The organism is Flavonifractor sp. An10, assembly GCF_002161215.1.
GTDB lineage: Bacteria > Bacillota > Clostridia > Oscillospirales > Oscillospiraceae > Flavonifractor > Flavonifractor avistercoris.
In genome coordinates, this window is record NZ_NFMB01000007.1 from 1 (window position 1) to 230,686 (window position 230,686).

Annotated in this window: 213 protein-coding genes, 1 tRNA gene, 1 other RNA gene, 5 pseudogenes and 1 riboswitch (1 of these 221 cut by a window edge); of the genes and pseudogenes, 134 read left to right on the plus strand and 86 right to left on the minus strand. The window is 60.4% G+C overall.

All coding sequences use genetic code 11. The features are described 5' to 3' along the window. The 30 genes from B5E42_RS18945 to B5E42_RS12930 form a co-directional block, all read left to right on the plus strand. Positions 1-357 (plus strand): hypothetical protein (locus B5E42_RS18945; RefSeq protein WP_204244413.1); only part of this gene is annotated, 357 nt, incomplete at its 5' end. A 78-nt stretch (positions 358-435) separates the two neighbouring features. Beyond that, positions 436-1,323 (plus strand): diadenylate cyclase CdaA, encoded by an 888-nt coding sequence (gene cdaA / locus B5E42_RS12800; protein WP_087240279.1) that lies wholly within the window; start codon positions 436-438, stop codon positions 1,321-1,323. Beyond that, positions 1,304-2,554: a CdaR family protein gene (locus tag B5E42_RS12805; protein WP_087240281.1), complete on the plus strand. Its 1,251-nt coding sequence runs from the start codon at positions 1,304-1,306 to the stop codon at positions 2,552-2,554. The genes cdaA and B5E42_RS12805 overlap by 20 nt, the downstream gene beginning before the upstream one ends. A gap of 18 nt (positions 2,555-2,572) precedes the next feature. Further along, positions 2,573-3,001, plus strand: coding sequence for a SoxR reducing system RseC family protein (locus B5E42_RS12810; RefSeq protein ID WP_087240283.1), 429 nt, complete (start codon positions 2,573-2,575; stop codon positions 2,999-3,001). Beyond that, positions 3,001-3,870 (plus strand): DUF5685 family protein, encoded by an 870-nt coding sequence (locus B5E42_RS12815; protein ID WP_087240285.1) that lies wholly within the window; start codon positions 3,001-3,003, stop codon positions 3,868-3,870. The genes B5E42_RS12810 and B5E42_RS12815 overlap by 1 nt, the downstream gene beginning before the upstream one ends. Next, positions 3,867-4,481: a DnaJ domain-containing protein gene (locus B5E42_RS12820; RefSeq protein WP_087240287.1), complete on the plus strand. Its 615-nt coding sequence runs from the start codon at positions 3,867-3,869 to the stop codon at positions 4,479-4,481. Before B5E42_RS12815 ends, B5E42_RS12820 begins: the two co-directional genes overlap by 4 nt. Positions 4,482-4,484: 3 nt before the next feature. Next, positions 4,485-5,021, plus strand: a complete 537-nt coding sequence (locus B5E42_RS12825) for a hypothetical protein (RefSeq protein ID WP_087240289.1) — start codon at positions 4,485-4,487, stop codon at positions 5,019-5,021. A gap of 53 nt (positions 5,022-5,074) precedes the next feature. Beyond that, on the plus strand, positions 5,075-5,953 hold the full coding sequence (locus B5E42_RS12830) for a YicC/YloC family endoribonuclease (RefSeq protein WP_087240292.1): 879 nt from the start codon (positions 5,075-5,077) through the stop codon (positions 5,951-5,953). A 12-nt stretch (positions 5,954-5,965) separates the two neighbouring features. Next, positions 5,966-6,238, plus strand: a complete 273-nt coding sequence (locus B5E42_RS12835; RefSeq protein ID WP_087240294.1) for a DUF370 domain-containing protein — start codon at positions 5,966-5,968, stop codon at positions 6,236-6,238. Continuing rightward, the gene (gene gmk / locus B5E42_RS12840) at positions 6,235-6,864 is read left to right on the plus strand and encodes a guanylate kinase (RefSeq protein WP_087240297.1); all 630 of its coding nucleotides are present in this window, start codon (positions 6,235-6,237) and stop codon (positions 6,862-6,864) included. Before B5E42_RS12835 ends, gmk begins: the two co-directional genes overlap by 4 nt. A 5-nt stretch (positions 6,865-6,869) precedes the next feature. Further along, positions 6,870-7,079: a DNA-directed RNA polymerase subunit omega gene (gene rpoZ, locus B5E42_RS12845; protein ID WP_087240299.1), complete on the plus strand. Its 210-nt coding sequence runs from the start codon at positions 6,870-6,872 to the stop codon at positions 7,077-7,079. A 73-nt stretch (positions 7,080-7,152) separates the two neighbouring features. Then, positions 7,153-9,630 (plus strand): primosomal protein N', encoded by a 2,478-nt coding sequence (gene priA, locus B5E42_RS12850; RefSeq protein ID WP_087240734.1) that lies wholly within the window; start codon positions 7,153-7,155, stop codon positions 9,628-9,630. Positions 9,631-9,642: 12 nt separating this feature from the next. Continuing rightward, a complete protein-coding gene (def, locus tag B5E42_RS12855; RefSeq protein WP_087240301.1) occupies positions 9,643-10,134 on the plus strand; it encodes a peptide deformylase in 492 nt (163 codons plus the stop codon). Then, entirely contained in the window at positions 10,131-11,051 is a 921-nt protein-coding gene (gene fmt, locus B5E42_RS12860; RefSeq protein WP_087240303.1) for a methionyl-tRNA formyltransferase, read from the plus strand. The genes def and fmt overlap by 4 nt, the downstream gene beginning before the upstream one ends. Beyond that, on the plus strand, positions 11,048-12,298 hold the full coding sequence (locus tag B5E42_RS12865; RefSeq protein WP_087240305.1) for a glycosyltransferase family 39 protein: 1,251 nt from the start codon (positions 11,048-11,050) through the stop codon (positions 12,296-12,298). Before fmt ends, B5E42_RS12865 begins: the two co-directional genes overlap by 4 nt. A 245-nt stretch (positions 12,299-12,543) precedes the next feature. Next, positions 12,544-13,242, plus strand: coding sequence for a zinc metallopeptidase (locus tag B5E42_RS12870; RefSeq protein WP_087240307.1), 699 nt, complete (start codon positions 12,544-12,546; stop codon positions 13,240-13,242). 1 nt (position 13,243) lies between these two features. After that, positions 13,244-14,569 carry a 16S rRNA (cytosine(967)-C(5))-methyltransferase RsmB gene (rsmB, locus tag B5E42_RS12875; RefSeq protein ID WP_087240310.1) on the plus strand — a complete coding sequence of 442 codons (1,326 nt, stop codon included), beginning with the start codon at positions 13,244-13,246 and terminating at the stop codon, positions 14,567-14,569. Then, positions 14,556-15,176 carry a hypothetical protein gene (locus tag B5E42_RS12880; RefSeq protein ID WP_087240312.1) on the plus strand — a complete coding sequence of 207 codons (621 nt, stop codon included), beginning with the start codon at positions 14,556-14,558 and terminating at the stop codon, positions 15,174-15,176. The genes rsmB and B5E42_RS12880 overlap by 14 nt, the downstream gene beginning before the upstream one ends. Further along, the gene (gene rlmN, locus B5E42_RS12885; RefSeq protein ID WP_087240314.1) at positions 15,173-16,198 is read left to right on the plus strand and encodes a 23S rRNA (adenine(2503)-C(2))-methyltransferase RlmN; all 1,026 of its coding nucleotides are present in this window, start codon (positions 15,173-15,175) and stop codon (positions 16,196-16,198) included. Before B5E42_RS12880 ends, rlmN begins: the two co-directional genes overlap by 4 nt. Positions 16,199-16,272: 74 nt before the next feature. After that, a complete protein-coding gene (locus B5E42_RS12890; RefSeq protein ID WP_087240315.1) occupies positions 16,273-17,007 on the plus strand; it encodes a Stp1/IreP family PP2C-type Ser/Thr phosphatase in 735 nt (244 codons plus the stop codon). A 14-nt stretch (positions 17,008-17,021) separates the two neighbouring features. Next, on the plus strand, positions 17,022-19,118 hold the full coding sequence (gene pknB, locus B5E42_RS12895; RefSeq protein ID WP_087240317.1) for a Stk1 family PASTA domain-containing Ser/Thr kinase: 2,097 nt from the start codon (positions 17,022-17,024) through the stop codon (positions 19,116-19,118). Positions 19,119-19,121: 3 nt separating this feature from the next. Then, on the plus strand, positions 19,122-20,015 hold the full coding sequence (rsgA, locus tag B5E42_RS12900; RefSeq protein ID WP_087240319.1) for a ribosome small subunit-dependent GTPase A: 894 nt from the start codon (positions 19,122-19,124) through the stop codon (positions 20,013-20,015). Next, entirely contained in the window at positions 19,988-20,635 is a 648-nt protein-coding gene (locus B5E42_RS12905) for a thiamine diphosphokinase (protein ID WP_087240321.1), read from the plus strand. The genes rsgA and B5E42_RS12905 overlap by 28 nt, the downstream gene beginning before the upstream one ends. A gap of 66 nt (positions 20,636-20,701) precedes the next feature. Next, entirely contained in the window at positions 20,702-20,872 is a 171-nt protein-coding gene (locus B5E42_RS19225) for a hypothetical protein (protein ID WP_162613985.1), read from the plus strand. Between the two features lie 164 nt (positions 20,873-21,036). Continuing rightward, positions 21,037-22,563 (plus strand): SPOCS domain-containing protein, encoded by a 1,527-nt coding sequence (locus tag B5E42_RS19695; RefSeq protein ID WP_087240323.1) that lies wholly within the window; start codon positions 21,037-21,039, stop codon positions 22,561-22,563. A gap of 103 nt (positions 22,564-22,666) precedes the next feature. Beyond that, a complete protein-coding gene (gene spoIVA, locus B5E42_RS12915; protein ID WP_242967137.1) occupies positions 22,667-24,046 on the plus strand; it encodes a stage IV sporulation protein A in 1,380 nt (459 codons plus the stop codon). A gap of 148 nt (positions 24,047-24,194) precedes the next feature. Continuing rightward, complete coding sequence (locus tag B5E42_RS12920) at positions 24,195-25,811, plus strand: hypothetical protein (RefSeq protein WP_087240325.1); 1,617 nt, start codon at positions 24,195-24,197, stop codon at positions 25,809-25,811. A 267-nt stretch (positions 25,812-26,078) separates the two neighbouring features. Continuing rightward, positions 26,079-26,249 (plus strand): hypothetical protein, encoded by a 171-nt coding sequence (locus B5E42_RS19230; RefSeq protein WP_162613986.1) that lies wholly within the window; start codon positions 26,079-26,081, stop codon positions 26,247-26,249. Positions 26,250-26,462: 213 nt separating this feature from the next. Then, a complete protein-coding gene (locus tag B5E42_RS12925; protein WP_087240327.1) occupies positions 26,463-27,719 on the plus strand; it encodes a RecQ family ATP-dependent DNA helicase in 1,257 nt (418 codons plus the stop codon). Beyond that, a complete protein-coding gene (locus tag B5E42_RS12930; RefSeq protein WP_087240329.1) occupies positions 27,709-28,785 on the plus strand; it encodes a hypothetical protein in 1,077 nt (358 codons plus the stop codon). The genes B5E42_RS12925 and B5E42_RS12930 overlap by 11 nt, the downstream gene beginning before the upstream one ends. Positions 28,786-29,076: 291 nt before the next feature. Here B5E42_RS12930 and B5E42_RS12935 read toward each other — a convergent pair whose 3' ends face one another. Further along, entirely contained in the window at positions 29,077-29,406 is a 330-nt protein-coding gene (locus B5E42_RS12935; protein ID WP_087240331.1) for a helix-turn-helix transcriptional regulator, read from the minus strand. A gap of 228 nt (positions 29,407-29,634) precedes the next feature. Here B5E42_RS12935 and B5E42_RS12940 point away from each other — a divergent pair, with 228 nt between their 5' ends. The 11 genes from B5E42_RS12940 to B5E42_RS12990 all read left to right on the plus strand — a co-directional run bounded on the left by B5E42_RS12940 (position 29,635) and on the right by B5E42_RS12990 (position 45,239). Beyond that, complete coding sequence (locus B5E42_RS12940; RefSeq protein ID WP_087240333.1) at positions 29,635-30,582, plus strand: WYL domain-containing protein; 948 nt, start codon at positions 29,635-29,637, stop codon at positions 30,580-30,582. A 17-nt stretch (positions 30,583-30,599) separates the two neighbouring features. Continuing rightward, positions 30,600-32,342, plus strand: a complete 1,743-nt coding sequence (locus tag B5E42_RS12945; RefSeq protein ID WP_087240335.1) for a dynamin family protein — start codon at positions 30,600-30,602, stop codon at positions 32,340-32,342. Then, on the plus strand, positions 32,326-33,828 hold the full coding sequence (locus tag B5E42_RS12950; protein ID WP_087240337.1) for a dynamin family protein: 1,503 nt from the start codon (positions 32,326-32,328) through the stop codon (positions 33,826-33,828). The genes B5E42_RS12945 and B5E42_RS12950 overlap by 17 nt, the downstream gene beginning before the upstream one ends. Beyond that, positions 33,825-34,778 carry a hypothetical protein gene (locus B5E42_RS12955; RefSeq protein WP_087240339.1) on the plus strand — a complete coding sequence of 318 codons (954 nt, stop codon included), beginning with the start codon at positions 33,825-33,827 and terminating at the stop codon, positions 34,776-34,778. The genes B5E42_RS12950 and B5E42_RS12955 overlap by 4 nt, the downstream gene beginning before the upstream one ends. Before the next feature lie 36 nt (positions 34,779-34,814). Next, a complete protein-coding gene (locus B5E42_RS12960; RefSeq protein WP_087240341.1) occupies positions 34,815-36,008 on the plus strand; it encodes a hypothetical protein in 1,194 nt (397 codons plus the stop codon). A 21-nt stretch (positions 36,009-36,029) separates the two neighbouring features. Then, the gene (locus B5E42_RS12965; RefSeq protein ID WP_087240343.1) at positions 36,030-37,259 is read left to right on the plus strand and encodes a hypothetical protein; all 1,230 of its coding nucleotides are present in this window, start codon (positions 36,030-36,032) and stop codon (positions 37,257-37,259) included. 147 nt (positions 37,260-37,406) lie between these two features. Continuing rightward, a complete protein-coding gene (locus tag B5E42_RS12970) occupies positions 37,407-39,488 on the plus strand; it encodes a dynamin family protein (protein WP_162613987.1) in 2,082 nt (693 codons plus the stop codon). After that, a complete protein-coding gene (locus B5E42_RS19700; protein ID WP_242967138.1) occupies positions 39,472-42,567 on the plus strand; it encodes an ATP-binding protein in 3,096 nt (1,031 codons plus the stop codon). The genes B5E42_RS12970 and B5E42_RS19700 overlap by 17 nt, the downstream gene beginning before the upstream one ends. After that, positions 42,567-43,145 carry an HNH endonuclease gene (locus tag B5E42_RS12980; RefSeq protein WP_087240348.1) on the plus strand — a complete coding sequence of 193 codons (579 nt, stop codon included), beginning with the start codon at positions 42,567-42,569 and terminating at the stop codon, positions 43,143-43,145. Before B5E42_RS19700 ends, B5E42_RS12980 begins: the two co-directional genes overlap by 1 nt. Then, the gene (locus B5E42_RS12985) at positions 43,145-43,501 is read left to right on the plus strand and encodes a hypothetical protein (protein ID WP_087240350.1); all 357 of its coding nucleotides are present in this window, start codon (positions 43,145-43,147) and stop codon (positions 43,499-43,501) included. The genes B5E42_RS12980 and B5E42_RS12985 overlap by 1 nt, the downstream gene beginning before the upstream one ends. Positions 43,502-44,048: 547 nt before the next feature. After that, complete coding sequence (locus B5E42_RS12990) at positions 44,049-45,239, plus strand: IS256 family transposase (RefSeq protein WP_087237682.1); 1,191 nt, start codon at positions 44,049-44,051, stop codon at positions 45,237-45,239. Between the two features lie 93 nt (positions 45,240-45,332). Here B5E42_RS12990 and B5E42_RS12995 read toward each other — a convergent pair whose 3' ends face one another. After that, positions 45,333-46,523 (minus strand): IS256 family transposase, encoded by a 1,191-nt coding sequence (locus B5E42_RS12995; RefSeq protein WP_087240352.1) that lies wholly within the window; start codon positions 46,521-46,523, stop codon positions 45,333-45,335. A gap of 285 nt (positions 46,524-46,808) precedes the next feature. Between B5E42_RS12995 and B5E42_RS13000 the strand changes: the two genes are divergently transcribed. The 7 genes from B5E42_RS13000 to B5E42_RS13030 all read left to right on the plus strand — a co-directional run bounded on the left by B5E42_RS13000 (position 46,809) and on the right by B5E42_RS13030 (position 54,546). Next, on the plus strand, positions 46,809-48,074 hold the full coding sequence (locus tag B5E42_RS13000; protein ID WP_087240354.1) for a hypothetical protein: 1,266 nt from the start codon (positions 46,809-46,811) through the stop codon (positions 48,072-48,074). A 126-nt stretch (positions 48,075-48,200) separates the two neighbouring features. Continuing rightward, positions 48,201-49,256 carry a MoxR family ATPase gene (locus B5E42_RS13005; protein WP_087240356.1) on the plus strand — a complete coding sequence of 352 codons (1,056 nt, stop codon included), beginning with the start codon at positions 48,201-48,203 and terminating at the stop codon, positions 49,254-49,256. Positions 49,257-49,259: 3 nt separating this feature from the next. Next, positions 49,260-51,014: a VWA-like domain-containing protein gene (locus tag B5E42_RS13010; RefSeq protein WP_087240358.1), complete on the plus strand. Its 1,755-nt coding sequence runs from the start codon at positions 49,260-49,262 to the stop codon at positions 51,012-51,014. Between the two features lie 329 nt (positions 51,015-51,343). Next, positions 51,344-51,973, plus strand: coding sequence for a cyclic nucleotide-binding domain-containing protein (locus tag B5E42_RS13015; protein ID WP_087240360.1), 630 nt, complete (start codon positions 51,344-51,346; stop codon positions 51,971-51,973). A 365-nt stretch (positions 51,974-52,338) separates the two neighbouring features. Next, positions 52,339-53,091, plus strand: a complete 753-nt coding sequence (locus B5E42_RS13020; RefSeq protein WP_087240362.1) for a tyrosine-type recombinase/integrase — start codon at positions 52,339-52,341, stop codon at positions 53,089-53,091. Positions 53,092-53,435: 344 nt separating this feature from the next. Further along, positions 53,436-54,299 (plus strand): site-specific integrase, encoded by an 864-nt coding sequence (locus B5E42_RS13025; protein WP_087240364.1) that lies wholly within the window; start codon positions 53,436-53,438, stop codon positions 54,297-54,299. After that, positions 54,289-54,546 (plus strand): hypothetical protein, encoded by a 258-nt coding sequence (locus tag B5E42_RS13030; RefSeq protein WP_087240366.1) that lies wholly within the window; start codon positions 54,289-54,291, stop codon positions 54,544-54,546. Before B5E42_RS13025 ends, B5E42_RS13030 begins: the two co-directional genes overlap by 11 nt. A gap of 164 nt (positions 54,547-54,710) precedes the next feature. Here B5E42_RS13030 and B5E42_RS19705 read toward each other — a convergent pair. Next, a pseudogene (locus B5E42_RS19705) lies at positions 54,711-55,004 on the minus strand (group II intron reverse transcriptase/maturase); the annotation flags it as partial. On the opposite strand from B5E42_RS19705, the gene B5E42_RS13040 reads away from it, so the two are divergent. The 25 genes and pseudogenes from B5E42_RS13040 (at position 55,004) to B5E42_RS13155 (ending at position 74,439) form a co-directional block, all read left to right on the plus strand. Further along, positions 55,004-55,273 carry a four helix bundle protein gene (locus B5E42_RS13040; RefSeq protein ID WP_141242539.1) on the plus strand — a complete coding sequence of 90 codons (270 nt, stop codon included), beginning with the start codon at positions 55,004-55,006 and terminating at the stop codon, positions 55,271-55,273. The pseudogene B5E42_RS19705 and the gene B5E42_RS13040 overlap by 1 nt on opposite strands. A gap of 19 nt (positions 55,274-55,292) precedes the next feature. Further along, positions 55,293-55,826 (plus strand): RNA-directed DNA polymerase, encoded by a 534-nt coding sequence (locus B5E42_RS13045; RefSeq protein WP_255397036.1) that lies wholly within the window; start codon positions 55,293-55,295, stop codon positions 55,824-55,826. A 35-nt stretch (positions 55,827-55,861) separates the two neighbouring features. Further along, positions 55,862-58,768 carry an S-layer homology domain-containing protein gene (locus tag B5E42_RS13050; protein WP_162613988.1) on the plus strand — a complete coding sequence of 969 codons (2,907 nt, stop codon included), beginning with the start codon at positions 55,862-55,864 and terminating at the stop codon, positions 58,766-58,768. A 454-nt stretch (positions 58,769-59,222) separates the two neighbouring features. Continuing rightward, a complete protein-coding gene (locus B5E42_RS13055; RefSeq protein WP_087240374.1) occupies positions 59,223-59,777 on the plus strand; it encodes an S-layer homology domain-containing protein in 555 nt (184 codons plus the stop codon). Between the two features lie 516 nt (positions 59,778-60,293). Beyond that, positions 60,294-60,641, plus strand: coding sequence for a DUF3846 domain-containing protein (locus tag B5E42_RS13060; protein WP_087240376.1), 348 nt, complete (start codon positions 60,294-60,296; stop codon positions 60,639-60,641). Next, positions 60,634-60,894 (plus strand): DUF6809 family protein, encoded by a 261-nt coding sequence (locus B5E42_RS13065; RefSeq protein WP_087240378.1) that lies wholly within the window; start codon positions 60,634-60,636, stop codon positions 60,892-60,894. The genes B5E42_RS13060 and B5E42_RS13065 overlap by 8 nt, the downstream gene beginning before the upstream one ends. Positions 60,895-60,955: 61 nt before the next feature. After that, the gene (locus B5E42_RS13070; protein WP_087240380.1) at positions 60,956-61,663 is read left to right on the plus strand and encodes a hypothetical protein; all 708 of its coding nucleotides are present in this window, start codon (positions 60,956-60,958) and stop codon (positions 61,661-61,663) included. A gap of 21 nt (positions 61,664-61,684) precedes the next feature. Further along, complete coding sequence (locus tag B5E42_RS19710; RefSeq protein ID WP_242967139.1) at positions 61,685-62,455, plus strand: hypothetical protein; 771 nt, start codon at positions 61,685-61,687, stop codon at positions 62,453-62,455. After that, on the plus strand, positions 62,455-63,159 hold the full coding sequence (locus B5E42_RS13080; RefSeq protein WP_087240382.1) for a hypothetical protein: 705 nt from the start codon (positions 62,455-62,457) through the stop codon (positions 63,157-63,159). Before B5E42_RS19710 ends, B5E42_RS13080 begins: the two co-directional genes overlap by 1 nt. A 227-nt stretch (positions 63,160-63,386) precedes the next feature. After that, positions 63,387-63,662, plus strand: a complete 276-nt coding sequence (locus tag B5E42_RS13085; protein ID WP_087240384.1) for a DUF6809 family protein — start codon at positions 63,387-63,389, stop codon at positions 63,660-63,662. Next, complete coding sequence (locus B5E42_RS13090) at positions 63,659-64,237, plus strand: recombinase family protein (protein WP_087240386.1); 579 nt, start codon at positions 63,659-63,661, stop codon at positions 64,235-64,237. Before B5E42_RS13085 ends, B5E42_RS13090 begins: the two co-directional genes overlap by 4 nt. A gap of 151 nt (positions 64,238-64,388) precedes the next feature. Further along, positions 64,389-65,231 carry a macro domain-containing protein gene (locus B5E42_RS13095; protein WP_204244414.1) on the plus strand — a complete coding sequence of 281 codons (843 nt, stop codon included), beginning with the start codon at positions 64,389-64,391 and terminating at the stop codon, positions 65,229-65,231. An 11-nt stretch (positions 65,232-65,242) separates the two neighbouring features. Next, complete coding sequence (locus B5E42_RS13100) at positions 65,243-66,280, plus strand: DarT ssDNA thymidine ADP-ribosyltransferase family protein (protein WP_162613989.1); 1,038 nt, start codon at positions 65,243-65,245, stop codon at positions 66,278-66,280. 331 nt (positions 66,281-66,611) lie between these two features. Beyond that, a complete protein-coding gene (locus tag B5E42_RS19885) occupies positions 66,612-66,746 on the plus strand; it encodes a hypothetical protein (protein WP_255397031.1) in 135 nt (44 codons plus the stop codon). Between the two features lie 260 nt (positions 66,747-67,006). Continuing rightward, complete coding sequence (locus B5E42_RS13105) at positions 67,007-67,297, plus strand: hypothetical protein (RefSeq protein ID WP_141242540.1); 291 nt, start codon at positions 67,007-67,009, stop codon at positions 67,295-67,297. Then, complete coding sequence (locus B5E42_RS13110) at positions 67,294-67,785, plus strand: DUF3990 domain-containing protein (protein ID WP_087240393.1); 492 nt, start codon at positions 67,294-67,296, stop codon at positions 67,783-67,785. Before B5E42_RS13105 ends, B5E42_RS13110 begins: the two co-directional genes overlap by 4 nt. After that, the gene (locus tag B5E42_RS13115) at positions 67,785-68,024 is read left to right on the plus strand and encodes a hypothetical protein (protein WP_087240396.1); all 240 of its coding nucleotides are present in this window, start codon (positions 67,785-67,787) and stop codon (positions 68,022-68,024) included. The genes B5E42_RS13110 and B5E42_RS13115 overlap by 1 nt, the downstream gene beginning before the upstream one ends. Before the next feature lie 2 nt (positions 68,025-68,026). Then, a complete protein-coding gene (locus B5E42_RS13120) occupies positions 68,027-68,239 on the plus strand; it encodes a DUF3791 domain-containing protein (protein ID WP_204244415.1) in 213 nt (70 codons plus the stop codon). Positions 68,240-68,569: 330 nt separating this feature from the next. Further along, positions 68,570-70,225: a recombinase family protein gene (locus tag B5E42_RS18950; protein WP_141242541.1), complete on the plus strand. Its 1,656-nt coding sequence runs from the start codon at positions 68,570-68,572 to the stop codon at positions 70,223-70,225. Further along, positions 70,213-70,497, plus strand: a pseudogene (locus B5E42_RS18955) (sporulation stage IV protein A); the annotation flags it as partial. The gene B5E42_RS18950 and the pseudogene B5E42_RS18955, both read left to right, overlap by 13 nt. Positions 70,498-70,642: 145 nt before the next feature. Beyond that, positions 70,643-71,146 carry a sigma-70 family RNA polymerase sigma factor gene (locus B5E42_RS13135; protein WP_242967140.1) on the plus strand — a complete coding sequence of 168 codons (504 nt, stop codon included), beginning with the start codon at positions 70,643-70,645 and terminating at the stop codon, positions 71,144-71,146. After that, a complete protein-coding gene (locus B5E42_RS13140; RefSeq protein ID WP_087240404.1) occupies positions 71,139-72,116 on the plus strand; it encodes a zf-HC2 domain-containing protein in 978 nt (325 codons plus the stop codon). Before B5E42_RS13135 ends, B5E42_RS13140 begins: the two co-directional genes overlap by 8 nt. A 71-nt stretch (positions 72,117-72,187) precedes the next feature. After that, positions 72,188-73,054, plus strand: coding sequence for a LysR family transcriptional regulator (locus B5E42_RS13145; RefSeq protein WP_087240407.1), 867 nt, complete (start codon positions 72,188-72,190; stop codon positions 73,052-73,054). A 204-nt stretch (positions 73,055-73,258) separates the two neighbouring features. Then, the gene (locus tag B5E42_RS13150) at positions 73,259-73,666 is read left to right on the plus strand and encodes a cupin domain-containing protein (protein ID WP_087240409.1); all 408 of its coding nucleotides are present in this window, start codon (positions 73,259-73,261) and stop codon (positions 73,664-73,666) included. A 14-nt stretch (positions 73,667-73,680) separates the two neighbouring features. After that, on the plus strand, positions 73,681-74,439 hold the full coding sequence (locus B5E42_RS13155; protein ID WP_087240411.1) for a carboxymuconolactone decarboxylase family protein: 759 nt from the start codon (positions 73,681-73,683) through the stop codon (positions 74,437-74,439). A 726-nt stretch (positions 74,440-75,165) separates the two neighbouring features. Here B5E42_RS13155 and B5E42_RS13160 read toward each other — a convergent pair. From B5E42_RS13160 to B5E42_RS13185, 6 genes are all read right to left on the minus strand, one after another. Further along, positions 75,166-75,375, minus strand: a complete 210-nt coding sequence (locus B5E42_RS13160; RefSeq protein ID WP_087240413.1) for a DUF3791 domain-containing protein — start codon at positions 75,373-75,375, stop codon at positions 75,166-75,168. Next, a complete protein-coding gene (locus tag B5E42_RS13165) occupies positions 75,372-75,842 on the minus strand; it encodes a DUF3990 domain-containing protein (protein ID WP_087240415.1) in 471 nt (156 codons plus the stop codon). Before B5E42_RS13165 ends, B5E42_RS13160 begins: the two co-directional genes overlap by 4 nt. Beyond that, a complete protein-coding gene (locus B5E42_RS13170) occupies positions 75,839-76,078 on the minus strand; it encodes a DUF3791 domain-containing protein (RefSeq protein WP_087240417.1) in 240 nt (79 codons plus the stop codon). The genes B5E42_RS13165 and B5E42_RS13170 overlap by 4 nt, the downstream gene beginning before the upstream one ends. A 216-nt stretch (positions 76,079-76,294) precedes the next feature. Continuing rightward, entirely contained in the window at positions 76,295-78,553 is a 2,259-nt protein-coding gene (locus B5E42_RS13175; protein WP_162613990.1) for a PHP domain-containing protein, read from the minus strand. After that, complete coding sequence (locus B5E42_RS13180) at positions 78,540-79,364, minus strand: helix-turn-helix transcriptional regulator (RefSeq protein ID WP_162613991.1); 825 nt, start codon at positions 79,362-79,364, stop codon at positions 78,540-78,542. The genes B5E42_RS13175 and B5E42_RS13180 overlap by 14 nt, the downstream gene beginning before the upstream one ends. Before the next feature lie 156 nt (positions 79,365-79,520). Continuing rightward, positions 79,521-80,450, minus strand: coding sequence for a hypothetical protein (locus B5E42_RS13185; RefSeq protein ID WP_087240423.1), 930 nt, complete (start codon positions 80,448-80,450; stop codon positions 79,521-79,523). Between the two features lie 444 nt (positions 80,451-80,894). Here B5E42_RS13185 and B5E42_RS13190 point away from each other — a divergent pair, with 444 nt between their 5' ends. Beyond that, positions 80,895-81,422 (plus strand): hypothetical protein, encoded by a 528-nt coding sequence (locus B5E42_RS13190; protein ID WP_087240425.1) that lies wholly within the window; start codon positions 80,895-80,897, stop codon positions 81,420-81,422. A gap of 273 nt (positions 81,423-81,695) precedes the next feature. Here B5E42_RS13190 and tnpA (B5E42_RS13195) read toward each other — a convergent pair whose 3' ends face one another. Further along, complete coding sequence (gene tnpA / locus B5E42_RS13195; RefSeq protein ID WP_087240427.1) at positions 81,696-82,172, minus strand: IS200/IS605 family transposase; 477 nt, start codon at positions 82,170-82,172, stop codon at positions 81,696-81,698. Between the two features lie 267 nt (positions 82,173-82,439). Here tnpA (B5E42_RS13195) and tnpA (B5E42_RS13200) point away from each other — a divergent pair, with 267 nt between their 5' ends. The 10 genes and pseudogenes from tnpA (B5E42_RS13200) to B5E42_RS13245 all read left to right on the plus strand — a co-directional run bounded on the left by tnpA (B5E42_RS13200) (position 82,440) and on the right by B5E42_RS13245 (position 90,628). Beyond that, positions 82,440-82,895, plus strand: coding sequence for an IS200/IS605 family transposase (gene tnpA, locus B5E42_RS13200; RefSeq protein ID WP_141242463.1), 456 nt, complete (start codon positions 82,440-82,442; stop codon positions 82,893-82,895). Positions 82,896-83,261: 366 nt separating this feature from the next. Beyond that, a pseudogene (locus B5E42_RS13205) lies at positions 83,262-83,456 on the plus strand (DUF6017 domain-containing protein); the annotation flags it as partial. Positions 83,457-83,526: 70 nt separating this feature from the next. After that, on the plus strand, positions 83,527-85,515 hold the full coding sequence (locus B5E42_RS13210; protein ID WP_087240428.1) for a ParB/RepB/Spo0J family partition protein: 1,989 nt from the start codon (positions 83,527-83,529) through the stop codon (positions 85,513-85,515). 327 nt (positions 85,516-85,842) lie between these two features. Further along, complete coding sequence (locus B5E42_RS13215) at positions 85,843-86,817, plus strand: ArdC-like ssDNA-binding domain-containing protein (RefSeq protein ID WP_087240430.1); 975 nt, start codon at positions 85,843-85,845, stop codon at positions 86,815-86,817. A gap of 91 nt (positions 86,818-86,908) precedes the next feature. After that, positions 86,909-87,898 carry a hypothetical protein gene (locus B5E42_RS13220; protein ID WP_087240433.1) on the plus strand — a complete coding sequence of 330 codons (990 nt, stop codon included), beginning with the start codon at positions 86,909-86,911 and terminating at the stop codon, positions 87,896-87,898. Between the two features lie 12 nt (positions 87,899-87,910). Continuing rightward, entirely contained in the window at positions 87,911-88,369 is a 459-nt protein-coding gene (locus B5E42_RS13225; protein ID WP_087240435.1) for a hypothetical protein, read from the plus strand. 11 nt (positions 88,370-88,380) lie between these two features. Continuing rightward, complete coding sequence (locus B5E42_RS13230) at positions 88,381-88,770, plus strand: LPD28 domain-containing protein (RefSeq protein WP_087240437.1); 390 nt, start codon at positions 88,381-88,383, stop codon at positions 88,768-88,770. 70 nt (positions 88,771-88,840) lie between these two features. Next, positions 88,841-89,434 carry a hypothetical protein gene (locus B5E42_RS19890; protein ID WP_087240439.1) on the plus strand — a complete coding sequence of 198 codons (594 nt, stop codon included), beginning with the start codon at positions 88,841-88,843 and terminating at the stop codon, positions 89,432-89,434. After that, on the plus strand, positions 89,320-89,754 hold the full coding sequence (locus B5E42_RS19895; protein WP_255397032.1) for a hypothetical protein: 435 nt from the start codon (positions 89,320-89,322) through the stop codon (positions 89,752-89,754). The genes B5E42_RS19890 and B5E42_RS19895 overlap by 115 nt, the downstream gene beginning before the upstream one ends. Before the next feature lie 10 nt (positions 89,755-89,764). Further along, on the plus strand, positions 89,765-90,628 hold the full coding sequence (locus B5E42_RS13245) for a hypothetical protein (protein WP_087240443.1): 864 nt from the start codon (positions 89,765-89,767) through the stop codon (positions 90,626-90,628). A gap of 253 nt (positions 90,629-90,881) precedes the next feature. Here B5E42_RS13245 and B5E42_RS13250 read toward each other — a convergent pair whose 3' ends face one another. Beyond that, on the minus strand, positions 90,882-91,568 hold the full coding sequence (locus B5E42_RS13250; protein WP_087240445.1) for a FadR/GntR family transcriptional regulator: 687 nt from the start codon (positions 91,566-91,568) through the stop codon (positions 90,882-90,884). A 306-nt stretch (positions 91,569-91,874) separates the two neighbouring features. On the opposite strand from B5E42_RS13250, the gene B5E42_RS13255 reads away from it, so the two are divergent. The 7 genes from B5E42_RS13255 to mgtE all read left to right on the plus strand — a co-directional run bounded on the left by B5E42_RS13255 (position 91,875) and on the right by mgtE (position 100,925). Then, entirely contained in the window at positions 91,875-93,419 is a 1,545-nt protein-coding gene (locus B5E42_RS13255; protein WP_087240447.1) for a lactate permease LctP family transporter, read from the plus strand. A gap of 27 nt (positions 93,420-93,446) precedes the next feature. Next, entirely contained in the window at positions 93,447-94,730 is a 1,284-nt protein-coding gene (gene larA, locus B5E42_RS13260; protein WP_087240449.1) for a nickel-dependent lactate racemase, read from the plus strand. A 49-nt stretch (positions 94,731-94,779) separates the two neighbouring features. Continuing rightward, positions 94,780-96,201, plus strand: a complete 1,422-nt coding sequence (locus B5E42_RS13265) for an FAD-binding oxidoreductase (RefSeq protein WP_087240451.1) — start codon at positions 94,780-94,782, stop codon at positions 96,199-96,201. A 35-nt stretch (positions 96,202-96,236) separates the two neighbouring features. Further along, on the plus strand, positions 96,237-97,376 hold the full coding sequence (locus tag B5E42_RS13270; protein WP_087240453.1) for an acyl-CoA dehydrogenase family protein: 1,140 nt from the start codon (positions 96,237-96,239) through the stop codon (positions 97,374-97,376). Between the two features lie 18 nt (positions 97,377-97,394). Continuing rightward, on the plus strand, positions 97,395-98,186 hold the full coding sequence (locus B5E42_RS13275; RefSeq protein WP_087240455.1) for an electron transfer flavoprotein subunit beta/FixA family protein: 792 nt from the start codon (positions 97,395-97,397) through the stop codon (positions 98,184-98,186). A gap of 13 nt (positions 98,187-98,199) precedes the next feature. Next, on the plus strand, positions 98,200-99,189 hold the full coding sequence (locus tag B5E42_RS13280; protein ID WP_087240457.1) for an electron transfer flavoprotein subunit alpha/FixB family protein: 990 nt from the start codon (positions 98,200-98,202) through the stop codon (positions 99,187-99,189). Between the two features lie 383 nt (positions 99,190-99,572). Continuing rightward, on the plus strand, positions 99,573-100,925 hold the full coding sequence (gene mgtE / locus B5E42_RS13285) for a magnesium transporter (RefSeq protein ID WP_087240459.1): 1,353 nt from the start codon (positions 99,573-99,575) through the stop codon (positions 100,923-100,925). Between the two features lie 41 nt (positions 100,926-100,966). On the opposite strand, the gene B5E42_RS13290 is transcribed toward mgtE, so the two are convergent. After that, complete coding sequence (locus B5E42_RS13290; RefSeq protein ID WP_087240461.1) at positions 100,967-103,603, minus strand: cation-translocating P-type ATPase; 2,637 nt, start codon at positions 103,601-103,603, stop codon at positions 100,967-100,969. 185 nt (positions 103,604-103,788) lie between these two features. Continuing rightward, on the minus strand, positions 103,789-105,027 hold the full coding sequence (locus B5E42_RS13295; RefSeq protein ID WP_087235867.1) for an IS110 family transposase: 1,239 nt from the start codon (positions 105,025-105,027) through the stop codon (positions 103,789-103,791). Between the two features lie 313 nt (positions 105,028-105,340). Between B5E42_RS13295 and B5E42_RS13300 the strand changes: the two genes are divergently transcribed. From B5E42_RS13300 to B5E42_RS13320, 5 genes are all read left to right on the plus strand, one after another. Further along, positions 105,341-107,026: a recombinase family protein gene (locus tag B5E42_RS13300; RefSeq protein WP_087240463.1), complete on the plus strand. Its 1,686-nt coding sequence runs from the start codon at positions 105,341-105,343 to the stop codon at positions 107,024-107,026. Positions 107,027-107,074: 48 nt separating this feature from the next. Continuing rightward, on the plus strand, positions 107,075-107,932 hold the full coding sequence (locus tag B5E42_RS13305; protein WP_087240465.1) for a restriction endonuclease: 858 nt from the start codon (positions 107,075-107,077) through the stop codon (positions 107,930-107,932). A 490-nt stretch (positions 107,933-108,422) separates the two neighbouring features. Next, the gene (locus tag B5E42_RS13310) at positions 108,423-109,649 is read left to right on the plus strand and encodes an AAA family ATPase (protein ID WP_087240467.1); all 1,227 of its coding nucleotides are present in this window, start codon (positions 108,423-108,425) and stop codon (positions 109,647-109,649) included. Positions 109,650-109,664: 15 nt separating this feature from the next. Then, complete coding sequence (locus B5E42_RS13315; RefSeq protein ID WP_087240469.1) at positions 109,665-110,318, plus strand: hypothetical protein; 654 nt, start codon at positions 109,665-109,667, stop codon at positions 110,316-110,318. 23 nt (positions 110,319-110,341) lie between these two features. Further along, entirely contained in the window at positions 110,342-113,638 is a 3,297-nt protein-coding gene (locus B5E42_RS13320) for a DEAD/DEAH box helicase family protein (protein ID WP_087240471.1), read from the plus strand. A gap of 335 nt (positions 113,639-113,973) precedes the next feature. Here B5E42_RS13320 and B5E42_RS13325 read toward each other — a convergent pair whose 3' ends face one another. After that, positions 113,974-115,164: an IS256 family transposase gene (locus B5E42_RS13325; RefSeq protein WP_087237682.1), complete on the minus strand. Its 1,191-nt coding sequence runs from the start codon at positions 115,162-115,164 to the stop codon at positions 113,974-113,976. A gap of 145 nt (positions 115,165-115,309) precedes the next feature. Between B5E42_RS13325 and tnpA (B5E42_RS13330) the strand changes: the two genes are divergently transcribed. Then, complete coding sequence (gene tnpA / locus B5E42_RS13330) at positions 115,310-115,765, plus strand: IS200/IS605 family transposase (protein ID WP_141242463.1); 456 nt, start codon at positions 115,310-115,312, stop codon at positions 115,763-115,765. A gap of 110 nt (positions 115,766-115,875) precedes the next feature. Here tnpA (B5E42_RS13330) and B5E42_RS13335 read toward each other — a convergent pair whose 3' ends face one another. After that, on the minus strand, positions 115,876-118,035 hold the full coding sequence (locus tag B5E42_RS13335) for a glycoside hydrolase family 65 protein (protein ID WP_087240473.1): 2,160 nt from the start codon (positions 118,033-118,035) through the stop codon (positions 115,876-115,878). Next, complete coding sequence (locus tag B5E42_RS13340; protein WP_087240475.1) at positions 118,025-119,824, minus strand: glycoside hydrolase family 125 protein; 1,800 nt, start codon at positions 119,822-119,824, stop codon at positions 118,025-118,027. The genes B5E42_RS13335 and B5E42_RS13340 overlap by 11 nt, the downstream gene beginning before the upstream one ends. A 185-nt stretch (positions 119,825-120,009) precedes the next feature. Here B5E42_RS13340 and B5E42_RS13345 point away from each other — a divergent pair, with 185 nt between their 5' ends. The 6 genes from B5E42_RS13345 (at position 120,010) to pgmB (ending at position 126,889) form a co-directional block, all read left to right on the plus strand. Next, the gene (locus B5E42_RS13345) at positions 120,010-121,053 is read left to right on the plus strand and encodes a LacI family DNA-binding transcriptional regulator (RefSeq protein ID WP_087240477.1); all 1,044 of its coding nucleotides are present in this window, start codon (positions 120,010-120,012) and stop codon (positions 121,051-121,053) included. A 66-nt stretch (positions 121,054-121,119) separates the two neighbouring features. Further along, on the plus strand, positions 121,120-122,418 hold the full coding sequence (locus B5E42_RS13350) for a sugar ABC transporter substrate-binding protein (RefSeq protein WP_087240479.1): 1,299 nt from the start codon (positions 121,120-121,122) through the stop codon (positions 122,416-122,418). Between the two features lie 64 nt (positions 122,419-122,482). Further along, positions 122,483-123,409: a sugar ABC transporter permease gene (locus B5E42_RS13355; protein WP_087240481.1), complete on the plus strand. Its 927-nt coding sequence runs from the start codon at positions 122,483-122,485 to the stop codon at positions 123,407-123,409. Beyond that, positions 123,399-124,226 (plus strand): carbohydrate ABC transporter permease, encoded by an 828-nt coding sequence (locus tag B5E42_RS13360; RefSeq protein WP_087240483.1) that lies wholly within the window; start codon positions 123,399-123,401, stop codon positions 124,224-124,226. Before B5E42_RS13355 ends, B5E42_RS13360 begins: the two co-directional genes overlap by 11 nt. Positions 124,227-124,230: 4 nt before the next feature. Continuing rightward, a complete protein-coding gene (locus B5E42_RS13365; protein WP_087240485.1) occupies positions 124,231-126,231 on the plus strand; it encodes a TIM-barrel domain-containing protein in 2,001 nt (666 codons plus the stop codon). A 1-nt stretch (position 126,232) separates the two neighbouring features. Next, a complete protein-coding gene (gene pgmB / locus B5E42_RS13370) occupies positions 126,233-126,889 on the plus strand; it encodes a beta-phosphoglucomutase (RefSeq protein WP_087240487.1) in 657 nt (218 codons plus the stop codon). Between the two features lie 397 nt (positions 126,890-127,286). Here the strand turns inward: pgmB and B5E42_RS13375 are convergent, their stop codons facing one another. Next, positions 127,287-128,363, minus strand: a complete 1,077-nt coding sequence (locus tag B5E42_RS13375) for a DUF6076 domain-containing protein (protein WP_087240489.1) — start codon at positions 128,361-128,363, stop codon at positions 127,287-127,289. A gap of 131 nt (positions 128,364-128,494) precedes the next feature. On the opposite strand from B5E42_RS13375, the gene B5E42_RS13380 reads away from it, so the two are divergent. From B5E42_RS13380 to mobP3, 4 genes are all read left to right on the plus strand, one after another. Further along, complete coding sequence (locus B5E42_RS13380; protein ID WP_087240491.1) at positions 128,495-128,704, plus strand: helix-turn-helix domain-containing protein; 210 nt, start codon at positions 128,495-128,497, stop codon at positions 128,702-128,704. Continuing rightward, positions 128,701-129,123 (plus strand): helix-turn-helix domain-containing protein, encoded by a 423-nt coding sequence (locus tag B5E42_RS13385; RefSeq protein ID WP_343214194.1) that lies wholly within the window; start codon positions 128,701-128,703, stop codon positions 129,121-129,123. Before B5E42_RS13380 ends, B5E42_RS13385 begins: the two co-directional genes overlap by 4 nt. Before the next feature lie 302 nt (positions 129,124-129,425). Beyond that, positions 129,426-129,845, plus strand: a complete 420-nt coding sequence (locus tag B5E42_RS13390) for a hypothetical protein (RefSeq protein WP_087240495.1) — start codon at positions 129,426-129,428, stop codon at positions 129,843-129,845. Beyond that, the gene (gene mobP3 / locus B5E42_RS13395; protein WP_087240497.1) at positions 129,833-131,782 is read left to right on the plus strand and encodes a MobP3 family relaxase; all 1,950 of its coding nucleotides are present in this window, start codon (positions 129,833-129,835) and stop codon (positions 131,780-131,782) included. Before B5E42_RS13390 ends, mobP3 begins: the two co-directional genes overlap by 13 nt. Positions 131,783-131,867: 85 nt before the next feature. Here the strand turns inward: mobP3 and B5E42_RS13400 are convergent, their stop codons facing one another. Continuing rightward, positions 131,868-133,220, minus strand: coding sequence for an NAD(P)H-dependent oxidoreductase (locus B5E42_RS13400; RefSeq protein ID WP_087240499.1), 1,353 nt, complete (start codon positions 133,218-133,220; stop codon positions 131,868-131,870). Positions 133,221-133,456: 236 nt separating this feature from the next. Here B5E42_RS13400 and B5E42_RS13405 point away from each other — a divergent pair, with 236 nt between their 5' ends. Together B5E42_RS13405 and B5E42_RS13410 are read left to right on the plus strand one after the other, a co-directional pair. Continuing rightward, a complete protein-coding gene (locus tag B5E42_RS13405; RefSeq protein WP_087240501.1) occupies positions 133,457-134,665 on the plus strand; it encodes a site-specific integrase in 1,209 nt (402 codons plus the stop codon). Continuing rightward, positions 134,623-136,197 (plus strand): site-specific integrase, encoded by a 1,575-nt coding sequence (locus tag B5E42_RS13410; RefSeq protein WP_087240503.1) that lies wholly within the window; start codon positions 134,623-134,625, stop codon positions 136,195-136,197. The genes B5E42_RS13405 and B5E42_RS13410 overlap by 43 nt, the downstream gene beginning before the upstream one ends. Before the next feature lie 44 nt (positions 136,198-136,241). Here B5E42_RS13410 and B5E42_RS13415 read toward each other — a convergent pair. Then, a tRNA-Pro gene (locus tag B5E42_RS13415) sits at positions 136,242-136,318 on the minus strand. A gap of 193 nt (positions 136,319-136,511) precedes the next feature. Here B5E42_RS13415 and B5E42_RS13420 point away from each other — a divergent pair. The 4 genes from B5E42_RS13420 to B5E42_RS13435 all read left to right on the plus strand — a co-directional run bounded on the left by B5E42_RS13420 (position 136,512) and on the right by B5E42_RS13435 (position 139,089). Beyond that, the gene (locus B5E42_RS13420) at positions 136,512-136,718 is read left to right on the plus strand and encodes a DUF1858 domain-containing protein (RefSeq protein ID WP_087240505.1); all 207 of its coding nucleotides are present in this window, start codon (positions 136,512-136,514) and stop codon (positions 136,716-136,718) included. Between the two features lie 78 nt (positions 136,719-136,796). Continuing rightward, a complete protein-coding gene (locus B5E42_RS13425) occupies positions 136,797-137,501 on the plus strand; it encodes a class I SAM-dependent methyltransferase (RefSeq protein ID WP_242967153.1) in 705 nt (234 codons plus the stop codon). Then, positions 137,489-138,286: a Nif3-like dinuclear metal center hexameric protein gene (locus tag B5E42_RS13430; protein WP_087240509.1), complete on the plus strand. Its 798-nt coding sequence runs from the start codon at positions 137,489-137,491 to the stop codon at positions 138,284-138,286. Before B5E42_RS13425 ends, B5E42_RS13430 begins: the two co-directional genes overlap by 13 nt. Positions 138,287-138,360: 74 nt before the next feature. After that, a complete protein-coding gene (locus tag B5E42_RS13435; protein ID WP_087240511.1) occupies positions 138,361-139,089 on the plus strand; it encodes a YebC/PmpR family DNA-binding transcriptional regulator in 729 nt (242 codons plus the stop codon). Between the two features lie 61 nt (positions 139,090-139,150). On the opposite strand, the gene B5E42_RS13440 is transcribed toward B5E42_RS13435, so the two are convergent. The 4 genes from B5E42_RS13440 to B5E42_RS13455 form a co-directional block, all read right to left on the minus strand. Beyond that, positions 139,151-139,579: a hypothetical protein gene (locus B5E42_RS13440; protein WP_087240513.1), complete on the minus strand. Its 429-nt coding sequence runs from the start codon at positions 139,577-139,579 to the stop codon at positions 139,151-139,153. 41 nt (positions 139,580-139,620) lie between these two features. Next, positions 139,621-139,989, minus strand: a complete 369-nt coding sequence (locus B5E42_RS13445) for a sporulation initiation factor Spo0A C-terminal domain-containing protein (protein WP_242967141.1) — start codon at positions 139,987-139,989, stop codon at positions 139,621-139,623. Further along, entirely contained in the window at positions 139,970-140,326 is a 357-nt protein-coding gene (locus B5E42_RS13450) for a helix-turn-helix transcriptional regulator (protein ID WP_162613992.1), read from the minus strand. The genes B5E42_RS13445 and B5E42_RS13450 overlap by 20 nt, the downstream gene beginning before the upstream one ends. Positions 140,327-140,659: 333 nt before the next feature. Then, entirely contained in the window at positions 140,660-141,280 is a 621-nt protein-coding gene (locus B5E42_RS13455; RefSeq protein WP_087240517.1) for a Crp/Fnr family transcriptional regulator, read from the minus strand. Between the two features lie 101 nt (positions 141,281-141,381). Between B5E42_RS13455 and leuC the strand changes: the two genes are divergently transcribed. From leuC to B5E42_RS13485, 6 genes are all read left to right on the plus strand, one after another. Next, the gene (gene leuC / locus B5E42_RS13460) at positions 141,382-142,641 is read left to right on the plus strand and encodes a 3-isopropylmalate dehydratase large subunit (protein ID WP_087240519.1); all 1,260 of its coding nucleotides are present in this window, start codon (positions 141,382-141,384) and stop codon (positions 142,639-142,641) included. A 63-nt stretch (positions 142,642-142,704) separates the two neighbouring features. Then, positions 142,705-143,190, plus strand: coding sequence for a 3-isopropylmalate dehydratase small subunit (locus B5E42_RS13465; RefSeq protein WP_087240521.1), 486 nt, complete (start codon positions 142,705-142,707; stop codon positions 143,188-143,190). Then, positions 143,187-144,263: a 3-isopropylmalate dehydrogenase gene (leuB, locus tag B5E42_RS13470; protein ID WP_087240523.1), complete on the plus strand. Its 1,077-nt coding sequence runs from the start codon at positions 143,187-143,189 to the stop codon at positions 144,261-144,263. The genes B5E42_RS13465 and leuB overlap by 4 nt, the downstream gene beginning before the upstream one ends. 289 nt (positions 144,264-144,552) lie before the next feature. Further along, positions 144,553-145,341, plus strand: a complete 789-nt coding sequence (locus B5E42_RS13475) for a type III pantothenate kinase (RefSeq protein ID WP_087240524.1) — start codon at positions 144,553-144,555, stop codon at positions 145,339-145,341. Positions 145,342-145,445: 104 nt separating this feature from the next. Next, positions 145,446-146,054, plus strand: coding sequence for an ECF transporter S component (locus B5E42_RS13480; RefSeq protein WP_087240526.1), 609 nt, complete (start codon positions 145,446-145,448; stop codon positions 146,052-146,054). Between the two features lie 165 nt (positions 146,055-146,219). Next, positions 146,220-147,410 carry a pyridoxal phosphate-dependent aminotransferase gene (locus tag B5E42_RS13485; protein ID WP_087240528.1) on the plus strand — a complete coding sequence of 397 codons (1,191 nt, stop codon included), beginning with the start codon at positions 146,220-146,222 and terminating at the stop codon, positions 147,408-147,410. Positions 147,411-147,477: 67 nt separating this feature from the next. On the opposite strand, the gene ribE is transcribed toward B5E42_RS13485, so the two are convergent. From ribE to ribD, 4 genes are read right to left on the minus strand one after another with little or no spacing between them, the layout of a single operon-like run. Beyond that, a complete protein-coding gene (ribE, locus tag B5E42_RS13490) occupies positions 147,478-147,942 on the minus strand; it encodes a 6,7-dimethyl-8-ribityllumazine synthase (protein WP_087240530.1) in 465 nt (154 codons plus the stop codon). A gap of 23 nt (positions 147,943-147,965) precedes the next feature. Further along, positions 147,966-149,165, minus strand: a complete 1,200-nt coding sequence (locus tag B5E42_RS13495; RefSeq protein WP_087240532.1) for a bifunctional 3,4-dihydroxy-2-butanone-4-phosphate synthase/GTP cyclohydrolase II — start codon at positions 149,163-149,165, stop codon at positions 147,966-147,968. Between the two features lie 14 nt (positions 149,166-149,179). Further along, entirely contained in the window at positions 149,180-149,830 is a 651-nt protein-coding gene (locus tag B5E42_RS13500) for a riboflavin synthase (protein WP_087240534.1), read from the minus strand. Then, entirely contained in the window at positions 149,811-150,986 is a 1,176-nt protein-coding gene (gene ribD / locus B5E42_RS13505; RefSeq protein WP_087240536.1) for a bifunctional diaminohydroxyphosphoribosylaminopyrimidine deaminase/5-amino-6-(5-phosphoribosylamino)uracil reductase RibD, read from the minus strand. The genes B5E42_RS13500 and ribD overlap by 20 nt, the downstream gene beginning before the upstream one ends. Positions 150,987-151,080: 94 nt before the next feature. Then, positions 151,081-151,195: riboswitch (FMN riboswitch) on the minus strand. A 254-nt stretch (positions 151,196-151,449) separates the two neighbouring features. Here ribD and purB point away from each other — a divergent pair. Both purB and B5E42_RS13515 read left to right on the plus strand, forming a co-directional pair. Further along, positions 151,450-152,889 (plus strand): adenylosuccinate lyase, encoded by a 1,440-nt coding sequence (gene purB, locus B5E42_RS13510; RefSeq protein ID WP_275536307.1) that lies wholly within the window; start codon positions 151,450-151,452, stop codon positions 152,887-152,889. Positions 152,890-152,917: 28 nt separating this feature from the next. Then, positions 152,918-153,901 carry an ATP-dependent 6-phosphofructokinase gene (locus B5E42_RS13515; protein WP_087240539.1) on the plus strand — a complete coding sequence of 328 codons (984 nt, stop codon included), beginning with the start codon at positions 152,918-152,920 and terminating at the stop codon, positions 153,899-153,901. A gap of 133 nt (positions 153,902-154,034) precedes the next feature. Here B5E42_RS13515 and B5E42_RS13520 read toward each other — a convergent pair whose 3' ends face one another. Continuing rightward, positions 154,035-155,273 carry a 6-phosphofructokinase gene (locus tag B5E42_RS13520; RefSeq protein WP_087240541.1) on the minus strand — a complete coding sequence of 413 codons (1,239 nt, stop codon included), beginning with the start codon at positions 155,271-155,273 and terminating at the stop codon, positions 154,035-154,037. Positions 155,274-155,409: 136 nt separating this feature from the next. Between B5E42_RS13520 and fba the strand changes: the two genes are divergently transcribed. The 3 genes from fba to B5E42_RS13535 all read left to right on the plus strand — a co-directional run bounded on the left by fba (position 155,410) and on the right by B5E42_RS13535 (position 158,394). After that, the gene (gene fba, locus B5E42_RS13525; RefSeq protein ID WP_087240543.1) at positions 155,410-156,375 is read left to right on the plus strand and encodes a class II fructose-1,6-bisphosphate aldolase; all 966 of its coding nucleotides are present in this window, start codon (positions 155,410-155,412) and stop codon (positions 156,373-156,375) included. A gap of 175 nt (positions 156,376-156,550) precedes the next feature. Further along, positions 156,551-156,997, plus strand: a complete 447-nt coding sequence (locus tag B5E42_RS13530) for a MarR family transcriptional regulator (protein ID WP_087240545.1) — start codon at positions 156,551-156,553, stop codon at positions 156,995-156,997. After that, positions 156,994-158,394, plus strand: a complete 1,401-nt coding sequence (locus B5E42_RS13535; RefSeq protein ID WP_242967143.1) for an MATE family efflux transporter — start codon at positions 156,994-156,996, stop codon at positions 158,392-158,394. The genes B5E42_RS13530 and B5E42_RS13535 overlap by 4 nt, the downstream gene beginning before the upstream one ends. A 52-nt stretch (positions 158,395-158,446) precedes the next feature. On the opposite strand, the gene iadA is transcribed toward B5E42_RS13535, so the two are convergent. The 18 genes and pseudogenes from iadA to B5E42_RS13625 form a co-directional block, all read right to left on the minus strand. Next, complete coding sequence (gene iadA, locus B5E42_RS13540; protein ID WP_087240547.1) at positions 158,447-159,580, minus strand: beta-aspartyl-peptidase; 1,134 nt, start codon at positions 159,578-159,580, stop codon at positions 158,447-158,449. A 27-nt stretch (positions 159,581-159,607) separates the two neighbouring features. After that, a complete protein-coding gene (locus tag B5E42_RS13545; RefSeq protein WP_087240549.1) occupies positions 159,608-161,050 on the minus strand; it encodes an efflux RND transporter periplasmic adaptor subunit in 1,443 nt (480 codons plus the stop codon). A 16-nt stretch (positions 161,051-161,066) separates the two neighbouring features. Then, a complete protein-coding gene (locus tag B5E42_RS13550) occupies positions 161,067-163,379 on the minus strand; it encodes an FtsX-like permease family protein (protein ID WP_087240551.1) in 2,313 nt (770 codons plus the stop codon). Between the two features lies 1 nt (position 163,380). Then, complete coding sequence (locus tag B5E42_RS13555; protein ID WP_087240553.1) at positions 163,381-164,082, minus strand: ABC transporter ATP-binding protein; 702 nt, start codon at positions 164,080-164,082, stop codon at positions 163,381-163,383. 284 nt (positions 164,083-164,366) lie between these two features. After that, positions 164,367-165,860: a recombinase family protein gene (locus B5E42_RS13560; protein ID WP_087240555.1), complete on the minus strand. Its 1,494-nt coding sequence runs from the start codon at positions 165,858-165,860 to the stop codon at positions 164,367-164,369. A gap of 58 nt (positions 165,861-165,918) precedes the next feature. Continuing rightward, positions 165,919-166,050, minus strand: a complete 132-nt coding sequence (locus B5E42_RS19900) for a hypothetical protein (RefSeq protein WP_255397033.1) — start codon at positions 166,048-166,050, stop codon at positions 165,919-165,921. 221 nt (positions 166,051-166,271) lie between these two features. Then, complete coding sequence (locus B5E42_RS13570; RefSeq protein WP_087240560.1) at positions 166,272-168,932, minus strand: ABC transporter permease; 2,661 nt, start codon at positions 168,930-168,932, stop codon at positions 166,272-166,274. Between the two features lie 5 nt (positions 168,933-168,937). Further along, entirely contained in the window at positions 168,938-169,609 is a 672-nt protein-coding gene (locus B5E42_RS13575) for an ABC transporter ATP-binding protein (RefSeq protein WP_087240562.1), read from the minus strand. 104 nt (positions 169,610-169,713) lie between these two features. Further along, a complete protein-coding gene (locus tag B5E42_RS13580; RefSeq protein WP_087240564.1) occupies positions 169,714-170,643 on the minus strand; it encodes a HAMP domain-containing sensor histidine kinase in 930 nt (309 codons plus the stop codon). Position 170,644: 1 nt separating this feature from the next. After that, positions 170,645-171,325, minus strand: coding sequence for a response regulator transcription factor (locus tag B5E42_RS13585; RefSeq protein ID WP_087240566.1), 681 nt, complete (start codon positions 171,323-171,325; stop codon positions 170,645-170,647). A 146-nt stretch (positions 171,326-171,471) separates the two neighbouring features. Further along, a pseudogene (locus B5E42_RS13590) lies at positions 171,472-171,864 on the minus strand (manganese catalase family protein); the annotation flags it as partial. 47 nt (positions 171,865-171,911) lie between these two features. Next, positions 171,912-172,349 carry a hypothetical protein gene (locus B5E42_RS13595; RefSeq protein WP_087240569.1) on the minus strand — a complete coding sequence of 146 codons (438 nt, stop codon included), beginning with the start codon at positions 172,347-172,349 and terminating at the stop codon, positions 171,912-171,914. A gap of 4 nt (positions 172,350-172,353) precedes the next feature. Beyond that, the gene (locus B5E42_RS13600) at positions 172,354-172,893 is read right to left on the minus strand and encodes an FMN-binding protein (RefSeq protein WP_087240571.1); all 540 of its coding nucleotides are present in this window, start codon (positions 172,891-172,893) and stop codon (positions 172,354-172,356) included. Continuing rightward, positions 172,890-173,864 carry an RnfABCDGE type electron transport complex subunit D gene (locus B5E42_RS13605; protein ID WP_087240573.1) on the minus strand — a complete coding sequence of 325 codons (975 nt, stop codon included), beginning with the start codon at positions 173,862-173,864 and terminating at the stop codon, positions 172,890-172,892. Before B5E42_RS13605 ends, B5E42_RS13600 begins: the two co-directional genes overlap by 4 nt. Beyond that, the gene (gene rsxC / locus B5E42_RS13610; protein ID WP_087240575.1) at positions 173,861-175,168 is read right to left on the minus strand and encodes an electron transport complex subunit RsxC; all 1,308 of its coding nucleotides are present in this window, start codon (positions 175,166-175,168) and stop codon (positions 173,861-173,863) included. The genes B5E42_RS13605 and rsxC overlap by 4 nt, the downstream gene beginning before the upstream one ends. 45 nt (positions 175,169-175,213) lie before the next feature. Continuing rightward, positions 175,214-176,248: an FAD:protein FMN transferase gene (locus B5E42_RS13615; protein ID WP_087240577.1), complete on the minus strand. Its 1,035-nt coding sequence runs from the start codon at positions 176,246-176,248 to the stop codon at positions 175,214-175,216. Positions 176,249-176,251: 3 nt separating this feature from the next. Beyond that, positions 176,252-177,337: a hypothetical protein gene (locus B5E42_RS13620; protein ID WP_242967144.1), complete on the minus strand. Its 1,086-nt coding sequence runs from the start codon at positions 177,335-177,337 to the stop codon at positions 176,252-176,254. Between the two features lie 442 nt (positions 177,338-177,779). Then, positions 177,780-181,418: an S-layer homology domain-containing protein gene (locus B5E42_RS13625; RefSeq protein ID WP_242967145.1), complete on the minus strand. Its 3,639-nt coding sequence runs from the start codon at positions 181,416-181,418 to the stop codon at positions 177,780-177,782. A gap of 393 nt (positions 181,419-181,811) precedes the next feature. Here B5E42_RS13625 and B5E42_RS13630 point away from each other — a divergent pair, with 393 nt between their 5' ends. Both B5E42_RS13630 and B5E42_RS19235 read left to right on the plus strand, forming a co-directional pair. Further along, on the plus strand, positions 181,812-182,024 hold the full coding sequence (locus B5E42_RS13630; protein ID WP_087240581.1) for a hypothetical protein: 213 nt from the start codon (positions 181,812-181,814) through the stop codon (positions 182,022-182,024). Next, a complete protein-coding gene (locus B5E42_RS19235) occupies positions 182,021-183,646 on the plus strand; it encodes a recombinase family protein (RefSeq protein ID WP_162613993.1) in 1,626 nt (541 codons plus the stop codon). Before B5E42_RS13630 ends, B5E42_RS19235 begins: the two co-directional genes overlap by 4 nt. Here the strand turns inward: B5E42_RS19235 and B5E42_RS13640 are convergent. Both B5E42_RS13640 and B5E42_RS13645 read right to left on the minus strand, forming a co-directional pair. Continuing rightward, positions 183,607-183,795, minus strand: a pseudogene (locus tag B5E42_RS13640) (manganese catalase family protein); the annotation flags it as partial. The gene B5E42_RS19235 and the pseudogene B5E42_RS13640 overlap by 40 nt on opposite strands. Beyond that, a complete protein-coding gene (locus tag B5E42_RS13645; protein WP_087240583.1) occupies positions 183,796-184,272 on the minus strand; it encodes a spore coat protein CotJB in 477 nt (158 codons plus the stop codon). 292 nt (positions 184,273-184,564) lie between these two features. Between B5E42_RS13645 and B5E42_RS13650 the strand changes: the two genes are divergently transcribed. The 3 genes from B5E42_RS13650 to B5E42_RS13660 all read left to right on the plus strand — a co-directional run bounded on the left by B5E42_RS13650 (position 184,565) and on the right by B5E42_RS13660 (position 187,951). Beyond that, positions 184,565-185,290 carry an N-acetylmuramoyl-L-alanine amidase gene (locus B5E42_RS13650; RefSeq protein ID WP_087240585.1) on the plus strand — a complete coding sequence of 242 codons (726 nt, stop codon included), beginning with the start codon at positions 184,565-184,567 and terminating at the stop codon, positions 185,288-185,290. A gap of 29 nt (positions 185,291-185,319) precedes the next feature. Continuing rightward, the gene (radA, locus tag B5E42_RS13655) at positions 185,320-186,690 is read left to right on the plus strand and encodes a DNA repair protein RadA (protein ID WP_087240587.1); all 1,371 of its coding nucleotides are present in this window, start codon (positions 185,320-185,322) and stop codon (positions 186,688-186,690) included. A 223-nt stretch (positions 186,691-186,913) separates the two neighbouring features. Then, positions 186,914-187,951, plus strand: a complete 1,038-nt coding sequence (locus B5E42_RS13660; protein ID WP_087240589.1) for a tyrosine recombinase XerC — start codon at positions 186,914-186,916, stop codon at positions 187,949-187,951. 14 nt (positions 187,952-187,965) lie between these two features. On the opposite strand, the gene B5E42_RS13665 is transcribed toward B5E42_RS13660, so the two are convergent. The 9 genes from B5E42_RS13665 to murD form a co-directional block, all read right to left on the minus strand. Further along, on the minus strand, positions 187,966-188,562 hold the full coding sequence (locus B5E42_RS13665; RefSeq protein ID WP_087240746.1) for an amidase domain-containing protein: 597 nt from the start codon (positions 188,560-188,562) through the stop codon (positions 187,966-187,968). A gap of 81 nt (positions 188,563-188,643) precedes the next feature. After that, entirely contained in the window at positions 188,644-190,626 is a 1,983-nt protein-coding gene (ligA, locus tag B5E42_RS13670) for an NAD-dependent DNA ligase LigA (RefSeq protein ID WP_087240591.1), read from the minus strand. Then, the gene (locus B5E42_RS13675) at positions 190,568-191,257 is read right to left on the minus strand and encodes a VanZ family protein (RefSeq protein ID WP_087240593.1); all 690 of its coding nucleotides are present in this window, start codon (positions 191,255-191,257) and stop codon (positions 190,568-190,570) included. The genes ligA and B5E42_RS13675 overlap by 59 nt, the downstream gene beginning before the upstream one ends. Positions 191,258-191,337: 80 nt before the next feature. Further along, positions 191,338-192,024, minus strand: a complete 687-nt coding sequence (yunB, locus tag B5E42_RS13680) for a sporulation protein YunB (protein WP_087240595.1) — start codon at positions 192,022-192,024, stop codon at positions 191,338-191,340. Between the two features lie 43 nt (positions 192,025-192,067). Next, on the minus strand, positions 192,068-193,318 hold the full coding sequence (locus B5E42_RS13685) for a methionine gamma-lyase family protein (RefSeq protein WP_087240597.1): 1,251 nt from the start codon (positions 193,316-193,318) through the stop codon (positions 192,068-192,070). Positions 193,319-193,354: 36 nt separating this feature from the next. After that, positions 193,355-194,350 (minus strand): M20/M25/M40 family metallo-hydrolase, encoded by a 996-nt coding sequence (locus B5E42_RS13690; RefSeq protein WP_087240599.1) that lies wholly within the window; start codon positions 194,348-194,350, stop codon positions 193,355-193,357. Positions 194,351-194,355: 5 nt separating this feature from the next. Continuing rightward, positions 194,356-195,381, minus strand: a complete 1,026-nt coding sequence (locus B5E42_RS13695) for a M42 family peptidase (protein ID WP_087240601.1) — start codon at positions 195,379-195,381, stop codon at positions 194,356-194,358. Next, the gene (locus B5E42_RS13700; RefSeq protein ID WP_087240748.1) at positions 195,378-196,391 is read right to left on the minus strand and encodes a M42 family peptidase; all 1,014 of its coding nucleotides are present in this window, start codon (positions 196,389-196,391) and stop codon (positions 195,378-195,380) included. Before B5E42_RS13700 ends, B5E42_RS13695 begins: the two co-directional genes overlap by 4 nt. Positions 196,392-196,456: 65 nt before the next feature. Then, entirely contained in the window at positions 196,457-197,845 is a 1,389-nt protein-coding gene (gene murD, locus B5E42_RS13705) for a UDP-N-acetylmuramoyl-L-alanine--D-glutamate ligase (RefSeq protein ID WP_162613994.1), read from the minus strand. A 141-nt stretch (positions 197,846-197,986) separates the two neighbouring features. On the opposite strand from murD, the gene rnpB reads away from it, so the two are divergent. The 5 genes from rnpB (at position 197,987) to B5E42_RS13730 (ending at position 203,519) form a co-directional block, all read left to right on the plus strand. After that, positions 197,987-198,453, plus strand: an RNA gene (rnpB, locus tag B5E42_RS13710) — RNase P RNA component class A. Between the two features lie 295 nt (positions 198,454-198,748). After that, the gene (locus tag B5E42_RS13715; protein WP_087240605.1) at positions 198,749-199,279 is read left to right on the plus strand and encodes a sigma-70 family RNA polymerase sigma factor; all 531 of its coding nucleotides are present in this window, start codon (positions 198,749-198,751) and stop codon (positions 199,277-199,279) included. Beyond that, positions 199,276-200,691, plus strand: a complete 1,416-nt coding sequence (locus B5E42_RS13720) for a DUF4179 domain-containing protein (RefSeq protein WP_087240607.1) — start codon at positions 199,276-199,278, stop codon at positions 200,689-200,691. Before B5E42_RS13715 ends, B5E42_RS13720 begins: the two co-directional genes overlap by 4 nt. Before the next feature lie 151 nt (positions 200,692-200,842). Continuing rightward, a complete protein-coding gene (locus B5E42_RS13725) occupies positions 200,843-201,541 on the plus strand; it encodes a response regulator transcription factor (protein ID WP_087240609.1) in 699 nt (232 codons plus the stop codon). After that, on the plus strand, positions 201,516-203,519 hold the full coding sequence (locus tag B5E42_RS13730) for a HAMP domain-containing sensor histidine kinase (protein ID WP_087240611.1): 2,004 nt from the start codon (positions 201,516-201,518) through the stop codon (positions 203,517-203,519). The genes B5E42_RS13725 and B5E42_RS13730 overlap by 26 nt, the downstream gene beginning before the upstream one ends. A 52-nt stretch (positions 203,520-203,571) precedes the next feature. On the opposite strand, the gene B5E42_RS13735 is transcribed toward B5E42_RS13730, so the two are convergent. The 29 genes from B5E42_RS13735 to B5E42_RS20055 form a co-directional block, all read right to left on the minus strand. Further along, on the minus strand, positions 203,572-204,336 hold the full coding sequence (locus tag B5E42_RS13735) for a 4Fe-4S binding protein (RefSeq protein WP_141242545.1): 765 nt from the start codon (positions 204,334-204,336) through the stop codon (positions 203,572-203,574). A gap of 106 nt (positions 204,337-204,442) precedes the next feature. Beyond that, positions 204,443-204,592, minus strand: a complete 150-nt coding sequence (locus B5E42_RS19360; RefSeq protein WP_204244416.1) for a hypothetical protein — start codon at positions 204,590-204,592, stop codon at positions 204,443-204,445. Between the two features lie 111 nt (positions 204,593-204,703). Continuing rightward, positions 204,704-206,581, minus strand: a complete 1,878-nt coding sequence (locus B5E42_RS13740) for an ABC transporter ATP-binding protein (RefSeq protein WP_087240615.1) — start codon at positions 206,579-206,581, stop codon at positions 204,704-204,706. After that, on the minus strand, positions 206,574-208,313 hold the full coding sequence (locus B5E42_RS13745) for an ABC transporter ATP-binding protein (RefSeq protein ID WP_087240617.1): 1,740 nt from the start codon (positions 208,311-208,313) through the stop codon (positions 206,574-206,576). Before B5E42_RS13745 ends, B5E42_RS13740 begins: the two co-directional genes overlap by 8 nt. Before the next feature lie 30 nt (positions 208,314-208,343). After that, a complete protein-coding gene (locus tag B5E42_RS13750) occupies positions 208,344-208,838 on the minus strand; it encodes a MarR family transcriptional regulator (protein ID WP_087240619.1) in 495 nt (164 codons plus the stop codon). Positions 208,839-208,958: 120 nt separating this feature from the next. After that, positions 208,959-210,077, minus strand: coding sequence for a hypothetical protein (locus B5E42_RS13755; RefSeq protein ID WP_087240621.1), 1,119 nt, complete (start codon positions 210,075-210,077; stop codon positions 208,959-208,961). Further along, complete coding sequence (locus B5E42_RS13760) at positions 210,074-210,706, minus strand: redox-sensing transcriptional repressor Rex (protein ID WP_087240623.1); 633 nt, start codon at positions 210,704-210,706, stop codon at positions 210,074-210,076. The genes B5E42_RS13755 and B5E42_RS13760 overlap by 4 nt, the downstream gene beginning before the upstream one ends. A gap of 81 nt (positions 210,707-210,787) precedes the next feature. Further along, on the minus strand, positions 210,788-211,555 hold the full coding sequence (locus tag B5E42_RS13765) for a fumarylacetoacetate hydrolase family protein (protein ID WP_087240625.1): 768 nt from the start codon (positions 211,553-211,555) through the stop codon (positions 210,788-210,790). After that, the gene (gene yihA, locus B5E42_RS13770) at positions 211,552-212,151 is read right to left on the minus strand and encodes a ribosome biogenesis GTP-binding protein YihA/YsxC (protein ID WP_087240627.1); all 600 of its coding nucleotides are present in this window, start codon (positions 212,149-212,151) and stop codon (positions 211,552-211,554) included. Before yihA ends, B5E42_RS13765 begins: the two co-directional genes overlap by 4 nt. 12 nt (positions 212,152-212,163) lie before the next feature. Next, entirely contained in the window at positions 212,164-214,569 is a 2,406-nt protein-coding gene (lon, locus tag B5E42_RS13775; protein ID WP_087240629.1) for an endopeptidase La, read from the minus strand. A gap of 71 nt (positions 214,570-214,640) precedes the next feature. Then, positions 214,641-215,957 (minus strand): ATP-dependent Clp protease ATP-binding subunit ClpX, encoded by a 1,317-nt coding sequence (clpX, locus tag B5E42_RS13780; RefSeq protein WP_087240631.1) that lies wholly within the window; start codon positions 215,955-215,957, stop codon positions 214,641-214,643. A gap of 70 nt (positions 215,958-216,027) precedes the next feature. Further along, positions 216,028-216,609: an ATP-dependent Clp endopeptidase proteolytic subunit ClpP gene (clpP, locus tag B5E42_RS13785; protein WP_087240633.1), complete on the minus strand. Its 582-nt coding sequence runs from the start codon at positions 216,607-216,609 to the stop codon at positions 216,028-216,030. A 95-nt stretch (positions 216,610-216,704) separates the two neighbouring features. Further along, complete coding sequence (gene tig, locus B5E42_RS13790; protein ID WP_087240635.1) at positions 216,705-218,129, minus strand: trigger factor; 1,425 nt, start codon at positions 218,127-218,129, stop codon at positions 216,705-216,707. A 116-nt stretch (positions 218,130-218,245) separates the two neighbouring features. Next, positions 218,246-218,926, minus strand: coding sequence for a metallophosphoesterase (locus tag B5E42_RS13795; RefSeq protein ID WP_087240637.1), 681 nt, complete (start codon positions 218,924-218,926; stop codon positions 218,246-218,248). Then, the gene (gene thrC, locus B5E42_RS13800) at positions 218,927-220,414 is read right to left on the minus strand and encodes a threonine synthase (protein WP_087240639.1); all 1,488 of its coding nucleotides are present in this window, start codon (positions 220,412-220,414) and stop codon (positions 218,927-218,929) included. Then, complete coding sequence (locus tag B5E42_RS13805; protein WP_242967146.1) at positions 220,402-221,376, minus strand: membrane dipeptidase; 975 nt, start codon at positions 221,374-221,376, stop codon at positions 220,402-220,404. Before B5E42_RS13805 ends, thrC begins: the two co-directional genes overlap by 13 nt. A 16-nt stretch (positions 221,377-221,392) precedes the next feature. Continuing rightward, a complete protein-coding gene (locus B5E42_RS13810) occupies positions 221,393-221,725 on the minus strand; it encodes a YraN family protein (RefSeq protein ID WP_242967147.1) in 333 nt (110 codons plus the stop codon). A gap of 36 nt (positions 221,726-221,761) precedes the next feature. Further along, the gene (locus B5E42_RS13815; RefSeq protein WP_087240643.1) at positions 221,762-222,364 is read right to left on the minus strand and encodes a ribonuclease HII; all 603 of its coding nucleotides are present in this window, start codon (positions 222,362-222,364) and stop codon (positions 221,762-221,764) included. Further along, positions 222,351-223,235: a ribosome biogenesis GTPase YlqF gene (ylqF, locus tag B5E42_RS13820; RefSeq protein ID WP_087240645.1), complete on the minus strand. Its 885-nt coding sequence runs from the start codon at positions 223,233-223,235 to the stop codon at positions 222,351-222,353. Before ylqF ends, B5E42_RS13815 begins: the two co-directional genes overlap by 14 nt. A 141-nt stretch (positions 223,236-223,376) precedes the next feature. Further along, a complete protein-coding gene (gene rplS, locus B5E42_RS13825) occupies positions 223,377-223,718 on the minus strand; it encodes a 50S ribosomal protein L19 (RefSeq protein ID WP_087240647.1) in 342 nt (113 codons plus the stop codon). 162 nt (positions 223,719-223,880) lie between these two features. Beyond that, positions 223,881-224,480, minus strand: a complete 600-nt coding sequence (locus tag B5E42_RS13830; RefSeq protein WP_087240649.1) for a site-2 protease family protein — start codon at positions 224,478-224,480, stop codon at positions 223,881-223,883. Continuing rightward, the gene (locus B5E42_RS13835) at positions 224,481-225,494 is read right to left on the minus strand and encodes a M23 family metallopeptidase (RefSeq protein WP_087240651.1); all 1,014 of its coding nucleotides are present in this window, start codon (positions 225,492-225,494) and stop codon (positions 224,481-224,483) included. 137 nt (positions 225,495-225,631) lie between these two features. Then, positions 225,632-225,913, minus strand: coding sequence for a zinc-ribbon domain containing protein (locus B5E42_RS13840; protein ID WP_087240653.1), 282 nt, complete (start codon positions 225,911-225,913; stop codon positions 225,632-225,634). 71 nt (positions 225,914-225,984) lie between these two features. Further along, positions 225,985-226,620: a sigma-70 family RNA polymerase sigma factor gene (locus tag B5E42_RS13845; RefSeq protein WP_087240655.1), complete on the minus strand. Its 636-nt coding sequence runs from the start codon at positions 226,618-226,620 to the stop codon at positions 225,985-225,987. 74 nt (positions 226,621-226,694) lie between these two features. Next, the gene (glmM, locus tag B5E42_RS13850; RefSeq protein WP_087240657.1) at positions 226,695-228,047 is read right to left on the minus strand and encodes a phosphoglucosamine mutase; all 1,353 of its coding nucleotides are present in this window, start codon (positions 228,045-228,047) and stop codon (positions 226,695-226,697) included. A 70-nt stretch (positions 228,048-228,117) separates the two neighbouring features. Next, positions 228,118-228,558: a YrvL family regulatory protein gene (locus B5E42_RS13855; protein ID WP_087240659.1), complete on the minus strand. Its 441-nt coding sequence runs from the start codon at positions 228,556-228,558 to the stop codon at positions 228,118-228,120. Positions 228,559-228,563: 5 nt separating this feature from the next. Further along, complete coding sequence (locus B5E42_RS13860) at positions 228,564-229,334, minus strand: AAA family ATPase (protein WP_087240661.1); 771 nt, start codon at positions 229,332-229,334, stop codon at positions 228,564-228,566. Next, complete coding sequence (gene ruvB, locus B5E42_RS13865) at positions 229,331-230,389, minus strand: Holliday junction branch migration DNA helicase RuvB (RefSeq protein WP_087240663.1); 1,059 nt, start codon at positions 230,387-230,389, stop codon at positions 229,331-229,333. The genes B5E42_RS13860 and ruvB overlap by 4 nt, the downstream gene beginning before the upstream one ends. After that, positions 230,386-230,686, minus strand: the end of a protein-coding gene (locus B5E42_RS20055) for a DUF6054 family protein (protein ID WP_343214196.1). The gene runs 329 nt beyond the window's last position; only the last 301 of its 630 coding nucleotides appear in the window; the start codon falls outside the window, past its right edge; its stop codon occupies positions 230,386-230,388. Before B5E42_RS20055 ends, ruvB begins: the two co-directional genes overlap by 4 nt.

Here is a 230,686-nt window from a genome sequence, read left to right on the forward strand (position 1 = left end):
GGCCGAGCTGGCAGAGTACAGAAAATAGCCGCCCAGTGCGGCTGTTCGGGCTTGCCGATAAACCCACCGGCCGAAGGGTTCGGAGGGAGGGATAGTGTGAAAGGGAACCGTCAGGGTTCCCTTTCGCGTTGGATCAAACAACTTTTTGAAACTTTTTTGAAGTTTCAAAAAGTTCATCAGCGTGTCGAAAAAGTCTTTTTCGACACGCTGAATAGCCGCCCGGTGTGGCTATTTTTTGTTGTTCAGAAGCACGACAGCGCGGAGGCGCGCCGTTTTCCGGTGCCCGCTCCGCCGCAGGTTTATTCACAGAAAATTGATTTCCCTTCTACTTGCCAACCGACTGGGAATACAGTATAATAAACTGGTTAAAAAATCTTTGAGTGGTCTGTGTTGGAACAATGACGCCGGCGGTGCCGGGAGCGGGAGACGGTGGACATGGAAGGCATTATCTATTTGCTCCAGCAGTTCTGGAGTATGGTAACCCCGTTTGGAATTTCCGACGTGATCGACATTGCGATCATGTCCTTCATCATCTACAAGTTCATCATGTTCATGCGCCGCACCAACTCCGGTGCGGTGGCAAAGGGGATCCTGCTCTTTTTGGCTGCCCTGCTGGTCTCCACCTATTTTCAGCTCAACACCATCAGTTATCTGCTGCTCCAGGTGGTGGACTGGGGCGTGATCGCCCTGGTGGTTCTGTTCCAGCCGGAAATCCGCCGTTTTCTGGAGAAAATGGGCCGAACCACGCTGGGAAACGTATTCAACAACCAGGAGGAGCGCAACGAGCTGGACAGCGCCATCACCCAGACGGTGGAGGCCTATACCTCCCTGTCCAAGAGCAAGACCGGCGCGCTGATGGTCTTTGAGCGCAAAAACATGCTGGACGACGCCATCAAGACGGGCACCGCCCTGGACTGCACGGTGAACGCCGAGCTGCTGAAAAATATCTTCTGGAACAAGGCTCCCCTCCACGACGGCGCGGTGATCGTCCGCGGCGGGCGGATCGTGGGCGCGGGTTGCATGCTCCCCATGTCGGGCAATGTGAACCTGTCCCGGGAGCTGGGCATGCGCCACCGCGCGGGCATCGGCGCCAGCGAGCAGACCGACGCGGTGGTGGCCATCGTCTCGGAGGAGACCGGCTCCATCTCCGTGGCGGTGGGCGGCATGCTCAAGCGCCACCTGGCGCCGGAGACGCTGGAGCGGCTGCTGCGCAATGAGTTGATGCCGGAGCCGGTGCAGGACGATTCGGCGGCCAAGTTCAAGCTGGGCAGCCTGCTCCGTTTTGTAAAGGGGGATAAGCAGGATGGGAAAGAAGATTCTTAACAGCAAATGGATTTATGTCATTCTCTCCGTCCTGCTGGCCTTTGTCCTGTGGCTCTATGTGGGCAGGGAGGCCAACCCGGAAGTGACCAACACTCTGAGCCATGTCCAGGTGGTGTACAGCGGCCTGGAGAGCCTGGAGGAGCGGGGGCTGATGATCTCCGAGGGGGCGGAGCAGACTGTGTCCCTGCGCATCCGGGCCACCCGGGACGTGTGGCGCCGTCTGAACCAGGGGGACACCACCGTCACCATTGACGTCTCCGGCATCGCTGAGCCGGGAGAGCAGAGCGTGTCCATCACCACCCGGAACATCAGCTTCCCCCGTTCCATCACGGTGCTGGATTCCATCGACGTGCAGTATACCAGCCCGGGAACCGTGGACTTTACCGTGTCCCGCTGGGCCTCCAAGGATGTGCCGGTACAGGGCGTGTTCAACGGCAGCGTGGCCGAGGGCTACCAGCGGGAGGAGTTCTCCTTTGCACCGGAGACGGTCACCGTCAGCGGCCAGGAGGAGCTGGTAAACCAGGTGGATCACGCCCTGGTGACGGTGTCCCAGGAGGAGATGAGCACCACCTATATGGAGAATTGCAGCTATACCCTGGTGGACGCCAACGGGGAGCCCGTTGCCGATGCCGAGCAGCTTGACAGCTCCCCCGAGACGGTGCTGGCCACCCTGCCCATTGTGCAGCTGAAGGAGGTACAGCTGACGGTGGACATCATCCCAGGCGGCGGAGCCACTGAGGACGATGTCACGGTGGAGATTGACCCGCTGACCATTACCGTCTCGGGTGAGGCGGCGGATCTGGCCGAGCTGGACAGCATCAGCCTGGGTGAGATCGACCTGTCCACGGTGTTCGGCACCCAGACCGAGAAGATGCCCATCAATCTGGACGCCTCCCTCACCAATGTCAGCGGCCCGGCGGAGGCCACCGTGACGGTGCGGGTGGAGGGCCTGTCCACCAAGACCCTGGAGGTGGACAACATCGAGATCATCAACAAGCCGGCGGGTTACGAGGCAGATCTGGTAACCCAGTCCTGCACCGTACTGGTTCGCGGCCCCCAGGAGGCCCTGGATGCCGTGACCGCCTCCCAGATCCGCATCGTGGCAGATTTGTCCGATCTGGATCCCTCCACCGGCACCCGGACGGTGCCCGTCCGGGTCTACCTGGACGGCAGCAGCGAGGTGGGGGTCGTGGGCACCTACAATGTTTCCATCTCCATTACCAGATCTTAGAGAAAAGGTGATCCTGACATGGTTCAAACCGCAAAAGTGACCCGCATTCTGCCCGGCGGGCGGGCAGAGGTATCTGTCAAGCGGCAGTCGGCCTGCGGCCACGACTGTTCCAAGTGCGGCGGCGGCTGCAGCGAGCTGATGGTGAGCTCCACGGTTTCCGTGGTCGCGGCCAACGGCATCGGCGCCCAGCCCGGCGATATGGTGACGGTGGAGTCCTCCACCAAGGGCGTGCTGGGGGCGGCAGTCATGGTGTATGTGGTGCCCTTCCTGCTGTTCTTCATTGGCTATTTCACGGCGGCGGCCCTGGGCCTGTCCGGCGGCGGCAGCGCCGGTGTGGGCGGCATAGGCTTTGCCCTGGGGCTGGTGCTGGCCGTGCTGTGGGATCGCCGTGTGCGGAAGCAGCAGTCCATCTCCTTCCGCATCACCGCCATCGCCGCCGGGGACTGATGTTCGGCTACGTGCGCCCCAACCGGGATGAATTGAAGGTGCGCCAGCTCCGGGACTACGAGGCCCTTTACTGCGGCCTGTGCAGCAGCTTGGGGAGGCGGCACGGATTTTTTGCCCGGTTCTTTCTCAACTACGACTTTACCTTTCTGGCCATGCTGCTGGACGGGGGGAGACCGGAGACGGAGCGGCGGCGCTGCCCGACCCGGCTGTGGTGCCGGAAAAAGACCTGTGCCATTGCCGGCGGCGTGGATGCGGCGGCGGACGCCGGGACGATTCTGAGCTATTGGAAGCTGCGGGACACCGTGGCCGACGGGACGTTCTGGGCACGCACCGCCGCCCGACTGCTGTCCGTCCTGCTCCGGCGGGGCTACCGCCGGGCCGCCGGCCACCGGCCGGAGTTCGACCGGACGGTACGGGACTGCCTGGAGGAGCTCCAGGCCCTGGAGCGGGAGAACTGTCCCTCCCTGGATCGGACGGCGGACACCTTCGCCCGGCTGCTGGCCGGGGCTGCCCCCGCCTCGGGGGATGCCGCCCGGGATCGGGCGCTGGGGCAGCTGCTCTACCACGTGGGCCGGTGGATTTACCTGGTGGACGCCTGGGACGATCTGGCGGATGACCGGCGCACCGGCTCCTATAACCCCATATCCGCCCGGTTCGGCGGGGAGACGGAGGCCAACCGGGACTATCTGCGCACCACCCTGCGCCACTCCCTGAACCTGGCCCGCTCCGCCGCCGCCCTGCTGGAGCTGGGCCACTGGCGGGAGACGGTGGAGAACATCCTCTTTCTGGGCCTGCCCATGGTGGAGGAGCTTGTGTTTACCGGCCGCTGGAAGGCCGTCAATCAACATAACAGGAGACAGAATCCATGACAGATCCGTATACCGTACTGGGGGTCAAGCCCGACGCCAGCGATGAGGAGGTCAAGCGGGCCTACCGGGAGCTGGCCCGGAAATACCATCCGGACAACTACCAGAACAATCCCCTGGCCGACCTGGCCGAGGAGAAGATGAAGGAGATCAACGAGGCCTACGACGCCATCACCAAGATGCGCAGCGGCGGCTCCTCCGGCGGCTACCAGAGTCAGGGGGCCTATCAGGGCTCCTACCAGGGGGGGTATCAGCGGCAGTACTCCAACGCCTCCTCCGGCAGCCTGTACAACCAGGTGCGCCAGGCCATCAACATGGGGGACATCAGTCGGGCGGAGGAGCTGCTCCGCTCCGCCCCGTCCCAGGATGCCGAGTGGCACTTCCTCACCGGCTCCATCGCCTACCGGAAGGGGTGGCTGGACGAGGCCACCCAGCATTTCCAGATGGCCTGCAACATGGATCCCTCCAACGGGGAATACCGGCAGGCCCTGATGATGATGCGCCAGGGGGGACAGGCCTACCGCCCGTACGGCTACGGCGGCGGGGTGGACACCTGCGACCTCTGCACCACCTGTCTGTGCCTCAACTGCCTGTGCGGCGGCTGCGGGAACTGAGCCATGGGGCGGGCGCGCTTCGGAAAGGGGGCGGGCCAGATCGCCCTGGTGGGCGTTCTGGCGGCGCTGTCCCTGATCGTTCTCTACCTGTCAGCCGTGTCTCCCGCGGCACAGCTGGGCATCGTGGCCATCGCGGGGGTGTTTCCCGCGGGGGCGGTGGTGTCCGCAGGGCTGGGGGCCGGCTTTTTCTGCTACGGCGCGGCGGGCCTGCTGGGCCTGCTGCTGGTGCCTGACAAGGCCAACGCCCTGCTCTACCTGCTCTTTTTCGGCCTGTGGCCCATGCTCAAGAGCCTGCTGGAACGGCTTCCCAGCCGTCCCGCGGAGTGGGCGGGCAAGCTGGCGGCGTTCAACGCCGTCCTGACCCTCTGCTGGTTCGGCCTGAAGGCGCTGTTTCTGCCCTTCCTGCCGTCGGCCCTGACGGCGGCCTGGATGGTGTATGCCGCCGGCAACGTCGCCTTTGTCATCTATGACATCGGGTTTTCCAAGCTGATTGCATTCTATGTGGCCAGGGTAGACAAGGTCTTGCGGAAGGCTTCCTAGTCTGGTATAATTTTTTAGATCACCAAATGATGAGAGAAACGGGGGGAACCCGCGTGGTAAAGAGCATGACGGGCTACGGCAGGGGAGAGGCCGTGGTGCACGGCCGCACCATTACCGTGGAGGTGCGCTCGGTCAACAACCGCTATCTGGACTGTACGGTGAAGCTGCCCCGCGTTTACGTATTCGCGGAGGACGCCGTCAAGGCCGGGGTGCAGAGCCATATTTCCCGGGGCAAGGTGGATGTGTTTGTCACCATCGGGCCGTCGGAAAAGGGGGATGTGGCCATCTCGGTCAACAAGCCGCTGGCCGACGGCTATTACGCCGCCCTGTGCCGGCTGCGGGACGACTACGGCTTGAAGGACGATATTTCGGTCTCCCTGCTCTCCCGGTTCCCCGACGTGTTCCTGGTGGAGAAGACCCAGGAGGATGTGGAGGCCATGGCCGCCGACATCTGCTCGGTGCTGGAGCTGGCACTGGCCGACTTCGACGCCATGCGCAGCCGGGAGGGGGAGAAGCTCTATCAGGATGTGCTGAACCGGGCGGACACCATTGAGGGCCTGACCGCCAGGGTGGAGGAGCGCTCCCCCGGCATCGTGGCCGACTACCGCGCCCGCCTGACGGCCAAGTTGAACGAGGTGCTCCAGAACACCCAGATCGACGAGAGCCGCATCCTCACCGAGGCGGCCATCTATGCCGACAAGGTGGCGGTGGACGAGGAGACCGTCCGCCTGCGCAGCCACCTGTCCCAGCTGCGCCATATGCTGGAGCAGGGAGGCGCCATCGGCCGCAAGCTGGACTTTCTGATCCAGGAGTTCAACCGGGAGGCCAATACCATCGGCTCCAAGTGCAGTGACATTGAGACCGCCGGCTATGTGGTGGACATCAAGGCCGAGATCGAGAAGATCCGGGAACAGATCCAGAACATTGAGTGAGGCGGTGAGAGAATGAAGCTCATCAATATCGGCTTCGGCAACATGATCTCCGCCGGCCGGCTCATCGCCATTGTCAGCCCGGAGTCGGCCCCCATCAAGCGGATGGTGCAGGAGGCCCGGGATCGGGGTGTGCTCATTGACGCCACCTACGGCCGCCGCACCCGCGCGGTGCTGATCATGGACTCCGACCACATTGTCCTCTCGGCCCTCCAGCCTGAGACGGTGGCCGGCCGCCTGGGCGGCCGGGATACGGAGCCCGCAGAGGAGGAGAAGGAGGAGCCATGAACTGGAAGAAGAAAGGAAAGGGACAGCTGATTGTCCTGTCCGGCCCGTCGGGCGTGGGAAAGAGCACGGTGATCTCCGAGCTTTTGGGTGCCCGGAAGGATATCTACTTCTCCGTCTCCTTTACCACCCGCCAGCCCAGGGTGGGGGAGGAGGACGGGATCAACTACAACTTTGTGACCCGGGAGCGGTTTGAGGAGATGATCGCCGGGGACGAGCTGTTAGAATACGCCGAATACGTCCATAATTACTACGGAACCTCCCTGCGTGTGATCCAGGAGAAGCTGGAGGCCGGCATCGACGTGCTGCTGGACATCGAGGTTCAGGGCGCCGCCAAGGTGCGGGCCAAATGCCCCGACGCGGTGTTTATCTTCATCGTGCCCCCCTCCTTTGAGGAGCTCTCCCGCCGCCTCCACCGCCGGGCCACCGATCAGGAGGAGGTCATCCAGGGCCGGCTCCAGAAGGCCCGGGAGGAGTGTAAGCAGATTCCCCACTACGACTACGTGGTGGTCAACGACAAGGTCTCAGAGGCCGCCTGGGAGATCATTTCCATCCTGACAGCGGAGAGCTGCCGAACCAAAAACCGCGTTCAGCTTCTGGACGCCATTTCATCCTTGGAAGGAGACTGATTGACATGATGCTGGAACCCCCCATGAAAAAACTGCTGGAACAGGTGCCCAGCCGCTATATGCTGGTGAACGTGGTGGCCCAGCGGGCCCGGCAGGTGGCCAGTGAGGCCGAGGACGCCGGAATCCCCCTGGACGACAAGCCGGTGACCATCGCCATCCGCGAGGTGGCCGACGGAAAGCTGGAACTGAACGACGAGGAGCGAGACGAGGCGTAAGCAGCCGATCTGAGGCAAGCGGCGGGTGATCTGATCCCGGCGCTTGCCTTTTCTGGAGAAAGGGGGCTTGTATATGGCGGGAAATACAGTGGCGAAAATCGCCCTCCAGGCCGCCACCTACGCCATCGACAAGCCCTATGACTACCAGGTGCCCACGGAGCTGCTGGATCAGCTGCGTCCCGGCATGCGGGTGATCGTCCCCTTCGGGGCGGGCAACCGGCGGACGGAGGGGATTGTCCTGGCCCTGGAGGGCGGACGGCCCGATGATCCCAGGCGCAAGGCCATTCTGACACTGCTGGACGAGGAGCCGGTGCTGGACGCGCCGGAGCTGCGCCTGGCCCTGTGGATGCGGGAGCGGTACTTCTGCACCGTGTACGACGCGGCCCGGGCCATGCTGCCGGCGGGCCTGTACTTCTCCCTCCAGGATCGGTGGCAGCTCGCCCCCGGCATGGACGAAGAGGCGGCCTATGAGGCGGCGGGTCGCTCGGAGCGGGCCCGCAGGGTGCTGGAGCTGATCTTTGCCTCCGGCGGCTGGGCCGACGTGGCCCAGCTCAAGGAGGCTTTCGGCACCAAGGATCCCAACCCCGCCCTCAAGCTGCTGCGGGACAAGGGGGTGCTCACCCTGGAGACCAGCGCCTCCCGGGGCGTGGGGGACAAGAAGGAGCTGGTGGCCGCCCTGGACATCCCGCCGGAGGAGGCCATGGCCCAGGTAACCCCCAAGCGCCGTTCCGCCCCCCTGCGGTATGCGGTGACGGAGCTGCTGTGCGCCCTGGGCAGCGCCTCCGCCAAGGAGCTGTGTTATTTCACCGGCGCGTCCAATTCCACCCTCCGCTCCCTGGCCAAGAGCGGCATCCTCCGGCTGGAGCAGCGGGAGGTCTACCGCCGGGTGGCCGTGGAGCCGGGGGAGCGGGCCGCGCCGCCGGTGCTCAACGCCGAGCAGCAGGCGGCTTTCGACGGTTTGGACGCCCTGGCCGTTGAGGGAAAGCCCGCCGCCGCCCTGCTCTACGGGGTGACGGGCAGCGGCAAGACCCAGGTCTATCTGCGGCTGATCTACGCCGCCCTGGGGCGGGGGCGCACCGCCATGGTGCTGGTGCCCGAGATCTCCCTCACCCCACAGCTGTTGCGCATCTTCGCCGCCCACTTCGGGGACGACATTGCGGTGCTCCACTCCTCCCTCCGGGCGGGGGAGCGGTACGACGAGTGGAAGCGCATCAAAAGCGGGAAGGCCCGGGTGGTGATCGGCACCCGTTCCGCCGTATTCGCCCCCCTGAAAAACCTGGGGCTGATCGTGCTGGACGAGGAGCAGGAGGCCACCTACAAGTCGGAGAACGTGCCCAAGTACCACGCCCGGGACGTGGCCAAGTACCGCTGCGCCCAGAGCGGCGCCCTGCTGGTGCTGGGCTCTGCCACCCCGTCGGTGGAGAGCATGTACCACGCCAGGCGGGGGGACTACCGCCTGTTCACCCTGTCTCACCGCTATAATCAGGGCGCCCTTCCCGAGGTGCGCATCGTGGACATGAAGGGGGAGCTGCGCGCCGGCAACGGCAGTTCCCTCAGCGCCCCCCTCCGGCAGGCCTTGTCGGAGGCCATGGCGGCGGGGGAGCAGAGCATTCTGCTCCTCAACCGGCGGGGGGCCAGCCGTATGGTCACCTGCGGCGAGTGCGGCGAGGTGCCCACCTGCCCCCGGTGCTCGGTGCACCTGACCTATCACTCGGCCAACGGCCGGCTCATGTGCCACTACTGCGGCCACTCGGAGCCGCTGCCACCTGCCTGCCCCTCCTGCGGGGGAGCGCTGAACTTTATCGGCGCGGGCACCCAGAAGGTGGAGGAGGAGCTGCGGAAGGCCTTCCCGGAGCAGGAGATCCTGCGGATGGACACCGACACCATCTCCGCCACCCAGAGCCACGAGAAGCTGCTGGCCCGCTTTGAGCGGGAGAGGATCCCCGTGCTCCTGGGAACCCAGATGGTGGCCAAGGGCCTGGATTTCCCCAACGTGACCCTGGTGGGAGCGGTGTCCGCCGACCAGTCCCTGTACGTGGACGACTACCGGGCGGGTGAGCGCACCTTCTCCCTGCTGACCCAGGTGGTGTGCCGGGCGGGCCGGGGGGCCAAGCCGGGGCGGGCCGTCATCCAGACCTTTACTCCGGACAACGACGTGATCCGCTGCGCCGCCCGGCAGGACTACGACGCCTTTTATGCGCAGGAGATCGCCCTGCGGGAGATGCGCCAGTGCCCGCCCTTCCGGGATCTCTTTGTGCTCACCGCCTCCGGCACCATGGAGAGCGCGGTGCTGCGGGCCTGCATGCGCCTGCGCCGCACCCTGGAGAGCTGGCTGGCCCAGCCCCCCCTGGCGGACATGGAGGTGCAGCTGCTGGGGCCCGCCCCGGCCAGCATTGCCAAGGTCAACGACCGCTACCGCTACCGGCTCACCCTGGCGGCGGAGAATACCAAAGCCCTGCGGGCGGTGGTGGCGTACCTGCTCCGCTGCGCGCAGACTGACAAGGAAAACAGGGGCGTGTCCGTCTCGGCGGATGTGAACCCGCTGGATTAAGGAGGAAACAACATGGCTCTCAGAACAATTTTGACCGACGGCGATCCCGCCCTCCACAAGGCCTGCCGTCCGGTGACCAACTTTGACCAGCGCCTCCACGATCTGCTGGACGATCTCAAGGAGACCCTGGCCAACGCCAACGGGGCCGGCCTGGCCGCCCCCCAGGTGGGGATCCTCCGCCGCGCTGTTGTGGTGGTGGACGCCGAGGACAATATGCTGGAGCTGGTCAATCCGGAGATCATCTCCCAGGAGGGGGAGCAGGAGGGCTTCGAGGGATGCCTCTCCGTGCCCGGCCGCTGGGGCGTGGTGAAGCGCCCCATGAAGGTGCGGGTTCGCGCCCAGGATCGGGACGGCAATTTCTTCGAGGCTGAGGGGGAGGAGATCGTGGCCCGCTGCTTCTGCCACGAGATCGAGCACCTGGACGGCCATCTGTTCACCGAGCACACAGACCGGCTCTACACCACCGAGGAGCTGGATCAGATGATGGAGGAGCAGGGAGAATGAGGATTCTGTTCATGGGTACCCCAGACTTCGCCGTCCCCTCCCTGGAGGCCCTGGTGGCCGCCGGCCACGACGTGTGCGGGGTGTTCACCCAGCCCGACAAGCCCAAGAACCGGGGGATGAAGCTGCTGCCCACGCCGGTGAAGGTGTGCGCCCAGGCCCACGGCATCCCGGTGTTCCAGCCCGTCAAGCTGCGGGACGGCACCGCCCTGGCCCAGATCCAGGAGCTTGCCCCCGAGCTGATCGTGGTGGCCGCCTACGGACGCATCCTGCCCGACGATATCCTGGCCGCCCCGCCCAGGGGGTGCATCAACGTCCACTCGTCTCTGCTGCCCAAGTACCGGGGGGCCGCCCCCATTAACTGGGCGGTGCTCAACGGGGACAGCGAGACCGGCGTTACCATCATGCACATGGCCCACGATCTGGATGCCGGCGACATCATCGACCAGGCCGCCACCCCCATCGATCCGGATGAGACGGTGGTGTCCCTTCACGACCGGCTGGCCCAGATGGGGGCGGAGCTGCTGGTAAAAGTGGTGGCAGACATCGCCGCCGGCACCGCCGCGCGCACCCCCCAGGAGCATGACAAGGCCACCCTGGCCCCCATGCTCAGCCGGGAGCTGTCCCCCATGGACTTCACCCGGCCCGCCCGGGAGCTCCACAACCAGGTGCGGGGGCTGATCCCCTGGCCTGCCGCCGTGACCGAGCTGGGGGGCAGCCGCTGTAAAGTATTTTCCACGTCCGTGCTGGACGCCCATACCGATGCCGCCCCCGGCGCCATTTTGGCGGCGGGGAAGGAGGGCATTCAGGTGGCCTGCGGCGGCGGCACGGTGCTGCGCATTGACGAGCTCCAGGCCGACGGCGGCAGGCGCATGAAGGCCGCCGACTACCTGCGGGGCCACCCCATCCCCGTGGGATGATCCGCCTGCTCTGGACGCTGGCCGTCTCCGGGGCTGTCATCGCCCTGGGGGTGGTGCTGGTGCTCCGGTGGCTGGGTGCCGCCGGAGTCCCGGTGCCTCTGAGAGGCCAGTCCCCGATATCGATCCGCTATGAGGCAGACAGGAAGGAGAGCGCGGCGGTGTTTGCCGCTGCCCTGCTGTTCCGGCTGGCGGTGTTTCTGGCAGCAGCCCTGCTGGCCTGCCTGGTGCTCTATCCGGGGACGGGAGCCCATTGGGCCCTGGACATCTGGAAAAAGTGGGACGCCTGGCACTACGTCAACCTGGCGGAGCTGGGCTACGCGGGCTATACGGAGAACGGGCAGCACCTGTTTCTGGTGTTCTTTCCGCTGTACCCGTGGCTGGTGCGGCTGGTTTCCGCGGTAACGGGCAATACTATTGCGGCGGGGCTGCTGGTGTCCTTCCTGTGCTATGCTTCCGGGTGCGTCTATCTGTACAGGCTGGCGGCCTGGGAGCTGGGGCGGGAGGCCGCCCGGCGTGCGGTGCTCTTTCTCTCCGTCTTTCCCTACGCCTTTTTCTTCGGCGGGGTGATGACCGAGGGATTGTTCCTGCTCACCACCGCCGCATCCCTGTGGCACATCCGCCGCCACCGCTGGTGGCGGGCGGGGCTGTGGGGCGCTCTGGCCGCCATGACCCGGATGCACGGTCTGCTGCTCATCGGCGCCGCCGGGGCGGAGCTGGTGGAGCACCTGGGGCGCTTCGACTGGAGGGCCATCCTCCGCCGCCTCCCGGCGGTGCTGCTGCCGGCGGCGGGCAGTCTGGTCTACCTGGGCCTCAACGCCGCCGTGACCGGCGACCCCTTCGCCTTCACGGTGATGCAGGAGCACTGGAGCCAGGGGTTCTGCTGGATCTCCGACACCCTGTGGTATGTGCTGGAAAATGCCCGATCCTATCCCACGGTATCCATCCGTTATGAGATCTGGATTCCCACGCTGGCCATGTTCCCCCTCTTTTTCGCCCTGCTCTGTTATGCCTGGAAGCGGTTCCGGAGCATGTACACCCTCTACGCCTTTGTCTATCTGGTGCTGAACTACTCCCTGTCCTGGCTGCTCAGCGCCGGGCGGTATCTGTCCTGCGCCCTGCCGTTCTTCCTGTTTGCCGCCGCGCTGACGGAGAAGCGGCCCTGGCTCACCGCCCTGCTGGCGGGGGGCATGGGGGCGGGATTCCTGATCAACCTGACGATCTACCTGACCGGCGGGCAGATCATGTAACCAGCGTGTCAAAAAAGTGGCTTTCGCCACTTTTTTGAGAAAGCTGCATGGCGGAAGGGGTTCGATTTCTTGCGAAAAAGTCACCCCTTCCGCCATGAGAAGTGTCATTTCCGAGGCACATGTCCCCGGAAATGACGGATTTTGATTTTATTCCGTCATCTGCGGATGACGGAACTCTGCGAGGCTTTCCCTGCGGGGGAGTTTTCTGACAATCTTGCATGTAACGCCCTTTCACGGAGGTTTCTATGCCCTTTTTCTACTACTACGACCCCTACTACTGGATGATCCTGGTGCCCGCCATGCTCATCGCCCTGCTGGCCCAGCTCAACGTGTCCTCCACCTTCAACCGCTATTCCCGGGTGGCCAGCTGCCGGGGCTTCACCGGCGCCCAGGCGGCGGAGGAGGTACTCCGGGCCCACGGCGTGTACAACGTGCGCATTGAGCGGGTGTCCGGCCGGCTCAGCGACCACTACGACCCCCGGAGCAACGTGATCCGCCTGTCCGACGCGGTGTACGGCTCCACCAGCATCGCCTCTTTGGGTGTGGCCGCCCACGAGGCGGGCCACGCCGTCCAGTACGCGGTGGGGTACGGCCCTATCAGACTGCGTACCGCCATCATCCCGGTGTGCAGCATCGGCTCCCAGCTGTCCATTGTGCTCATCATCCTGGGCCTGGTGCTCTATTTCCCGGCTCTGTTCGGCATCGGGGTGATCCTCTTTGCCCTGGCGGTGGTGGGACAGATCATCACCCTGCCGGTGGAGTTCAACGCCTCCCGCCGGGCCATCCAGAGCCTGTCGGGCACCGGCCTGCTGGACGACCAGGAGCTGCGGGGGGCCCGGAAGGTGCTCACTGCCGCGGCCCTGACCTATGTGGCCGCTCTGCTGGTGTCCCTGGCCCAGCTGCTGCGCTATCTGCTGGCCTTCGGCGGCCGGCGGAGGAACTGAAATGAGCACGGCTCGGAACGTGGCGCTGGACGCCCTGGTGGCCTGCGAAAGGCAGGGGGCCTGGTCGGACGGCTATCTGAAAAAGGCCATCAAGGCGGCGGAGCTGGACGGCCGGGACGCCGCCCTGGCTACCCGCCTGTGCTTCGGCGTGCTCCAGAACCGGATGCTGCTGGATTTTTACCTGTCCCAGCTGTGCACCACCCGGCTGGAGAAGCTGGAAGCGCCCATTCGCAACCTGCTGCGGCTGGGGGCCTATCAGATTTTATATCTGGATCGGGTGCCAGACCATGCCGCCGTCAGCGAGACGGTGTCCCTGGCCCGGAAGAAGGCCAAAAACCCCCGGGCCGCCGGGCTGGTCAACGGGGTGCTGCGCAGTCTGGTGCGTCAGAAGGATTCCCTGCCTGAGCCGCCGGATCCGGCCACCCGGTACAGCCACCCCCAGTGGCTGGCAGACGAGTTTGCTGGACGACTGGGCAGGGAGGAGGCGGAGGCCCTGCTGGAAGCCGACAACGGGGAGCCCCCCACCTGTGCCCAGGTGAACACGCTGAAAACCACGGCGGAGGCCCTGGCAGCCGCCCTCAAAAGCCAGGGGGTGGAGGTTCAGCCCCACCCCTGGCTGCCCGACTGTCTCCTGCTCCGCCACACGGGGAGCCTGGAGGGGCTGGAGGAATTCCAGCAGGGCCTCTTTTACATCCAGGACGCCGCCGCCAGGCTGGCGGTGACGGCGGCCGATCCCCGGCCGGGGATGCGGGTGCTGGACGCCTGCGCCGCCCCCGGCGGCAAGTCCTTCGCCGCCGCCATCGCCATGGGGGACAGGGGAGAGGTGGTCTCCTGCGACATCCATCCCCACAAGGAGAAGCTGATCCAGGCGGGCGCCGCCCGGCTGGGCCTGACCTGTATCCGGACGGAAGTGCTGGATGGCAAGAGCTGTAAAGAGGAATTCCTGGACAGCTTTGATCTGGTGGTCGCCGACGTGCCCTGCTCGGGGCTGGGCATCATCCGCAAGAAGCCGGACATCCGCTACAAGGATCCCAAGCCGCTGGAAAACCTGCCCCAGGTGCAGGCCGCCATTCTGGACAACGTGGCCCGCTATGTGCGCCCGGGAGGTGTGCTCCTCTACGCCACCTGTACCCTGCTGGAGCGGGAGAATGAGGGCGTGGTGAGGGGATTTTTGGACAGGTGTAAAGACTTTACACCGGAGAGGTTCCAGCTGCCCGGCGGATTTGAGGATGCTGAGACGGGCATGGTGACCTGCTGGCCTCACCGGCACGATACCGACGGCTTTTTCTTCGCCAAGCTCAGGAGGACTAAAGATGGAGACATATGAGGTGTATCCCCGTGCAGGGCTGGGGCCCTTCCGCCTGGGCATGACCCGGGAGGAGGCGGAGAAGCTCCGGGCCCGGCTGGGCCTGCCTGAGCCCCCTGACTCCTTCTACCTGGAGTATGAGGAAGGCCGCTTGTCCCGGATCGGGCTGAACGCGGCGGAGAATGTCCGAATTTTGTACCGCGGTCTGGATCTGATCCACACCCATGCGGAGGATGTGATTGCCGCCCTGTCGAAGGAGTCCGGCTTTGTGTGCGACTGTGCGGATCATGATCTGGCGGATACTTACGACTTTCCAGCGCTGGGACTGGAGCTGTGGCGGGAGGAGCCCTATCATCCCAAGCTGCTGGAGGAGCCCGGCTTTCAGCGTATGCTTGCCCGGGATCCCTTTACAGACTATCGGCTTGGCTGGTATTTTCTTCAGGTTTGGGTGCAGACGGATCAGTTCCGGGCTGATTTCCCCCTGAGGGAGTGCCCTGCCCCGGATTACGATTCCTGGTTTTTGCAGCAGGAGGAGCCAGAGCCCATTCCACCGGAGCGGCTGGCGGCAGTGGCAAAAAAGTACGGCCTGGAGCCGCCAGGCGTACACGGCAGAGGAGAGGAACCATGACCGACATCAAATCCATGAACCTGGCGGAGATGTCCGCCTACTTCAAGGAGCTGGGGGAGCCGGCCTTCCGGGCCAGGCAGGTGTTCCAGTGGCTCCACCGGGGCGTATCCTCCTTTGACGAGATGACCAACCTGTCCAAGGCCCTGCGGGAGAAGCTGGCCGCCGCCTGCGTGCTCTGCCCGCCCCGGGTGGAGCGCAGGCAGGTCTCCGCCCAGGACGGCACCATCAAGTATCTGTGGCGGCTGGGGGACGGAAACTGCATCGAGACGGTTTTGATGCGCTACCATCATGGGAATACTGTGTGCATCTCCTCCCAGGTGGGGTGCCGCATGGGCTGCGCCTTCTGCGCCTCCACCCTGGGGGGGAAGATCCGGGATCTCACCCCCGCCGAGATGGTGGATCAGGTGCTCTTTACCCAGCTGGACTCCGGCGTGCCGGTAAGCAACATCGTGCTCATGGGCATCGGCGAGCCGCTGGACAATTTCGACACCGTGCTCCGCTTTCTGGAGCTGGTGAACAGCCCGGAGGGACTGAACATCGGCATGCGGCATATCTCCCTGTCTACCTGCGGGCTCACTGAAAAAATTGACAAGCTGGCCGATTATCAGTTACAATTAACGTTGTCTGTGTCCCTGCACGCGCCGGACGACGAGACCCGGAGCCGGATCATGCCGGTGAACCGGGGCATCGGGGTGGAGCAGCTCTTTGCCGCCTGCCGCCGGTATTTTGAAAAGACCGGCCGGCGCATCTCCTATGAGTACGCCATGATCGACGGGGTCAACGACGCCGACTGGCAGGCGGATCTGCTGGCCCGGCACCTGAAGGGCACGCCGGGACACGTAAACCTGATCCCCCTGAACCATGTGGAGGAGAGCCCCCTGAAGCCCAGCCGCCGGGTGGCCGCCTTCCAGAAGCGCCTGGAGAGCCACGGCGTCACCGCCACGGTGCGCCGCAAGCTGGGGGGCGACATCGACGCCTCCTGCGGCCAGCTCCGGCGCAAGCAGATCCAGGGACAGCTATGACAAAAGACCGGCCCGTGCCTGGCCGCGCAGGGCATGAGCCGGGGGATACAAGTGCGGAAAAGAGGAAAACCAGTATGATACATGCATGGGGAATTACCGACAAAGGGGCGGTAAGAACGCAGAACCAGGATGGATACTACTTAGATGTTCCCTCGGAGCACCTGGCCGTCGGCGTGGTATGCGACGGCATGGGTGGCGCCAAGGCGGGCAATGTGGCCAGCCTGGTGGCGGTGGAGACCTTCGTGGACGCCCTCAAGGAGATGGGCAGCCAGGAGGAGTCACGGCCGGCCGCCGTCCTGGCCCAGGCCGCCGAGACAGCCAACTCCGCGGTGTTTCACCGGGCGGCCACCGACCCGGACTGCCGGGGCATGGGCACCACCATGGTGGCCGCCCTGGTGGTGGAGCGGATGGCCTACCTGCTCAACATCGGGGACAGCCGGGCCTACCATGTCAACGACCAGGGCATCGCCCGCCTGACCCGGGATCACTCGGTGGTGGAGGACATGGTGGCCCGGGGGGACATCACTCCGGAGGAGGCCCGCAACCACCCGCGGAAGAACCTGATCACCCGGGCCCTGGGCTCGGAGGAGCACATCCGGGCGGATCTCTATGAGAAGGAGCTTCAGCCGGGGGACTTCCTGCTGCTGTGCTCCGACGGACTGAGCAACATCGTGACGGATCAGGAGCTGCTCTACGAGGTGATCCACGGCGGGGAGCCGGCGGACTGCTGCCAGCGGCTGCTGAACATCACCATGTCCCGAGGGGCGCCGGACAACGTGACGGCGGTTCTCATCCAGATTGCAGAATAAGGGGGTAATGAACTATGGATCAGTACATAGGGAAATTACTCGACAACCGATATGAGATCCTGGAGCGCATCGGCATCGGCGGCATGGCCGTGGTGTACAAGGGCCGGGATCACCGGCTCAACCGGCTGGTGGCCATCAAGATCCTCAAGGAGGAGCTGGCCCAGGACGCCGAGTTCCGCCGCCGCTTCCACGACGAGTCCCAGGCCGTGGCCATGCTCTCCCACCCCAACATCATGGCGGTGTACGACGTGTCCCACTCGGCGGAGCTGGACTATATCGTCATGGAGCTGCTGGACGGCATCACCCTCAAGCAGTACATGCAGAAGAAGGGGGGCAAGCTGGCCTGGCGGGAGGCCCTCCACTTTATCACCCAGATCATGAAGGCCCTCTCCCACGCCCACAGCCGGGGCATCATCCACCGGGACATCAAGCCCCACAACATCATGGTGCTGCGGGACGGCAGCCTGAAGGTGGCCGACTTCGGCATCGCCCGGCTCACCTCCGCCGCCCAAGCCACCCTGACCCAGGAGGCCCTGGGCTCCGTCCACTATATCTCCCCTGAGCAGGCCCGGGGCAGCCACATCGACGCCCGCAGCGACATCTACTCCGCCGGCGTGGTGCTCTACGAGATGATCACCGGCCGCCTGCCCTACGAGGGGGACTCCCCGGTGGCGGTGGCCATCCAGCACATCAACTCCATCCCCCTCTCTCCCCGGGAGATCGACCCGGAGATCCCCGAGGCTCTGGAGGCCATCACTATGAAGGCCATGGCCTCCGACGTGAACCAGCGGTATATCTCCGCCGACGCCATGCTGGCGGATCTGGAGGAGTTCCGCAAAAACCCCAGCATCAACTTTGACTACACCCCGGCAGATCTGCTGATCTCCGAGGGGGATGAGCCCACCCAGATCCTGGGCGCCAACACCCCCCACACCGTCCGCACCCAGCCGGCTCACGGCGCCCGCTCCCCGGAGGACACCTATGTGTCTCCCGCCCCTCACCCCCGGAAGAGCCGCCCGGCCCGCGTGGAGGACGACTACGACGACTACCCGGAGCGGGGCGGCAGCCGCCTGCCCATCATCCTGGCCATCGTGGCGGTGGCGGTCTTTGTGGCGGGCATTGGCGTGTTCCTCTGGGTCAGCTTCTTCGGCGGCGCGGGGGAGACCCTGTACGCCGTGCCCAGCCTGCTGGGCAAGACTCTGGAGGAGGCCCGTGCGGACGCCAGCGTGGTTTCGGCCAATTTCCAAATCGTAGAGGGCGGTGAGACAGACAGTAACCGCCCGGTCGGACAGATTGTCTCCCAGGATCCGGTGGAAGGCCGCAACGCCGCCGCCGGCGCCACCATTACCGTGATTCTCAGCAACGGCAGCGGCTATACGGACGAGGAGGCCAGGCAGATGCCGGATCTGGTGGAGCAGGATGTCCGGCTGGCCGTCAGCAGCCTGGCGGCGCTGGGTTACTCCGAGGAGGCCGGCAACCTGGTGATTCAGAAGGAGTACTCTGAGGACATTGCAAAGGATCACGTGATCTCCACCGTCCCCACCAAGGATACGGATCTGACGGATGTGGCCCAGGTGACCCTGGTGGTCAGCGACGGGGAGGAGACCCTGCCCGTGACGGTGATCTCCTTCCTGGACATGACAGAGGAGGATGCCAGGAAAGCCGCAACGGATCTGGGCCTGGATCCGGTCTTTGAGGGCTCGGAGTACAGCAGTGAGTATGAAGAGGGCGATGTCTGCTGGCAGAGCATCGCCAACAACACGCAGGTGGCCGAGGGCACCACCATCCGCTTCCGGGTGAGCCTGGGCCCCGCCCCCGCCGCCACCCCCAGTCCCAGTGTGGAGCCCTCGCCTGAGGCGACCCCCGCCCCGACCCCCGACGACGGGGAGACGGAGCTCAAACCCTATACCATTAACGTCAACCTGCCCAGAGACGGCCGGGAGAGCGTCCAGGTGAGCGTGACCGTGGGGAACGGGCAGTATTCCTACAGCAACACCTATGACACCATCATGCAGTCCATCCCCATCACGGTCTACGGGAGCGGCACCCAGGAGATCCGGGTGTATTTCGACGGGGAGCTGGCCGAAACCACCACCTATGACTTTGGCTGAGATATGGAAGGCATCATTTTGAAGGCCCTCAGCGGCTTCTACTATGTGGACGGCGGAGACGGCGCACTGACGGCCTGCCGGGGCCGCGGCAAATTCCGCCATCAGAAGCTCACCCCACTGGTTGGTGATCGCGTACGGTTCACCTCCCTTGGGGAGGGGGCGGGGATTCTGGATGAGATCCTCCCCCGAAAGAACCAGTTCCAGCGCCCGGCAGTGGCAAACATCGACCAGCTGGTGGTGATCGCCTCCGGCGCGGTGCCGGTGACCGATCCGTTTCTCATCGACCGGGTGGTGTCCATCGCCGAGGGCCGGGACTGTGAGCCGGTGATCTGCATCAACAAGTGCGATCTGGACGCGGCGGAGGAGCTGTATCAGACCTACCGGAAGGCCGGCTTCCTCACCCTGCGGGTGAGCGCTGAAACCGGCGAGGGCATTCCGGAGCTGGCGGCGGCCATTGCCGGCAAGGTTTCTGCCTTTACGGGTAATTCCGGCGTTGGCAAGTCCAGCATCCTCAACGCCTTAGAGCCGGAGTTCCGCCTCCAGGTGGGGGAGGTCTCCGACAAGCTGGGGCGCGGGCGGCACACCACCCGCCATGTGGAGCTGTTCCGCCTCTCCTCCGGGGCCATTGTGGCGGACACCCCCGGCTTCTCCTCCTTTGACACCGAGGGGATGGAGCTGCGCCGGCCGGAGGAACTGCAGTACACCTTCCGGGAGTTCGCCCCCTATCTGGATCAGTGCCGGTTTACGGGGTGCGCCCATGTAAAGGAAAAAGGCTGTGCAGTCCTTGCGGCGGTGAAGGCGGGGGAGATCGCCCCCAGCCGCCACGCCAGCTATGTGCGGCTGTATGAACAGGCAAAGGAAGTGCCCGAATGGGAGCGGAAGGAAAAAGAGCAATAATTTTCGGCTCCATGTCCTGCGGGGACGGCGCCTTCCTGCGGCCCTATCTGGAGGCCGGGGAGTGGGTGGTCATCTGCGCCGACGGCGGCCTCCGCAGCGCCCGGGATGCCGGCCTGCGGCCCGACTACCAGATCGGCGACTGGGACTCCGGCGGCGCGCCGGAGCCGGGGGTGCCCTGCGTCACCCTGCCGGTGGAGAAGGACATGACCGACCTCCAGGCGGCGGCGGAGCAGGCCCTGGGCATGGGCTGCCGGGAGCTGCTTCTGTGCGGCTGCACCGGCGGGCGGCTGGATCACACCGCCTCCAATCTGGTGCTTCTGGAGTGGATCGCCGGCCGGGGCGGCCTGCCTGTGATGGTGGACGAGGACAATGAGGTGCGGTTTCTGGAGGGGCCGGTGGAGCTCCGGCTGGCCAACCGGCCGCCCTACCGTTATCTGTCCCTGATCCCCCTGGATCGCACCCTCACCGGCGTCACCCTCCGGGGGCTGAAATACCCCCTGACCGATGCGCGGCTCACCCGGGGAGACACCCTTTCGGTGAGCAATGAGCCCCAGGGATCGGAGATGACGGTCTCCCTTGCCTCCGGCCGTGCCCTGCTCATCCGCAGCCAGCGAAACTGAATCGGAACCCCCTGCCGCCTCCCGCGTATACTGGAACAGAACCAGTTGCGAAGGGAGGCGGCTTTTTTGACGCCACAGACCAAAAAGTGGTTGGGTACGGCGGCCCTCTGCGTGGGGGGCGCGGCCCTGCTGCTCCATCCGGCCATCCTGTTCTCCTTCGGCGCGGGGGCCTGGGCGGGCAGCCGGGGCAGGGACTGGCTCAGGACATTTCTGGCGGACAGGGAGGCTTGGCTATGAAGATCGTTGTGGTAAAATCCCCCAAGGCGCTGCGGGGACTCCTCAAGGCCATCTTCGGCATCAGGGGGTCGTAAACGGAGGACATAGCCCGGGACACGGGCGCATATAGTTCTGTAGCAGACTACATGAATCCGGGCTTTGGCCCCGACAAGGAGTGGAACGCTATGGAGCTGGAACTGGAACGGATCGGCTGGAACGGCTATGAGGCGGCGCTGGAGACCACCGTGTGCCAGGAGGAGACCCTGGAGAGCATCGTGCCTGACGCCTGCCCGGACGTCCTGCGCATCTGTGAGACCGAGGGGATCATCTGCCTGAGGGACAAGGTGGTGCAGGAGGGGCGGCTCACCCTCTCCGGCTCCGTCCGGGCGTCGCTGCTCTATCTCCCCGACGGCGGGGAGGGGCTGCGCCGGATGGAGGTGGAGCTGCCCTTCACCTGCCCGGTGGAGCACCCCGGCCTGACGCCGGAGTGGAAGGTGGTGGCCGTTCCCCGGATACAGGGGGCGGACGCCCGTCTGCTCAATCCCCGGAAGGTGCTGGTTCGGGTGAGCCTGGCCGTCTGGCTCCAGGCCTGCGCCCCGGTGGAGGAGGAGCTGTGCGGCGGCATCCAGGCCCCAGAGGAGGCAGGCATCCAGCAGCTGGTGGAGCCCTGGGAGGCCTGTTCCATTGTCTGCCTGGGGGAGAAGCCCTTCACCTTCTCCGACGAGATCGCCCTGTCCGGCAGCAAGCCGGAGGCGGAGGAGCTGCTGAAAAGCCGGGTCACCCTGCGGTGCAGCGAGTCCAAGGTGATCGGCAACAAGCTCATCTTCAAGGGGGAGAGCCAGCTCCAGTTCCTCTACCGCTCCACGGCGGGGGCGCTGTGCACGGCGGAGTACGAGCTGCCCTTCTCCCAGATCATGGAGGTCAGCGGGGCGGGGGAGGAGTCGGTCTGCCAGGTGCAGGTGGTGCTCACCGACCTGGACTGTACCCTGGATCAGGGGGACGGCCGCACCATCAGCGTGTCCATGGGCCTGCTGGCCCAGGCGGTGGTGCGGGACACCCGCACCCTGGAGCTGCTCACCGATGTGTACTCCACCGCCTATCCCCTCACCGCGGAGCGGAAGAGCTGCACCCTCCGCCGCCTGGCGGAGCACGGGGAGCGGGAGACGGCGGTGCGGGAGATCCTGGAGACCGGCCAACTGGCCCAGGAGGTGTCGGACGCCTATGTGACCCTGGGCGCCGTCACTCAGAGCCGGGAGGGCACCCGCCTGACTCTGGCCGCCGAGGCCTATGTGACGGTGCTCTACCGCACCGAGGACGGCGCCTGCTCCTCCGTCACCCGGCAGCTCCAGGCTGCCTGCCCCCTGGAGCTGCCCGAGGACGCATCCTGCACCTGTCTGTGCAGCTGCACCGCCCCGGTGTTCGCCACCCCCACGGCGGGGGGCATTGAGGTGCGCTTCTCCCTCAGCTTCTCCTACACGGCCCTGACCAGCCGCACGGCGGCGGCGGTGGCCGCCGTCCAGCTGGATGAAAGCGCCGCCGCAGATCACGCCGGTCAGCCCTCCATCGTCCTGCGTATGGTGGGGGCGGGGGAGCGGCTGTGGGACATTGCCAAGGCCTACGGCACCACATCCCGGGACATTATCCAGGCCAACGGCCTGGAGGAGGAGCTGGCCCCGGAGGGGCAGCTGCTGCTCATCCCCAGGAAACGCTGATCCGTGCCCCCGTCCGGCAGAGCCGGACGGGGGCATATTTGCCGGCTTATCCCCATAGGATGTAGGGAAACCACCGGCTCACGGGCCGAAGGAGGAATTGCAAGTGGAAGAACGCAAGATCTATGAGGATATAGCCCTGCGCACCGAGGGGGACATCTATATCGGCGTGGTCGGGCCGGTGCGGACTGGAAAATCCACCTTCATCAAGCGCTTCATGGAGACCCTGGTGATCCCCAACATCGAGAACGTGTACCGCCGGGAGCGGGCCCGGGATGAGCTGCCACAGAGCGGCTCCGGGCGCACCGTTATGACCGCCGAGCCCAAGTTCGTCCCCGAGGAGGCGGTGCAGATCACCATGGAGAACGGGGCGGCCTTCTCGGTGCGGCTCATCGACTGCGTGGGCTACATGGTGCCCGGCGCGGTGGGCACCCAGGAGGACGACAGCCCCCGCATGGTGACCACCCCCTGGTTTGACTACGAGATCCCCATGACCGAGGCCGCCGAGATCGGCACCCGCAAGGTGATCGCCGAGCACTCCACCATCGGCATCGTGGTCACCACCGACGGCTCCATCACCGACATCCCCCGGGAGGACTACCTGGAGGCGGAGGAGCGGGTGATCACCGAGCTCAAGGAACTGGGCAAGCCCTTCCTGGTGGTGCTCAACTCGGCCTACCCCAGCTCCGACCGGGCCCAGGCCATCCGGGCGGACATCGCCGGGCGGTATGACGTGACCTGTGTCTGTGCCGACTGCCTCCAGCTGGACGAGAACGCGGTGACCGATATCATCAAGGGGGTGCTCTACGAGTTCCCGGTGAAGGAGCTGGATCTGTTCCTCCCCCCCTGGGTGGACGCCCTGCCCTATGACCACCCCATCAAGAGTGGCCTGTATACCGCCATCCGGGAGGGGGCGGCGGGGATGCACCGCATCCGGGACGTGGAGCGGACGGTGGAGGCCATCGGGGCCTGCGACACGGTCAGCGGCGCCCGCATTACCTCCATCAGCCTGGGCACCGGCTTGGCCGCCGCCCAACTGGAACTGCCCCGCAGCCTGTTTTACGACACCCTCTCCGAGCAGTCCGGCTTTGCCATCCGAGACGACGGGGATCTGCTGGATCTGCTGTCCAGCCTGGCCCGGGTCAAGGCTGAGTACGACAAGGTAGCCGGCGCGCTAGAGGAGGTGAAGGCCACCGGCTACGGCATTGTGGTGCCCAGCACCGACGAGCTGGTGCTGGAGGAGCCGGAGATCGTCAAGCAGGGGGGGCGCTACGGTGTGCGCCTCAAGGCATCCGCCCCCTCCATTCATATTATGCGGTACAAACAGAAGCGTAAAAATCATAAGCCAACAGAGGCGGATGACATTCTGTGTCGAATGGTTTGTGGCACTGTAAAAGGTGGACCCGTTGCAGAAAACGACTGCAACGGGTCCATTTTTTCATATGATATTGTTTCTTTGATTCGGAAATACAAATGGAAATTTTGAACGGGAGCAGTTTTATACATAGGCTCGATTAAGATTGAAATATGTACTATTTTCAGATAAAATGACCTTGTATAGCTGTTCTTTCCAGGAGAACAGAGCAAGAACAGAAACATTATACAGTGTCAGAAAGCTAGCTGGAGGTGTGTTTATGGAAGAGGTTAAACGAGTAAAAATATATACTTGGAAATATGACGATGGTGCCCAAGGGTATGCAGTGAAGCAGCAGGATAAAGGCGGATGGTTGGAACAGAAGAGCCATGTGACGAAAAGGGAAGTTAGGGAATGCTATAAAAAATATGAAAAGCAATCAAATAATCAAGCTGTTAAAGTGAAAAGGATTGACCTTATGGCCGGGTTGCCCTGTGTCAAATATCGCTATGAAACGAAAGAGGAGGATAACAGGGAGAGGAATGGAATAGAGGCGATGCTCGCCCTACTGAACTCCTGTGGGCAAACTCCGGATGCCAAGCGGGAAATGCTGCGCTTAGTGGCATCCGTTTTGGCAGGATACTGCGCACGTGTATCTGCTGGAAGTTATATGCGGTTTTTATCTCAATTGCAACGGCGCGCTCCTATCATAACTGTGAAACAGGCACCCTTTGCAGGGGAGGTGTTGGAGTATGTCATTCGTTCTTTGGCATTGGATACTACTGAAACTCCGCTTTTGAGGAACCTTAGTAATGGGAAAACAATGGAGTGTGTATATGCTCCAATCCTTCCTCAAAAAGCCGCTGATGAGAAAATTACAGACAGGGCCTTTTTAAAACTCGGAGGCTGTAACAAACGAATGCTACCTCAATTCCGGGACACCACCCTGATGGTTTACAGCTGGTTTCTGCGAGGAAAAGATGGTAGACGCTTGCAGTTGATGAACCGTTGGGTAAGTATGGTGATCTATGGAGCATCCGACAAACAAGCGGTGGCCACACCAGTAGAGATAAATGGTAGGAACTTGGCGAAATCTGACTGCCGGTGGGATAAGGATGACATCCAGATCTCTGTGATACGCTATGCCCGCTATATATTGAAAAAGTCCAATCAGGAAGAGCGATGGAGAAAAATGCTTCAGTATGAGTTCTCCAGATATGATGCGATGATCGACTCCCATAATCAGAACAGCGACACGCCAATAAAGCCAGCGAAACGGTATCACATCTCCATGCAGTTACTGGCCCTTCACCTGTTCTTGAAATCTTGTGTGAGGGGACGGGATTTGGATCAGTCTGAGGCGAATGATTTAGAAAATGAGTGGTATTCTGTGCTGCTTCCAGGCTGTGAAGTAATCAGCACATCTGATTTTGCAGAACAGGAGGAGATAGAGGCCGAGAATAGAGTAAAAGAAAAATTTGAAAGTATTTTGTTCAAAATTTTGGAAAATGGATTCCCGGATAAGTTTTATATATACGAAGGGGAGCCAGAGACAGGCATGTGGGGCGATATTTGGCGGTATCCCAAGAAGGGTTCACTTCCGGGTATTTATTCTATCCGGTTTTCTACAAAACATTTTAAGACGCTTTTAGATGAATTTGGTGGAGCTAATGGTGGAACATGGCTATATCAAGAGGTGAAAAAGCTAGATTTAGACTATATAGGATATAGCGATAAGATGCGCGTCAATGCTACTGGCACTAATGCAGACGGAGTTTTCTTTCAGATCGATAAAATGACATTTTTACCTCAAGAGCTTCGCGCCAAATTAAATGATGCAGGGTGGCGTGCAGATAAAAATAAAGAAGATAAAAAGCATAGAAAGAAAAAGACCTAACATATCGGTCTGTTCTCTGTTCCAGCTGTTCCTTGTTCCGGCGCATATCAATAAACAGGGTAGTACCCCCGGCGGACTAATCACGTCCGCCGGGGATTTTTTATTTTTGATCTGGCAGCAAACGTCTCTATGACGTAGCCGTCAAATCCCCCGGTGGATAAAAGGCCGCCATCTCAGAGCGTAGGCAAACAGTACCCCACTAATATGGCGGAAATTATAATTTGATTTACAGCTCAACATCCGTAAAAGATGAAAGGAGCTGGCAAAATGTCTACACCGGAGTGCAGATTATCGCAGGATAGTCTAAAAGAAATTAAATTGAAGGTCAACCAGCGGCTTTTTGAAGCGGGGTTAATTTCCAGCGATGTATTCCGTCTGGCGCAGGAGAGGATTCTAGAAGAAAAGGAAAGGCAGAGACCGTGTGACATCACTGCCTGATTATTATTAAGTCCCACCTGAATTCCCTAAAAATTTCTATGACACCACGGAACCGTACCTATTACCTACTTCCCACAAGATACTGGCTTCAAACATCGCTCGAGTGAAATTTCCAAAATTGTCACCGGATCGCATTAAAAAATGATCCGCTGGAAACAGGTTTATAGGCTACTCATGTGAGCGAGCTAGAAAAACATTAAGGAGGCTACCAACATGAAGATCAAGTATGAGGTCCAAGACGCTATGGAATCCCTGGGGATCAGTGAGCTCCGCAAGCATCAGATTGACCCGATCAATCATATCCTATCCCGCGACGATGCCCTAGTGATTTCACCGACATCGTCTGGGAAATCGGCCATGTTCCAGATCCCGGCCATAGTAGAATGGAACAAGGAACAGAGGTGGGTACTGGTCGTTGAGCCCACGATCTCGCTCATGGAAGATCAGGTACGTGTGCTTCAGGAAAAAGGAATCCCCGCAGAGGCTCTATCCAGTCATACTAAGAATCAGAACGAGGCTATCCTTACAAAACTGGCCAATCACCAGATTGTGCTTCTCTACGCAACACCCGAGCGCCTTCAATCGCCTGTATTTCAACAGACGGTACACTATGACTGCCCTTGGCTGCTCGTTGTGGATGAGGCCCACTGTGTTTTGGACTGGGGGTATACTTTCCGCCGTAGCTATCTGATGATCAAGGCATTCATCAAAACTCTCAAACGGCGGCCTGTCATTGCCGCATTCACAGCCACAGCACCACCGGAGTACCGCAAGGATATCGCCGCATGCTTGGGAATGAAGAAGGCAAAAATCTTTTTCAACAGTCTGGCCCGAAAGAACATTATCCTGCTCCGGGAGAACTGCTCCAGCTTGTCCATCAAACAGCGCCTGGCCAGGGTCAACTACAATATCAAAAGGTACCGCAGGGATGGCCGGGTGGTAGTTTACTGCGCATCTCGCAAAAACGTGGATATGGTGGCGAACTACCTCTCCAAGAAGTTCCCGGGCGAGGTCGTTAAGTGTCACGCGTATATGGACTCAGATAAGCGGCAGAAACACGAATACCAGTTTATCAATGGCTCCAAACCCATCATGGTGGCCTCTACTGCCTTTGGAATGGGGATTGACGCCAGGGATATTCGATTGGTCATCCATTTCAATCTGCACCTCAATGTGATTGACTACTATCAACAAATCGGCCGAGCGGGACGAGATGGGGAAAAATCTCATGCAGTTCTGTTGTACCATACGGACGATATCACACTGGCCCACTTTATTCTGGATAAGGAACAGTTCTCGGAACACCTCAGAACACGGTTGGACAGCCGTCTGGAGGAGCTGGTGGCTATCGTGGAGAGTGATAAATGCATGCCGCGCCAGATCTTGCGTGCCCTTGGTGAGAGCGACACGCAGAACTGTGGCCGCTGTAGCAACTGCCAGAAGAATAGGAGGAGTAACCATGAGGATTGAAAAAGTCGAATTCGGTATCCACACGATAGAACTCTATGCAAAGGATCTGAAATACCAGGAAGTACAGAAGGTGATTGACCGCTTAACAGACAACGGAAGTATTCGGAAAATGCGGTCTGATCCATATAATATTGACCGGCATTTGACCAGTACTCTGCTGGTAGATGATGGAATTCGTCTCCGGATACATCAGTCTCATAACAAATCCAACGGCATTGCCCTTATCGTCAATCCAAGCACACTTCTGAGCAGAAAATATCAGCCGACAAAGCTATATCACCCGAAGAAGAAATCATGCGAAGAACTGCTGGAACGGGTCGGTGCAGCCCTGATAAAAATAGGGCTTGGCACATTTGACAGTGACGATGTGGTATTCATTGTCCCCCCAGACGAATTGAGCCTCAGCCAGATCGATCTGACCGTAAACCTGTGGTTCGATGAAGAGACAGATCTGGAGGAAATCATCCGGCTGTTCCGGAAGGGACGAGTTCCTAAAAACTTCAGCCGTCAGAACTGTCTGTCTGAAGAAGAACACCGGCACTACTTCGGCATGTCTAACCATACCGTTACATTCAAGTCCTATGACAAAATTTATGAACTGGAGAAGAACGGACGGTGCCCTAAAAAGCTAACTGGACATAAACTACTACGCCTGGAGGTCAGCTTAAAGCGGGAGGCATTTCTCAAGAAACTAGGAGTACAGCGTAAGGACTGTCTATACAAGATGTTAAAGGCAGGATTCCAGCTTGTGCAGGAGATCATTTCTCACTATTTGGAAAAGCTGTTCCCGTGTTCTGGAGTCCATGTGCGCTATAAAACTGCTAAAAAGAAAATCCTAAACTGTGTTGAAAAGCCTATTTTGCAAAAACAAATGCTGTTCCTGTTGAAAAAGACGAGTGACGGTGCCGGGATGGACACCGCCGCTCAAAAGCTGAAGGACTGTTATAAACATGTCAAAATAGAACAAGTGTTGGACGAGTTTGAACATCTGGGAATCAGCCCTATTACACTGACCAACAATAGCAGTGTCACACAACTGTCCTCTCTCAGAAATCTGCTGGAGTAACGATAGAGCGGGGGGTGTTCTCTCATGGAACACCCCCCGCTCTATCGTTAATAAAGCTATTTCAGACACTAGGTGTGTTAGATGCTCTAGCCCGCCGGGCTTCCAGTCAAGAAGGTTGGACGCGGATACGTATTCTGAAGGACACCTTAAGATTATTTAACCGAATGCTCTGCATTTGCAATCTTCCCCAAATCTACACAGGAACCCCCGCATGAAAGTGGTTTGATAACCGCCTGATACCTGAATTCCGTCTTGTGGACATCTGCTCGAATAGTTACCCACACTTATTCCTCATTCCTCTTGGAGAGCTCGCAGGGCCCCACATAGCATGGCATCAATTACCTTCATCTGGGACGGTGTTGCGGTTTGTTGTAGGGCAGCTAATTCCCTGCCAAGATCTAATCCGATGTCCGGAAGGGAGTCCATCAACAGATAGTCTGGGTGTACTTTCAGTTCTTGGCAAAGGCTGACAAAGACCGGAAGGCTGGGTATTTTAGTACCTCCTTCAATCTGCCGGAGGTAGGTCGCGTTGATATTGCAGAGCTCCGAGAGTTTCTCACTGGTCAAACCTCGATCCTTCCTGGCCTGCCGGAGCCAACTGCCAAATGCCTTCTTGTCCATGGATGTCCTCCGTTTTATAGGCTATAGGATGATTTTTGTTCTCTTATAGCCTACAATCCGGTGGACAACGAGGAAAGCATCTATTATAATACAGAATATAAGCTAATAGACTATAATTTGTCAAAATTTTTTGAGATTTTTAAGAGAATGACAGTTTCTGTCTACCCTGACTGCTACAATATTTTATAAAGAGATCATGATAGGCCTAAAAGAGGGAGCGAGATATGTATGAACCAAGGATCTGGCGGAAAATCCGCACGATTGCTCATGATCTATTCCAGGCTGGCCAAAGGGGAAACCCTAAAAAAATCTCAACTTGCCCAAGAATTCCATGTGACTGAACGAAGCGTTCAGCGTGATATAGAGAATTTGCGGTCATTTGTGGCAGAGCAAATGCTCATGCAAGATATCATTTATGATGGAGAGGCCAGGGGATACCGGCTGACCAACTCGGTGCCTCAAAATCTTACCAACAGTGAAATCCTGGCAGTCTGTAAAATCCTGTTGGAAAGTCGCTCTATGCGGCGTGACGAGATGATGCCAATTTTGGACAAGCTCGTTGCGTGCTGTGTGCCGGCCGAAAATCGGAAGGCAGTGGGATCTCTGGTAGCCAATGAACGGTTCCACTATGTGGAGCCGCATCATGGCCGGCCAATTCTTGACGGCTTATGGGAGATCGGTCAGGCGATCCAGCATCAAAATGTGATGAAGATCCAATATGAAAAGATGGGGAGCGCGGAAATAGTTGAGCGAACCATTGAGCCGGTAGGCCTGATGTTCTCCGAATATTATTTTTATCTGGTGGCCTTCATCCGGGACATTGACCGGGAGGCCGAGTTTGAGAACCCTGACGATCTGTTTCCAACCATCTATCGTATCGATAGAATTCGCTCCTTTGAAGTGCTGGAGGAACATTTTCGTGTTCCCTACAAAGACCGCTTTGAGGAGGGTGAGTTCCGAAAGCGGGTCCAGTTCATGTATGGAGGACGACTCCAACGTATCCGTTTTAAGTATACGGGCCCATCCATAGAGGCTGTGCTGGACCGGCTGCCCACTGCTCGGATTGTGGAGCAGAATGAGTCTGGCTGGACCATCCAAGCGGAAGTATTTGGTAAGGGAATTGATATGTGGTTGAGAAGTCAGGGGGACTATATAGAAAAGGTTGATTTTATCTAGGAAGGGATGGAATCTGCATGTATGAGTCAAAGCAGAACAAGACTAGTATTTTTTTAGGGCAAATTGCCGAATGGAATGAAAAATATAACAACTATCCAGAGGCGGAGAAAGCCTTGACACTGCAAAAGGAGACCGAAGTGTTCCGGATCCGCGTCCCGTTGATCGGGAAATTCAGTTCTGGGAAGAGCACACTTCTCAACACATTAATGGATATCGGGGATGTGCTGGAGACAGATATCGACCCGGAAACGGCCATTCCCACGGAGATCGGCTATTCGGAAGACGATCACGTCTACCTCTACAGCCTTGAGGACGACAGCTTGTACGAGATTTCGGCTGAGCAGTATCTGGACCGTCAGTATGATACGACCAAGCTCAAAAAGATCCGCCTGGCCGTGGATGCGGAATCGCTCCGGGATTTCCCGGATATTGACCTGGTGGACATGCCCGGCTTTGATTCCGGAGTTGCAGATCACAACCGGATTCTGGACAGTGATGCAGTGAAAGGGACGGCCTACCTCCTGATTTTTTCAAGTGAAGATCCAGTTGTGAAGGAGAACATGCTGACCATCCTGAAAGAGCTTCTGCTATGTGAGGCCCCTATCCGCTTTGCAGTCATCGTCACAAGGGCCGCGCGGATGACAGACGCCAAGCGGGAAGAAATCCGTCAGTACATTCACAAGACGCTGAGCCAGTACATCAACCCGGATTTCCCCATCTTCTTTACAGATAGTGAGCAGCCAGACAGCGTGCGGGATGTCTGTGACAAATTTTTGCGGGAGCTCCAGGAGGAGCGCACGGAACTGCTGGAGTGCTACTATCATGGCAAAGCAGCCGCTATGGCGGATGATCTTCGGCTCTACTTGAGGAAACTGCTGCGAGATCTGGAGCTGAGTACGTCTGAATTTGAGGGCCAGACCGAAACATTGGAGCGGGAATTGGAAAAGCTGAAAAAGGCCATACAGAAACAGCAGCTTGCCTTCCAGAATACGATTCCAAGCTGCCGGGATCAGATTCTGGCGGATGTGAGCAACACGCTCTATGGCCGAGAAAGTAGCTATGTCCAAACGATGATGAAGGGGCGCTCCCCTGAGGACGAGATCAATGCCGACATAAGAGAGGCAGTCATACGGGGAGTGAAAACCCATTTCGAGCCAGAAGTCCAACGTTATTTCGATCAGATCCAGGCAAGCATTCGCTCGGTGTCCGTGACACTGATGGGTGCGCAGAAGGTAAACCCCGTAGGCGCAGCAGCTGGGGTTGGGATTGGCGCCGGACTCACCGCCAGCGGTGTCGCCGCTCTGACTGGCGGAAGCAGCGCGGTGGCGGCCGTGTTAGGCTCTTCTGCCTTGGGGACAAGCCTCGCCGCCGGCGCATTGGGCAGCAGTGTTGTTGCCCTTTCCGTTCCGGTCATTGGGATCGCGCTGGGCGGACTCGCCGCGGTTCTGACGTTTTTGATGAGCAGTGCCCGCAAGAAAGAGAAGAGACAGGAGTGCGTGCAGAAACTGCGGGCGGAGGTTTTCACACACATCCTGAATGAGCTGGGCAGGAAGCTGACCGATGAGCTGAAGCGGGCCGCACAAGTTGCCAGCGAGGCCGCTGCTACAGAGGCCAATCAGAAGATGCTACAGCTGGAGAAGGGCCTAAAGGACGCCCATGACAAGCGGGATCAGAATGAGGCCCAGCTCAAAGCTGAGCGGGAGGTTGTAGAAAAAGACCTGGCCAACTGGGAGGAGATCTGTCATGAATATGGATGCTGAGCAGAAGATGTTGCTGGAGTACGCTATTCTGCGTGAGATGATTCAAGACAGCAAAACAGGCTTGAACAGGGTGGGGCTCGGCCCTCTGCAGAAGGAGATCAAGGCAGTCTGGGAGAAATTAAAGGACAATGCCCCGCCGGATTTTGGGAGCCTCTATGCGGAATTCCAGGCAGAGTATGAGAAACTCAAAGATTTTATCCTGTATGAGCCGTTGATTGGGAAAAATATTGTAGCCCTGGGCGGAGGTTTTTCCTGTGGGAAGTCCAGTTTCCTCAATGCTATGATGGCCCGGGCCAGCGGGAATGACTATCCAATCCTACCAGAGAACATTGACCCAACCACCTCGGTTCCGACCTATCTGGTTCACGGGGGGGATACGCCGCGGCTTCTTGGCATCAATATTTTTGATTGTCAGTTCGAGATGCCGGCGGCCGCAATCCGGCTGATCTCCCACGGGTTTGGAGTCACGGAAGAGGGCGGCGAGGGGGTGACGCTGGGACACATCGTGCGCAACTTGTTCCTTGCTATCGATGCCCAACCCTATGAGCACATTGCTTTTCTGGATACACCGGGCTACTCCGCCCCTAGTGAGAGCAACTACTCCGCCAAAACCGATGAGCAGATTGCCAGGCAGCAACTGAACACCGCCACTCAGATCCTCTGGTTTGTCCAGTGTGACGCGGGAACCATAACCGAACGGGATGTGGAGTTTCTGCAGACACTGCGTCAGGACATTCCAAAGCTGGTTATCCTCAGCAAAGTAGATAAAAAGCCTCGGGAGGAAGTGGAGACGATCCGCAGACAGATTGCAGATGTTCTCCGGTTCAAAAACATTTCCGTAGAGGGGATCCTGACGTTTTCCAACAGTGCACCAGACCGGTGCCAGATGGAGGAACTGGAGCAATGGCTGGACCAGATAAACCACCCCAACCAGGAAAACCAATTTGCCATCAATTTCAAAAAACTCTTCCTGAAAACTAGAGACTTTTACTGCACTCGGGAGGATGAGGAGCGGCGGCAGCTGGAAGTGTTGAACAGGGTCCTCACTTTGGAGCAGGACAGCAGCACATCGACGCTGCTTGAAGGGCTGATCCAGGAGATAAAAGAGGGAATCCGTGATATTCAGGAACGCAGAAACAGCCTGAAGTCCCTTCAGACCACGTTTTTCCGGGAGCTAAAGACAGTCGGCAGCCAGATTGGTCTGGATATGCCGGAACCATCCGAGATTGAGCTTCTGGGAGAAAGACGGCAGGACCTTCTGGCGGTGCTGGACCGTTGCCTTTCGCAGAAACATATCACACCCAATACACGACTGTGTGCCATCCTCGAAAACGAGCTCTCCGGCGCGGAGGTCGTCATCAACCAGGAGGCGGGTGGGCTGGCCTATCGGGAACGGCTCACAGAGCTTTTATCCGGACTGCTCACCCCGGCGGCTGGCAGGGTCCGGATCAATGACGTCGTGGAACGGGAGGGGACAAGCCTGTGAGTACAATACCTGAAATTCAAGGCGGACTGAGAAAAGCGACAGAGGAGCTGACAGCCCGGATCCTGGAGTTGACACGGGAATTATCCGAAATCCAGGTACAGCAGCAGGAGGCCGCTGGCGGCGCCCCGGATTTTGCCCGACTGTCCAGGGAGGGCGGGCGGCGGCCTATCCAGAATCACCCGATTGCCGTGCTGCGGCAGGCAGATCAGATAAGCTATCTGGCGGCTCTGTGTGCGCTGGCCCAAGCCGCTCCGGAGGCGTCTGAAGCATGGCTCCTGCTTCAGCGTGTCGCCAGCGGGCTCCATCTCCCCTCTCTGGAGCAGCCCCTGGCAGCGGCCCTGCGCATGGGGGAGGAGGAGATGGACGCGCTGGCGGCCATGCTGGCACGGGAGGGCCGCACCTCCGATTTCCTGCTGGACGCCATGCTAGTGCGGCTGTGCTGTGGGGAAACCTGCTCACGCACTGTAGCGCTGTTGGAAAAGTTAGTCCTTCTCATCAATCCCTCAGACCAGGAAGCCCGTTTTCTGGCCCGGCTGACGGCCATCCTGGCCCAGCAGGAGGGCGGCGGCCTATTGGAGCTCTGGAAGGAGCAGGGCCTGAAAACCTGTCCAGGCATATGTTACCTCCAGAAAACGTCCGGCGTTTTGTATACGGATAACCCCCAGGCGGCCCAGGCCCACGGCTTCCGCCGGGTCATCCTCCACGACTGCACACTGAAGCCGGATGAGAATGACGAATTAGTGCTGGATCAATGTATCCTTCTGGATTGTAAAATTGAGTGTGCAAGATATTGCAAAATCAGGTTCCTCTCATCCGCTCTGCAGGGCTGTGTGCTTGAATTTCAAAAACCGGCGGACAGCGTCTACAGTTACGGCCTGGACGACTTCTGCACATTTGAGGACACCCCCCGGAAGGGACTCAAATACAAGGAGATCAAGCGAAAGGGCTGACAGCCGGACAACAGAGCCGGTATAGGGAGGGATCAGATGAAAACGATCAGTGACGTACAGAAGGGGATGCGGGACGCGGCTGCCTGGCTGGAGGAGGCCTCCCGGGATTTATCAGACCTTCAGTTCAGCGAAAGTAAAAATGAGAGCGTGGACTTTCAGAGAATCCAGTCGCTTGGAAAGCGATATCCGATTCAAAATCACAGTTTAGGCAAGAAAAAATCTGCTGTATTTAAAAAGCAATACTTGACTTTATTGGCCGCTTTGTTACAGGTAGAACCAGCCTATACGAATGAGGGCTGGCTTTTTCTGCAACGGATTGCCGCTGGGGGAGGCGCAAATTTGGCGCTGTCCAGTCTACAAGTAGACGCCGCGATGCTAACATCGGAGCATTTGGATATCTTCACTGCCGCAGTCTCCCAGGCGGGTATGGGGGATGCCTTGCTACTGGACAGCCTGCTGCTCTGCTTGCTGGTCCAGGGTGGCAGGCCCACATGGACTTATATCAGCGGCTTGGCGGAGATGCTGGGCTGTACAGAAAACAGGCTGACTCTGCTGTCCGGCCTGGCGGTGGCGGCCGCAAAAAAGGATGCGGATAAGTTGCAGGTTGTATTAAAGAGCTGCAACGAAGTAGATCTTACACCGTTGCTTCCGCATCTTATTCCCATCCAGGGCTATCTCCTTTTCCGCCAAGATGATGATACTGTCTGTTTGCTTGGGGATGGGAATACGCCCATTCCCAAGCAAGTTTCTCGGAAGCTGAAAGGTATCAGTGTTCCAAATCTTATCATACGGGATGCTTGCTTCACGAAAAATCAGTTGGTGATCTCCGGCGAAAAATCGGGCCATTTGACGATGGAACGGTGTTCTGTTCAGAATATCCAGCTGCAGAAAGACCAATGTTTTCTATGTAGTGGGTTTTCTGAGGCTGACTTCACAGATTGCATTTTTCAAGAGCTCTCCGCTATCGATACGGCAATTGATTTTACAAATATTGGCCTGGCGACATTTCATAGGGTTCAGTTTAAGGATATTTCCGTAGCAGCACCCACGGCGTGGGCCCTGCGGGTCAACATAAGACGGCCACAGTTCAAATCTGTTACCATGGAAAAGATATGTAGTCCCCAATATTGGTACTACGGGGCAAATCCTGCCTCTGCAGAGAGCTGTAGCTATAAGAACTGTCGCGGAATGACTTCCTGCCTTCCTGAAAATTTTAAAAAGTCTAAGTAGCAGTTGAGAAAGGATACTCGTATGAGAACATTCAGCGAATTACAAGCAGATCTTTATGCTGCTACGGCTCAGTTAGACGAGGTTTCCCGCGGGCTCGCCGAACTCCAAAGCAGCGGCGGGAAGGGCGGCGGCCAGACGCTTTCCCGCATTGAGGCGCTAGGAAAGCGCTATCCCGTCCGCAACCACTGTATCAGTGAAAAGGATGGGACATTTCAGAGGCAGTATCTGACCCTGCTGGCGGCCTTGTTGCTGGTGGAGCCAGGCCGCACGGAGGAAGGGTGGCTACTTCTCCGGCGCATTGTCGCTGGGGGAGATGCGGACTGTCCGCTTTCGGAGCTGCAGGCCGACGCCGTCACACTGCCGCCTGAGCGGATGGGCGATTTTGTCGCCGCCGTCTGCCGGGAGGAGCTGGAGAGCCCGCTGCTGCTGGATTCTATGCTTCTCAGCCTGGCAGTCCAGGGCGGAAGACCCACATGGGAGTATATTGCCGGTCTGGCAGAGCTGATGAACTATCCGGAAGACCATTTGCAGGAGTTAGGAAAACTGGCTGCGTCTATTGTAGCAGGCCAAGATCTTTTAGCCTGTATAGACTGTGCGAAGCGTCTCGGATCGCAAAATGTGATACAACTACTCCCGCAAATCGTCCTGAGCAATACAAATTACCATTATTTATGTTTTTTCCCTCAATCGGATACATATTGGATTGAGGGGGACGGCACCAGCTTGTTCCCAGAAGAGACCTTTCAAAAAGTTCTGCAGTGCCCTGCTCCAAACATTATATTTCGGAACGTTCATTTTTCTGGTTACCCCATTCTATTTAACAAAAGGACGCGACAAAAGAAGCTGGTGCTGAAAAACTGCTATATTCATGATATCACCAATCGAGACAAGAATGACATCTTCTGTGTTGAAGGGATAGCCTTTGTGGAAGTCCAGATCGAGGGCTGCAAATTTGAAAACCTATCGGCACGGGATTACCCCATACGTTTTGGCAGCCCTGCGGTGAGCCTAGAGCGTCTGCTGATCAGGAATACCCGGATAAGCAACGTCGAAGGACTGTGCAGTAATGCCTATGCGATCTATGCACAGGCCGCTGAAGTACGCTTTGAGAATGTAAGTATGGAAGGGATCCGCAGCCCGCTGCACTGGTATTATTCGTCTTTTGACAACGGCCATGCCGCGGGAAACTGCACCTACAGCAGCTGTGTCGGGACTGTAATAGGTCTCCCGGACGGATTCCGAGAAATTTAACAGAGAAAGAGAGAAAGCAGCATGAACTGGTTTACAGCATCCCGCCAGCAGGAGGCGGAATTTGATGCGTATTCATCCGAGCTTGAGAGACTGCAAAACACTCTGGAGCCCCTGGCGCCCGCCGCAGACTTTCAGGAGATCACAAAGTTGGGCAAACGGTTCCAGAAGCAGACCGCGGATTTTTTCCAGGAAAACCGGAGGCTGAATATCGGGGTAGTGGGGCAGGTAAAGGCCGGCAAGTCATCCTTCCTCAACACCATGCTCTTCAACGGCCTTCCGATCCTCCCCAAGGCCTCCACCCCCAAGACCGCTGTCCTGACTAAAATTGAGTACGCCCCCGAAAACCAGCTGGAGGTCCACTACCTCTCCCGGCGTGCGTGGGAGGCTCTGGAGGACGATGCGGCCGAGGCCCGCGCCGCCGGGGAGACCACCTCCGCCAGGGAATTGGTGGAGATGGCCGAAGTGCGCAGCCTGAACCCCTCAGAGAAGCTGGACAAGGTTGAGACGATCCCCTGTAGCAGTGTGGAGGAATTGCAGGATGTGCTGAACGATTATGTAGGGGAGAATGGGCAGTACACCCCTCTGGTGGAATTTGTGACCCTTGGCGTAAACCAGGAGGAACTGCGGGAGCTCTCCATTGTGGATACCCCTGGCCTCAACGACCCGGTCACCTCCCGAACAGACCAGACCAAGCGGTTCCTGGAGATCTGCGATGTGGTATTCTTCCTCAGCCAGTCCAGCAGTTTCCTGGACAGCAGCGATTGGCTGCTCCTGTCCGAGCAGCTGCCCAATCAGGGCGTGAAGCGGCTGGTCCTGGTGGCTAGCAAGGCGGACAGCGCGGTGCTGGACCTCTTGCCCGCCCGGAAGCAGTCCAGCCAGACAGATCCTCTGGGCGGTTTCGGGGCCTTCGGAGGCGGCTTCCGGACGGTCCCTACCCGCTTGAGCCTGCGGGAAGCTCTGGAGCAGGCACGCACCAAGCTGGGCCAGCGGGCCCGGCGGGAGATCCAGAAGTTCGGTGAGCGGCCCGGCGGTAGGAACAGCACGGCATACCGTGTGCTCAGCGGCTGCCAGGCCCCGTACCTCGTCTCCGCCATGCTGGAGAATATGTGTAGCAAGCCGAGGGAGGAATACGATCCGGAGGAGGAGAACATCTATGAGCGGCTGGAGCCCCACTTTGAGGACGCGCACAGCGACATGGCGCGCATCGGGAACTTCGGCGCCGTCCGGGAGGTATTTGAGCGCGCCGTCCGAGAAAAAGACGAGATCCTGCGTCAGAAGGGGCAGGAGCTGATCCCCACGGCCAGGGCGTCGCAGCGGGCCTTGCTGGAACAGCTCAGGGGCAAGGCGGCCGCGCACAGGGACGCGCTGGCACACGGGGATCAGGACCTGCTGCAAAAGCGCCTGAACGCTGTCCAGCGGCAGAGCAGCGCCCTGCGCGGGGATGTGGCGGCTGTGTTCGGGGAGGCATCCTCTAGATTGGAGACGGAAAAAGCCAGGGTAATCTCCGAAATGCGGAAAGCTGGAGACAAGTATTGGCTGAAGGAGCGCTCCGGAGAGGAGATCCACCACGATGTCCGCATAACCTACCGGCATCATTTCCTCTTCTTCCGCTGGGGGCGGGAGGAGACTCCTTACCAGTACACCACGCATTACAAATACTTGGTGGCCGCCGACGTGAAAGAGGAGCTCCGCCACTACGCTAACGCCCTTTCCAGCTGGTCCGAGGAGGTGTTCCAGGGCGCGATCCATCTGCAGGATATCAAGGCCCGGCTTCTGAACGCCGTGGTGAAAAACCTGGACACCTCGGCGGACTCCTTTGACGCTGGACTCTGCAAGCAGGTAGCCGAGGCTGTGATCCAGACCTTCTCTTTCCCCGTGTTTTCGGTCTCCTTCCAGGACGAATTCCAGGAGATCTCCGGCCGCTTTCAGGGGGAAGTCACCGCCGCCACAGAAATGCAGGAGCTTAACAACATGTTCAACGATGCCCTGGCCAGCGTTCTCGACAAGTCGGTGAAAGCGCTGGACAGGGGGATCGAGCAGTTCCAGACATCGCTGAAGGATGCGGGGGACCACTTTTCCGAGCGAGTTCTCGCCCAGATTCAGGGGGAATATGAATCTCTGTTGCAGAAGCTTGAGGACAAGCAGCGGGAGCTGGAACACTGCCAGAACTATGTGGACTGTCTGGAAGACCTGTTAAAGCAGGAGGGGACGTATGGAGCAGCAAATTGAAAAACTGGAGAACATCCTGGACCAGGTCGGTGAGATGGTCGGCCGCGGCTATCTGGCCAGGCTGGAGCGGTGCGAGCCGCAGAAGGCCGGTTTTGCCGAGCTAAATCTGGATCTCAAGAGCTGTGGGCAGTTCTACCGCCTGGAGCGCCTGGTGCTGAACAAGCGGGAGATCTTTCTGGACAACCTGACAACCGTCCTCAACGTGGCGGTAGCGGTCAACGGGAGTGTAGTTACCCTGTTTCACAGCGACGGGCAGAGGAACGCCTTCTATATGGGGGTGATCTCCAAGCACTTCCGGAGCAATGGAGATAAGGCCCGGCGGGAGTCCATCTTTCAGGCGGTCATGGGGGCCGCCCGGGGTAACCTGCCCGGATCCAGGTTCCAGCAGGTGGAGTCGGAGACAATCTCCAGCCTCCTGGATCAGGTGGGAAATGGGGCGGTATGCGCGGTCAGCGGTATTCCGGATCTCAAGACAGATGCGGAGCACCGGGAATATCTGCAGGGGCTGGAGCGTTTGGGAGACGCCATGCGGGGCAGACAGTACGCGGTGCTCTTTATCGCCGATCCCATCGCACCGGAGGAGCTGTTCCAGGTGCGGCAGGGCTATGAGGAGTTGTTTACCCAGCTCTCCGCCTATGCCTCCCAGCAGGTGTCCATCAACCGGGCGGAGAATCTTTCCCGCAGTAATACCTATACGGAGAGCTTCAGTGAAAGCCTCTCTAAGAGCCTTTCCAAGAGCCAGAGTACCACAGAGAGCCGCTCCCGCACCACCGGTACCAATTCCGGCTATCATCTCGACCTGGGGCTCGGGGTTGGAATTCCCGGCGCGCCCGCCAGTATCCACGGCGGGGGCGGAATACAGAGAGGACGCCACGAGGATCATACGGCGGGAACATCTGAGAGCGCGGGGATCCAGACCGCCCTCGGTACCGTCACACAGAATGGGGCCAGTACGGGCAGGACGGACACTGTCGGCAGTAGCAGCGGCGTGGGGATCCAGTTCAATTGGGAAAACCGGGGTATCCGCGACTTGCTGGATCGGATTCAGGAGCACCTGAAGAGGCTGTCCCTCTGCGAGAGTGTGGGGGCTGTCCAGGCTGCCGCCTATGTGCTGGCCCCTGACCAGAATACCGCTATGACGGTGGCAGGAAACTATAGTGCTCTCCTCCGGGGCAACCGGGCCGGACTGGAAAATGCCTACCTCAATGTCTGGTCTCGAAAAGACTCCGTCCAGGATATCCTCAAATTCCTCTCCCACGGTATGCACCCCTGCTTCTATATGGGTGGGGAACAGGTGGGGGTGGAAAGGCTACTGGCCACGGCCACCACCCTACTCAGCAGTCGGGAAGCCGCCCAGCAGTTGCTGTTCCCCCAGGAGCCCCTGGACGGCATTCCGGTACTGACTATGGCCCCGTTTGGACGTAATCCCCCGGAGGCAGAGCAAAATGGGCTAAATCTGGGAGAATTGCTCTATCTTGGGCAATCCCAGAATAGGCAGGTTTCTTTGAATCCGGATTCCCTCACATCTCACGTATTTATCACCGGCTCTACAGGGGCTGGAAAGTCAAATGCAATCTATACACTGCTGGATCAGCTCTGTCTGCATGGTGAACGGGCAGACAAACCTACATTTCTTGTAGTTGAACCCGCCAAAGGGGAGTACAAGGAAGTCTTGGGAGGATATCCAGGTGTCCGTGTCTATGGGACGAACCCTCGCAAGGCGCCGTTGCTGCGTCTCAATCCCTTCTCCTTTCCCGAGGACACCCATGTGCTGGAACACATCGACCGCCTCATCGAGATCTTCAACGCCTGCTGGCCGATGTATGCCGCTATGCCTGCCGTCTTAAAAGCTGCCGTGGAGCACGCATACAAAGGTTGTGGCTGGAGCATGAGTTCCTCCCAGTGCGCTGGGATGCGCCGGTTCCCCACATTCCGGGATGTGATGTGCGCGCTGTCCGACGTGGTGGACAGCAAGGGTTTCTCTCAAGATACCCAAGGGGACTACAAAGGCGCGTTGCTGACCCGGTTGGAGTCACTGACCAACGGTATAAACGGGCAGGTTCTCTGTGCCTATGATGAACTCGAAGGCGAAGAGCTGTTCGACCAGAATGTCATTGTGGATCTGAGTCGGGTGGGCTCCTCCGAGACAAAAGCGTTGCTGATGGGGACACTGATCCTCAAGCTCCAGGAACACCGTATGGCCCAGCGTGCGACAGGTACAAACCGACCCAATAGCGGCCTGCTACACATCACGGTGCTAGAGGAGGCACACAGCCTCCTGCGCCGTACCTCCACAGAGCAGAGCCAGGAAGATTCCAATCTCCAGGGTAAATCCGTGGAGATGCTGACCAACGCCATCGCGGAGATGCGGACCTATGGGGAGGGCTTTATCATCGCGGACCAGTCCCCTGGGTTGCTGGACATGGCTGTGATCCGCAACACCAACACAAAACTCATTCTCCGCCTGCCAGATGAGGGGGATCGAATCCTGGTCGGCAAGGCGGCAGGGCTCAACGATGATCAGATTGTGGAGCTCTCCCGGCTGGATACCGGCGTAGCTGCCGTATATCAGAATCACTGGCTGGAGCCGGTGCTGTGCAAGGTTTCCCACTTCGATCGAGCAGAACATTTTTCCTATACACCCGCGCGGTTTACACCAGACCCCTTAACAGAAATGATCTGTCAGACGCTGCTTCAAGGGATATCTGACGGAACTGCATTGGAATGCGAAGGTGTTGACAGGATCCGGACTTGGATTGACCACCAACAGACAGGGAAAGGTGTCAAGAAATTGCTCTATCAGGCTTTGATTGAGCGGCAACAACTGTCTCAGAAGGAACGAGATTATGCGCTCTATTGCTTGGCCCACGGAAAACACTTGATAGAGGAAATTCGGCGGTTTGCTGTGTCGGCAGATGAATTCAGAACAATGGCAGACAGGCAAATCATGGAGTCTTTGATGGTGCCTGAAGTAGTGGCTCGGGAGATCCGTAGGGTAGTCTTATTCTATGCAGCGGATAATGTTCGGAATGATATTCAGCAGTTCCATGAACTCCAAGAATTGGGAGGTGTGCGATAATGCTCTTCAACCCTAAAGAGGGACGCTCGGACGTGGGGGAATTGAAAGCCGCAGAACTCCCGAAAAAGGACGTTGCCGAGCTCCCTGCTGATTCAGGGGAGATGGCAAATCTAGTGGAATTGCCGGATGATTCTGGAAGGGATGTAACTGTAAATGAACTCCCCGAAATTATCAAAGAATATATAGATGATATAAAAGCTAAGTCAGAATACCTTGAAACATTTGAAAATACCAATATTGATTCTTCTGATTTAAAAAAATTATCTCCAGAAGAAACTGCAGAAAGACGTGAGGAATTTGATGATTGCAAAGAGCAATTAAAAAGGGATTGGGAGAAATTGCACGGTCATCCGTGGCCTAAATATGAACAAGATGTCTATTCCTCTAACGGTAAGCTTATCCGAAAAGCTGGCTCAGATTATGATGCCCACCACATTCAGCCACTCGGGTTAGGCGGAAAAAATGAAGCCAGAAATATTACTCCGCTTCACGCAGGTGTACATTACGACAAACAAGGTGTTCATGCTCCGAATAGCCCATATAGTAAGATGGAAAAGATGCTAGGGGGTGCTGAGTGATGACTCGGAAAGAATTCTTACAGATTGTTGAAGAAAGTAAAATCGATGAGCCCATAGTTGCAAATATAGAAAACTTGTATGGGTATAGTCTGCCTCAAATAATCAAAGAGATGGTTTCATATTCGCAAGACAGCATCTTCTTTGATGACGGTTATCGAACCCTATCTTTGTCCGAAATTCTTGAGGCAGAAATAGATTTACATGTTGATTTCGTAAAATATGCTATGATTCCTGTCATTGATTGCGGAGATAACGATTTTGTTGTGTATCATTTTGAAGAGTGTCTATGGTCTAAATTCAATATTACAGATGGTAGTATCTTCAAACGACGCAAATCACTTTCTGAACTGCTCTGATGGTTTCAATGATGAAGAATATATCCGACTTGTTTAAAGAAGCGTAAGCGCGGAGCAGTAAGAGTTTTAATATTTTCACAATATAGAGGTACATGTTTTCGGGGCTGGGTGAGTGACTCTGCTCACACGCTAAGATATGGATTGTTATGACCATTCTTTGCCACTGCGCTTCAAGGCCCCAAAGAGAGATGAAATCCTCTTAACCTGCGCAACGTAACACAATATATTTTTTTAGAATAGTGATCTCTCAGCGTTGGATAGTGGAACTACCGCCTATCTGTTATCAGCGTGCGGCGTTGTGGCAGAAGTGCCTTGGCCTATTCTCTTTCAAAAGCGAAATAGCGTACAAAAACAGTCCAGAGTCTGGGCTTAGTTTTTGTACGCTTTTTGCTTTTATCTGGTTTCAACCTTTGCTGCCTCCATCCGGGATAGTGCACCATAACAGGGGTCAGGTAGAATAAATTTCGCAAAAATAAAAAGAGACATGGTTTGCAGATCTCTGGTAGAATGAAGTCGCGACACACCATTCGAAAGGAGACAGCAAACCATGTCCGAGAAAATTGTACAGCTAAACGAAGAAGTTATCAAGGGGCAGCTCAAGGAACTTGTACGCGGAAGTGTAGAGGAAACCCTCAACGAGCTGCTGGAGGCTGAGGCAGAGAAATTGACTCAAGCAGCCCGGTACGAGCGTAATGAGCAGCGCCAGGGCTACCGCAGCGGCCACTACAACCGCAACCTCACCACCACTTCCGGGGATGTCACCCTCAAGGTGCCTAAGCTGAAAGGGATCTCCTTTGAAACGGCTATCATTGAGCGGTATCGCCGCCGGGAAAGCAGCGTGGAAGAGGCTCTCATTGAGATGTACCTGGCCGGCGTATCCGTCCGGCGCGTGGAGGACATCACCGAGGCCCTCTGGGGCAGCAAGGTCTCACCCTCCACCATCAGTGAGCTGAACAAGAAAGCGTATGTCCACATTGAGGATTGGCGGAACCGCCCTCTGCAGGGCGGACGCTATCCGTATGTCTATGTGGATGGGATCTACCTGCGCCGTAACTGGGGTGGAGAGTTTGAAAATGTGGCTATTCTGGTGGCGATTGCGGTCAATGAGGACGGATATCGTGAGGTTCTTGGCGCTGCCGAGGGTATGAAGGAGGACAAAGCCAGCTGGGTCAGTTTCTTCCAGTGGCTGCATAGCCGTGGCCTGGATGGCGTGAAGCTCATTGTTGGCGACAAGTGCCTTGGCATGCTGGAAGCTGTGGGAGAAGTGTTTCCTGAGGCCAAATACCAGCGTTGTACCGTCCACTTTTACCGTAATGTGTTCTCGGTCACACCTCGCTCTAAGGTGAAGCTGGTAGCCAAAATGCTCAAGGCGATCCATGCTCAGGAGAGCAAGAAAGCTGCCCGGGAAAAGGCCAAGGCCGTGGTGGAGGAACTGCGCTCCATGAAACTGAAAGAGGCCGCCCAGAAGGTGGAGAATGGCATTGAGGAAACGCTGACCTATTGCGATTTTCCCAGTGAGCACTGGACCCGTATCCGTACCAATAATGTGATTGAGAGGCTGAACCGAGAGATCCGCCGCCGTACCCGTGTGGTTGGCAGCTTCCCGGACGGCAACTCAGCTCTAATGCTGGTTTGTGCCCGGCTGCGCCATGTAGCCGGTACTCAGTGGGGCAACAAGAAGTACATGAACATGAAGCACCTGGAGGCGACCTTGGAGGATGCCTCCATTGCTGGCTGACTTCATTTACGGCAGAGTCTGCTAACTAAAGTGCGAAAAATTCTTGACACGACCTTTTCGCAAAATGGTTTGCAGGGCCTGGCATGAGAGAAGTCAGCCAGCAATGGAGGCGTCCTCAAGGGCAGCCTCCAGGTGCTTCATGTTCATGTACTTCTTGTTGCCCCACTGGGTGCCGGCCACATGGCGCAGCCGGGCACAGACCAGCATGAGGGCGGAGTTGCCGTCCGGGAAACTGCCTACCACCCGAGTGCGGCGGCGGATCTCCCGGTTCAGCCGTTCAATGACGTTATTGGTACGGATGCGAGTCCAATGTTCACCGGGGAAATCGCAGTAAGTCAGCGTTTCCTCAATGCCATCCTCCACCTTCCTGGCCGCCTCTTTCAGCTTCATGGAGCGCAGTTGCTCCACCACGGCCTTGGCCTTTTCCCGGGCAGCTTTCTTGCTCTCCTGAGCATGGATCGCCTTGAGCATTTTGGCTACCAGCTTCACCTTAGAGCGAGGTGTGACCGAGAACACATTACGGTAAAAGTGGACGGTACAACGCTGGTATTTGGCCTCAGGAAACACTTCTCCCACAGCCTCCAGCATACCAAGGCATTTGTCGCCAACCACCAATTTAACCCCATCCAGGCCACGGCCACGCAGCCACTGAAAGAAGCTGACCCAGCTGGCCTTGTCCTCCTTCATGCCCTCGGCGGCCCCCAAAACCTCACGGTATCCGTCCTCATTCACCGCGATCGCCACCAAAATTGCTACATTTTCAAACTCTCCACCCCAGTTACGGCGCAGGTAGATCCCATCCACATAGACATACGGATAGCGTCCGCCCTGCAGAGGGCGGTTCCGCCAATCCTCAATGTGGACATACGCTTTCTTGTTCAGCTCACTGATGGTGGAGGGTGAGACCTTGCTGCCCCAGAGGGCCTCGGTGATGTCCTCCACGCGCCGGACGGATACACCTGCCAGGTACATCTCAATGAGGGCTTCTTCCACACTGCTCTCCCGACGGCGATACCGCTCAATGATAGCGGTCTCAAAGGAGATCCCCTTGAGCTTGGGCACCTTCAGGGTAACGTCCCCGGAAGTGGTGGTGAGGTTGCGGCTGTAGTGGCCGCTCCGGTAGCCCTGGCGCTGTTCGTTGCGCTCGTACCGGGCTGCCTGGGTCAGTTTCTCCGCCTCGGCCTCCAACAGTTCGTTGAGTGTTTCCTCTACACTGCCCCGAACCAGTTCTTTGATTTGCCCCTTGATTACTTCCTCGTTCAGCTGTACAATCTTTTCGGACATGGTTTGCTGTCTCCCTTCAGAATGGTGTGTCGCGACTTCATTCTACCAGAGGGCTCCAAACCATGTCTCTTTATTTTTGCGAAACTTATTCTACCTTACCCCATAACACCCGTTCTGCCAGAGAATAGCAGACTATGTCTCTTTTTATTTACTACAGGCTCTTAGCAAATATTTTGAAGGAATTTAGCAGGGGTGACAAATACTGTCCACCTGACTTGATATAATCAAAATATCAGATGGTAAGGAGGCCAAATGGAAATCAAACAGAATTCTTGGAGGTAAGATATGAGTAAAGAATTGCAATCATCGCTCCGCCTGGCAAATGGTGTAGTCCCCCACACTCTAGAAGACATCCGACAACACTTCGACCTGCCCCGGATTTTAGATGCATATAAAAGCGGCGAATTATTGCGGTGGTGTCAGGAGCGCTATTATGAAGATGAGGTCGAGGATTTAAAGATCCGCAAAACACTTCATTTTGAGTCCGATGAAGAGCTGGGAGAGTCTCTTCGCATTCTTTTCGGGGTGGAGGAGACTATACCTGACCCAACAGACAGCAAACACCTTCAGCAAATGCAGGAGAATCTTCGCGCCTATACCGATAACTCTGAGATTTTGAATCAGGCGGATCGGGTGGCCTTTGACCAGGAAGGGTTGGCCGTATTACTAAGCAAAGGCACCAATCCCATTTATCTATGCGGAAGCAAGTTTACTCTGCCGGCTTCTAAGCGTGGAAGGACATATATAGGGATCAATGAGCCAGAGGTAGAGCTATCTGGCGGTGACTGTTTCGATGATTCAGAGATTACCGTACAAAATGTAAAAACCAATTTAACCTCGGACAAAAGTATGCGGAGGCTCTTCCATAGCCGACTGGATAACTTGGGGGATTATCCCAGTCATCCACTGAAAGACTGGGGCAGTTTTATTGCTGATCGTGAGGACGACTCTCGCTCCGCCTATAGTGAATTCAGCCACTTCAAGAGCAAGATGGCCTGCCACCAAAAGGCGGAAAGCGTACTAAAAAGTGCGTATCATGATGCAGAACGAGCACTAAAGAAGCAGTTTGACAAAAACAGAGACGATGGTTATTGCGATAGGCTTCAGTACGACCTTACACGTGGACTCTCCCGGCTCACCAGACTGCTCCATTATTTCCGGACAGAAGAAACAGGAGAACTGATTGATGAGATCAACAACCTGTTGATTGCCTCACCTGTCATAACATACATGAGAGTATTCAACGATGAACTGGCCGGGCGCTGCAAAATGCCTGACTATACAGAATACCGATCTCAGATCATGTATGAGGAATATAACCCCTCACCGGCAGCGGCTGAGCCCGGGCTATTGAAAATACTGGCGGCTCCTTTTTGCCAGTATGGCTATGAACTCCCGCTTTGGGAGGTGAGGCGCGGTTACTATAAGGCACAGGAAAATTTTGAAGAATCCTTTTATCAAGAAGTCCGCACACAGATCCACCTGCAGATTATAGAGCCTGTCCAGTTAAAACTGAGCCAGGTAGAATCAAAACTTCAGCAGAATACCTGATACAGAGTTCCGGTTTCGTAAAGAAGTGACGTACATATTATATCTATGAAGCCCACCGGAGCAGAGTGCTCCGGTGGGCTATCTTTTTGTGTATCGGCGGCCAATCTGCCGGAAAGGAAGGGAACCGTGAACCTTACAACAACCGTCGACCAGAAGCAGCTTCTGGACATCCTGCTGAACGTAGGTTTGGTACGGCCAATATTCATCTGGGGAGCACCTGGAATCGGCAAAAGTGCCATCGTGGAGCAGTTTGCAGAACAGGTGGGCCTGTCCTGTGTGTCCCTGCTGGGCAGCCAGCTGGCCCCGGAGGACATCATCGGCGTGCCCCAAATCACAGACGGGCGGAGCGTGTTCTGCCCGCCCAGGATGATCGCCCGGGACGAGCCCTACTGCCTGTTTCTGGACGAGCTCAACGCCTGCTCTCAGGAGGTGCAGAAGGCCTTCTACTCTCTGATTCTGGAGCGCCGGGTGGGGGAGTACCATCTCCCCGAGGGCTCCATCGTGGTGGGAGCGGGCAACCGGGCCCAGGACAACGCCATTACCCGGCCCATGTCCTCCGCCCTGCTCAACCGTATGTTCCATGTGGAGCTGCGGGCAGACGCCCGGCTCTGGCTGGAATGGGCGGCCCAGAACGGCATCCACCCCTGGATCTACGCCTACATCTGCGCCCGGCCGGATCAGCTCTGGAGTCCGGCGCCCAAGACGGAGGAGCCCTTCTCCACGCCCCGGAGCTGGCACATGCTCAGCGACGCCATCTACAGCTATGGGGAGCAGCTCACAGACCGGGAGATGTCCATTCTGGCCAACGGCTGCCTGACGGCGGCCCATGCGGCCCAGTTCTGTGCCTATGTTCGTCAGGTGAGAGGCCAGTATTCGCTTCACAAAATCCTCAGCGGGGAGCAGAGATGGCCGGATAAGCCGGAGGAGCGGGATATCCTCTACTTCCTGGCCCAGAGCCTCCGGGCGCAGCTGCTGAAGGAACTGCCCCGCAACCGCGGGCAGCTGAGCGGGGAGGCCCGGCAGCTGGCGGCCCGGGCCAAGGAGCTGTTGCTGGAGCTATCCAACATCAGCCTGGAGATCGCTCAGATGACGGTGACGCCGGAGGGTGAGGACACCCTGCCCGCATGGTTCCTAGCGGAGGTGGTGCGGGAACTGCCTGTTTTGGCTAAAAGGCAGGGGTGAGCCATGGCCGGAAAACAAAATAAGAAGCAGCCGGAACGCCCGGCATACGAGGCCGCCTGGGAGAAGGTGCAGAGCGGGATGCTGAGAGATCTGGCCTGGAAGGTCTATCTGCGGCCTGGAAAGCCGGGCCAGATGGCGCGGGATGATTGGGCCTGTGTAACCAGCCAGGGGGAGCTTGTACTGAACCCTGCCCGCTCGGGCACTGTGGGAGAGTGGGAGTACGTACTCGCCCACTGCCTGCTCCACCTGGGAATGGATCACTTCCGGCAGGAGCAGATGGATGACCCCGCCTGGCCGGCGGCCTGTGATCTGCTTGTCACCGACTTCCTTCGGAGCAGCCACATCGGCACCCCGCCGCCGGAGTTCCAGCGGATGATGCCTTTTCCGGCCAAGGTCGAAGAACAGGCGTACAGCTATCTGAAAGAGAACCCGGAGTTGCTGGCAGATTGCAGGTTCAGCACCATGACCCGCGGCCGCCCGGACATGGTGTGGGCAGGGGAACCGCCCAGGATCTCCTTCCAGAAGCTACTTGCCCAGTCTCTCCAGAACGCCATCCAGGACGCTCTGAGAAGCTCCAGCCGGCTGGGAGAGGGGATGGGCCGTTGGAGGCCGGATTACCTTCAGGCCCGGGATTGGTTCCTGTCCAGCTATCCACTCCTGGGGGCGCTGGCGTCCTCTTTCACCATTGTGGATGATCGGGACACGGTACGTCGTATGGGGATCCCTGTGGCGGCGGTGAACTGCCAGCTCCGGGAGCTTTACATCAACCCGGACTGCCGCCTGTATCTGGAGGGGTGGAAATTCATCCTGGCCCACGAGTTCCTCCACGCCGCGCTCCGCCACGATGTGCGCCGCCAGGATCGTGGCCCCGTTCTGTGGAATGTGGCCTGCGACTTTGTGGTCAATGACTGGCTGCTGGAGATGAACGTGGGCGCCATGCCCGACTTCGCCCTTCACGATCCGGCCTTCCGGGGAATGTCGGTGGAGGGCGTCTACGATCAGGTCTGCCAGGATGTCCGCTTCTACACCGGGCGAGATCCCAAAGACCTGCTCTACGGGGACGAGGCGTGGTGGGACACCCTGGAGGGCGGCGAGGTGGACGAGTATTATCGTTCCGCCATCTACCAGGGGCTGGAGTACCACATCAGGCAGGGGCGCGGCTTCCTGCCCGCCGGTCTGGTGGAGGAGATCAGGGCCGTCAGCCGGCCGCCCATCCCCTGGGATGTGGAGTTGGCCAGGTGGTTCGATGAGCAGTTCGCGCCTATAGAGAAACACCGGAGCTATGCACGCTTTAGCCGGAGGCAGAGCGCCACCCCGGACATCCCCCGTCCGGCATGGCGGGGGGAGCCCGATGTGGAGCATCAGCGGATCTTCGGTGTGGTGCTGGATACATCCGGCTCCATGGACCGGCAGCTGCTGGCCGCCGCCCTGGGTTCCATCGCCAGCTACAGCCAGGCCAGGGATGTCCACCACGTGCGGGTGGTGTTCTGTGACGCCGCCCCGTATGACCAGGGGGTAATGCACCCGGAGGACATCGCCGGGGCGGTACAAGTGCGGGGCCGGGGCGGCACCAAGCTCCAGCCGGGCATCGACCTTCTGGAGCACGACCCCGCCTTTCCCAAGGACGCGCCCCTGCTGATCATCACGGACGGGGCCTGTGACCGGCTCCAGCTCCACGGACGGGAGCATGCCTATCTGATCCCCTGGGGTAGGCACCTGCCGTTCCCGCCCAGAGGGCCGGTATTCAAGCTGAGGTAGCCAAGTAGCTTTGTAAGACGAACAGGCAGGCGAAAACTTTCCGCCTGTCTGTTTGCCTGTTTTTGCTTGGTGTCCGGGCCCCGATGCTTTAAACTTTGTGTCCCTGGGCGCAGTTCTTTTTGCATCAAATGAAAAGCAAAGCCAGACCCTTGGATCCCTGAAGGGCTAAGAGCCATTGGGATTGACCGAAAGGCCAGGATATTCCGTCCAGAAAAGCATAACATTTTATTTATTATGTACCATTTAAGCGCAAGCTAATTAACCTATGTTAATGCTGCTGGGACGGCAGAATGTTAAAATATTGAAGCGGTGGCAAGGGGGCTGAGGCTGTGCACAAAGAGTTATTTCTGGGAAAATGGCTCAATTTGTCCGAGCAGTCAGTGGTGCTGGAACTTCTTAAAGAGGCACAGACAATACACGTGAAACGGAACAGTCTCCTGGTCGAAGCAGGAGAGATCCAGCAGCAGGTGCTGGTTCTGGTCAGAGGGGTGGCCAGGGGCTTTCTACTGGATGCAGACGGAAGGGATATTACAGACTGCTTTGTGTACCGGCAGGGTGAACTCCTCATGGGATGTAATGCCCTGGGGACGCCGTCGCTGATCAGCCTGGAGACAATGAGAGACTGCGAGCTTCTGTCCATTCCGTTGTCCAAGATTCTGCCGCTGATGGATGAGAACCCGACGCTGCTGAAGTGCTATATCCAGTTTCTGCTCAAGGGGTTGGAGCGGCACTGGGAAGGCAAGATGCTGATGTACCGCTGCTCCGCCATGGAGCGGTACCAGTGGTTCCTGAAGATGTACCCCGGCCTGATCGATTTGGTGCGCAACAAGCATGTGGCGTCGTTTCTGGGTATGACGCCGGGGTATCACACACTTAATAATAATTATAAACAACCCACGCTATCGAAATTGAAGGACATATCTTCAAAAATATTTTATCTACAAAGAGTCCAGCAGTAAATACTGCTGGACTGAGCGTGTCGAAAAAGCGGCAAAGCCGCTTTTTCGAGAAAGATCATATGGCGGAAGGGGTTCGTTTTCTTGCGAAAAAGTCATCCCTTCCGCCATGAGAAGTGTCATTTCCGAGGCGCATGTCCCCGGAAATGACGGATTTTGATTTGATTCCTGCGGCTGCGGCCGCAGGAACTCTGCGAGGCTTTTCCTCACGGAGGGTTTATCGACAGCCTGAGTCCAGCAGTAAATACTGCTGGACTCTTTGTTTATAGGCGGGATCCAATGAGGCACGTAGGTAGAGTTCTGCCGTTCCGCATAGGAGCCTCCTGTTCAGGTACAATATTTGTATCAATCAAACTGGAGGCATCAATATGGCAGAATATAGAATCACAGCAGAACAAATCACGGACTTTGCCAAGCACCTGCGCCAAGCCGAGCGCAGCTCCGGCACCATTGAGAACTACCTGCGCCATGTGCGCGCTTTTGCCGCGTGGCTGGGCGGCCTGAACCGTTTCCTTACCTTCGCGGGCTGGCAGGAGTGTCAGGTGAAAGCCCTGCGTCTTCAGCGGCAACTATTTCGGGATGACAACCGGGAGCTGACCCGTGCCGAGTATGACCGCCTGATCGCCGCCGCCCACGCCATGGGCCGGGAGCGGCTGGCCCTGCTGATGGAGACCATCTGCGCTACCGGCATCCGGGTAAGCGAGGTAAAGTATCTCACCGTGGAGGCCACAGAGCGCGGCAGGGCGGAAATCGCCCTGAAGGGCAAGATCCGCACCATCCTGATCCCTGGCAAGCTGCGGAGGAAACTGCTGAAATACGCCCGGAAAAATAAAACCGCCTCCGGCGAGATCTTTCTCACCAGAAACGGAAAAGGGATAAGCCGGAAACAAATCTGGGCGGAGATGAAAGCCATCTGTGAAAAGGCAGGGGTCGCGCCCTCCAAAGTGTTCCCCCACAACCTGCGCCACCTGTTCGCCCGGACGTTTTACAAGGTCTGCCGGGATGTGGCGAAACTGGCCGATGTGCTGGGCCACAGCAGCATCGAGACCACCCGGATCTATCTCATCTCCACCGGCGCGGAACACGCCAGCCTGCTGGAGCGGCTGGGGCTGATAGGATAGGACAAATTTCACATTTTGTCCATACACAGCTGAAAACCAAACCATTCAATACTTACTGACGGAAATATCTTAGCACGAAATCTGGTGAAACGCAAGCGGTTGACCGGAGTTGGGCATGACAAAACAGGCCAAGCAGATGAATTATTGTTTGGCCTGTGCTTTTCGCGCCCAAATGATCCGATCTGCAGGTACACCGGGCTGTCTTTCTTTCTCTGCCCGCCCTTTTCCAGCAGAGCTGTACGGGCAGTAAAGACAAAATGTGAAGTTTGTCCTGATCAGACTGCGCGGAGGGAGAAAAATGATAAAACTCGCCGCCGGCAGAACGAAAGAGGGAGGTGATCCACATGGGGCGAACGGCCGAAGAGGCACCTTCCCTCCATGGCCATGCCGAACCGGATAAACCGTCCCTCGCCTGGGAGCAGGCGGAGGCATATCTGGAGGCTCTGCGCGGTCGGGGCCGCACTCCGGAAACCATTAAAACATACCGGCGGAATCTGCTGATGCTTTTCAGGGCATTGCCGGAAGACGGGCGGCTCGACCATACGGCGCTGGCCCGCTGGCGGGATGCGATGCTGGAACAGGGATACACGCCCCGGACAATCAATGTGCGGCTTGCCGCGGCAAACGGCTTTTTAGGCTACCTCGGCCTGCGGGGGTACCAGCTCCCCGTGCAGCTAAAACCGGCGAAGGATGACATCCAGCCGGAGCTGACCCGCAATGAATATCTGCGCCTGCTCTCCGCGGCGAGGGCGCTGGGGAAAGAGCGAACCTACTTTATGGTGAAGACATTTGCCGTGCTGGGCCTGACGCTTCATGATCTGCCAAACCTTACGGTAAAGGCGGTTGAAGCTGGGACACTTATGGCAACCGCCAATCGTTCCCACCAGATCATCCGTATCCCGAACAGCCTGCAAGCGGAACTGCGGGACTACCTTCAGCGGGAGGGGATACAGAGCGGGTCGGTGTTCCGTACCCGGAACGGTAAGACCGTCAATCGAACGTCTGTGACCGGCTGTATCCAGCAGTTGGCCAGAGACGCACGGGTAGCGCCGGAGAAGTGCAACCCCCGCTGCCTGCGGAAGCTGTGCCAGTCCACGCGAGAGAGCGTTCAGCAGAATATTTCCCTGCTGGTGGAACAGGCGCTGGACCGGCTGCTGGAGCAGGAACAGATAACGGCTGGCTGGGAGGTGAGCGGCTATGACAAGTGACGCACTGACATTGCCCCTGCTGGAATTTTTACAGTATAAGGCCGGATGCACCTATCTGTCCGACCTGAAATCCATAAACGGTTGGCAGCGGGCGCGGCTGGCCCGCGTACTGGAGCAGATTCCGGCGGATGCGGCGGATCTCCGAACCTGGAACGACGCCCTAAACTATCTGGTACAGGCCCCGCCCGCAGCCATTGCGGAGGCCGCCAGGGAGCGGCTGATCGACGCTTTGAGAAAACCAAATTGAAAAAAGAGAGGAAAACAGGACTATCTGCAAAGTGCAGTTTTACGGGAAATTACTTCAGATCAAATTGAAACTCATCAAGTTCCTAGAAGATCTTGGCCTTCTTTAATGCAGATAAGATTAAGAGGTAAACAAATTTGACTCTGTATGAACGATGTAAAGAAAAAGTAGTGCAGCTTGCAGAAGTTGCTTGCCATACCATAATAGTTGCATATTCCTCTTAACTCCGCATTGTATACTGAAACGATTTCTAAGTCTGTGAGTCCAACCAGGTATTTCCGATGGACTGGAAACATGGAACCATCTTCTTTTTGTATCGCCACGCCTTTCGTGAAAACGAATTGGCGGATTTTATCGTTAAGTGGCACCAACAGTTCTACACCCCCATTGAGGGTACGCATTTTTACATGACCGGGGCCACCCCGCTTTATTTTTCCGCTTCTGCGCACACGCACATCATATGGCGGCTTATCAAAGCGAGTTAGCGGTTATCACAAAGGCAAAAGACCTCTGCTCCTATGTGATGACGGTAACGGATAAATCGCCAAAGCGTTTCCGATTTACCCTTGTTGCAAAGCTGCAAAACTACGCGCTGGACATCATCGAAAACCTGTACCGGGCAAACGAGGTGTTTGTCAAAGCGGGCGACAGGGAAAAAGCGCAGCAGCGCATAGACTTCCAGCACCAGGCCTTGACGGAGTTGAAACTATTGGGCTATCGACAGCTATAACGCCGACACGGGAAAGGGCCTGCCGATGGGAAATCAGTCAAGCCGATGGTTTGCCCTGTATTATCTCAACCAGATAGACCGTATCATCAAGGAAAAATACAAAATCAAATACTATACCCGCTATATGGACGACTTGATTTTGCTGCATGAGGACAAGGAACACTTGAAAGCCTGTCTTGCGGAAATCCGGGCGTTTGCGCAAGACAGGCTGAAACTGGAGTTTAACGAAAAGACGCAGATATTCCCTGTGTCCGAGGGGGTGGACTATCTCGGTTGGCGGTTTTATTTGACGGATACGGGCAAGGTGATCCGCCGATTGCGCACCAGCAACAAGCGGCGGTTTAAGCGGAGATTAAAAGCCTTTCAAGAGAAATACCGCAGCGGCGAAATGGATTACGACGCGATCAAGCGCAGCCTTGCCAGCTACAACGGGCATTTGAAGCATGGGCATACATGGAAATTGAAAACAAAGATATATGGCAGCTTCGTATTGACAAAAGCCCCGAAAGGGGAAGCAACGGCTATTCCGGGCGAAACGCCCGAGAACGCATAAATGATGTGAGGAAAAGGACAGGAGGAGGACACAATATGAAACCAAAGCGAATCATCAGTTTGCTACTTGCAATCTGCCTTGTTGCGGGGCTTATGCCTACCGTAGCTTTTGCGACAGGGAGCGACAAAGCAATCATGCTTGGCGCAAGCAACATCAGCGGCTATGACAGCACGAACAGCTATGACTATATCTATTTTGGAAACTGGAAGGCGCTGGACCAATATACCACTACCGGCCCTATCAAATGGCGGGTGTTGGCCGACCAGACCAACACCGGGGAAACCGGCCTTTTCCTGCTCTCCGACGGGCTGCTTGGAACAGGCGATAATGGCGGCGTGTATTTTCAGCAGACCTCTCATATTGATCGTAACAGCTATGAATTTCACAAAGGCAGCGAACCTTCCGATGGCGATCACACAAATTGCCAGATTGCGAACGCATGGCAGGGCAGCGACGCGCAGGTGTGGTGCAATACCTTTTACAACGGCAGCTTAACCATGCAGGAGCAGGGCGCGGTTTTGGCAACCACGAAAAGCGATGAAGCACTTGCCGCCTCTGAAAATATCCTAAACGGGGACAAGGTATTTTTCCTCTCGGAAGAGGAAGCGAAAAACAGCGCATACGGTTTTGCCGATGACGATGCGCGTATTGCCAATTATGGCAATAGCCCCAGTGTGTGGTGGCTCCGCACGCCTGACACGAAATATCCGTTAATGGCGGGCGCGGTCCAATACGATGGTAATGTGGACGACTACACCTTCTTCGTGAGCAATGCCTATCCTGCTCGTCCCGCTTTTAATTTAGATCTGAACTCTGTCCTCTTCACATCTGCCGCCGTAGGCGGCAAATCTTCCGCCGCTGCAAGCGGCGGTACTCAAAGCGGCGAAGCCGCCGACGCGATTTTTGCAATTAACGATACGGATACCAGCGAGTGGAAATTGACCCTTTTGGACGAAGCCCACAAAAACTTTGAGATTTCCAACGCGACGACGAACAGCAGCGGCGACACAATCGCTTTCTCCTACTCGGGCGCACAGACCGGGACGAATGAATATATTTCCGTTGTAATCAAGGATAGCGGCGCAATCACCCACTACGGGCGCATTTTGCAGTTAGACGGTACGACGAATGACGAAAGCGGAACGGCGAGACTTACGCTCCCTGCGGACGTATCGTTAGGCGAGAACACAAAGCTGTATGTATTCAACGAGCAGTACAACGGCGATAAAATGACCGACTACGCCAGCCAGCTTAAAGAAATCAGTCCCACCGTTGACACCACCGCCCCGAAGCTTTCCAATGGCTCGGCTACCCGCGACAGCGAAACCACCGCGACGGTGAAGTTTACCAGCAACGAAGCGGGCAGCTATTACTATGCAGTCGTGGAAAGCAACGAGGCCGCCCCGACCATCGACACCACCGGGACGGGAACTGCCTGCGATACAACCGAGCAGACCATATCTCTGAATAACCTTTCGAGGGCGGGCGCAAAGGATATTTACATTGTGGCAAAAGACGCGGTGGGGAATGTAAGCGATGTGCTGAAAATCAGCATACCCGCCTATATCGCACCCAGCTACGGCATTTCCGCGTCCCCGGCTGCGCTGAACTTTGGCAGTAAAACGGTAGACTATACGGAAGCCCCCGCCGCGCAGACGGTAACGCTCACAAATACGGGAAACCAAAATGTAACGGTTGATCTGCCCACCAGCACGAACTATACCGTCACAGCGGGAACAGGATTTACAAACGGCAAAGCTGCCCTTTCTTCCGGCGGCAAGGCGCAATTTACCGTCCAACCAAAAACCGGGCTTGGCGTGGGAGACTGTTCCGAAACGCTGACCATTTCCGGCAGCAACAGCACAAGCGCCAGCGTGAAACTCTCCTTTGAAGTGCTTGACACCTATACCCTTACCGTCAATCTGAACGGCGGCAGCGGCAGCACAACCGGCGGTGAATATCCCGCGGGCGAAGCTATCCATATTGACGCGGGCAGCCGCAGCAATTACCGCTTTAACGGCTGGACTTCCTCAAACGGCGGCACCTTTACCGACGCTTCCAGCGCAAGCACCACCTTTACCATGCCCGCAGCCGACACGACCATTACGGCAAATTGGGAATATAACGGCGGCGGTAATACAGGCGGCAGCACAACCGATTATTACCGTCTGACCTTTGATACAAACGGCGGCAGCGAGATTGCCTCTATTCTCCGCGCCGAATATACGACGGTTGACCTTTCGGATTACAAGCCGACCCGCGAGGGCTACGAGTTTACAGGCTGGTATGCCGACAAGGATTTGACAGACAAGATCACAAGCATACGCCTAACCCGCAACACGACGGTTTACGCCGGGTGGGAAGAAAAGAAAGAAAATCCGGGAACAGGTTTTGAAAACCCGTTTACCGACGTTTCGGAAAACGACTGGTTTTATGACGATGTTATGTTTGTGCTTGCAAACGATCTGATGGTGGGCACAAGCAGCACCACCTTTGACCCTTACGGTACGACCACCCGCGCTATGGTTGCTACAACGATATGGCGCATGGAGGGAGAGCCGAAGCCGGAGGGTGATAATCCCTTTACCGATGTAAAAAACGGCGAGTGGTACACCGACGCGATTGTATGGGCGAATGAAAACGGCATTGCCTTGGGCTACGGCAATAATCTGTTCGGCACAAACGACCCGGTAACAAGAGAACAGCTTGCAGCATTTTTCTACCGCTACGCAAAATACAAAGGCTATGATACAGCGGTAACAGGCAGCCTTGACCGTTTCACCGATAAGGGCGACATTTCCGCTTGGGCGAAAGACGCTGTTGCGTGGGCTGTCGGCTACGGGCTAATCGGTGGCAAGGACAACAACATGCTCGACCCGCAGGGCGAAGCTACCCGCGCCGAGTTTGCGGCTATGCTGCAACGTTTTTGTCAAAAAGGATAACCCAGTACCTTATCCCCACAAGCCATTCACTTGCGGGGCGCGGGCAAATAAGTCCCGCGCCCCGTTTTCTTTTTGTCTAACAGAGAAAGCCATATTTCACCCCGCGTCCTTTTGCCGCAGCGCGGCAACCTTTCGGACGAGTTGAAGTGAACGCGGAAAATTACCGCGTCCGCTGTTTTTTTCACGCCCATATTTGCGAGAAAGACGCGCAAACAGGATTGAACACCTGTTTGCGCGTCTTTTTCTGTCTTTCCGGCGGCAAGGGCTGCCGCTCGCCGCCCCAACCCCTGTTTGCAGAATACGCAGACAGGAGGTACGGCGCATGGAATACTAAATTATTTTTTTCGAGGTTTCTGCTCCCGCTTTTTCCTAAACGGGACATGCTCACCGTAGTAGTGGTGAAAGGGGAGGAAGATTATCACCCGCTTTCGCGGTTGCGAAAGGAGGTGAGAAGATGAAGCCTCAATCCCACGAAGAACATATCCGGCACACCTTTGACGCATTTTGCAAAAAGGTTTTGCGGAACGAAGCGCGGGACTATGAGAACGGCATCATGGACGGCACCAGCGGCACCACCTTCGCGCCCGGCATGCTGCTGAACCGGGCCATGGCCGCTCAGGTGTTGTACAACCTGGCCAACGGTGCGGTCACCACCTCGGCGGGCTTCCCCGATGTGGCAGCTTCCGCCTGGTACGCTGACGCCGTGAACTGGGCCGCGGCCCAGGGCTACGTTACCGGCTATGACAACGGCAGCTTCGGCCCCGAGGACAGCCTGACCCGGGAGCAGCTGGCGGTGATCCTGTACCGCTACGCCGGTTCCCCTGAGCCCACCGGCACCCTGGACGGCTTCGTGGACACCGCATCCGCGTCCGACTACGCGGTGGACGCCCTGCGCTGGGCGGTGGGCGAGGGCCTGCTGACCGGCAAGGACGGCGGCCGCCTGGATCCCGCCGGTACCGCCTCCCGTGCTGAACTGGCCCAGATCCTGGCCCGGTTCGCCCAGCGGTAACCCAGAAACGGCGCACCTTGCTGCTAAAACCCTGGGCATGTACATACGGCCGTCCCGTAAGATTGTAGGTGACAACGCACCAGGGATATCCACCATGTGCAGGGGGAGGCCGGTGAAAGGAGACTCCTGGATACTGGAAGGCCTGGCAGATACCTTTACCGGCCCAATCATTGAATCTCTTCTCTCTGATTCTGCTGCGGTGTGCCGTTGTAAAAGCCCGCGTTTCCCGCTATACTAATACTGAAAAATAAGGAAGGGGGCGCGGGCTTGGGAGACAGCCATTACGGATATTCCCGTCCTGAAGCAGTTTTGCCAGGAATATCTGGCGGAGAACACCCAGCCTGATCCTTGAATCAGAAGAGGCCGCAGATCCCCCGGAAGTTATTTGACAGACCGCCCTATGTATGACCTCTGCCAAATCCGTCCTCGGAGTAAAACCAGATATAAATTATATCTATGAAGCCCCCCGGAGTATTTTGCTCCGGGGGGCTATTTCTGTTTTGTGGAGGAATTTGTATGAGAATCTTGCTAGTAGAGCCAGGGAAGGCGCCACGGCCAACAGAGATTGGAGACGGCCTGGAGTCTATGCAGGTTGTGGTGGGTGGAAGCATCCAGGCGGTGTACCCATTTGAGGAGCCTGTGGCACTGGTCTGCAATGACGAGGGAAAACTGCTGGGCCTGCCCCTCAACCGGGTGCTGCGGCTGGACACCGGGGAGATCTACGATGTAATCGCCGGCACCTTCTTCCTATGCGCCGCCCCGCCGGACAGCGACCGCTTTGCCAGCCTGACGGAGGAACAGATCGCCCGCTATTCGGAACGGTTTCGGGCCATTGAGCTCTTTCCGGAGGTGCGCCATGGTTGAACGGCTGTTGGATGGGGAACGGCAGCTTGGCGGAGAAGCCTATCACAGCTCCATGGCCCAGATCCTGGAGGCAACCGATACACTGATCAACCGTCTGGATGATGTGGGCAGGCAATGGCTGGAGAAGCTGGGGGACGCCTACGGCCAGCGAGAACGGGTCGTGATGGAGGCAGCCTTCCGGGAGGGCTTCTGCCAGGCGACCCTGCTGGCGCTGGACGTGCTTGTTTATCAGGCCGGGCTGCCGGAGGAATAAAACACGAAACGACGGAGCCCCAGGGGGAACCCTGGGGCTTTTGTCATGTCTGGAGGTGTCCATGGACAAACGATTTGCCAAAGTACAAAGCCTGGTACGCGGCCTGGACAGCTGTGGTTCCTGGATCATATTCCCCCATGTGTTCCTGGACTACGACAAATGGCAGCGCCTGCCTTATACCTGGGAGGAGGGGGTGCCCACCAAGCTGGCCGCCGTATGCGAGGCGGAGAAGCTCCTGCGGCCCCTGTACCGGCAGGCGGAGCAGAAGTTCCAGCACTACACGGATCCCCGCTCGCCGGACAGCTTCCTGCTCCGCTTCCAGACCGCCCTGAACGGCCATCTGTCCGAGCTGCGGGAGGCCCTGGGCCGCTGCCGTACCCATGATACCGCCGCCCTGGTCAACCGCATCGGCATCCTGCTCACACCAGAGCAGGTGTTCCAGGACATGGAGCAAGTCCATGCGGAGCTCACCGCGGCCTATCCTCTGCCGGATATAGCCAGTTACTTCGGCCACATCGAGTATATCCGGTATGACCCCTCGGAGTGGGAGGAGGGGTTTCTGAAGTTGGTGTCCAAGGCGTTCATCCGCCACGGCTATAACCTTCTGCCCGCCATCAGCCAGATAGAGGAGGATGCGGGCAGCCAGCTGGCGGCCTTCCAGAAGGCCTTCGACACCCAGGCGGCCATCAGCATCAGCAAGCACATCACTGCCCCGGTACAGGCCAAGCTCCCCATCCTGCGGGAGCTGCTGGAGCGGGGCGCCGACTAACGATCAGGAAGGATGATTACCATGTCAGAACGTACCTTTGTCTGCGACATCTGCGGCCGCGAGCGGCCATGGGATGAGCACACCGAGTTTGACGGCCAGGATCTGTGTGCGGATTGTCTGGAGACCCATACCGTCCGCTGCCATGAGTGCAGGGAGCGCCTGTGGACAGACGAAAATGCCGGCAGCAGGGATACCCCTCTGTGCCAGGACTGCTATGATGACAACTACACGCACTGCTGCCGGTGCGGACACCTTTTGCGGGAAAACGAGGCCTATTATGAATCATCTGATGAGTACGATGAGCGCCCCTATTGTACCAATTGTTACTATGCCCTGGATAAAGACCAGAGCATCCATGACTATTACTACAAACCGGAGGCCGTCTTCCACGGGAAAGGCCCCCGGTTCTTCGGTGTGGAGCTGGAAATTGACGGTGCGGGTGAACGTGCGGCTAACGCCCTTGCGCTTCTGAACATCGCCAACCGGGACGGGGACTGCGCCTACATCAAGCACGACGGCTCCCTGAACGAGGGCCTGGAGATTGTCACCCACCCCATGAGTCTGGAGTACCACCGGAACAAGATGCCCTGGGCGGAGCTGTGCCGCAAGGCGGCCTCTCTGGGCTATCTCAGCCACCGGACCACCACCTGCGGTCTCCATGTCCATGTGAGCCGGAAGGCCTTCGGGTCTGCCGAACAGGAGCAGGACGCCGCCATTGCCCGGGTGCTCTACTTCTTTGAGAAGCACTGGGAGGAACTGCTGAAATTCAGCCGGAGGACGCCCACGTCGTGATGGGCCACAGCCGTATGACCACTCAGGGAAAGGCCAAATACAACCGAAATAACCACCCCTTTGCCGGGAACGTGCCCGGCACCCGGTTTGCGCTGGCCCATAACGGAGTTTTGTATAATGACCGCACCCTCCGGCGGGAAAAGAAACTGCCCAAAACCAACATCGAGACGGACAGCTACGTGGCCGTCCAGCTCATCGAACAGCAAGGAGCCCTCACACCGGCCAGCCTGAAAACCATGGCGGAGGCGGTGGAGGGCTCTTTTGTGTTCACGGTGCTGGACGAGGAGGACAGCTTCTGGTTTGTGAAGGGGGATAATCCCCTGTGTCTAGAGCAGTTCCCACGGCTGGGGCTTTATGTGTACGCCTCCACCAGGGAGATTCTGCACATGGCCCTGGAGAAGACCTGGCTGGGTCGTGAGAAGCCGGTTCAGATTTCTGTGGACGGCGGGGAGATCCTGAACATCACACCGGAAGGGACCAGACTGTCCGAGCACTTTGCTCAGGCGAGCGGCTTCGGGGGCTGGTATCTCAACCGCCGGGGCGGTCACCTGTGCACACCCTATGTCAGCCGGGCGGAGCGGCAGTATCTGCGGGAACTGAAGAACATCGCGGCCTGCCTGGGCTACTCCGGAGAGGAGATCGACGCCATGCTGGCTGAAGGCTGGAGCACGGATGAAATTGAGGAGGCCATCTATGGATACTGACCCATCCTAGAAACTGCCGGTGGGAATACCCCCTATGCTTGCCTGTCCGGAGCTGTTCCTTAACAGCGGTGACTACCTCATCTGTTTGCCGGATCAATAACCTTCGTTTTTGAAACAGGGACCGTGAGGGGCCAAAACCGCCATCTTCGGCCCCTGTTTTCGTTTCAAAACCCGTATCAAAATCTATGCCGTAATACCCATACCTTTTTGAAACTGGAGGAGTCATAATGAAATCAATACTGCAATGGCTGTTTGAAAGTGAGTTGTCTATCCCCGTGGAGCGCGAGGAGGCATATCAGTATGAAGAGGCAGGGGAGAAGGTGATCGACGCCAAGGAAGAGGTAAATGTCCGCATCCCGCAGGAGCTCCGGGAACGGTGGCAGACATTTTTGGACAAACAGGACAGCTACCACGAGTGGGAGCGGCGGATGGAGTTCGACCGGGGCTTCTACCTGGCCGTCCGCATCATCTTGGAACTCCTGCGGGGAGGGCTGAAGCTGTGAACCAGCAAAAGATCGGCTATGCCCGGGTGTCCACTACAGACCAGAACCTGGAGAGGCAGCTGGACATGCTCCGCCAGCAGGGGGCCGAGATCATCTTCCAGGAGAAATTGACCGGCACCAAGCGGGACAGGCCGGAGCTGAACAAACTGTTGGCCCACATCGCCCCGGGAGACGTGGTGATCGTGGAATCCCTGTCCCGGCTGGGCAGAAGCACTAAGGATCTGATTGAGCTGGTGGAGCTGATGCGGGAGAAGGAGGTGCAGCTGGTCAGCCTCAAGGAGCAGATCGACACCAGTACACCTACCGGCAAGCTGCTGTTCACGCTCATGTCCGCTCTGGCCCAGTTTGAGCGGGACGTGATCGCGGAGAGAACCAAGGAAGGGCTCAGAGCCGCCAGAGCCCGCGGCAGGAAGGGCGGACGGCGCAGGTGCGACCAGCACAAGCTCCAGCAGGCGTTGAAGCTCTACGAGGCCGGGAAGCACACCTTGGCGGAGATCGAAGAACTGACAGGCATCAAAAAGGCCACACTCTATCGAGCTTGTAAAAACATTGGTAAGCACGTCCTGTCCTCTTAGGGAAGGAAGCTTAATATCGGGGCACTGTTAATCCAGGGGTGCTGATGCAGAACATCTCGCCTTACTATATACAAATATAAAACTTGTTTTATATCCGCATGAAATGTGATATAATACAAACTGGAAGTTTGTTGTTATCTGAGGTGATAGTGTGATTACCTATCTGAAGGGCGATATTTTCAGCTCCCCAGCCCAAGTTCTGATCAACACGGTTAATACAGTGGGTGTGATGGGGAAAGGGGTTGCACTGGAATTTAAAGAGCGCTATCCGGAGATGTTTTCCGCATATGAGCGCGTATGCAAAGCCAAGCAGTTAGAAATCGGAAAGTTATTTCTCTGGAAAGGACCTGAGAAGTGGGTGCTCATGTTCCCCACAAAGGTTCATTGGCGCAACCCGTCAAAGATCGAATACATTGAGGCTGGGTTGCAAAAATTTTCGGCAACCTATGCGGATAAAGGAATTACATCGGCCGCATTTCCGCGGTTGGGTTGTGGAAACGGCGGTTTGGACTGGAAGCAGGTACAGCCCCTGATGGAGCAGTATCTGAAAAATCTGCCAATTCCCATCTACATCTACGTGGGGAGCTATCAGGATCAGATTCCGGAGCATATTGAACCAGAGCCAATGGAACGCTGGCTCCACACCCACCCGGAAAATATCGGGTTTGCAGTGCTGGAGGAGGATCTGAAGAGAAATTTCTCGCAGGAGGTAATACTTCCGCTCAAAAATGGAAAATATGGCCGTGCACAGTGGTCTGAGGACGGAATTATTTTGAAAAATGGCCAGGAAGTGACTCTGAGTGCAACAGAACTATGTGAATTCTGGGTCTATATCCGGGACAGCGGCGTGGTCAGCATGGACAGGCTCCCAAAGGAGTTCTCTCCACATGCGGAGCTTCTTCTGAAGGTATTGGAAAAGCTGGACTATCTGCAGCCCGTTTTAACCTCTCTGAACGGCGTGGATTTCAGCGACGGGTATCAGTATATTGAATGAGGTGAATCCCTGTGCCGACCTATTCGGAAATCATACGACAGCAGAGGAAGCGGCTTCCAAGGGAAATAAACTGGTGGCCCAGCTATTTATATCACTACACCGATGTCCACAATGCAGTTGGCATTCTTGAAAAAGAATGGCTTTATGACCGGAAGACGGCGGAAGCACAGCATCTTGCAAAGACAGATGCAGCGAGCCGCAATGTCTTGGAAGTAACCGGAGACGATATCAAGCACTGTGCCCGCCTATATATGCGTCCGCTGACCCCAACTCAGTATTACAGCGAGGGGTACAAGCCTGAGGCCGCGCGGCACAAGGACTATAAAGAGACGGACTGCCCGGTGGCAATCTTCTTTCTGTTCGACGCAGTCAGAACCCTGTCATATCCGGGTGTCTGCTTCTTGGAGAAGGGCGGGGCAGGCCGGCAGATTGAGCGCCGATGCTCCGGTGAAGAACAGTTTTCTGCACTGAATTTTGAGAAGATCTACCATCATGGACCAGTCTCTGATGACAGATCTATCCTTCGCTATCGCCGGACAGAGGTTCTGCGCGATGATGGGCTGCCCTTACCCGGACTGCTCCGGCGAATCGTCTGCCGCAGCGTCGCCGAAAAGGAGACCCTGTTCTCAATCCTCCAGGAACAGTGTCCGGCACGATATGAACAGTATAAGGATCTGATTACGGCGGCACCTGCCGAGTTGGGAACATACCTGTTCTTCAGGCACGGGATTTTTATCAGGAGTATAAAGCTCTATCCGGACTACATCCATATAGAGTTCAATGAGGCGAAGTTGCGCTTCGATCAAAACAAGGATCGAAAAGGAGCAGTGCCCGTCCAATTCACGGGTACTCTCTATTGGAAAGGCAACAATGGCAGCACCCTTGCCTGTGATACTTATAGCGGCTCTCTTGACTACAAGCGGCACACCGGGGCTAATATCAGTTACCGCAGACGCTTGAGCGACCATATCCAACTGGAGATCCGGTTGGATGGGCATCTCGTCTATCAAAACAGCTTCGATATCGGGAGCAGTGATATTCTGTTCTAGCGTTGTTACAGAGGGATTCCGGCGTATTTTGTCGGAATCCCTCTGTATTTCTTCACCTAATACGGCGGGGAACACATTGCCAAAAGGACATCCAGTAAATAAGCCTCTAGCGTGGAATCATCGCGCTAGAGGCTTATTTGGTTCACTTTGGCGAGTTTTGCGGGAGCGAAGAAATAGCCGCCTGCATTTCGCATGACCCTACAGAGAGTCTGGATCGGAAGCCAAATCTACTGGGAGTTGCAATATATCATCTTTTAGACTATTTTGCGCTGGAGCATAGACACATGAAAAGAATCAAGGAAGCATATAGTTGTCCCATGGAGGGGATGGGATGTTAGAACAAGCGAGAAGTGAGCTAATCCGAGAAATTATGCTGCAAATAAATAAAAATCTGTACATAAATGGGGAAATCAGTCGAGAACTACACGAACAGGCAAAAATAAAGATTGTAGAGAAAGAAGTGTAGCAGCAGAAGATATAGGGCGGGAGTTACTAACTCCGCAAAGATCTCGGAAGGGAATAAAACTGTATCGTATCTAAAATAGATAGTATCTGAAGAAGATTGGTACTTTCAAAGTGGAATAGCCCCTTGAAACGGTGCGGAACGCTCCGCACCGTTTTTATATACTAAAATAAGAAATGGCTCCCGCCGGAATACACAACATAACATTGATTTTTTGGTTTTGTTGTGTATAATAAAGATGGGTGATGAGGTTGAATTTGATTTTGAGCACCATCTTGCAGGAAAGAGAACGCATCGACCGTATGCTTGCAAAATACCGGGAGGAGTTGGAAACGCTCCCCAAAGGCACCATTTCTGAAAAAAAGGCCGGGCAGTCTACCTATTTTTATTTGAAATACCGTGAGGGAAAACGAGTAATTTCCAAGTACGTTCCGCAAAAAGATGTGGAGACGGTGCGGGAGCAAGTAGAAAAACGAAGGCATATCGAAACGATGATCCGGTCTTTGCAGGAGGAGCGTGCGATTGCCGAGAAAGCACTGGAGGGACAATTATGATTTTATATCATGGCAGCAATCTGGTTGTATCGGAACCCATGCTGATCCAGCAAAATCGATTTTTGGATTTTGGATTTGGTTTTTATACCACGACCAATAAGGCTCAGGCAATCAGCTTTGCCGACAAGGTGACTAAGCGCCGGAAAAACGGCGAAAGGGAAGTCAGCATTTATGAGATTGAGGAGAATATTGCTTTTTCAGAGTGCTCTGTCTTGCGCTTTGATGGGCCGGGAGAAGCATGGCTGGATTTTGTATCGGATAACCGATCCGGAAATTATGAGGGTGACGCCTATGATTTTATCTTTGGGCCAGTTGCCAATGATGATGTGTACCGCACATTTACCCTCTATTCCGCTGGCGTATTAACCAAGGAACAGACCTTGGAACAGCTCAAAATCAAGAAGCTATATAACCAGTTGGTGTTGACAACGGAAAAGGCGCTGTCCTATCTGCGGTTTGTCGGCACAGTGCCGAAGGAGGAATTTTGATGGCGGATAAAAAGTTTGAAGCGATTTTAACTTTATTGGTTCCCCAGATTGTTCAGCTGATTTGTGAGAACTACCCTATGGGTGAAGTGACTGCGTCCAAAGAATTTTATGAATCCAAGGTATATTCTTTGCTGGAGCAGGAGGACACCAAACTGTGGCATTTCAGCCCGCTTACCTTATTTAACATGTATGACGAAGAAAAAAAGACAGGAAACTTTGAGATACCGGAGGAGGTATGAATATGAGCAGACAGGGAGATTTCCTCATTTATTGTGTAGAAACTTATAAAAACGCCAAGCATTTGACAGGCAAGCAGGTGGCGGAACTCTTTACCAGTTACCGTGTATGGGACTATGTTTATTCCTGCTTTGAAGCCCTGCACACCACGGGAGCCAATTATATTGTGGAGGACATTGACCTATATATCGAGGCAAGGAAACCCGCTATGGCTTAAAGATCCTGCCTGAAGACGCCCATTTCCCATTTATATTTCAGAAAAAACGCAAAACATATGCTGCAAAGGCCGATTGGAGTAAGCAATCCAGTCGGCCTTTTTCATATCTAAAAAAGCACAGCATCTTTTACATAGCCAGCTACTTCCACATGGGGAAGCCAATCTCCGACGCTCTACAAGGGGGTGTATTTTTTATGTTTTTTACGATAGTCAACATAATTGGAAAACCAGTTGGTCTTTGTATAGCTTCTTCTAAGATTGAAAACACCTATTGACTACCGTATAAATTGACTTTATAATGGAACAAACAGAAGTTGAGGAGGACGTTCCTTGGACTTATATGATATTCGTACTGCGCTCAACTCAGGAAAGAGCATTTATGATCTTCCTCTGAGGGTGACCTACTATGCCCGTGTATCTACAGATAAGGACGAGCAGCTTCATTCTCTGGCGGCTCAGGTCCGCTATTATACGGAGTATATCCAGCGAAACCCTCAATGGATATTTGTGGAAGGATATGTTGATGAGGGTATTAGCGGCACAACAGTCGGAAAGCGGGAGAATTTTCTTCGGATGATACAAGATGCTGAGGCCGGCCATTTTGACTTCATTGTAACAAAGGAGATTTCACGTTTCTCCCGCAACACCCTGGACAGTATTAAATATACGCAAGATCTACTTCGCTATGGCGTGGGAGTCCTATTTGAATCAGATAACATCAATACCCTCATGCCTGATGCAGAACTTCGATTGACAATCATGTCCAGCATTGCACAGGATGAAGTGCGTAAAATCTCAGAGCGTGTAAAATTCGGCTTTAAGCGGGCCATTGAAAACGGCGTTGTGCTGGGGAACAATAAAATCTGGGGCTATGAAAAGAAAGACGGTCGCTTAGTCATCAATGAGGAAGAGGCCGAGGTTGTCCGCATCATTTTTAATCTCTATGCCAATGAGCGTTTAGGAATCCGCGGAGTTGCGCAGCATCTCTCCAGCATGGGATATAAAAACACCCGGGGCAACGATTTTTCGTTCAGCACAATTCGGGGAATCCTGTCAAACCCCAAATATAAAGGGTATTACTGCGGCAGAAAGAGCAGCAAGCTGGACTACCGCACAAAGGATATTAAAGTGTTTGATCCAGAGGACTGGGTCATGTACAAGGATGAGAGTGGGCAGATTGTTCCCGCCATTGTTTCAGAGGAGTTGTGGGACAAAGCAAATTTGATTTTGGAAAAGCGTTCTATTAAGCAGAGTGCAGAAGATAAGACGGGCTATCAAAGCCGTTATCCATATAGCGGGAAAATTATCTGTGGCGTTCACAAGTTGCCGTACTATCGCGCTCTCTATCGTTATAAAAGCGGGAACAAAGAGATATGGCAGTGTCAGGAGTACAGTCGAAAGGGAAGAGAGGGCTGTACAGCTCCTGTCCTTTATACTTCTGAGCTGGACACGATCATGCGCCAGGTGCTGGAAGAACTTTCGCTCAATAAGACGGAGATTATCCATGATTTAATTCGGATTTACACTTCTATTGGAAATGGCAGCAAAACCGAAGAGGACATTGCCAAGTGTAAGGTCAATATGGAAGGGTTTTTGAAAAGAAAGGACAAGCTCCTTGATCTGAACATTGCGGGACATATTTCCGATGAGGAGTTTACCCAGCGCAACAGCCACTTCAATGAAGAGCTCGACAGGTTGCGGATGCGGCTCAACGAACTTGAGCAGGAGCGATTAAAGAATCGAGAGATGCTTCAATCTATTGACATGCTGCGGCAGGCCATTACCAAGGAACTAAACTTTGCCGATGGTTTTTCCATCGGCGTGATTGATACTCTTTTGGACCACATCGAAGTACATCCCCAAGAAGAGGGTAAGAAAAACGAGATTCATATTTCCGTTTATCTAAAAGTGATTTCTGAGGAAGAGAAATTTACCATCCAACGTGGACGTGGAAGGACTTCTGTTTGTGCCAGACAATACACATGATCCGCGCAGACATCGAGACCGAGGTGTCTCCCATCGTTGGCAACGAGAAGCAGAGCGAGGAGATGGTCAACTTCCTGCTCCAGGAGTTTGAGGGGGACACCCAGGCCATCTGGCAGTCCAACATCTTCGGCAAGTCCTTCCACGAGCTGGTCAGCGAGGATCTCAACGGCAAGCTCAAGCGCATGCCGGAGGACGCCCGCTACAAGCTCCAGGAGACCCTCCAGCGCATCATCAACGAGGGCTCCGGCGGGCTGATCTGCATCATTCTGTGACAGAAAACAGCGCGCACCGCAGATTCCTGCGGTGCGCGCTGTTCTGTGCAGTTCGAAAAATTTCTGCTATACTGGTGAAAAAAGCTGTAACGAATGGGGCGCGGGGCGAACTAACTCCATGGAGAGGAAAGGGGGAGGACAGTCCGTGGCCTGGAACGGTGAGGACATCTACAGAAAGCACGCAGAGGGAGTCTACCGCTACCTGTTCTCCCTGTGCGGAGAGGCGGACACGGCGGAGGAGCTGACACAGGAGACCTTCTGCCAGGCCCTCAAGGGCCTGGGCACCTTCCGTGGGGACTGCACCCCCGGCTCCTGGCTGTGCGCCATTGCAAAGCGCCTGTGGTACAAGGAGCTGGAGCGCCGCCGGCGGACGGTGCCGCTGGAGGATGAGTCCCTCTCCCACCTGACCGCCCCCGACGACCCTGCGGCGGAGCTGGAACTGCGGGACGACCGGAACGCCCTCTACCGGGCCATGAGGGGCCTGTCTCCCGAAACCCGGGAGGTGCTCAGCCTGCGCCTGGCGGGGGAGTTCTCCTTCCGGGAGATCGGGGAGATTCTGGGCCGAACCGAGGTGTGGGCACGGGTGCGCTTTTACCGGGGCAAAGAGGAACTGATGCGGAAGCTGGGAGGCAAGGAAAGGCATGGCTGAAAAAAAAGAACTGGAGTGCTGCGTGGTGCGGGATCTGTTGCCCACCTATGTGGAGGGCCTGACGGAACCGGAGACTTCGCGGATGGTGGCAGAGCATCTGGCGGGCTGCCCGGCCTGCCGGGACGAGGAGGGGGCCATGCGCGCCCACGTCCCGGCGGAAACGGCGCCCAGGCGGGCGCTGGGCTTTCTGAGGCGGGTGAGGCGCACCCGGCTGCTTGCGGCCGCGCTGACCGCCGTCCTCACCCTGTGGTGCGTCGGTTGGCTGTACAACCAGGAGTTCCACTACCCCAACACGGAGGCCGGGCGGCTGTCCGCCGTGGAGGACTATGCCACCGCGCCGGAGGACTCCAACCTGCCCCACGGCATCCGGGCGGGGACACCCCTGCGGGTAGTGGCCTATGCGGAGCGGGGCGACCGCCTGTATGTGGCCTATGCCGCCGACAATGCCGACAACGTCCACGGAATCCTGGAGCTGATCCGGGGCTGGAACGGCCGCTATCAGATTCTCCGCAGCAGCGAGGCCCCATTCCCCTACACCGCCGGCGTGATGACGGCATCGGTGGGGACGGAGGAAGAGGGCAGGCTGTACGCCCTGGTGGGGGACGGCTGCCGGGAGATCTACGGCATCCGCGTGGCCTATGAGGTGGGCCTGGAGTACTCTGAGCGCCCCCGGATTTATGAAAAGACCTACGCGGTGACAGAACCTGATTTCTTCTGGCTGACAGAGCCGGATGTCCTGGGGGAGGAGCTGGGGCTCCCGGAGGAAGAGAACTGGTGGATTCAGTATGCAGAGGTGACGCTGCTGGATCAAAACGGCGCTGACGTGACGGAGCAGTACCGGGACGACACCGTCAAGGAGAACTGGCGCAGCGGAAAAAGCACGGCGGAGCGCTTCATGCTCTATGTGCTGATGGGGGGCGCGGCCCTCCTGGGCGGGGTGCTTGTCCGCTACTTCCTGCGCCGGGACTGATTCACCCGCCCGGTTTGCATTGCGCCGGGCCGCCTTCCGTGGTATGCTAAAGAAAGAAGGGGGAGGCGCAGATGGAACTTCGGGTATTAAAGTATTTTCTGGTGGTGGCCCGGGAGGAGAACATCACCAGGGCAGCCGCCCTGCTCCATGTGACCCAGCCCACCCTCTCCCGGCAGCTGATGCAGCTGGAGGAGGAACTGGGGGTGAAGCTGTTCCGCCGTGGCCGGTACCATATCACGCTCACAGACGACGGGGTTCTGCTGCGCCGGCGGGCCCAGGAGATTGTGGATCTGGCGGAGAAGACGGAGCGGGAGTTCCAGCGGCAGGAGGGGGAGCTCACCGGAGAGATCGCCGTGGGGGCGGGGGAGACCAACAGCATGACCGACCTGTCCCTCAAAATAGCCGCCTTCCGCCGGCTCCACCCCCTGGTGCGGTTCAGCATCTACAGCGCCACCGCCGACGACATTCAGGATCGCCTGGAGAAGGGCCTGCTGGATCTGGGCCTGCTGGCCGAGCCGGTGAACATCGGCCGGTATTCCTTCCTCCGGATGCCCGGCCGGGATCGCTGGGGGGTGTGGGTTCACCGGGATTCCCCGCTGGCCCGGCGGGAGGGCGTGACACCGGAGGAGCTGCTGGGCATCCCACTGCTGCTGGCGCGGCGGGAGGAGGTGCGCAAGGAGCTGGCCGGCTGGTTCGGGGACTCCTTTGACCGCCTGGAAATCGCCGGCACCTTCAATCTGATCCTCAATGCCGCCAACATGGTGCGCAACGGGGTGGGGGCCGCCCTCGGCTTTTACATCGGCAATCTGTCCGACGAGCTGCGCTTTGTGCCCCTCTCTCCGCCGCTGGAGACGGGCACCGTCTTGGTGTGGAAGAAGGATCAGGCCTTCTCACCGGCGGCCGCGGCCTTCCTTCAAGGACTCAGGCATGCGGAGTAGGCATTTTTCAGCATACAGCAAAAGTATTTTACATTGCTGTAAATTGCGCCTAAAATGTAGGTATCCCAGAGGGGTACCTGCATTTTCTTTTTGGCAGGAACGACAGCCTGACAGGCCGTGAGGCCCCGCCGTGTGAAGCGCGGCGATGATCCTCCCGGACTGAAAATGCGCCCGGATAGAGCCGAGCAGAAAGGATGAAGGAACATGAGTGAATTTCAGGAGATTTTTCCGAGAGGCGGCGAGAACACCGCTTTTGCCCGGTATTTTGTGGGCAGAAGCTATTTGAATATGCTCTCCACAGAGCAGGTGTCCATCGGCAACGTGACCTTCGAGCCGGGCTGCCGGAATAACTGGCACATCCACCGGGCGGCCCGGGGCGGCGGTCAGATTCTGCTGGTCACCGCCGGCCGCGGCTGGTATCAGGAGTGGGGCAAGCCCGCCCGGGCCCTCCAGGCCGGCGATGTGGTAAACATCCCCGCCAATGTGAAGCACTGGCACGGCGCGGCCAGGGACAGCTGGTTTGCCCATCTGGCCGTGGAGGTGCCCGGGGAAGAGACCGCTAACGAGTGGCTGGAGCCGGTGAGCGACGCCGATTACAGCCAGCTGGACTGAGGGAGGGACTTGCCATGGAGCGCAGAGAACGGACAGAGGAAAAGGTGCAGGAACTGTTTCACGCGCCTGCCGCCGGGGATGAGGGAACTGACCCGGAGTTCATGCAGATCCTGCAGAACTATATCTTCGGCGACGTGTGCTATACCGGAAGCCTGGACAACCGGATGCGGGAGCTGGTAACTATCACCGTGCTGGCCGCGGTTCAGGCACTGCCCCAGCTGAAAGCCCATCTGGGGGCCTGCCTGCATGTGGGCTGTACGCCGGTGGAGCTGCGGGAGGCGGTCTATCAGTGCGCCCCCTTCCTCGGCTTTCCCCGGACGCTGAACGCCATCGCTGTCCTGAACGAGGTGCTCACGGAACAGGGGATAACCCTTCCGCTGCCCAGGCAGGGGACGCTGACATCTGAGCAGGAACGGTATGAAAAGGGCTCTGCCCTCCAGCCGCCCGCCTGCGGGGATGCGCTCAGGGAGCGCTGTGCCCGGCTGCCCGGCGGGTTTGCCCAAGCGGTGCCCCGTTTTCTCACGGAACTGTCCGGGGACTTCGCCACCCGCTCCGGCCTGGACGGCAGAACCCGGGAACTGCTCACCGTCGTCCTCCTGGCCGCCCTGGGCGGGGCGGAGACGCAGCTGAAAGGCCATGTGCGCGGCGCCCTGGCGCTGGGCAGCACCCGGGAGGAGCTGGTGTGCGCGCTGGTTCACGCCAGCGCCTACATGGGTTCGCCCCGCCTGTTCAGCGCGCTGGACGCGGCCGGAGAACTGCTGGAGGAGCCGTAAATCAGCCAGAAAGTTTCCCGTGCCGGGGATTCCGGCCAGACGAAAGTACCGGATGCATCTCCCGGATCAATGACCACCTGTGGGAAGGGCGGTACTCGCCGGTGTGGCCGGACGGGGTGAAGCGGCCCCGCAATATTTATGCCCATGACCGGGAGCTTGGCGGAGCTGGTTGCCCAGGCCAAAGCGGAAATAGCCGCCGAAAAGGCCCGACGGGCAGGGGAGAGGCGTCCCGCATAAGAGCAAATAAAAGCCGCACTTCCGGACGAACGACGGAAGCGCGGCTTTTTCCTGTCTGTGGTGGGGCTGTGGTCAAAAGGGAAACGGCTGGAAAAGGGGAAATAAGGGAGCAATTTTTAGAGCAAAATTCCGAATAAAAGCAAAGAAAAATCCGTCAAAATCAAACGATTTTGACGGATTTTGGTCCGAGTGGCGGGATTTGAACCCACGGCCTCTTGGACCCGAACAGCGGGTTGAAGTTTTTTCTGGTTCTTTGTGACGGTTTATAGATGGTTCTGCTGTAAGATGGTTACTTTATAGAACTATTCAGAGGAGAGATTTCCGCGTGTTCCAGGTGTTTCTGTGGTAGCTATGTGGTCGGTTGCAGAAGTCTGCATCCGCAGGAAACTCAAAATCTGCGCCGCAAAACAATAGAAAAGGGAAGACCGCAAATGGCCGAAGAGGTGGAGATGTGGTTCTCCACCCCTTCTATGTGTCCTAAAGCGGCATTCAGCCGTTCTGATATTCCTCCATCAGTTCGTCAGCCAGATAGGCATCGCTCATACAGTGCATATCAGACACGCCTTCTCTGACCAGGCGGTAGACTTCTGAATGATAGAAGTAGTCCAGGGCGTTGTCCAGCGTAAGCCCGGCTTTTTGGGCAAAGGCCTCGATGACCCGGGCGTACTTTTTTTGGAGCAGAATCGGATTAGCGTTCATACCTGTTCACTCCCCTCAAACTGCAGCATAGCCAGAGCCGCCTCCGTGCGGAAGCAGAGTTGGAGGTTCGGCTTTTCATATCGCAGACGGCGGATGGCCTCGGCCTTGTCAATCAGCCCGTCAAAGTAGAGCTCTACCGTATTGAACACCCTATCATTGGCAACGCCGCCTGCTACGATATCGTAATCCGAGGTGTCATGCCCGCTCCTGCAGGTCAGGATAAAATCCAGCCATTCCTCAGAGTACGCATCAAATTTCAGTGTTTTCAGCATACTGCTGGCCGCTTCATCAAAGATATACCTGGAGATCACACCATCCTTGCCCCGCCGCTTGAATTTACCGCACCACTTCACCGCCTGCTCCTTGAGCGGTGTCGTATAAAATCCTCGACCAAAATCCACATTGGGCCTGGAGTGCCGGAGATCCGGCCTGGGGATCTCCAGAAACGAGCCATGATACAGGATCATACTGCCACACCCCGCTCCTTCATTACCTGCAAGATATCATCCACAATGTAGTCCTTGCTTTGGGTGTGGAGGATTTCATACTCCGGGACAATATAGCTATTCAAGATGTCACTTTTTCCCGTCAGGGCATCGTAGACCCTCTCGGCATCAACGCCCAAACGCTGAGCCACGTTTTCGATGCAGAATACGGCGAATTCCAATTCCTTGGATGTCCGGATTTTTTCATGAGATGCCATTTCTCTAATTCGTTCCCTCCATAAGCGTATACAGAGTGTTGGGTATGAGGACTATATCCGATACCTTTTCTTTAAGTCATTATAACAATATGACTTCATAAATACAAGCGTCTCAGGAAAATGCCGCTGAGCGTACAACCTCGTCCGAGATATTGAACATGGTTCTATTTGCGGGTAAAGCCGTAATGAAGGAAAGTCTTTGATCGGTAGGTTGAATTAAAGCTGAGAAAAATCATCCTCCGAGCAATTTGTGACAATCTGATCTTCCAACTGGGGGAAATGAAGAATATACCATACCAAGCGGACAAGCAAGGCGCAGTGGATGGTGCTATGGCTTTCGGGCCAGAGATAATTCGTAAGGCTGCACGCCTGAATAAACCACGGCTCAGCGCCGTAGGATTCTAGCAATGCGGTATCTGCGGGGGTAAAACCGTTGTGCTGGATATGCCCCCTGTATACCCGCTCCATCCAGTTTGCTGCATCTTCTGCGCCCATACCCAGGGCAACCAAATATCGGTACACATCCTCACGGCAGGTGATCATTTTCGCTGGATCCACACCTTGCTCCAGCAGGCTCCTTACATTTTCAGGCCGCAGCCAAAAGGAATGGCCGAAGCTATAGATTCTCGTCAGCGTATGCAGATCAGACAAGCCAAACCACGAAATAAGATCCTGATAAAGCTGTTGGTCGTCCACCCCTGCCAAGCAGCAGGCGGTCGATATAGCCAGCTCCTGAGGGTGCGGTGGTGTTCCTCCACGAATCACTTGTGTAAGTGCCTGATAAACCGCAGAGTCGCCCAGAGGAATTTGGCTGTAAGGAATACCGGTCTGCTCCTGATACTGCCTTAATACATCCAGCAGGGAACTCTCCAGATAGAATAGACTTGGGAACTGTCCCAGCCGCGAGCTTCCCAAAAGGCTTTCGGACGGTTGGCCAGGCTCGGGGGGAAGGAAGGGGAGACGTTTTTGGACAGCTTCGGGCAGGAGATACAGCTGGTGAGGTCCGCAGCGGGTCCTGGGGGAGAGATTCATCTGCAGCCTCGCGTAGAACTCTCTATCCCTCAGAAGCCCGCTTAACTCAGGTGTCTCCGGGTGCTTTGCGATGTATTCCTCTGTTACAGCTTGGAGCTGGGCTTTATCCGGGATGGCGGATCCCATACACCGGTGTTCCACCAGATTGGGATATCGCTCCGCAAGCTTGGAACGCAATTGGGGATAGATGTCCGAGTTGCTTCGCAGTTCCAACCGATAGACCATCTTTTTTTCGCTGAGAAAAGCTACCGGCTCTAGGTTGTATCCACCTCTTGCCCAAGGATTGCCGCATTGGGGGCAGTTTTTTTCGGAATCCGAGCTGCCCAGCTGCTCCCAATGTCCGCAAACAGGGCAATACCCATGGTAGGGGAGTGGATCCAGATCAGTTATGCCCAGGAGAAACAGAAGGTAAGAGGCGTTGTATACTCCAAGCAGGACAGTGAGTGCCCCATCCTGATGGAGGATGGATGTGGCATCCGCCAGGAGGAGAATCGTCTGTGCGGCATCAGTATCTCTGGCCCATTCCAACTCCTGTTCCACTCTACGTGAGACAACAGAGGGACACCCGTGCGGGAAGCGCTGGAGCAGAATCGCCTGAATCTTTTTTTCCAGCAGCTCCATTGCGGAACTCTGTGCCTGGCAGTCCGAGTCCCGGAGCTGCTCCCCCAGCGGCTGGATCGGCTGGATTTGGGCAAGAATCTGTTCCGGGCCTGTCCAAAGCGCGTGAGAGACCATTTGCTTCTCCTCGGGGAGCGCATACAATGCAGTGAAGTCCTGCTCAAACACTTCTGGCGCAAGGAGAGCGCCATCAGCGGGAGACTGTCTGCGCGCAGAGGCAATCGCACGGTACGCGTGCATGCCAGCGGCGCTGAGTTGTGGAGGTATGCGGGCTTGCTGCACGGCACAGATCGGAATGGAAAGCTGCCGGCCGAGATGGAGGAGTTCCACAAAGTCCTCGTAAGGCTCCGGGTACAGCTCCAGATAGTCGTATGAGGAGGCAAGTTCCATCAGATAGTCCCGACTCCTTCCATGCTGGACGGCACGGATGAGCTGTCCATCTTTGGCGCAGCTTCCCACCAACAGGTGGCTCCGGCATTCCTCCAGTTGGCCGCGCGTGATGCAGGGGCCAAAGGGGAAGCGGTTTTTCTCCTCCAAAACCTGGAGCTGGAACAGCTGCTCCAAGCCAGTCTGATCCTTTGCAAGAACCGTTATGGCATAGCGGTCATCCGAGTCGACACAGTCCAGTGTCAGACCATAGATTAGACGGAGATTACAGCGACGGGCTTCCGCCTCCGCCTCCGGGAAGGCGGCGGTAGACCCATAGTCTGTGAGCGCGATTGCGTCGTATCCGGCTTTCGCATAGACACGAATCAGGTCAAAAGGGGACAGGAAGGACAATTCCCGGGAGTAAATGGTATCCGTATGCAGTTCAATCCGTTTCATTGGGATATACTCCATTCATCAGTTGATTGAGGTGCCATTGAAGTTCTGCCCTGCTCCCTCCGTCAAACCGGAGCTGGCGATAGCAGTTGATAAGCTGTTCCAACCAGGCCTGCGTATCTGGCTGATCGGGCGCAAGCTGGAGTGCATTCTGGTTCCGAGCCATGGCCTGGCGGTTTTCCCGGGCCCAGTGGGCCCGAAACAGACGTAGCTGGCTCTGCTCATCTGGGGTAAATTCCGCCTGCCCGGCAGAGCCATTTAATGCGGCTTCCAGCAAGGAGAGCTGCTTGCGAAAGAAGTTGAGCAGCCGCAGAGAGACGTCCGGTTCGCTTTGGGCGGACAGGGCGAACAGCCGGGTGATGATGGCTAGGATTGAGATGCCGGCCTCCAGCGTGGGCAGCTGATCCGCCTGGTGACCGGGTGTCAGACGGAGCGATTCCTCCAGCTGCTCCATAAGCCTGTGTTTATGGTTCATCAGGGCAGTACCCTGCTCCTCCGGGCGGATTTTGCCGGGGCCTTCAAGATAGACCCGGCTTTCCGAAGTGGGGCAGAAGGAAAAAACCTGCCGGCCCTGAACAGTATGGCTGAACATAGGGCGGTCGCAGAAATCCTCCACCTGCTCCAGGCTGTATTCTGTCAACAGTTCCGGTTCAATGCCGAACAGTGCGGCCAGTTGCTCCTGGCGGGCCGGAGGGAGCGCTTTTGCGCCCGACTCCCAGGCTCCGAGCATCTGACGGGAAACGCCAATGGCTTTGGCCGCCATTGCTTGAGAGTAGTTGCATCGGCTGCGAATCAGATAGAGTGCAGTTTTCATTGTGGCTCCTCCTGTGGATGCGCGCTCATCCTGTCTACATGGTAGCGTTGGTTGACAGTAGCCGTCAAGACGCAACCAGATTCTTTGCATCAAAAAAATATATCACGCGAAAAAAGCCGGCCTGTGAATGGACACAGACCGGCCTCCTTATTCAGTCTACCCATCGAAATAAGGGTTTTGCTCCAGGAGTTCCTGAAGGTGCGCACCGAGGACAGTCTCCCCGCACGCTTCACATGTCTGGAGCAGTGTGTCCTGGGGATAGCCCACATAGGCGCTTTGAAAGAGCTGCCGAGCCAGATGGTCATCCTGCTTCAGCTGTTGCAGAAGGTAGGGCTGAACCCTTTGACTTTGGCAGAGATCATACAGATCGTTTCCCAGCAGCAGTTCAGCGGCCTCCGGCTCCTGTAAATGGCTCTCCGCAGTATCCAGCAGCAGTTTCATCATCTGGATGGCTGTTTCCGGTTCCCGCTCGCTGGTTTCCAGCAGAAGATCTGCGGTGTCTATCTGTAAAAGTTCCTCTGCCGTCCAATGACTGGCGGCTTCGGGGAAGGCGGCAATCAGCAGATCTCGGCAGATCCACTCATTTTCAGAGAAATCCCATCGGCGGATTGCATCCTCCAGGGCTGCGCGGTCTGGATGGAGGATCGGATAGATGCTCCAATGGGCGTTCAGAGCCTCTTGAAACGCGTCAAACAGATCGGAGTCGCCCTGGCCGGAGAAAAAGCTCTCCACTTGGCTCAGACCATCCACCGCTTGAAAAAGCCAGTTGGGCCAAGGCCTGTACGCCTCATATCGGGGTAAATTGGGCAGCAGCGTTTCCCAGAAAGAGCCAATACAAGCTTTGGTGAGCAGGAACTGCTCCTCAAAGGCAGGTTTTCCATTGCAGGCCGTGGCCCATACCTCGCCTGCTGTGCAAAAAGCATAACTCTGAAAAAAGGCCTGTAGAAGCTGCAGATTATCCTGCGTCCGATTGCCTGGCGGAAGCAATGCATGGGACATCCCGTAAATGGCCAGCCTGAATGCCAGAAGTTTCGCGTCTTCCTCGTTGCCGAAGTGTTCCTGGATGCCATTTAGGATGGAGAGCACACCTCGCTCCAGACCATCAAGCGACAAGTTGCTGACATTGTCCAGGCGAATTTTTGCCCGCTCTGACGGACTCAGAGAGGGGAGATTCCCGCAGTCCCCACACCAACCGCACTCCCAGCGATTTCCCAATACCTTGACAGGGCTGCCGCACCAAGGACACCGAATAACAGACACTTCTATCGCCCCCCTCTATACTTTAATTGTAGCGATTAAGCATCCACTTAGCAAGACAATTATGAGAAAATAACTTATATGTGTACATCTATTAGTGGATTGCTATCCTTCTTTATTGGACAGGAAGTTTTATATTTAGACAAACAAATGATTTAGAGCAAAAATTAATGCGTTCACGCAAATTTTTTCGCCTTTCAATCAAAAATATGATATACTAAATGAACACTTAATACCAGCCTATGCAGTCAGTTTGAGATGAGGTGCAGATCCTTGCTGACGATGGACGAGCTGGAACCCCGGCCGGAGCCGCCGGAGGAGCCGTCCTTGTTCAGCGGGAACTATGAGGAAAAGCTGAACGCTTGGAACTTCCGACGGCTGCTGGCCGGGCAGTACGATGTGGTGGTGACCAATCCGCCTTATATGGCGGTGAGCAATACCCACATCACAGACGAGATGTGGACCTCGGCGGCGCTGAAGATCGACCGGGGGATCGGCAAAGCGGCGGACACTGGAATGGGAGAAGCCACGAGGCAAGAAGCAGTTCCCAAGCGCGCCCCCTTCCAGCCTCATAAGGGAAAACGGCGCAAGCCAGGCACCGGATGTATCTCCCGGATCAATGACCACCTGTGGGAGGGGCGGTTCTCGCCGGTGTGGCCGGACGGGGTAAAGCGGCCCCGCAATATCTACGCTCATGACCGGGAGACCTGCGAGCAGCGGCTGGCGGAGCTGATTGCCCAGACCAAAGCGGAAATCGCCGCCGAAAAGGCCCGACGGGCAGGGGAGAGGCATCCCGCATGAGGGCAAATAAAAGCCGCACTTCCGGACAAGCATCGGAAGCGCGGTTTTTTCCTGTCTGTGGTGGGGCTGTGGTCAAAAGGGAAACGGCTGGAAAAGGGGAAATAAGGGAGCAATTTTCAGAGCAAAATTTCGAATAAAAGCAATCATAACCACCGGCCGTGCCGGTGGTTTGCACAAGCCCCCTTGGGGCATGTCCCGGGCAGAGCCTATAGGCTCGTCGAATCGTCTGCCAATCGCGCGGATTTCCCGGGCATGCCCCTGAAGGGGCTTATTTTATTTGCCTTCTTTTACCGGCTGACCCGTAAACGGGTCAATGTTTTCTTTGATACTCATTTGGTCATCCGTATAATCCTCTTGTAATTGATTCCTGATGTATTGTTCTATTGCACGCCGATTTCGTCCTACTGTACTCACATAATACCCCCTACACCAGAAATGTCGGTTTCCATATTTATATTTCATGTTCGCATACTTTTCATAGATCATCAGACTACTTTTCCCTTTTAAGTACCCCATAATCTGTGAAACACTGTACTTGGGTGGGATACTTACCAACATGTGAATATGATCTTTGCATGCCTCTGCCTCTATAATTTCTATCCCCTTGTACTCACACAATTTCCTCAACATTTGCCCTATATCCTGTTTGATTTTTCCATATATCACCTGCCTACGGTATTTCGGAGCAAATACGATATGATATTTGCATTCCCACTTCGTGTGTGCTAAACTCGATACATCAAGTTTCATCTGGACTTGATTCCTCCTTTGGTTCTTTCTGGCGGTTGGCAGACCTCCACTATTCTACCAAAGGAGGATCCTTTTTTTCGCATAGCTAAAGCTTTTTGGAACCACCGGCACTGCCGGTGGTTTTCTTGTATCCCAAAACCACTCGCTAGGCGAGTGGTACAAAAAAGCCTATGGCGATAAAGAAGATAGAAAAACTCCCTTTGCTATAATGAAAGTGCGGTCTGCCAACTGCACAAAGAATAGCAAAGGGAGGGCATTCAGATGGGACTGAATGACATCAATAGTTTATCTCATACGCGATGGAATTGCAAATATCATATTGTATTTGCGCCGAAGTACCGTAGGAAAGTATTTTACAAAGAAAAGAAAGCAGCAATAGGGAAGATACTGCGGCGGCTGTGCGAGTGGAAAGGGGTAAGAATCATAGAGGCGGAAGCGTGCCCCAACCATATTCACTTGTTTGTAGAGATACCGCCGAAAATCTCGGTGTCGCACTTTATGGGGTATCTGAAAGGGAAGAGCAGCACAATGCTGTATGAGCAATTCGGCGAGTTGAAATACAAGTATCGAAACCGGGAATTTTGGTGTAGAGGGTACTACGTGGATACGGTGGGGAAAAATGAGAGCCGAATTGCGGAGTATGTGAGGAACCAGCTAAAAGAGGACGAGATGGGAGAGCAACTGAGAATTCCATCTAGTGGCCCGTTTACGGGCGGCAAGTAGCAGTCCTCACGCAGCTGGCAGACCGTATTACGCGTTGCACGCGTCCGCGAGGAACAAAGGGCTATGCCCGCACAGTGACAACCACCAGCTTCGCTGGTGGATGTGTTCATTTTACAAGAAAAATCCGTCAAAATCAAACGATTTTGACGGATTTTGGTACGAATGGCGATACAGAACTTTTCAAAAGATCCCGTAATATCAACGGTTTCCGGGCTTGCCGGATAGCAAATAACTTGTATTAGACCCCCTTTTGGGCGGCTGTTTTTTAACAGCCGCCCTTTTTCTATCCCCAAAATCCAGTGTGTGTTTTAGGATGGGAAATGCCCTGTTTTTTTGCCTGTGGATGGCACAAACGCAACCGCCCAAATCCCTGCCGAGCAGGTGAAAGGCCGGTTCTTGTCTCTGGACTACGGCCATTTGGAGTATGTATTTGACTGCCTGCGGAGGAACACCACGCAAATCCGAAATATCCGCGCCTATCTGCTGACCGCCCTGTATAACGCTCCTGTCACCATGAGCCCCTACTACCAGGCGGCTGTCCAGCATGATTTTGGCCCATAACAGCGGTTGAAATGAGTCTCCATTTGAGACGCGTTTTTCGACAAAATATCTTGAACAGGAGGATTTTATCATGCCCGACAAGAAACAAAACCCGCTGATCGGCGCGTTCCGCGACGCCGCCCCCAGCCCCCCGCCAGATCCCCCCGCCGCCGGGGAGAAAAAAGGGGCCGAGCCGGTCCAAATCACGATGGACCTTAAATCGGCCGGGACCGCTCCCCAGGCCAAACCCCCGGAGCCGTCCAAGGTGGACGCGGCCCCCAAGCAGTCTCCTACTGTAAAGGATGCTCCCACAGCGGGTAAGCCCCTGGAACAGCCCAAGGCGGAGACCACCCCCAAGGCCCCCGACGCCGCCCTTCCGAAGGAGGCAAAGCCGGAAAAGGCCCCCGCTGGAGACGTGAAAGCCCCGGCTGACCCCAAGGCTCCCCCTGCCGATCCCTCGAAAGCGCCCCAGGGCGATAAAACTCCGGTCGGAGACACCAAGGCTGCGCCCGCGCCCAAAGCCTCTGATACCGTTCCCCCGAAAGATGGTAAATCGGCCGAAGTGCCTAAATCCGCCGATACCGCTGATCCAAAAAAGGTGCCAGCGGAGAAGGATGCCGACGCCTCTCCTAAAAAGGAGGATTCCAGCAAGGCCACAGACGGCAAGAAGGGCAAGGAGACGAAGGAGGCGGAGAATCCTACTGCCGAAAAATCGGATGATGTGGCAGGACAGTACCGTTTCATTCCCCTGTCTAAAATCCACGACCTGCCGGGGACGTATGTGAAGGACCAGCCCAAGGCGGATTACTCCGCCATGATCCAGAGCATCAAGTCGGAGGGCCTGAAGGAGCCGGTCATCCTCCGCCGGCGGGAGGACGGCGAGTATCAACTGGTAGACGGTTTTCACCGGATGCAGGCCATTAAGAAGGCCGGTATGCTGGAGGTCAGGGCAGATGTCTATGATATGTCGCTGAAGGAGGCGTCGGATTATCGCCGCGCCCGCCATTCGGATAAGCCCCTCCCCATTCCCGGCAAGTTGATCCCGCCCAACGCCCCCGCCAAGGATAAGGCCACCGCTCCGCCCGCCCAGGAGGCCCCCAAGGATAAGGCGGAAGAGGCGGAGATCCCGGAGGACTTCAAACTGCCCCTCACCCATGAAGGGCAGTCGGAGATCATCACCACGCTGAAAGTCTCTGAAATCCACCCCTTTGAGGGCCATCCGTTCAACGTGAAGGATGACAAAGACATGATGGACCTGGTGGACAGCATCAAAAAATTCGGCGTGTTGGAGCCTGTGGTCGTCATTCCCCGTCAGGCGGGCGGATATGAGATGGTCTCCGGCCACCGCCGCCGCAGGGCTTGCGAACTGGCCGGGATCGCCACCATGCCGGTCATTGTCCGGCAACTGGACCGGGACGAGGCCGTTATCTCCATGGTGGACGCCAACCTAAAACGGGAGAACATCAGCCCCATGGAGAAGGCCCGCGCCTACGCGATGAAACTGGAGGCCATGCGGCACAAGGCGGGCCGCCGTTCCAAGGAGGAAACTGCCGCGCTGGAGGCGTCGGGGAAAAAGCCCATGCGCGCCGATGAGGAGTTGGCCCAGCAGACCGGAGAGAGCCGGAGCAACATCCAAAAACTGGTGCGTTTGAACAACCTGACACCGGAGTTGCAGCAGATGGTGGAGGACAAAACTCTCCCGGTCCACACCGCCGCGGATCTGTCCTACCTAAAGAAGGAGGAGCAGGCGGCAGTGGCCGACGCCATCCAGAAGGAGGATAAGGTGCCCACCGGAGCCCAAGCGGTGGAGTTAAAAAAGGCCAGCCAGGAGGGTAAACTGACCAAGGAGAAGATCGAGCAGGCGGTGGCCCCCACCAAGCGGGAAGAGACCCCACCGCTGAAAATCACGCTGATGGAAGAGGACCTGCGGCCCTACTTCCCCGACAAGCGTACCACCATCTCTGATGTGAAACGGGGCGTTCTGGAGGCGCTGGACCTTCGGAAGAAGGCCCTGGAGCGCCAGAAGGCCAAAGCCCAGGCGGATAAGGACGGCAAGAAAAAGCCGGAACCATCGAGGTGATTTGCCATGGGGGAGAACAGATCGTGCATGGGCTACAGGGTCATCAAGAGCAGGCAGTTCAAGACAGTGGAAATCGTCCTGGCCTATAACCCCAACGCCGTGTAGCCCTATGTGACCTGGAAAGCATACGCCCATAGGCAATTCCAAGACTTTACGTTCGGCCACTACTTTTCCAAGCGTGAGGCTGCGGAAAAAGATTTTCAGCGGCGTGTGAAAGAAGTGCGGGAAACGGAACCGCCCATCCGCAGGCCGCGTAAGCATGAAGATCAGGAGAGATGAGCGCCCCAAAGGGCGCTTTTTTCATTCCCCAAGGAGGTGAACCGCGGCATGAATGGTCAATCGGAGGCGTCGGAGGCGCGGTTAAAGGCCCTGACGGACAAACTGGAAACTGGCGTCTCCCATATTTTTGAAAGCGATCAGTACACGGAATACCTCACCACTATGTCAAAATTCCACCATTACAGTTTCAGAAATATCCTGCTGATCTTCATGCAGCGGCCAGATGCCACCTGCGTGGCGGGCTACAATGACTGGAAAAACAAGTTTGGCCGCCACGTCAAGGCCCATGAGCACGGCATCCAGATTTTGGCCCCTTCCACTCACCGGAGATGGGTTCAGCAGGAGAAACGGGACCTGGAGACCAACCAGCCGGTGTATGGCGCGGACGGCCAGCCCATCATGGAGTGGGTCAAGACGGAGACGGTCACATACAGGATCGTGACCGTGTTTGATGTTTCCCAAACCGAGGGAAAAGAACTCCCCACGTTGGGCGTGATGGAACTGTCCGGCGATGTGGCGGAGTACGAACGCATTGTTTCGGCGCTGGTCGCCTTGTCCCCTCTGCCAGTGGTATTTGAGGCGTTTCCCGGCGCGGCGAAGGGGTATTGCAGTTATGTGGAACAGAGGATCGTGATTCAGCCCGGCATGAGCCAGGTACAGACCATCAAGACGCTGGTGCATGAGGTCGCCCACGCCAAATTACATTCCCCGCTGGATATACTGGAAGAAACCAGGCCGGACCGGAGCACCCGCGAGGTGGAGGCGGAGAGCGTGGCCTATGTGGTCTGCCAGCACTTCGGCATCGACACGGCAGACTACTCCTTCGCCTATGTTGCGGACTGGAGCCGGGGCAAAGATCTGGAGGTACTGAAGGCGTCCATCGGGCGCATCCATGCCCTTGCCGCCGAACTGATCGCCGGCATCGATGGGCCGGAAAAGGAACTTCAAAAGGCACCTTCCCACCGTCAGCGAAAGGCTGGCCGCACAGCCAGGCGCAGGCGGCAGGACGCCCCCGCCAGATAAGAGGTTCTCCGTTAATTCGTCTCGATTTGAGACGCGTTTCGACAATTTCCCGGCCAAACGTGAAAAAAATTTGAAAAAGGAGTGAGCAAGAATGGAGGCTAACAGCCGGATGAGAGAGATCACCGGCAACTTACGGCGCGATATGAAAGACCTTTTGGGTGAGAGCGCCCATATCGTGACCGGCTTTTTCAAGCGCGGCGTGTGTACGGTCCGGGCGGTGGCGGACAAATGGCGGACCTTCACCCAGGATATTTCCGCCGCCGTGGACGAACTAATGAAACCGCCGTTTTTAGAGGGCGGGCCGGACGCCCCTCTCTCCACCATGGAGGAAGGCGCGGAGCCCATCGTCACCGTAACAGGGATCATTGACAGGAATTTCCCCATTGGAAAGCAAATGCCCTTGTCCCTGGCGAATGTGTATGTGGCGGAGATGGACGCCGCCTACCGGGAGGAGGAATTGCCCGCCCAGCCAGTCAAGGTGCGGATCGACTATATCCGGGATGGCCGGACAGACTGCTACTGCCTCCCCCTCCACATCGGGGCGGGCGGCAGTCTGCTGGAACAGATGGAGCGGCATTTAGAGACCTACCGCGCCGACCCGAACCGTGTCTCGGCCCTGTTCCAGCAGGCCCCGGAGGCATACCGCCTCCAGTTGGAAGAGGAACTTACTCCCTTTGTCCGGGAGAGCATGGAGGATCTGTCCCAAGGCACCTTGCAATATTTCCAGCGTCACTGCGATATTTCCGAACTGGAACAGCAGTTGCAGGGGCAGGCCGCCGTCCTGCCGGAGAGCCAGCGGGCACCGTTTGAAGATAAGGCGGCAAAGACCGTTTTCAGCCTGCGCCGGGCGGCGAATGGGGCCGTTCCACAGGAAGAGCACACAGATCAGACGGAGCAGAGAGCGGCACACCCTGTCCCGGCCAGCCGGGAGGCAGTGCCGGGTGAGATGACGCAGCCCCCACAACAGGCAGAGGGAGGCGAGAGCCCCCAGCGGTCGGTGAAGGTCAAAATCCGCCGTCTGAAACAGAAGCAGGCCAGACGGCCGCAGCGCCCAAAGGTCCATCTTACCCCTGAGCGATGAAAGGCGGCGCCTATGAAACAACAGGAGTTATATCGCTACTACTCCACCCAGCGGCCCGTGGACCTTGGGACTTATCCCAAGGAGCCGGACAATCCTCTGGTGGGGTTTCTCAACTACGATGACCGGATCAGCGTGGAGCACGGCGCATATCGGGCCTGGGGGGAAGTGACCTATCGCGCCCCCCTTACCACAGACCAGTTGATCCAGTATGAATTGCAGCCATCACGGGACAACCCGGATGTGCGAGAGACCATGAAGGAGCAGGCCCAGGCGGTGGGACAGTGGGAGGAGCGAAACCACATCCCGTTTGACCGGCGGCTGACGCAGTGCATCGGGATCGGCGTCTATACCTGCAAGGTTCGCGTCACCCCGGCACAGTTGGCCGAACGGCATCGGATCGCCGTGGACCTTCCCCTTGTCCCCCGCTTTCGGCCCAAAATCAAAAAGCCTCAGCAAATCGAGGAAAGATAGGAGGATCGTTTATGGATTCTGTCAATGCGGGCACAGCCCGGTTTGAAGAAGTGGAGATTTTAGGCATCCCCGCTCTGTTCACCACACTGCGCGTAGACCGCGCCACTGTTCCCAAGGGGATGTACGCCTATGATATGCAGACGGACGCGGAGGACTGGAGCCAGCCCTGCCTGTTGGCACGGCGTGTCCTGGTGGAGCATTTCGGGACAGTGCTCACCGCCAGCCCCATCCACCTGCCGGAGAAGGGGTATCTGGACTTATCCCCCGGCAATTTTAAGGAGCAGGGCATCGGTCAACTGACGGTGGCGGAGTTTGAGGCAAAGCAATTATCCCCCGACTACCAGCTCTCCCGGCCCTGGAGCGCCGCCAAAAGACGGCACAGCCCGGTACTCAACCGATAGATTTGCCATGAAGAAGGCCGCAATACACCGGGACAGGGCAGCTCGGCCAGATTGGAGGTGAATCGAGGAAATGGCAAAGAAATCCTTTTATGAAGTCGGCAGTTATACGGGGGACCTGCAAGAGGGCACTGACTTCTTTGTCCGCCGGCAAATGCGATACTTAGGCGAAAATGCCAACTTCAAGCCCTTTCTGAATACCCCCATCAAGGAACTGGAACAGCAGTTGAAAGAGAGCAAGGCGGCGGAAAAGAAGATTTTTACGGAAGTGCAAGCAGCGGCCAAAGCCTGGGACGCACACGGGGCACAGACCCTTCTGCTGACCAAGGCTATTGAATACCTGAAAACCCCTGTGGTGGAGCACACCGGCAACGAGTGGAAACAGCGCAAAGATGGCTCCTGGGAGATCAGCAACCTGGTCTACAAAATGACTTTCAGCATCATCAAGTTTAGGGATGAGTGGAAGTTGTCCTGGGAACTGCAATACACCGCCCCCGGCCTCGCTCAGGTAAAATACCACTCCTACTATGACCGGGGCCCAAAAAGCGGATCGTGTATGAGGGTGCGAAAAAGTATAAGACCCTGGCAGGGGCACAGAAGTATATCCAGAGCAAATTTGACCAGTATGCGGAATATTTTGAGAGTATTTCTCCCCCGATTCCCATAGAGGCAAAGGCGTTGTTCTGCGTCAACGGCCAACTGTTGCAAGGCTACTCCGTCCTGCGCACTCCCCCGGCCAGGGAGGAAGTCACGGTCAGCGACCTTCTGGACTGTCTGGATGAGGCGGATATGGAGGTTTCGCCCCCACCGGAGCAGGCCGTACCCAGCGGAGGTGAGGTTCAGCCGGAGACGCCGGTACAAGCGCCGCCGGAACTGGCCGCAGGGCCTCCGCCATCGGAGCGAAAGCAGAAACCGCCGCCTGCCAAGCCCGCCCCTGCCGCCAAGAAGAAGGGGCCGTTGAAAAAACGGCCTGCACTGGTGCGATAGGAGGGCGGGTATGGCATACACGCATATCACCCCTGGCTGGGAGATCGAAATGTCCGCCCATTACTATTCGGATAAAAACGCGGACCGTGTCGCGGAACTGATCCAACTGCCGCGGGAGGAATTAGCTGCCATGGAGGAGGCCAGCGTGGCAAAGGAAAAAACCATTTTCTCCAAATGTTCTGAGATCGAGACCGAATGGAAGAAACAGGCGGCGGAGACGGCGGCGCTCCGTAAGGCAAGAGAGTATTTGCGGGCCCTGCCGGTGGAGCACACGTCCAACCAGTGGAAAGTCAATCAATTCGGCTGGCACGTATTGAGCAACATGGTGTATAAAATGTCGTATCGCGTGTCCGAGCATAAGAAGCCGGATGGAACTCTTATCAACTGCGCTTTATCCTGGGATATTCATTATAATACGCTCCAGCATCCTACTCCCGACTACACCGGCCCCGGCTGGAAGATCGCTGGGCAGAGCGACAAAGTGTTTGCCACTAAGGAGGAAATGGAGCGATACCTGCAAGGCCGGATCAAAGCCTACACCCACCTGTTCACGGAAATTTCCCCACCTATCCCACAGGATCAAAAGGGCCGGTTTTGCGTCAACGGTGTTTTGCTCCCAGGCTACACCGTGGAGGTCCCGGAGCGCACGCCCCAAGAGGTGGCGGATGACCTTCTCTCCCTTCTGGAGGACGGGGACCTGCCGGAGCAGTCGGAGGGCGACCCCCCTTCACCGCCGTCTGAAAAAGCGGGATCGCCTCTTGAAACGCAGGCTGCTGCCCCACATGAGCGCCGCAGCCCCAAAGAAGATCCAAAAACCGCACATAAAAAGAAACCGCAGCCCTTGAAAAAGCGCAGCACCGCCCCCACACGGTAGACAGCGGCGCAGTGCGCCGCTGTCCGCGCAAGCATAGCATTTTGGTGTCAAAATGCACTCACAGGGATGAAGCTATGACCCTTTACCAATTTTCGGTTGGACTCATCTGCGTAGAATTCTCCGCTAAACAAGCCCTGATCCTTTTGTACTTGCTGCCCTATGTTCTTTTACGCCCGTTTTCTCCGGGTTTCAGGCGCCTGCAACGTCTCCCTTGTCAAAAGGCACCTCAGGCGATGGTGTTTTTTTCTGCCGTTTATTCTTCCGCCGTCATGTTGCTGTTGACCACATTGAAATGGTGGTTCACCGCCAGCATCAGGTGGGTCTTGTCCCGGCGGCGCAGGGCGTCCACCATCTGCTCGTGGGCGTACTGGAGCTGATTGCCGGTGCGGGGATTCTGGAGGATCCGGCGGCGCATGTCGCTGATGAACCGGTCGATGGTGGAGGACAGGGCCCGGAGAATCTGAATGATGAGCTGATTGCCCGAAATGGCGGCAATCTCGTCGTGGAGCTGCTTGTCCAGCTGGGCCCCCATCTCCGGCGGGCAGGCGGTCATCTGCCGCACCAGGCTGTCCAGCCGGTCCACCTGGCTGTCGGTGATCCGGTCCACCGCCAGCAGCGCCGCCTGCAGCTCCAGCCCCGACCGCAGCTCGGCCAGCTGGTGGTAGTCGATCTGCTGGAGCAGAATGAGCATGTCAAAGGAATCCTGCAAATTGCGCTGGATGTTGCAGCTGATGAAATTGCCCGCCCCCTGGCTGCTCACCAGAAAGCCCATGTGCTCCAGCAGGCGGACGGCCTCCCGCACGGAATTGCGGCTGATGCCCAGCTGCTCGGCCAGCTCCCGCTCGGGGGGCAGGGACTGGCCCAGGGTGAGCTTGCCATCCCGGAGGGCGTCCTCCAAATAGGTCAGTACGTGCTCGTAGGATTTCTGCTGTTCCACCATATGCTCAGCCTCCCTTTCCAAACGATATCTGTGGACTTGTCAGATTGTAACCATTATACCACATCAGTCAACAAGTTGTAAAAGTAGTGCCAATTCGAAGAACTGGTAGGGCCAAAATTACACAAAAATGACACTAGGAAACTTGTGCACCCATACAAATTTAGCTTAAATGCCAATTAAAGCCGGATATTCCCTTGACATTTTGCCGTCATGCGCCTAATATTGCTTTTGAAAAAAGCAAACGGGTGCGTATAGATTTTCTTTTGGTTCTACCATAAGAATGACGGTGTAAGGGAGTGTCTGGCTGTGTTTGTGCGGTTTGTGCTTGCTCTGCTTCCCATCCTCTGGCTGGCTGTGGCCCTCAGCGTCTGGAAACGCCCCGCCTATCAGGTCTGCCCCCTGGCGCTGGCGCTTACCGTGCTGCTGGCCCTGTTCTACTGGAAGAGTCCGGGGACGGAGGTTTTGACCGGCGGCCTGGAGGGAGCCGTCATGGCCCTGTGGCCCATCTCGCTGGTGATCGTGGCGGCGGTGTTCACCTATAATCTGACGGTGCGCACCGGGGCCATGGAGCGCATCAAGGGGATGCTCACCGCGGTGACCCGGGACAAACGGGTGCTGGTGCTCCTGATCGCCTGGGGCTTTGGGGGCTTTATGGAGGGCATGGCGGGCTTCGGCACCGCGGTGGCCATTCCGGCAGGCATCCTGTGCGGCCTGGGCTTCGACCCCATCTTCTCCGCTCTGGTATGTCTGGTGGCCAACGCCACCCCCACCGCCTTCGGCTCCATCGGCATCCCCACCATCACCGCCGCCTCGGTGGCGGGACTGGAGGCCGGCCCCACCGCGGTGGTGGTGGTGCTCCAGCTGGCCCTGATGGTGGTGCTCACCCCCCTGCTGATGGTGATGATGACCGGCGGCGGGGTCCGGGCCCTGAAGAGGGTCTGGCCGGTGGCCCTGGGCTCCGGAGTGGCCTTCGTGATCCCCGAGTTTCTCACCGCCAAGTATGTGGGGGCGGAGCTGCCGGCGGTCACCGGCTCGGTAGTGTGCATGGTGGTAACCATCCTTCTCTCCAAGCTGCTCAAGGGGGAACCCCCCGCCCAATACGCCCTGCCCAGGACCCAGGAGCAGACCGGCCTCACCGTCAGGGACGGGGCGCTGGCCTGGTCCCCCTTCATCCTGATCTTCGTGCTGCTGCTGGCCACCTCCAGCCTGGTACCCCCCATCCATAACCTGCTGGCGGCCGTCAAAAGCGACGTGGTGATCTACTCCGGCCAGGGGGCCAGCCCCTATACCTTCTCCTGGGTCAATACCCCCGGCGTACTGATCTTTATCGCCGCCTTTGTGGGCGGCGCCCTGCAGAAGGCCAGCCTGAAGGTGATGGGCCAGGTGCTGTGGGCCACCCTGAAGCAGATGTCCAAGACCATCATCACCCTGGTGTCCATCCTGGCGGCGGCCAAGATCATGGGCTACTGCGGCATGACCAGTGACATCGCCGCCTTCCTGGTGGCGGTCACCGGGTCGGCCTACCCCATTGTGGCCCCCCTCATCGGCTCCATCGGCACCTTCGTCACCGGCAGCGCCACCTCCGCCTCGGTGCTATTCAGCGGCCTGCAGGCGGAGACCGCCTCCGCCCTGGGGATGGACGCCGTCTGGCTGGTGGCCGCCAACACCATCGGCGCCACGGCGGGCAAGATCATCTCCCCCCAGAGCATCTCCATCGCCACCGCCGCCACCGATACGGTGGGGCAGGAGAGTACCATCTTGCGGAAATCCATCGGATATTATATCCTGTTTGTAGTGGTGTTCGGTCTCATCGCGCTGCTGGCCCACCCGCTGGCGGCCCTGGTTCTGTGACCGGCGCACCGGAAGGAGGAACGGCATATGGCGCAACTCAAACTGCCCTTTGGCCGGGGGCACATCACGGCGGACATCCCCGACGGCCGCCTGGCCGGGGTGCTCCAGTCCAGGGCCCACAGCTATCAGGCCAAGGCGGACCAGCCGGAGCTGGTGCGTCAGGCCCTGGAAAACCCCATCGGCTCCCCCCGCCTGCGGGAGCTGGCGGCGGGCAAGAACAAAGTGGTCATCCTCAGCAGCGACCACACCCGCCCGGTACCCAGCAAGGTGATCCTGCCCCAGCTGGTGGAGGAACTCCGGGCGGGAAATCCCGACGCGGAGATCACCGTACTGGTGGCCACCGGCTTCCACCGGCCCACCACCGAGGCCGAGCTGCTGGACAAATACGGCGAGACGCTTTACCGCCACTCCGGGCTGCGCTTCGTCATCCATGAGAGCGGTAAAAAAGGGGACATGGTCCACCTGGGCACCCTGCCCTCCGGCGGGGAACTGCTTATCAACAAGCTGGCGGCGGAGGCCGACCTGCTGGTGGGAGAGGGCTTCATCGAGCCCCACTTCTTCGCCGGGTTCTCCGGCGGCCGCAAGAGCGTGCTGCCGGGGGTGTCCAGCCGGGAGACCGTGCTGGCCAACCACTGCTCCGCCTTTATTGACAGTCCCAATGCCCGCACCGGCATCCTGGACGGCAACCCCATTCACCGGGATATGCTGTATGCCGCCCAGCAGGCCAAGCTGGCTTTTATCTGCAACGTGGTCATCGACGCTGACAAGCGGGTGATCGCCGCCTTCGCCGGACACTTCGACCAGGCCCACCGGGCAGGGTGCGCCTTTGTAGACCAGCTCTCCGGCGTGGATGCGGTTCCCGCTCCCATCGTCATCACCACCAACGGGGGCTACCCCCTGGACCAGAACCTGTACCAGTCGGTGAAGGGCATGACGGCGGCGGAGGCCACCTGCGCCCCCGGCGGGGTGATCATCATGGTCTCCGCCTGCAGCGACGGCCACGGCGGCCAGTCCTTCTACGACACCTTCGCCCATGAGCCGGACAACCGGAAGATCATGGACCGGTTCCTGGCCACCCCCAGCGACCGCACCATCCCCGACCAGTGGGAGGCCCAGATCCTGTGCCGGGTGCTCCTGCAGCACCCCGTCATCCTGGTGACTCAGGCCCCCCGGGAGATGGTGGAGGCCATGCACCTCCACTGGGCGGCCGACCTGCCCGCCGCCATTGCCCTGGCCGACCGGCTGCTGGGTAAGGCAGACAGCCCCATCACCGTCATTCCCGACGGGGTTTCGGTCATCGTACGCAAGTAAAGGCAAATCCGATGTGATGTTATCAAATCAAATAAAGGGGAGCGTTTTTATGAGCCAGTACAACAAGGTCACCCCCGAGCTGATTGAGGCCCTGAAGGCCGCCGTGCCCGGCCGGATCAGCGTGAACGGGGACATCAACGAGGACTTTTCCCACGACGAAATGCCCATCTACGGCAAGGCCATGCCCGAGGTGGTGGCGGAGTGCCTGACCACCGAGGAGGTGGCCGCCGTCATGAAGCTGTGCAACGAGAACCGGGTGCCCGTCACCCCCCGGGGCGCCGGCACCGGCCTCACTGGCGGCGCGGTGGCCATCCACGGCGGCGTGGTTCTGTCCACCACCAAGATGAACAAGATCCTCTCCTACGACACCGAGAACATGGTGGTCCGGGTCCAGGCGGGCGTGCTGCTCAACGACCTGGCGGAGGACGCCGCCAAGCAGGGTTTCCTCTATCCCCCCGATCCCGGCGAGAAGTTCGCCACCCTGGGGGGCAACGTGGCCACCAACGCCGGCGGCATGCGGGCGGTGAAGTACGGCGCCACCCGGGACTATGTGCGGGCCATGACGGTGGTGCTGCCCACCGGCGAGATCGTCCATCTGGGGGCCAGCGTGTCCAAGACCAGCTCGGGCTACTCCCTGCTCAACCTGATGATCGGCTCCGAGGGCACCCTGGGCATCATCACCGAGCTCACTCTCAAGCTCATCCCCGCCCCCAAGGAGGTCATCAGCCTGGTGGTGCTCTACGAGAACCTGGAGGACTGCATCTCCACCGTGCCCAAGCTGATGATGGCCAACCTCCACCCCCAGGCCCTGGAGTTCATGGAGCGGGAGATCGTCCGCCTGTCCGAGAGCTACCTGGGCAAGAGCACCTTCCCTCAGACCTTTGAGGGCACCGACGTCAACGCCTACCTGCTGGTCACCTTTGACGGCGAGAACGAGGATCAGCTCACCGAAATTATCGAGCAGGCCTCCGAGGTGGTGCTGGAGGCGGGCGCCCTGGACGTGCTGGTGGCCGACACTCCCCAGCTGAAGAAGGACGCCTGGGCCGCCCGGTCCACCTTCCTGGAGGCCATTGAGGCCAACACCAAGCTGCTGGACGAGTGTGACGTGGTGGTGCCGGTGAACCAGATCGCCCACTATGTCACCTACATCAAGGAGATCTCCGAAGGCTACGACTTTGAGGTCAAGAGCTTCGGCCACGCCGGCGATGGCAACCTGCACATCTACACCTGCTCCAACGACATGGAGCTGGCCGCGTTTGAACAGCAGGTGGCCGACTTTATGGAGAAGGCCTACGCCAAGGCCACCGAGCTGGGCGGCCTGATCTCCGGCGAGCATGGCATCGGCCACGGCAAGCTGGACTACCTGGCTCAGATGGTGGGCCCGGTCAACATGCGTCTGATGCGCGGCATCAAGGAGGTCTTTGACCCCAATCTGGTGCTCAATCCCGGCAAGGTCTGCTACAAGCTGTAATAGAAAGACGACTTACATAGAAGGAGGAACCCGTTATGGCATATCTGATTTCGGAAGAGGCTCAGGAGCTGCTGGGCGCTGTCAAGGAGTTCTGTGAGAAGGAAGTCAAGGAGCAGTGCAAGGAGTACGACCGCTCCGGCGAGTGGCCCAAGGAGATTTACGACAAGGCCATCGAGATGCAGCTGCACATGCTGGAGGTGCCCGAGGAGTACGGCGGCATGGGCCTGAGCCGGGTGGACGTGGCCGCCCTGTTTGAGGAGATGGCCAAGGCCGACGCCGGCTTTGCCACCACCATCTCCGCCAGCGGCCTGGGCACCAAGCCGGTGCTGATCGCCGGCAGCGAGGAGCTGAAGAAGCGGGCCTGCCAGCTGATCGTGGACGGTGGCTTCGGCGCCTTCTGCCTCACCGAGCCGGGCGCCGGCTCCGACGCCAGCGCCGGCAAGACCACCGCCGTGAAGGACGGCGACAGCTACATCCTCAACGGCCGCAAGTGCTTCATCACCAACGGCGGCATCGCCTCCTTCTACTGCGTCACCGCCATGACCGACAAGTCCGCCGGCGTGAAGGGCATGTCTATGTTCTTTGTGGAGGCCGGCACCCCCGGCCTGTCCACCGGCCACGAGGAGGACAAAATGGGCATCCGCACCTCCAACACCTGCGACGTGGTGTTTGAGGACTGCCGCATCCCCGCCTCCAACCTGATCGGCGCGGAGGGCAAGGGCTTCTCCATCGCCATGAAGACCCTGGACCAGGCCCGGACCTGGATGGGCTGCGTGGCCACCGGCATCGCCCAGCGGGCCATGGAGGAGGCCATCGCCTACGGCAAGGAGCGCATCCAGTTCGGCAAGCCCGTGCTGAAGAACCAGGCCCTCCAGTTCAAGGTGGCCGACATGGCCATCAAGATCGAGACCGCCCGCCAGATGGTGGCCCACTCCCTGACCCTGATGGATCAGGGCCTGCCCTACTCCAAGGAGTCCGCCATCGCCAAGTGCTACGCCTCCGACATCGCCATGGAGGTGGCCTCCGAGGCCATCCAGATGTTCGGCGGCTACGGCTACAGCCGGGAGTACCCGGTGGAGAAGCTGCTGCGGGACGCCAAGATCTTCCAGATCTTTGAGGGCACCAACGAGGTGCAGCGCATCGTGGTGGCCAACAACACCATCGGCAAATTCTAAGGCGGGGAGCGTAACGACATGGAAATTCTGGTATGTCTCAAGCAGGTGCCCGACGACTCGGTGGAGCTCCACCTGAAGCCCGGCACCCAGGAGGTGAACCTGGAGGGGGTCACCCCCGTGGTCAACGCCTTTGACACCTACGCTCTGGAGATGGCCACCCGCCTGAAGGAGGCGGTGGGCGGCAGCATCACCGCCATCACCATCGGCCCCGAGGGGGCCAAGGACGCGGTCAAGACCTGCCTGGCGGTGGGGGCCAATCAGGGCTGCCTCATCACCGACCCCTCCTTCGAGGGGGCGGACACCCTGGGCAAGAGTAAGATCCTGGCCGCCGCCATCCGCAAGCTGGAGGCCGACGCCGGCAAGCCCTTCGACCTGATCTTCTGCGGCCGGGAGGCCACCGACAAGGCCTCCGGCCAGGTGGGCCCCCAGCTGGCCGAGGCCCTGGGCGTGGGGGTGGTCACCGACCTGGTGGACATCCAGCAGACCGACGCCGGCGTGCAGGCCAAGCAGGAGACCGAGGAGGGCTACCGCCTGGTGGACGCCCCCCTGCCCTGCGTGGTCACCGTAAACAAGCCCCCCTATGATCCCCGCTATCCCACCATCAAGAGCAAGCTGGCCGCCCGCAAGATGCCCATTCCCACCCTGGACGCCGCCGCGCTGGGCGGCGTGGCCCCCGGCGCCGCCGGCAGCCATGTGGTGAAGGTGTACGAGCCGGCCAAGCGGCAGGCGGGCGTGAAGCTCAAAGAGGAGACCTGCGAGGAGACCGTGGCCAAGGCCATCGCCATGATGGCGGACGCCAAGGTGCTGTAAAGGAGAGAGCGGTATGGATTGGGGAAATCGCAAGGATATTCTGGTCTTTCTGGAACAAAAGGACGGAAAGGCCCTGAACGGGGCGCTGGAGTGCCTCACCCCCGCCCGGGCTCTGGCCCAGCACACCGGCGGGCAGGTTCTGGCCGTGCTGATGGGCACGGACAACGCCGGGGCGGCGGAGAAGGTTGCCCCTCTGGCTGACGGCGTGCTGGCCGTCACCGGCGGGGACTATTCCGACGGGGCGGCGGACGCCTTCACCTGGGCGCTGGAGCAGCTGGCCGCCCAGTATGAGCCCGCGGCGGTGCTGGCGGGCAACACCCCCCTGGGCCGGGAGATGACCGCCCGGCTGTGCGCCCGGCTGGGGCTGGGCAGCGTCCAGGACGCCACCGCCCTGACCTGGGACGGGGACACCCCGGTGTGGACCGTGCCCCTGTACGGCGGCACCGTGCTCAACGACGTGGTGGTGGACACCCTGCCGGTGGTAGCCACCACCCGCTCCGGCGCCTTTGCCAAGCCGGAGGCCGGCCAGGCCGGCCCCGTTACCCCGGTGGAGCTCCAGGTGCCCGCCGACGCGGTGAAGGTCAAGGTGGCCCAGGCGGTGAAGGAGCTCTCCGAGGCGGTCAACCTGGAGGAGGCCAAGGTCATCGTCACCGGCGGCCGGGGCATGGGCTCCAAGGAGCAGTTTGCCCTGGTGGAGGAGCTGGCCGCCCTGCTGGGCGGCGTGGTGGGCGCCACCCGTCCCGCCATCGAGGACGGCTGGGTCTCCCGGGCCCATCAGGTGGGCCAGTCGGGCAAGATCGTGGCCCCCGCCCTGTACATCGCCTGCGGCGTGTCGGGCGCCACCCAGCACGTGTCCGGCATGAGCGGCTCGGGCTATGTGGTGGCCATCAACAAGGATGAGGACGCCCCCATCTTCGACGTGGCCGACGTGGGCATCGTGGGGGACGTGGCCAAGGTCCTCCCCCTGATGATCGAGGAGATCCGTCAGCGCAAGGCGGAGTAACCTTTCTAAAGGCAGATCCAGAAGGGTCTCGTCCCCTTGGGGGGGCGGGCCCTTCTGTTTTTTGGGGTTGCCTTTTGGGGGAAAGTGTGATATCCTCGAACGGCAGCCAAAGGCTAGCAAAATAATAGGAAAAAGGAGGAAAATCAGGTGGACCTATGCGGACGAAGTACCAACGCGGGCTGTGAGCTTCCCTCAGGGGACAGGGCTGGCGCCGCCTGGTTTTCCCTGTAAGCAGGGCAGGCCGGGCGGGGCCCGGCTGTCTGTTCCCAAATACGGAAGGTTCCGCCGCGGGGAGCGGCCGGGTATGAAACCCGGACGCTTTGCCGCGGCGCGCCTGTTTTGGTCACTTCCTCGCTGTATTTTAACGACAGGAGGAGAGACCCATGAAACAGAATCTGACCCTGGAGGCGCTGCGGCAGCTGCTGGAGCGCCGGGATATGTGCGCCCTGCGGGACGCACTGACCCAGACCCACCCCGCCGACCTGGCGGAGCTGCTGGATGAGCTGGACCGGCCGGAGATGCTGGCGGTCTTCCGGGCCCTGCCCAAGGAGCTGGCGGCGGAGGTGTTTTCCGACCTGCCGCCGGAGGACCAGCAGGCCCTGATCCAGGCGGCCACCGACCAGGAGCTGTCCGCCATTGTGGAGGAGCTGTGGGTGGACGACGCAGTGGACCTGCTGGAGGAGTTGCCCGCCGGCGTGGTGAAGCGGGTGCTCCAGGCCGCCCGGCCGGACACCCGGCAGCTCATCAACCAGTTCCTCCACTACCCGGAGAACTCGGTGGGCAGCATCATGACCGCCGAATTTACCGACCTGAAGCGGGACATGACGGTTGCCCAGGCCATCGCCCATATCCGCAGGACGGGGGCGGACTCGGAGAGCATCTATACCTGCTACGTCACCGACGCCGCCCGGCGTCTGGAGGGCGTGGTCACCATCCGGGAGCTGCTGCTGGCCGGGGACCAGGCCCTGGTGGCCGACCTGATGGAGCGGGACGTGATCATCGCCGGGACCGGCGAGGACCGGGAGGAGGCGGTGGCCCGGCTGATGAAGTACGATTTCCTCTCCCTGCCGGTGGTGGACAGGGAGGGCCGGCTGGTGGGCATCGTCACGGTGGACGACGGCATGGACGTGCTGGAGGAGGAGGCCACCGAGGACTTTGAGAAGATGGCGGCCATGGCCCCCTCGGAAAGGCCCTATCTGAAAACCGGTGTGTTCACCCTGGCCCGGCACCGCATTGTGTGGCTGCTGGTGCTGATGATCTCCGGCATGATCACCGGCGGCATCCTGGGCCGGTATGAGGCGGCCTTCTCCGCCATGCCCTTGCTGGTCACCTTCATTCCCATGCTCACCGACACCGGCGGCAACGCCGGCAGCCAGTCCAGCACTCTGGTGATCCGTGGCATGGCGGTGGGCGAGATCCGCCTGCGGGACTTTGCCAGGGTTTTTTGGAAGGAGCTGCGGGTGAGCATGCTGGTGGGGGCCGCCCTCAGCACGGTAAACTATGTCCGGCTCATCCTCACCTACCCGGGCCAGACCGCCACCGCCCTGACGGTGGCCGCCGCCCTGTTTGTCACGGTGCTGCTGGCCAAGACGGTGGGGGGCGTGCTCCCCATGGCGGCCAAGTTCTTCAAGGCCGACCCGGCCATTATGGCCGCCCCCCTCATCACCACCATTGTGGACGCCATCTCCCTGGTGGTCTACTTCAACATCGCCAGCGCTCTGCTACCCCTTGCATGAAAAAATCCCTGTCCGCATCGGCGGACAGGGATTTTTCAGTTTCAGTTCTCCTTGCCCCGGCGCACATCCCCGATCACCTTGATGATCTGGATGACCAGAGTGGGCAGGAAGGCCAGCAGAACGATCTCTCCCAGGTTGGCGACTCCGAAAGCGGGAGCCACCATAAACAGGCCCTTCAGGCCGGGGATAAAGAGCACCGCCAGCAGCAGCACCACGCCGGCAAAGAAGGCCATGACGGAGTACTTGTTGGTGGAGAACTTCAGGCGGAAGATGGACGCGTCGCCCCGGCAGTTGAAGCCGTGGAACAGACGGGCCAGGGTGAGGGTGGCGAAGGCCATGGTGGAGGCCAGGACGGCGTCGCCCCCCTGATAGCCCAGGTAGAAGGCAATCATGGTGACGATGGCGATGAGCAGGCCCTGGCCGCCGATGCGGGTCAGCAGGTCCCGGCTGAGGATGGGCTCCTTGGGGTCCCGGGGCTTCTGGTCCAGCAGGCCCCGGCGTGCAGGCTCCATGCCTATGGCGATGGCGGGCAGGGAGTCGGTGAGCAGGTTGATAAACAGCAGGTGGACCGGCTGGAAGGGCACCGGCAGGGCCAGCAGAGAGGCGTAGAGCACACAGAAGATGCCGGCGGTGTTGCCGCTGAGCAGGAACTGGATGGCGTTTTTGATGTTAGCGTACACACTGCGGCCGTTGACCACCGCCTTGACGATGGTGGCGAAGTTGTCGTCGGCCAGGATCATGGAGGCGGCGTCCTTGGATACCTCGGTGCCGGTGATGCCCATGGCCACGCCGATATCCGCCTTCTTCAGGGCGGGGGCGTCGTTGACGCCGTCGCCGGTCATGGACACGATGTTCCCCTTCCGCTGCCAGGCGTTGACGATGCGGATCTTGTGCTCGGGGGACACCCGGGCGTACACCGAGATCTTCTCCAGCCGTCCGTCCAGATCGGCGTCGGTCATCTGGTCCAGCTCCAGGCCGGACACCGCCTCGTCCCCGTCCCGGAAAATCCCCAGCTGGCGGGCGATGGCGGAGGCGGTCACCTTGTGGTCGCCGGTGATCATGATGGTGCGGATGCCGCCCCGCTTGGCGTCGGCCACCGCCTGCACCGCCTCGGGCCGGGGCGGGTCGATCATGGAGATAAGGCCGATGAAGGTAAACTCGTTTTCATCCTCCAGGGTCAGGGGCCGGACGGCCTCCAGCTCCCGGTAGGCGAAGGCCAGCACCCGCAGGCCCTCCATGGACAGCTCCATATTCACCCGGGCGATCTCCTCTTTCCGCTCCGGGGTCAGCTCCACCTTCCCCTCCCGGGTCAGCAGCCACTTGGACCGGTCCAGCAGCACGTCGATGGCCCCCTTGGTAAACAGGGTGGGGGTGCCGTCGATGTCGTGGAGGGTGCTCATCAGCTTGCGGTCGGAGTCAAAGGCCAGCTCTCCCAGCCGGGGATGCTGGGCCCGGTAGCTCTCCTCGTCCACCCCGAACTTCTCTCCCAGCATCACCAGGGCCACCTCGGTGGGGTCGCCGATGGAGGCGCCGGTCTCCTCATTGTTGGTGGCGTCGCTGGCCAGCAGGGCGGCCTTGAGCAGCAGCCGCTGCACGTCGTTGACCAGCTCCAGGTCGTCCCCCTCCAGCAGGGAGCCGTCGGCGTACACCTTCTGGGGGGTCATCTTGTTCTGGGTCAGAGTGCCCGTCTTGTCCGAGCAGATCACCGACACGCACCCCAGGCTCTCCACCGCCTCCAGGTCCTTCATGATGGCGTTCTGTTTGGCCATCTTCTGGGTGCCCATGGCCAGCACAATGGTGACGATGGAGCTGAGGGCCTCGGGGATGGCGGCCACCGCCAGGGCCACGGCGAACATGAGGGAGTCCAGCACTCCCATGCCGGTACGGAACACCGACAGGGCAAACACCACCGCGCAGATGGCCATGATCACGATGGCCAGCTTGGCGGAGAAGCTGTCCAGGGACTGCTGCAGGGGGGTCTTGCGCTGCTGGGTCTGGTTCATGAGGGCGGCAATCTTGCCCAGCTCGGTATTCATGTCGGTGGCGGTGACCAGCACGGTGGCCCGGCCGTAGGTCACCAGGGAGCCGGAAAACACCATGCTCTTCTGGTCGCCCAGGGCCACCTGGCCGCCGGTGATCACGTCGGCGGTCTTTTCCACACCCTCGCTCTCGTCGGTGAGGGAGGACTCATTGACCTTGAGGGAGAAGTTCTCCAGCACCCGGCCGTCGGCCACCACCATGTCCCCGGCCTCCAGCAGCACGATGTCGCCGGGCACCACGTCGGCGGAGGGGATCTCCACCCGCACGCCGCCCCGCAGCACCTTGGCGGTGGGGGAGGACATGGCTTTCAGGCTTTCCAGGGATTTTTCCGCCTTCAGGTACTGGACGGTGCCCAGAATGGCGTTGAGGATGAGTACGGCAAAAATGACGATGGTGCTCTCCACATTCTCCGACGCGGCGGAGATGAGGGCGGCCACAATGAGGATGACCACCAGCAGGTCCTTGAACTGCTCCAGGAAGATCTGGAGCACGCTCTTCTTCTTGCCCTCGGAGAGCTTGTTGGGGCCGTACTGCTCCAGCCGGCTCCGGGCCTGCTGGTCGGACAGTCCCTTCTGGTCGGCCTGCTGCGCCTCCAGCGCCTGGGATACGCTTTTGCTGTAGTATGGCTCGTTTGTCATAAGATCCCTTCCTTTTTTTATTGAAATATGAGATAATAATGGTGTAGATGGCACCTTGCTACGAAAATAAGTAGCGAGGGCGTGAACCTTGACAAACAGGCTTTCAACGCCTCATGAAAAACCATCGCAGCACAAAAAGCGGCAGGCCAAAACCTGTCGCCGGCCGAAGTATGGTACAGTGGGAATCAGCCTGGTGCCACCACAAAGTACCCCAGCTTTTGCAGTTCGTTCACCATACGGCTGGCCCGTTTGCGCTCACTTTGTTTTCTGCGGATCTCAAAACAGTCTTCGTTGTATGGAGAACCTGTCTTCAACATCGTGTAAATCAGCGCCAGCAGTTTGCGAGCCAAAGCAATCGTTGCACGTTTAGCGCCCTTCCGCTGTTTTATCCTCCAGTACCAACCGGAGAGGTACAAGCTTCGTTTTCCGGAGATGACCCATCCCACCTCACAGAGCATACTCTTCAGATACGGATTACCTTTGTTAATGTGAGCACTCTTGCGTTTTCCGGCACTCTCGTTGTTACCGGGACTCAAACCGGCCCAGGAGCATATATGCTGGGAATCCGGAAAGGCACTCATATCGGTACCAATCTCCGCGATAATGGCTGCTGCCGCAGTTACATCAATACCCGGTATGGAGCACAGGAGGCTCAATGCCTCTTCGTGCTTTATGATCTCTTTCGTAATAGCGTCCTCCACAGTATGCCGGTGCTGTTCAAGTGCTTCCAAGTGCCCAAATATCATGCGAAGAAAGCCGCGCTGGTGCTCCGAGAGCGAACCGTTCAAGGCAATCAGTATTTCGTCGATACGTTTCCGGGTCTGTGTTTTCAGACACCGATCCAGAGCTTCCCGCGAAATATTTCCGTATTCCATGAGATGACGGATGATGTTTCGCCCGGAAGCGCCAAATGCGTCCGACAGAAACGCTGTGAAGCGGAAACCGGAGCTTTGCAGAAATTTATCGATGCGATTCTTTTGGGCGGTAATGTCGCGAACGATGCTCTTACGATACCGGGTCAGATGCCGCAGTTCCCGGAAGGTCTTATCTGGGATAAAACTTCCCTTTAGTAATCCGGCACGGAGCAATGTGGCGATCCATTGCGCGTCCCGCATATCCGTTTTGCGCCCAGGCACATTCTTCATGTGGCGGGCATTCACGACCAGAATGCTGATCTGCCCATCAAAACATGGCTCCAGCATTTCGTAAATAGGCTGCCAGTAGATCCCGGTGCTCTCCATAGCGACATAGCGGCACTCTGCTTCCAACACCCAATCCCGCAGTTTCCGCATTTCCGGGATAAGTGTGCTGAAGGAGCGAATCTCGATTTCCGGATCGGTGCCCAGTTCACCTTTGGCAAGACAGGCAACAATAACGTCACGATGAATATCCAGTCCCATGGCGCAGGTCAATATGTCTTGCATCAAATCCCTCCCTGAATTATGCAGGCTGGGAATTGCCCGGGTGGGTATCCGAACTTTGCTACTCGTGCTCTTCACTTATGTGACGCAACATACTGCTGTTCTCTTGGGCAACTCGTCCACGTTGAACAAACGGGGTGAAAATCCACCAAGGTGCAACCGGACTACGCCTGCTGTATTCAGTTTAGCAAATCCTTCGGTTAACGCACAGACTATATTTTCATTCTCAGCTGTGATGGCATTTCATGAGGCGTTGAAAATGAGATAGAACTGGCCGCCATGAATACACCGCACAAAAGAAAGGCGAGGTATTTACATGGCGGAAACAATCGTTCAAGTAGTCAAAAAAATCGTAAAGCGCGTGGTCTGCCTGTACCGTGTCTCCACGGTAGGTCAGGTGGAGAAAGACGATATTCCCATGCAAAAGCAATTCTGTCGGGAGTTTTGCCAGCGGCAGGAGGGCTGGGAAATCGTCAGGGAGTTATCGGAAAAGGGTGTGTCGGGGTTCAAGGTCTCGGCCAAAAAGCGGGATAAGATACAGGAGATCCAGCGCATGGCCTTGGCGGGAGAGTTTGATATTCTGCTGGTGTTCATGTTTGACCGTCTGGGCCGCAAGGACGATGAGACGCCCTTTGTGGTGGAATGGTTCGTCAATCAGGGCATCGAGGTCTGGAGCGCGATGGAGGGCCAGCAGCGGTTTGATACCCATGTGGACAAACTGCTCAACTACATACGCTACTGGCAGGCATCGGGCGAGAGCATTAAAACCTCCGCCCGTGTCAAGACCCGGATCGGTCAGTTGACCGAACAGGGCTACTACACCGGCGGCATCGTCCCTTACGGCTATCGGCTGGTGAATAAGGGTCGCACCAACAAGCGTAACAAAGAGGTCCCCGATCTTGCCATTGACCCTAATGAGGCCGAGGTGGTGAAAGTGATTTTTCAGAAGTATGTCTGCGAGGGCTACGGGGGCCAGCGGATTTGCCGCTACCTGTCGGAACAGGGCTACCACAACCGCAAGGGCGGAAAAATCGCCACGACCAGTATCAACCGCATCCTCAAAAATCCGCTCTATATCGGTATCCTCTGCAACGGGGAGAGTAAATCGGAAGAAGTGCTGACCGAGTTGCAGATTATTGATGTAGAACTGTTTGAGAGGGCACAGACGATGCTCCAGGAGCGGGCAAAGCCACAGGAAAAGCGGGACGTCCCCCTTACCACAAGGGGGCAGTCCCTTTTGGTGAGAAACATCTTCTGCGGCCACTGTGGGCGGCGGTTGACTTTGACGACCTGCGGACAACGGTACAGGAAAAAGGACGGCACCGTAGTCACCAAGAGTTATGCGCGGTATCTGTGCAGTTACAACACCCAGCACCCCGGAGAATGTTCGGGCCCGGCCAGTTATGGCACCGCGAAACTGGACAGCCTTGTAGACCAGATCATCCGCCTTCAGTTTGAGCGCATACAGACAGCCCCGCCGCAGGATTTGATCCAGGAACAGCGAGGCCGGGAGGTTGAGGTTGCCAAGGCAAAACTCAATCTGCTGAACATCCAGTATCAGCAAAAGCAGAAGGACTACCGGGATTTGCAGGCCGAGACGCTGAAAGTCATCCGAGGGGCCAGCCGTTTGAATGTAGATTTGCTCAACAGTGTGGCGGAAGAGACCACCGCGCAGATCAGCGAACTGGAACAGCAGATAGCGGCGGCAGAGACGGAATTGCGGGAACTGGTGTCCGGGGCCGACCAAGTGAAACGGGATTACGCCCAACTGATGAACTGGGCCACACTCTATGACAACTGCTCCTTCGAGGCAAAGAAGATGATTGCAGCACAGTTTATCAAAGCAGTCCGTGTCAAGCGGAGCTACGAGTTGGAAATTGAGTTCAACGTCTCCTTTTCCGAGTTTCAGCGGCTCTACTTAGAGCCAGAAAAGGAAGGGGAACATAAGCGGGGGCCAGCGCCGCTCCTGGCATTTGAGGAAAAAACAAGACAGGCGGTGTAACGCCCGCCTGCCCTCAACCGGAAAGCCCTATTTCGACATTACAGTTTTATGCAAGTACATTCCCTGCAAGCAACTTACTATAAAAATCACCCTAAATTCCTTTTCGCTAAAATCGTTCCGCTTGGATACCAAAACGATGGTTATAGGAAAATAGAAGTTCAGCATGATGTTCAGGTTTTAGGAAAAACAGGTGTAGAACATCAGGTTGATATTTACTGGGAATTTGAATTAGCTGGAGTTTTGTATAAAACGATTATCGAAGTTAAAGATTGGCGAACAAAGGTTAAAAAGGAGCAAATCATGGGGTTCAAAGAAAAGCTCAATGATATTGCCGCATTTCCTTGTGGGATTCTTGTTTCAAAGAGTGGATTCCAGAGCGGGGCCGTAGAATATGCGCGCGTACATGGTATAAAACTGGTCACGATTGATGAAACAAATAAGATGAATCATCTGCACTTAAATTTTCATTACAAATTTCCGCATATTGAAAAACTATCAATTATTTTAGATAAGGAGTGGCTGACTTCAGAGAGAGAAAGAAAGGGGACGTCAGCCGAACTCAAAATTTCGCACAGGGCATCTGACGCAATTTTGTGTGATAATGACCAGAATGAAAAACCATTCCTCGACTTTATCCGCCAAGCGCAAAAGTCGCATCTTGATGATAAACCTGGAGTAAAGTCTCATATTATTTATAAATTTGGAAAGCCATGGTATATTTTGACAGAGGATGAAGATTTCCCAAAAGTTCTGCTGAAGGGCTTTGAGTTTGATTTCTTCATTACAGAAAGTCAGGAATACAAAGAATTTCATCCAGACGGGGCAGTAGACTACTTATTAAGAGATTTATTAGAGGGAACACAAATTGGTTTTAATTCAGTTCATGGCGTTGTTAGTATAGAGTAGTTTTGGTGAGGTGACCCAACATGACCAATTTTGATCGTTTCCTCTCCGACCCACAGTTCACCCCCTTCGCAGAGCGGTGAAACTCCCCCAGTCGTCTGCGGCGACAGCCCCCTCAAAGAGGTGGCCCAAGGGCATGAAAAACACCTAAAGCCTCCCTCTCAGAGGGAGGTGGCGCGGAGAGCCGGAGGGAGTGCCCTCTCCGTCACCGCCTACGGCGGTGCCACCTATCCCAAAGGGAGAGGCAAGTGTGGTGCGTCACCCGCCCCTTGGCTCCCCCTCTGGGGGAGCTGTCAGCGAAGCTGACTGAGAGGGCCCTCTCCACGCACTTTTGTTACCACCTGCGACGGAACTCTATCGAAAGAGAAGCAGGGTAAAAAGCAGCACTGCATTTGATTGGACAGACGTCCGTACATTCCAGTATAATAGAGTCAATCATCCGGTACAATTGATATCAAATCGAATTCAGTCTTTTGTAAAGGAGTGAAGCCAAATGGGTAAAATCCTTGGAATCGCCATTCAGAATTACGGTTCGCTCAAAAATATCAAGATGGGTAAACTGTACAGTGACCAATCCGGAAGTGAACTGGGCAATATGGTTGCTATCATCGGGCCAAGCGGAAATGGAAAGAGCACACTTGCGGATGCGTTCGGCTTTATTTCCGACTGTCTTTCTACAGATGTGGAAAGCGCCTGTGACGCAAACAACCGGGGCGGATATGACCAACTGATCTCCCAGGGAAGCAGTGATCCAATCCATTTCGAGCTGTACTACAAGGAAAACAGCAATTCCCGCCCCATCACCTATGAGCTGACGATTGCCAAAGACAGGTATGACCGCCCGTATGTCAAGGAAGAACGGCTTCGCCAGCGGCGGCCCGGCCAGAAGAATGGCCGTCCGCTCTCCTTTTTGCACCTGATTGACGGGAAGGGCTTTGCATTTGAGGGAAAGGACGGCGGCCAGGACGATGAGGACGGCTCTGTGGAAGGGGAGAAGATCAACGTCGAATTGGCCGACACGAGAAAGTTCGGCATCGTCACACTGGGTGCCATGAAGCAGTACGCTCGGATCGAACTGTTTCTGGACTTCTTGAAAAGCTGGTATCTGTGTTACTTCGCGCCGGATGCGGCCCGCCAAATTCAGACCGCTGCCCCGGCTCAGTATCTCAACCGTACCGGCAGCAATCTGAACAATGTGGCCCAGTATATGTACCGGGAGAATCCCACAGAATTCAAGAAGGTATTGGCGGAAATCCAGACCAAGATTCCTAATATCACAAAAATTGAGCCGGTCAAGCTGAAAAACGGTCAGATGGTTCTGGAGTTTTGGCAGAACGGCTTCTCCGAGCCCTTCTTTTCTACACGGATGTCAGACGGCACTTTGAAGCTGTTTGCCTATTACCTTCTGCTCCACGAGCGGAATCCCCGCCAGCTTGTATTCGTAGAGGAGCCGGAAAACGGTTTGTACCATCATTACTTGGCGAATTTAGCTATAGAGATGCGGAAAAGCGTCGGAAGTGGATATTCCAAGCAGCTGTTTGTCACGACTCACAGTCCCTTTTTTGTCAATGCCTTATCTCCAGAAGAAGTCTGGGTTCTGGAAAAGGGGCAGGATGGCTTTTCGATCGCACGGCAGGCATCCAGCTATGAATTTGTCAAAGAGCTTGTCAGCGAGGGGGCGGCCATGGGCGATCTGTGGTACAGCGAATACTTTGGCTGATAGGGGGGAGCTTGGGTGCATTTTCAATTCTTGATTGAGGATCAATCAAGCGCGGTTTTGATCCGCCTCATCATGGAGAAGATCAGAGCAATTTATCCGGAAATCACATACGATGATAAGGCATACAAGGGATTAGGCGGCTTTACAAAGAAAAATACAGTCAAGGAGACCAAAGAGGGAAAACTTTTAAACGATCTGGCTACCGTATTGCGTGGATTCAATAAGAGCCTTCAGTATATTCCGGCAGTGATTATCATTGTTCTTGACAACGACACAAGAGATCCCAGCACGTTTTTAGTGGAGCTTGAAGCAGTAGCGGAACAGAACCACATCAAAGTGGATCATGTGTTCTGCCTTGCAATTGAAGAAGTGGAAGCCTGGCTTCTGGGGGATGAAGCTGCTCTATTCGCTGCTTATCCCAATGCGAAGACAGCAGTCCTTCGCTCCTACGTCCAGGACAGTATCTGTGGAACTTGGGAGCTTTTAGCTGATGCGGTGTATCCGGGTGGTCTTCGGAAATTCAGAAAAGACTGCCCCTCTTACATAGAAGTAGGACAAAAGAAAAGTGAATGGGCAAAAGAAATAGGCAGCCGCATGAATCTGCATGAAAATAAGTCGCCAAGTTTCCAATCATTTCTTTCTGAAATTGATCGGCGCTTGCCTGCTTAAACAAACTTGAGCAAGGTGATTTTATGACCAACTTTGACCATTTTCTCTCTGAACCGCAACTTGTTCCCTTCGCGGAGGCAGCTATTACGGCAGAAAAAATCTATGCCATTGATCCGGCGGCCTGCGTACTGAACTGCCGCCGGGCGATGGAGTTTGCCGTCAAGTGGATATACTCCGTGGACGGCGGGTTGGTCATGCCCTACGACGACCGGCTGGTGAGCCTGATGGACGCCGAGGACTTCCGGGATATTGTGGGGGAGGATCTGTGGCGGCGGCTGAAGTACATCCGGCAGACGGGCAACGCCGCCGCCCACACGGGGAAGAAGATCACCCCGGAGCAGGCCCGGCTGTGCCTGGAAAACCTCTACATATTCTTGGACTTTATCGCCTACTGCTACGGGAAGGACTACACGGAAGGACAGTTTGACCCAGCCCTGCTGGAAGCCCAGCCGGCTGAAGGGGCTCCCCTGCTAAGGGAGTCGGCCCCGGAGGTGGACCTGGCCGCCCTGATGGAGGAAAACCGGGCCCTGAGGGCCCAGCTCACCGCCCGCCGGGAGGAGCAGCGGGAGAGCTATGTGCCCAAGCCCCTGGACCTTTCCGAGTACGAGACCCGGAAGCTGTACATCGACGCCATGCTCACAGATGCCGGCTGGACTGAGGGGAAAGGCTGGCTGAACGAGGTGGAGCTGCCCGGCATGCCCAACAAGAGCGAGGTGGGCTACGCCGACTATGTGCTCTACGACGACACCCATCGCCCCTTGGCAGTAATCGAGGCCAAGCGCACCTGTGTGGACCCAGCCAAGGGCCGCCAGCAGGCCAAGCTGTACGCCGACCTGCTGGAAAAGCAGTACGGACGCCGGCCGATGATCTTTCTCACCAACGGCTTTGACACCCGGATGGACGACGGGGCCTACCCGGAGCGAAAGGTGGCCGCCTTCTACTCCAAGCGGGACCTGGAAAAGCTGTTCAACCTGCGCTCCATGCGCACCAGTCTGAAGTACGTCCAGGTGGACAAGCAGATCGCCGGGCGGTATTACCAGGAGGGGGCCATCAAGGCGGTGTGCCAGGCTTTCGGGGAGAAAAATCGCCGGAAGGCCCTGCTGGTCATGGCCACCGGCTCCGGCAAAACCCGGACGGTCATTGCCCTAGTGAAGGTGCTGCTGGAACATGGCTGGATCAAAAATGTCCTCTTTCTGGCCGACCGCAACTCCCTGGTCACCCAGGCCAAGCGCAGCTTTGTGAACCTGCTGCCCGATTTGTCGGTCACCAACCTGTGCGAGGAGAGGGACAATTATACGGCCCGGTGCGTGTTCTCCACCTACCAGACCATGATGAACTGCATCGACACCGTGGAGGACGAGGAGGGGAAACTGTTCACCGTGGGCCACTTTGACCTCATCATCTGCGACGAGGCCCACCGCTCTATCTACAACAAGTACCGGGACATTTTCACCTACTTCGATGCGCCCCTGGTGGGCCTCACCGCCACCCCTAAGGACGAGATCGACAAGAACACCTATGAGATCTTCGAACTGGAGAGCGGCGTACCCACCTACGGCTACGACCTGGCCCAGGCGGTGAAGGACGGCTTTCTGGTGGACTTCCTCACGGTGGAGAGCAAGCTGAAATTTCTCACCGAAGGTATCACCTATGACGACCTGCCAGAGGATGAGAAGGAGGAATACGAGTCCACCTTTACCGATGAGAACGGGGAGCTACCGGAGAAGATCGAGTCCTCTGCCCTCAACGAATGGCTGTTCAACGAGGATACCATCCGTAAGGCGCTGGACCTGCTGATGACCAACGGCCTGAAAATCGACTACGGGGAGAAGCTGGGCAAAACCATCATCTTTGCCAAGAACCACCGCCACGCGGAGAAGATCCTGGAGGTGTTCGGCAAGGAGTACCCCCACCTGCCCGGTTATGCCAAGGTCATCGACAACTACATGACCTACGCCCAGAGCGCCATCGACGAGTTCTCTGAGCCGGACAAGTTGCCGCAAATCGCCATCTCCGTGGACATGCTGGACACCGGCATCGACGTGCCGGAGGTGCTAAATCTGGTGTTTTTCAAGAAGATCATGAGCAAAGCGAAATTCTGGCAGATGATCGGCCGGGGCACGCGGCTGTGTCCGGGACCGATGGACGGGAAAGACAAGGAGAAATTCTATATCTTCGACCTGTGCGGAAACTTTGAGTTTTTCCGTATGAACAAAGGCAAGGCCACCGCCAATCAGATGGCCCTACAAAGCGCTATCTTCTATCTGAAGGCGCAGATTATCTTCAAGCTTCAGGACTTGGACTATCAGACCGACGAATTGATTCCCTTCCGTCGGCGGCTGGTGGAAGAAATGCTCTCCAAGGTACAGGAGCTGGATCGGGGCAATTTCGCGGTCAAACAGCATCTTCGGTATGTGGAGAAGTTCTCGAACCCGGAGAGTTATCAGGCCCTCACCTATGAGGATACCCTGAACTTGAAGGAGGAAGTCGCCCCGCTGCTCCAGCCCGACGGGGACGAGGCCAGCGCGGTTCGCTTTGACGCGTTGATGTACGGGATCGAGCTGGCCTATCTGGTTGGCAAGACCTACAAGAAAGCCCGGAAGGACTTGGCGAAGAAAGTCTCTGCTATCGCCGGCGTGGCAAATATCCCGGAGATTCAGGCCCAGTCAGAACTGATCGAGAAAATCCTCCATACAGACTATCTGGAGAATGCCGGCATCAACGAGTTTGAGCACATCCGGAAGTGCCTGCGGAATCTGATGAAATACCTGCCCCATGGCGGAGAGATCTACAACAAAAATTTTACGGACGACATCCTCTCTACGGAATGGCGTGAGGCGGAACTGGAAAACGACGACCTGAAGAACTACAAGGCCAAGGCAGAGTTTTATGTCCGCCAACACCAGGACAACCCCGCCATTGCAAAGCTGCGCTCCAATATTCCTTTGACAGACAATGATGTGAAAGAGCTGGAGAATATTTTGTGGAGCCAGGTGGGCAGCCGCCAGGACTACGAGGCGGAGCTGGGAGCCAAACCCTTGGGCAAATTCGTTCGGGAGATCGTGGGCCTGGACATGAACGCCGCCAAGGAGGCCTTTTCCCAGTATCTCAATGACGCCAACCTGGACAGCCGGCAGATCTATTTCGTCAACCAGATTGTGGAGTACATCGTTCACAACGGCATGATGAAGGACCTGTCTGTCCTTCAGGAGCCGTCCTTTACCGACCGGGGCAGCATTGTGGAGGTGTTTATGGATCTCTCGCTGTGGGCCGGGATTAAGAGCGTCATCGACCGGATCAACGCCAACGCGGCGGCGTAAATTTGCGTCGCAGAAAACAACATGTAGGCTTTGCGCTTAGTATCTCCATATTCTTTATGGGCACTATTTAAATAATGGATATTACGGAAGGGAACTGCTACTAGCAGCAGCCATCAAAAATGAAATAGGTCCAGCATTATGCGGAGCGCTCGATTTACCAGCGAGCGCCCCGTTTTTGTATCCCAAAACCACTCGCTAGGCGAGTGGTAGAAAAAAGCCTATGGCGATAAAGAAGATAGAAAAACTCCCTTTGCTATAATGAAAGTGCGGTCTGCCAACTGGGTCGTGTCAAGAATTTTTCGCACTTTAGTTAGCAGACTCTGCCGTAAATGAAGTCAGCCAGCAATGGAGGCATCCTCCAAGGTCGCCTCCAGGTGCTTCATGTTCATGTACTTCTTGTTGCCCCACTGAGTACCGGCTACATGGCGCAGCCGGGCACAAACCAGCATTAGAGCTGAGTTGCCGTCCGGGAAGCTGCCAACCACACGGGTACGGCGGCGGATCTCTCGGTTCAGCCTCTCAATCACATTATTGGTACGGATACGGGTCCAGTGCTCACTGGGAAAATCGCAATAGGTCAGCGTTTCCTCAATGCCATTCTCCACCTTCTGGGCGGCCTCTTTCAGTTTCATGGAGCGCAGTTCCTCCACCACGGCCTTGGCCTTTTCCCGGGCAGCTTTCTTGCTCTCCTGAGCATGGATCGCCTTGAGCATTTTGGCTACCAGCTTCACCTTAGAGCGAGGTGTGACCGAGAACACATTACGGTAAAAGTGGACGGTACAACGCTGGTATTTGGCCTCAGGAAACACTTCTCCCACAGCTTCCAGCATGCCAAGGCACTTGTCGCCAACAATGAGCTTCACGCCATCCAGGCCACGGCTATGCAGCCACTGGAAGAAACTGACCCAGCTGGCTTTGTCCTCCTTCATACCCTCGGCAGCGCCAAGAACCTCACGATATCCGTCCTCATTGACCGCAATCGCCACCAGAATAGCCACATTTTCAAACTCTCCACCCCAGTTACGGCGCAGGTAGATCCCATCCACATAGACATACGGATAGCGTCCGCCCTGCAGAGGGCGGTTCCGCCAATCCTCAATGTGGACATACGCTTTCTTGTTCAGCTCACTGATGGTGGAGGGTGAGACCTTGCTGCCCCAGAGGGCCTCGGTGATGTCCTCCACGCGCCGGACGGATACGCCGGCCAGGTACATCTCAATGAGAGCCTCTTCCACGCTGCTTTCCCGGCGGCGATACCGCTCAATGATAGCCGTTTCAAAGGAGATCCCTTTCAGCTTAGGCACCTTGAGGGTGACATCCCCGGAAGTGGTGGTGAGGTTGCGGTTGTAGTGGCCGCTGCGGTAGCCCTGGCGCTGCTCATTACGCTCGTACCGGGCTGCTTGAGTCAATTTCTCTGCCTCAGCCTCCAGCAGCTCGTTGAGGGTTTCCTCTACACTTCCGCGTACAAGTTCCTTGAGCTGCCCCTTGATAACTTCTTCGTTTAGCTGTACAATTTTCTCGGACATGGTTTGCTGTCTCCTTTCGAATGGTGTGTCGCGACTTCATTCTACCAGAGATCTGCAAACCATGTCTCTTTTTATTTTTGCGAAATTTATTCTACCTGACCGCCAACTGCACAAAGAATAGCAAAGGGAGGGCATTCAGATGGGACTGAATGACATCAATAGTTTATCTCATACGCGATGGAATTGCAAATATCATATTGTATTTGCGCCGAAGTACCGTAGGAAAGTATTTTACAAAGAAAAGAAAGCAGCAATAGGGAAGATACTGCGGCGGCTGTGCGAGTGGAAAGGGGTAAGAATCATAGAGGCGGAAGCGTGCCCCAACCATATTCACTTGTTTGTAGAGATACCGCCGAAAATCTCGGTGTCGCACTTTATGGGGTATCTGAAAGGGAAGAGCAGCACAATGCTGTATGAGCAATTCGGCGAGTTGAAATACAAGTATCGAAACCGGGAATTTTGGTGTAGAGGGTACTACGTGGATACGGTGGGGAAAAATGAGAGCCGAATTGCGGAGTATGTGAGGAACCAGCTAAAAGAGGACGAGATGGGAGAGCAACTGAGAATTCCATCTAGTGGCCCGTTTACGGGCGGCAAGTAGCAGTCCTCACGCAGCTGGCAGACCGTATTACGCGTTGCACGCGTCCGCGAGGAACAAAGGGCTATGCCCGCACAGTGACAACCACCAGCTTCGCTGGTGGATGTGTTCATTTACGAAAATATGCACGCAATAATACTCCAAGCCTCTCCGGAAATCTTAGCTTCGTATTTTTTGCCATGATAGAAAAACTTGAAATTCAGAGACGTACAGCCGTGCGGAAGGTGCGGAGCCAGTTGGGGAACACCATCCGCGATGTACAGGCCGGCAAAGCCGAACACCACTGTCTGCCAGACCTCTCCGAGGCAGGCCAGGTGGAGCCCTTCCTTGCCCGTATTGCCCATGATCTCATCCAGATCCAGATAGAGAGCCTTCCGCCAGTAGGCTTCAGCGGCCTCTGCCAGCCCATTCTGAGCCGCAAAGAGGGCATGGCTGGCGAAGCTGAGGGTGGAGTCATGGATACACAGCGGCTCGAAATCCTCCCAGGCGGCCAGCTTCTCCTCTTCGGTAAACTGCTCTGGCAGGCGAGTCATAAGGAGCAGCGTGTCGGCTTGCTTGATCACCTGATACCGTTGGAGCCTGTCAAAGCAGACCTGATGATAGCTGGCCTCATCCCCAGATTTGAGCTCTGCCGGATCAACGCGCTCCAGCAGGTGGAAGGTATCGTCCTGGCGATAATGTCCGGTGACCGGATCCCTGGGAAGCTGAATAGCGCCTCGCAGCCTCTCCCAAGAGGCGCACTCTTCCTCGGACAGTCCCAGAGCCGCATACTGCTCCGGGGCTTCTTGTTTCAGCCGCGCAGCGGCGGCGAGCGCCAAAGAGAGGTTGTGCTTTACCATGGCATTGGTGAACAGATTGTTGCTGGTAATGCCGCAGTATTCATCCGGACCTTTGCAGAACAGCAGATTGACCTTCCCCGGTTCCAGGGCGGGAGAGTAGCGGCTGACCCAGAAGCGAGCTGTTTCCACCAATACCTGTGCGCCGCCCTGGAAGAAAAGGCTGTCATCGCCGGTCCAATTCAGGTATTGGCCCAGAGCATAGGCCACGTCAGCGGTGACGTGGACCTCGCTGCACCCGATGTCCCAGCTTTCGCACTGTTCAGTCCCGTCATAAGACACCATCCAGGGGTAGCGGGCCCCGGCGCCGTTCATCCGTGCCGCATGCGCTTTTGCCCGGGGAAGTGTGCCGATCCGGAAATTTGCCAGGCTGCGGGCGGCCTGGGGATCGGTCAGGTTATAAAACGGCGTCAGGAAGAGATCCGTGTCCCAAAAATAGCAGCCCTTGTACCGGGTGTGCGTAAGTCCTCTGGCCCCGATGCTCACGGTGTGATCCCGGGGAGAGCAGTTGGCCACCAGCTGATAGATCACATAGCGCAGCGCCGTCTGCGCGTCTTCATCCCCCTCCATGACAATGTCACAGTCCGCCCACCTCTGCTCCCATGCGGTCTGATTCTCGGCCAGCGCACCTGCAAAGTCCCAGCCTGGCTCCACGTCCAGTTGGAGCAGGGGATCCACGTCGCGGCTGGAAGTCAGCCGGACGGCAAGTTCCAAGGCGATGGGACCATGGGAAGCGTCACCGGCACAGCGCACTCCCACGCCGTCACCGGTATCCGGGACAAAAGCGGGTGTTGAAAAGCCCTCTGTGCGACAGGAGATCGTCTGAACCAGCGCCAGCTTTGTGTGCTTTGTCTCATAGCGGGCAGTGAACCCGGCATCGTTCTCCTCGCCGGAGCAGAAGCGGGTCATCTGGATGATCTGGGTGTTCTCCTTCACCTGATCATCGGGGATGGGGCTGTTACAGCTCTGGTGGTCAATTCCCGCCAGAAGCTCTACCGGTCCGCAGCCCCGGAATTCAAGCCGCTGAAACAGGAGGCTCGGCCTGGCCAATGAGAAAAAATGCTGCTCCCGCACATCCACCCAGTCATCCGCAATACTCAGCCGGTAGCGGAAGGTAAGCAGCCCTGTACGCAGATCCAGCTCCCGGGACACTCGGGAGGGAAGGGGCGGTGTGCGGCCATTCAGCCGGATCTGGTACCAGATAGGGGTGGGCAGATTGACAAAGTCCGTCAAATCTGTGCTGTCGGAAATCCGGTCGTAAAAGCCGGCCAAGAAGAGCCCGGCATCCAGCGGCCGGCGGACCGGCCGGTAAGCGGGGTAACCCCGGGCCCCCATGCGGCCGTTGCCGGTAAAGAAGACGCTTTCCAGGAATCGATCGGCAAAATCGTTCCCCTCCGCTGAAACCGTCCAACCCCGGCGCTTCACATCAGTTCTCATAGGATACGCCTCCTAACGCATACCGCAGGGCATGGCACACAAACCCCGCACAGGTGGCGAAGGCGTCTCCTGTCGCAGACTTACCCGTGTGCTCATCGATGCTCTCACAGACGATGCCGTTGTCCATTTCCGCCCGGCGCAGAAGTTCCAGAGAACGTTCCGCCTCCCCGCTGAGCAGGCTGTTGGCCACACTCAGCATCCAGGGATGCGGGGCGTGGGCACAGCCGATCTCCGCGAAGGCACACCCGGCAAAACTGTAAGGGTACTCCGGTGCGCGGATCTGGCGCACCGTGTTCTGATAGGCTGGGTCGTCCAGCGTGCAGAAGCCCAGGTAGGGCAGGAGCAGCAGACTTCCCGGCGGCTCATCATATACGTCTGTATGCCCCTTCAAATCCGTGGACCAGGCATAGTACGGGCCATGCTGGCCCTGGACAACGCAGTGCTCCAGGATTGACAAGCGCACCTTTTCGGCCTCCCCGGCAAGGCCGCCGTATGTTTCGGGATACAGAGTGGACAGCGCACGAAGCCCTTTCCACACCAGTACATTGTCATAGGTCAGGTATGGGTAGCTGCGCACGTCATCGGTGGGCTGGAGGAAGGTCTCATACAGGGGGATTGCGCTGTGCCGCTTGGTGTTCAGGGTACGGAGAATATCGGCGAGCCCGGTACGGATCGCTCTGTCCGCCAGACAATCCCGGTCGCCTGTAGCCGCCACGTAGCGTTCCAGGGCCAGCACCGGGGCCATCAACTCGTCTAGTTCAAAGCCGGGCTCCAGCACCGTGCCGTCGATATACCGGGAGTGGACGCCCAGGTTGCGCCGCTGGCGGCCAAATACATAGTCCAGCATCCGGCGGGCCAGGGCCGGGTCAGAGTCCACTACCGTGGGGAAGCTCCACAGCAGGCTGTCCCGATCCCAGTAGGCCGCGCTCACGTAGTAACGCGGGCTGCGGCTGGTAACCAGGACCAGCTCCTCGGTATCCAGGGTAAGGCCCGCGGAGTAGAACAGGCAGAAGAACAGATTGGTATTGTAGAGACGCTCCAGCTGGGCGTCCGGAATGGGCCAGCGGCGGGCCTCCAGCCAGTCCACGGTCATCTCCAGTTCATGCTGCCAGCCCTGGCGCAGCATCTCCTTGGCGCTGGTGGCGGCCGCCACCTCCTCAAAGCCGACACCCCAGTAGAAGGTCACAGCAGCGGCCTGGCCGGGTTCCAGCGTACAGTCGTGGGCCAGACGGTAGGCGATACCGGCATCCGTCTCCCGGAAGGTGGACGAGCAGGGCTGATCCATCATGGGCGCAAACGCGAAGAGGGGAAGCCCGCAGCGCATATCGAAGATCAGGCTGTCGTTCCAGAGGCTGGTGTAGCACCGGCGCACCCCGTCGATCTCCTTGTCCTCGTTGACACAGTGCCATGCAGAGGCCCAGCACCCCTCCAGTCCGAAGGTACCGGACAGCGGCCTATCCAATGTGGAGCGTACTGTCAGCTGGTAGAGAAAGCCACGCTCCCCCACCGGGGCCAGGAGCATCCCCTCCACCTCCAGCGGGCCGGCGATTCCGCGGAATGTGGGAATCCAGTCGGACTTCCGTGCCCAGGTAAGGGACTGGAGCGGAATCTTTTCGCCGTCAAGCTCAAAAAACGGCGCCATCAGGGGGAGAGAGGCCGCACCCCGCTGCTCAATCAGTCCTTTATACCCCATGTGTAGGAAGGAAAAGGACTCCAGCGCTCCGGTACGGGCCTGGAGCGTGGGCAGGGAGACCCACTCGTTACCGGTAGGCAGATATTGCTCGTGCATAGAGATCCCTCACTGTCAGATTTAATCGGTTAAATAATTGGACAATCTAAATATAACACATTCCAGCCTCAAGTCAATCATTATTTGTAAAAAATGCTTATTTACATCTTGACAACAGCAATGAGATTGGCTATTATTTATTTGCAGATTAGTTTAAGCGATTAAATTAAACGAGGTGGTATAGCATGCCGGCCAACCGGGTTACCATGAAGGATGTCGCCAGAGAGGCGGGGGTTACCAGTGCGGCCGTCTCCTATGCGCTGAGCGGGAAGCGTCCGATCTCCGAAGAAACCCGCCGCCGGGTGGAGCAGGCGATCAAACGCCTGGGCTATACCCCCAATATGGCGGCCCGTACCCTGAGCAGCGCCACCAAGGACTCCAGGCTGATCGGCGTTGTGGTGCCTCAGACCGAGGCCGGCAGCCGTCTCATGTTCCAGAACCAGTTTTACTCCGAGATTCTGGGCAGCATCGAGCTGTGCGCCCGGCAGAAGGGCTACCATGTGATCATCTCCGCGACCGACGCCAACGAGAGCTACCTGACGCTGGCCAAGGAGCGCAACCTGGACGGCATCATTGTGATCGGGATGTATCCGGACTCCTTCTATCAGCAGATGAAGAAGAGCCAGATTCCCATTGTCCTGATCGACAGCTACTGCAACGATCACTACTACCACAATATCCGGATTGATGACGCCTATGGCAGTTATCTGGCCACCAGGTATGTTCTGGACTGCGGGCACCGGGCTGTCGCCTTTTTCAGCGGCCGCATCAAGGAAAACGGCGTCATGAAGAAACGCCTGGCGGGCTATCGGGACGCCTTGACAGAGTATGAGATTCCTTTCCGTGAAGAGCTGATCTTCGAGGGGAACATCGACTACAAGGACGGGATTGTATCCGCCCAGCGGCTCATGGACGCAGGCCTCCCCGCCACCGCAGTGGTGGCTGCGGCGGATATTCTGGCCATCGGGGCGGCAAAGGCCTTTTATGAGCGGGGGGTCCGGGTGCCGGACGACGTCTCCCTCATGGGGTTTGACGATCTGGAGATCGCCCAGTATCTGACGCCTGGCCTGACCACTGTAAAGCAGCAGATCTCCCTGAAGGGGGAAAAGGCTGTGGAGCTGTTGATCCGCAACATCAACGAGCCGGAGCTGACCAAGCAGGAGCTGATTCTCCCGGTGTCCCTGGTGGAGCGGGGGTCTGTCCGCAAGATCAAAACGGAGACAACCTGAAGAGGTCTCAAAATAGGGTAAGAATGGAGCAAACATATCTCAAAATTGAAAAGGAGGAACCTTGCAATGAAAAAGCGGTCTCTGGCAATCCTGGCCGGCGGAATGTCGCTGGCGCTTCTGCTCTCAGCCTGCGGCCCGGCCAGCACCCCCGCCGCCAGCCCCTCTTCCGAGCCTGCCGGGGAAACCCAGCAGCAGACAGCGGAGGCGGAGCCCGTCACCATCACCTACTGCAACTTCAACGCCTCCGGCGGAAACGAGGAGACCCTCCAGCGGATGTACGAGGCCTTCCATGAGGAGTACCCCAACATCACAGTGGAGATTGAAACCATCGCCATGGACGATTACTTCACCCAGATGCAGACCCGGGTGGCGGGCGGCACCGCCCCAGACTGCTACGAGCTGAACATTGAGAACTTTGCCTCCTATGCCAACAAGGGTGTGCTGGCGGAGATCACCGATGTGGATCTGAGCAGCCTGGACGAAACCGCGCTGAGCGCCTTCAACGTGGACGGCAAGCAGTACGGCCTGCCCGGCAACTTCTCCAACGTGGTGCTGGTCTACAACAAGGATCTCTTCGACCAGGCCGGCATTGACTACCCCAACGAGGACTGGACCCAGGACGATGTGCAGGCGGCGGCCGAGGCCATCCGCGCCCTGGGCGACGACATCTACGGCTACTACCAGCCTCTTACTTACAACGAGTTCTACAAGGCCTGCGCCCAGTTCGGCGGCAGCCTGCTGAATGAGGACAAGACGGAGTTTACCATCAACTCCCCCGAAAACGTGGCCGCCGCTCAGATGATGGCTGACCGCGTGCTGGTCAGCAACGTCCAGCCCACCGATGTCCAGATGGGCGGCATGGGCGACTGGGATCTGTTTATGAGCGGCCGCCTGGGTATGATCCCCACCGGCATCTGGGCTTTCCAGACCTTCACGGACGGCTGCGACTTCGACTGGGACATCACCATTGAGCCCGGCGAGGTGCAGAAGGCCACCCACTTCTTCTCCAACGGTCTGGTCATCAACGCCGACAGCGAGCACAAGGACGCAGCCGCCACCTGGATTACCTGGCTGGCCTCCAGCCCCGCCGCTGCCGAGATCCGCATTGAGGCCGGTTGGGATCTGCCCGCCGTCAATGACGAGGAAACCCTGGCCTCCTATCTGGACATCACGCCGCCCGACAACCGGCAGGCCGTGTTTGACTCCCTGGACTACTTGGTTGTGCCTCCCGTGATTGAGGACTATGCGCTGATGAGCGACATCATCGGCCAAAAGCTGTCCGCCGCGGCCAATGGCTCCATCACCGTTCAGGAGGCCCTGGATCAGGCGCAGAGCGAGTGCGAGGCGCAGATTTCCCTTAGCTGATTAGGGGCAGGGGAGGGGCTTGTGCCCCTCCCCTTTTTGATTTTCTGAGGAGGTGTTCCCACCCATGTTAGCCACACGGAAGCGGCGCAAGGGCCCCGGGCAGGAGGGGCTGATTACCGCGTCTCCCTTCCTGCTGCCCAGCCTCATCGGCCTGCTGGTATTTTCCCTGCTGCCGCTGATCATATCCGCCTTTATCAGCCTGACGGACTGGAACGGCCTGGATCAGCTGACGGCGCCCGGCTTCTTCCAGGAGCATTTTATCGGGTTGGAGAACTACAAGGCCATCCTCTCCAGTTCGGAGTTCTGGGGGGTGCTTTGGAACACCTTCCGCTACATCATCATGTATATTCCTCTGATGCTGATGGCCTCTCTCGGCGTGGCCTATCTGCTCAGCCGCCAGCGCCGTGGTGTAACCGCATTTCGTATTATCTATTACATCCCGGTGCTTACCTCCTGGGTGGCGGCTTCTATGATCTGGAAGTCCATGCTCTCGCCGGAGTACGGCGCGGTCAACAACATCCTGGCCATATTCGGCATCCAGGGGCCGGGCTGGCTGCTGGACGAGGCGTGGGCCATGCCGGCTATTGTACTGGTGTCGGTCTGGAAGGATATGGGGTTCTTTGGCCTCATTCTCCTGTCCGGCATGGTGGGTATCAACAAAGCCTACTATGAGGCGGCCTCCCTGGACGGAGCGGGCTCCTGGCAGAAATTCTGGAAGATCACCCTGCCGCTGATGACGCCAGCCATCTTCTATGTGCTGATCGTCAGCCTGATCAATGCCTTCCAGCTCTTCCCGCAGATCATGATCATGACCGACGGCGGCCCAAACGGGGCCACACAGGTCATGGTGGAGCGCATCTATAAGTACGGCTTCCGCTACTACCGCATGGGCTACGCGGCGGCTTTCTCCTGGATCCTGTTCGCCATCATCATGGTATGCACCGCCATCCAGATGAAGGGGCAAGAGAGGTGGGTCAACTATGACAGCTAAACGAAGACTGGGCACCACGGGCTACTATGTGATTTCGATCCTTCTGGCTGTGGTGGCCATGATCCCCTTCCTGTGGATGATCTCCACCTCCCTCAAGAGCCGGGGAGCTCTCATGTCCATCCCCATCGAGTGGATTCCGGAGGATCCATCCCTGAACGCCTATGCTGAGGTATTCTCCCGGTTCCCCTTTCTGAAGACTATCGGGAACAGCCTGTTTATCTCTGTATCCTATACCGTCATTACCCTGATCTCCGCCTCCATGGCGGCCTTTGCCTTTGCCAAAATCAAGTTCCGCTGCGCCAACCTGCTGCTCAAGCTCTATCTGGCCACCATGATGATCCCCACCCAGGTGACCATGATCCCCCTCTTTGTCATCATGAACAAGCTGGGCCTGATCGACAGCTATGCCAGCGTAATCCTCCCCTCCATCTTCCGGCCCTTCGCGGTTTTTATGCTGGTGCAGCAGATGCGCACCGTACCGGCGGACTACCTGGATGCCGCGCGGGTGGATGGGGCAAACATCTTCCAGGTCTACGCGCGGGTAGCCCTGCCGCTGTGCGCGCCAACGCTGGCGACGCTGGCGGTAACCACCTTCATGGAGTCCTGGAACGACTATCTGTGGCCCCTGCTGATGCTGACCGACCGGGCCAAGATGACCCTGCCCATCGCCCTGTCCACACTGAACGGCCAGTACAACACGGAGTACAATGTGCTGATGGCGGGCAGTCTGATCTCCATGATTCCGATTATCATCATCTACCTGTTTGCGCAGAAGCACTTCAAAAACGGCCTGATGGCAGGCGGCATCAAGGGGTGAGCCCATGAAAGAGGTATTGTGTTCCGGCCAGGCATTTTCTCTGGAGTTCCCCTATCCGGGCGGCAGCGCGGCCCTGTACTGGAATCCGATGGGGGAACACGGAGAACTGACAGCCTCCCTGTGTTATGACGGCGCCTATGGAATGGGCGAGAAATACAACGCCGTGAACCAGAAGGGCCGCACGGCGGTGAACGAGGTGGAGGAGAAATTCTGCTTCCAGGGAGAGAAGACCTACTGCCCCGCCCCATTCTTCTGGACGAATACGGGCTTCGGCCTGTATGCGGCCACGGATGAGCGCACCAGCTTCCGTTTCGGAGAGAACGAAATCCGTGCAGAGCTCCCCGAAAATTGCCGATTGGTCCTGTTTGCGGGGGCCCCCGGAGAGATCATCCGGGAGTACATGGCCCTGTTCGGGCCGGCCAAATTGCCTCCCAAATGGGCTTTCGGGCCGTGGATCTCCGCCAACCACTGGGACAGCCAGGAGAAGGTAGAGCGCGCGGTGGCCCAGGCGGAAGCGCATGGCTTTCCTGTCTGCGCCCTGGTGGCAGAGGCCTGGAGCGACGAGGCCACCTTTTATATCTTCCGGGGAGCGCGCTATACGCCCAGGCCGGATGGCGGCGCGTTCCGGCTGGAGGACTTTGATTTTTCCGATTCCCCCTGGCCGGATCCCGCCGGCATGGTGCGGCGGCTCCATGAGAAGGGAATTCATTTCCTGCTGTGGCAGATTCCCGTCTACAAAAAGCAGGGGCAGGATGAGCCGCTCAATGCTCAGAACGAGCTGGATCGGGCAGATGCCGCCGCCCGGGGCCTCTGTGTCCGCAATGCAGATGGAAGTCCCTATACCATCCCGGAGGGGCATTGGTTTGCCGGCTCTATGATCCCCGATTTTACCAACCCTGTCGCAGAGGAGTCCTGGTTTGCCAAGCGGCAGTATCTCACAGAGCTCGGCGTGGACGGCTTCAAGACTGACGGGGGCGAGTTCATCTACCGGGACGATGTCCGCTTTGCGGACGGCAGCTTCGGCCGGGCCGGAAAGAACCGTTATGCCCAGCAGTATACGGCAGCGTACACCCGGCACCTGGCCCCGGAGCAGGCGCTGTTCAGCCGGGCGGGCTACGCCGGTCAGCACACCACGCCCATCCACTGGGCCGGCGATCAGCAGTCCCAGTACAGCGAGTTGGCCAGCGCCCTGCGGGCGGGGCTGTCTGCCGCCCTGACCGGTATCCCGTTCTGGAGCTTCGACATTGGCGGCTTCGCGGGCCCGCTTCCCTCGCTGGATCTCTATCGCCGGGCCACCCAGCTGGCCTGCTTTGTGCCGGTGATGCAGTGGCATTCCGAGCCAGACGGAGGCCAGTTCCGGGAGCTGATGCCCGGCGGAGAGGGGAACAATGAGCGAAGCCCGTGGAATCTGGCCGCGGCCTACGGTGTGCCGGAGTTTGTGGACGAGATGCGGTTCTGGCACAACCTGCGGATGAATCTTCTGCCTTATCTGTACAGCACAGCGTTGGATTGTGCGGAGGCCTCCATACCCATGATGCGGCCGCTGGTCTATCAATGGCCGGAAGATCCGCTGGCATGGGACTGTGAGGATGAATTTCTTCTGGGTGACAGCCTGCTGGTGGCGCCGCTTCTGGAGGAAAACACTGAGAAGCGCACCGTCTATCTGCCGGAGGGGCAGTGGATCGGCCTGTTTGACCGGCGCACTGTTGCAGGCGGACAGACCGTTACAGCCGGCGGCGACGGGAGGATTCCGGTCTTCCTGCGGGCGGGTTCCGGCCTGGCGCTCCGGCTGGATGAGAGTCGGTCCCTCGGCTCCCCAGTGGGGAACCAAGTATCAGCAGGCGCTCCTCTTCACCTGCTGCTGGCCGGAACATGCGGCCAGTTCCGATTCCAGGATGAGCTGGGCACCGACTTGATCATCTCCTGGACTGACGGTGAGCCCCATATAAACGGCTCCTGTCCCTTCCCGTTGACCTGGGAAGTGATTCCCGCGGAAGGATGCTGATATGGAAATACGCGGCGTAATTTTTGATCTGGACGGCGTACTGTGTCATACCGATCACTACCACTATCTGGCCTGGAAAGCCTTGGCTGACCGGCTGGGGCTCCCATTTGACGAACGGGTGAACGATCGTCTCCGCGGCGTCAGCCGTATGGACAGCCTGGAGATCGTGCTCAGCTTGGGTGAAAAGCAGTTTACCCAGGCCGAGAAAGAGCAGATGGCGGAGGAAAAAAACCGGCGCTACCGCAGCTACCTGGCAAAAATGGGGCCGGAGGCTCTGGCTCCTGGGGCCGTGGATGTGCTGCGCGATTTGAAGGCGCAAGGCTGGAAGCTCGCTGTGGGCTCCTCCAGCAAAAACGCACCTCTTATTCTGGAACGGACCGGCCTGGAGGGATACTTCGACACTGTGGCGGATGGAAGCCAGATTACACGTTCCAAGCCTGACCCGGAGGTATTTCTCCTGGCTGCGCGGAAGCTGAACCTTTGCCCATCCGAGTGCATTGTGGTAGAGGATGCCGTCGCCGGGATTCAGGCGGCAAAGGCCGGCGGATTTTTCGCCGTTGGCATTGGAGATGCGGCGAACGCACCAGGAGCGGACGCGTCAATCTCCGGACTAAAGGAGATTCCGATTCTATGCAAAAAGTTTCGGATGCCTTTATGACTACGCTACATATATCTTCGTTCTGTGCGGTTTATGGATTTTTTATATGAACGAGCGCACATGTATGGGCAAATGTCTAACACCTAAGTACTATTTTGGCCGTATAGTCTACAAATGACCACGGCCATAGTCGCAGAGGTAGCGGCATACACATACATTGTGTGAAATAACAGTTTCTTCTGATTGGAGACAATACAAGCACTAAAATTGAAGGCAAAGAAGTCATCCTCTAGTGACTGGGATACCATCACTGAGGTATGATCGGCATGTCCCTATATACGTGCATCTGAAATGTGATTGACCGGATCAACGCCAACGCTGCGGCGTAAAATTTGCGTCGCTAAACAATAGTACCCGAGAGCTGGTTCACGTGGACCGGCTCTCGGGTATTTTCATTTCAGAGTTCCTTCAGCAGGCGGGTGAGCTCATCGTCAGTCAATTCCCCGCGGTCAGAACGTCCCAAAAGCTCCTGAGCTTTGGCTACGGCGGTATTCCACTCGTCCATGGTCATTTTCCGGCGGTTTTTCCGCTGCTTCAACCGGTTATAGGTTCGGTCGTACTCCACCTGGGCCGGCGTCCGGTTGGCCTTTCCCTGGGCCTCTTTGCGGTGAGCGCCCACCTTGCGGCAGGTACGTTCCGTCTCCCCGGGGGCGATGTTGTTGCAGTAACAGGTGTTGTAACCGGCGGTCAGCAAGAAATATTTTCCGCAGTCGTGGCAGCGCCGTGGGGCATTGCCAAGGGCAAGCCCTCGGTAGAAATCGGTTCGCAGAAAATCTGCTAGGGAATTGAAGGTGGCCTTCTCCGCGATAAAAATACCAGTCTCCTCCTCGTCCTGGAACATGGGGACAAAGCATACTTCCATGGGAAAGCTCTGCGCGAAATCTTCTTGAAAGAGCCGGGCCCCCACATAGGCCATGTCCGCGTAGAAGTAGGAATACGCCTCGGCATAGGCAGTGCTATTCCGGCGCGTCAACGGCTCAAAGTATCGCTCCGACATGACTTCGATCTGACGGCGGAAGTTGCGCAGACTGGTGGCGAAGGCGACCAGGCCATCGACCATTCCGTGGTACATGGCACTGCCCTCTGAGGCGGGATCCTGAACCGCCGACCACTTTGCCCCGTCCGCCAGGAGCCTCTCAAAGGTGTGATAGTTACACGATTCATCCATCCGCAGGTCTCTATAGACCGGCAGAGTGAAGATTACCTCCCAGGCCGCGTTCAGCTTTTCCTGTGCATTCCGGGCGGCCTGGACAGTTTTCTCCGTGAGCAGTGCCTGCGCAGCCGGGACAAACATCTGGACACGCCGGTCAATCTCATTCAGGACGGCCTCTTCCAAGTTCATGATGTCCACGCAGCACTGACCGACCGGGCGGTCCTGTTTCCCGATAAAGACATGGTCTCCGTGAAAAAACACAGTGAATTGGTCGTAGGTGTACGTGTAGGCGAGCTCCACGCGCTCGGTCTGTTCTTTCATAGGCGTCCTTTCTGTATCCGATGAAGATTTGTGATTTACCTGATACCTCCTGGATCCCTTGATACCTAAGTCTTCCTATGTTACCATCGTAGCAGATAAGAAACAAAAAATCAATCAGGAGGTATCAAAAGTTGCTGGAATCCGAGTGTAGAAGCTACGATGACCTGCCGCTGTTTCTCAATGCGGAGACGGTGGCGAAGGTGCTGGGCGTGTCGCCGTCGTCTTGCTACGAGCTGATGCACGAGCCGGGTTTCCCGGTACTGCGCGTCGGCAGCCGGATGGTGGTGCCCAAGGATCAGTTCATCCAGTGGGTAGAGGCGCACACGGGAGGGAAGTCGTGAGGAGAGAGAAACCAGGAAAATTTTTTCTGATGCCCAACGAGGTGTTCCTTCTGGGCCTGTCTCCTGGCGAGCTGGTTGTGTATAGCTACCTGAAACGGTGTGAAAACCGGAAGACCCACCATTGCTGGCCAAGTTACAAAACCATCGGCCGGGCAGTGAGGATGAGTGAGAACACGGTGCGCAAGTACGTGCTAAAGCTGGAGGAGAGGGGCCTCATCACGACGGAACCAACCAGTCAATTTGACTCTGAAGGCCGCAAGCGCAATGGGAACCTGCTCTACACCATGTACCCTATTGGCGAGGTAATGAGTCAGTTCTATCAGGGGCAGTTCGAGCGTTTGAACCTGCTGGCGTTACAGAGCCGCGCGGCGGCACGGCTAGAGCAGTACTCCGGATCGGGGAAGAAAAACCGCCTGTGACCGCCTGTGAGGCTCTGTGTGCCTCGATGGGGGGAGGGGCAGGGCCCTGCCCCTCCCGGGGGGCTTGGAAGGCCGGTTCGGCCCGGTTCTGGAAGTTCCCCAGGGACGAAGGATGAAGCAGGATAAAGACAGGCGTCAAAGCCGCCGCTCTGCCGGTCACTTCTGCCCGCAGTGCGGGCAGTTTCAGGGGCTATAGAACGGGGTCAAACGTAGAGGGGAAAGCCGAGTTTGCGGTCGTTCTGCCGGAATCCCTACGGACACAAGAAAAAAGCAGGGGTCACTTCCCCGGAAAGGAGCCTGTTATGAGCAAGAAGGAGAAATTCGCCCTCTATCTGACGCCGGAAAAGAAGGCCCTTCTGGAGCGGCGTTTTCAAGAGGATGGCAGCCGGAGCCTCACCGGCTTCATAGAGCGGGCGATTGATTTCTATCTGGACTATCTCAGCGCCGGCGATGCCGGGTTGTTCCTGCCCGCCTCCATCAAGTCCTGCATGGACGGGCGGCTGGATCAGCTGGAGGATCGCCTGTCCGCGCTGGCCTTCCAGCAGGCGGTAGAGACGGACATGATGGCCGGCATCCTGGCGGACACCTGCCAGCTCAGCCGGGAGGAACTGCGCCGCCGGCGGGCGGAGAGCGTGCGCAACGTGAAGGTCACCAACGGCCGCATATCCCTGAAGGGGCGGTCACAGGAGATGTGGGAGGAGGGGGATGAGTGGCTGGACTGATCGTCAAGAGTCCCTACATCAAGGGCGGCGGTGCCGGCGGCTACCTGCGGTACATCGCTACCCGGGAGCGAGTGGAGATCCTGCCGGATGGCCGTCCGCCCACCCGCAAGCAGGAGCAGCTGATCGCAAAGTTGACAAAGGACTTCTCTGGTGTGAAGGAGCTTTCCGAGTACGCAGACTACACCGAACGCCCCACCAAGGCCAACGCCTCGGCGCTGATCACCATGGCACTGGAGGAACACTGGGAGGATGTCCGTGCCTCCGACGGCTACGCCAGGTACATCGCCACCCGGCCCAGGGCGGAGCGATTGGGCAGCCACGGTCTCTTTGGGAATGAAGATGCTGTGGATCTGGATGCCGCCATGGCGGAGGTGGCCGCGTACCAAGGCAACATCTGGACGCACATCATCTCCCTGAAACGGGAGGATGCCTCCCGTCTTGGCTACGACAACGCCAGGGCGTGGTGTACTTTGCTCCGGGCCAACCGTTACGAGATAGCCGCCGCGATGAATATCCCGCCAAACCACTTCCGCTGGTACGCCGCCTTCCACGATGAGGGGGAGCACCCCCATGTGCATATGATGGCGTGGTCAACGCAGCCGGGGGAGGCATATCTCACCAAGGAGGGTATCCGCCGGGTCAAGTCCACACTCACCAACCAGATCTTCCGGCAGGAGATGCTCCACACCTACGAGCAGAAGTCCCAGTCCCGGGACGAACTGGTATGGGAGGCCCGCCGTGCGATCCGGCGAATGCCCCAGGAGATGGTGCAGAGCATCTGCTCGGTTCCGGAGATCGAACAGAAAATGGAGCAGCTGGCCGGACAGCTGGAAACGGTCAAAGGGAAAAAGTCCTACGGCTACCTGCCAAAGTTGGTAAAGAAAACAGTAGACGAGGTGGTGGACGGGCTGGAGGAACTGCCAGTGGTGCAACAGTGCTACGAACAGTGGCTGGTGCTCCAGAACCAGGTGGACAGCTACTACCATGACAGCCCCAGGGTACGAAAGAAACTGTCCCAGGAAAAGGAGTTCCGGCAGATTAAAAATGCGGTCATCCAGGAGGCAGAGCGGCTCCGGCTTGGGGAACCCACCTTTGAGGATGGGGAGTTGTCAGAGCGGGACGAGGAGGTGGATGAGCGTGAAATCTCCTTTGCGTGCGAGGAACTGCGGTGGCTCCTCCTGGACGGGCGGCTGCCCCTGGAGGCCCGGGACCAGGCGGCGGAGCGTTTGGAGCGGCTGGCTGAGCAGGGCGATGCCCACGCCCAGTTCGTAATGGGCCAACTCTATCGGGACGGGCCGCTGCTGATCCCAGACAGCCAAAAGGCAAAGCGGTGGTTCACCCTGGCGGCGGAGCATGGGATGTCGAAGGCCCAATACGCCCTGGGCAAGCTACTCCTGTCTGCTGATCCAGAGGTTCGTGATCCGGACGAGGGACTCCGGTGGCTGCGGCGGGCGGCGCAAAGGGGGAACACATACGCCGCCTACTGGCTTGGGAAGGAGTACCTGACGGGTGAGCATGTCCCCAAAAGTACCGATAAGTCCGTGGGCTGCTTCCGGTCGTCCGCCGAGCAAGGCAATCCCTTCGCCCAATACATGCTGGGCAAGCTGTACCTGGAGGGGAAGGCGGTGTCCCGTGACCAGGAGCAGTCGGCCCAGTGGTTCCGGCGGTCCGCCGCACAGGGGAACCGGTATGCCCACTTCTTCCTGGATCGGCAGAGCGACCGCCGGCCTCCTGGGGTGATGCTCTCTGTCACCCGGCTGCTCCACCACCTGGGCCGGATCTTTCGGGAGAACGCCCCACCCGCAACTGGCCCCGGCATCATCCAGATCGACCGCAAGCGCCTGCAACAGCTCCGGGAGAAGCGTATCGCCCTGGGCCACAAGCCGGACGACCACCCGGAGCAGGGATGGGGCGGCATGGGTATGGGCGGGATGTGACCCTCAAAACCTGCGCCGCTGAAACAATAGAAAGGCACCCTCCCGCCGAAGCGGAAGGGCGCAGGGCAGGTCCTGGATAGTTGGCTCAGGTATCACGCCGGGCCTGCTCCACCACCTTTTGATAGGGAGCGATCATGGCGGTGGTCATCTGCCCCTTTGCCTTCTTCTGTACAGAGGGGATGGACAACAGCGTCCCTATAAGTCGCATCTGCCAGATCCGCTCCCGCTGCTTCTGCGGGAAGTCGTAGATGCCGTGCTCCTTGTAGAAGCGATGGTCGGCCTTCATTAGCCCCTGCATCACATAGATCATATCCCGGAAAATTTTCATGCCGCCCACGCCGTAAAAGTTTGCAGGGCGGGCCAGGTGCCCGTCCATGGCAAACGCCAGGTTCTGAGCCAGCGTGCGGATATCCGCCGCCGTGTCCCCCTCGTCGGTGGCCACGCCGCAGAGGTAATTGCCGCCCACCTCACAGCGCCCCTCTACGATCATGCGCAGATTGCTCTCATACTGGTAGTCCCCGCTGATGAGGTAGGCGATGGGCGTGCCGTGGGTCACGGTGCGGTGGCCGTTGCAGAACTGCCGGTCATCGAAGCACTTGAAGCTGGAGTGGGTGTAGTGATCCGAGATGGTAAAGGCGTAGACAAAGCCGTCGGCGGTCTGGATGGTCTGGCGCAGGAAACTGTCAAAGCCGTCCTTGTAGACACACTGGCCCGTGATGGCGCAGCCGAAGCAGCCCAGGCACCCGCCGCCGAAGGGAAATTCCCGCAGGTTCACCACACGGCTCCCACAGGGCAGGGCGGCGCGGAAATCGGTGATCATATTGGTCAGGTTGACGTCGTCCGGGGCGCAGTTGGTGACGATGACCGCGTCCTTCTGGCTGACCTTGGGCGTCTCGGGAAGGGTAGGCCGGTAGATTGCCCGCGTCCGCTGGGGGGCCCTGGGGGCCGGAGCGACGAACGGGCCGTGGTCGCAGGAGAACAGGAGCTGGTCGAAAAACATGCGTGCCTCCCGCTGCCCCCGTTCGCAGAGAAGATCCTCCATGTCCGCCGACAGGCCGCGAATGGTGTGCAGCCCCAGATCCAGGCAATTTTCCTCCACATAGCGGTGGGCGGTCACATCGTAAAAGTGCTTGGATGTGGTAATCTGGCTGGCCAGCTTGCCGCGCAGCTCCACGCCGTCCGCCTTGATGAGTTCGATGAGCCGGTGGAGCTGATAGGGGGCGATAAAGGTATACACCGGATAGCAGAACAGGAGGAGCTCCGCCTCAGACAACGCCTGCCGCAGAGGGGCAAAGTCCTTTTCCAGCTGCCGGATCTGCTGGCCCACATGGAGGACCGTAAAGGAATGCTCCGGGTGCAGGGCGGCCAGGTACAGCGCCGTGTGCAGGGTGGTAGAGTTGGGGCCTTTAGGGCTGGCGTTCAGGACGAGAATCTTCACCGTGATGCCTCCAAGTGGATGCGGGGGCCTGATCAGCCCCGCATTTTGATAGATATATGCCTATTATAACGGTATATAGGTGGTTTGGTCAATGAGGCCAGGTCTGTCCAATATTGGGGGTGCAGTTTAATTTGGGTACAGTTCAAAATGATAACTTTCTGATAATAGTACGCTGTACCCCTGGCTATTTCCCGTTTCTGTGATATTGTGTGTTGCTGAAAAGGAGGCGATTTCAGATGGGAAAACGCAGACCATCCGGCGACGGCATGGTGCGGAAGCGGGAGGACGGACGCTGGGAGGGCCGCATTGTGGTGGGCCACAAGAAGAACGGCGATTCCATTTTCCGCTATCTGTCTGCGGGGACACAGAAAGAGCTGATGAAGCAGCTGCACCACAGCATCGAGGAGTACCGAGGCGTCGACCTGAGTGAGGACAGCAAAATGCCGCTGGGGCAGTGGCTGGATCGCTGGCTGGAGGAGTACATTGCTCCCACTGTGCGGGAGACCACCTTGCGGGGCTACCAGAAACTCATCGACAGCTACCTCAAACCCCGTCTGGGGGAGAAGCCAGTCTGCAAAATTTCTCCGGATGATGTTCAGCGCCTCTATCGGGAACTCCTGCAGAACGGCAGGGTTCGGGAGCATCCCCAATACGGGTGTGGACTGTCCGGCTGCACGGTTCGGAAGCTCCACGGCGTGTTCCACCAGGCTATGGACGCGGCAGTGCGGGAGCACCTGACAGCACGGAATCCCACCTCCGGAGCGACTTTGCCCCGGAAAAAGGCCACACCCAAGCAGATTCTCAACGACGAGCAGCTGGACCGCTTTCTGGAGGAGATCAAAAAGGACGAGATCTGGTATGACTTCTTCTATACAGAACTGACCACCGGCCTGCGCCGCGGGGAGATCTGTGGGCTGAGATGGACGGACTTCCAGATGGGGAAGGGAACATTGGCCATCCGCCGCACCGTCCACCAGAAGCCGGGCGGCGGTCTGTCTGTGGGGGAGCCCAAGACCGGGCAGGGCAGCCGGGTGATCACGCTGCCGCCCAGCACGGCCCAGCTTCTGGCCGAGCGAAAGCGGCGTTCTGTCTCCCAGTGGATCTTCCACGATCCCCTCCGCCCGGAGCAGCCGGTTCACCCTGGGAGCGCCTACCGTCGCATGAAGGAACTTCTGGCACAAGCCGAGCTGCCTAGCATCCGCTTCCACGATCTCCGCCATACTTTTGCCACCCACGCGCTGGCCTCCGGGGTCGACGCCAAGACTCTGTCCGGGATCCTGGGGCACACCAAGGCCTCCTTTACCCTGGACACCTACACCCATGTCACCGGGGATATGCAGAGGCATGCGGCTGAGATCGTGGGGGACTTTATAACCGAGATGTTAGGAGATGATCTAAAACCATGGGAAAGCGGAGAAAGCGGGGCGAGGGCAGTGTCCATCTGAGAAAAGATGGGCGCTGGGAGGGAAGGTATGTTATCGGGTATGATGAAAAAGGCCTTCCCAAGACGAAAAACGTTCTGGCCAGGAGCAAGTCCGAATGTCTGGAAAAGCTGAAGCAGCTCCGGGAGTCCTGCAAAAGGGACAAAGAGGAGCTTGAGATCGGGAAACATCCTCTCACCTTCGGTGCCTGGCTGGGCTACTGGTATCAGAACCACTGCAAGACAGGGCTGCGGATCACCACACAGAAGAACTACGAAAACGCCATCTACCGACATCTGATCCCCGCGATGGGACAGATTTCTTTGGACAAGCTGACAACAGGCGATCTACAGCAGTACTATACAGGGCTGAAGGAGCACGGCCGGCTGCTCCGGACGGAATTGTACGGCGAGGGGCTATCCGACCGGACGGTACGGGGCATCCACGCCATCTGCCGGGCCGCATTGGAGAAAGCGGAAGGGGAGGGACTCATCTCCGGAAATCCGGCGCTGGGGTGCAAGCTGCCGCCTAAAAAGGGGAGGGAACAGAACACGTTGACCCAGGAGGAGATCCAGCGATTCCTGATCCAGGCCAGGGAGGAGGGCTGTTATGAGCTGTTCCTGTTGACCCTGGCCACAGGTATGCGTCGGGGCGAAATTCTGGCCCTCCGGTGGGACGATCTAAACCCAAAAACCGGGGCCCTCCAAATTGTCAGGCAGCTCCAGCGCATCGGGGGCAGGCTGGTTCTCACGGAGCCCAAAACCAAGGCGGCGATCCGGACGGTGATCCTGCCCAGACCCGTCTTGAAGGCGCTGGAGGACTACCGGAGGCGGATAGAATTCCCATCCCGCTGGATGTTTCCCTCGCCCGTCAAGGAGGATGCCCCGCTGGATCCGGCCTCGGTGCGGAAGCGGCTGGAACGGGTGCTGGAGCGGGCCCAGTGTGACCGCGTGAGGTTTCATGATCTCCGCCACACTTTTGCCACCATGGCGCTGGAGCACGGGATGGACGTCAAGACGCTGTCCACCATCATTGGCCACGTATCCTCGTCCACGACGCTGGACATCTACACCCACATCACAGACGAGATGCGGACTTCGGCGGCGCTGAAGATCGACCGTGGAATCGGCAAGGCGGCGGACGCTGGAATGGGAGAAGCCACGAGGCAAGAAGCAGTTCCCAAGCGCGCCCCTTTCCAGCCGTATAAGGGAAAACGGCGCAAGCCAGGCACCGGATGTATTTCCCAGATCAATGACCACCTGTGGGAGGGGAGGTACTCGCCGGTGTGGCCGGACGGGGTGAAGCGGCCCCGCAACATCTATGCCCATGACCGGGAGCTTGACGGAGCTGGTTGCCCAGGCCAAAGCGGAAATCGCCGCCGAAAAGGCCCGACGGGCAGGGGAGAGGCGTCCCGCATGAGGGCAAATAAAAGCCGCACTTCCGGACAAGCATCGGAAGCGCGGCTTTTTCCTGTCTGTGGTGGGGCTGTGGTCAAAAGGGAAACGGCTGGAAAAGGGGAAATAAGGGAGCAATTTTTAGAGCAAAATTCCGAATAAAAGCAAAGAAAAATCCGTCAAAATCAAACGATTTTGACGGATTTTGGTCCGAGTGGCGGGATTTGAACCCACGGCCTCTTGGACCCGAACCAAGCGCGATACCAAGCTTCGCCACACCCGGATCTAGCATAGAGCGGCAGGCAGCAGGCTACCGGCTCCAGCCAAAGGCCGGATATTATTATACTGATAATCCGGCCTGTTGTCAAGATGAAAAATGGCGGCGGATTCCAGCGGAAAAATGAATCTCCTTCTTGCAAAAAGGCGAAAGATAGGATATACTACTCATATCCTAGAGAATCGGAGGTATTCCCCCTATGGCTCAGATTACGAAAGACACCATCATTGGCGATATTCTGGACATCGCGCCGGAAACGGCCCCCATCTTCCTGTCCATCGGCATGCACTGCCTGGGCTGCCCCTCCTCCCGCGGGGAGACGGTGGAGCAGGCCTGCATGGTGCACGGCGTGCAGGTGGATGAGCTGCTGGAGCGAATCAACGCCAGCATGGCTGAGGCCAAGTAAGAAGTCTGAGAGGCTCAAAAAGAAGAGGCGGTTAAAAGCCGCCTCTTTTTTTCTCCGGAGGTGACGTGTTTGAGAAACATGGAGCTCTCGCCCCGCCTGCGCTCTGTGGCGGAGCTGGTGCCCCGGGGGGCGCGGTTTGCGGATGTGGGCACTGACCACGCCTATCTGCCTGTCTGGCTGCTGCAGCGGGGGGTGATCTCCCGTGCGGTGGTCTCTGACCTGCGGCAGGGCCCCCTGGATCGGGCGCGAAGCACGGCGGAAAAGTACGGCCTGACCGGCCGGATGGATTTTCGTTTGTGCGACGGCCTGTCCGCCATCCGGCCGGATGAGGCGGATACCATCGCCATTGCCGGGATGGGCGGGGAGACCGTGGCGGCCATCCTGGCCGCCGCCCCCTGGGTCTGGGAGCGGGACTGCCTGCTGCTGCTTCAGCCCATGAGCGCCCAGCCCTTCCTGCGCCAGTGGCTCCAGGCCCACGGATACGCTATCCGGCGGGAGGTTTTGAGCAGGGAAGGGGATACCATTTACACCATTTTTGTGGTACGTGCAGGCCCCATGCGGGAGCTGACGCCGGCGGAGCTCTGGGCCGGATGCCAGCAGGAGGGGGAGCAGGCCCCTCTGCGCACGGATTATCTGAACCGCCTGCTGCACCAGACGGAGCGGGCGGCGGCGGGCCTGCGCCGATCCACCCGGGCAGAGGATGCCCAGCGGCTGGCAGAGATGGAGCAGGTTTACCAGGGCCTGCTGGACATGAAGGAGGAATGGCTGTCATGGCAACGGTAAGAGAGGTATATCAGTATCTGGACGGGCTGGCTCCGTTCTCCCTGCAGATGGACTTTGACAACGCCGGCTTTCTGGTGGGGCGGGGAGACCGGACGGTGACAAAAATCCTGGTTTCCCTGGACATCACCGAGGAGGTGGCGGCAGAGGCTGCGGAGGTGGGGGCGGAGCTGATCGTCTCCCATCACCCGGTGATCTTCCATCCCGCCAGGTCGGTGACCGACGGCGGCCCGGACGGGCGCATCCTGCTGTCCCTGATTGAGCACGGAATCGCCGCCATCTGTGCCCACACCAACCTGGACGCGGTGGCCGGCGGCGTCAACGACGCCCTGGCCCAAAAGCTGGGCCTGGTGCAGATTGAGCAGCTCCATCAGGATGGGGTGGACGCCTCCGGCCGGCCCTACGGCATCGGCCGGGTGGGCAATACCGTCGGCGCGCCCATGTATGCCCCCGCCTTCGCCGCCTTTGTGAAGGAGGCCCTGGGGGCCAACGGGGTGCGCTATGTGGATGCCCGCCGGCCGGTGCGGCGGGTGGCTGTGGGGGGCGGCGCCTGCGCCGACATGCTGCGGGACGCCCTGGCCCTGGGGTGCGACACCTTTGTCACCGCGGATGTCAAGTACAACGGCTTCCTGGACGCCAAAGCCCTGGGGGTGAACCTGATCGACGCGGGCCACTATCCCACCGAGCAGGTGGTGTGCCCCGTACTGGCCAAATGGCTGTCCTCCGGCTTCCCCCAGGTGGAGATTGTCCCCACAAATCGGCATAAAGAGGTCTTTTCCTACCTCTAAGGGGTTGCCAAGCCGCCGCAATCGTGATAAACTAGTTCCGCTGATTTTCGATAGCAGGAAGGGAACGAATCAATATGTCAGGACATTCCAAGTGGCACAATATCCAGAAGACGAAGGGTGCGGCCGACGCCAAGCGCTCTCAGATATTTACCAAGATCGCCCGCGAGATGATCGTGGCGGTCAAGACCGGCGGCAGCGGCGACCCCAATAACAACTCCCGCCTGGCCACCGTCATCGCCAAGGCCAAGGCCGCCAACATGCCCAACGACAACATCAAGCGCACCATCGACAAGGCTCTGGGCTCCGGCAACACCGACAGCTATGAGAACGTGGTGTACGAGGGCTACGGCCCCTCCGGCGTGGCCGTGATCGTGGACGCCCTCACCGACAACCGCAACCGCACCGCTCCCGAGGTGCGCCACCTGCTGGACAAGTACGGCAAGGGCCTGGGCGCCACCGGCTGCGTGTCCTGGTCTTTCGACCGCAAGGGCGTGATCGTCATCGAGAAAGAGGATCTGGATGAGGACACCGTCATGATGGACGCCCTGGACGCCGGCGCCGACGACATGCAGGTGGAGGACGAGGTGTTCGAGGTGTACACCGATCCCGACGCATTTGGCTCCGTGCTGGCCGCCCTGGAGGAGAAGGGCTACACCTTCGTCCAGGCCGCGGTGGAGATGGTTCCCCAGAACTATGTCAAACTGGAGAACGAGGACGACATCAAGAATATGGAGAAGCTCATCGACCTCCTGGAGGAGAACGACGACGTGCAGAACGTCTGGCACAACTGGGATCAGGACTGAGCGGATACAGACAGACGGGGAGCGGCGAATCGGCCGCTCCCCGTTTTACTGCGCTGCCCGGCTATAAATAGGGCTTCATCTGGACGATATTGGCCTCCTCAGTGGACAGCAGCTTGTGGGCCAGCTCCCGCACCCGCACATCCTTGCCGTGATAGCTGTGCAGGTTCCGGAGCCCCTTGGTCAGACCCATGGTATTGCCCTGGATCATCATCTCCGCGATTTTGGACGTGGACGGGCCGGCCATGGATCGGAAGGCGCCCGCCATCCCGGCGGAGAACCTGACCACCGGGCTGAGCCCCTTCGGTTCCTGCCCCCGGGCACGGAGCATCTCGGCCGCAGTGCCGTGAATGGCCCTGTATTCCGCCAGCTGCTGCTCCAGAGCCGCGCGGAAGGGCCCCTCCCCCGAGTGGGGCAGGACGGTTTCAATCCCATCCCGCCCCATCTCGGTGGTGCGGTAGATGTCGTTGAGCAGTTCGGCTTCGGTAAGCAAATGGATCACCTCCCACACAGTATGCCATGGGAAAGGAGAAATTATCGGCCGCCGTCCTGGAAATACCCGGACAGCAGGGCCAGCAGCTCGCCGATTGTGGGCCTGCGGAGGAGGGGGCGCGGCGCCAGCCGGCCCAGGGCCTGCCCGCCGCCCTCCTGCCAGAAGCTCCGGATCAGGGTGCGGAGATCCTTTTCCACACAGGCGGCCGAGGTCTGAAACGCCCGCGCGGTGTCCGGATAGAGCCGCTTGAACAGCTGGTAGAGATAGGAGTGATCCGCAAGAACCAGGGCCAGGGCATAGCTCAGATAGGGGAAGCCGATATAGCGGGTCTGAAACCCGAGCCGGCGCAGAAGGGAGGCCGCCGGCCCGTATGCCTCCGGCATGCGGCGGTTATTCCGGCCGGCATCCATCTGCGGCCTCCAGGCTGTGAAGAATGCCCCAAAATTCTTTCTTCTCCTCCAGGGGTAGCGGGCTGTACAGGAGATACAGGCCGACAATGGCCTGGTGCACCGGCTCCTCCATCCGCTGGGGAAGATCCGTCAGCAGCAGGGCGGGGTGGAGATGCAGCCCCTCCGCAATAGTGGACAGCGTCTTCAAATTGATGTTGTCGAGCCCCGCCTCAATGCGCTGAAGGCTGGACTTGCTGATTCCGATCTTTTCCGCAAAGTTCTCATAGGACAGTCTGCTTCTCCGGTGAAGCAGGATCATATTTTGGCAGAGAGCGCTGCCCGGCATATATAATTTCATGGCGATTCCTCCTAACATAACTTCATGTGTAATATTTTAGGGGAAATTGACGAAAATGCCATGGTAATGTTATGGATCTGTATGCTAAAATCTGGGACTGCAAAAAAAGCTGTTAGTTTCTTTTTGCGCTTAAAGAAGCCTCTCTATCGGAGTCCGTCATCACAGGAGGAGCCATTCTCTGTACATGGATATCACTTCCTTCCGCGTCCGGCCCGCCGGTCTTGACAGGATAAAACTTCCGATTTGCATTTTATATACAATAGTATCATCAAAAGAAAAGGGATGCACCGCGGTATTCCGCAGCGCATCCCTTTTTGTCAGAGACCCGGCCCGTCAGGCGCCGTTTTCAGAGAGGTATGCCTCCATGGCCGCACGGTTCAGCAGCCGGAGGCTCCGATAGCCTGTCCGTACCCAGCCCAGCCGGTCGAAGGCCCCGAGCACCCGGCTCACAGTCACCCGGCTTACCCCCACAGAGGAGCCGATTTCCTCGTGGGAGCAGTGCAGCTCCCCGTCAGGCCCCGCAGGGAGGGCGAGCAGGTGCCTGGCGATCCGCTTGTCGGCCGGGAGGAAGGCGCTGTCCACGTGGGCGGAGAGCAGGCGCACGGTTCTGGCCAGGTACTCCAGCATGGACACGGCCAGATCCGGGTGGCGGGCAAAGACCGCCTCCAGCCGCCGCCGGTCTACCGCCACCAGCTGGCAGGGGGTGACCGCCACGGCGGAGGACACCCTGGGCTGGCGGTCGAAAAAGGCCGCCTCGCCGATGAGTTCCCCGCTGTGGTGGAGGGTGAGGGTGCGCTCGTCCCCCTCCGGCGAGCTGATGAAGCATTTCACCGTGCCGGAGAGGATATAGTAAAACTGGTTGGCCTCGGTGTCCTGAAGATAGATCATCTGGCCGGCCGCCCATTTCTGGGGCCGGCAGCCCTCGGCCAGAGGCGCCCAAATATCTGCTTGCATGGCACACACCTCCTGTCATCATAATTGTAACACGGTTTACATTCTTTTGACAAGGGCCATGGTATGCTGGACAGGACAAAAAGAAAGAGGAGGCACCCAACATGGGAATGACCATGACCCAAAAGATCCTGGCCAAGCACGCCGGCCTGGATCACGTTGTCCCCGGCCAGCTGGTGGAGGCCAGGCTGGATCTGGTGCTGGGCAACGACATCACCACCCCGGTGGCGGTTTCCGAATTCGATAAGGCCGGGCTGACCCAGGTATTCGACAAGGACAGGATCGCCCTGGTGCTGGATCACTACACCCCCTGCAAGGATATCAAGGCCGCCCAGCTCTGCGCCCAGGTGCGGGAGTTTGCCAAGCGGTTCAACATCACCCACTTCTACGACGTGGGCTGCATGGGGGTGGAGCACGCCCTGCTGCCGGAAAAGGGCCTCACCGCCCCCGGCGAGTGCATGATCGGCGCCGACTCCCACACCTGCACCTACGGCGCGGTGGGCATGTTCTCCACCGGCGTGGGCTCCACCGACATGGCCGCCGGCATGGCCACGGGCCTGGCCTGGTTCCGCATTCCCTCCGCCATCAAGGTGACTTTGAAAGGGAAGCTCCAGCCCTGTGTCTCCGGCAAGGACGTGATCCTCCACCTCATCGGCACCATCGGGGTGGACGGCGCCCTGTACAAGTCCCTGGAGTTCGGCGGGGAAGGGGTGGCCTCCCTGTCCATGGACGACCGCTTCACCATCGCCAACATGGCCATCGAGGCCGGCGCCAAAAACGGCATCTTCCCCGTGGACGACAAGACCCGGGCCTATCTGGACGGCCGGGTGACCCGGCCCTGGGAGGCGGTGGAGCCCGATCCCGACGCCGAGTATGAGCAGGAGGTGGTCATCGACCTGGATACCCTCCAGCCCACCGTGGCCCTGCCCCACCTGCCCTCCAACACCCGCACCGTGGATCAGGTGGCGGGCACCCACATCGACCAGGTGGTCATCGGCTCCTGCACCAACGGCCGGCTGGACGACCTCCGTCAGGCCGCGGCGGTGCTCAAGGGCCGCAAGGTTCACGACGGGGTGCGCTGCATCGTCATCCCCGCCACCCAGCAGATCACTCTGGACGCCATGGCCGAGGGCCTGATCCAGACCTTCATCGAGGCCGGCTGCGCCGTGTCTACCCCCACCTGCGGCCCCTGCCTGGGCGGCCACATGGGCGTGCTCTCTGACGGGGAGCGGGCTATCTCCACCACCAACCGCAATTTTGTGGGCCGCATGGGCCCCGTCACCTCCGAGATCATCCTGGCCAACCCGGCGGTGGCCGCCGCCTCCGCCGTGGCGGGGTGCGTGGCGGATCCCCGCAAGCTGTAACCGGCCGGTTCTGAATCTGTAGGGCGGGGGCTTGTCCCCGCCGCCCAAGAAAGGATTGTTATCATGAAGGTCTATAAATACGGCGACAACGTGGATACCGACGTGATCATCCCCGCCCGGTATCTCAACGCCCCCGACGAAAAGTCCCTGGCCTCCCACTGCATGGAGGACATCGACGCCAGCTTCGCCTCCACCGTGGAGCCGGGCGACATCATCGTGGCCGGGGCCAACTTCGGCTGCGGCTCCTCCCGGGAGCACGCCCCCCTGGCCATCAAGGCCAGCGGCGTCAAGTGCGTGATCGCCCCCTCCTTTGCCCGCATTTTCTACCGCAACGCCATCAACATCGGCTTCCCCATCCTGGAGTGCGCCGAGGCGGCGGAGGGCATCCAGGCCGGCGACACGGTGAGCGTGGACTTCAGTACCGGCGTGATCACCGACGAGACCACCGGCAAGACCTATCAGGCCGCGCCCCTGCCCGAGTTTGTCCAGGGCATCGTGGACAACGGCGGCCTGCTGAAATCCTTGAAGGCCCGGGGGGTGGCGAAATGAATTACAAAATCGCCCTGATCCGGGGCGACGGCATCGGCCCCGAGGTGGTGGGGGAGGCCGTCAAGGTGCTGGAGGCCGTGGGCAGGAAATTCGGCCACAGCTTCACCTATGAGGAGGTGCTGCTGGGCGGCTGCGCCACCGACGCGGTGGGGAAGAGCTACCCCGACGGCACCGCCGAGAAGTGCAGGGCCTGCGACGCGGTGCTGCTTGGCGCGGTGGGCGGCCCCAAGTGGGGGCCGGACAAGCCCGCCGAGCAGCGGCCGGAGACCGCCCTGCTGGCCATCCGCAAGGATCTGGGCCTGTACGCCAACCTGCGCCCCGCAGCCCTCCGGCCCGCCATGGCCGGGGCCTGTCCCCTGAAAAAGGAGACGGCGGAGAAGGGCATCGACCTGATGATGGTGCGGGAACTCACCGGCGGCGTCTACTTCGGCAAGCGGGACAAGTACCAGACCGAGGATCGGGGCCTGGAGTGTACCGATCTGATGGCCTACTCGGAGAAGGAGATTGAGCGGGTGGGCCGCCGGGCCTTTGAGTTGGCCCGGCTCCGCCGGAAGAAGGTGTCCAGCGTGGACAAGGCCAACGTGCTGGAGACCAGCCGTCTGTGGCGCTCCGTCATGCACCGGCTGGCGGAGGAGTATCCCGACGTGCAGTACGAGGACGTGCTGGTGGACAACTGCGCCATGCAGCTGGTGAAGGATCCCGGCCAGTTCGACGTGGTGGTCACCGAGAACATGTTCGGCGACATCCTGTCCGACGAGGCCAGCATGGTCACCGGCTCCATCGGCCTGCTGCCCTCCGCCTCCATCGGCGACACCGCCCCCGGCCTGTACGAGCCCATCCACGGCTCCGCCCCCGACATCGCCGGACAGGACAAGGCCAACCCCATCGCCACCATCCTGTCCGTGGCCATGATGTTCCGCTACTCCTTCCACCTGGCCGCCGAGGCCGACGCGGTGGAGGCGGCGGTGGACGCGGTGCTCTCCGAGGGCTGGCGCACCCCCGACATCGCCGAGCCCGGCGTCACCCCCATCGGCACCAGACAGATGGGAGATCTGATCTGCCAGCATATCTGACCATCGGCGGGCGGCCACCTGGCTGCCCGCCTCAGCCTGTCGAAAAAGTTTTTTCGACAGGCTGCTGAACTTTTTGAAACTTCAAAGAAGTTTCAAAAAGTTGTTTGATCCAACGCGAAAGGGAACCCTGACGGTTCCCTTTCACACTATCCTTCCCTCCGAATCCTTTGGCTGGAGGGTTTATCGACAGCCTCCGGCGGGCGGACACTTGGCTGCCCGCCTTTCTCTTGACCGGCCAGATCCCATTTGATATAATGAGTTCAAAAGCAGAGAAGGGGAGGGGACGGCTGTGATTCTGGCGGTAGACGTAGGCAACTCCAACACCACCGTCGGGCTGTTTGACGAGGCGGGGAAGCTGACCCTCCGGGCCCTGCTGGAGACCTCCCGGGGCAAAACCCGGGATCAGTGCGCCATTGATCTGCTGGGCGTGCTGAATCTCTACGGCGCCCAGGCGCGGGCGGTGGACGGGGCCATCCTGTCCAGTGTGGTGCCCCCCCTGACCGCTGTTTTCATCGACGCTATCGCACGGCTCACCGGGAAGCCCCCTCTGGTGGTGGGGCCCGGCATCAAGACGGGCCTGAACATCAAGGCGGAGATCCACAACCAGCTGGGCAGCGACATTGTGGCCTCCTCTGTGGCGGCCATTGACAGGTATCCCAGCCCCCTGGTCATGGTGGATATGGGCACGGCCACGTCCCTGTCCCTGATTGTGGGCAGCGTGTACGAGGGGTGCAGCATCATGCCCGGCCTGGCCCTGGCGCTGGACGCCCTTTCGGAGCGTGCGGCGGCTCTGCCGCCTATCTCCCTGGAGAGCCCGTCCACGCCGACGCTGCTGGGACACACCACCGAGGAGGCCATGCGCTCCGGCGTGCTCTATGGACACGCCAGCATGGTGGACGGCATGGTAGACCGGATGGAGGCGGAGCTGGGGCAGGCGGTCACGGTGGTTGCCACCGGCGGCAACGCCCCCCGCATCCTGCGCTATTGCAAACGGCATATCCACTACGATGCCGACCTGGTCATGACCGGGCTTTATCTGCTCTATCAGCGCAACGCAAAAAAGCACCGGAAGGCGTGACGCTTCGGCCCATTTCCCTGTACTCGACGGCTGCTCGCCGTGAGTAAATACATTGCGCTGCATCCTTGAAGGAGAGAGGAGCGGCAGCAGGAGGTAAAGTGAATATGAGAGCACATGAGAAAACCAGGCGGCTGACAGGACTGGCCCTGATGACGGCCATCGTCATAGTCCTGCAGCTAGTCGCAAGCGCGCTGGTCAAGGTGGGCGTGTTCGCCCCCACCCTGACCCTGGCCCCCATCCTGATCGGGGCCGCCATCTACGGCCCCAAAGCGGGCGCCTATCTGGGCGGCGTGTTCGGGGTGGTGGTGACCATCACCTGCATCATCGGCTGGGATGCGGGCGGCAACGCCCTTTGGAATGCCAATCCCTTTTTGACCGCCCTGATCTGCATTGTCAAGGGAGTGGCGGCCGGCCTGGCGGCCGGCCTGGTCTATCGGGCTGTCGTGGGAGACAGCCTGGCCCACGGCCGGATGATAGCCGGCTCCGTTGCGGCCGGCATTGTCAGCCCGGTGGTCAACACCGGAATTTTCCTGCTTGGCCTGTTCTTCCTGTTCCCCAGCTTTTTGGAGGCGTGGGCCACCAGCGCGGGACAGACGGTTCTCACCTATATGATTTTTACCATGGTCAGCATCAACTTTGCTCTGGAGCTGGTCATCAACCTGGTGCTCAGTACCGTGATCGTCCGCGTCATCGGCGCGCGGATGCTCCGCTGACAACAAGCCCACAGACGGCGTCCATCCGAACCGGATGGACGCCGTTTTGCATTTTGCCAAGAAAAATCATTCATAATTGGCGAGAATTTTTGGATAAGGGCTTGCAATTTTGCAAGTTGAGGCATATAATAGGGCAGAATTTGATAAGACAAGGGAGAGATTCCATTGAAAGAGCTGTCCAGGATCGCCACGGAGGTTCGCGCTTCCACCACCATGGCCATTGACGCCATGTTCAAGCAGATGAAGGCTGACGGCATCGACGTCATCGGCTTCGGCGCCGGTGAGCCCGACTTCAATACCCCCGACGAGATCAAGGCGGCGGGCATTGCCGCCATCGAGCAGAACGTGACCCGCTACACCCCCGCCGCCGGCACGGTGGAGCTACGCCAGGCGGTGTGCGGCCGCATGAAGGCGGACTACGGCCTGGAGTACAAGCCCAGCCAGGTGGTGGTGAGCAGCGGCGCCAAGCACCTGGTGTACCTGGCTCTGCGGGCCCTGGTCAACCCCGGCGACGAGGTGATCCTGCCCGCGCCCTACTGGGTCAGCTACTATGAGCTCATCAAGATGGTGGGCGGCGTGCCCGTGGTGGTCACCGCCACGGAGGCCGAGCACTTCAAGCTCACCGCGGAGAAGCTCTCCGCCGCCATTACCCCCAAAACCAAGGCCATCATGCTCAACAACCCCTCCAACCCCACCGGCATGATGTACAGCAGGGAGGAGCTGGAGGCCCTGGCCGCCGTATGCACCAAGGCGGACATCTATGTCATCTCCGACGAGATCTACGCCTGCCTGGTCTATGACGGCGGGGAATTCACCAGCTTTGCCGCCCTCAGCGAGGACGCCAAGGAGCGCACCATCCTCATCAACGGCGTGTCCAAGGCCTACGCCATGACCGGCTGGCGCATCGGCTACGCCTGCGCCAACGACCAGATCGCCAAGGTGATGGCCAACTATGTCAGCCACTCTACCGGCTCCCCGGTGGCCATCTCCCAGAAGGCCTCCGTGGCCGCCCTCACCGGCTCCCAGGAGAAGGTGGAGACCATGCGCCAGGCTTTTGAGGAGCGCCGCAACTATATCGTGGAGCGGATGAACGCCATCCCCGGCGTCAGCTGCATCAAGCCCGAGGGCGCCTTCTACGTGATGATGAACCTGGAGAAGCTCATCGGCAAGACCATCCACGGTGTGGAGATCACCGACGACGACGTGTTTGCCGACGCCTTCCTGAAATACGGCCTGGTGGCCGTGGTGCCCGGCTCCGGCTTCGGCGCGCCCAACTTCGTCCGCTGGTCTTACGCCACCTCCATGGACAACATCAAGGAGGGGCTGAACCGCCTGGAGAAGTTCCTCCAGGGCTGATTTCCCGGGAAACTGACAACACCCCCGCTGGCCGCGGCCAGCGGGGGTGCTTTACGGATTGGACGGATTACGCCATGCCCCGCAGCAGGTTGACCATCTCAATGGCCCCCTGGGCGCACTCGGCGCCCTTGTTGCCCGCCTTGGTGCCGGCCCGCTCGATGGCCTGCTCAATGGTGTCCGTGGTGAGCACGCCGAAGAGCACCGGCACGCCGGTGTTCAGGGACACATTGGCTACCCCCTTGGACACCTCGGCGCACACATAGTCATAGTGGCTGGTGGCCCCCCGGATCACCGCTCCCAGGGTGATGACCGCGTCGTATTTTCCGCTCTTGGCCATGGCCTGGGCCGCCAGGGGGATCTCAAACGCGCCGGGCACCCAGGCCACGGCGATGTCCTCACTCCGCACCCCATGACGGAGCAGGCCGTCCTCACAGCCGCTGAGCAGCTTGGAGACGATGAACTCGTTGAACCGTGCCGCCACGATGCCCACGCGGATGCCCTCGGATACCAGTTTGCCCTCATAGATTTTCATAGCAAAGCGCTCCCTTCCGTTTCTCAGTAATTCAAAATATGCCCCATGCGGTGCTGCTTGGTCTCCAGATAGAAGCGGTCTTCCTCGGTGGCCTCCATCTGGATGGGTACCCGCTCCACGATGGTCAGGCCGAAGTCGGCGAGCTGGTACACCTTGTCCGGATTGTTGGTGAGCAGGCGCATGGTCTTTACCCCCAGATCGCGGAGAATCTGGGCGCCGATGTAGTACTCCCGGAGATCTCCGGCAAAGCCCAGGGCCAGGTTGGCCTCCAGGGTGTCCATGCCCTGATCCTGGAGGGCGTAGGCCTTCAGCTTGTTCAGCAGGCCGATGCCCCGGCCCTCCTGCCGCATGTAGAGGAGCACGCCCCGGCCCTCCCGCTCAATCTGGGTCATGGCGGCGGCCAGCTGCTGGCCGCAGTCGCACCGCAGGGAGCCGAAGCAGTCGCCGGTGAGGCACTCGGAGTGAACCCGGCACAGCACATTTTCGCCGTCCCCGATGTCCCCCTTTACCAGGGCCACGTGGTGCTCCCCGTTGAGCCGGTTTCGGTAGCCGTAGGCGGTGAACTGGCCGTACCTGGTGGGCAGGCGGGTGACCGCCACCTGCTCCACCAGCTTCTCGTGCCGCTTGCGGTAGGCCTGGAGATCCCGGATGGTGATGAACTTCAACCCCCACTCCTTCGCCTTCTCCTGGAGCTGGGAGGCGCGCATCATGGTGCCGTCGTCCCCCATGATCTCGCAGCACAGGCCGCAGGGCTTCAGCCCCGCCAGCCGCAGGAGATCCACCGTGGCCTCGGTGTGGCCCGCCCGCTCCAGCACGCCGTGCTCCCGGGCCAGCAGGGGGAACATATGGCCGGGCCGCCGGAAGTCCTCCGGCCGGGCGCTGTCATCGGCGCAGGCCCGGGCGGTGACCGCCCGCTCCTGGGCCGAGATACCGGTGGTGGTGGACACGTGGTCGATGGAGACGGTGAAGGCCGTCTCGTGGTTGTCCGTGTTGTGGGACACCATCTGGGGGAACCGGAGCCTCTGGATGAACTCCAGGGACATGGGCATACAGATGAGCCCCTTGCCGTGGGTAGCCATGAAGTTGACCTGCTCGGTGGTGACGGACTGGGCCGCGCAGATCAGATCCCCCTCGTTCTCCCGATCCGGGTCGTCGGTGCACAGGATCATGCGGCCCTGCCGCAGCTCCTCCAGGGCCTCTTCAATGGTGCTGTATTGAAACATGATAGTAATCCTCCTCAGAAGCCGTTCTGCGCCAGAAACTCCAGGGTGAGGCCGCCGGCTGGGGCGGCCTCTGTCTCCCGTGGGCGCAGCAGCTTTTCCACGTATTTGCCGATGATGTCGGTCTCCAGGTTGACCACATCCCCCGGCCCCTTGCCGCCCAGAATGGTGACGGCGGCGGTGTGGGGGATGACCGAGACGGAGAAGTCCCGCTCCGTCACCCCGGCCACCGTCAGGCTGATGCCGTCCATGGCGATGGAGCCCTTCTCCACGATGTACCGCAGCAGAGAGGGGGAGGCTGCCACCGTGTACCATACGGCGTTGTCGTCCCGCCGCCTGGCGGTGATGGTGCCGGTGCCGTCGATGTGGCCGGAGACGATGTGCCCGCCCAGACGGCCGCCCGCCGGCAGGGCCCGCTCCAGATTGACCCTGCCGCCCGCCGTGAGGGCGGACAGGGAGGAGCGGTTCAGCGTCTCGTGCATCACATCGGCGGTGAAGCCGCCGGAGTCGACCGCTGTGGCAGTGAGGCACACGCCGTTGACCGCCACGCTGTCCCCGATTTTCAGGCCGTCCAGAATCTCCCTGGCACCGATGGAGAGCACCGATGAGTGGGCCCCCCGGCGGACGGAGCGGAGGACGCCCACCTCCTCAACCAGCCCGGTGAACATGCGTTTCCACCTCGCCTTCCAGCAGGATGTCGTCCCCCAGCCGGGTGACGGTAAGGCCGCTGAGTTGCAGCGCCCTGTCCGGCAGGGCCACCCCCAGGCCGCCCACGGGGGAGGGGGCGTCCGCCCCGCCGAAGAGCTTGGGGGCGATGTAGGCCTGTACCTTCTGCACCAGCCCGGCGTCCATGAAGGCCCCGGCCATGGCCGCGCCGCCCTCCACCAGGAGGCTGTCGATCTCCTCTTTTCCCAGCCGGTTCAGCAGAGCGGGCAGATCTACCCGTCCGTCCGGGCAGGGCAGCTCCCATACCCGGCACCCCGCAGCCTCCAGCGCGGCCCGGCGGGCCGGATCGGCCTGGGCGGCGGCCACCACCGTGGGCACCTCCCGGGCGGTTTTGACCAGGCTGGAGTCCAGGGGGAGCCGCAGGGCAGAGTCGCAGATCACCCGCAGGGGGTTGCGGCCGCCCTCAAGACGGCAGGTGAGCAGAGGGTCGTCTGCCAGGGCGGTGCCGATGCCCACCAGAATGGCGGAGCATCGGTGGCGATCCCGGTGCACCCGGCGGCGGGCCTCCTCGCCGGTGATCCACCGGGATGCCCCGGTGCGGGTGGCGGTCTTGCCGTCCAGGGTCATGGCGTATTTCAGCACCACATAGGGCCGCCCGGATTGGATGTAGTGGAAGAACACCCGGTTGAGGGCGTCGCACGCCCCCTGGAGCACGCCGGTGTCCACCCGGACGCCGCGGGCCCGCAGGATGTCCAGGCCCCGGCCCGCCACCAGGGGGTTGGGGTCGCCGGAGCCCACCACCACCCGCGCAATCCCGGCCTCCAGGATGGCGTCGGTGCAGGGGGGCTGCCGCCCCTGGTGGCAGCAGGGCTCCAGGGTGACGTAGAGGGTGGCTCCGGCGGGGGAGCAGGTGCAGTCCGCCAGTGCCTCCCGCTCGGCGTGGAGCCCGCCGCATCTGCGGTGCCATCCCCGGCCGATAACCGCCCCGTCCTTCACCAGGACGGCCCCCACCATGGGGTTGGGGGAAGTCCAGCCCGCACCCCGCTCCGCCAGCTCCAGGGCCATGGTCATGTAGTCCTCGTCTGTTTTTCTCGTATGCCTCGCCTCCGAAAAGAAAAGATGCCTTGAACCAGAGTCCAAGGCATCACGGCCGGGCATCCGCCCCCGCGGCAAACAAAAAAGCCCTGGAATCTGCAAATTCCAGAGCACTCTTTCCAAACACGCGCGGGGACAGCAAACAGACGCTGCGGCACACGATCTTCTTCCATCCAGACTGTACTGTCGGCCCCGGAGTCACACCGGGTCATGCCTTTCGGCTCGCGGGCTATACCGCCGGTGGGGAATCGCACCCCGCCCTGAAGATCCTGATTCAATTGAGACAAGTATACTACCCGGAGGGATGCCTGTCAACTCCCTTTTTTCCATTTTCCACAAAGGAAGGGCCGGAGGGAACAGGTTCTTTTGCGGGATTTTTTCTTGCCCCCGCACGGTTTTTGTGATAGGATAAACCCGCTTGAATCGGCGGCGGAACCCGCCTGCAAATTTTTCCTTGTGAGCCGACCAGTTTTATAGTATACTAGTCCCGTTGTATTTTGACGGAACTGGAAAAGAGGTTATGCCTGTGCGTCACGACCGATATGAGAGTCCGCTGTCCTCCCGCTATGCCAGCGATGAGATGCAGTATGTGTTCTCTCCGGATAAGAAGTTCACCACCTGGCGCCGCCTGTGGGTGGCCCTGGCCCGGGCCGAAATGGAGCTGGGCCTGCCCGTCAGCCAGGAGCAGGTGGACGAACTGTCCGCCCATATTGACGACATCGACTACGACAAGGCGGCAGAATATGAGAAAAAGCTCCGCCACGACGTGATGGCCCACGTCCATACCTACGGAGACGCCTGCCCCAAGGCCATGCCCATCATCCATCTGGGCGCCACCAGCTGCTATGTGGGGGACAACACCGACATCATTCTGATGCGGGAGGCCCTGGAGCTGGTGCGCGACAAGCTGGTGCGGGTGCTGAACCATCTGGCCGGGTTTGCCCGGCAGTACAAGGCCCTGCCCACCCTGGGCTTCACCCACTTCCAGCCCGCCCAGCTGGTGACGGTGGGCAAGCGGGCCACCCTGTGGATGAATGAGCTGCTGATGGATCTGGAGGAGGTGGAGCACCGCATTGCCTCCCTGAAGCTGCTGGGCAGCAAGGGTACCACCGGCACCCAGGCCTCCTTCCTGGAGCTGTTCGAGGGCGACCACGAGAAGTGCCGGGAGCTGGAGCGGAAGATCGCCGCTGAGATGGGCTTTGACGGGGTGGTTCCCGTGTCCGGGCAGACCTATTCCCGGAAGATGGACTACTATGTGGTGTCCACCCTGTCCGGCATCGCCCAGTCAGCCAGCAAGTTCGCCACCGATATGCGCCTGCTCTGCCACCTGAAGGAGGTGGAGGAGCCCTTCGAGAAGAACCAGATCGGCTCCTCGGCCATGCCCTACAAGCGCAACCCCATGCGGTGCGAGCGCATCTGCGCCCTGGCCCGGTACGTCATGGCCGACGCGGTGAACCCCGCCGTCACCGCCTCCAGCCAGTGGTTTGAGCGCACCCTGGACGACTCTGCCAACAAGCGCCTCTCCGTGCCTGAGGCCTTCCTGGCTGTGGACGCCATTCTGAACATCTATGCCAATGTGGCCGGCGGCCTGGTGGTTCACGAGAAGGTCATCGAAAAGCACGTGCTGGAGGAGCTGCCCTTCATGGCCAGCGAGAACATCATGATGGATGCGGTAAAGCGGGGCGGCAACCGCCAGGAGCTCCACGAGCGCATCCGGGTGCTGAGCCAGGAGGCGGGGGCCAACGTGAAGGATCGGGGCCTGTCCAACAACCTCATCGACCTGATCGCCGCCGACCCGGCCTTCTCCATGCTGAGCCGGGAGGAGCTGACCGCCCATCTGGAGCCCGCCCGCTACATCGGCCGGTGTCCGGAGCAGGTGGAGGAGTTCCTGGCCGCCGATGTGGAGCCGGTGCTGGAGAAGTATGCCGGCGCCCTGGCGGGCCGTGAGACAGAACTGAAGGTTTGACCGACTGATACAGAAAGGGAGATTCTACATGGAAAAAGCAGTGCGCCGCATCGGCGTGTTTACCAGCGGGGGAGACGCCCCCGGCATGAATGCCGCCATCCGTGCCGTGGCCCGTACCTGCCAGCACATGGGTATTGAGTGCGTGGGCATCCGGCGGGGCTACCACGGCCTGATCAACGGCGATTTTACCAAGCTGGATTTTGAGAGCGTCAGCGATCTGTCCCGCCGGGGCGGCACCATGCTCTACTCCGCCCGCAGCGAGGAGTTCAAGACCCCCGCCGGCCAGGAGCGTGCCGTGGCTACCTGCAAGATGCTGGGCCTGGATGCGCTCATCGGCATCGGCGGCGACGGCACTTTCCAGGGCCTGCTCCGCCTGGCGGAGCGGGGCCTCTCTGTGGTGGGCATCCCCGGCACCATCGACAACGACATCGCCTGCTCCAGCTACACCATCGGCTACGACACCGCCTGCAACACCGCCCTGGAGTCCATCGACAAGCTGCGGGACACCATGCAGTCCCATGAGCGCTGCTCCGTGGTGGAGGTCATGGGCCACCGGGCGGGCCACCTGGCCCTCAACGTGGGCGTGGCCTGCGGCGCCACCGCCGTGATCGTCCCCGAGCACCCCGTGGACATTGAGAACGACCTGCTGGAGCCTATCCGCCGGGCCCGCCTGGGCGGGCGCACCCACTTCATGGTCATTGTGGCCGAGGGCGTGGAGGGCGGTGCCTATGCCGTCGGCAAGGTCATTGAGGACGCCACCGCCCTGGATACCCGGGTCACCGTGCTGGGCCACATCCAGCGCGGCGGTTCCCCCTCCTCCCGCGACCGGATCACCGCCACCTACATGGGCTTCGAGGCGGTGCGGCTGCTGGCCGAGGGCAAGACCTGCCGCGTGGTGGCCCTCCAGGGCGAGAACTACGTGGATTACGACATCACCGAGGCCCTGCAGATGAGCAAGAGCCTGGATCAGCACACCTACGAGGTCATGCGCGCCCTGACCGGCGTACAGTAACCACTGGATCCATACGGCAAGGAGGCCGCCGCCCGCTGTCTGCGGGCGGCGGCCTCCTGTTATGAAACACCGCTTCATAGGCATTTGGATGAATCCCGCTCACACGAAAACCGGGTGCAGAGTCCTTTATCCTCTACCGCGTGGCCAGCACCTTTTTCAGGTGGGCGAAGCGGGGGAGGGAGTTCTCCAGCCGGTAATCGGCCTGCCCCTGGATGAGGGGGAGGGCGTAGTCGAGGAAGGGCTGCTCCACGCCGTTGCCGGCGGCGTTGATCCATCCGCGGGGAACCTTTTTCTCGAAGTTCGCCACGATATCCAGCGGCTCCAGCGTGGTCTCGCAGCGATAGCCGCCCTCCCGGGTGCAGCGGAAGGCCACCATCTTTCCGGTATTTCCGGCCACAGCGGCCTCCACCGCCGCCTTGCCAGCCAGATAGGCCTCGTCAATGTCGGTCTGGGAGGCAATATGGGTGCTGCACCGCTGGAGCAGAGAGAGCTCAATGCCCCGCACCTTTGCACCGGTGTGCAGCTTGATGATGTGGGCCAGACGGGTGGCCAGGCCGCCCAGCTGGACATGCCCGAACCCGTCGGTGGCGGAGATCTCCGCCTCGGACACATAACGGCCGTCGGCGTAGTGGATCCCCTCGGACGCGGCCACCATACACTTGCCCGTCCTTCCGTAGATCTCCTTGACGTCATGAATGAACCGATCCATATCAAAGTCGATCTCCGGCAGATAGAGCAGGTCGGGGCCGCAGCCGGTGAGCCCGGCCAGGGCGGCGGAGCCGGCCAGCCAACCGGCGTGGCGCCCCATGATCTCGATGATGGTAATCGTGCCGGTATCATATACGTGGGCATCGTGCCACACCTCGGCGCAGGAGGTGGCGATGTATTTGGCTGCGGAGCCGTAGCCGGGGCAGTGGTCGGTGCCGTTGAGATCGTTGTCGATGGTCTTGGGTACGCCGATGATGCGGCACTCATAGCCCTGAGCCTGCATATACCTGGAGATTTTGTTGCAGGTATCCATGGAGTCGTTGCCGCCGTTATAGAAAAAGTACCGCACGTCATAGCGCTGGAAGATCTCCAGAATACGGCGGTAATCGGTGTCGTCTCCCTCCGGATCTGCCAGCTTGTAGCGGCAGGAGCCCAGCACAGAGGCCGGCGTGCTGCGCAGCAGTTCCAGCTCGCCGGGATCCTCCTGTCCCATGTCGTACAGCTTGTCCTCCAGCACACCCTTGATGCCGTAGGCGGCGCCGAGCACCCGGGTAATGCAGTTGGTGTCCAGCGCGGTGCGGATCACGCCCAGGGCGCTGGCGTTGATGACGGCGGTTGGGCCGCCGGACTGCGCGATGATACAGGCCCCTCTCAATTCACTCATGTCTGACCCTCCTGAATCCAAAATTGGAATCTGTAGTTCGGGGTGATTTCTGCCAAATATCATAGCACGTCCCCTTGAAATTTTCAATGAGAACTGATAAAATCTAAGATGGATTTCGATAAAGGAGATGACTGCTATGCCTCTCGTTACTACCAAGGAAATGTTCCAGAAGGCTTATCACGGCGGTTATGCCATCGGCGCCTTCAATGTCAATAACATGGAGATCGTCCAGGGCATCACCGAAGCCGCCAAGGAGGTCAACGCCCCTCTGATCCTCCAGGTGTCCAAGGGCGCCCGTGCCTATGCCAACCACACCTATCTGATCAAGCTGGTGGAGGCCGCCATCATTGAGACCGGCCTGCCCATCTGCCTCCATCTGGATCACGGCGACAGCTTCGATATCTGCAAGAGCTGCATCGACGGCGGCTTTACTTCCGTGATGATCGACGCCTCCTCCAAGCCCTTCGAGGAGAACATCGAGCTCACCCGCAAGGTGGTGGAATATGCCCACGACCACGGCGTGGTGGTGGAGGCCGAGCTGGGCGCCCTGGCCGGCATTGAGGACGACGTGCAGGTGTCCGCCGAGGAGTCTCACTACACCCGCCCCGAGGAGGTGGAGGAGTTCGTCTCCAAGACCGGCTGCGACTCCCTGGCCATTGCCATCGGCACCAGCCACGGCGCTTACAAGTTCACCGCCGCCCAGTGCACCCGCAACGAGAAGGGCGAGTTGGTTCCCCCGCCCCTGCGCTTCGACATCCTGGACGAGGTGTCCAAGCGCCTGCCCGGCTTCCCCATCGTGCTCCACGGCTCCTCCAGCGTGCCTCAGGAGTATGTGAAGATGATCAACGAGAACGGCGGTAAGATGCCCGATGCCGTTGGCATCCCCGAGGCGGAGCTGCGTCAGGCCGCCCGCGGCGCGGTCTGCAAGATCAACATCGACTCCGATCTGCGCCTGGCCATGACCGGCACCATCCGCAAGTTCTTTGCCGAGCACCCCGACAAGTTTGATCCCCGGGAGTATCTGAAGCCTGCCCGGGCCAACATCAAGGAGCTGGTCAAGCACAAGCTCATCGACGTGCTGGGCTGCGACGGCAAGGCATAATCGTTAAAAAGCCGAAAAAGCAGGGAGGGGCGGATGCCTCTCTCTGCTTTTTTACAAAAATATTTGCGCGCGCAATTTTATAATTGCGCGCGCAAATATTTTTGGCTATAATATTGTCGAATTCACGGGACGGACTTTCACTGTGCTCCGCCCGAACTGCTGAGAGGAAGGAAAAATGGAGTTTATCCGGTGGTGCTCCATCCTTGACCGCCAAAACAAGCGGTATCTGGACAAAAAGCTGGCGCCCTTCGGGCTGAACAGCAGCCAGCACATGTACCTCATCCGGGTATGCCGGGAGCCGGGCATCACCCAGGACAGCCTGTTCTCCCGCTTTTATATTCATCCCAGCAACATCACCCGGGCCCTGGCCGCGCTGGAGCAGGGGGGCTTCCTCCGCAAGGAGCTCCATCCGCAGGATCGGCGTACCTGCCGCCTCTATCCCACGGAGCGGGGGCGGGAGGTCTACCAGCAGATCCTGGATATCTGTGACAGCTGGGAGGCCATGGTGATGGAGGGCCTCCCGCAGGAGGAGCGGGAGCACCTGGAGAAGCTGCTGCAGCGTCTGGGCCGCCGGGCGGTGGCACTGCTGGAGCAGCAGGAGAAAGAGAGGGAAACAACTTGAATCAGGAGCCGGAGATACGGACGGAAAATCCGCTGGGCTATGCGCCGCTGCCCACCCTGCTCAGGCGCTTTGCCGTGCCCAGCATCATCGCCATGCTGGTCAGCTCGCTGTATAACATCGTGGATCAGTTTTTCATCGGCCAGGGGGTTGGCTATCTGGGCAACGCGGCCACCAACGTGGCCTATCCGCTGACCACCATCTGCCTGGCCATTGCCCTGCTTATCGGCATCGGCAGCGCCTCCCGCTTCTCCCTGTCCCTGGGGGAGGGAAATCCGGAGCGGGCGGCCGAGGCCGTGGGCAACGCCATCGGCATGATGGTGCTCTTCGGACTGGCCTACGCGGTGGTGATCCAGCTCTTTCTGGAGCCTCTGCTCACCGCCTTCGGGGCTACAGAGGACGTCATGCCCTATGCCGTCAGCTATACCCGCATCACCGGCCTGGGCATGCCCCTGCTCATCATTACCAATGCCATGAGCAATCTGGCCCGGGCGGATGGAAGCCCCAAATATTCCATGGCCTGCATGCTGGTGGGGGCGGTCATCAACACCATTCTGGATCCCATCTGCATTTTCCTCTTCAACTGGGGGGTGGCGGGGGCGGCCTGGGCCACCGTGGCCGGACAGTTCGTGTCCTTCCTCATGGCCGTCCGCTATGCCCGGCACTTCCACCGCATCCAGCTCCAGAGAAGGCACTTCCGCCTGCGGCTGGATGCCTGCCTGCAGGCCGTCTCCCTGGGCCTGAGCGCCAGCCTCAATCAGCTGGCCATCACCTTTGTGCAGATCGTGCTCAACAACTCCCTGACCTACTATGGCTCCATGTCCCCCTACGGAAAGGAGATCCCTCTGGCCGCCTGCGGGATTGTGATGAAGGTCAACGCCATCATGCTGGCCGTCATCATCGGCATCAATCAGGGCTCCCAGCCCATCATCGGCTTCAACTACGGAGCCAGGCAGTTCCGGCGGGTGCGGGACATCTACCGCCTGTCCATCACCTATAACCTGGCCGTGTCGGTCACCGCCTTTCTGCTCTTCCAGCTGTTTCCCGCCCAGATCGTGGGCCTGTTCGGGGACAGCGGCAACACCCTGTACATGGAATTCGCCGTGAAATTCATGCGGATTTTCCTGTTCATGGCCTGTGTCAACGGGGTGCAGATGTTCTCCTCCAGCTTTTTCTCCGCCATCGGCAAGCCGATCCGGGGCGCGGTGCTCTCCCTGACCCGGCAGGTGATTTTCCTGGTTCCGCTGCTCCTCCTCCTGCCGCTGGTGTTCCCGGTGCCCATTGACGGTATACTGTTCGCCGGCCCCATCGCCGACGGGGCCGCCTTCCTCACCTCGGTGCTCCTGGTTCGCCATGAGATGGCACGCATCCGGCAGCAGGAGCTGGCCCAGACGCAATAGAAAACCGCAGCCCGCCGGGGGAACCCGGCGGGCTGCTTGGCATCTGGCGCTGTTATGAGAGATAGGGCAGCTTGACAGGGACGCCGCCCGCCACCATGGGAACCCCCCGGGCCAGGACGGTATGGACATTCCAGTCCCGATCCAGCAGCAGCACATCCCCGTCCGCCCCCACGGTGAGGCGGCCCTTCCGGGAGAGGTACAGCCCGTCGGCCACGTTTCGGGTGGCAAGGCAGACGGCGGTCTCCAGGGGGACGTGGTGCTCCGTCACCAGGCAGCGGAGGACAGGGAGGAGGGTGCGCATGCTCCCCACGCCCATTCCCACCACGGCGCGCCGATCCTCTGACCAGCGGGGCATGCTGCCCCCGGCGTCGGAGCTGATGGTGATCCGCTCCGGCGGCGCCTCCTCCAGGGTGCGGAGCACCGGAAGGGCGCATTTCTCCGGCTCCTCACCGGCGGTGAAGTCCACCATGCCGCCCTGCCGGGCAAATGCCGCGGCCTCCTTCTGCCAGCGGCCCATGTGGGTGGGGCGGAAGTGCCAGATGGGCAGATCCGTGGCCTCCAGCAGGTCATAGACAGGCCCCAGGCCCCGCTTCCCGGCGCCCATGTGGATGTGAACCACCCCGGGCTTGCCGGCAGTCAGGGCCCCCAGGCGTACCTGGCTGGCCATGTGAATGAGCTGCTCCAGGGAGGGGTGGCCGCTCCTGTGGTCGGACAGGGCCACCTTGACCCCCAGGATCTCCGAAATAAAGGCCACGTCGTCCTTGAGGGAGCCGGTGACCGTGGGAGACGGCACGTCATAGGCGCCGGTGAGGCAGTAGGCGGTGATGCCCTCCTCGTTCAGCGCCTTGGTTCGGGCCAGCAGGTTTTTCGGACTTCTCGTGGCGCTGTCGGTGCCCAGCACGCCCACCGCCGTGGTGACCCCGGCGGTGGTGAAGTCGGTGAGGGAGAGCTCGGGCACCCGGCTGCGGAAGCCGCACTCTCCGCCGCCGCCGGTGAAGTGGACGTGCTGATCCACCAGACCGGGCAGGGCGGTAAGCCCGCTGCCGTCCACCACCTCCACATCGGGCAGGGCGGGAGACAGGTTCTTTCCCACGGCGGCCACGATGCCGCCGCACAGGAACAGATCACAGACGCCCTTTGGCTCCGGATCAAACAGATTGACAGATTTCAGCAGGATGGGTTGCATGGGAAGCCTCCTTCTCAGGAATGTTTATCAGGACGGGAGAATCACCTGGTCGTCGGGGGAGAGCCCGGAGATGATCTCGGTGTACCCGCCGCCGGTGAGGCCTGTCTCCACCTCCACGGTCACCGGCTGGCCGTCCCGCAGCACCTGGACGGTGCCGCCGCTCACCGCAGAGGAGGGAACCGCCATGCAGCCCTCGCTGCGGCCCGTGAAGATCTCCACGGTGACGTTCATGCCGCTCTGGAGGGCCTGGGTGTCCGTCAGGCTGATCTCCACAGTGTACTCCGTCACACCGCCGGAGGTGATGCCGGTCTCGTCCTTCCGGCTCACGGTGCCGTCATAGACCAGCTCCTCGCCCTGGTCGGTGGTGAAGGTGACCCGGGCCGACTGGCCCACGCCCACCTCGTTGATGTACAGCTCGTCGATGTCCGTGTGGACGCACAGATCCTCCGGCTGGGCCAGGGTGGCCAGGGGAGTGGCGGCGGAGGCGAAGTCGCCGGTCTTGAAGGTGCGCGTCAGCACGGTGCCGTCCACCGGCGCCGTCACCGTGTAGTCGGACAGGCTGTCCTCCAGCTGGGTCAGGCTGACCCGGGCCGACTCCACCGACAGGGCGGCGTTGGTCACCGCGTTGGTCAGGCTGGCGTTTTCAATGGTCATTACCGTCTGGCCGGCGGTGACGGCGGTGCCCGCCTGGATGGGGAGGGAGGCCACCTGGCCGGACTGGGTGGCGTAGATGGACTGCTCCGTGGCGTTTGCCACAGTGCCCGACTCCATGCAGGCCGCCCCGCCCACCGACGCCATGGCGGTGTCTCCGCTGCTCACCGCGCCCGGGTTGGCAAAGGAGAGCTCCACATACACCCCCTGCCGGCCGCCGGACAGGGTGGTGGGCGTGTCGTATACCCGGGTCACCGTGCCGCTGACGGTTCCGGCCTTGCCGGGAAAGCTGATCACCGCGGCGCTGCCCGCGGCAAAGGCCGCCGCGTCGTCCGCCGCAAAGGGCACCGTCAGGGTCAGGCTCCCGCTGTCCACCAGGGCGGCGATGGCGGTGCCGGTATTCACGTAGTCGCCCACGTGGACATAGACCTCGGTGACAGTTCCGGAGGCGTAGGCTGTCACGGTCAGATCATCACAGGCGGCCGCCGCCTGGCTGTAGGACGCCTGGGCGCTGGACAGGGAGAGCTGCGCCTGGGTGATCTGATCCTCCAGCTCACCGGAGTCGATGACATAGAGCACCTGTCCCGCCGTCACCGTATCCCCCTCCTCCACGGAGCAGGAGAGGATTTTCCCGCTGACCGTCGGGATGACGGAGTACTCCTCATGATAGCCTACCGTGCCGGTGGCTTCCACCGTGCGCTCCACCACCGCGTCGGTCTCCGGCGCCACGGTGTTGTAGGAGTCCTGCCCGCCGGAGCAGCCTGCCAGCAGAGCGGTCAGCCCGGCCAGGGCCGCCGCCCCCCATCTGCGTACCTTCATCTCTGACACCTCCAGGTTATTCCACGCTCTTGAGAGCGCCCAGCATATCAATATCCCGCATCTTCCGCCCGATCACCACATTCACCGCCAGCGCGAACAGAAGGGTTATTGCGCCGGAAAGCAGCAGGGAGACGGGCCGCGTGGCCTCCACCAGATCCATGGTGGTGATGGCCTGAAGGATCATCCGGTTGAGGGCGACACCCAGAGGGATGCCCAGGATGATCCCGCAGACGGCGAAGATGATGTTCTCGCTGAGCTGGAGCGTTTTGATCTCCTTATCGTGAAAGCCCAGCACCATCAGGGTGGCCAGGCTGCGGATCTGCTCAAAGAAGCTCATGATGCCAAGGTTGTAGATGACGATGCAGGCCAGGCCGCCGCCGAACAGGATCAGGATGTAGACCACCATGGACATGCTGTTCATCTGATCCACCGCCGCCTGGGTGGCCACCTCACGGGTCTGCCAGGCATCCACAAAGTCATAGTCCGCCAGCCGGGCTGCCAGGGCGTCGGGATCTTCCGCCGTCACATAGGCCGCCGTCGGGGTGTAGGCCAGGCCCAGGCTCCGCCACAGGCTGCGGCTGATGTAGACTCCGCTGACGCTCCGGTTGAGCTCCGCCACCTTCACCGGGTAGTAGGCGCTGCTGCCGGTAAAGCGGAGCGTCACTGTGTCGCCGGCCTCCACGCCCAGCTCCTCCGCCAGGCCCTCCTCCAGCACCACCCCGTCCGCCGGCAGGCTCAGGACACCCTCGGCATAGGGGTCATACCGCTTGAGGGAGAGCTGATCTTCCGCCACGGTGATGGTGGCGGTGGCCTGCCGGCTGTCGGTGTAGAGCCACCCGGCGGTGGTCATCTCCAGCTCCGCCCCGGTGACCCCCACGTCCTGGGTGATCCGGCGGTACTGCCCCTCGGTTACGGAGGTGCTGAAATCCACCATGAGATCGTAGCGGTTCTGCCCCTCAGACAGGGCGGCGGAGTAGTGGTCGATGGAGTCCCGCAGGGCAAAGGCCAGAAAGACCAGTGCCATACAGAAGGCGATGCCGAAGATGCAGGTAAACATGCGCACCTTGTTGCGGAAGGTGTTGCGGATGATGTACTTCTGGTTGAAGCCCAGGCGGCGCCACAGGAGAGGAAACCGCTCCAGCAGGACGGCCTTGGTGCTCTTGGGGGGCTTGGGGCGCATGCACTGGGCGGGAGTCTCCTTCAGCAGCGAGCGGGCCACCAGCCAGGCGCTGCCGATGCAGCACAGGGCGGTGAGGCCCAGGGCCTGTCCCCAGGCGGCATAGTCGTGCACCACCGTGTAGGGGGGCAGGTCGCACCCCATGGCCACGGTATTGACAATGAGGGCGCACACATACCGGCCCGACCAGGCGCCGATGGGGAAGCCCACCGCCACCACCAGGATGGCGTGGAGCAGGTAGTAGAACAGGATGGTGCTGTCAGCGTAGCCCAGGGCCTTGAAGGTGCCGATGTCCGGGCGAGCGTTCTCAATCAGGCGGTTCATGGTACTCACCATCATCAGCACCGCGCACAGGAAGAAGAGCACCGGGAAAATGCTCAGGATAGGGGCCAGGTTATCCCGCATCTCCATCAGGTAGGAGGCAACGGTGTTGTCCTCCAGGGCCAGCACATTGATCACCCGGTCTCCCAGGGCATCATCCACGGCCGCCCGGAATTGGGCGCTGGAGACGCTGCCGTCGGTGGTGACGCAGATCTGGTTGTAGCGGTTGGCCCCCATAAAATCGGAGAGGAGCTCCTCTGTGCCGTAGGCGAAGGCGTACCGGGAGAGATCCGGAGCCGGATTGGTGGCGTTGACCAGGTACATGCACTCGGGATCCTTGATCAGCCCGCAGATATACAGCCGCAGCTGCCGCCCGGTTCCGGTGACGGTGAGCTCGTACCAGTCCCCCACCTGGAGGCCCCGGGCCTGGGCCAGCTGATCGCTGACCGCGATCTCCCGTCCGCTGTCCGGCAGGGTGCCCGCCACCACATAGGGAGTGTTGATGGCGTAGTCCTCCGGCACGGCGTAGAGCTGGAGGGTGACGTCGCTGTCGTACCGCTCCTCCGCGTCCAGCACGATGCGGGGCTGCACCCCGGTGACGCCGGGCAGCTCCGCCAGGGTGCGGCAGTCACCGGCGTCCAGGCTGGTTCCGGTCAGCCAGTAATCCGCCGTGTTCTGCCCCTCCAGGTATTGTTCAGAGATGCGATCCAGGTTAAAGAGAATACCGCTCAGGGCGGTATAGACCATGACGGCGATCAGGGTGATGATACTCACCGAGATCAGGCGGGAGGCGGTGCGCCGCAGATCCCGCACAAAGTTTTTCCAGATCATGCTACCACTCCAGTTCCTGCACCGGCACCGGGTGGGGATTCTCCGTGAAGGACTCGATCTTACCGTTTTTCATGCGGATCAGGATGTCCGCCGTGGGGGCCAGCGCCCCGTTGTGGGTAACCACAATCACGGTTTTTCTGCTCTGCCGGCACAGATCGTACAGCAGGGCCAGGATGGCTTTGCCGGTCTGGTAGTCCAGAGCGCCGGTGGGCTCGTCGCACAGGAGCACGTCCGGGTTCTTGGCCAGGGCACGGGCGATGGCGCCCCGCTGCTGCTCGCCGCCGGAACACTGGGCGGGGAAGTTGTTCAGCCGGTCGCCCAGCCCCACCATATTCAAGACCTCTCTGGCGTCCAGGGGGTTCTTGCAGATCTGGCTGGCCAGCTCCACATTCTCCAGCACCGTCAGGTTGGGCATCAGGTTGTAGAACTGGAACACAAAGCCGATGCTCTCCCGGCGGTAGTCGGTGAGCTGCCGCTTGTTGAATTTGGAGATCTCCTTGTCGTTGACCCGCACCAGGCCGGAGGTGGGGGAGTCCATGCCGCCCAGGATGTTGAGCACCGTGGACTTGCCGGCGCCGCTGGCGCCCAGGATGATGGTGTATTTGCCCTCCGGAATGGTGAAGCTGATATCGTCCACCGCCCGGATGGTGGTCTTGCCCATGATATATTCCCGCACCACATGCTCCAGCTGTACACCCGCCATATGCGTCCACTCCGTTTACTCTGTGGTTTCTCTGCAAGTCCGGCCAATACTGTGTTTACTTCTTTTATCATAGCGCCAAGCGCGGCAAAACGCAAGCCCGGGATTGCTTGGAATCCCGAAGCAATTCCGCCGGGAACAGGAACCGCGCCCCGTGCCGGACGGCACGGGGCGCGGTTCCTGCTATTTGTCAAAGGCCGGGTTGGTAAAGTAGACATTTTTCTGATCCATCTTCTCCTTGGCCAGGCGCACCGCTTCGCCGAAGCGTACAAGAGGAAGGGGAGGGGTCAGATCCTCCACTCAATCTGAACCTTGTCGCTGGTGGCGTAAATCACCTTGATGAGTTGGTCTACGGTCTGCCGCTTGTCCTCGAAGCTCAGCTCCTCCCAGCGCGTCAGATGGCCTGTGATCTCCTGGCAGTCCACCTCCTTCCGCAGGCTCCGCTCAGAGATCTCCTTTGCCAGTTCCCGCTTTCTGCCATCCAGCTCGCCCACCCGTTCACTGATATAGCGGTACATCACATCATCTGCCCGTGCCAGCCGTTCCAACAGGGCGTCGATCTCCTGTTCCAGCCGGGCCAGCTCCAGCTTCCTCGCGGTCAGCTCCGAATCTGCGGCAGGGCCGTTCCGGCGGCGGAGCCGCTGGAACATGGCCATCTTTTTCTTCATCTCATCGTAAATCAGATTCTCAAAATCATCGGTGTAGATTGTGCCGGGCCCTGGGCAGGCCTTGGTGTCCATCCGGTGGGAGCAGAGCAGATAGCGGGCCTTCGAGTTGGCATAGTGCTTTTCCACCAGGGCGTACCCGCAGATTCCACACTTCACTTTTCCCGCCAGCCAAGTGTTTTTTGCCTTTTGATAGGGCCGCACCTGTTTGGCATTGAGGCACTTCAGACGGCACTTGAGCCAGGTATCCGCCGGGACAATCCCCTCATGGGGGGCCAGGACCAGGTGGTTGCCCTCCAGATTCATCTGCTTGCGCCCTGAGCCCTCTTTTCCCTTGTAGTAGTAGCAGCCGTTGGTGCCAATGAAATCGGAAGGGTCATTCGCGATGATGGCTCCTTGGTTTTGGTAGAACTGATAGACTGACAGATCCGCCCGGACGTAGATGGGGCTGCGCAGGATGTCCGCCATCCTGGTGCGCACCCACGGTTTCCCGTTTTGGGTGATACCGTGCTCCTGGAAGGTTCGGATCAGGTCGCCGTAGGAGCACTCCGGTTTGGAATAGAGCTCATACATCAGCCGGACAACCTCGGCCTCCTCCGGTACGATCTCATACATGGAGGTCTTGACGCCGCCGATCACGGCGGGCACCAGGCAATACCCATAGGGAACCCGGCCACCCATATAGAAGCTCTTTTGGCTGCGGGAAAAGTAGGCGTCTGCTACCCGCTTCTGGATGGTCTCCCGTTCCAGCTGGGCGAACACAATGCAGATGTTGAGCATGGCGCGGCCCATGGGGGAGGAGGTGTCGAACTTCTCTGTGGTGGAGACGAACTCCACTTGGTATTTTCCAAAAGTCTCCATCATGGTGGAGAAGTCCAGGATGGAGCGACTGATCCGATCCAGCTTATAGACGATCACCTTCTGGATGAGGCCGGCCGCCATGTCCGACATCATCTCCTGAAAGCCGGGACGCTCCGTATTTTTTCCACTGTATCCGCGGTCGATGTAGGTTTTGTACGCCTCACCCCTTGTTTCATATTTGCAGAATTCAATCTGGCTCTCAATGGAGATGCTGTCTGCCCGGTCTACTGACTGCCTGGCATAAATAGCGTCCATAGATTCACTCTCTTTCTACATCGTTCAATGGATAGAAAAAGAGCTGCTGACAGGCACATCATACCCCAGCGGCTCTCAAATAGCTATCCTCATATTTGATAAAAATGTCGAACAGGCCGCACTCAATCGCCCTGTATTGCTCGGCGCGCTCCTGCTCACTTAACTGTGGTGTTTTATTTTCGATGGTCACGGTCTGGTTCCGCATGGAAGCGGTATGGATCTCACTGGTATACGTGACTGACCGAAGCAGAATGATTATCCCCTCCAATCCGCATCCCTGTCATACTATATTCTGCAGTAGGGATGTCCTATGACGGGCAAAAGGGAAGGGGAGCGCCCGGGACGGTTTCCCGGGTGCTCCCCTCGGAGGTTTTACTTGATTGTCAACCAGAATCCATCGTGGCTTGCCGCTTACTCCTGTCGCAGCCGTTCCACGATGGTGGAACGTGCGATGGCGCGGTACACCGCCAGGGGCACCAGGATACCCAGGAGGGCAAACACCGGAACTACGATCAGGAAGGGGGACAGAGTCAGGCGGTAGGTGAAGAACCAGAACAGGCTCCCCACCGCCGTGAAGGCCACCGGCCCCAGAACCAGGGTCAGCACCAGGGAGATCACCGCCGCCCCCAGGGCATAGAACAGTCCCTCACAGACCAGCATGGTTTTCAGCTGTTTTCCGGTCATGCCGATGGACTGGAGTACGGCGAACTCCCGCTTCCGGGCGATGATGCCGGTGAGGATAGCGTTGAAGAAGTTCAGCACCCCCACCAGCCCCACGATGAAGCTCAGCGCCCCGCCGCACAGCTGGAACATGGAGCGCATACCCTCGAACTCCGCAGCGTAGAGGGCCTTGCTCTCGTAATCGAACTGGGGGTTCACGTTCTCCGTGTAGTTCCGCAGGAATTCCTCCATGGCGTCATTGGCCTCGTCAGCGGTGTCAAAGGCGTAGTACATCACGTCCGACGTGCCGCTGTCCTGGATGAAGGTCTGGTCGTTCAGGATGAACTCGTCCGCCCCGTAGTAGCGGTAGCTGAAGGCGGAGGGCACCGACACCAGGGCGGCCACCTCATATTCCACGTCCCGGTACTTCACCGGCTGCTCCACCCAGTTTGCCCCGGCGGGCACATCCTCCATGCTGAAATAGGCGATGCCGGTGTCCGGATCCACATACTCTGTCTCCTCCACATAGCGGACGGTGACGGTGTCCCCCAGCCGGGCCCAGTTGGAGTCCAGATCCGCATTGCCGGTCTCGTCGGCGCTGTACACGGCGGCCACGTACCGCCCACCGTCCTCCCGGAGCTTGTCCAGATCCCCCTCCAGCACGGTCAGGTGATCCAGAGCGAAGTCACTCATGCCGGAGAGCTGGATTCGGTCGGCCAGCAGGCCCTCCTCGTTTCGGCCGGTCAGGCGGATCAGGTTGTCCATCTGCTCCGGGGTGTAGAAACGCTCTTTATTCTGCCGGAACCAGTCCTCGGTGACATACTCCAGGGCCCCGAACGTCTGGCCGTAGATCACGCCGCTGTCTGTGATGCCGCCCTGAGCGCTGATATCGTCCATGACGGACTGGGGCACGGCCATGTCGGTGGTGAAATCCAGGACGCTGTTCTGGAACTTCCCGGCGTCCGCCACGATGAAGTCGCTGGCGGTGAAGTTGGACACATACTTATCCATGTCGAAGCCGTTGGTGAAGTTCACCGTCACCGTCAGCAGCACCACCGCCAGGGAAAGGGAGGTGACAGTGACGGCGGTCTTACTCCGGCTGCGGCCCAGGTTGGCCCAGGCCATGGACAGGAGGGACACGCCTTTGCGGCCCTTTTTCTGCTTGCGCTTGATGCCGCCGCCCTCGGTGTACCGCACCGCCTCGATGGGAGAGACCTTGGCGGCCACCCGCCCGGGCTTCCGGCAGGAGAGGAGCACCGTCACCAGGGAGAACAGCGCCGCCCCCAGGAAGATCACCGGGCTCACGGAGGTCGTGGGCACGATTCCGTCCAGCTGGGACACGATGGCCGGCGTGATCTGGCCGCCGATGAACCAGCCCACGATTAGCCCCAGAGGGATGCCCGCCAGGGACAGCGTCAGCGCCTGCTGGCGGATGATCCGCCGCAGCTGCCGGGGGGTGGTGCCGATGGTTTTCAGCAGGCCGTAGAACCGGATGTCGTTGGTGACGGAGATCTGGAACACGTTGTAGATGATGAGATACCCGGTGAAGATGATGAGCAGCAGCATGGCGGCGATGGCGATGACCACGATGGGATCCAGGTTGTCGCTGAGCTGGGCGCCGGTGTAGCCCCAGTTGATACCGATGTCGATGTAGTTGGCCCCGGCGGTCTCGTTCTGGTAGCCGTGGTCGGCCAGGATCTGGTTCAGATCCCGCTCAATGTGCCGGGAGCCGCTCTTCAGCATCACGTCCAGGTTCCAGGTGCCGGTCATGCCGTTGGTGGAGCTGGCGGGATCCACGCCCACCTCGGCCAGGACAGCGTCCACCCGGCTCTCCGGGATCAGGACGTGGCTGGCCGCGATGGCCTCGTCCCGCTCCCACCAGCCGGAGAGGGTGAAGGTCTGGGTGGTGGTGTGGCCGTCCACATCGAAGGTGAGGGTGAATTTCGCGCCGATCTCCGGCTCAATACCCAGCAGTTCCAGCACCGCCGTGTCGGTGGCGGCCTGGTCGGTGCCCTCCTGGGGCAGGGAGCCCTCCACCGGGTCGCAGAAGGCCCAGTGGGCGTAGTTGCCGTCGGCGTAGCTCACCTCAATGTGGGACTTGTTGAATGGCGCCTGGGTGGGCATACCCAGGAAGCGCCGCAGGCCCCACTGGCCGATGCGGGGGTCGTCCCGCAGTTCCTCAAACTGCTCCTCCGTCAGGTACTTGAAGCCGCCGTGGGAGAAGCCGCCTACCTGCCGGAAGTTGGACTGCTGGAACCCGTCGTTGATGGACATGGCGATGGTAAAGAGGGATGTGAACAGCACCGTAGTCAGGGCGATGGCCAGCACGGCGATGAGATTGCGGGTTTTGGATGCCTTCATGGTTCGCCAGCCCATGCGGCGGATCACCGCTCCATTGGAAACCTTCAGCATGGCGCTCACCCTCTCACCACGATACGGCCGTCCTCAATGCGGACGATCCGGTCGGCCATCTGCGCGATCTCCTCATTGTGGGTGATCATCACAATGGTCTGGCCGAACTTCTGGCCGGTGACCTTCAGCAGACTCATCACGTCCTGGCTGGTTCTGCTGTCCAGGTTGCCGGTAGGCTCGTCCGCCAGGAGAATGGCCGGCTTGGCCGCCAGGGCCCGGGCGATGGCCACCCGCTGCTGCTGGCCTCCGGACAGGTTGTTGGGCAGATTCTGGAGCTTGCGCCCCAGCCCCAGGGTTTCGATGATCCGGTTGAGATAGTCCTGATCCGGCTGCCGGCCGTCCAGCTGGATGGGCAGGACGATGTTCTCGTATACGTTCAGCACCGGCACCAGGTTGTAGTTCTGGAACACAAAGCCGATCTTCCGTCGGCGGAAGATGGTCAGCTCCTCGTCCTTCAGGGCGGAGAGCTCCCGTCCGTCCACCGTGACGGTGCCGCCGGTGGGGCGATCCAGGCCGCCCAGCATGTGGAGCAGGGTGGACTTGCCGGAGCCGGATGTGCCTACCACCGCCACGAATTCGCCCTTCTCCACCGTCAGGTTCACCCCGTCCAGGGCCCGAACCTCCGTCTCGCCGGAGCCGTAGAACTTACGCACCTCTCTGGTCTCTAAGATGCTCATTGCAGTTCCTCCCGGAAAAAAGTGTGTATCGCTTTTCAGCGATACACACTTTAGCAGATCAATCTTACCACATTCTTTCCGAAATCTAACACTTTGGAAAGATTTCAGCCGACAGCCGGGGGCTCCTCCCGGGGGAGAAACAGGGAGAAGGTGCTCCCGGCCCCCGGGCGGCTGGACACCCTGAGATATCCGCCCTCCCGCTGGGCGATCTGGCGGCTGAGGTAGAGGCCGATGCCCACGCCCTCCTGACCCCTGGCGGCGGGGGAGCGGTAGAAGCGGCCAAAAATCCGGGGCTGCTCGTCCTCCGGGATTCCGGGGCCGGTGTCGGTGACGTCGATGCGGCAAAACAGCTCGTAGCCCACGGCCCGGAGTGTCACCCGGCCACCGGCAGGGGTATATTTGACGGCATTGTCCACCAGATTGTAGAGGGCCTCCGCCGTCCACTTCTCGTCAAACCTGGCGGTGAGCTCCGTCGGCTCCACCGTCAAGGAGATCCCCTTGTCAGTTGCCCCGGGCGCGGCCTGGGTGGCAGTGCGTTCCAGCAGGGGAGAGATGTCCTGGAGCCTGGGGGACAGGGTGAGCACGCCGGTCTCCAGCCGGGAGGTCTTGACCAGCGCATCGATGAGGAAGCGCAGCTTGGACACCTGCTCGCTCAGCGCGGCCACACAGGTACGGCACTCTTGGGGCAACTCCTGCTCCGCCAGCAGCTGGCTGTAGAGCTGGAGGTTGGCGATGGGGGTTTTGGTCTGATGGGAGATGTCCCCGATCAGGGCTTTGATGGCGGCCTGTTCCTGCTCCAGCCGGCCGGAGGTCATAGAGGAGGCGGACAGATAGTGGGCCATACGGGTTTCCAGGGCGGAGAGGCGGGATTCGTCAAAGCGGGTCTCCCGGAACTGTCCCCGGGCGGCGTCGTCCAGCATCTGCTCCAGGGTGTCCAGGGTGCGCCGCGTCCGCCACAGGGAGAACAGAGCCAGCCCCACGGCGGCCACCAGGGCCAGAAGCAATCCGGCCACAATCCAAGCATCCCAATTCATATCAATCCACCGCCCAGGTGTAGCCCAATCCGTACACCGTTTTGATATAGCGGGGGCGGGAGGGTGTGTCCTCCAGCTTGTCCCGCAGCCGCTTCACCGTGACGGAGAGGGCGTTTTCATCCACGTACTCCGCCCCATCCGTCCAGATACGGTCTACCAGCGCCGCCCGGGTGAGGGTCTGCCCCCGGTTCTCCACCAGCAGCCGCAGGAGCTGCTGTTCCCGTTTGCTCAGCTCCACGGGTACGCCCTCCTTCGAAAAGCTCATCCGGCCAAAGTCAAAGATATAGCCGCCCAGCTCCAGCCGCTCCGGCTGGGCTGTGCCGCCCCGGCGCAGTTGGGTGTTCACCCTGGCCCGGAGCACTGCCAGGGAGAAAGGCTTGGTAATGTAGTCGTCGGCCCCCAGCTCCAGCCCGGCGACGATGTCCACCTCCAGATCGTTGGCGGTGAGCAGGATCACCGGCACGGAATCGCCCCGCTGCCGGAGCTGTTTCAGCAGCTCGAGGCCGCTTCCGTCCGGCAGATTGACATCCAGAATCAGGAGGGAGAATCGCTCCCGGGACAGGATTTCCTCCGCCTCTGCCAGCGTTCCCGCCCGGAACACAGCCCGCTCCGACCCCTCCAGGGCCATGGTGATCCCCCGGCCCAGCGCCTCGTCATCCTCCAGAAGAAAAATCCGCTCCATTCCGCTGCCTCCTTTGCCGTTTCCCGATCATCATAGCACATCACGGCGCATTTCGGTAGCAGATTTCTTGTGCCCCATATCAATCAGGGCCGCCGCGATCTGCGGCGGCCCTGTGTCAGCAGCTCTATTCCTCTTGTACGCTTTGTCTCGCCAAATCGCTGGAAGTGGACGATCTCCCGCTCCCGCAGGAAGCGGATGACATTGTTGACGTCGGGGTCGTCGGACATGCGCAGGATGTTGTCATAGGTAACCCGGGCCTTCTGTTCGGCGGCCATATCCTCGGACAGATCGCAGATCACGTCGCCCTTCACCGCCATGGAGGCGGCGTTCCAGGGGAAGCCAGAGGCGGCGGTGGGGTAGACGCCGGTGGTGTGGTCTACAAAGTAGGGGGCAAAGCCGCCCTCCCGCACCTGCTCATCGTTCAGGTTGCGGGTCAGCTGGTGGACGATGGCGCCGATCATCTCCAGGTGGCCCAGTTCTTCAGTACCTACATCGGGGTCAAAATGGTACCCAGCGGAGAAAAAGCAGAGGCCGGGCAGCTTGCCCGGCCTCTGCTGGTTTGTGGTTCATAAAAATCATCTGCGGCTTACAGCACCATGCCGATAAAGCACTGGCAGGCCAGGAACAGGACGCCGCCGGTGACCAGCGGGGCCAGCCGCCCGGCGCGGCCGGAGACCAGCCGCTCCCGCAGCGTGGTGAACAGGAAGGTCAGTACCAGAAAGACGGCACCGCCCACCACGGCCAGCCGCACCGCCTCGCCGCCGGCGGTAAGCCCGGCCCCGAAGGGGAGCAGGCCGAAGGTCAGCGCGCCCAAAAGCCCGGTCACGCCCCAGTCGCGCTGGGGAATGGGCTTTGTCAGGTAGCACTCCAGCACCAGGGCGATCAGCACCAGGGCGGCCACGGCGGGCAGGCTCACCACAGGCAGAATGGCGGCGGGGAGAAACACCCGGCACAGCAGGGCAGCCAGGCTGGCCAGCCCCACCACCGCGGCCAGAAGGATATTCAGCGTATAGTTTTTCTGCATGGACTCAACCTCCCCACTCTGTGGCGCCGGAGCTCACGTCCGCCCCGGTGACAAAGGCGGAGGCGGAGTTGACCGCGTTGGCCACCGCCCGGGATGTGACAGTGGCGCCGGTGATGGCGTCAAAATTTTCCCCGACGGCCAGGTCGCCCTGGCTCCACACCAGCTGGGACAGAAATTCCGCGTCGGAGAGGGCCTCCATGCCCAGGCCGAAGGTCTCCTCCATGTCCCGCACCACGGTGCCCACCACGGTGCCCTGGAAGTCCACGGCCACCAGCATGGTGATGTCCCCGGCGTAGCCGGCGGTGACGGTTTCCACGATGTAGCCCGTGGTACCCCGGTAGACGGCGGAGATGTTGGCGTCCTCGCCGGAATAGGGCTCCTCCTCGAAGGGGCCGCCGTCAGGCAGCAGGATCTGAAAGATGGACTCCCGCTCCGCAGCGGTGTTTTCCGCCTCCACGGGGGCCAGCGCGGCGGAGAGGGCCAGCAGGATCAAAAAGGCGGCCGCAATCACGGCAGCGGCCCGCACAAGGGCTTTCTGTCTCATCCGGCCTCCCCTCCTTTCCGAACCCCGAAGCGCACCGGCGGCAGGAGCTTGTCCAGCGCCCAGGCGCAGGCGTTCATCAGCAGAATGGCGTAGGTGACCCCATCCGGATAGAGGCTGTTATAGCGCAGGAGCATGGTCAGCACACCGCAGCCGACGCCATAGATCAGCTGGGCCCTGGGCAGGACGGGGGAGGTTGCGTAGTCCGTAGCCATGAAGATGGCCCCCAGCATCACACCGCCGCCCATCAGGCTGTAGAGCATCCAGCTCAAAGGCTCCTGTCCCCGGGGGAACACCAGGGCCAGGAAGGCCACCGTGCCCAGATAGGCGGCCGGGATACGCCAGGAGATGACCTTGCGCCAGATCAGGATGGCGCCGCCCACCAGCAGGGCCAGGGTGGATACCTCGCCGATGCAGCCGCCGATGCTGCCCAGGAACATATCGGCCAGAGATATCTCCGGCAGGGCGGGCATCACCATGCTGTGCAGGGGGGTGGCGGCGGTCACCACGTCCGCCGCCGAGGAGAACAGGGGCAGCTCTGCGCCCACGGGGGCGTAGCGGGTCAGGCTGGCGGGCCACAGCAGCAGGAGCAGGGCACGGGCGGCCAGGGCGGGATTGAAGATGTTCTGGCCCAGGCCGCCGCCCAGGCCCTTGACCACCACAACGGCGAAGACGCCGCCCACCGCGGCCATCCAGTAGGGGGTGGTGGCGGGCAGGGTCAGGGCCAGCAGCAGGCCGGTGACGGCGGCGGAGCCATCCAGTACAGAGCCGGGCCCTCTGGTGATCGCCAGAAAGACCCATTCAGAGGCCACACAGGCGGCCACGGTCACCAGCACCAGCAGCAGAGCCCGGGGGCCGAAGAACCAGACGCCCGCCAGCAGGGCGGGGAGGAGGGCCAGCAGCACGGTGCCCATGACGCGGCGGGTGGTCTCCCCGCTGCGGATGTGGGGGGAAGAGGAAGTGATCAGCTTCAAGAGGCATTTCCCTCCTTTAAGGTCTGTTTGGCCGCGCGGAACCGCTCCACCAGGGGGAGCTGGCCCGGGCAGACGTAGGAGCAGCAGCCGCATTCGATGCAGTCGGAGACGTGGAGCGCCTCCAGGGCGTCCAGACTGCCCGCCGCCTCGTAGCGATAGAGGTACAGGGGCTGGAGGTGCATGGGGCAGGCCTCCACGCACTTGCCGCAGCGGATGCACACCGGCCGGGCGGGGGTAGCGGCATCCCGGGTGAGGCAGAGCACCGCGTTGGTGCCCTTGAGGACAGGGACGGAGAGATCTTCCTGGGCGATGCCCATCATGGGGCCGCCGGTGATCACCTTGCAAGCGTCCTCCGTCAGGCCGCCGGCGGCGGCGAGTACATCCTGATAGGAGGTGCCGATGCGGACAATGAGGTTTTTGGGCTCCCGCACCCCCTCGCCGGTGACGGTGACTACCCGGCGGGTGATGGGCTCCCCATAAAAGACCGCCCGGCAGATGGCGGCCACAGTGCCGGCGTTGAACACGCCGCAGCCCACAGAGATGGGCAGCCTGCCGGGGGGAACCTGCCGGCCGGTGACGGCCTGCACCAGCTGCTTCTCCGCGCCCTGGGGGTAGCGGGTGGGCAGCACCGCCAGCTCTATGCCCGGATACTGCTCCAGGCAGCGGCGGACAGAGTCGATGGCCTGGGTCTTGTTGTCCTCCACAGCCAGCACCACCCGGTCGGGCTGGAGGATGGCCCGGAGCACCGAGGCGCCCCGCAGCACCCGCTCCGGCGCGCTGCACAGCAGTGCGTCGTCCGCCGTGATATAGGGCTCGCACTCGCAGGCGTTGAGGAGGACGGTGTCCACCCGTCCGGCGGCGCTGACCGCCTTGATGTCGGTGGGGAAGGTGGCGCCGCCCATGCCCACGATGCCGGCCTCCCGGATGATGGTGAGCAGATCGTCCGGTGAGAGGCCTTCCAGGGTCTCGTGGGGCACCAGGGTGCGGTCGGGGGTATCCAGGCCGTCGTTCTCCAGCACCGCCGACAGCACCGGCCGTCCGGAGGGGTGGGGGCGGGGCTCCACCGCCAGAACCCGGCCGGAGACCGAGGCGTGCACCGTGGCGCTCAGGCCCTCGGCGTCGCCGATCTTCTGGCCCAGGCGCACGGTGTCACCGGGCTTTACCAGGGGGGTGCAGGGCTTGCCGATATGCTGGAGCATGGGGATCACAACTTGGGCGGGCAGGGGAGCGGGGGACAGGGGGGCACCCCGGGAGAGCTCCTTGCGGCCGTCCGGATGGACGCCGCCCCAGAACAGATATCTCATGGATTCACCTCTTTGTCAGGATCAAATTCTCCCGATGGGGGAGAGCTAAGTGCGAATCAAGTCGGAAAAGCCGGGACTGTAGAACTGCTGGCCGGAGGCGTCCACCCACATGGCCTGGGCGTCCCAGCGGTTCAGGAGGGCCTGTCCCTCCTCCTGGGGGAGGGTGAACAGGGCGGTGGAGAGGGCGTCGGCCAGGCCGGAGTCGGCACAGACGATGGTCACCGAGCGCCAGTAGGCGGCGGGGAGCAGCGTGTCGGGGTCAATGATGTGGTGGTAGCGCACGCCGTCCACCGTGTAGTACCGCTGGTAGTCGCCGCTGGTCACCACCGAGCCCTGGCTGAGCTCCAGGGTGTGCAGGAATTCCTCCCCATCCCCGTCCGGGGACTGTACGCCCACCACCCAGGGCTGGCCGTCGGCCTTTGGGCCGGTGGCCCGGACGTTGCCGCCCACGCTGACCAGCAGACCGGCGGGGGCCTCCCGGCAGACCTGCTCCACGGCGTAGCCCTTGGCGATGGCGCCCACGTCCAGCCGGGTTTCCGGGTCGGTGATCTGGACGGTGGAGGCCGCCTCGTCGATGACTACGGCGGAGAAATCCGTGTGGAGGGCGGCCTCCTCCAGGGCGGCCCGGTCGGGAAGGGCGGCGTGCTCCGGGTCGTTGATGCCCGCCTCCCGGGCCTCATGCCACAGGGAGAGGACGCTGCCCATGGCGGCGTTGACCCTGCCCTCCGTCTCTGTATAGACCTCCCGGCAAAAGAGCAGCAGATCCAGGATGGGCTGCTCCACCTTCACCGGCGGCCCGCCGGCGGCGTCGTTGACCGTTTTCAGGTTGACCACGCCGGGGTACTCGTTGTAGATGTCGTAGAGCTGGTGGTACTCCAGCAGGCCGTCGTGGATCTCCTGGGCCGTGGCCTGGAACTCGGCCTCGTCCGCGGCGTAGCCCTTGATGGTGGTCACCGTGTCGAACAGGGTGAGAAAGGTGGCCTCATACCGGGTAAGGCCGGGGGAGGGGGCGGCTGCCGGCGCTCCGGCACAGCCCGCCAGCAGGAGAAGGGTCAGCAGAAGAAAGGGGAGACGCCGCATATCTTACGCCGCCTTGTCCACCAGGGTCTGGAAGGCCCCGATGGAGATGGTGACGGAGGCGGCCAGATCCGCGTCGGCGGTCTTGCCGTCCTCGGTGACGGCGATGCCGCTGACCTCCGCCGGGGTCTTGCCGGTGACATAGGCGGCAAAGCCGGCTGCCTGCTCATACCACTCCTTGCCGATGGAGCTGGCTTTCCGCATACCGTAGTCGTCTCCCAGCTGGTTCTTGGAGGTCTGGGCGGCGGTGAGATCGGTGGTGATCTGGCCGGCGGTGTCAAAGTTCACGCTGGCTTGCACCGCGTCAATGACCATGCTGGTGATGGTGTCCCCATTCATGGTAATGGCGCCCACGGTGGCGTAGGCCTGGGCCAGGCCGTCCTCCTCGGCGGTGGCGTTTTTGCTGTCGGACAGACTGGTGGTGGAGGTGAGCACCAGCGTGTCTCCCTTGCTGGCGCCCAGATGCTGGGCGTTGGCTACGGCCTGCTGGATCCCCTCCAGATAGCCGCCGATGGACATGGTGACGGAGGCGGCCAGGTCGGCGTCGCCGGCCTTGCCGTCCTCGGTGACGGCGATGCCGGTCACCTGGTCGATGGTCTTGCCCACCACATAGTCGGCGATGGCCTGGGCCTGCTCATTCCACTCTTTTCCGATGGAGCTGGCTTTCCGCATGCCGTAGTCGTCTCCGCGCTCGTTCTTGGAGGCCACCGGGGTGGAGAGATCGGTGATGAGCTGGCCGGCGGCGTCAAAGTTCACCTTGGACTGAATGGCGTCGATCACGCAGTCGTCAATCACGCCGTCCTCGCCCACGGTGACGGCCACCAGGGTGATGTCGGCCTGGGCCAGGCCGTCGCCCTCGGCGGTGGCGCTGGTACTGCTGCCCACCGAGGTGATGAGGGACAGGCCGGTCTTTACGGCCTCGCCGGAAGAGGCATCAACAGGGGAGGAGGGCTGGGCCGCCGGTGCCTCGGTGGGGGCAGCCGAGGGCGTGGGAGCCGGGACGGCCACCACGGCGGTGGTGCCGCAGCCGGCCAAAAGCCCGAGGCTCAGCGCCAGGGACAGGGCGATTGCGGGGAGTCGTTTCATGGGCATGGTACATTCCTCCAGTTCAGTGTGGGGGGTGCGGTCGGGCGCGGAATCTCCGGGCCGGAGCCTCTGAAAGACCCAGGCCGCAGAGGATGCGCGCTCCCGGCGGCACATTGTGAATATTATAACAAACTCACGCGCTCCATGCAACGCAAAAAATCCCGAAACTCCGCTTTGCACGGCATCAAAATGCGCAAAAAATCTTCCTTTATTGGATTTTATCAGGGAAGCCGGAACAAAATATGGCAATCTGTTGAAGGCAGAAAAATTTTTATAAAAACGAACAAAATTTTCGGTCGCACTATCTAATTGCTGAGGCGCTCTCCGCCGGATTTGGAGCAGCCGTCAGACAAATCCTGTAACATCAGAGGAACCCGGCTGCGCATTATGCGCAGCCGGGTTCCTTGTGCGGGGGTGGAAAGGGGAAAGTGGAAGCTGGTTCCAGAACTCAGGTAAAGGCGCGCTGGAGCATGACGGCCACCTCGGCCCGGGAGGCGGTTCCGGCGGGATCCAGCCGGTTGCCGCTCTTGCCGGAGAGGATGCCCTCATCCACGGCCCAGCGCACGGCGTCGGCGGCCCAGGAGGCCACGGAGTCACCGTCGGCATAGCCGCTCAGATCCGCGGTGCCGGGCTGTGCGCCGGCGCTGCGGTAGAGCATGACGGCCAGCTCCTGCCGGGTGATGGAGCCGTTGGGGTTGGAGCCGTCGGAGATGCCCTCATCCACAGCCCAGTTCATCCCGGCCTCATACCAGGTGCTGCCGGTGCTGGTATCCACGCCGGCCTGGCGGGCCAGCACGGTCATCAGCATGCCGCGGGTGGTGGATGCAGCGGGGGAGAAGGTGGTGGTGGAGGTGCCGGTCATCAGGCCGTTGTCCACCGCATAGGCGATGCCGTCAGAAGCCCAGTGGCTGTCAGGGACGTCGGTAAAGCTGACAGAGACGGCATCCAGATCCAGGGGCTGGTCGGAGAGCATCTTGGCATAGATGGTATTGGTCACATAGCGGTAGTCGTCCTGCTGGTGGGCCCGGTTGTTGACGGAGTTGGCAAAGATGGTGAGATCCATGCCGTTCCGCTCCAGGGCGATGGCCTCCACGAAGCCGTCAATGGGGGTGCCGTCCTCGTTGAGGCAGCAGCCGGCGATGAAGCTGTCCTCGTCAATGGCCTGAATCAGCACCGTGGCGTCGGCGGGGACGGAGGTGAGCACGCCGCAGCTGTAGGTATACATGACGAAGTCCTCATCGGCGGCGTAGCTGGCGGTGGTCAGGCTGTCGGTGGGATAGGAGACGGTATGCAGGGCCTCCATGCCCAGGGTGGTGTACTCCAGATCGGTGACCAGGTTCTCGGTGATGTAGGCCAGCGGATCAGAGCCGGTGGCGATGTAGGGGGTGCCCGCCTTGACGGCGGCCACGGCGGCCTCGCCCTTCTCACCCTGGTTCAGGGCCACGTTGCCCACGATGATGTCGGCCTGGGCGGGATCATCGGTGACGGTGAAGCCCAGCTGCTCCACATAGGACTCCACGTCGTAGTTGGAGGTGCCGTTGTTGTAGACGTTGCGGTAGTTCTCATAGCCGTAGCCCTGGCTGAAGAACTGGGCGAAGTAGCCCTCGGTGATGACGGCGCCGGAGAACTCGTCATAGCGGCCGGCCAGGAAGATGGTGGGCTTCTCAATGGCGCTGGCGGCGGGCATCTCGCTCACCCGGGCGGCGGAGAGGGCATAGTCGCCCGCCACGGACTGATAGCTCTCCAGGGAGAGGACGAAGTCGCCCTTGTAGTCGCCGTCGGTGACCATGCCCACGGTGCGGCCGGCATCCAGCAGGGCGTTGACGGCCCGGACGGCCTCGTTGCCGTTGTTGGAGAGGATGACGATGTCGCCGCTGGTGCCGGTGAGCTCGGAGGCGCCGGCGATGCTGGTCACCTCGGTGAGCACGCCGTCAAAGGCGCCCTCGGTGGTGACGGCGATGCAGTCAAAGCCGCGCATGGCGGGGAAGTTGGACACCGACTCGGAGTACAGGTCGGGGAAACCGGAGGCGGAGGCGTCGGCGCCCTCCCACAGCACGGCATTGGCGTAGTTGCGCTTGGCCTGGTGCATATCCACCACCAGGGAGCCGGCGGCGTAGGTGACGCCGCCCACGGCGGTGTCCTCGTCCAGGACGGACAGCTTCACGCCGTTGTGCAGCAGGAACTCGCCCATCTCATAGGCGTCGGCGATGTCGCGCTGAGAGGCGGAGTCCACGGGGATCACGTAGTACTCGGGGAAGTAGTTGTCGTTGCCCGCGTAGGGGACGCGCCAGGTATCGGAGTCCAGCTTGTTGTTGTTGACGTCCACATACCACTTCTCCATGTCGTCGCGGTGGTCCTCGTTCTCGATGCCGCGGCGGAAGAACTCCAGCTGGTTGTGGTAGATGTCGTCCTTGTTCTCGATGACGTAGTCAATCAGGCCGTAGATGCCGTACTCGAACAGGTCGGTGGAGGCCTGGTTGTTGTAGGGGGTCTCAACGGTGTAGCCCAGGGAGCCGCAGTTCAGCATGGCGTAGCTGGGGCCGTAGTTGGTGCACAGGTCGTCCCAGGCGGACCAGTGCATGGTGGAGGGGTCGTAGTCATCCCGCAGAGGCGTGTAGTAGGACCAGTAGAGGGTGTCGGGGTGCTCCTCGCGGGTGGCGGACATGGTGCCCAGGGCCGCGGTGCCGAAGGCCTCGGCGCCCAGGGCGAAGTTCTTCACCAGCAGGTCGTACTCCAAGTTGGGCTCATGGGGCGGGGTGCAGGGCTCCACCAGGAACGAGGTCATGTAGCCGTGGAGCTCGGCGAAGACCACCGGGTTCCAGTCGTTGATCACCTGAACCAGGTTGGTGGTCTCGTTCTGGGTCTGGTTGGAGGCGTCGCGGTTCAGGTCGAAGCCGTTGTCGTTGCGGCGGGTGTTGTAGGTGCGGCCGTCGGGGTTCTCGTTGGGGCAGATGACGAAGATGAGGTTGTCCAGGATCTCGTCCACATTCAGCTCGATGTCCCCGCTGATGTCGTAGAGTTCGCTGGCATCGTTGACGCCGGTGTTGTCCTGAATGTTGCCCTCCGCGTCGGCGGTGAACTTCTGGGAGCCCAGTCCGGTGATGCCCAGATCAATCACGTCGGGGGCAAACATGGTGGAGATGTCCACGCTCTCGTCCAGGAAGCCGGTGAGGGTGTTGTAGGTGATGGTCTCCTGGGTGGCCAGGGCCCGCAGCACGTTGAGCTGGGCGTCCACGCCGGGATCCTCGTCGGGGTGCACGTTGTTCAGGAAGAAGGGCACCCGGTACTCGCCCATGGTGCCGGCCTCCAGCTCGGCCTGGAGGGAGGCGGGGTCGGTCTCGGCGATGGCGTTCATCTCCTGGAAGGCGTCCACAGACTCCTTGCTGTCGGAGAGGGTCACATAGTACTGATCCCGGCCGCCTTCGCTCTGGCCGAAGGTGGTGACGGTGATGTACCGGCCGGGCAGGGCATCGTCGATAATCTCCTGAATGGCCTCGTCCACGTCGTCATAGCGGGTATAGCTGTCATAGGCGTTGACAATCATGTCCGTCTCAGCGATCACTGTGTCGCCGTCCCGCACCGACAGGGTGTAGGGCCCGATAAAGCTGGGCCAGGCATTGCGGTTGCGGGAGGACTCATCGTTGATGCCGGTGAAGGATGCGGCGGTGAAGGGCTGTGTCACAGTGACGGTATTCCCCTCCTGGACAGCGCTGAGCTGTCCCAGGGTAAACAGAGCCTCGCCGCCGGCACCGTTGTTCCACACCTGCCAGTTGTTCAGCCGGTCGCCGGGGTAATAATAGGGGTAGATATCAGGATCCTGGAAGCCCTCGTCCCGGGTGAGATACCAGGTCAAACCGGCAATCCACTCCGATACCTCGACGCCATTCAGGACGGAGGCATCCACGGTCAGCGTTGCGGTAAATTCCTGATCTTGATCCACCAGGGTGAGTGTGGAATCAGAAACCGACAGCGTCGGAGATGTATCCTCCGCGCCCACGGCAGAGGTAACGGTGCTCAGGGAGAACAGCATACTCAGTGCGAGGAGAAGGGAGCAGAGCCTGGCAAGGCGCTTCGCCCTCAGTGTCATGGTTGAGGCCTCCTTCATTGAATTTGTTTTTTGTTCCTCTCTGTTGTCTGTGACAGCACACTTCTTACTGCATGGGAGGGCTCCTCCTGATTATCAGAATATGGAACTTGCAACTTTATAATAGTCTGCAATTTCACTCTCGTCAATATGGTAAAAAAGTATAATATAATTGGCATATTTTTGTTTATATTATACACACTTGTGCAAGGCGTTGAAAAAATGCTTTTCTCTGCAGTTTTTCACTGCTTAGTCCCCTCTGCCGTCTCCGAAGAAGTCCTGGCGACCACCACAAACTGGCCCTGAGCAGTTCGAATCTCAGATGGAGATGCCCATACATGACAGGAAAGCCGGCCCTGTCCGCAGCATACCCTTGGTACAAAGGGGGCGGTCAGGATGACGGAGCAGGCCAGGCTGGAACAGGTCAGGGGCATGCGAACCGTCACAGAAGACACCGAACCGGAGTTCTGGTTCCACATACAGCGGGCCGTCCTGCTGGCTCTGAAGGACGACGGCATCCTGAGCGATGCACAGCTTCGACACGCAGAAGAAATTTTACACCAGCGGCGCCGCAGAGGCGGCGCGGAGGGGGGAGGGGGCACTCCATGATCAAAGTGGCATCCTACTGCCGTGTGTCCACCGACAAGGACGACCAGGCCAACTCCTTTGAGAGCCAGCAGCGGTACTTCCGGGCATACATCGACCGCCAGCCGGAGTGGGAGCTGTACCAGGTCTACGCCGACGAGGGGATCACCGGCACCTCCACCAAAAAGCGGGCGGCGTTCAATCAGATGATCGCCGACGCCCGCATGGGAAAGTTTGAGCTCATCCTCACCAAGGAGGTGAGCCGCTTCTCCCGGAACATCCTGGACACCATTGCCTACACCCGGGAGCTGAAGGCCCTGGGTGTGGGCGTACTGTTTATGAACGACGGCATCAGTACCCTGGAGCCGGACGCCGAGCTTCGGCTGTCCATTATGGGCTCCATCGCCCAGGAGGAGAGCCGCAAGACCTCAAGCCGGGTGAAGTGGGGCCAGACCAGGCGGATGGAGCAGGGGGTGGTGTTCGGCCGTTCCCTGTTGGGCTATGATGTAAAGGATGGACGCCTGACAGTAAATCCAGAGGGCGCGGAGCTGGTACGCCTGATCTTTCACAAGTACGGCGTGGAGAAGAAGGGAACCACGGTGATCGCCCGGGAGCTGCGGGAGGCGGGCTACCGAACCCACCGGGGCGGCATCCGTTGGAACGGAAGCTGTATCGTGAAGCTTCTGAAAAATGAGAAGTATGTGGGGGATCTGATACAGAAAAAAACAATTACTCCGGACTATCTCACACACGCCAAAAAGGCCAACCACGGAGAGGAGGAGCTGGTGATCATCCGAGATCACCACCCGCCTATCATCGACCGGGAGCTCTGGGACGTGGTGCAGGAGGAGCTGAAAAAGCGAAACCGGAATGGCGCGCTGGGGGCGGGACACTCCAACCGCTACAGGTTCAGCGGCAAAATCAAGTGCGGCGAATGCGGCGCCAGCTTTGTGTCCCGCCAGAAGAAGCGGAAGGACGGAAGCCTCAGCAGGAGGTGGAGCTGCTACACCGCTGTCAATGAGGGTGGTGTCCACGTGGATTCCCAGGGGAACCGGGTGGGCTGTGACGTAGGGAGGGCGCTTCGGGATGAGGCGGCTATGGATATGCTGCGGCAGGCGCTCCGCACCCTGCGGCTGGATGCCGGAGGTCTTATCGACAGTGTGACGGTCATCGCTCTGGAAGCCATCCGGGCAGGGGAGCAGAGCGGGGGAGAGCGTCGGGAGTCCCTGGAACTGCGGCTGGAGCAGCTGAACCGGAAGCGGGAGGCCGCTCTGGACGCCTTCTTTTCCCGGGACATCACCAGGGAGGAAATGCGGCGGATGACAGGCCGGTACGACCAGGAGGCCGCGGAGCTCCGGGAACGGCTGTCGCGGGCCGGGGTTAGGCCGGAGATCTCCTGCGCGAAGGCTGCCCTGCGGGACGATATCCGGCGGCGGGTGGCCGGCCTGGTGAGCGGGGAGGGGGACAGCGAGATCTTCTGCAAAACCATACTGGATCACATGGTGGTGCACCGGAACCGGCGGGTGGAGGTGCGGCTGAACCTGCTGCCCCAGACCTGGTGCTTCGTACTGGAGCGGCTGAATCAGACGGCCCAGAATGACCCCGATGTACCGATATCGGTCAGCAGGCCCTTGAGCTCGGGATAGGGCATGGAGTAGCGCTGGCTCAGGTAGCGCAGGGAGGCGCCCAGCTCACCGTCCGGCCCGCCGTACTGGCTGATGATGAAGGAGGCCAGCTTGGGGTTGCAGTTGGCGATCTTGACCGGATATTGCAGCTTTTTCTCATAGATAAACATTTATTTCGTGCCTCCTTCCTGGAAGTTCCAGGGCCAGGGGTCGCAGAGCCAGGCCGCCCAGCTCTTGGCGTCGGCGGCAGACATCTGGGTGACGGGGCCGTTTGCGGCCTCGTATTTCTCCCGGGCCTCCTTCTCCATGGCGGCGTACTGCTGATAGAGTGCAAACGCCTCCGCGTCACCCTGGTGGGTGTCCAGATACAGGCCCAGCTCGGCCAGCACGAACTCCAGGGCCTGGAGTTCCGCCAGGGCGCCGCCCAGCACCTTCACCGCCTCGGGTTTGACCCGGAAGGGCAGGTTCAGTCCGGGGAAGAGGGTGCCGTTGTTCAGCGCGTCCTGCTGGGAGTAGCGCTTGGAGCCGGTCTGCTGAAAGGGCACATAGGGGACGGCCAGCGGCGCGCATTCAGGCAGGGTGCCGCAGGCGTCACCGCAGCCGCCGGGCGTACCCGGCGTGGTGGGTACGTTATTTTCGGGATACAAGTACAGTTCCTCCTTAGGCAGATTGAAGAGGGAAGGGGGAACGGTTCCCGCCAGGCCCCCTTCGTCTCCATTCTATGCCCGGGCAGGGCGGGGGAACCCGGTCGAACCGCCCCGAAACCGGGACTCGGAGGCGCTTGGGCAAAAATCGGCGGCACATGCCGCCCTTTTCTCTCCCATGGCTGCAAAAATTTTTTTCCGAGGGCCGCCCCTCCGCAGGTGGTACCCAAACACCGCCCCGTGTGTTATAATAGGAACCGCCCCCTCATACCGTGATGGAGAGGGGGCGGTAGCGATGATACTCAGAAGAATTGGCAGCTGGCTTCTCCTGTCTGCGCTTATGCTGGGGACGGCCTATTACCTCTGGCTGTGGCCCGGAGGGACGGAGGCGGTCTTTGCTCCGGCCCGCGGCGAGGGGAGAACCCTGGTTCTGGATGCGGGCCATGGCGGGGAAGACGGCGGCGCGGTTTCCCCCTCCGGTACGGTTGAAAGCGGGATCAATCTGTCCATCGTGTGCAAGCTGGATCAGCTTCTGGGGTTCTACGGCCAGTCCCCGCTCCTGCTGCGCAGCGAGGACGTCTCCCTCCACGACGCGGACGCCGATACCCTGCGGGAGAAAAAGGTGTCGGATCTCCACAACCGGGCGGCCCGGATCGAGGACACGGAGAACGCCGTGCTGCTCAGCGTCCACCAGAACACCTATCCGGACAGCCGGTACCGCGGCGCCCAGGTGTTCTACGCCGGCGGGGAGGAGAGCCAGTCCTTTGCCGTGCTCACCCAGGAGGCCCTGCGGGCTGCGCTGGATCCGGACAACAACCGTCAGGCCAAGCCCATTCCGGATACCGTCTATCTGATGAACCACATCACCTGTCCGGGAATTCTGGTGGAGTGCGGCTTCCTGTCCAATCCGGAGGAAGAAGTGCTGCTCCAGTCCGACGGCTACCAGAGCAAGCTGGCCTCCGCTCTGACCGCCTCCTGGCTCCAATGGCTGGCCGGGGAGGGGAGCCCGGCGGGTGCTTGACCATACCAAAGAGGGGAGAACCGTCCCAGATGAAAGCAAAAACCCTGTTTTACTGCACAGAATGCGGCAATGAGACGCCCAAGTGGGCGGGTCAGTGCCCCGCCTGCAAGGCGTGGAATACCCTGGTGGAGCGGCCGGCCGAGTCGAAGAAAAAGAGCGCGGCGGCGTCCGCCTCCGGCGGGGGCCTGCGGGCCGGCAGGGGACGTCCTCGGCCCATGGGGGAGGTGGAGACCACCCAGGAGCTCCGCTTCGCCACCGGCATGAGCGAGCTGGATCGGGTGCTGGGCGGGGGAGCGGTAAAGGGCTCCCTGGTGCTGGTGGGCGGCGCGCCGGGCATCGGCAAGTCCACCCTGATGCTCCAGATCTGTGACAACCTGTGTCGGTTCGCCAAGGTGCTCTATGTGTCCGGTGAGGAGTCAGAGCGGCAGATCAAGCTGCGGGCCGAGCGGCTTCACGTCCGGGGCGAGGGGATGTATCTGCTGGCGGAGACCAGCCTGGAGGATGTTCTGGAGGCGGTGAATGAGCTCCAGCCCGACATCCTGATCGTGGACTCCATCCAGACCCTCTACAACGGTGATCTGGCTACCGCGCCGGGCAGCATCGGCCAGGTGAAGGACTGCACCATGGCCCTGATGCAGCTGGCGAAAGGGCAGGGGATCACCGTCTTTGTGATCGGCCATGTCAACAAGGAGGGCTCCATCGCCGGGCCCAAGGTTCTGGAGCACATGGTGGACTGCGTGCTCTACTTCGAGGGAGAGCAGCAGAACTCCTACCGCATCCTGCGGGCGGCCAAGAACCGCTTCGGCGCCACCAACGAGATCGGCGTGTTCGAGATGGCGGACTCCGGCCTCAGTGAGGTGCCCAATCCCTCGGAGATGCTGCTGTCCGGCCGACCCCAGGACACGCCGGGTACCTGCGTCACCTGCGTGATGGAGGGGGTGCGGCCCGTGCTGGCGGAGGTGCAGGCCCTGCTGGCGCCCACCAGCTTCAACGTGCCCCGGCGCACCTCCAACGGCTTCGACTTCAACCGGGCCAATCTGCTGCTGGCCGTGCTGGAGAAGCGGGGCGGGCTGCTGGTCAGCTCCTGCGACGCCTATATCAACGTCATCGGCGGCCTGTTCCTGGACGAGCCCGCCGCCGATCTGGCTATGATCATCGCCCTGGCGTCCAGCTTCCGGGACAAGCCCGTGCCCGGCGATTTGGCCGCCATCGGCGAGGTGGGCCTCACCGGCGAACTGCGCTCGGTGAACGCCCTGGGCCAGCGGCTCAGCGAGGTGCGTCGGCTGGGCTTTACCAAGTGCCTGGTGCCGGCCCGCACCGGAAGCAAGCTGGACGCGCCCGACGGGCTGCAGCTCATCCGGGTTCGCAATATCCGGGAGGCTCTGGCGGCGCTCCTGTAGGATTCGGCCCCGCCGGCGCGCGCCGGGGTACAAAATTCACGCAGGGCGACTCGGCGCTGGGCGCGCCGCTGGATGCGGCGCGTTCCAGCGTACAAACGCCGTCCTGTTGATAGACACACGCGCTGGTGCAGGCAATCAGGCTCACCAGTTCCAACTCCAATCGAGAGGGGGGTATACCTCCAACTCAACAAAATAAAAATTTTGTTGAGTTGGAGGCAGGGTTTTGCGCCACAACGACTATAAGCTGTCCGCCCCGCCGGTGCTGCGGGACTTTCTGGTCTACCACGAGACCATTCAGGGACATTCCAAGAAAACCGTGGACGAATACTACTTAGATCTGCGCAATTTCTTTCGTTACATCAAGATGGTCAAGGGCAAGGCGCCGCGCACGGCTGAGCTGGACGAGATCCCCATTGACGATCTGGATCTGGAGCTGGTCAGCTCAGTCACGCTGAGTGACGTCTACTCCTACATGAACTACCTGAGCCGTGACCGGGCCAAGCACGCCAACAGCCCCTCCACCCGCTACGGCCTGGAGGCCACCGCCCGGGCCCGGAAAATTGCGGCGATCCGCTCGTTCTATAAGTATCTCACCAGCAAGGCAAAATTACTCGGGGAAAATCCCATGCAGAATCTGGATTCCCCCCGGCTGAAAAAATCCCTGCCCCGGTATCTGAGCCTGGATGAGAGCATCCAGCTTCTGGAATCGGTGGACGAGCCCAACCAGGCCCGGGACTACTGTATTCTGACCCTGTTTCTCAACTGCGGGCTGCGGATTTCGGAGTTAGTTTCGTTAAACTTACAGGACGTCCGGGAGGAGCAGCTCCGGGTGCTGGGCAAGGGCAATAAGGAGCGGATGATCTTCCTCAACGAGGCCTGCCGGGACGCCCTGGACGACTGGCTGGAGGAGCGCAGCCACCAGGCCGCCGCCGATCCCAACGCCCTGTTTCTCAGCCGCTCCCACACCCGGGTGACCACCGCCGGAATCCACTATATGGTCAAGCAGCGGCTGAAAAAGGCGGGGCTGGATGCCTCCCTCTACTCCAGCCACAAGCTGCGGCACACGGCGGCCACCCTCATGCTCCAGAACGGCGTGGACGTGCGCACCCTCCAGGAGGTGCTGGGCCATGAAAACCTGAACACCACCCAGATCTACACCCACGTGGACAACGAGAATCTGCGCTCGGCGGCCAGGGCCAACCCGCTGGGCCGGGTCAAGGCCCGGAAAAAGCCCAAGCCCGCTTCGGCGGACGAGAATTGAGGACATACTGCCGGCTATTCCCTCTGCCGGCCAAACCAGAACGGCGGGCGGAGCCAGTTCCAGAGCGGAGGCCGCTCCGGACGGGGCGGCGGAGCCTCTTCCCCGCCGGTCTCCTGATAGGCGCCCAGAATATGGAGGAAGCGGATCTCCTGGAACTCATAGGTGCTGAGGGGCCGCCAGTCGGCGTCGTAGGAGTGGGCGGCAATCAGGGTGTTCTCCAGGGTGGCCGGGCTGCCGATGGACACCACCACCGGCGTATGGCCGAACACGTCCTTGTTGAAGCGGAGCTGGGCAAAATCCCCCGGCTCCAGCTGTTCCAGCTCCGCGGAAATACCGAACGGGCCGGGGCTGGACTCTGAGCGGGTGATAAAATTGAAGAAATACTCCACCCCCGTCCAAGCTGGCGCCTTGTCGTTGGCGTCCCGGTAGAACCAGCCGTACACCGGGTCGAAGTTCATCACGCCGGTGCCGGCGTAGAGACACTGGGAGGCGAAATTGGTGCAGTCACCGCCGATCTCCTCATAGTCGTAGTAGTTCGGATTCCGGCTGTAGGCCCATTGGTGGGCGTAGTCCACCGCGGCCTGGCGGTCATAGGGCATCTGTTCCAGCACGGCCCTCTCCCCTTTCTCCCGCCATCCTATTCCGGGAAACAGAAAAGCGTCCCAGCCCACGGCTGGGACGCTTTTGTATGCCTATGCCTCCTCAAAGAGGGCCAGGAACTCCTCCTCCGTGAGCACGGGGATGCCCAACTCCTGGGCCTTGCGCAGCTTGGAGCCGGCTGCCTCCCCCGCCACCACGTAGGAGGTCTTTTTGGACACTGAGCCGGATACCTTGCCCCCCTGGGCCTCGATCATGGCCCCGGCCTGATCCCGGGTGAACCGTTCCAGGGCGCCGGTAAGCACAAAGGTCTTCCCCGCCAGCTTATCCCCCGCCGGGGCCTCATGGCTCTCCAGGTTGACCCCCGCCTCCCGCAGCGTCTCGATCAGGTGCCGGCTCTGGGGGCTCTGGAACCAGGAGATCAGGCTCTGGGCCGTGATGCCGCCGATGTCGGGCACGGCGGTGAGCTCCTCCTCACCGGCCGCCATCAGGGCATCCAGGGAGCCGAAGCGGGCCGCCAGCACCTTGGCCGCCTTCTGCCCCACCTGCCGGATGCCGAAGGCGAACAGGAGCCGGGACAGGTCGTTGGACTTGGACTTCTCGATGGCGGCAAGCAGGTTCTCCGCGCTCTTTTTGCCCATGCGCTCCAGCTTGGCCACCTCCTCCCCGTCCAGATGGTAGAGGTCGCCGGGGCCCTGCACCATGCCGGCCCCCACCAGGCTCTCCACCACGGCGGGGCCCAGGCCCTCGATGTCCATGGCGTCCCGGCTGGCGAAGTGTACCAGATGGCGCAGGCGCTGGGCGGGGCACTCCGCGCCGGTGCAGCGGATGTGGGCGCCGTCCTCGTCCCGCACCACCGGAGCCCCGCACACCGGGCAGTGGTCGGGCAGGTGGTAGGGCTCCGTTCCCTCCGGCCGCCTGTCCTTCAGCACCTCCACAATCTCAGGGATGATCTCCCCCGCCTTCTGCACCAGAACGGTATCTCCGATGCGGATGTCCTTCTCGGTGATGAAGTCCTGGTTGTGGAGGGTGGCATTGGTGACGGTGGTGCCCGCCAGGCGAACCGGCTCCACCACCGCCTTGGGGGTGAGCACGCCGGTGCGCCCCACCTGCACCACGATGTCCACCACCCGGGAGGGCTTCTGCTCCGGCGGATACTTGTAAGCCGCCGCCCACCGGGGGAATTTGGCGGTGGAGCCCAGGATTTCACGCTCTGCAAGGTTGTTTACCTTTACAACGGCGCCGTCGATATCAAAGGGGTAAGCCTCTCTGCCTTCCCCCATGGCCCTGATGCGCTCCGCCGCCTGGGCGATGGTCTGGCAGGTGTCATGGGGAATAACCTTAAAACGCTGCTGCTGCAGGTATTCCAGGGTTTCCGAGTGGGTGGTGAAGGTGCGGCCCTCCGCCCACTGGATGTTGAACACCCGGATATCCAGCCCCCGGGAAGCGGCGATCTTGGGATCCAGCTGCCGCAAGGAGCCCGCCGCCGCGTTGCGGGGGTTGGCGAAGAGGCTCTCCCCTCTCAGCTCCCGCTCCTCGTTGAGCCGCTCAAAGCTCTTTTTGGGCATGAACACCTCGCCCCGGACAATCAGGGAGGGCAGGGCCTCCGGCAGGCGCAGAGGAATGGAGGGGATGGTCTTGAGATTCTCCGTCACGTCCTCCCCCACCTGGCCGTCGCCCCGGGTGGCTCCCCGGACGAAGAGGCCGTTTTCATACTCCAGGGCCACGGACAGGCCGTCCACCTTGGGCTCCACGTCGTACTCCACGCCGTCGGGCAGGGCCTCCCGCACCCGCTGGTCGAACTCCTCCAGCTCCTCCACGGAGAACACGTCCTGGAGGCTCTCCAGGGGCACCCGGTGGTGTACCTCCTGGAAGCCGTCCGCCACCTTGCCCCCCACCCGCTGGGTTGGGGAATCGGGGGTGACCAGCTCCGGGTATTTGGCCTCCAGCTCCTCCAGACGGCGGAGCTTGTGGTCGAAGTCGTAGTCGGACATGCTGGGGTTGTCCAGCACGTAGTACTCATAGTTGGCCTGCTCCAGCTCCCGGCGCAGGGCCTCGATCTCCTGTCTCTCGTCCATGTTGAACCTCCACTTGGAAGTGTTGGGTAAATCGGGGGGCCAGGCGGCGCAGAAGCTGGAACAAAAGTCCACCCATCAGGGCCCCAAAAGTGTTCAGAATAAGGTCGTCCAAGTCTGTGGCACGCCCCACAAACAGCTGCAGAAATTCAATGGCAAAGGAGGCGCAGAACCCGGCCAGCAGGCCGTGAAGCCAGTGCCTTCCCCGCCACAGCAGGGCTGGGAAAAAGCCCATCGGCAAAAAGATCATGGTGTTTGCCACCACCATATAGGCGCTCCAGCTGCCACCCAGCAGATTGCGAAGAAAAGTCGGTGTCCACTGAATGTTGGGAATGGACTGGGCCAGGGGTGTCAGCGGGAAGAATGGTTCCCGCCCTTGAAAGGCCTCCTGCCAGTGGTACAGCGTCCAGAAATTGGCCGGGAAAACAGTTAGGGCGGCCAATCCGGCACAGAACATCACAAAGAACAGCAGTGTAGCCTCGCGGAGTCCCCCACTGGCCATGCCCTGCCGGGCTAAGCGTTTTTTCCGCCAGGGCCGCACAAGAAAAAATACAAGGGCAGCCAAAACCATGCAGGGGAGCATCTGGGCCACATAGTCCCAGGAGATTGCAACGTACCACAGCAGGGTATCCATCACTTTACCCCTTTCCGTCGATATGTGCCCATCATACCACGGAAATGCCAAGGATGTTTTACGGTTTTCTTACAGATCTCTTACGGGCTCCCCGGCAGCTCCAGATAGGCGTCCGGCACCTGGCCCACCAGAAGGGTCTCCGCCGCGCACACCTGGGCCTCCACGGCGGTGTCCACCGTGCCGCCGGGGATCAGCAGGGTGCACTCCACCCGCACATTCAGCATGATCCGGTGGAGGGTCTGGTTGATCCCCGCCGAGGTAAAGACGTTTTCAAAGTCTGCCGTGGGCACGGCGGCGGTGAGCACCCGCACCGGCAGCACCGGCCCCAGGTCGGAGGCGGTGGCGAAGCCGGTGAGGCTGCCCAGGGGGACGCCCAGCTCCTGGCTGTCAAGCTGTTCCACTTGTGCAAGTACTTTGCCCAGGATTTCCGTCCGCAGGGCATTGAGCTGTGCGGTGTTGGCGGCCAGGACGCTCACCTGCCCGGCGGCGTCCTTCTCCAGGGTGACCAAGTCGCTGTAGGAGATGGCCTCGCTGGTGAGGGTGCCGTCCACCGCGTCGTTGACGATGCGGGTGACGGCGTTCTCCACCCTGGCCTGGGCCAGCGCCGTGAGGGTGGGCCGCAGGGCGGAGTCAATCAGGAAGATGACCGCCAGGGCCAGCCCCACCCCGATTACCAGGGGGAGCAGCCGCCCCCTTCCCCGCTCCGGCCTTGGCCCCCGGCGGCGGGGCGTCCGCAGCCAGGGGCGGATTCTCGGCCTGCCGCGCATGGCCTCACCTCCCGGTTGAAGCCTATGCAGAAAACGGCCTGCCCTATTCCCCGCGCAGAAGCTCCTCCACCGCCAGCATGACGCCGGCCTTGCCGCTCTCGTAGGTAAGGCCGCCCTGGAGGTAGGCGGTGTAGGGCTCCCGCATGGGCGCGTCGCAGGACAGCTCGATGGAGGCCCCCTGGATGAAGGCGCCGGCGGCCATGATCACCTGGCAGTCGTAGCCCGGCATGTCCCAGGGCTCCGGGGTCACGTAGGAGTCCACCGGGGCGCCGAACTGGATGCCCTTGCAGAACTTCTTCAGGGGCTCCGGCGCGCCGAAGTGGATCATCTGGATGATATCGTGGCGCACCGCGTCGGAGGTGGGCTCGGTCTGGTAGCCCAGCAGCTCCATGATCCGGGCGGCAAACACCGCCGTCTTTACCGCCTGGGCGGTAGTATGAGGGGCAAGGAAAAGTCCTTGGTAGAGGCTGCGGTTGGCCCCAAAGGTGGAGCCGCACTCCTTACCGATGCCGGGGGTGGTGAGCCGCATGGCGGCCCCCTCCACCAGGTCGTACCGCCCGGCGATGTAGCCGCCGGTGGGGGCCAGGCCGCCGCCGGGGTTCTTGATCAGGGAGCCCACCACCAGGTCGGCCCCCACCTGGGTGGGCTCGATGGTCTCCACAAACTCGCCGTAGCAGTTGTCCACCAGGATGGCGGCGTTCGGATTGTTTTCCCGCACCACCCGGCACAGCTCCCCGATCTCCGACACCGACAGAGACGACCGGGTGGAGTAGCCCTTGGAGCGCTGGATCAGCACCGCTCTGACCCGGGGGTTTTTCACCGCCTCCGCCAGGCCGGCGGGGTCAGGCGCATTGTCAAGCAGTTCCACTTGCTGATACTCGATTCCGTAGCTTTTCAGGGAGCCGGGGCCCTTGTCCACCACGCCGATCACGCCCAGCATGGTGTCGTAGGGGGCCCCCACGGCGGACACCAGGATGTCGCCGGGCTTCAGGGCCCCGAACAGGGCGCAGGAGATGGCGTGGGTGCCGTTGACGAACTGCACCCGCACCAGGGCGTCCTCGGTGCCGAAGATGTCGGCGTAGATCTGATCCAGGGTGTCCCGGCCCAGATCGTCGTAGCCGTAGCCGGTGGTGCCTGCGAAGTGGGCCTCCGCCACCCGGTGCTTCTGGAAGGCCGCCAGCACCTTGCGGGTGTTCTCCTCCGCAATGGCGTCAATGCGGCCGAACTGCTCGGCCAGCTCCGCCTGGGCCTGGGCGGCCAGGGCCAAAACTTTGTCGCTTATCTGTAAAGGCATTTCCTGTTACACACTTTCTTATCTCTGTATTTTTTGTCAGTCCAGCCTAGCCTGGGCGAAGGCGGCCACCAGGGCGGCGCAGGCCTCGATGTCCCCCGCGTCCGCCATCTCCAGCGGGGTGTGGACGTAGCGGGTGGGGATGGAGATGCCGCCGGTGTACACGCCGGCCCGGCTCTGGTGGATGGCTCCGGCGTCGGTGCCGCCGAAGCGCAGGATGTCCTTCTGACAGGGGATCTGCCCCTCCTGGGCCAGCTTCTCCAGCCTGGCCACCACCGACGGGTGGCAGATTACGGAGCTGTCCATCACCTTGATGGCAGCCCCCTTCCCCGCCGAGCTGCTGCACTCGTGGGGGGCGGAGGGGATATCGTCGGAGTCGGTGACGTCCACGGCGATGCCGTAGTCCGGCTCCACCCCGTAGGCCGCCGTCTTGGCGCCCCGAAGCCCCACCTCCTCCTGGACAGTGAAGGCAAAGGTCAGGTCGTTGTCCGTCTCCCCCAGCCGCTCCATGGCCATGAGGAGCACCACGCAGGCAATCCGGTCGTCCAGGTAGGGGGAGAAGATCCGGCTTCCGCTCTGGAAGGCGGCGGTGTCGTAGACCGCCACATCCCCCACCTGCACCATAGACCTGGCCTCTTTCTCGTCCCTGGCGCCAATGTCCACGTACAGGTGCTCCAGCTTCATCTCCTTGGCCTCCACCTTGCCCTCCAGGGCCACCACGCCTTTGACGCCGTTGGCAAACCGGACGGGGGCGCCCAGCACCTCGTGGGCGGACAGGCCGCCTACCGGGCCGAAGCGGAGGAAGCCGTGCTCGTCAATGTGGGTGATGATCAGCCCGATGGAGTCCATGTGGGCCGCAAAGAGCACCTTGGGCCCCTTCCCCTTCTTGCGGCAGAGCAGATTGCCCAGGGTGTCCACCGCACACTCGTCCACATAGGGCGCGGCGATTTTGCGGATGGCCTCGGCCACCGCCCCCTCCTGCCCGGAGGGGCCAAAGCAGGCGTTCAGCGCCCGCAGGGTCTCTAAAATCTCCATGTGATTCACTCCTTTTCCGCCAGATCGCTGAGGAAGGCCCGGGTCAGGGCCAGCATACCGTCCACGTCTCCCAGGGAGACCAGCCCCGAGGGGGTGTGGTGGTAGCGCACCGGCACCGACAGCATGGCCGTCCGCACACCGGCCTTGGTGCGCTGGAGGGCGGCGGCGTCCGTCCTGCCGGGGATGCTGCCGCTGGTCTGCCAGAGGATAGTTTCCCGCTCGGCCAGAGTTCGCAGCCGTTCAAACAGGCCCCGGTCGGCAATGGAACCCTTGTCCATCACGGGCAGGACGACGCCCTTCCCCGGGGTGCAGCTCCGCTTGTGGGCGGGCACGCCGGGGGCGTCCGCCGTGTCGGCCCCGTCCAGCACCAGGGCGATCTCCGGGGTGACGGAGAAGCCCGCGCCGAAGGCGCCCCGGTTGCCCACCTCCTCCTGGGCGGTAAAGACAAAGGTGCAGTCCAGGGGCAGTTCCTCTTTCAGAAGGGTCAGCAGGACGGCGCACCCCACCCGGCTGCCCAGGGCCTTGCCCTGGAACAGGCCGCTGCCAAATTCCCCGGCGGTGGAGTCAAAGGCCGCCACATCCCCCAGAGACACCAGGGCCTCCGCCCCGGCCTTGTCTTTGGCGCCGATGTCGATATAGAACTCGTCCAGTTTGGGAACGGACTTCTCCTCCTCCCGGCTCACCAGGTGGTAGGCCTTGAGCCCCACCACGCCGGGGATGCCCTTGGGGCCCACCCGCACCGGCTTGCCCAGAAGCACCCGGCGGTCAAGAGAGCCCACGGCGTCAAATTTCAGATACCCCTCGTCGGTGATGCGGCGCACCATGAGCCCCACCTCATCCATGTGGGCGCACAGCATGACCTTGTTGCCCGTGGGCTTTTTCCCCCTCTTGGACACGATCAGGCTGCCCAGGGTATCCACCCGAAGAGTGTCGGCATCAGGCTTGGCCTCCGCGTACAGGTAGTCCCGCACGGCGTCCTCCCAGCTGGACACGCCGTCCAGAGCGCAGAGGGTTTTCAGCAGCTCCTTCACCGTACCGCCTCCTTCCCCAGATGCTCTACAAAGGCGGCCAGCAGCTGGGCCACCCCCTCCATATCGGCTAGGGATAGGGTCTCCACCGGCGTGTGCATATACTTCAGGGGCAGGGACAGCACCGAGGTGGCCACCCCCTCCCTGCTGATCTGCATCTCCCAGCCGTTGGTGCCCGTGTGACCGGACATGATCTCCAGCTGATAGGGGATGCTGTGTTCCCTGGCCTTGGCGATCATCCGCTCCGTCATCCACCGGGTCATGTTGGGCCCCACGCCGATGGCGGGGCCGCCGCCCAGCGCAAAGGTCTTGTCCGCCGGGCCGTCGGGGGTCTTGCCGTGGGTCACGTCCACCGCCACGCAGAAGTCGGGGGCCACGGCCCAGGTGCCCACCACGGCGCCCGCGCCGGACACCTCCTCCCGGGTGGAGCCCAGGATATGGAGCTCCACATCCAGCTCCTTGTCACGCAGCAGCTCCGCCGCCCGCAGGAGGGTAACGAAGCAGGCCCGGTCGTCCATGGACTTGCCGCACATCTGCTCCTCCCCCAGGGGGAAGCAGCCCGCCCGGTACACCATGGGGGTGCCGACGGGTACGGCCCTCTCCGCCTCCTCCTGGGACAAACCCACGTCCACATACAGCTCGTTCAGGGGCACGCTCTTGTCCTCGTCGCCCCCCGCCGGGCAGGCCACCAGCCCCCGCAGGGGCGGGTCGGTGAGCACCATCAGCTCCCGGCCGGGCAGCATCCGGGGATCCACCCCGCCGATGCTGCGGAAGCGGAGGAAGCCGTCCTCCACGCCGGTGACAATCAGGCCGATCTCGTCCAGGTGGGCGTCCAGCAGCAGCTTGGGGGCGCCGGGGGTCTTGCTGCGGCGCACACCAAGAACGTTGCCCATGCGGTCGATGGACACCTCGTCCACCAGGGGGCGGAGCAGCTCCGCCGCCACGGCCGCCGCAGGGCCCTCAAACCCGGAGGGGGCGGTGCAGGTGCACAGCCGCTCCAGGGCTTGCCTCATATCCAAATCCCATCATCCTTTCCGCCCGGAAAAGGCCGGGGCCGGGAAATCCCGGCCCCGGAGCCTCACTCCAGACCGTAGATAATCTTTTTGAAGGCCGCGCCCCGCTCCGCGAAGTTCTTAAACTTATCAAAGGAGGCGCAGGCAGGCGACAGAATCACCACATCGCCGGACTGAGCCGCCTGGCAGGCCGCCAGCACCGCCCCGTCGAAGGAGCCGTACTCCTGGATGGGCAGGGCGTCCGGGCGATAGCCTGGGGAGGCCTCCACCGCCGCGCGGATCTTGGAGGCGGTGTCCCCCGTCAGAAACAGGGCCTTCACGTGCTCCACCACCTCGGGGCCCAGCACGTCGAAGGGGATGTGCTTGTCATACCCGCCGGCGATGAGGAGCACCTTCTCTTTGAAGGAGCGCAGGCCCGCGATGGTGCGGGAGGGGCTGGAGGCGATGGAGTCGTTGTAGTACCGCACGCCCCGGAGGGTGCGCACCAGCTCGATGCGGTGCTCCACCCCGGCGAATTTGGCCGCGAAGTCCCGCACCACCTGGTCGGGCACCAGGCCGTCCAGGGCGGCGATGGCCGCCATATAGTTCTCCACGTTGTGTTCGCCGGGCAGAAGGATGTTCTCCAGGTAGAGTACTGGCCGCTCGTGCATGTCGTTGCGTACCCAGACGGCCCCGTCCTTCACAAAGACGCCCTTCTCCGGCTCCGTCCGGCGGCTGAACAGGGTCACCCGGCCCCTGGCCTCGGATGCAAAACCGCTGGTGATGCCGTTGTCGGCGTTGAGCACCAGCAGGCCGCCGGGGCCCTGGTGGGTAAAGATGTTCTTCTTGGCGGCGATGTACTCCTCCATGGACTTGTGGACGTCCAGGTGGTTGGGCGCCAGGTTGGTGATCACCGCGATGTCCGGGCTCTGCTCCATGGTCATGAGCTGGAAGGAGGACAGCTCCAGCACCGCGATGTCGCCGGGCTCCATGCCGTCCACATCGGGGAGCAGGGGCCGGCCGATGTTGCCGCCCACGTACACGCTCTTCCCCGCCGCCTTGAGCAGCTCGGCGATGATGGTTGTGGTGGTGGTCTTGCCGTCGCTGCCCGTCACGGCGATGGTTTTGCAGGGGCAGACCTGGAAGAACACCTCCATCTCCGAGGTGATGACGCTCCCCCGCTCTTTTGCCGCGATCAGCTCCGGTACGTCGGGTCGCAGGCCGGGTGTGCGGAAGATTACGTCATGATCCAGCCCCTCCAGATAGTCCGAACCCAGCCGCAGCTCGGCCCCAAGGCTCTCCAGCTCCTCGGCCTGGCCGGCGAAGTCGTCCCGCTGGCGCTTGTCGCAGGCGGTCACCGCAATCCCCGCCCGCAGGAGCATCTTGATCAGGGGGGTGTTGGACACGCCGATGCCGATCACCGCCACCCGCTTCCCCCGCAGGGACGCCAGATAATCCTGTATGGTGGAACTCATAGCACGTTCCTCCCTCATATAGTCTGTAACTAAATGATTATATCCTATCGCGGAAAAAATTTCAATGAAAATGCGGCGGCTTGGGGGACACTCACGATTCCCATTTGACAAGCGGGCCGGGATCCGGTACAATGTGCTTCGCAAGCAAGCTGGACAGCCGCGCGGGCGGGGCGAAAGGCCCGTCTGTGAGGAAAGTCCGGGCTCCACAGGGCAAGGATAACGGGTAACACCCGCCGGGGGCGACCCTAGGAAAAGTGCAACAGAGATATACCGCCTTGTTCTTCCCGGCCCCTCAACGGGGCCCCCGCAAAAGCGCACGCTTTTGTGGGGAGAGGAGGCACAGCGGAGGGAGCGAGCTTTGCCGCCTGCGGCGAAGCGAGGGATCCGAAGCTTGTGCCGACGAGGTAAGGGTGGAAAGGTGAGGTAAGAGCTCACCCGACGGCGTGCCAAGCGTCCGTCGCTGTAAACTCTATCCGGAGCAACGCCGTGGAGGGACATATGGCCGGCCCGGCCGTCCCGGGGAGGCGGCTTGAGCGTACCGGCAACGGTGCGTCGAGATAGATGGCTGTCTTAAAGGACAGAACCCGGCTTACAGGCTTACTTGCAAATATGGCCGCCCGGAGCACAGAGCTTCGGGCGGCCTTTTTACTCACCTGAGCGGCAAAGCCGCTCAGGTGAAAAAGCTGCAGCCCGCTGCGCGCGGGCAAAGCCCACACTTGCGGGCTGAGAAGTGTTTTCCCCGACGCACATGTCGCCGGGGAAAGCGGATTTTATCTGATTCCGCCGCCTGCGGGCGGCGGAACTCTGCGAGGCTTTTTTTGATGCCTGTCACAAATGGCGGGGCCGGGCCGTTATACAGGGTGAAAACCGGTTTTTGAAGCATGAGCAAAGGAGGCGAGGCACATGGACGAGGCGGAGCTGAGCCGGCGCTTTCCCACGGGGGACGAGGAATGCCTGGAGGAGGCGGTGGCGCGCTACGGGCAGGCCCTTCTGCGGTACTGCCACCACATTCTCTGCGACTATCACGAGGCCCAGGACGCGGTGCAGACCGCCCTGCTGCGGGCCTGGGATCGCCGGAGCCGCTTCCGGGCGGGCACCAATCTGGAGGCGTGGCTCTACAAGCTGGCCTATCACGCCTGCATCGACCTGCTCCGGCAGCGGAAGCGGCAGCTCTTTACCCCTCCTCCGCCGCCCGCTCGGGGGCCGGACTATATCGGGCCGGAGCTGCGGGAGGCGCTGGGCCGCCTCACCGCCCAGGAGCGGGGGCTGGTGTTCGGCCGGGTGATGGAGGGGCGGCACTACGACGAGCTGGCCCGGATCTACGGCCAGTCCGCCGCCACCCTGCGCAAGCGGTATGAGCGGGCCCGGGGCAAGCTGGCCCGGGCCCTGACGGAACTGAGCGACACAGAAACAGAAAAGGAGGTATCTCCATGATGCGGACACCAGAGGAGGAGCGGATTTTTCACGCCCTCTCCCAGATTCAAACACCGGCATGCGACCTGTCCGGCGTGGTGGAACAGGCGGGCAGGCAACGCCGGGCCCGCCTCCGCCCCGGCCGGCCCCTGGCGGCGGCGGCGGTGCTGTGCGCCCTGCTGACCATCGGCGCGGCGGCGGTGGGCATCTCCGGGGCGTGGCGGTACTTCGCCCCCTCCCTGCCCCAAAACGCGGTGGAGACGGTGGGCGTCAGCCAGACCGCCGGGGACTACACCCTCACCGTGGTGGATGCGGTGGCCGATGACAGCAATATCCTGCTCCTGCTGGCCCTGAGCCGGACGGACGGCAGACCCATCGACCCGGAGGCCAGCCTGAATACCACTTCGATGCATCTGAATTTGGAAATCGAGGCAGAGCGGGGCGCAGGCTCCAGCGGTATGCTGGGGCGGCAGTTCTCCCAGGACGGCACCACACTTTATCTTCTCTTTAATGCGAGCTATGTCACCGACCAACCCGACACCCTGGTCAACCAGCCCCTCACCCTCACCGCCGATGGAGTAGCGGTGAGGCTGCATGACAGCGACGGTCTCTATCATGTGCGCGGCGATTCCCCTGTTTCCCTGGCCCCGCTGGCAGAGCAAGAGAACCCTGATTTCTCCGACACTCACTTCCGGGGAAACGCAGAGGAGATTGCCCGGGCTGCGGCCGCCGTTGGCTGTGACATTCCCCTGCCTTTGGACGAGCAGTTTCCGGACTATGCCGTTTTAGGAGCGGCTATGACGGAAAACGGCCTGTCCCTTGTGTTGCGAAGCGGCCGATATACCTCCAGCGACCTGGTATGTACCGATGTATTTCCCGACACTCTCATCGATACCCGTACCGGAGAAAAATACAGAGGTTCCTCCGGACAAGGAGCAACGTTGGAGGATGGAACCCGGGTCGTACTCTGGTCTTTCCAGGACTGTCCCCTCGCCTTGGATGACCTGCCTTACCTGGAAGTGGAGGTATCCTACAATATGGATCGGGTGCTCTCCGACCAGCCTTTTTCCCTTACCTTTACGCTCGGGAAGTCCTCCGGGATTTCGATCCCGATAGAAGAGCCGCTGGAACTGGACGGCCTCACCCTCCACCCCACCGAGCTTCGGCTCTCCCCTCTGGAGCTGCGAATCCTTTTTGCGGACGGGTACGAGGCGGCCTTCTCCATCCGACAGGAGGGCACCGCGCCGGTACTCCATCTGGCCGACGGCACGGAGATTGCCACCCGCTGGGGCGGCGGCAGGTATCTGGGCGGCGGCACTCTACCCAGTGTCGGATTTCTGGTCGAGGACGCCGACGGCGAGCGTATCTTCATCGACCCCGGGCAGGTGGTGTCCATCACCTTCGGGAACCTGGAGATCCCCGTGGAGCACTGACCCTCTCCCCAAAAACGGCGCGCCGCGAGACGCGCCGTTTTCCATTGCCCCGGCCGGTTGGATCTGCTATGATTGTAAGAGATTTTTCAGAATTGTCTCATGCTCTTTGACAGAAAGAGCTGGTAAGATACCGTCCATAGGAGGGATTTGTGTGAACGAGTGTATTCTGGTGGTGGATGACGACAAGGAGATCGTCAAGGCCATCGCCATTCTGCTGGAGAAGGAGGGCTACCGGGTTCTCAAGGCCTACAACGGCATGGAGGCCCTGGACTGCGCCCTGGATCCCACGCTGCGGCTCATTATCATCGACGTGATGATGCCCCAGCTGGACGGCCTGTCGGCGGTGATGAAGATCCGGGAGAAGCGCAACCTGCCCATCATCGTCCTGTCCGCCAAGAGTGAGGACTCCGACAAGGTGCTGGGCCTGTCCATGGGGGCGGACGACTATGTGACCAAGCCCTTCAACCCCCAGGAGCTGGTGGCCCGGGTGCGCAGCCAGCTGCGGCGGTACACCCAGCTGGGGGACGTGAACGCCCAGGGCCAGGGCGGGGAGATTATCAACGGCCGGCTGTGCTACAAGCCGGAGGAGCGGGTGCTGCTGGTGGACGGGGAGCCGGTGAAGCTGACGGCCACGGAGCTGAAGATCGTGGATCTGCTCATGCGCAACCTGGGGCGCATCTTCCCCGCCGAGGAGATCTACCGCCGGGTGTGGAACGAGGAGGCGTATGCCACCGAGAACACCGTCATGGTGCACATACGCCGCATCCGGGAGAAGATTGAGCTCAACCCGAAGGAGCCCGAGTATCTGAAGGTGGTGTGGGGCATTGGATACAAAATCGAAAAGCATTAAGCCCGCCGTGGCCTTCACGGCCTTTGTGCTGGGCATCAGCCTGCTCATCTATACCGCGGCGGCGGTGGTGATTATAGCCGTGGCAAGCGCCGGCAGCGCGGTGATCCCCTGGAAGGATGTGTTCTGGACAGACTACCAGACCACGGACAGCTTCCGCAGCTATCTCTCCGACCGGCTCTCCGTTCTGGTGCGGAGCGCCGCCGACCCGGAGGGGGCGGATCCCATGACGCCGGAGGACACCAACCTGCTCTACGTGGTCACGGCGGGTGATGCTGTCCGCTTTGCCAACACCGACGAGCTGCGGCCCAACCAGCTTCCGGAGGGCTACAACTTCCTGCTGACCTACGACGGGGAGTCTGTCCGCGTTTACAAGGACGGGCGTGAGATCTCCGACAGCTTCCAGGTCGCTCTCCCGGCGAAAACAGACGCCGATGTATCTGTCTCCCTGGCGGCGGCGGAACATCCCACCGGCTACAGCTATGACGGCTACAGCAGCTTTTCCTATCTGCTCGATGATCTCCGGCAGATCCGCGCCTTTGTGATCTGGCTGCTGATCGTCCCCGCCCTGGCGGGCATCGCCCTCACCGCCTGGTCTATCGTCTGGCACCGGTACAAGGTGCGGGCCGACCAGGCCATCGCCTGGTTCACCGGGCGGGTGTGGCTGGAGTTCAAGCTGCTCCTCCTCATTCCCTTCCTGTGGATGTGCGCCCTGGCCTTCATGTGCTGTCTGGCGGTGGTCACCAACCAGGCGCTCACCTACGGCGTCCTGCGCTATGCGTCGGTGCCCATGGCCCTGTGGTGGTTCTATCTCTACGTCAACGACATCCGGTACAACTTCGGGCATATCACGGCTCGGAGCCTGTGCGCCGGATTGGCCGGGCTGCTCCGGCGGCAGCTGCTGCGCCGCCCCGCCGCCCAGCGCACCGAACGGCGGATGATCTGGCAGTTTGCCGCCTGCCTCCCCTTCTTCCTGTTCTGCGCCCTCTCTGTTCCCTATCTGTTGAACCATTGGTTTGCCTATGGCATCCGGCCCATATTGCTGCTGCTCATCTGCGCCGCCGGTGTGGCTCTGATCGCCCTCCAGGTGTGGCTGATGAAGGAGAACAAACAGTCCGCCGCGGAGCTGGATGACCTGCTGGGCCGCATCGAGGCCGCCGGGGCGGGCAGGCTGGAGGGGGCCCCTCCCCTGCCGGAGGAGTCCGACTTCCACGACGCGGCGGAGCAGCTCTCCCACATGGAGGCGGGCCTGCGCACCGCCCTGGACGAGCGGATGCGCAGTGAGCGGATGAAGGTGGAGCTGATCACCAACGTCTCCCACGATCTGAAAACCCCCCTCACCTCCATCATCAGCTACGCGGAGCTGCTGAAACAGGAGGACGACCTGCCCGAAGCCGCGCGGGACTATGTCCACATCCTGTCTGACAAGGCAAAACGCCTCCAGACCATGGTGCAGGACGTGTTCGAGGTGAGCAAGGCCACCACCGGCAACCTGCGGGTAGATGTAAAGCCGCTGGACTTTGCAAAGCTGCTCCGCCAGACGCTGGCGGACATGGAGGAGGCCATCGCGGACAGCGGCCTGAGCCTCAAGCCCCGCCTGCCCGATGCGCCGGTGTGGATCGCCGCCGACGGCGACCGGCTCTACCGGGTGTTCCAGAACCTGATCGGCAACGCGCTGAAATACTCCCTGCCCGGCTCCCGGGTCTACCTGGATCTCACCGTGGAGGGGCTTCAGGCCACGGCCATGGTGCGCAACACCTCCAGGGAGGAGCTACCCGACGGGGTGGATCTCACCGAGCGGTTCGTCCGGGGGGACGAGAGCCGCACCGACGGGGGCAGCGGCCTGGGCCTGTCCATCGCCCGCACCTTCACCGAGGCCTGCGGCGGAGCCTTCTCCGTCCAGACCCAGGCCGACCTGTTCACCGCCGCGGTCTCCTTCCCCCTCACCATGGAGCGGCCGCCCCAGGAGGAAACCATATAGGAATATCAAAAAGCGGAGGTGCGCCATACGGCGCACCTCCGCTTTTGGGGATTTAGAGATACAGCTCCGGGGGCCGCTCCGTCCTGGTGAGGGCCTCCTCCAGATGGGCCACGGTGGCGGAAAAGGCCGCCGCCTCCACCCTGCGGCTGCCGGTTGGGCAGGCGTGGACACAGGCCAGGCAGCGGATGCACTTCTCCCCGTCGGTCTCCCGGGGAGCGGCCGGGTCGATGGCCTCCACCGGGCAGGCCCGGGCGCAGGCGCCGCAGCCGGTACAGCTCCCGTCCCCCTCCGGATAGAAGGGGGCCCGCTGGAAGTCCCGGTAGGGCCGGTTTCCCGGCAGCGCCGGGGGCTCCCACGCCCCGGACAGCTTGTCCGCCGCCCGGCGGCCCAGCTCCGCCGCCGCGGCCAGATCCGCCTCGCTGGGCCGGCCCTTCCCCACCTTGGCCGAGAAGGTGTGGGGGGCCACGAAGGAGCCGGCCGCCAGGGTGCGGAAGCCCCGGGCGGCGCACAGGTCGCTCAGCTCCACCAGGGCGTCGTCAATGAGCCGGTTTCCGTACACCGCCAGCAGAATGACGGGGGTGTTCCCGCCGTGGAGGCCGTCCAGCAGGCCCTCCACCTCCGGCACCCGGCCGTAGTACACCGGCACGCCCAGGATCACCAGATCGTTTTCTGTAAAGTGATATTCCTTTCTCCGCTCCTCCGGGCGGGTGAAATCCACCTCCCGGTGCTCGCCGGGAATGGCCGCCGCCACGGCCCGGACATAGGCGCGGGTTCCGTGGGTGGGGCTGAAATAGAGTGCGGTAACGCGCTGTTCCATGGTTGTTCCTTCCTTTCCGCTGTTTTCTTTTCCTGAAAAAAGCGCGCCGCGGGACTCAGCCCCGCGGCGCGTCTTTCTGCCTTCTTCCGGCTCTGACGGTCTGTACTCAGCAGCAGCTGCTGCCGCAGCCGTTGTTGCAGCCGCAGCCATTGCCGCCCCAGCTGTTGCCGCCGCAGCAGCAGCAAAGCAGGATGATGATCAGGATGATCCACAGGCAACCGCCGCCGCCGAATCCGCAGCCATTATTGCACCCCATTATGAAGTACCTCCCGGTATGAAGATGGAAACCTGGCGCCGGGGCGGCGGAAGACCGCCTCCGGCCCGGTTTCAATCCATTCTATGCCGGAATGGGCTGTAGGTGCGGATTTTACTCCAGTTCAAAAGCGCCGGTATAGAGCTGATAGTAGATGCCGTGCTGCTGGATCAGATCCTCGTGGTCGCCCCGCTCCACGATGCGGCCGTGATCCAGCACCATGATGGCGTCGGAGTTGCGGACGGTGGACAGGCGGTGGGCGATGACGAACACGGTGCGGCCGCTCATCAGGGCGTCCATGCCCCGCTGGACAATGGCCTCGGTGCGGGTGTCGATGGAGGAGGTGGCCTCGTCCAGGATCATCACCGGCGGGTCGGCCACGGCGGCCCGGGCGATGGCGATGAGCTGCCGCTGGCCCTGGGACAGGTTGGCGCCGTTGCCGGTGAGCATGGTGTCATAGCCCTGGGGCAGGCGGCGGATGAAGTCGTCGGCATTGGCCAGCACGGCGGCGGCCTCCACCTCCTCGTCGGTGGCGTCCAGGTTGCCGTAGCGGATGTTCTCCCGGACGGTGCCGGTGAACAGGTTGGTGTCCTGGAGCACGATGCCCAGGGAGCGGCGGAGATCCGGCTTCTTGATGTCGTTGATGGAGATGCCGTCGTAGTGGATCTTGCCGTCGGCGATGTCGTAGAAGCGGTTGATCAGGTTGGTAATGGTGGTCTTGCCCGCGCCGGTGGCGCCCACGAAGGCCAGCTTCTGGCCGGGCTTGGCGAACAGGCTGATGTCGTGGAGGATGGTCTTGCCCTCCTCGTAGGCGAAGTCCACGTGGTCGAAGCGCACATCGCCGGCCAGCTTCACGTACTGGAAGCTGCCGTCGGCCTGGGGCACCTTCCACGCCCACAGGTTGGTGTGCTCACGGGTCTCCACCAGGGTCTGGCCGTCCTTGTCATAGGACACGTTCACCAGGGTGACGGTGCCGTGATCCTCCTCGGAGGGCTCATCCATCAGATTGAAGATCCGTTGGGCGCCCGCCAGGGCCATGACCACGGAGTTGAACTGCTGGGAAATCTGGCTGATGGGGTTGGAGAAGCTCTTGGACAGCTGGAGGAAGGTGGCGATGGTGCCCAGGGTGATGCCGGCGTCGATGCCGCCCAGGGCCAGCGCGCCGCCGGCCATGGCCACGATCACGTACTGGACGTTGCCGATGTTGATCAGGATGGGCATGAGGATGTTGGCGTACTTGTTGGCCTTGTCGGCGCTCTCACACAGGGCGTCGTTCACCTTGTCAAAGCCCTCCTGGGCCTCCTCCTCGTGGCAGAAAACCTTGACCACCTTCTGGCCGTTGATCATCTCCTCGATATAGCCGTTCAGATCGCCCAGCTTCACCTGCTGCTGGACGAAATAGCGGCCGCTGCGGCCGGCCAGGAACTTGGTGACCAGCAGCATGACGATGATGCACAGGATCACCACGCCGGTGAGCAGCAGGTTGGTGGCCAGCATGCTGACAAAGGTGACCAGGATCATCATGGCCGAGTTGATCACCTGGGGAATGCTCTGGGAGAGCATCTGGCGCAGGGTGTCCACGTCGTTGGAGTAGACGCTCATCACGTCGCCGTGGGCGTGGGTGTCAAAGTACTTGATGGGCAGGGTCTGCATGTGGCCGAACAGATCGTCGCGGATGCGCTTCTGCACGCCCTGGGAGATAGTGACCATAATGCGGTTGTAGGCAAAGGCGCACAGGGCGCCCACAAGATACAGGCAGGCCATCATGAGGATCACCCGCAGCAGGCCGCTGAAATCCGGATTGGCCATGGCGGCCAGGGGCACGATGTAGTTGTCAATCAGGGTGCCCAGGAACAGGGAGCCGGACACGGAGGCCACGGCGCTGACCAGGATGCACAGGATGACCACCACAAACAGGGCCAGGTAGCCGCGGCCCACGTAGCTGAGCAGGCGGCCCACCACGTGCTTGCGATTCACCGGAGCCTTATTCATCGTCGCTGCCTCCCTTCGTCTGGGACTCATAGATTTCGCGGTAGATGTCACAGGTCTGGAGCAGCTCCGCGTGGGTGCCCATGGCGGCGATCCTGCCGCCGTCCATCACCAGGATCTTGTCGGCATCCTCAATGGAGGAGATGCGCTGGGCGATGATGAACTTGGTGGTCTCGGGGATCTCCTCCCGGAACGCCTTGCGGATCAGCGCGTCGGTCTTGGTGTCCACGGCGGAGGTGGAGTCGTCCAGGATCAGGATCTTGGGCTTTTTCAGCAGGGCGCGGGCAATGCACAGGCGTTGCTTCTGGCCGCCGGACACGTTGGAGCCGCCCTGCTCGATGTAGGTGTCGTACTTGTCGGGGAACTCCTGGATGAAGGGGTCGGCCTGGGCCAGCCTGCACACCCGAACCATCTCCTCGTCGGTGGCCTCCTTGTTGCCCCAGCGCAGATTGTCCTTGATGGTGCCGGAGAAGAGCACGTTCTTCTGGAGCACCATGGCAACCTGCTCCCGCAGGGCCTCCATGTCGTAGTCCCGCACGTCCACGCCGCCCACCAGCACGCGGCCCTCGGTGGCGTCGTACAGGCGGGGGATCAGCTGCACCAGGGTGGTCTTGGAGGTGCCGGTGCCGCCCAGGATGCCCACCGTCTCGCCGGATTTGATGGTCAGGTTCACGTCCTTCAGGCACTCCTTGGAGGGATCCTTGGCATAGCTGAAGCTGACGTTCTCAAACACCACGGAGCCGTCCTTGACCTTCTCGATGGGGTTGGGGCCGTTCTGGAGGTCGCTCTCCTCGTTGAGCAGCTCGGTGATACGCTCGGCAGAGGCGCGGGCGATGACGATCATGACCACCACCATGGACAGCATCATCAGGTTCATGAGGATCATCATGATATAGCTGAACATGCTGGTGAGCTGGCCGGTGGTCATGGAGCCGTCCACGATCAGGTGGGCGCCCAGCCAGGACACCGTGAGGATGCAGGCGGCCACGCACAGCTGCATCAGGGGGCTGTTGAAGGCCAGAATCTTCTCGGCCTTGGAGAAATCCAGGTAGATCTCCTTGGAGACCTTGCCGAATTTCTCCTTCTCGTGCTCCTCCCGCACGAAGGACTTGACCACCCGGATGCCCAGCAGGTTCTCCTGCACCACGTTGTTCATCCAGTCGTACTTTTTGAACACCCGCTCAAAGATGGGATGGGCGCGGGTCATGATGAAGAGCAGGCCCAGCGCCAGAACCGGGATCACGACCAGGAAGACCAGGGCCAGCTGGGGGTTGATGGTAAAGGTCATCACCCAGGCGCAGATGAGCATGATGGGGCAGCGCACCGCGATGCGGATGATCATCATGAAGGCCATCTGCACGTTGGTCACGTCGGTGGTCAGGCGGGTGATGATACCGCCGGTGGAGTACTTGTCAATGTTGGAAAAGGAAAATTTCTGGACGTTGGCGTACATCTCCCGCCGCAGATTGCGGGACAGGCCGGTGGACGCCTTGGCCGTAAAGCGGCCGGACAGGGCGCCCAGCAGCAGGGCCACCAGCGCCATGGCCACGACCGTCAGGCCGTAGAGGGCGATGTGGTGCATGCTGCCGGCCTCCACGCCCTCGTCCAGCAGCTTGCCGGTCATCGTGGGGATCAGCACGTCAAAGACCACCTCGCCGATGACGAAAACCGGCGTCAGAATAGTGGCCGGCCAGAACTCCTTGATACAGCCCGCTATGCTGCGTTTTTTCTTCATAGGGTTCCCTCCTTGGGTGAAATTCGCCTGCTAACTGTTAGCATGAGGACTGCCCGTCGATCGCTCCGCCTCAGGCCGCGGATTGGACAGCTCCGTCAGATTGTGCTTGAGCTTCTCCACCGTCGCCATGAACTGGTCGAGCTCCGCCTGGGTCAGTCCCCGGGTCAGCGCCGCCTCCACATACTGGATACGAACCGCCGCCTGCTGGTTGAGGGCCTCCGCCTTTGGCGTGACCATCACCCGCTTGAGCCTGGCATCCCGGCTCACCGGAAGGCGGACAATCAGCCCCTCCGCCTCCATGTTTTTCAGCAGCCGGGAGGCCGTGGAGCGCCGGATGGAGAACACCTCCTCCAGCGTCTTCTGGAAGATCTCCTGATCCCGGTTCCGGCAGAGGAATCCCAGCAGCATCCCCTGCATCTCGGTAAACTCGTCACAGTCCGGCCGGCCGGCCTGTTCCCACATCTTCCGCCGCATCAGATTGGACAGGGCCTTGATCTCATAGCCGATATGACGCTCTCGCCGCATGCGCCCTTCACCTCCTTGTTTGAACAGTATTATTTTAGTTTCCTTGCTAACAGTTGTCAATGAGCACAATATACAAAAAGCCTCCCGTCAGCCGGGAGGCTTTTTTCTGGGTGCGGATGTTCAGGACAGGCGGGACACAGCCACGCCGTCCATGACGGCCTGCAGCTGGCTCTTGTCCACGCCGCTGCTGGCCGCCGTCTTGTCCAGCAGGATGCCGCTGCCGTCCTTCAGGGGCGCGGACAGGGCGAAGTAGGACAGGTAAACCACCTGTGCCCGCAGGAAGCTCCCGCTGTTCAGGGCGGTGCGTTCGGCGGAGGTGAGCACACCCAGCTCCACCGCGCGATCCAGAGCGGTGCTCCAGGTGAAATCCGGGGAGGTGCCGCTGTCCGTGTAGCCCAGGGCCCGCAGCAGGAAGGTCACATACTCCCCCGCCGTGATGTTGGTGTTGGCCCCGAAGTAGAGCCGTCCGTCCAGGCCGGGGCCGATCCCCTGGGTATAGCCCTGCTCATAGGCATAGGCCACATAGCGGTCACACCAGGCCGGGGTGTCCACAAACGGGTTGGCCGCCGTGCTGCTCAGGGCGGCCCCCTCCTCCCCGATCAGGCGGAGGAACATGACCAGGCCCACCAGCCGGGTGGGGGCCACCTCCAGATCATAGCCGGAGCCGTAGGCGGTACCGGTGCCCTGGAACAGGCCCATGTCCCTCAGGGCATCGGCCAGGGCGTTGTAGTCCACCCCGGAGCCGGGGACAATGGTATAGGTGCCCTCCAGACTCAGCACGGCGGTGTCGGAGGTGACGGTCACCGTCCCGCCGCCCTCTGCCGCCAGGCCACGGTGGCGGGCGGTCAGGGCGGCCCCGGCGGACAGCGCGGTTCCGGCCGTCACGTCCACCAGAGTCCCCGTGCTGACAGAGGCGCCCCCCGCCAGCAGCAGCATGCCGGAGCCGGCGGGCAGGGTGAGCACGTCCCCCTCCTTGAAGCGGTAATCCGTAAGGGCGGAGGCGGAGCTTCCGCCGTTCAGATACGCGCTGTGGCGACCCTCCAATACAGAGGACGCCGACTGATAGATGCTCTGGGTCTTCTCCTCCACCCGGGCCTGGGCCTGCTCCAGCACGCCGGGCACATAGGTCTCCTCCAGATAGGTCTGGGTAATCAGGCTCTCTCCCCCGCTGGCGGCGTACACCGCCGCGCAGCTGATGAGGACAATGAGGGCCAGCAGTCCCGCGGCAAGTCGTCTCATGGCGCCTCCGAAATCATGTAGTTCAGGGCCAGCAGGCTGTCGGCGAAGTGGACATTTTCAACCACAACCCCCGGCGCGTTCAGGTTCAGCTCAATGTTGGTGAAGTTCCAGATCCCCTTCACGCCGCAGGCCACCAGGCGTCCGGCGATCTGATTGGCCACCCCCCGGGGCACGGTAAGCACCCCGATGCTGGCGGGATTCTGACTCAGGTATCGCTCCAGCTGATCCACGTGGTGGATGGCAGTGCCGGAAAACTCCTGCCCCACCAGCGGCGGGGCGATGTCAAAGGCGGCGATGAGCTTCACGCCGGAGCGGTCGAAGTGGAAGTTCTCAATCAGCGCCCGGCCCAAGTTGCCCGCGCCCACCACCACAGCGGTGTGCCCCCGCTTCATGCCCAGAATCTCGGAGATCTCCCCCCGCAGGTTCTCCACGTTGTAGCCATAGCCCTGCTGTCCGAACTCCCCGAAGCAGGAGAGATCCTGCCGGATCTGGGAGGCCGTCAGGCCCATGGATCTGCCCAGGGCGTTGGAGGAAATGCGCTCCACCCCCGCCAGATACAAATCGTTCAGGTGCCGGTAGTACCGGGGAAGCCGCCGGATTACGGCACTGGACACCTTATCTTTTCTCATGCTTGTATCCCTCTTCCCGTGCGAAGCTCTGTCCGTCCCTCTCAGTTTACCCAAAATACCCGGCGCTGTCAACGCCGCCGGTCACACAATCCGGCTGCGCAGGGTGCCGATGCCCTGGATCTCCACCTCCACCGTGTCGCCGGGGTGCATGGGCCCCACGCCGGCGGGGGTGCCGGTGGCGATCACGTCGCCGGGCTCCAGGGTCATGGACGCGGTGATGAAGGCGATGATCTCCGGGACGCTGGTGATGAGTAGGCGGGTATTGCTCTGCTGCACCACCTCCCCGTTGAGCAGGGTGCGAATGTCCAGGCTGGCGGGATCCACCTCGTCGGTGACCACCGGGCCCATGGGTGCAAAGCCGTCCATGTTCTTGCCCCGGGCCCACTGTCCATCGGACCTCTGGATATCGCGGGCGGTGACGTCGTTGAGACAGGTGAAGCCCAGGACATAGTCCATGGCCCGCTCCGCCGGCACGTCCTTGGCCCGGCGCTTCATCACCACGCCCAGCTCCCCTTCATAGTCCAGACGACCCACAAAATCGGGGGCGTGAACCGTCCCCAGGTGGGCATTGAGGGCGTTTGGCGCCTTCAGGAACAAAGTGGGCCTCTCCGGGTTGTGGGATGCGTCGAACATGGAGCGCATCTCCTCGATATGGTCGTAATAGTTCTTGCCCACACAGACAATCTTGGTGGCCTCGCAGGGGGCCAGCAGGCGGCAGGCCTCCAGCGGCAGGCTCTCACCGTCATAGCGGAGTTCTTCAAAGGGCGGAGCCTCCAGCGTGCGAACCAGATCGCCGTGGAGGACGCCCCAGACGCCTTTCTCATCCCGAAGGATTTTTACGTACTTCATAAACTCCCCTCCGCATGCTCCAGAATCAGATCCAGCAGTTCCTGCTTCCCGTCCCCCTTCTCTGCCGAAAAGGGGATCAGCCTGACAGACTCATCCAGCTCCAGGGTTTCCCGGATCCGGGCCAGATTGGGCTCGATGTCGCTTTTGCGCAGCTTGTCCAGCTTATTGGCCACCACGGCAAAGGGTCGGCCGCTGTTCTTGAAAAACGCCGCCATGGTGCAGTCATCCGCCGTGGGCTTGTGCCGGGCGTCCACAATCTGCAGGCCCAGGGTCATGAGGGAGCTGTCGGCGAACCACTCCTCCATGAGCCGCCCCCACCGGGCCTTCTCCGCCTGGGACACCTTGGCATAGCCATAGCCCGGCAGATCCACCAGGTAGAAGGCCCCATCAATGAGAAAATAGTTGATATGGGTGGTCTTGCCCGGCGCCGCCCCCACTCGGGCGAAGTTCTTCCGGTTGAGCAGCCGGTTGATCACCGACGACTTCCCCACGTTTGACCGCCCGGCAAAGGCCACCTGGGGCAGCCGATCCCGGGGGAAATCGGCGGCCTTGGCGGCGGAGCGCACAAACTCCGCCTTCTGTAAATTCACTCGCATCCTATCACGTCCTCACTGTCGGAAGGTGGGCACTTCCCGGCCGGCCACCGTGCTCTGATGCGGGCGGGGCAGATCGGGGGCAGCGGTCTGACTGGCCTGCTCCAGTGCCTCGGCCAGCACCGTGTCCACCTGCTCCACCGGCACGAAGCGCAGGGCGGCGCGAACCGTAGGGTCGATGTCCTCCAGATCCGGCAGGTTGTCCGCCGGCAGGAACACGGTCTTGATGCCGCTGCGGTAGGCGGCCATGGTCTTTTCCTTCAGCCCGCCGATGGGCAGCACGCGGCCCCGTAAGGTGACTTCGCCTGTCATGGCGATCTCCCGCCGCACCGGGGCGCCGGTAAGGGCGGACACCATGGCGGTGGTGATGGCGATGCCGGCGGAGGGCCCGTCCTTGGGCACGGCCCCCTCCGGGAAGTGGACATGGATATCCTTCTTCTGGTAAAAGTCCTCCGGCAGGCCCAGGGCGGCGGCCCGTCCCCGGATATAGGACAGGGCGGCGTGGGCGGATTCCTTCATCACGTCCCCCAGGTTGCCGGTGAGCTCCACCTTGCCGGTGCCTGGCACCACAGCCGCCTCTACCTCCAGGATCTCGCCGCCCACACTCGTCCAGGCCAGGCCGTTGACCACGCCCACCTGCTCCGTGCGGGGCAGACGCTCCGGATGGTAGCGGCGGACGCCCAGGTACTCCTCCACGTTGTCTCCTGTCACGTGGACAGACTTTACACCATCTGAAACCACATGCATGGCGGCCTTGCGGCACAGGGCGGCCAGCCGCCGCTCCAGGATGCGCACGCCGGACTCCCGGGTGTAGCCCCGGATTACCTCCCGGATGGCGTCGTCGGTGAGCTTGAGCTGGCCGGCCCGCAGGCCGTGGCGCTTGCGCTCACGGGGCAGCAGGTGCCGCTTGGCGATCTGCAGCTTCTCCTCGTCGGTGTAGCTGGTCAGCTCAATGACCTCCATCCGGTCCAGCAGGGGCCGGGGGATGGTGTCCAGGGTATTGGCGGTGGTGATGAAGAGCACGTCGGACAGGTCGAAGGGCACCTCCAGGTAGTGATCCCGGAAAGTGCTGTTCTGCTCGGCGTCCAGCACCTCCAGCAGGGCGGATGCGGGATCTCCCCGCTGGTCGCTGCCCAGCTTGTCGATCTCGTCCAGCAGCAGCAGGGGGTTGCAGGTGCCCGCCTGCCGCACCGCGGCGATGATGCGGCCGGGCATGGCCCCCACGTAGGTCTTGCGGTGGCCGCGGATCTCCGCCTCGTCGTGGACGCCGCCCAGGGAGATGCGGGCCAGCTTCCGGTTGAGGGCCCTGGCCATACTCATGGCGATGGAGGTCTTGCCCACGCCGGGCGGGCCCACCAGGCAGAGGATCTGCCCCCTCAGCTGGGGGGCGAGCTGCTTGACGGCCAGGAACTCCAGGATGCGCTCCTTCACCTTGTCCAGGCCGAAGTGGTCGGCGTCCAGCACCTTCCGCGCGGCCGCCACGTCCACCCGCTCCTTCGTCTTCTTCCCCCAGGGCAGCTCCAGCACCGTGTCCAGATAGCCCCGGATGACGCTGGCCTCGGCGGAGCCGAAGGGCTGCTTCTCCAGGCGGCCCACCTCTTTGTTCAGCTTGTCCGCCACCTCCCGGGGCAGCTTTGCCCCGGCGATGCGCTGGCGGTACTCGGCCAGCTCGCTGTCGCCTCCGGCGCCGTCCTCCCCCAGCTCCTGCTGGATCACCTTCATCTGCTCCCGCAGGACATAGTCCCGCTGGCTGCGGGTGAGCTGCTCCCGCACCTTGCCCTGGAGCTCCTGTTCCATCTCCAGGATCTCCACCTCCCGGCGGAGGCTCTGGCACAGGCGCTCCAGCCGGCGCACCGGCCGCAGCTCCTCCAGGATGGCCTGCTTGTCGCTGGTGCGCATGGGCAGGTTCTGGGCGATGTAGTCGGCGATGTAGCCGGGATCCTCGCTGGACAGCACCGACAGGAGGATGTCGGGGGTCATCTTGGGGGCCAGCTCGATGAAGGACTCAAAGAGCTCGTAGGTCTGGCGGATCAGCGCCTCCGTCCGGGCGGAGCGGCGCACCGGCTGCTCGGCGGGGAGCTCCTCCACCCGGGCGGCCAGATAGGGCTCAGTCTGGGTCATCTCCAGCAGGCGGCCCCGGCTCAAGCCTTCCACCATCACCCGCACATTGTCGCCGGGCAGGCGGAGGAGCTGGCGCACATTGCAGACGGTGCCGACACTGTAAAGGTCTTTCTCCTGCGGATCCTCCACGGCCAGATCCCGCTGGGCCACCAGGAAAATGGGCTGGCCGGAGCCCATGGACTCGTCCAGGGCCTTGATGGAGGCCGCCCGGCCCACGTCAAAGTGGAGCAGCATGTTGGGGAAGACCGTCAGCCCCCGCAGCGCCAGGGCGGGCATGGTCTTTTGCAGATTGGTTTCCATGGCGTCTCCCTCCCTTCCGGAGTTGAAACCAAAGCAGGGCGAGGGCACCGCCCCCGCCCCGCCGGATGTGTTTAAGATACGTTCCCCTTGGGCACAGCGCCGCCCTGCTCCGCATGGAGCGAGGCGCCGCCCAGCCGGGGCCGCTGGGTGCGGCTGGGATCGCGCTCAATCTTCGGCGGCGCGTGATCCTTCACGCTCTCCTCCGTGATGGTCACCTTGGCGATGGTGGGATCAGAGGGCACGTCGTACATCAGCTGGGTCATGACCTCCTCCAGCACGGCCCGCAGGCCGCGGGCGCCGATGCCCCGCTCAATGGCCTTGTCGGCGGCGGCCTCCAGGGCCTGGGTGTCAAAGCTCAGATCCACCATATCATACTCCAGCAGCTTCTGGTACTGCTTCACCAGGGCGTTCTTGGGCTCGGTGAGGATGCGCACCAGCTGGCCCTTGTCCAGGGCGCTGAGGGTGGTGATCACCGGAAGACGGCCCACCAGCTCGGGGATGATGCCGAACTTCAGCAGATCGTGGGGCTGCACCTGCTTGAGCACAGAGGTGGTGTCCCGCTCCCCCTTGGTCTTGATGTCGGCGCCGAAACCGATGGTCTTCTTGTCCAGGCGCTGCTCGATGATCTTCTCCATCCCGTCGAAGGCGCCGCCGCAGATAAAGAGGATGTTTTTGGTGTTGATCTGGATGAACTCCTGGTGGGGGTGCTTCCGGCCGCCCTGGGGCGGCACGTTGGCAACGGTGCCCTCCAGGATCTTCAGCAGGGCCTGCTGCACGCCCTCGCCGGACACATCCCGGGTGATGGAGGTGTTCTCGCTCTTGCGGGCGATCTTGTCGATCTCGTCCACGTAGATGATGCCCCGCTCCGCCAGCTCGATGTCGTAGTCGGCGGCCTGCACCAGGCGCAGGAGGATGTTCTCCACGTCGTCGCCCACGTAGCCGGCCTCGGTAAGGGTGGTGGCGTCGGCAATGGCGAAGGGCACCTTCAGAATCCGGGCCAGGGTCTGGGCAAACAGGGTCTTGCCGCAGCCGGTGGGGCCCATGAGCAGGATGTTGCTCTTCTGGAGCTCCACGTCCTCCCCGCCGCCGAAGTAGATGCGCTTATAGTGGTTGTACACCGCCACGGACAGGGCCACCTTGGCGTCCTCCTGCCCGATGATATACTCGTCCAGTACCGTCCGGATCTCGTGGGGGGTGGGGATCACGTCGGGGATGTCGGGGCTGAAGGGCTCCTCCGGATCGTAGGTGTCGTCCAGGATGCTCATGCACAGGTGGACGCACTCATTGCAGATATAGGCCCCGGGCCCGGCGATGATGCGGGCCACCTGCTCCTGGTGCTTGCCGCAGAAGGAGCAGCGGACAGACTTGTGCTCGTCATTTTTTGGCATGTTGTGCTACCTCAGTCTCTTGAACTCAAAGGGAGCGGGACGTTGGCTTCCCCGCTCCCTTTGTGGAATTTTATCGCTTATAGATGACTTTGTCAATGAGGCCGTACTCCATGGCCTCCTCCGCGGACATGAAGTTGTCCCGCTCACAGTCGGCGGTGACCACTTCCAGCGGCTTGCCGGTGTTCTCACTCAGGATCTTGTTCATGCGCTTCTTGATGATCTCCAGGCGCTTCAGGTGAATGGCCATGTCGGTGATCTGTCCCTGGGTGCCGGCGGAGGGCTGGTGGATCATGATCTCCGCGTTGGGCAGGGCGAGACGCTTGCCCTTGGCGCCGGAGGAGAGCAGGAAGGCGCCCATGCTGGCGGCCATGCCGATGCAGATGGTGGACACGTCGCACTTGATGTACTGCATCGTGTCATAGATGGCCATGCCGTCGGTCACCGAGCCGCCGGGGCTGTTGATGTAGAACTGGATGTCCTTGTCGGGATCCTGGGCCTCCAGATACAGCAGCTGGGCCACCACCAGGCTGGCCGTGGTGGCGTTGACCTCCTCCCCCAGGAAGACAATGCGGTCGTTCAGCAGGCGGGAGAAGATGTCGTAAGAGCGCTCGCCGCGGTTGGTCTGCTCCACTACATAGGGTACTAAGCTCATGGTAATAGGATCTCCTTTTTTTGATGTCGGAACGTTCCGGCCATCCCGCCGGGGACGGGCAGGCTCACACAACAGTATGCCCGTCCGCTGGCAGCTTATTCCTCGGTTTTCTCCTCAGCCTTCTCCTCGGCAGGCTCCTCCGCCTTCTTCTTGGTGGTCTTGCGGGTGGTCTTCTTGGGCTTCTCCTCGCCCTCGGCGGCGTCCTCAGCCTTCTTCTTGGAGGAAGCCTTCTTCTTGGCGGGGGCCTTGCCCACCTTGGCGCTGTCATAGACCACGTGCTCGGCCTTGTGGTAGCTCTGCTCCTTGCGGATGCCCTCGGCGTCCACGGCCTCCTTCACCTTGTCCAGCTCCATGTGGTACTGCTCGGCCAGGCGCTTGTACTCCTCCTCGATCTCCTCGTCGGAGACGGTGATGTTCTCGGCGGCCACGATGGCGCCCAGGGCCAGGTCGCGGCGCACCCGCTCCATGGCGGCGGCCTTGGCCTGCTCCCGCATCATGTCCACGGTCATGCCCATCATGGACAGGTACTGCTCAAAGGGGATGCCCTGGGCCTGGATGCGCTGGGCCATGTCGTTGACCAGCTGGTCAGCCTCATAGTCCACCATGGCGTCGGGGATCTCCACCTCCATGTTGGACATGACCTGCTCCATCAGCGCGGCCTCGAAGTCCCGCTGGGCCTGGGACTCCCGGCGCTCCTTCAGCTTGTCGCCCAGATCCTTCTTGAAGTCGGCCAGGGTGTCAAACTCGGACACGTCCTTGGCGAACTCGTCGTCCACCTGGGGCAGCTGCTTCTCCTTCACCTCGTGAACCTTCACCTTGAAGACCACGGGCTTGCCGGCCAGCTCGGCGGCGTGGTAGTCCTCGGGGAAGGTGACGTTCAGCTCCTTCTCGTCGCCGGCCTTGGTGCCAACCAGCTGCTCCTCAAAGCCGGGGATGAAGGAGCCGGAGCCCAGCTCCAGGCTGTGGCCCTCGGCCTTGCCGCCGTCGAAGGGGGTGCCGTCCAGGAAGCCCTCGAAGTCGATCACCACGGTGTCGCCCTCCTTGGCCTCCCGCTCCACGGTGACCATGCGGGTGGCGCGGTTGATGAAGGGCTTGAGCTCACCCTCGATGTCCTCGTCGGTGACGGTGACCTCGTTCTTCTCAGCAGTGAGGCCCTTGTACTCGCCCAGCTTCACCTCGGGGCGGACGGTGACGGTGGCCTTGAAGGTCAGGCCGTCCTTGCCCACGTCCAGCACCTCCACATTGGGCCAGGACACGGTGTCCAGCTTCTCCTGCTCCACGGCCTGGGTGTAGGCCTCGGGATACAGATCGTTGATGGCGTCTTCATAGAACACACCGGAGCCGTACATGCCCTCGATGATCTTCCGGGGGGCCTTGCCCTTGCGGAAGCCGGGGACAGTGATCTTGCCGCGCTGCTTCTTATAGACCTTCTCAACGGCGGCCTCGAACTCCTCCTTGCCGATCTCGATGACCAGCTCGACGGTGCTCTTCTCCTTTTTTTCGACGCTCTTGACATTCATGTTGTTTACTTCCTCCTGTCAGCCCCGGGCGCCGGATCCGGCGCTTTGGGGCCATCTTTCGCGTTATCCGTTTTATAGTAGCAGATATGCGCCAAAATTTCCATACTTTTTTTCAATTATTCGCAGATTTTTTGCGGGCGGAAGCCCACATAGTCCGCGGAGACCAGGTGATACTCCACGCCGCCCTGCGCCCCCTCCACCGCCAGGCGGTGGCTGCCGCCGTGGAGATGGCCGTAATAGCACCGCTCCACGCCGTACTGCTCCATCAGGGCGATGATCTCCGGGCAGGAGTAGCCCTGGTACAGGGGCGGATAGTGGAGAAAGCACAGCTTGGGCCGCTCCCCCGCCGCCTTCAGCGAAGCCTCCAGCCGGATCAGCTCCCGCTTGAACACCTTCTGGTCGCCGGTCTCCTCGTAGAACCAGCCCCGGGTGCCGCACAGGGCGTAGTCCCCGTACTCATAGCAGTTGTTGTGGAGGATCTGGAGGGTGGAAAAGCCGTTCTCCGCGAAAAAGCGGTTCATCTTGGCCGCCGTGTTCCACCAGTAGTCGTGGTTGCCCTTGAGCAGCAGCTTCCGCGCCCCGGGCAGGGCGTCCAGGAAGGCGAAGTCCTCCCGCGCCTCCTCCAGGCTCATGCCCCAGGACAGATCGCCGCACAGCACCACCGTATCCTCCGGCCCCACTGCCGTAAAGCCGGCGCGCAGCTTGTCCACGTATCCCTCCCAGCCGCCGCCGAACACGTCCATGGGCTTGTTGGAGGACAGGGAGAGGTGGGTGTCCCCAATCGCAAACAGGGCCATTCAGCGCAGCATCTCCAGCACCTGATCCACCATGTGGTCGCGGGTGACGGTCTCCCGGAAGCGCACCGGCTTGTCCTTCAGGGCGGCCAGCGGGGCCGGGACGGGCACGCCGGTGAGCTCGGAGAGCTGATCCAGGATGGCGGTGCCCTCCGCCAGCTCGGTGACGCCCAGGGCGCCCAGCACGCTGTCGCAGAACTTGAAGGGGCTGGCGGTGGAGGCCACGATGGCCGGGGTGTCGTCGCCGGTCTCTTTCCGGTACTGCTCCAGCACGTCGAAGGCCACGGCGGTGTGGGGGTCGATCAGGTAGTGGTGCTCCTGCCACATCCTCCCGATCACCTTCTGGGTCTGGGCGTCGTCACAGAAGCCGGCGGAGAACAGCCTGGTCAGCCTGTCCTGGATGGCGGGGCTCACCTCATAACGGCCGGTCTGGTTCAGCTGGCCCATGTACTCCCGTACCTGCTCGTCATCGTGACCGGTGAGGGCGAAGAGCAGCCGCTCCAGGTTGGAGGAGATCAGGATGTCCATGGAGGGGGACATGGTGTTGTAGAAGGTGCGGTTGCGGTCGTACACGCCGGTGCGCAGGAAGTCGGTGAGCACGTTGTTGGAGTTGGAGGCGCAGATCAGCCTGCCGATGGGCACGCCCATCTCCCTGGCGTAGCAGGCGGCCAGGATGTTGCCGAAGTTGCCGGTGGGCACGCAGACGTTGACCTTGTCCCCCTTGCGGATGCGCTCGGCCCGCATGAGATCACAGTAGGCGGAGATGTAATAGACGATCTGGGGCAGCACCCGGCCCCAGTTGATGGAGTTGGCCGAGGACAGGAAGAAGCCGCGGCCGGCCAGCTGCTCCCGCAGGGACTCATCGGAGAAGAGCTTCTTCACGCCGGTCTGGGCGTCGTCGAAGTTGCCCACCACGGAGCACACCCCAACGTTCTCCCCCTCCTGGGTGGCCATCTGGAGCTCCTGGATGGCGGAGACGCCGTCCTTGGGGTAGAACACCAGGATCCGGGTCTTTTCCACGTCCCGGAAGCCCTCCAGGGCGGCCTTGCCGGTGTCGCCGGAGGTGGCCACCAGGATGCACACCGTCTTCTCCTCCTGGTTCTTCACCAGGGAGGCGGAGAGCAGATGGGGCAGCATCTGCAGGGCCATGTCCTTGAAGGCGCAGGTGGGGCCGTGCCACAGCTCCAGGCAGTAGGTATTGCCGTCCACCTGCCGGACGGGGGCCACCTCCTTCACGTCAAACTTGCCGCCGCCGTATGCCTTGGCGGCAAAGGAGGACAGCTCGGAGGAGGTGAAGTCGTCCAGGTAGGAGCCCATCACATAGACGGCCCGCTGCTGGTAGGACATGTCCCGCATGGTGTCCAGGGCGTTGTGGGACAGCTTGGGGAACACCTCGGGGGTCATGAGCCCCCCGTCGGCGGCCAGTCCCTGGGCAATGGCCTCCGCCGCCGTGCGCCGATCCCTTGCGTTTCGCGTGCTTACATAGTACATACTTCGCTCACAACCCTCATTAGATTCTCGAAAAACAGGGCGCGCACCAGTGTCTCGCTGTGATTGCGCCGCAGAAGCTCCTCATACAGGGCGGTCAGGCCGTCCACGCCCGTCAGACCGGCCGCCAGGTCGCAGCCGTCCCAGTCCCCGCCGACAGCCAGGCTGTCCGCGCCCCCCAGGGCCCAGATGTGCTCCACATGGGCAATCAGGGCGTCCAGGGTGGGGGGATCCCCCACAAAGGAGGCGCACAGGTTCAGGCCGACGGTACCCTGAACTTTTATTATGGCAGTAATTTGCTCATCCGTCAAGTTCCGCTTGTGGGGGCACACCGCCCTGGCGTTGGAGTGGCTGGCAAAAAAGGGAATCCCCGCCCGCTCCGCCAGCTCCGCCACGTCCCAGAAGCCGGGGTCGGACAGGTGGGACACGTCCACCAGCATGCCCAGCCGCTGCATCTCAGCCACAAACGCCCGGCCCCGGGCGGTGAGGCCCCGCCCCGGCTCCTCGGCGTTGGAGCCGGACAGGGGATTGGCGTAGTTCCAGGTCAGGTTTACCGCCCGCACCCCCAGACGGTGGGCCTCCTCCAGCCGGGCCGGGTCACAGTCCAGCAGCTCCGCCCCCTCCACCGACAAAAAGGCGGCCGTCTTCCCCTGGGACAGGGCCTGCCGGGCCTCCTCCCCGGTGCGGCAGTGGGCCGCCCGGCCGCTGTGGAGCTCCATCTGGCGGGCAAACCAGCCATACTCCAGGCGGAAGATCTCCTCCGCCGTTTTGCCCGGGAAATCCGCCGGATAGCCGAACAGGGCGAAGAACTGGCAGCTTCCGCCGTAGGCCCTTTGCAGCCGGTTCAGATCCAGATGGCCGCTGTTGGACGCCAGATCCCCCCGGCTCCTGTGGGGATCCTCTGCCGGGAGGCTGCCGCGGTAGACGGTGTCACAGTGTCCGTCAAAGAGACAGATTGGGTTCACAGCCCCTCTCCTCCTCTTAAAAAGCATTTTCAATCCAGGTGATGCGGGGCGCCCGGGTGGCCGTCCCCTGTGGGGCGAAGATCTCCGCCACGTCGAACCGGGGCTGGCGCACCTCCTCCGGGTGTTCGGCCAGCCACAGCTCCGCCGTGGCCCGCAGGCGGTTTTGCTTGCGGGTGTCCACCGCCGCCCGGCCGGGGGCAAAGCCCTCGCTGGTACGCAGCTTCACCTCAATAAAGGCTAAGTACTTGTCATTAGCTGCAATCAGGTCGATCTCGCCGAACCGGCTCCGGTAGCCGGCGGCCAGGATCTGCCACCCTGCCGCCGCCTCCCGCCGCCAGGGCCTCCCCACCGGCCCAGCAGCTTCGCCTCTCCCGCTCACAGGTTTTCAGAAGGTTCGCCGGTGTATGGGACTGGGGCCGTACTGCCGCAGCAGCTCGTAGTGCCGCTTGGTGCCGTAGCCCTTGTGCCGGTCGAACTCGTACTGGGGGTACTGTGCCGCGATTTCTTTCATGTAGCGATCCCGGCTCACCTTTGCCAGGATGGAGGCCGCGGCAATAGACGCTGACAGGGAGTCTCCCTTTACAATCATTCTGTGGGGCGCAGTGACGGCTGCCGACCTGCCGTGATCCCGGTTGCCGTCGAGGAGGGCGAAGTCCGGGGCGGGTGTGAGCCGGTCGATAGCCAGCTGCATGGCCTTCATGCGGGCGCTGAGGATGTCGGTCTCGTCGATCTCCGCCGCCTCCACCCGTGCCACCGCCCAGGCAACGGCCTGCTCCCGGATCACGAGGAAGAGGGCCTCCCGCTTCTTCTCGGTCAGCTTCTTGGAGTCGTTGAGGCCGGGCAGCTCCGCCCCGAAGGGGAGAATCACCGCCGCGGCGTACACCGGCCCGGCCAGAGGCCCGGCGCCGGCCTCGTCGCAGCCGCACACCGAGGAATACCCCTCCTCCCGGCAGGCCAGCTCCAGGGCCCAGAGATCAGTCCCCGCCATGGCCGGCCTCCACGCTCTCCGCGTCCTGGGGGCTCTCAAAGGTGATCCGCCCCAGCTTGCCGGAACGGTATTCGTCCAGCAGGATCCGGGCCATGCGCTCGGTGTCCACCTCGCCGCCGGAGATCAGGAAGCCCCGCTTCCGTCCGCACTGCTCCAGCAGCTCCCAGCCGGGCTGCTCCGGATCCACCTCCACCTTGAACCGCTCCAGCAGGGCCTGGGGATATCGCTTTGCCAGAATCTCAATCAGGTGGCAGGCCAGGGTCTCCAGATCCATGATCTCGTCCTTCACCGCCCCGGTAAAGGCCAGGTGGATGCCGGTGGTCTCGTCCTCAAACTTGGGCCACAGGATGCCGGGGGTGTCCAGCAGCTCCAGGCCGGCATCCACGCTCACCCACTGCTTGCCCCGGGTGACGCCGGGCTTATTGCCCGCCTTGGCAGACTTCTTCTTCGCCACCTGGTTGATGAAGGTGGACTTGCCCACGTTGGGCACCCCCACCACCATGGCCCGCACCGGCCGGCCCACCAGTCCCTTGGCCTTCCACTGCTCCAGCTTCTCCTTCAGGGCCGTTTTGATGGCGGCGGAGAACTGACCGACGCCCTTGCCGTCCCGGGCGTTGGTCTCCAGCACCGACCAGCCCTTCTGCCGGAACCAGTCCGACCATGCCTTGTTCATGGCCGGATCGGCCTGATCTGCCCGGTTGAGGACGATCAGCCGGGGCTTCTCCCCCACCAGCTCGTCAATGTCCGGGTTGCGGCTGGAGATGGGGATGCGGGCGTCGATGATCTCGGCCACCAGATCCACCTGCTTCAGATCCGCCTGGATCTGCCGCCGGGTCTTGGTCATGTGGCCGGGATACCACTGAATGTTCACGGGGCGCCCTCCTTCCTTTTCCTTGGGTAAAAGAATAACTTATATTATACACAACATCTGGTGGTTTGAAAAGAGCCTGGTACCAAAAACAGATACGAAAAAAGGAGAGGCACTGCCTCTCCTTTTTTACATGCCTGCAGCTCAGATGCGCTCCTTGACCTTGGCGCTCTTGCCCACGCGGTCGCGCAGGTAGTACAGCTTGGCACGGCGCACCTTGCCCTTGCGGACGGTCTCGATCTTCTCGATGGTGGGGGCATGGATGGGGAACACCTTCTCCACGCCGACGCCATAGGAGATGCGGCGCACGGTGATGGTCTCCTCGATGCCGCCGTGCTTCTTGGCGATCACGGTGCCCTCAAAGACCTGGATACGCTCCCGGTTGCCCTCCTTGATGTGGACGTGAACGCGGACGGTGTCGCCCACTTCGGCCACAGGGGGCTCGGCCTTCAGGTTCTTGTTGTTGAATGCCTGCATGAGATCCATTTGTAACTTCCTCCTGGTTTATAGGCGTTCGTACCGGCCTTTCCGGCCGCCCGATTTCTGGGAAGCGGCCGCCGCAGAGGAACACCCTTTATTGAGACTGCAATAGTTTACCACAACCGGTTCCGGATTGCAAGCACATTTTTGACTTTCAGGCGTAAATCTTCATCCCAGCCGCTCCATCCGCATGTTTCCCGCCGCCGGCGCGGCCAGCAGCCACAGCGCGGTGAGCAGCAGGCTCAAATTCCCCCGCCCCTGCCACACCAGGGTCAGGGCCCCGCACACCAGCCCCGCCGCCAGGGCGGCGGAGAGGGCGGGGACAAACCTGTCCGCCCGCGCCCGCCCGGCCAGCAGGGCCAGAGCGCACCACAGCACCCGCCCACCGTCCAGCTGGGCGGCGGGGAGCAGATTGAAGGCGCCCAGGGCCAGATTGAGCCCGGCGAAGCAGTAGCCCCACTCCGTCCCCGTCCTGGCCGCCGCCCAGGCGGCGGCCAGGTTGGCGCAGGGCCCGGCCAGGGCGGCGATGCACTGGCCCGCGTACCCCAGTGGATAGCGGGCGGACAGGCGCATCTCCGCCCCCACGCAGGTGAGGCGCAGGGCGGTGATCCGGCCGCCCAGGGCCCGGATGGCCAGCCAGTGCCCCGCCTCGTGGAGAGCGCAGGCCAGCAGGGCCAGGGGCAGCACCCCCTGGCCGTCCAGGTAGTACAGCGCCGCCAGCATCAGCAGGGCGCCGCCGCTGATCTCCACCCGCCTCCAGCGCAGCATCTAGGTGGTCTCGATATAGTAGAGCGGGTTGAGGAGCACCCCGTTGAGCTTCAGCTCAAAGTGGAGGTGGGGGCCTGTGGCGTTGCCCGTGTCCCCGGACTGGGCCACCCGCTCCCCCGCCGCCACCACCTGGCCCTGCTGAACCAGCAGCTGGCTGCAGTGGGCGTAGAAGCTCTTCAGGCCGCCGGCATGGCTGAGCTGAAGGTAGAGGCCGTAGACGGGGCTGTCGCCGATGTAGTCCACCGTGCCGCTGGCGAAGGCCAGCACATCGGTGCCGTTGTTGACGGCCAGATCCACCCCGTTGTGGAACTTCTCCTCCCCGTCCACCGGGTGCTCCCGCCAGCCGAAGGGCGAGGAGACCCACCCCAGAGCCGGTGTCACCGTCTCCGTAATCCCCAGGGCACTCAGGCTGTATTTGTCCATGGTGGCGTTATCGGGCAGGGCAGGGCCGGTGTACTCCACGTGCACCACCGCCGGCTCCGCCTCGGGCTGGGGCTCCGTTTGGTCGGCCTCCGCCCGGGGCTCCGCCGGGGTCGCCGCCAGCGGCCCCCGCAGGCCCAGCCAGTGGCCAGACGCGTCCTCCCGGACAGGAAAGCCGCTGAGGAAGGCGGCCTGGGCCCGGAGCAGCGGGGAGTCCGCCCGGGACGCCTGCCCCTGCACGGTCACCGCCGCTCCGCCGAACACCTCCACCCACAGCTCCCCCAGGGTGTCCAGGATGGGCTCCCCTTGGGAGACAGAACGGCCCAGTTGGGAAAAGGCGGCCTGGAAATCCGTATCGCTCTGAATCACGCCTAGCACCGTCTCCCGGGCCTCCGCCAGCCGCTCCGGAAAGATCCCCTTCCCCACAAACACCGCCAGAAACAGGGCCAGACAGACGGCCAGCTGGGCCAGCCGCCGCCGCTCCCGAAGGCCGAGGGCCACGCCTGCCCCACTCCCCCGCCGTCTGGCCATCCTCCGCTGTCCCCCGCTCCGCTCCTGCCGCCGCTTCTCCCACTTTTGATAGGCCGTATCCATCGTGCTCTTCCCTTCCGTAATCCGTCTTGTAATGATTCATATGCGGACGGGCCCGCGGCTATGCGGCGAAAACGGGAAGACACATAAAAAGACGCACCGCAGATTCTGCGGTGCGTCTTTTTGGTTGTCAGTAGGACTCAGCCCTGCTGCTCACGCATGCGGGCGAAGCACTCGCTGCAGTAAACGGGACGGTCGGACTTGGGCTCAAAAGGAACCCTGGCCTCACCGCCGCAGGCAGCGCAGGTAGCGGTGAAATACTCACGGGGGCCGCGGGCCGCAGCCTTACGGGCGTCGCGGCAGGCCTTGCAGCGCTGGGGCTCGTTCTGGAAACCGCGCTCCGCGTAGAACTCCTGCTCACCGGCGGTGAACACGAACTCCTGGCCACATTCCTTACATACCAGAGTCTTGTCTTCGTACATGATGATACCCTCTCTTTGCATTGTTGCCCAGATCCGGATTTCCCGAGCGTGCTGGGACTGTAATATTGCGTTCAGCTTTCGCTGACATCGCCAGATGAAGATTGCTGCGCCAATTTGCGCCGGATGCGCTGGACAGCGTTGTCCACCGATTTCGGGGACTTTTTGACCTCGGCTGCGATCTCAGAGTAGGACAAACCGGTCAGATACAACCGAAGTACATTGGCTTCGAAACCGGACAATTGGCCCATCAGTGCCTCCATCCGCTCCCGGAAGGCCTCCCTGCTGAGAAAAATCTCCTCCGGATCCTCCAGATGCTGAACCGATGCACGGTAGGCATAGCGATCGCCGTTCCCGCAAAAAAGAGGGGTTTCGAATGAGACCGAGTTGTTCAGCGGTGTGTGCTTATCTCTTGCTGCTGCCTTGATGACAGAGAGCAGGCGGTTCTTGATGCAGACCTCCGCATAAGTGCGGAAAGAGGCCGCCTTGGACGGGTCATACTCCCGGATGGCGGCCAGCAGACCCACCATTCCCTCCTGAATCAGATCCTCACTGTCGCCCCCGGCCAGGAAATAGGGGCGGGCACACACCCGCACCAAGCGGTTGTAGCGAATAACCAAACGCTCCTCCGCGACCCGGTCGCCGGCGGCGGCCCTGCCGCAGAGAACTTCGTCGGAATCTGATCCAGATGGATTCTGACCTGCTTTCATACCCTTGCTCCTTGTATATTATATGCGAAAGGTTCGGAACTGTCAAGCTTTTGTGCAAATTTTCTCCGCCGATCTCAGCTGTTTTTTATCACATTTGCCAAAAATTCGGCGACCGCGCGGGCCTCATCCCCGGTCTGTGCCTCCACCATGACCCGGATGAGGGCCTCGGTGCCCGAGGGGCGCACCAGAATCCGGCCGTTGCCCGCCAGTGCCTTCTCCTGCTGGCTAATGGCGGCCTGAAGGGCTGCGTCGGCCATGATGGCCTCCTTCTTGGCCTTGTCGGCCACGGGAATGTTGACCAGCACCTGGGGATACCGCCTGCACCCGGCCACCAGCTGGGAGGCCCTCTTCCCGGAGCGGCAGAGCAGACCCAGGAACTGCAGGGCGGTGAGCTGGCCGTCGCCGGTGGTGGCGTAACGGCGGAAGATGGTGTGCCCCGACTGCTCGCCGCCGATGACATAGCCGCTCTCCTCCATCTTCTCCAGCACGTTGCGGTCGCCCACGCTAGTGCAGAAGAGCGCCACGCCGTGCTCCTGGCAGAAGCGGTGCAGGCCCAGATTGCTCATGACCGTTGCCACGATGGCCCCGCCGGACAGCTCCCCCTTCTCCTTCAGATCCAGGCCGCAGGCGGCAATCACCTGGTCGCCGTCAATCTCCTCCCCCGTCTCGTCCACCATGAGGCAGCGGTCGGCGTCGCCGTCAAAGGCGATGCCCAGGTCGTAGCCGCCGGCCTTCACCATGGCCTTGAGCTGCTCCAGATGGGTGGAGCCGCAGCCGTTGTTGATGTTGACCCCGTCGGGATCGGCGTGGATCACGTCGGTGTGCAGATCGGGGAAGCGGTCGAACAGCCGGGCTGCCGTGGCGGAGGCGGCGCCGTTGGCGCAGTCCACCAGGATGTGCAGTCCCGCCAGGTCGGAGCTGATGGTGGACACCAGGTGGTCGATGTAGTCCTGGCTCTCCTGCTGGTCGGCGTAGATCACCCGGCCGATGTCCCCGCCGGTCTTGAGGGGCACCGCCACATCGTTGAGGATGATGTCCTCGATGCGGTTCTCCAGCTCGTCGGACAGCTTGAAGCCCCGGCCGTTGAAGATCTTGATGCCGTTGTGCTCAAAGGGGTTGTGGGAGGCGGAGATCACCACCCCCGCGTCGCAGCCGGTGTCCACCGTCACCCAGGCCACCGCCGGGGTGGGGATCACGCCCAGGTGGAGCACGTCGGCCCCGGCGGAGCACAGCCCGGCGATCAGCGCCCCCTCCAGCAGATCGGAGGAGATGCGGGTGTCCTTGCCGATGGCAAACCGGGGCTGCCCGCCCCCCTTCTCCTGAGTCATCACGTGAGCGGCGGCCATGCCCACCTTGTACGCCAGCATGGCGTCCAGTCCGTCGTTGACGACACCGCGGATGCCGTCGGTTCCAAATAATTTACCCATGTTTTCTTCCACCTCGTTATCAATTGACCGTTCCGACCCGTTCCGGGCGAAACCCAGTGTTTTGCTGATGTTAATCGCTCTCCTGATCCTGCCCGGGCCTTTTCCGCTGCCGCGCCTTCTCGATGGGCTGGGAGCAGAGGGCGGACAGCAGCCCCGTCACCAGAATCGCCAGGGCGTTGGCCTCCACCTGGGGCATCAGGAGATCTGCCGCCCGGAACACCAGGGCGGAGCACAGGGTGTCCAGGGGGATATACAGCAGGTTGGCCTGCCGCCGGGTGGCCCAGCCCAGCCGGAACAGGGCGCCGGCCAGCCCGTTGGTGAACAGCTCCAGAGGCAGGCCGATCACTGAGGAGAGCAGTACATAGCCCACCAGCCAGCCGAAGGAGGTATAGCGCACCCCCAGCAGATGCAGAAGCCCGGCGTCCACCAGGACGACGGCCGCCGCAACGGCCAGGACAAGGAGCGCCACCAGAAGCACGCCCAGAACGGCGCCCCAGAGATTCTTTTTCATAAGGTTCAGGGTTCCTCTCTTTGATCAGCGTCCCCGTCCGCGAACAGCATCCCCAGCATCCTCTCCGGATCGTTAAGGAAGCGCCGGGTCACGATGTAGTGCTCGGTGTGCCGGTACTCCGTCCGCTCTATGCCCTTCTCCGAGAGCAGATAGACGGCCGCCCCCGGATAGGCCATGAGGATGGGGGAATGGGTTGCCACCACAAACTGGGAGCCCTCCCCCGCCAGCAGCCGCATCTGCCCCAGCAGGGTGAGCTGCCGCGCGGGGGACAGGGCGGCCTCCGGCTCATCCAGCAGGTAGAGCCCCTCCCCGCCGAAGCGGTTCTGCACCAGAGCCAGGAAGCTCTCCCCGTGGGACTGGGCGTGGAGGGAAACCCCGCCGTAGCTGTCCAGCAGGCTGGGGCCGGGCTCCTCGTCCAGCCTGTCGATATAGCTGGCCGCGTTGTAGAAGCTCTCCGCCCGGAGAAAGAAGCCGTCCCGGGGGTAGGCGCTGCGGGAGACGGTGAGATAGTCCCCCAGGGCCGAGTGGGTATCCCGGGTGGAGAAGGAGAAGTTCCGGGTACCCCCCTCCGGGTTGAAGCCGCAGGCGACGGCGATCCCCTCCAGCAGGGTGGACTTCCCCGCCCCGTTCTCCCCCACCAGGAAGGTGACCGGGCTGTCAAAGGCCAGCCGCTCCCCCGCCCGCAGTTGGGCCAGGGCGGGCAGCCGGTTCAGCCAGGAGTCCTCCGGCAGGGGGCGGCCCAGGAAAATCTCCCGGATATAGCCCGGGCCGCTCACAGGGAAAGCTGATCCAGGCCGAAGCCCCCGCCGGGCGGGGTCAGGCCCAGGTGCTCATAGGCACTCCGGGTGACGCACCGGCCCCGGGGGGTGCGGGTGAGGAAGCCCATCTGCATGAGATATGGCTCGTACACGTCCTCCAGGGTGACGGCCTCCTCGTTGATGGTGGCGGCCAGGGTTTCCAGCCCCACAGGGCCGCCGCCGTAGTGCTCGATGATGCTGGTGAGCATCCGCCGGTCGATGGCGTCCAGCCCCAGGTGATCCACCTCCAGGGCGGTGAGGGCCTGGTCGGCCACCGAGCGGGTGATCACACCGCCGGCCTTCACCTGGGCGAAGTCCCGCACCCGCCGGAGCATCCGGTTGGCGATGCGGGGGGTGCCCCGGCTTCGTTTGGCGATCTCCATGGCGCCGTCGTCCTCGATGGGCACATCCAGGATCCCCGCCGAGCGCTTGACAATCAGGGCCAGCTCCTCCGGGGTGTACAGCTCCAGCCGCAGGGTCACGCCGAAGCGATCCCGCAGGGGGGCGGACAGCTGGCCCGCCCGGGTGGTGGCCCCGATCAGGGTGAATTTTGGCAGATCCAGCCGGATGGAGTTGGCCGACGGCCCCTTGCCGATGATGATGTCGATGGCGAAGTCCTCCATGGCCGGGTACAGAATCTCCTCCACCGAGCGGTTGAGCCGGTGGATCTCGTCCACAAAGAGGATGTCGTTCTCCGCCAGGTTGGTGAGCAGGGCGGCCAGATCCCCCGGCTTCTCGATGGCCGGGCCGGAGGTGATGCGGATGTTGACCCCCATCTCGTTGGCAATGATGCCGCTGAGGGTGGTCTTGCCCAGGCCGGGCGGGCCGTGGAGCAGCACGTGATCCAGGGGCTCCCCCCGCATCCTGGCGGCCTGGATGAATACCTCCAGGTTGCCCTTGGCCTTCTCCTGGCCGATGTACTCCCGCAGGGTTTTGGGCCGCAGGGAGCCCTCGTTCTCATCCTCCCGGGTCAGGGACGTGGTGACCAGGGGCTCCTCCGTCTCAAAGCCGGTGTCGGAAAAATCAATGCTCAAGTGCTCACTTCCTCTGAAATCCCCAGTTCTTCTTCCGGTGTCGGGGGTCTGGTGTGCCCGCGCAGCTCGGGTGAGCAGGCGCCGCAGGCGCGGTAGTTCTCCCGCCCCTCCGCCAGCGTTACGAGGTTGCAGCCGCCGGGCTCGTCAGGGTGCTCCAGCGCCCAGGGATCGTCCACCCAGGCGCAGACAGGGCAGGTCTGGTAGCTTCCAACCGGCTCTTCTTCCATGGTATAGCTCCCACAGCACGGGCAGGGATACGGTTTCGCCGTTCCGGCGCCGGAGGGCGCGGCGGGGCGG

Coding starts and splice junctions, on each gene's coding strand:
- cdaA (WP_087240279.1), top strand. CDS start 436: ATGGAAGGCATTATCTATTTGCTCCAGCAGTTCTGGAGTATGGTAACC.
- B5E42_RS12805 (WP_087240281.1), top strand. CDS start 1,304: ATGGGAAAGAAGATTCTTAACAGCAAATGGATTTATGTCATTCTCTCC.
- B5E42_RS12810 (WP_087240283.1), top strand. CDS start 2,573: ATGGTTCAAACCGCAAAAGTGACCCGCATTCTGCCCGGCGGGCGGGCA.
- B5E42_RS12815 (WP_087240285.1), top strand. CDS start 3,001: ATGTTCGGCTACGTGCGCCCCAACCGGGATGAATTGAAGGTGCGCCAG.
- B5E42_RS12820 (WP_087240287.1), top strand. CDS start 3,867: ATGACAGATCCGTATACCGTACTGGGGGTCAAGCCCGACGCCAGCGAT.
- B5E42_RS12825 (WP_087240289.1), top strand. CDS start 4,485: ATGGGGCGGGCGCGCTTCGGAAAGGGGGCGGGCCAGATCGCCCTGGTG.
- B5E42_RS12835 (WP_087240294.1), top strand. CDS start 5,966: ATGAAGCTCATCAATATCGGCTTCGGCAACATGATCTCCGCCGGCCGG.
- gmk (WP_087240297.1), top strand. CDS start 6,235: ATGAACTGGAAGAAGAAAGGAAAGGGACAGCTGATTGTCCTGTCCGGC.
- rpoZ (WP_087240299.1), top strand. CDS start 6,870: ATGATGCTGGAACCCCCCATGAAAAAACTGCTGGAACAGGTGCCCAGC.
- priA (WP_087240734.1), top strand. CDS start 7,153: ATGGCGGGAAATACAGTGGCGAAAATCGCCCTCCAGGCCGCCACCTAC.
- def (WP_087240301.1), top strand. CDS start 9,643: ATGGCTCTCAGAACAATTTTGACCGACGGCGATCCCGCCCTCCACAAG.
- fmt (WP_087240303.1), top strand. CDS start 10,131: ATGAGGATTCTGTTCATGGGTACCCCAGACTTCGCCGTCCCCTCCCTG.
- B5E42_RS12865 (WP_087240305.1), top strand. CDS start 11,048: ATGATCCGCCTGCTCTGGACGCTGGCCGTCTCCGGGGCTGTCATCGCC.
- B5E42_RS12870 (WP_087240307.1), top strand. CDS start 12,544: ATGCCCTTTTTCTACTACTACGACCCCTACTACTGGATGATCCTGGTG.
- rsmB (WP_087240310.1), top strand. CDS start 13,244: ATGAGCACGGCTCGGAACGTGGCGCTGGACGCCCTGGTGGCCTGCGAA.
- B5E42_RS12880 (WP_087240312.1), top strand. CDS start 14,556: ATGGAGACATATGAGGTGTATCCCCGTGCAGGGCTGGGGCCCTTCCGC.
- rlmN (WP_087240314.1), top strand. CDS start 15,173: ATGACCGACATCAAATCCATGAACCTGGCGGAGATGTCCGCCTACTTC.
- B5E42_RS12890 (WP_087240315.1), top strand. CDS start 16,273: ATGATACATGCATGGGGAATTACCGACAAAGGGGCGGTAAGAACGCAG.
- pknB (WP_087240317.1), top strand. CDS start 17,022: ATGGATCAGTACATAGGGAAATTACTCGACAACCGATATGAGATCCTG.
- rsgA (WP_087240319.1), top strand. CDS start 19,122: ATGGAAGGCATCATTTTGAAGGCCCTCAGCGGCTTCTACTATGTGGAC.
- B5E42_RS12905 (WP_087240321.1), top strand. CDS start 19,988: ATGGGAGCGGAAGGAAAAAGAGCAATAATTTTCGGCTCCATGTCCTGC.
- B5E42_RS19695 (WP_087240323.1), top strand. CDS start 21,037: ATGGAGCTGGAACTGGAACGGATCGGCTGGAACGGCTATGAGGCGGCG.
- B5E42_RS12920 (WP_087240325.1), top strand. CDS start 24,195: ATGGAAGAGGTTAAACGAGTAAAAATATATACTTGGAAATATGACGAT.
- B5E42_RS19230 (WP_162613986.1), top strand. CDS start 26,079: ATGTCTACACCGGAGTGCAGATTATCGCAGGATAGTCTAAAAGAAATT.
- B5E42_RS12925 (WP_087240327.1), top strand. CDS start 26,463: ATGAAGATCAAGTATGAGGTCCAAGACGCTATGGAATCCCTGGGGATC.
- B5E42_RS12930 (WP_087240329.1), top strand. CDS start 27,709: ATGAGGATTGAAAAAGTCGAATTCGGTATCCACACGATAGAACTCTAT.
- B5E42_RS12935 (WP_087240331.1), bottom strand. CDS start 29,406: ATGGACAAGAAGGCATTTGGCAGTTGGCTCCGGCAGGCCAGGAAGGAT.
- B5E42_RS12940 (WP_087240333.1), top strand. CDS start 29,635: ATGAACCAAGGATCTGGCGGAAAATCCGCACGATTGCTCATGATCTAT.
- B5E42_RS12945 (WP_087240335.1), top strand. CDS start 30,600: ATGTATGAGTCAAAGCAGAACAAGACTAGTATTTTTTTAGGGCAAATT.
- B5E42_RS12950 (WP_087240337.1), top strand. CDS start 32,326: ATGAATATGGATGCTGAGCAGAAGATGTTGCTGGAGTACGCTATTCTG.
- B5E42_RS12960 (WP_087240341.1), top strand. CDS start 34,815: ATGAAAACGATCAGTGACGTACAGAAGGGGATGCGGGACGCGGCTGCC.
- B5E42_RS12965 (WP_087240343.1), top strand. CDS start 36,030: ATGAGAACATTCAGCGAATTACAAGCAGATCTTTATGCTGCTACGGCT.
- B5E42_RS19700 (WP_242967138.1), top strand. CDS start 39,472: ATGGAGCAGCAAATTGAAAAACTGGAGAACATCCTGGACCAGGTCGGT.
- B5E42_RS12980 (WP_087240348.1), top strand. CDS start 42,567: ATGCTCTTCAACCCTAAAGAGGGACGCTCGGACGTGGGGGAATTGAAA.
- B5E42_RS12985 (WP_087240350.1), top strand. CDS start 43,145: ATGACTCGGAAAGAATTCTTACAGATTGTTGAAGAAAGTAAAATCGAT.
- B5E42_RS12990 (WP_087237682.1), top strand. CDS start 44,049: ATGTCCGAGAAAATTGTACAGCTAAACGAAGAAGTTATCAAGGGGCAG.
- B5E42_RS12995 (WP_087240352.1), bottom strand. CDS start 46,523: ATGTCCGAAAAGATTGTACAGCTGAACGAGGAAGTAATCAAGGGGCAA.
- B5E42_RS13000 (WP_087240354.1), top strand. CDS start 46,809: ATGAGTAAAGAATTGCAATCATCGCTCCGCCTGGCAAATGGTGTAGTC.
- B5E42_RS13010 (WP_087240358.1), top strand. CDS start 49,260: ATGGCCGGAAAACAAAATAAGAAGCAGCCGGAACGCCCGGCATACGAG.
- B5E42_RS13020 (WP_087240362.1), top strand. CDS start 52,339: ATGGCAGAATATAGAATCACAGCAGAACAAATCACGGACTTTGCCAAG.
- B5E42_RS13025 (WP_087240364.1), top strand. CDS start 53,436: ATGGGGCGAACGGCCGAAGAGGCACCTTCCCTCCATGGCCATGCCGAA.
- B5E42_RS13030 (WP_087240366.1), top strand. CDS start 54,289: ATGACAAGTGACGCACTGACATTGCCCCTGCTGGAATTTTTACAGTAT.
- B5E42_RS13040 (WP_141242539.1), top strand. CDS start 55,004: ATGGCGGCTTATCAAAGCGAGTTAGCGGTTATCACAAAGGCAAAAGAC.
- B5E42_RS13050 (WP_162613988.1), top strand. CDS start 55,862: ATGAAACCAAAGCGAATCATCAGTTTGCTACTTGCAATCTGCCTTGTT.
- B5E42_RS13055 (WP_087240374.1), top strand. CDS start 59,223: ATGAAGCCTCAATCCCACGAAGAACATATCCGGCACACCTTTGACGCA.
- B5E42_RS13060 (WP_087240376.1), top strand. CDS start 60,294: ATGAGAATCTTGCTAGTAGAGCCAGGGAAGGCGCCACGGCCAACAGAG.
- B5E42_RS13065 (WP_087240378.1), top strand. CDS start 60,634: ATGGTTGAACGGCTGTTGGATGGGGAACGGCAGCTTGGCGGAGAAGCC.
- B5E42_RS13070 (WP_087240380.1), top strand. CDS start 60,956: ATGGACAAACGATTTGCCAAAGTACAAAGCCTGGTACGCGGCCTGGAC.
- B5E42_RS19710 (WP_242967139.1), top strand. CDS start 61,685: ATGTCAGAACGTACCTTTGTCTGCGACATCTGCGGCCGCGAGCGGCCA.
- B5E42_RS13080 (WP_087240382.1), top strand. CDS start 62,455: ATGGGCCACAGCCGTATGACCACTCAGGGAAAGGCCAAATACAACCGA.
- B5E42_RS13085 (WP_087240384.1), top strand. CDS start 63,387: ATGAAATCAATACTGCAATGGCTGTTTGAAAGTGAGTTGTCTATCCCC.
- B5E42_RS19885 (WP_255397031.1), top strand. CDS start 66,612: ATGTTAGAACAAGCGAGAAGTGAGCTAATCCGAGAAATTATGCTGCAA.
- B5E42_RS13110 (WP_087240393.1), top strand. CDS start 67,294: ATGATTTTATATCATGGCAGCAATCTGGTTGTATCGGAACCCATGCTG.
- B5E42_RS13115 (WP_087240396.1), top strand. CDS start 67,785: ATGGCGGATAAAAAGTTTGAAGCGATTTTAACTTTATTGGTTCCCCAG.
- B5E42_RS13120 (WP_204244415.1), top strand. CDS start 68,027: ATGAGCAGACAGGGAGATTTCCTCATTTATTGTGTAGAAACTTATAAA.
- B5E42_RS13140 (WP_087240404.1), top strand. CDS start 71,139: ATGGCTGAAAAAAAAGAACTGGAGTGCTGCGTGGTGCGGGATCTGTTG.
- B5E42_RS13145 (WP_087240407.1), top strand. CDS start 72,188: ATGGAACTTCGGGTATTAAAGTATTTTCTGGTGGTGGCCCGGGAGGAG.
- B5E42_RS13150 (WP_087240409.1), top strand. CDS start 73,259: ATGAGTGAATTTCAGGAGATTTTTCCGAGAGGCGGCGAGAACACCGCT.
- B5E42_RS13155 (WP_087240411.1), top strand. CDS start 73,681: ATGGAGCGCAGAGAACGGACAGAGGAAAAGGTGCAGGAACTGTTTCAC.
- B5E42_RS13160 (WP_087240413.1), bottom strand. CDS start 75,375: ATGAACGCTAATCCGATTCTGCTCCAAAAAAAGTACGCCCGGGTCATC.
- B5E42_RS13165 (WP_087240415.1), bottom strand. CDS start 75,842: ATGATCCTGTATCATGGCTCGTTTCTGGAGATCCCCAGGCCGGATCTC.
- B5E42_RS13170 (WP_087240417.1), bottom strand. CDS start 76,078: ATGGCATCTCATGAAAAAATCCGGACATCCAAGGAATTGGAATTCGCC.
- B5E42_RS13175 (WP_162613990.1), bottom strand. CDS start 78,553: ATGAAACGGATTGAACTGCATACGGATACCATTTACTCCCGGGAATTG.
- B5E42_RS13180 (WP_162613991.1), bottom strand. CDS start 79,364: ATGAAAACTGCACTCTATCTGATTCGCAGCCGATGCAACTACTCTCAA.
- tnpA (WP_087240427.1), bottom strand. CDS start 82,172: ATGAAACTTGATGTATCGAGTTTAGCACACACGAAGTGGGAATGCAAA.
- B5E42_RS13210 (WP_087240428.1), top strand. CDS start 83,527: ATGCCCGACAAGAAACAAAACCCGCTGATCGGCGCGTTCCGCGACGCC.
- B5E42_RS13215 (WP_087240430.1), top strand. CDS start 85,843: ATGAATGGTCAATCGGAGGCGTCGGAGGCGCGGTTAAAGGCCCTGACG.
- B5E42_RS13220 (WP_087240433.1), top strand. CDS start 86,909: ATGGAGGCTAACAGCCGGATGAGAGAGATCACCGGCAACTTACGGCGC.
- B5E42_RS13225 (WP_087240435.1), top strand. CDS start 87,911: ATGAAACAACAGGAGTTATATCGCTACTACTCCACCCAGCGGCCCGTG.
- B5E42_RS13230 (WP_087240437.1), top strand. CDS start 88,381: ATGGATTCTGTCAATGCGGGCACAGCCCGGTTTGAAGAAGTGGAGATT.
- B5E42_RS19890 (WP_087240439.1), top strand. CDS start 88,841: ATGGCAAAGAAATCCTTTTATGAAGTCGGCAGTTATACGGGGGACCTG.
- B5E42_RS13245 (WP_087240443.1), top strand. CDS start 89,765: ATGGCATACACGCATATCACCCCTGGCTGGGAGATCGAAATGTCCGCC.
- B5E42_RS13250 (WP_087240445.1), bottom strand. CDS start 91,568: ATGGTGGAACAGCAGAAATCCTACGAGCACGTACTGACCTATTTGGAG.
- larA (WP_087240449.1), top strand. CDS start 93,447: ATGGCGCAACTCAAACTGCCCTTTGGCCGGGGGCACATCACGGCGGAC.
- B5E42_RS13265 (WP_087240451.1), top strand. CDS start 94,780: ATGAGCCAGTACAACAAGGTCACCCCCGAGCTGATTGAGGCCCTGAAG.
- B5E42_RS13270 (WP_087240453.1), top strand. CDS start 96,237: ATGGCATATCTGATTTCGGAAGAGGCTCAGGAGCTGCTGGGCGCTGTC.
- B5E42_RS13275 (WP_087240455.1), top strand. CDS start 97,395: ATGGAAATTCTGGTATGTCTCAAGCAGGTGCCCGACGACTCGGTGGAG.
- B5E42_RS13280 (WP_087240457.1), top strand. CDS start 98,200: ATGGATTGGGGAAATCGCAAGGATATTCTGGTCTTTCTGGAACAAAAG.
- mgtE (WP_087240459.1), top strand. CDS start 99,573: ATGAAACAGAATCTGACCCTGGAGGCGCTGCGGCAGCTGCTGGAGCGC.
- B5E42_RS13290 (WP_087240461.1), bottom strand. CDS start 103,603: ATGACAAACGAGCCATACTACAGCAAAAGCGTATCCCAGGCGCTGGAG.
- B5E42_RS13295 (WP_087235867.1), bottom strand. CDS start 105,027: ATGCAAGACATATTGACCTGCGCCATGGGACTGGATATTCATCGTGAC.
- B5E42_RS13300 (WP_087240463.1), top strand. CDS start 105,341: ATGGCGGAAACAATCGTTCAAGTAGTCAAAAAAATCGTAAAGCGCGTG.
- B5E42_RS13305 (WP_087240465.1), top strand. CDS start 107,075: ATGCAAGTACATTCCCTGCAAGCAACTTACTATAAAAATCACCCTAAA.
- B5E42_RS13310 (WP_087240467.1), top strand. CDS start 108,423: ATGGGTAAAATCCTTGGAATCGCCATTCAGAATTACGGTTCGCTCAAA.
- B5E42_RS13320 (WP_087240471.1), top strand. CDS start 110,342: ATGACCAACTTTGACCATTTTCTCTCTGAACCGCAACTTGTTCCCTTC.
- B5E42_RS13325 (WP_087237682.1), bottom strand. CDS start 115,164: ATGTCCGAGAAAATTGTACAGCTAAACGAAGAAGTTATCAAGGGGCAG.
- B5E42_RS13335 (WP_087240473.1), bottom strand. CDS start 118,035: ATGAGAACTGATGTGAAGCGCCGGGGTTGGACGGTTTCAGCGGAGGGG.
- B5E42_RS13340 (WP_087240475.1), bottom strand. CDS start 119,824: ATGCACGAGCAATATCTGCCTACCGGTAACGAGTGGGTCTCCCTGCCC.
- B5E42_RS13345 (WP_087240477.1), top strand. CDS start 120,010: ATGCCGGCCAACCGGGTTACCATGAAGGATGTCGCCAGAGAGGCGGGG.
- B5E42_RS13350 (WP_087240479.1), top strand. CDS start 121,120: ATGAAAAAGCGGTCTCTGGCAATCCTGGCCGGCGGAATGTCGCTGGCG.
- B5E42_RS13355 (WP_087240481.1), top strand. CDS start 122,483: ATGTTAGCCACACGGAAGCGGCGCAAGGGCCCCGGGCAGGAGGGGCTG.
- B5E42_RS13360 (WP_087240483.1), top strand. CDS start 123,399: ATGACAGCTAAACGAAGACTGGGCACCACGGGCTACTATGTGATTTCG.
- B5E42_RS13365 (WP_087240485.1), top strand. CDS start 124,231: ATGAAAGAGGTATTGTGTTCCGGCCAGGCATTTTCTCTGGAGTTCCCC.
- pgmB (WP_087240487.1), top strand. CDS start 126,233: ATGGAAATACGCGGCGTAATTTTTGATCTGGACGGCGTACTGTGTCAT.
- B5E42_RS13375 (WP_087240489.1), bottom strand. CDS start 128,363: ATGAAAGAACAGACCGAGCGCGTGGAGCTCGCCTACACGTACACCTAC.
- B5E42_RS13390 (WP_087240495.1), top strand. CDS start 129,426: ATGAGCAAGAAGGAGAAATTCGCCCTCTATCTGACGCCGGAAAAGAAG.
- B5E42_RS13405 (WP_087240501.1), top strand. CDS start 133,457: ATGGGAAAACGCAGACCATCCGGCGACGGCATGGTGCGGAAGCGGGAG.
- B5E42_RS13410 (WP_087240503.1), top strand. CDS start 134,623: ATGGGAAAGCGGAGAAAGCGGGGCGAGGGCAGTGTCCATCTGAGAAAA.
- B5E42_RS13420 (WP_087240505.1), top strand. CDS start 136,512: ATGGCTCAGATTACGAAAGACACCATCATTGGCGATATTCTGGACATC.
- B5E42_RS13425 (WP_242967153.1), top strand. CDS start 136,797: ATGGAGCTCTCGCCCCGCCTGCGCTCTGTGGCGGAGCTGGTGCCCCGG.
- B5E42_RS13430 (WP_087240509.1), top strand. CDS start 137,489: ATGGCAACGGTAAGAGAGGTATATCAGTATCTGGACGGGCTGGCTCCG.
- B5E42_RS13435 (WP_087240511.1), top strand. CDS start 138,361: ATGTCAGGACATTCCAAGTGGCACAATATCCAGAAGACGAAGGGTGCG.
- B5E42_RS13445 (WP_242967141.1), bottom strand. CDS start 139,989: ATGGATGCCGGCCGGAATAACCGCCGCATGCCGGAGGCATACGGGCCG.
- B5E42_RS13450 (WP_162613992.1), bottom strand. CDS start 140,326: ATGAAATTATATATGCCGGGCAGCGCTCTCTGCCAAAATATGATCCTG.
- B5E42_RS13455 (WP_087240517.1), bottom strand. CDS start 141,280: ATGCAAGCAGATATTTGGGCGCCTCTGGCCGAGGGCTGCCGGCCCCAG.
- leuC (WP_087240519.1), top strand. CDS start 141,382: ATGGGAATGACCATGACCCAAAAGATCCTGGCCAAGCACGCCGGCCTG.
- B5E42_RS13465 (WP_087240521.1), top strand. CDS start 142,705: ATGAAGGTCTATAAATACGGCGACAACGTGGATACCGACGTGATCATC.
- leuB (WP_087240523.1), top strand. CDS start 143,187: ATGAATTACAAAATCGCCCTGATCCGGGGCGACGGCATCGGCCCCGAG.
- B5E42_RS13480 (WP_087240526.1), top strand. CDS start 145,446: ATGAGAGCACATGAGAAAACCAGGCGGCTGACAGGACTGGCCCTGATG.
- ribE (WP_087240530.1), bottom strand. CDS start 147,942: ATGAAAATCTATGAGGGCAAACTGGTATCCGAGGGCATCCGCGTGGGC.
- B5E42_RS13495 (WP_087240532.1), bottom strand. CDS start 149,165: ATGTTTCAATACAGCACCATTGAAGAGGCCCTGGAGGAGCTGCGGCAG.
- B5E42_RS13500 (WP_087240534.1), bottom strand. CDS start 149,830: ATGTTCACCGGGCTGGTTGAGGAGGTGGGCGTCCTCCGCTCCGTCCGC.
- ribD (WP_087240536.1), bottom strand. CDS start 150,986: ATGCCCGGCCGTGATGCCTTGGACTCTGGTTCAAGGCATCTTTTCTTT.
- B5E42_RS13515 (WP_087240539.1), top strand. CDS start 152,918: ATGGAAAAAGCAGTGCGCCGCATCGGCGTGTTTACCAGCGGGGGAGAC.
- B5E42_RS13520 (WP_087240541.1), bottom strand. CDS start 155,273: ATGAGTGAATTGAGAGGGGCCTGTATCATCGCGCAGTCCGGCGGCCCA.
- fba (WP_087240543.1), top strand. CDS start 155,410: ATGCCTCTCGTTACTACCAAGGAAATGTTCCAGAAGGCTTATCACGGC.
- B5E42_RS13530 (WP_087240545.1), top strand. CDS start 156,551: ATGGAGTTTATCCGGTGGTGCTCCATCCTTGACCGCCAAAACAAGCGG.
- iadA (WP_087240547.1), bottom strand. CDS start 159,580: ATGCAACCCATCCTGCTGAAATCTGTCAATCTGTTTGATCCGGAGCCA.
- B5E42_RS13545 (WP_087240549.1), bottom strand. CDS start 161,050: ATGAAGGTACGCAGATGGGGGGCGGCGGCCCTGGCCGGGCTGACCGCT.
- B5E42_RS13550 (WP_087240551.1), bottom strand. CDS start 163,379: ATGATCTGGAAAAACTTTGTGCGGGATCTGCGGCGCACCGCCTCCCGC.
- B5E42_RS13555 (WP_087240553.1), bottom strand. CDS start 164,082: ATGGCGGGTGTACAGCTGGAGCATGTGGTGCGGGAATATATCATGGGC.
- B5E42_RS13560 (WP_087240555.1), bottom strand. CDS start 165,860: ATGGACGCTATTTATGCCAGGCAGTCAGTAGACCGGGCAGACAGCATC.
- B5E42_RS13570 (WP_087240560.1), bottom strand. CDS start 168,932: ATGCTGAAGGTTTCCAATGGAGCGGTGATCCGCCGCATGGGCTGGCGA.
- B5E42_RS13575 (WP_087240562.1), bottom strand. CDS start 169,609: ATGAGCATCTTAGAGACCAGAGAGGTGCGTAAGTTCTACGGCTCCGGC.
- B5E42_RS13580 (WP_087240564.1), bottom strand. CDS start 170,643: ATGAATTGGGATGCTTGGATTGTGGCCGGATTGCTTCTGGCCCTGGTG.
- B5E42_RS13585 (WP_087240566.1), bottom strand. CDS start 171,325: ATGGAGCGGATTTTTCTTCTGGAGGATGACGAGGCGCTGGGCCGGGGG.
- B5E42_RS13595 (WP_087240569.1), bottom strand. CDS start 172,349: ATGCAGAAAAACTATACGCTGAATATCCTTCTGGCCGCGGTGGTGGGG.
- B5E42_RS13600 (WP_087240571.1), bottom strand. CDS start 172,893: ATGAGACAGAAAGCCCTTGTGCGGGCCGCTGCCGTGATTGCGGCCGCC.
- rsxC (WP_087240575.1), bottom strand. CDS start 175,168: ATGAGATATCTGTTCTGGGGCGGCGTCCATCCGGACGGCCGCAAGGAG.
- B5E42_RS13615 (WP_087240577.1), bottom strand. CDS start 176,248: ATGCGGCGTCTCCCCTTTCTTCTGCTGACCCTTCTCCTGCTGGCGGGC.
- B5E42_RS13620 (WP_242967144.1), bottom strand. CDS start 177,337: ATGCCCATGAAACGACTCCCCGCAATCGCCCTGTCCCTGGCGCTGAGC.
- B5E42_RS13625 (WP_242967145.1), bottom strand. CDS start 181,418: ATGACACTGAGGGCGAAGCGCCTTGCCAGGCTCTGCTCCCTTCTCCTC.
- B5E42_RS13630 (WP_087240581.1), top strand. CDS start 181,812: ATGACGGAGCAGGCCAGGCTGGAACAGGTCAGGGGCATGCGAACCGTC.
- B5E42_RS19235 (WP_162613993.1), top strand. CDS start 182,021: ATGATCAAAGTGGCATCCTACTGCCGTGTGTCCACCGACAAGGACGAC.
- B5E42_RS13650 (WP_087240585.1), top strand. CDS start 184,565: ATGATACTCAGAAGAATTGGCAGCTGGCTTCTCCTGTCTGCGCTTATG.
- radA (WP_087240587.1), top strand. CDS start 185,320: ATGAAAGCAAAAACCCTGTTTTACTGCACAGAATGCGGCAATGAGACG.
- ligA (WP_087240591.1), bottom strand. CDS start 190,626: ATGGACGAGAGACAGGAGATCGAGGCCCTGCGCCGGGAGCTGGAGCAG.
- B5E42_RS13675 (WP_087240593.1), bottom strand. CDS start 191,257: ATGGATACCCTGCTGTGGTACGTTGCAATCTCCTGGGACTATGTGGCC.
- yunB (WP_087240595.1), bottom strand. CDS start 192,024: ATGCGCGGCAGGCCGAGAATCCGCCCCTGGCTGCGGACGCCCCGCCGC.
- B5E42_RS13685 (WP_087240597.1), bottom strand. CDS start 193,318: ATGCCTTTACAGATAAGCGACAAAGTTTTGGCCCTGGCCGCCCAGGCC.
- B5E42_RS13690 (WP_087240599.1), bottom strand. CDS start 194,350: ATGGAGATTTTAGAGACCCTGCGGGCGCTGAACGCCTGCTTTGGCCCC.
- B5E42_RS13700 (WP_087240748.1), bottom strand. CDS start 196,391: ATGAGGCAAGCCCTGGAGCGGCTGTGCACCTGCACCGCCCCCTCCGGG.
- murD (WP_162613994.1), bottom strand. CDS start 197,845: ATGAGTTCCACCATACAGGATTATCTGGCGTCCCTGCGGGGGAAGCGG.
- B5E42_RS13715 (WP_087240605.1), top strand. CDS start 198,749: ATGGACGAGGCGGAGCTGAGCCGGCGCTTTCCCACGGGGGACGAGGAA.
- B5E42_RS13720 (WP_087240607.1), top strand. CDS start 199,276: ATGATGCGGACACCAGAGGAGGAGCGGATTTTTCACGCCCTCTCCCAG.
- B5E42_RS13735 (WP_141242545.1), bottom strand. CDS start 204,336: ATGGAACAGCGCGTTACCGCACTCTATTTCAGCCCCACCCACGGAACC.
- B5E42_RS19360 (WP_204244416.1), bottom strand. CDS start 204,592: ATGGGGTGCAATAATGGCTGCGGATTCGGCGGCGGCGGTTGCCTGTGG.
- B5E42_RS13740 (WP_087240615.1), bottom strand. CDS start 206,581: ATGAATAAGGCTCCGGTGAATCGCAAGCACGTGGTGGGCCGCCTGCTC.
- B5E42_RS13745 (WP_087240617.1), bottom strand. CDS start 208,313: ATGAAGAAAAAACGCAGCATAGCGGGCTGTATCAAGGAGTTCTGGCCG.
- B5E42_RS13750 (WP_087240619.1), bottom strand. CDS start 208,838: ATGCGGCGAGAGCGTCATATCGGCTATGAGATCAAGGCCCTGTCCAAT.
- B5E42_RS13755 (WP_087240621.1), bottom strand. CDS start 210,077: ATGAGACGACTTGCCGCGGGACTGCTGGCCCTCATTGTCCTCATCAGC.
- B5E42_RS13760 (WP_087240623.1), bottom strand. CDS start 210,706: ATGAGAAAAGATAAGGTGTCCAGTGCCGTAATCCGGCGGCTTCCCCGG.
- B5E42_RS13765 (WP_087240625.1), bottom strand. CDS start 211,555: ATGAAGTACGTAAAAATCCTTCGGGATGAGAAAGGCGTCTGGGGCGTC.
- yihA (WP_087240627.1), bottom strand. CDS start 212,151: ATGCGAGTGAATTTACAGAAGGCGGAGTTTGTGCGCTCCGCCGCCAAG.
- lon (WP_087240629.1), bottom strand. CDS start 214,569: ATGGAAACCAATCTGCAAAAGACCATGCCCGCCCTGGCGCTGCGGGGG.
- clpX (WP_087240631.1), bottom strand. CDS start 215,957: ATGCCAAAAAATGACGAGCACAAGTCTGTCCGCTGCTCCTTCTGCGGC.
- clpP (WP_087240633.1), bottom strand. CDS start 216,609: ATGAGCTTAGTACCCTATGTAGTGGAGCAGACCAACCGCGGCGAGCGC.
- tig (WP_087240635.1), bottom strand. CDS start 218,129: ATGAATGTCAAGAGCGTCGAAAAAAAGGAGAAGAGCACCGTCGAGCTG.
- B5E42_RS13795 (WP_087240637.1), bottom strand. CDS start 218,926: ATGGCCCTGTTTGCGATTGGGGACACCCACCTCTCCCTGTCCTCCAAC.
- thrC (WP_087240639.1), bottom strand. CDS start 220,414: ATGTACTATGTAAGCACGCGAAACGCAAGGGATCGGCGCACGGCGGCG.
- B5E42_RS13815 (WP_087240643.1), bottom strand. CDS start 222,364: ATGGCGGGGACTGATCTCTGGGCCCTGGAGCTGGCCTGCCGGGAGGAG.
- rplS (WP_087240647.1), bottom strand. CDS start 223,718: ATGGATCTCATGCAGGCATTCAACAACAAGAACCTGAAGGCCGAGCCC.
- B5E42_RS13830 (WP_087240649.1), bottom strand. CDS start 224,480: ATGCTGCGCTGGAGGCGGGTGGAGATCAGCGGCGGCGCCCTGCTGATG.
- B5E42_RS13835 (WP_087240651.1), bottom strand. CDS start 225,494: ATGGATACGGCCTATCAAAAGTGGGAGAAGCGGCGGCAGGAGCGGAGC.
- B5E42_RS13840 (WP_087240653.1), bottom strand. CDS start 225,913: ATGTACGAAGACAAGACTCTGGTATGTAAGGAATGTGGCCAGGAGTTC.
- B5E42_RS13845 (WP_087240655.1), bottom strand. CDS start 226,620: ATGAAAGCAGGTCAGAATCCATCTGGATCAGATTCCGACGAAGTTCTC.
- glmM (WP_087240657.1), bottom strand. CDS start 228,047: ATGGGTAAATTATTTGGAACCGACGGCATCCGCGGTGTCGTCAACGAC.
- B5E42_RS13855 (WP_087240659.1), bottom strand. CDS start 228,558: ATGAAAAAGAATCTCTGGGGCGCCGTTCTGGGCGTGCTTCTGGTGGCG.